The sequence below is a fragment of the Roseisolibacter agri genome (assembly GCF_030159095.1).
GTDB classification, from domain to species: Bacteria; Gemmatimonadota; Gemmatimonadetes; order Gemmatimonadales; family Gemmatimonadaceae; genus Roseisolibacter; species Roseisolibacter agri.
On the sequence record NZ_BRXS01000003.1, the window covers coordinates 574032 to 799660 of the forward strand.

The 225629-nt window shown below is 74.0% G+C and carries 219 protein-coding genes and 1 riboswitch (2 of these 220 cut by a window edge); of the genes, 127 read left to right on the top strand and 92 right to left on the bottom strand.

Going from position 1 to position 225629, the window contains the following annotated elements; genetic code table 11:
• From rosag_RS11075 to rosag_RS11095, 5 genes are all read right to left on the bottom strand, one after another.
• Window positions 1-32: the 5' end (the start) of a hypothetical protein gene (locus rosag_RS11075; protein WP_284350190.1), read on the bottom strand. The gene continues 718 nt to the left of window position 1, outside the view; only the first 32 of its 750 coding nucleotides appear in the window; it begins with the start codon at window positions 30-32; the stop codon falls past the left edge of the window.
• Between the two features lie 124 nt (window positions 33-156).
• On the bottom strand, window positions 157-936 hold the full coding sequence (locus tag rosag_RS11080) for a DUF72 domain-containing protein (protein ID WP_284350191.1): 780 nt from the start codon (window positions 934-936) through the stop codon (window positions 157-159).
• Window positions 937-991: 55 nt separating this feature from the next.
• Window positions 992-1498, bottom strand: coding sequence for a hypothetical protein (locus rosag_RS11085; protein ID WP_284350192.1), 507 nt, complete (start codon window positions 1496-1498; stop codon window positions 992-994).
• A 150-nt stretch (window positions 1499-1648) separates the two neighbouring features.
• Window positions 1649-2035 carry a hypothetical protein gene (locus tag rosag_RS11090; protein WP_284350194.1) on the bottom strand — a complete coding sequence of 129 codons (387 nt, stop codon included), beginning with the start codon at window positions 2033-2035 and terminating at the stop codon, window positions 1649-1651.
• Between the two features lie 115 nt (window positions 2036-2150).
• Window positions 2151-2693 carry a hypothetical protein gene (locus rosag_RS11095; RefSeq protein ID WP_284350195.1) on the bottom strand — a complete coding sequence of 181 codons (543 nt, stop codon included), beginning with the start codon at window positions 2691-2693 and terminating at the stop codon, window positions 2151-2153.
• 240 nt (window positions 2694-2933) lie between these two features.
• Between rosag_RS11095 and rosag_RS11100 the strand changes: the two genes are divergently transcribed.
• Complete coding sequence (locus tag rosag_RS11100) at window positions 2934-3341, top strand: hypothetical protein (RefSeq protein ID WP_284350196.1); 408 nt, start codon at window positions 2934-2936, stop codon at window positions 3339-3341.
• 16 nt (window positions 3342-3357) lie between these two features.
• Here rosag_RS11100 and rosag_RS11105 read toward each other — a convergent pair whose 3' ends face one another.
• From rosag_RS11105 to rosag_RS11115, 3 genes are all read right to left on the bottom strand, one after another.
• Entirely contained in the window at window positions 3358-4275 is a 918-nt protein-coding gene (locus tag rosag_RS11105) for an aldo/keto reductase (RefSeq protein ID WP_284350197.1), read from the bottom strand.
• A gap of 7 nt (window positions 4276-4282) precedes the next feature.
• Window positions 4283-5200 (bottom strand): FmdB family zinc ribbon protein, encoded by a 918-nt coding sequence (locus rosag_RS11110; RefSeq protein WP_284350198.1) that lies wholly within the window; start codon window positions 5198-5200, stop codon window positions 4283-4285.
• Window positions 5201-5622: 422 nt separating this feature from the next.
• Entirely contained in the window at window positions 5623-7857 is a 2235-nt protein-coding gene (locus tag rosag_RS11115; protein WP_284350426.1) for a penicillin acylase family protein, read from the bottom strand.
• A 379-nt stretch (window positions 7858-8236) separates the two neighbouring features.
• Between rosag_RS11115 and rosag_RS11120 the strand changes: the two genes are divergently transcribed.
• The 5 genes from rosag_RS11120 to rosag_RS11140 are packed head-to-tail and all read left to right on the top strand — an operon-like array spanning window position 8237 to window position 14225.
• Entirely contained in the window at window positions 8237-9001 is a 765-nt protein-coding gene (locus tag rosag_RS11120) for a hypothetical protein (RefSeq protein WP_284350199.1), read from the top strand.
• A complete protein-coding gene (locus rosag_RS11125) occupies window positions 8998-9714 on the top strand; it encodes a DUF6624 domain-containing protein (RefSeq protein WP_284350200.1) in 717 nt (238 codons plus the stop codon). The genes rosag_RS11120 and rosag_RS11125 overlap by 4 nt, the downstream gene beginning before the upstream one ends.
• A 25-nt stretch (window positions 9715-9739) precedes the next feature.
• The gene (locus rosag_RS11130; RefSeq protein ID WP_284350201.1) at window positions 9740-12133 is read left to right on the top strand and encodes a TonB-dependent receptor; all 2394 of its coding nucleotides are present in this window, start codon (window positions 9740-9742) and stop codon (window positions 12131-12133) included.
• A complete protein-coding gene (locus rosag_RS11135; RefSeq protein ID WP_284350427.1) occupies window positions 12133-12858 on the top strand; it encodes an ABC transporter ATP-binding protein in 726 nt (241 codons plus the stop codon). Before rosag_RS11130 ends, rosag_RS11135 begins: the two co-directional genes overlap by 1 nt.
• On the top strand, window positions 12855-14225 hold the full coding sequence (locus rosag_RS11140; protein WP_284350202.1) for an ABC transporter permease subunit: 1371 nt from the start codon (window positions 12855-12857) through the stop codon (window positions 14223-14225). Before rosag_RS11135 ends, rosag_RS11140 begins: the two co-directional genes overlap by 4 nt.
• A 133-nt stretch (window positions 14226-14358) precedes the next feature.
• On the opposite strand, the gene rosag_RS11145 is transcribed toward rosag_RS11140, so the two are convergent.
• The gene (locus rosag_RS11145) at window positions 14359-15948 is read right to left on the bottom strand and encodes a protein adenylyltransferase SelO (RefSeq protein WP_284350203.1); all 1590 of its coding nucleotides are present in this window, start codon (window positions 15946-15948) and stop codon (window positions 14359-14361) included.
• A 242-nt stretch (window positions 15949-16190) separates the two neighbouring features.
• Window positions 16191-16988, bottom strand: a complete 798-nt coding sequence (locus tag rosag_RS11150) for a hypothetical protein (protein WP_284350204.1) — start codon at window positions 16986-16988, stop codon at window positions 16191-16193.
• Window positions 16989-17056: 68 nt separating this feature from the next.
• Between rosag_RS11150 and rosag_RS11155 the strand changes: the two genes are divergently transcribed.
• The 3 genes from rosag_RS11155 (at window position 17057) to rosag_RS11165 (ending at window position 19572) form a co-directional block, all read left to right on the top strand.
• A complete protein-coding gene (locus tag rosag_RS11155; protein WP_284350205.1) occupies window positions 17057-17416 on the top strand; it encodes an ArsR/SmtB family transcription factor in 360 nt (119 codons plus the stop codon).
• Between the two features lie 2 nt (window positions 17417-17418).
• Window positions 17419-17907 carry an SRPBCC family protein gene (locus tag rosag_RS11160; protein ID WP_284350206.1) on the top strand — a complete coding sequence of 163 codons (489 nt, stop codon included), beginning with the start codon at window positions 17419-17421 and terminating at the stop codon, window positions 17905-17907.
• A gap of 87 nt (window positions 17908-17994) precedes the next feature.
• On the top strand, window positions 17995-19572 hold the full coding sequence (locus rosag_RS11165; protein ID WP_284350207.1) for a hypothetical protein: 1578 nt from the start codon (window positions 17995-17997) through the stop codon (window positions 19570-19572).
• Window positions 19573-19575: 3 nt separating this feature from the next.
• Here rosag_RS11165 and rosag_RS11170 read toward each other — a convergent pair whose 3' ends face one another.
• The 4 genes from rosag_RS11170 to rosag_RS11185 form a co-directional block, all read right to left on the bottom strand.
• On the bottom strand, window positions 19576-20094 hold the full coding sequence (locus tag rosag_RS11170) for an NlpC/P60 family protein (RefSeq protein WP_284350208.1): 519 nt from the start codon (window positions 20092-20094) through the stop codon (window positions 19576-19578).
• Between the two features lie 237 nt (window positions 20095-20331).
• Window positions 20332-21000: a spermidine synthase family protein gene (locus tag rosag_RS11175; RefSeq protein WP_284350209.1), complete on the bottom strand. Its 669-nt coding sequence runs from the start codon at window positions 20998-21000 to the stop codon at window positions 20332-20334.
• A gap of 7 nt (window positions 21001-21007) precedes the next feature.
• A complete protein-coding gene (locus rosag_RS11180; protein WP_284350210.1) occupies window positions 21008-21745 on the bottom strand; it encodes a dienelactone hydrolase family protein in 738 nt (245 codons plus the stop codon).
• A gap of 21 nt (window positions 21746-21766) precedes the next feature.
• Entirely contained in the window at window positions 21767-22816 is a 1050-nt protein-coding gene (locus rosag_RS11185) for a YncE family protein (protein ID WP_284350211.1), read from the bottom strand.
• Between the two features lie 274 nt (window positions 22817-23090).
• On the opposite strand from rosag_RS11185, the gene rosag_RS11190 reads away from it, so the two are divergent.
• Window positions 23091-25037, top strand: a complete 1947-nt coding sequence (locus rosag_RS11190) for a hypothetical protein (protein WP_284350212.1) — start codon at window positions 23091-23093, stop codon at window positions 25035-25037.
• A gap of 193 nt (window positions 25038-25230) precedes the next feature.
• Here the strand turns inward: rosag_RS11190 and rosag_RS11195 are convergent, their stop codons facing one another.
• Both rosag_RS11195 and rosag_RS11200 read right to left on the bottom strand, forming a co-directional pair.
• On the bottom strand, window positions 25231-26478 hold the full coding sequence (locus rosag_RS11195) for a family 1 glycosylhydrolase (RefSeq protein ID WP_284350213.1): 1248 nt from the start codon (window positions 26476-26478) through the stop codon (window positions 25231-25233).
• A gap of 57 nt (window positions 26479-26535) precedes the next feature.
• Window positions 26536-26670 (bottom strand): hypothetical protein, encoded by a 135-nt coding sequence (locus rosag_RS11200; RefSeq protein ID WP_284350214.1) that lies wholly within the window; start codon window positions 26668-26670, stop codon window positions 26536-26538.
• Between the two features lie 408 nt (window positions 26671-27078).
• On the opposite strand from rosag_RS11200, the gene rosag_RS11205 reads away from it, so the two are divergent.
• Window positions 27079-30330 carry a WD40/YVTN/BNR-like repeat-containing protein gene (locus rosag_RS11205; protein ID WP_284350215.1) on the top strand — a complete coding sequence of 1084 codons (3252 nt, stop codon included), beginning with the start codon at window positions 27079-27081 and terminating at the stop codon, window positions 30328-30330.
• Window positions 30331-30549: 219 nt separating this feature from the next.
• Here the strand turns inward: rosag_RS11205 and rosag_RS11210 are convergent, their stop codons facing one another.
• The 3 genes from rosag_RS11210 to rosag_RS11220 form a co-directional block, all read right to left on the bottom strand.
• Complete coding sequence (locus rosag_RS11210) at window positions 30550-30732, bottom strand: hypothetical protein (protein WP_284350216.1); 183 nt, start codon at window positions 30730-30732, stop codon at window positions 30550-30552.
• 77 nt (window positions 30733-30809) lie between these two features.
• Window positions 30810-31421: a DUF922 domain-containing protein gene (locus tag rosag_RS11215; protein ID WP_284350217.1), complete on the bottom strand. Its 612-nt coding sequence runs from the start codon at window positions 31419-31421 to the stop codon at window positions 30810-30812.
• Window positions 31418-32062 (bottom strand): dihydrofolate reductase family protein, encoded by a 645-nt coding sequence (locus rosag_RS11220; RefSeq protein ID WP_284350218.1) that lies wholly within the window; start codon window positions 32060-32062, stop codon window positions 31418-31420. Before rosag_RS11220 ends, rosag_RS11215 begins: the two co-directional genes overlap by 4 nt.
• Before the next feature lie 133 nt (window positions 32063-32195).
• On the opposite strand from rosag_RS11220, the gene rosag_RS11225 reads away from it, so the two are divergent.
• Window positions 32196-34526 carry a CRTAC1 family protein gene (locus tag rosag_RS11225; protein WP_284350219.1) on the top strand — a complete coding sequence of 777 codons (2331 nt, stop codon included), beginning with the start codon at window positions 32196-32198 and terminating at the stop codon, window positions 34524-34526.
• 215 nt (window positions 34527-34741) lie between these two features.
• On the opposite strand, the gene rosag_RS11230 is transcribed toward rosag_RS11225, so the two are convergent.
• Window positions 34742-36205 (bottom strand): cyanophycinase, encoded by a 1464-nt coding sequence (locus rosag_RS11230; protein WP_284350220.1) that lies wholly within the window; start codon window positions 36203-36205, stop codon window positions 34742-34744.
• Between the two features lie 127 nt (window positions 36206-36332).
• On the opposite strand from rosag_RS11230, the gene rosag_RS11235 reads away from it, so the two are divergent.
• The 3 genes from rosag_RS11235 to rosag_RS11245 all read left to right on the top strand — a co-directional run bounded on the left by rosag_RS11235 (window position 36333) and on the right by rosag_RS11245 (window position 38482).
• On the top strand, window positions 36333-36710 hold the full coding sequence (locus rosag_RS11235; protein ID WP_284350221.1) for a hypothetical protein: 378 nt from the start codon (window positions 36333-36335) through the stop codon (window positions 36708-36710).
• 1 nt (window position 36711) lies between these two features.
• A complete protein-coding gene (locus rosag_RS11240; RefSeq protein ID WP_284350222.1) occupies window positions 36712-37407 on the top strand; it encodes a tetratricopeptide repeat protein in 696 nt (231 codons plus the stop codon).
• Window positions 37408-37921: 514 nt separating this feature from the next.
• The gene (locus rosag_RS11245; RefSeq protein ID WP_284350223.1) at window positions 37922-38482 is read left to right on the top strand and encodes a PepSY-associated TM helix domain-containing protein; all 561 of its coding nucleotides are present in this window, start codon (window positions 37922-37924) and stop codon (window positions 38480-38482) included.
• Window positions 38483-38507: 25 nt separating this feature from the next.
• Here rosag_RS11245 and rosag_RS11250 read toward each other — a convergent pair whose 3' ends face one another.
• On the bottom strand, window positions 38508-40202 hold the full coding sequence (locus tag rosag_RS11250; RefSeq protein ID WP_284350224.1) for a serine hydrolase domain-containing protein: 1695 nt from the start codon (window positions 40200-40202) through the stop codon (window positions 38508-38510).
• A gap of 126 nt (window positions 40203-40328) precedes the next feature.
• Between rosag_RS11250 and rosag_RS11255 the strand changes: the two genes are divergently transcribed.
• Window positions 40329-41843 carry a CRTAC1 family protein gene (locus rosag_RS11255; protein ID WP_284350225.1) on the top strand — a complete coding sequence of 505 codons (1515 nt, stop codon included), beginning with the start codon at window positions 40329-40331 and terminating at the stop codon, window positions 41841-41843.
• On the opposite strand, the gene rosag_RS11260 is transcribed toward rosag_RS11255, so the two are convergent.
• Window positions 41840-42091: a hypothetical protein gene (locus rosag_RS11260; protein WP_284350226.1), complete on the bottom strand. Its 252-nt coding sequence runs from the start codon at window positions 42089-42091 to the stop codon at window positions 41840-41842. The genes rosag_RS11255 and rosag_RS11260 overlap by 4 nt on opposite strands.
• An 82-nt stretch (window positions 42092-42173) precedes the next feature.
• On the opposite strand from rosag_RS11260, the gene rosag_RS11265 reads away from it, so the two are divergent.
• Window positions 42174-42539 (top strand): ArsR/SmtB family transcription factor, encoded by a 366-nt coding sequence (locus rosag_RS11265; protein WP_345784829.1) that lies wholly within the window; start codon window positions 42174-42176, stop codon window positions 42537-42539.
• Window positions 42517-43032, top strand: a complete 516-nt coding sequence (locus rosag_RS11270) for an SRPBCC domain-containing protein (protein ID WP_284350228.1) — start codon at window positions 42517-42519, stop codon at window positions 43030-43032. Before rosag_RS11265 ends, rosag_RS11270 begins: the two co-directional genes overlap by 23 nt.
• 3 nt (window positions 43033-43035) lie before the next feature.
• Here rosag_RS11270 and rosag_RS11275 read toward each other — a convergent pair whose 3' ends face one another.
• The 8 genes from rosag_RS11275 to rosag_RS11310 all read right to left on the bottom strand — a co-directional run bounded on the left by rosag_RS11275 (window position 43036) and on the right by rosag_RS11310 (window position 49923).
• Window positions 43036-44145 carry an NADH:flavin oxidoreductase/NADH oxidase gene (locus tag rosag_RS11275; protein ID WP_284350229.1) on the bottom strand — a complete coding sequence of 370 codons (1110 nt, stop codon included), beginning with the start codon at window positions 44143-44145 and terminating at the stop codon, window positions 43036-43038.
• A gap of 2 nt (window positions 44146-44147) precedes the next feature.
• On the bottom strand, window positions 44148-45104 hold the full coding sequence (locus rosag_RS11280) for a zinc-dependent alcohol dehydrogenase family protein (RefSeq protein ID WP_345784834.1): 957 nt from the start codon (window positions 45102-45104) through the stop codon (window positions 44148-44150).
• A 65-nt stretch (window positions 45105-45169) separates the two neighbouring features.
• Complete coding sequence (locus tag rosag_RS11285; RefSeq protein WP_284350231.1) at window positions 45170-45616, bottom strand: DUF4760 domain-containing protein; 447 nt, start codon at window positions 45614-45616, stop codon at window positions 45170-45172.
• Between the two features lie 36 nt (window positions 45617-45652).
• Entirely contained in the window at window positions 45653-46198 is a 546-nt protein-coding gene (locus tag rosag_RS11290) for a hypothetical protein (RefSeq protein ID WP_284350232.1), read from the bottom strand.
• Window positions 46199-46279: 81 nt separating this feature from the next.
• Window positions 46280-46597: a hypothetical protein gene (locus rosag_RS11295; protein ID WP_284350233.1), complete on the bottom strand. Its 318-nt coding sequence runs from the start codon at window positions 46595-46597 to the stop codon at window positions 46280-46282.
• A 137-nt stretch (window positions 46598-46734) separates the two neighbouring features.
• A complete protein-coding gene (locus tag rosag_RS11300; protein WP_284350234.1) occupies window positions 46735-47325 on the bottom strand; it encodes a GNAT family N-acetyltransferase in 591 nt (196 codons plus the stop codon).
• A gap of 153 nt (window positions 47326-47478) precedes the next feature.
• Entirely contained in the window at window positions 47479-49560 is a 2082-nt protein-coding gene (locus rosag_RS11305) for an RNA-directed DNA polymerase (protein WP_284350235.1), read from the bottom strand.
• Between the two features lie 75 nt (window positions 49561-49635).
• The gene (locus tag rosag_RS11310) at window positions 49636-49923 is read right to left on the bottom strand and encodes a gamma-glutamyltransferase (RefSeq protein ID WP_284350236.1); all 288 of its coding nucleotides are present in this window, start codon (window positions 49921-49923) and stop codon (window positions 49636-49638) included.
• 364 nt (window positions 49924-50287) lie between these two features.
• Here rosag_RS11310 and rosag_RS11315 point away from each other — a divergent pair, with 364 nt between their 5' ends.
• Entirely contained in the window at window positions 50288-50476 is a 189-nt protein-coding gene (locus rosag_RS11315; protein WP_284350237.1) for a hypothetical protein, read from the top strand.
• Window positions 50477-50504: 28 nt separating this feature from the next.
• On the opposite strand, the gene rosag_RS11320 is transcribed toward rosag_RS11315, so the two are convergent.
• From rosag_RS11320 to rosag_RS11375, 12 genes are all read right to left on the bottom strand, one after another.
• Window positions 50505-51467, bottom strand: coding sequence for a DUF3500 domain-containing protein (locus rosag_RS11320; protein ID WP_284350238.1), 963 nt, complete (start codon window positions 51465-51467; stop codon window positions 50505-50507).
• Window positions 51468-51672: 205 nt separating this feature from the next.
• Entirely contained in the window at window positions 51673-52500 is an 828-nt protein-coding gene (locus tag rosag_RS11325; RefSeq protein ID WP_284350239.1) for a class I SAM-dependent methyltransferase, read from the bottom strand.
• The gene (locus rosag_RS11330) at window positions 52497-52865 is read right to left on the bottom strand and encodes a YbjQ family protein (protein ID WP_284350240.1); all 369 of its coding nucleotides are present in this window, start codon (window positions 52863-52865) and stop codon (window positions 52497-52499) included. The genes rosag_RS11325 and rosag_RS11330 overlap by 4 nt, the downstream gene beginning before the upstream one ends.
• Before the next feature lie 480 nt (window positions 52866-53345).
• A complete protein-coding gene (locus rosag_RS11335; protein WP_284350241.1) occupies window positions 53346-54125 on the bottom strand; it encodes a hypothetical protein in 780 nt (259 codons plus the stop codon).
• A 135-nt stretch (window positions 54126-54260) separates the two neighbouring features.
• Window positions 54261-55745 carry a hypothetical protein gene (locus rosag_RS11340; protein ID WP_284350242.1) on the bottom strand — a complete coding sequence of 495 codons (1485 nt, stop codon included), beginning with the start codon at window positions 55743-55745 and terminating at the stop codon, window positions 54261-54263.
• 124 nt (window positions 55746-55869) lie between these two features.
• Window positions 55870-57687, bottom strand: coding sequence for a gamma-glutamyltransferase family protein (locus rosag_RS11345; RefSeq protein WP_284350243.1), 1818 nt, complete (start codon window positions 57685-57687; stop codon window positions 55870-55872).
• A 449-nt stretch (window positions 57688-58136) separates the two neighbouring features.
• Window positions 58137-58787 carry a C40 family peptidase gene (locus rosag_RS11350; RefSeq protein ID WP_284350244.1) on the bottom strand — a complete coding sequence of 217 codons (651 nt, stop codon included), beginning with the start codon at window positions 58785-58787 and terminating at the stop codon, window positions 58137-58139.
• A 170-nt stretch (window positions 58788-58957) separates the two neighbouring features.
• Window positions 58958-61396 (bottom strand): ADOP family duplicated permease, encoded by a 2439-nt coding sequence (locus rosag_RS11355; RefSeq protein WP_284350245.1) that lies wholly within the window; start codon window positions 61394-61396, stop codon window positions 58958-58960.
• A gap of 94 nt (window positions 61397-61490) precedes the next feature.
• Window positions 61491-62585 carry a tetratricopeptide repeat protein gene (locus tag rosag_RS11360; protein ID WP_284350246.1) on the bottom strand — a complete coding sequence of 365 codons (1095 nt, stop codon included), beginning with the start codon at window positions 62583-62585 and terminating at the stop codon, window positions 61491-61493.
• Between the two features lie 310 nt (window positions 62586-62895).
• Entirely contained in the window at window positions 62896-63717 is an 822-nt protein-coding gene (locus rosag_RS11365; protein WP_284350247.1) for an alpha/beta fold hydrolase, read from the bottom strand.
• Window positions 63718-64143: 426 nt separating this feature from the next.
• Complete coding sequence (locus tag rosag_RS11370) at window positions 64144-65730, bottom strand: RagB/SusD family nutrient uptake outer membrane protein (protein ID WP_284350248.1); 1587 nt, start codon at window positions 65728-65730, stop codon at window positions 64144-64146.
• A gap of 25 nt (window positions 65731-65755) precedes the next feature.
• Window positions 65756-68926 carry a SusC/RagA family TonB-linked outer membrane protein gene (locus tag rosag_RS11375; protein WP_284350249.1) on the bottom strand — a complete coding sequence of 1057 codons (3171 nt, stop codon included), beginning with the start codon at window positions 68924-68926 and terminating at the stop codon, window positions 65756-65758.
• Between the two features lie 215 nt (window positions 68927-69141).
• Here rosag_RS11375 and pnuC point away from each other — a divergent pair, with 215 nt between their 5' ends.
• Together pnuC and rosag_RS11385 are read left to right on the top strand one after the other, a co-directional pair.
• Window positions 69142-69732 (top strand): nicotinamide riboside transporter PnuC, encoded by a 591-nt coding sequence (gene pnuC, locus rosag_RS11380; protein WP_284350250.1) that lies wholly within the window; start codon window positions 69142-69144, stop codon window positions 69730-69732.
• Window positions 69733-69791: 59 nt separating this feature from the next.
• On the top strand, window positions 69792-70772 hold the full coding sequence (locus rosag_RS11385; protein WP_284350251.1) for a DUF4440 domain-containing protein: 981 nt from the start codon (window positions 69792-69794) through the stop codon (window positions 70770-70772).
• A gap of 229 nt (window positions 70773-71001) precedes the next feature.
• On the opposite strand, the gene rosag_RS11390 is transcribed toward rosag_RS11385, so the two are convergent.
• Window positions 71002-71829 carry a PEP-CTERM sorting domain-containing protein gene (locus rosag_RS11390; RefSeq protein ID WP_284350252.1) on the bottom strand — a complete coding sequence of 276 codons (828 nt, stop codon included), beginning with the start codon at window positions 71827-71829 and terminating at the stop codon, window positions 71002-71004.
• Between the two features lie 117 nt (window positions 71830-71946).
• A riboswitch (cyclic di-GMP riboswitch) is annotated at window positions 71947-72046 on the top strand.
• Window positions 72047-72066: 20 nt separating this feature from the next.
• Here rosag_RS11390 and rosag_RS11395 point away from each other — a divergent pair.
• Window positions 72067-73692 carry a S8 family serine peptidase gene (locus tag rosag_RS11395; RefSeq protein ID WP_284350253.1) on the top strand — a complete coding sequence of 542 codons (1626 nt, stop codon included), beginning with the start codon at window positions 72067-72069 and terminating at the stop codon, window positions 73690-73692.
• A 327-nt stretch (window positions 73693-74019) separates the two neighbouring features.
• Complete coding sequence (locus rosag_RS11400; protein ID WP_284350254.1) at window positions 74020-74745, top strand: PEP-CTERM sorting domain-containing protein; 726 nt, start codon at window positions 74020-74022, stop codon at window positions 74743-74745.
• Window positions 74746-75206: 461 nt separating this feature from the next.
• Here the strand turns inward: rosag_RS11400 and rosag_RS11405 are convergent, their stop codons facing one another.
• Window positions 75207-75932, bottom strand: coding sequence for a PEP-CTERM sorting domain-containing protein (locus tag rosag_RS11405; protein ID WP_284350255.1), 726 nt, complete (start codon window positions 75930-75932; stop codon window positions 75207-75209).
• 260 nt (window positions 75933-76192) lie between these two features.
• Complete coding sequence (locus tag rosag_RS11410; protein ID WP_284350256.1) at window positions 76193-76864, bottom strand: PEP-CTERM sorting domain-containing protein; 672 nt, start codon at window positions 76862-76864, stop codon at window positions 76193-76195.
• Between the two features lie 378 nt (window positions 76865-77242).
• Here rosag_RS11410 and rosag_RS11415 point away from each other — a divergent pair, with 378 nt between their 5' ends.
• Window positions 77243-79555 (top strand): serine/threonine-protein kinase, encoded by a 2313-nt coding sequence (locus rosag_RS11415; RefSeq protein WP_284350257.1) that lies wholly within the window; start codon window positions 77243-77245, stop codon window positions 79553-79555.
• Here the strand turns inward: rosag_RS11415 and cysK are convergent.
• Window positions 79519-80445: a cysteine synthase A gene (gene cysK, locus rosag_RS11420; RefSeq protein WP_284350258.1), complete on the bottom strand. Its 927-nt coding sequence runs from the start codon at window positions 80443-80445 to the stop codon at window positions 79519-79521. The genes rosag_RS11415 and cysK overlap by 37 nt on opposite strands.
• Window positions 80446-80681: 236 nt before the next feature.
• On the bottom strand, window positions 80682-82547 hold the full coding sequence (locus rosag_RS11425; protein ID WP_284350259.1) for an ABC transporter ATP-binding protein: 1866 nt from the start codon (window positions 82545-82547) through the stop codon (window positions 80682-80684).
• 126 nt (window positions 82548-82673) lie between these two features.
• On the opposite strand from rosag_RS11425, the gene rosag_RS11430 reads away from it, so the two are divergent.
• Window positions 82674-82991 carry a hypothetical protein gene (locus rosag_RS11430; RefSeq protein WP_284350260.1) on the top strand — a complete coding sequence of 106 codons (318 nt, stop codon included), beginning with the start codon at window positions 82674-82676 and terminating at the stop codon, window positions 82989-82991.
• A gap of 321 nt (window positions 82992-83312) precedes the next feature.
• Here rosag_RS11430 and rosag_RS11435 read toward each other — a convergent pair whose 3' ends face one another.
• A complete protein-coding gene (locus rosag_RS11435) occupies window positions 83313-84668 on the bottom strand; it encodes a hypothetical protein (RefSeq protein ID WP_284350261.1) in 1356 nt (451 codons plus the stop codon).
• Between the two features lie 255 nt (window positions 84669-84923).
• Window positions 84924-85766 (bottom strand): serine O-acetyltransferase, encoded by an 843-nt coding sequence (locus tag rosag_RS11440; protein ID WP_284350262.1) that lies wholly within the window; start codon window positions 85764-85766, stop codon window positions 84924-84926.
• A gap of 136 nt (window positions 85767-85902) precedes the next feature.
• Here rosag_RS11440 and rosag_RS11445 point away from each other — a divergent pair, with 136 nt between their 5' ends.
• A complete protein-coding gene (locus rosag_RS11445; RefSeq protein WP_284350263.1) occupies window positions 85903-86685 on the top strand; it encodes a hypothetical protein in 783 nt (260 codons plus the stop codon).
• A gap of 76 nt (window positions 86686-86761) precedes the next feature.
• On the opposite strand, the gene rosag_RS11450 is transcribed toward rosag_RS11445, so the two are convergent.
• Window positions 86762-88534 carry a putative bifunctional diguanylate cyclase/phosphodiesterase gene (locus rosag_RS11450; RefSeq protein ID WP_284350264.1) on the bottom strand — a complete coding sequence of 591 codons (1773 nt, stop codon included), beginning with the start codon at window positions 88532-88534 and terminating at the stop codon, window positions 86762-86764.
• 229 nt (window positions 88535-88763) lie between these two features.
• Here rosag_RS11450 and rosag_RS11455 point away from each other — a divergent pair, with 229 nt between their 5' ends.
• Window positions 88764-88997 carry a hypothetical protein gene (locus rosag_RS11455; protein ID WP_284350265.1) on the top strand — a complete coding sequence of 78 codons (234 nt, stop codon included), beginning with the start codon at window positions 88764-88766 and terminating at the stop codon, window positions 88995-88997.
• A 379-nt stretch (window positions 88998-89376) separates the two neighbouring features.
• Here the strand turns inward: rosag_RS11455 and rosag_RS11460 are convergent, their stop codons facing one another.
• From rosag_RS11460 to rosag_RS11475, 4 genes are all read right to left on the bottom strand, one after another.
• Window positions 89377-90897, bottom strand: coding sequence for a M28 family peptidase (locus tag rosag_RS11460; RefSeq protein ID WP_284350266.1), 1521 nt, complete (start codon window positions 90895-90897; stop codon window positions 89377-89379).
• Window positions 90898-90923: 26 nt separating this feature from the next.
• Entirely contained in the window at window positions 90924-91436 is a 513-nt protein-coding gene (locus tag rosag_RS11465) for a GNAT family N-acetyltransferase (protein WP_284350267.1), read from the bottom strand.
• Between the two features lie 448 nt (window positions 91437-91884).
• The gene (locus tag rosag_RS11470) at window positions 91885-94560 is read right to left on the bottom strand and encodes a M14 family zinc carboxypeptidase (protein ID WP_284350268.1); all 2676 of its coding nucleotides are present in this window, start codon (window positions 94558-94560) and stop codon (window positions 91885-91887) included.
• Entirely contained in the window at window positions 94560-97202 is a 2643-nt protein-coding gene (locus rosag_RS11475; protein WP_284350269.1) for a M14 family zinc carboxypeptidase, read from the bottom strand. Before rosag_RS11475 ends, rosag_RS11470 begins: the two co-directional genes overlap by 1 nt.
• 151 nt (window positions 97203-97353) lie before the next feature.
• Between rosag_RS11475 and rosag_RS11480 the strand changes: the two genes are divergently transcribed.
• The 3 genes from rosag_RS11480 (at window position 97354) to rosag_RS11490 (ending at window position 100795) form a co-directional block, all read left to right on the top strand.
• Window positions 97354-98097 carry a polysaccharide deacetylase family protein gene (locus tag rosag_RS11480; RefSeq protein ID WP_284350270.1) on the top strand — a complete coding sequence of 248 codons (744 nt, stop codon included), beginning with the start codon at window positions 97354-97356 and terminating at the stop codon, window positions 98095-98097.
• A complete protein-coding gene (locus tag rosag_RS11485; protein WP_284350271.1) occupies window positions 98094-99158 on the top strand; it encodes a lysylphosphatidylglycerol synthase transmembrane domain-containing protein in 1065 nt (354 codons plus the stop codon). The genes rosag_RS11480 and rosag_RS11485 overlap by 4 nt, the downstream gene beginning before the upstream one ends.
• Before the next feature lie 179 nt (window positions 99159-99337).
• A complete protein-coding gene (locus tag rosag_RS11490; RefSeq protein ID WP_284350272.1) occupies window positions 99338-100795 on the top strand; it encodes a tetratricopeptide repeat protein in 1458 nt (485 codons plus the stop codon).
• Window positions 100796-100822: 27 nt separating this feature from the next.
• Here rosag_RS11490 and rosag_RS11495 read toward each other — a convergent pair whose 3' ends face one another.
• From rosag_RS11495 to rosag_RS11505, 3 genes are all read right to left on the bottom strand, one after another.
• Complete coding sequence (locus tag rosag_RS11495; RefSeq protein ID WP_284350273.1) at window positions 100823-101794, bottom strand: Ig-like domain-containing protein; 972 nt, start codon at window positions 101792-101794, stop codon at window positions 100823-100825.
• Window positions 101795-102210: 416 nt separating this feature from the next.
• Window positions 102211-103113 (bottom strand): KPN_02809 family neutral zinc metallopeptidase, encoded by a 903-nt coding sequence (gene ypfJ, locus rosag_RS11500; RefSeq protein ID WP_284350274.1) that lies wholly within the window; start codon window positions 103111-103113, stop codon window positions 102211-102213.
• Window positions 103114-103182: 69 nt separating this feature from the next.
• Window positions 103183-104421, bottom strand: coding sequence for a glycosyltransferase family 4 protein (locus rosag_RS11505; protein WP_284350275.1), 1239 nt, complete (start codon window positions 104419-104421; stop codon window positions 103183-103185).
• A gap of 281 nt (window positions 104422-104702) precedes the next feature.
• On the opposite strand from rosag_RS11505, the gene rosag_RS11510 reads away from it, so the two are divergent.
• Together rosag_RS11510 and rosag_RS11515 are read left to right on the top strand one after the other, a co-directional pair.
• A complete protein-coding gene (locus rosag_RS11510; RefSeq protein ID WP_284350277.1) occupies window positions 104703-105140 on the top strand; it encodes a CBS domain-containing protein in 438 nt (145 codons plus the stop codon).
• Window positions 105141-105314: 174 nt separating this feature from the next.
• The gene (locus rosag_RS11515) at window positions 105315-105638 is read left to right on the top strand and encodes a hypothetical protein (RefSeq protein ID WP_284350278.1); all 324 of its coding nucleotides are present in this window, start codon (window positions 105315-105317) and stop codon (window positions 105636-105638) included.
• Between the two features lie 59 nt (window positions 105639-105697).
• On the opposite strand, the gene rosag_RS11520 is transcribed toward rosag_RS11515, so the two are convergent.
• Window positions 105698-105955, bottom strand: a complete 258-nt coding sequence (locus tag rosag_RS11520; RefSeq protein WP_284350279.1) for a hypothetical protein — start codon at window positions 105953-105955, stop codon at window positions 105698-105700.
• A gap of 337 nt (window positions 105956-106292) precedes the next feature.
• Between rosag_RS11520 and rosag_RS11525 the strand changes: the two genes are divergently transcribed.
• From rosag_RS11525 to rosag_RS11540, 4 genes are read left to right on the top strand one after another with little or no spacing between them, the layout of a single operon-like run.
• A complete protein-coding gene (locus rosag_RS11525) occupies window positions 106293-107153 on the top strand; it encodes a hypothetical protein (protein WP_284350280.1) in 861 nt (286 codons plus the stop codon).
• Between the two features lie 5 nt (window positions 107154-107158).
• Complete coding sequence (locus rosag_RS11530) at window positions 107159-109765, top strand: hypothetical protein (protein ID WP_284350281.1); 2607 nt, start codon at window positions 107159-107161, stop codon at window positions 109763-109765.
• On the top strand, window positions 109762-111411 hold the full coding sequence (locus rosag_RS11535) for a hypothetical protein (protein ID WP_284350282.1): 1650 nt from the start codon (window positions 109762-109764) through the stop codon (window positions 111409-111411). Before rosag_RS11530 ends, rosag_RS11535 begins: the two co-directional genes overlap by 4 nt.
• A complete protein-coding gene (locus rosag_RS11540; RefSeq protein WP_284350283.1) occupies window positions 111408-116765 on the top strand; it encodes a hypothetical protein in 5358 nt (1785 codons plus the stop codon). Before rosag_RS11535 ends, rosag_RS11540 begins: the two co-directional genes overlap by 4 nt.
• A gap of 416 nt (window positions 116766-117181) precedes the next feature.
• Here rosag_RS11540 and rosag_RS11545 read toward each other — a convergent pair whose 3' ends face one another.
• Entirely contained in the window at window positions 117182-118450 is a 1269-nt protein-coding gene (locus rosag_RS11545) for an iron-containing redox enzyme family protein (RefSeq protein ID WP_284350284.1), read from the bottom strand.
• 139 nt (window positions 118451-118589) lie between these two features.
• On the opposite strand from rosag_RS11545, the gene rosag_RS11550 reads away from it, so the two are divergent.
• On the top strand, window positions 118590-119678 hold the full coding sequence (locus rosag_RS11550) for a class I SAM-dependent methyltransferase (protein ID WP_284350285.1): 1089 nt from the start codon (window positions 118590-118592) through the stop codon (window positions 119676-119678).
• Here rosag_RS11550 and rosag_RS11555 read toward each other — a convergent pair.
• From rosag_RS11555 to rosag_RS11565, 3 genes are read right to left on the bottom strand one after another with little or no spacing between them, the layout of a single operon-like run.
• Window positions 119588-120748, bottom strand: coding sequence for a glycosyltransferase family 4 protein (locus rosag_RS11555; protein ID WP_284350428.1), 1161 nt, complete (start codon window positions 120746-120748; stop codon window positions 119588-119590). The two genes, rosag_RS11550 and rosag_RS11555, sit on opposite strands and share 91 nt — an antisense overlap.
• Window positions 120745-121959 carry an aminotransferase class I/II-fold pyridoxal phosphate-dependent enzyme gene (locus rosag_RS11560; protein WP_284350286.1) on the bottom strand — a complete coding sequence of 405 codons (1215 nt, stop codon included), beginning with the start codon at window positions 121957-121959 and terminating at the stop codon, window positions 120745-120747. The genes rosag_RS11555 and rosag_RS11560 overlap by 4 nt, the downstream gene beginning before the upstream one ends.
• On the bottom strand, window positions 121956-123107 hold the full coding sequence (locus tag rosag_RS11565; protein WP_284350287.1) for a GNAT family N-acetyltransferase: 1152 nt from the start codon (window positions 123105-123107) through the stop codon (window positions 121956-121958). The genes rosag_RS11560 and rosag_RS11565 overlap by 4 nt, the downstream gene beginning before the upstream one ends.
• 66 nt (window positions 123108-123173) lie before the next feature.
• Here rosag_RS11565 and rosag_RS11570 point away from each other — a divergent pair, with 66 nt between their 5' ends.
• Complete coding sequence (locus tag rosag_RS11570) at window positions 123174-124031, top strand: phosphatase PAP2 family protein (protein ID WP_284350289.1); 858 nt, start codon at window positions 123174-123176, stop codon at window positions 124029-124031.
• A gap of 3 nt (window positions 124032-124034) precedes the next feature.
• On the opposite strand, the gene rosag_RS11575 is transcribed toward rosag_RS11570, so the two are convergent.
• The 4 genes from rosag_RS11575 to rosag_RS11590 form a co-directional block, all read right to left on the bottom strand.
• Entirely contained in the window at window positions 124035-126422 is a 2388-nt protein-coding gene (locus rosag_RS11575) for a hybrid sensor histidine kinase/response regulator (RefSeq protein WP_284350290.1), read from the bottom strand.
• A 128-nt stretch (window positions 126423-126550) separates the two neighbouring features.
• Complete coding sequence (locus tag rosag_RS11580; protein WP_284350291.1) at window positions 126551-127540, bottom strand: NAD-dependent epimerase/dehydratase family protein; 990 nt, start codon at window positions 127538-127540, stop codon at window positions 126551-126553.
• Window positions 127541-127551: 11 nt separating this feature from the next.
• A complete protein-coding gene (locus rosag_RS11585) occupies window positions 127552-128061 on the bottom strand; it encodes a GNAT family N-acetyltransferase (RefSeq protein ID WP_284350292.1) in 510 nt (169 codons plus the stop codon).
• 101 nt (window positions 128062-128162) lie between these two features.
• The gene (locus rosag_RS11590; protein WP_284350293.1) at window positions 128163-129812 is read right to left on the bottom strand and encodes a M28 family peptidase; all 1650 of its coding nucleotides are present in this window, start codon (window positions 129810-129812) and stop codon (window positions 128163-128165) included.
• Between the two features lie 203 nt (window positions 129813-130015).
• Between rosag_RS11590 and rosag_RS11595 the strand changes: the two genes are divergently transcribed.
• Window positions 130016-130333 carry a hypothetical protein gene (locus tag rosag_RS11595; protein ID WP_284350294.1) on the top strand — a complete coding sequence of 106 codons (318 nt, stop codon included), beginning with the start codon at window positions 130016-130018 and terminating at the stop codon, window positions 130331-130333.
• 149 nt (window positions 130334-130482) lie between these two features.
• On the opposite strand, the gene rosag_RS11600 is transcribed toward rosag_RS11595, so the two are convergent.
• Both rosag_RS11600 and rosag_RS11605 read right to left on the bottom strand, forming a co-directional pair.
• Entirely contained in the window at window positions 130483-131244 is a 762-nt protein-coding gene (locus tag rosag_RS11600) for a creatininase family protein (protein ID WP_284350295.1), read from the bottom strand.
• Between the two features lie 258 nt (window positions 131245-131502).
• Window positions 131503-132288 (bottom strand): lytic transglycosylase domain-containing protein, encoded by a 786-nt coding sequence (locus tag rosag_RS11605; protein WP_284350296.1) that lies wholly within the window; start codon window positions 132286-132288, stop codon window positions 131503-131505.
• 314 nt (window positions 132289-132602) lie between these two features.
• Between rosag_RS11605 and rosag_RS11610 the strand changes: the two genes are divergently transcribed.
• Window positions 132603-134270, top strand: a complete 1668-nt coding sequence (locus rosag_RS11610) for an O-antigen ligase family protein (protein ID WP_284350297.1) — start codon at window positions 132603-132605, stop codon at window positions 134268-134270.
• Window positions 134271-134582: 312 nt separating this feature from the next.
• Here rosag_RS11610 and rosag_RS11615 read toward each other — a convergent pair whose 3' ends face one another.
• The 5 genes from rosag_RS11615 to rosag_RS11635 form a co-directional block, all read right to left on the bottom strand.
• Window positions 134583-135179, bottom strand: a complete 597-nt coding sequence (locus tag rosag_RS11615; RefSeq protein WP_284350298.1) for a hypothetical protein — start codon at window positions 135177-135179, stop codon at window positions 134583-134585.
• A 195-nt stretch (window positions 135180-135374) separates the two neighbouring features.
• Window positions 135375-136475 (bottom strand): ribosome small subunit-dependent GTPase A, encoded by a 1101-nt coding sequence (rsgA, locus tag rosag_RS11620; RefSeq protein WP_284350299.1) that lies wholly within the window; start codon window positions 136473-136475, stop codon window positions 135375-135377.
• A gap of 577 nt (window positions 136476-137052) precedes the next feature.
• Window positions 137053-137691, bottom strand: a complete 639-nt coding sequence (locus rosag_RS11625) for a sigma-70 family RNA polymerase sigma factor (RefSeq protein ID WP_284350300.1) — start codon at window positions 137689-137691, stop codon at window positions 137053-137055.
• Window positions 137692-138118: 427 nt separating this feature from the next.
• On the bottom strand, window positions 138119-138709 hold the full coding sequence (locus rosag_RS11630) for an NUDIX hydrolase (RefSeq protein ID WP_284350301.1): 591 nt from the start codon (window positions 138707-138709) through the stop codon (window positions 138119-138121).
• Window positions 138710-138723: 14 nt separating this feature from the next.
• Complete coding sequence (locus tag rosag_RS11635; protein ID WP_284350302.1) at window positions 138724-139380, bottom strand: SET domain-containing protein; 657 nt, start codon at window positions 139378-139380, stop codon at window positions 138724-138726.
• 194 nt (window positions 139381-139574) lie between these two features.
• On the opposite strand from rosag_RS11635, the gene rosag_RS11640 reads away from it, so the two are divergent.
• Window positions 139575-140162, top strand: a complete 588-nt coding sequence (locus rosag_RS11640) for a hypothetical protein (protein ID WP_284350303.1) — start codon at window positions 139575-139577, stop codon at window positions 140160-140162.
• Between the two features lie 370 nt (window positions 140163-140532).
• Here the strand turns inward: rosag_RS11640 and rosag_RS11645 are convergent, their stop codons facing one another.
• On the bottom strand, window positions 140533-141927 hold the full coding sequence (locus rosag_RS11645; protein WP_284350304.1) for a M16 family metallopeptidase: 1395 nt from the start codon (window positions 141925-141927) through the stop codon (window positions 140533-140535).
• Window positions 141928-141930: 3 nt separating this feature from the next.
• Window positions 141931-143259: a M16 family metallopeptidase gene (locus rosag_RS11650; protein WP_284350305.1), complete on the bottom strand. Its 1329-nt coding sequence runs from the start codon at window positions 143257-143259 to the stop codon at window positions 141931-141933.
• Between the two features lie 197 nt (window positions 143260-143456).
• Between rosag_RS11650 and ytxJ the strand changes: the two genes are divergently transcribed.
• On the top strand, window positions 143457-143810 hold the full coding sequence (ytxJ, locus tag rosag_RS11655) for a bacillithiol system redox-active protein YtxJ (protein WP_284350306.1): 354 nt from the start codon (window positions 143457-143459) through the stop codon (window positions 143808-143810).
• 81 nt (window positions 143811-143891) lie between these two features.
• On the opposite strand, the gene rosag_RS11660 is transcribed toward ytxJ, so the two are convergent.
• Both rosag_RS11660 and rosag_RS11665 read right to left on the bottom strand, forming a co-directional pair.
• Window positions 143892-144146 carry a hypothetical protein gene (locus tag rosag_RS11660; RefSeq protein ID WP_284350307.1) on the bottom strand — a complete coding sequence of 85 codons (255 nt, stop codon included), beginning with the start codon at window positions 144144-144146 and terminating at the stop codon, window positions 143892-143894.
• 470 nt (window positions 144147-144616) lie between these two features.
• The gene (locus rosag_RS11665; protein ID WP_284350308.1) at window positions 144617-144832 is read right to left on the bottom strand and encodes a hypothetical protein; all 216 of its coding nucleotides are present in this window, start codon (window positions 144830-144832) and stop codon (window positions 144617-144619) included.
• Between the two features lie 90 nt (window positions 144833-144922).
• Here rosag_RS11665 and rosag_RS11670 point away from each other — a divergent pair, with 90 nt between their 5' ends.
• Complete coding sequence (locus rosag_RS11670) at window positions 144923-145441, top strand: GNAT family N-acetyltransferase (RefSeq protein ID WP_284350309.1); 519 nt, start codon at window positions 144923-144925, stop codon at window positions 145439-145441.
• Window positions 145442-145662: 221 nt separating this feature from the next.
• Here the strand turns inward: rosag_RS11670 and rosag_RS11675 are convergent, their stop codons facing one another.
• The 6 genes from rosag_RS11675 to rosag_RS11700 all read right to left on the bottom strand — a co-directional run bounded on the left by rosag_RS11675 (window position 145663) and on the right by rosag_RS11700 (window position 150825).
• Window positions 145663-146439: a YdcF family protein gene (locus rosag_RS11675; RefSeq protein ID WP_284350310.1), complete on the bottom strand. Its 777-nt coding sequence runs from the start codon at window positions 146437-146439 to the stop codon at window positions 145663-145665.
• Window positions 146436-147014, bottom strand: a complete 579-nt coding sequence (locus tag rosag_RS11680) for a TetR/AcrR family transcriptional regulator (RefSeq protein ID WP_284350311.1) — start codon at window positions 147012-147014, stop codon at window positions 146436-146438. The genes rosag_RS11675 and rosag_RS11680 overlap by 4 nt, the downstream gene beginning before the upstream one ends.
• Window positions 147015-147494: 480 nt before the next feature.
• The gene (locus rosag_RS11685; RefSeq protein WP_284350312.1) at window positions 147495-148001 is read right to left on the bottom strand and encodes an FKBP-type peptidyl-prolyl cis-trans isomerase; all 507 of its coding nucleotides are present in this window, start codon (window positions 147999-148001) and stop codon (window positions 147495-147497) included.
• A complete protein-coding gene (locus rosag_RS11690) occupies window positions 147998-149389 on the bottom strand; it encodes an NAD(P)(+) transhydrogenase (Re/Si-specific) subunit beta (protein ID WP_284350313.1) in 1392 nt (463 codons plus the stop codon). Before rosag_RS11690 ends, rosag_RS11685 begins: the two co-directional genes overlap by 4 nt.
• Window positions 149386-149703: an NAD(P) transhydrogenase subunit alpha part 2 gene (locus rosag_RS11695; RefSeq protein ID WP_284350314.1), complete on the bottom strand. Its 318-nt coding sequence runs from the start codon at window positions 149701-149703 to the stop codon at window positions 149386-149388. Before rosag_RS11695 ends, rosag_RS11690 begins: the two co-directional genes overlap by 4 nt.
• A gap of 3 nt (window positions 149704-149706) precedes the next feature.
• On the bottom strand, window positions 149707-150825 hold the full coding sequence (locus rosag_RS11700) for a Re/Si-specific NAD(P)(+) transhydrogenase subunit alpha (RefSeq protein WP_284350315.1): 1119 nt from the start codon (window positions 150823-150825) through the stop codon (window positions 149707-149709).
• A 409-nt stretch (window positions 150826-151234) separates the two neighbouring features.
• Here rosag_RS11700 and rosag_RS11705 point away from each other — a divergent pair, with 409 nt between their 5' ends.
• The 3 genes from rosag_RS11705 to rosag_RS11715 all read left to right on the top strand — a co-directional run bounded on the left by rosag_RS11705 (window position 151235) and on the right by rosag_RS11715 (window position 154409).
• Window positions 151235-153001, top strand: a complete 1767-nt coding sequence (locus tag rosag_RS11705) for a sodium:solute symporter family protein (protein WP_284350316.1) — start codon at window positions 151235-151237, stop codon at window positions 152999-153001.
• 22 nt (window positions 153002-153023) lie between these two features.
• Complete coding sequence (locus tag rosag_RS11710; RefSeq protein ID WP_284350317.1) at window positions 153024-153317, top strand: hypothetical protein; 294 nt, start codon at window positions 153024-153026, stop codon at window positions 153315-153317.
• Window positions 153318-153545: 228 nt separating this feature from the next.
• Window positions 153546-154409, top strand: a complete 864-nt coding sequence (locus rosag_RS11715; RefSeq protein ID WP_284350318.1) for an alpha/beta hydrolase family protein — start codon at window positions 153546-153548, stop codon at window positions 154407-154409.
• 27 nt (window positions 154410-154436) lie between these two features.
• On the opposite strand, the gene rosag_RS11720 is transcribed toward rosag_RS11715, so the two are convergent.
• The 4 genes from rosag_RS11720 to rosag_RS11735 all read right to left on the bottom strand — a co-directional run bounded on the left by rosag_RS11720 (window position 154437) and on the right by rosag_RS11735 (window position 158368).
• Window positions 154437-155159 (bottom strand): NAD(P)H-binding protein, encoded by a 723-nt coding sequence (locus tag rosag_RS11720; protein WP_284350319.1) that lies wholly within the window; start codon window positions 155157-155159, stop codon window positions 154437-154439.
• Window positions 155156-156088, bottom strand: coding sequence for an alpha/beta hydrolase (locus rosag_RS11725; RefSeq protein ID WP_284350320.1), 933 nt, complete (start codon window positions 156086-156088; stop codon window positions 155156-155158). Before rosag_RS11725 ends, rosag_RS11720 begins: the two co-directional genes overlap by 4 nt.
• A 129-nt stretch (window positions 156089-156217) precedes the next feature.
• A complete protein-coding gene (locus tag rosag_RS11730) occupies window positions 156218-157387 on the bottom strand; it encodes a ThiF family adenylyltransferase (protein WP_284350321.1) in 1170 nt (389 codons plus the stop codon).
• A 249-nt stretch (window positions 157388-157636) separates the two neighbouring features.
• Window positions 157637-158368 carry a Crp/Fnr family transcriptional regulator gene (locus rosag_RS11735; protein WP_284350322.1) on the bottom strand — a complete coding sequence of 244 codons (732 nt, stop codon included), beginning with the start codon at window positions 158366-158368 and terminating at the stop codon, window positions 157637-157639.
• 321 nt (window positions 158369-158689) lie between these two features.
• On the opposite strand from rosag_RS11735, the gene rosag_RS11740 reads away from it, so the two are divergent.
• From rosag_RS11740 to tyrA, 9 genes are all read left to right on the top strand, one after another.
• Window positions 158690-159766: an AAA family ATPase gene (locus rosag_RS11740; RefSeq protein ID WP_284350323.1), complete on the top strand. Its 1077-nt coding sequence runs from the start codon at window positions 158690-158692 to the stop codon at window positions 159764-159766.
• 128 nt (window positions 159767-159894) lie between these two features.
• Window positions 159895-160782 carry a DUF58 domain-containing protein gene (locus rosag_RS11745; protein ID WP_284350324.1) on the top strand — a complete coding sequence of 296 codons (888 nt, stop codon included), beginning with the start codon at window positions 159895-159897 and terminating at the stop codon, window positions 160780-160782.
• Window positions 160779-162161, top strand: a complete 1383-nt coding sequence (locus tag rosag_RS11750; protein ID WP_284350325.1) for a BatA domain-containing protein — start codon at window positions 160779-160781, stop codon at window positions 162159-162161. The genes rosag_RS11745 and rosag_RS11750 overlap by 4 nt, the downstream gene beginning before the upstream one ends.
• Window positions 162158-164386 carry a hypothetical protein gene (locus rosag_RS11755; RefSeq protein ID WP_284350327.1) on the top strand — a complete coding sequence of 743 codons (2229 nt, stop codon included), beginning with the start codon at window positions 162158-162160 and terminating at the stop codon, window positions 164384-164386. The genes rosag_RS11750 and rosag_RS11755 overlap by 4 nt, the downstream gene beginning before the upstream one ends.
• Window positions 164387-164514: 128 nt before the next feature.
• On the top strand, window positions 164515-165147 hold the full coding sequence (locus rosag_RS11760) for a DUF4159 domain-containing protein (RefSeq protein ID WP_284350328.1): 633 nt from the start codon (window positions 164515-164517) through the stop codon (window positions 165145-165147).
• A complete protein-coding gene (locus rosag_RS11765) occupies window positions 165144-166460 on the top strand; it encodes a hypothetical protein (RefSeq protein WP_284350329.1) in 1317 nt (438 codons plus the stop codon). Before rosag_RS11760 ends, rosag_RS11765 begins: the two co-directional genes overlap by 4 nt.
• A gap of 111 nt (window positions 166461-166571) precedes the next feature.
• Window positions 166572-169421 carry a M14 family metallopeptidase gene (locus rosag_RS11770; RefSeq protein ID WP_284350330.1) on the top strand — a complete coding sequence of 950 codons (2850 nt, stop codon included), beginning with the start codon at window positions 166572-166574 and terminating at the stop codon, window positions 169419-169421.
• 191 nt (window positions 169422-169612) lie between these two features.
• Complete coding sequence (locus tag rosag_RS11775; RefSeq protein WP_284350331.1) at window positions 169613-170827, top strand: sensor histidine kinase; 1215 nt, start codon at window positions 169613-169615, stop codon at window positions 170825-170827.
• Complete coding sequence (gene tyrA, locus rosag_RS11780; RefSeq protein WP_284350332.1) at window positions 170824-171960, top strand: bifunctional chorismate mutase/prephenate dehydrogenase; 1137 nt, start codon at window positions 170824-170826, stop codon at window positions 171958-171960. The genes rosag_RS11775 and tyrA overlap by 4 nt, the downstream gene beginning before the upstream one ends.
• 252 nt (window positions 171961-172212) lie before the next feature.
• On the opposite strand, the gene rosag_RS11785 is transcribed toward tyrA, so the two are convergent.
• Window positions 172213-173526, bottom strand: coding sequence for an aminotransferase class V-fold PLP-dependent enzyme (locus tag rosag_RS11785; protein ID WP_284350333.1), 1314 nt, complete (start codon window positions 173524-173526; stop codon window positions 172213-172215).
• 126 nt (window positions 173527-173652) lie between these two features.
• On the opposite strand from rosag_RS11785, the gene rosag_RS11790 reads away from it, so the two are divergent.
• On the top strand, window positions 173653-174051 hold the full coding sequence (locus rosag_RS11790; RefSeq protein ID WP_284350334.1) for a hypothetical protein: 399 nt from the start codon (window positions 173653-173655) through the stop codon (window positions 174049-174051).
• Window positions 174052-174512: 461 nt separating this feature from the next.
• Here the strand turns inward: rosag_RS11790 and rosag_RS11795 are convergent, their stop codons facing one another.
• The gene (locus tag rosag_RS11795; RefSeq protein ID WP_284350335.1) at window positions 174513-175214 is read right to left on the bottom strand and encodes a hypothetical protein; all 702 of its coding nucleotides are present in this window, start codon (window positions 175212-175214) and stop codon (window positions 174513-174515) included.
• Between the two features lie 444 nt (window positions 175215-175658).
• Here rosag_RS11795 and rosag_RS11800 point away from each other — a divergent pair, with 444 nt between their 5' ends.
• The 7 genes from rosag_RS11800 to rosag_RS11830 all read left to right on the top strand — a co-directional run bounded on the left by rosag_RS11800 (window position 175659) and on the right by rosag_RS11830 (window position 183239).
• A complete protein-coding gene (locus tag rosag_RS11800; RefSeq protein ID WP_284350336.1) occupies window positions 175659-177299 on the top strand; it encodes a TldD/PmbA family protein in 1641 nt (546 codons plus the stop codon).
• On the top strand, window positions 177299-178741 hold the full coding sequence (locus tag rosag_RS11805; RefSeq protein WP_284350337.1) for a TldD/PmbA family protein: 1443 nt from the start codon (window positions 177299-177301) through the stop codon (window positions 178739-178741). The genes rosag_RS11800 and rosag_RS11805 overlap by 1 nt, the downstream gene beginning before the upstream one ends.
• Before the next feature lie 292 nt (window positions 178742-179033).
• Window positions 179034-179687 (top strand): winged helix-turn-helix transcriptional regulator, encoded by a 654-nt coding sequence (locus tag rosag_RS11810; protein WP_284350338.1) that lies wholly within the window; start codon window positions 179034-179036, stop codon window positions 179685-179687.
• A 75-nt stretch (window positions 179688-179762) separates the two neighbouring features.
• Window positions 179763-180269: an SRPBCC family protein gene (locus rosag_RS11815; protein ID WP_284350339.1), complete on the top strand. Its 507-nt coding sequence runs from the start codon at window positions 179763-179765 to the stop codon at window positions 180267-180269.
• A gap of 6 nt (window positions 180270-180275) precedes the next feature.
• Complete coding sequence (locus rosag_RS11820; protein ID WP_284350340.1) at window positions 180276-180635, top strand: ArsR/SmtB family transcription factor; 360 nt, start codon at window positions 180276-180278, stop codon at window positions 180633-180635.
• Between the two features lie 49 nt (window positions 180636-180684).
• Window positions 180685-181965: an RNA polymerase sigma factor gene (locus rosag_RS11825; RefSeq protein WP_284350341.1), complete on the top strand. Its 1281-nt coding sequence runs from the start codon at window positions 180685-180687 to the stop codon at window positions 181963-181965.
• A gap of 11 nt (window positions 181966-181976) precedes the next feature.
• Window positions 181977-183239: an amidohydrolase family protein gene (locus rosag_RS11830; RefSeq protein WP_284350342.1), complete on the top strand. Its 1263-nt coding sequence runs from the start codon at window positions 181977-181979 to the stop codon at window positions 183237-183239.
• A 179-nt stretch (window positions 183240-183418) separates the two neighbouring features.
• Here the strand turns inward: rosag_RS11830 and rosag_RS11835 are convergent, their stop codons facing one another.
• A complete protein-coding gene (locus tag rosag_RS11835; protein WP_284350343.1) occupies window positions 183419-183730 on the bottom strand; it encodes a hypothetical protein in 312 nt (103 codons plus the stop codon).
• Window positions 183731-183948: 218 nt separating this feature from the next.
• Here rosag_RS11835 and rosag_RS11840 point away from each other — a divergent pair, with 218 nt between their 5' ends.
• The gene (locus rosag_RS11840; protein WP_284350344.1) at window positions 183949-185397 is read left to right on the top strand and encodes a serine hydrolase domain-containing protein; all 1449 of its coding nucleotides are present in this window, start codon (window positions 183949-183951) and stop codon (window positions 185395-185397) included.
• A gap of 306 nt (window positions 185398-185703) precedes the next feature.
• Here rosag_RS11840 and rosag_RS11845 read toward each other — a convergent pair whose 3' ends face one another.
• Window positions 185704-186387, bottom strand: a complete 684-nt coding sequence (locus tag rosag_RS11845) for a DUF4397 domain-containing protein (RefSeq protein WP_284350345.1) — start codon at window positions 186385-186387, stop codon at window positions 185704-185706.
• A gap of 142 nt (window positions 186388-186529) precedes the next feature.
• Between rosag_RS11845 and rosag_RS11850 the strand changes: the two genes are divergently transcribed.
• The 63 genes from rosag_RS11850 to rosag_RS12160 all read left to right on the top strand — a co-directional run bounded on the left by rosag_RS11850 (window position 186530) and on the right by rosag_RS12160 (window position 225163).
• On the top strand, window positions 186530-186907 hold the full coding sequence (locus rosag_RS11850; RefSeq protein WP_284350346.1) for a hypothetical protein: 378 nt from the start codon (window positions 186530-186532) through the stop codon (window positions 186905-186907).
• Entirely contained in the window at window positions 186888-187352 is a 465-nt protein-coding gene (locus rosag_RS11855; RefSeq protein ID WP_284350347.1) for an HIT family protein, read from the top strand. Before rosag_RS11850 ends, rosag_RS11855 begins: the two co-directional genes overlap by 20 nt.
• 92 nt (window positions 187353-187444) lie before the next feature.
• Window positions 187445-187603 carry a hypothetical protein gene (locus rosag_RS11860; protein WP_284350348.1) on the top strand — a complete coding sequence of 53 codons (159 nt, stop codon included), beginning with the start codon at window positions 187445-187447 and terminating at the stop codon, window positions 187601-187603.
• Window positions 187600-188217, top strand: coding sequence for a hypothetical protein (locus rosag_RS11865; RefSeq protein ID WP_284350349.1), 618 nt, complete (start codon window positions 187600-187602; stop codon window positions 188215-188217). Before rosag_RS11860 ends, rosag_RS11865 begins: the two co-directional genes overlap by 4 nt.
• Before the next feature lie 132 nt (window positions 188218-188349).
• Window positions 188350-188751, top strand: a complete 402-nt coding sequence (locus tag rosag_RS11870; protein ID WP_284350350.1) for a hypothetical protein — start codon at window positions 188350-188352, stop codon at window positions 188749-188751.
• Window positions 188748-189254, top strand: coding sequence for a VOC family protein (locus rosag_RS11875; protein ID WP_284350351.1), 507 nt, complete (start codon window positions 188748-188750; stop codon window positions 189252-189254). The genes rosag_RS11870 and rosag_RS11875 overlap by 4 nt, the downstream gene beginning before the upstream one ends.
• Window positions 189255-189320: 66 nt before the next feature.
• Window positions 189321-189671 (top strand): DUF2200 domain-containing protein, encoded by a 351-nt coding sequence (locus tag rosag_RS11880; RefSeq protein WP_284350352.1) that lies wholly within the window; start codon window positions 189321-189323, stop codon window positions 189669-189671.
• A 14-nt stretch (window positions 189672-189685) separates the two neighbouring features.
• Window positions 189686-190183 (top strand): hypothetical protein, encoded by a 498-nt coding sequence (locus rosag_RS11885; RefSeq protein WP_284350353.1) that lies wholly within the window; start codon window positions 189686-189688, stop codon window positions 190181-190183.
• A gap of 17 nt (window positions 190184-190200) precedes the next feature.
• A complete protein-coding gene (locus tag rosag_RS11890) occupies window positions 190201-190416 on the top strand; it encodes a hypothetical protein (protein ID WP_284350354.1) in 216 nt (71 codons plus the stop codon).
• A 7-nt stretch (window positions 190417-190423) separates the two neighbouring features.
• The gene (locus rosag_RS11895; RefSeq protein WP_284350355.1) at window positions 190424-190834 is read left to right on the top strand and encodes a VOC family protein; all 411 of its coding nucleotides are present in this window, start codon (window positions 190424-190426) and stop codon (window positions 190832-190834) included.
• Window positions 190835-190857: 23 nt separating this feature from the next.
• Entirely contained in the window at window positions 190858-191244 is a 387-nt protein-coding gene (locus rosag_RS11900) for an MmcQ/YjbR family DNA-binding protein (protein WP_284350356.1), read from the top strand.
• Window positions 191245-191330: 86 nt separating this feature from the next.
• Entirely contained in the window at window positions 191331-192137 is an 807-nt protein-coding gene (lepB, locus tag rosag_RS11905; RefSeq protein ID WP_284350357.1) for a signal peptidase I, read from the top strand.
• Between the two features lie 41 nt (window positions 192138-192178).
• Window positions 192179-192640: an iron chaperone gene (locus rosag_RS11910; RefSeq protein ID WP_284350358.1), complete on the top strand. Its 462-nt coding sequence runs from the start codon at window positions 192179-192181 to the stop codon at window positions 192638-192640.
• A gap of 69 nt (window positions 192641-192709) precedes the next feature.
• On the top strand, window positions 192710-193036 hold the full coding sequence (locus tag rosag_RS11915) for a GYD domain-containing protein (RefSeq protein WP_284350359.1): 327 nt from the start codon (window positions 192710-192712) through the stop codon (window positions 193034-193036).
• Window positions 193037-193080: 44 nt separating this feature from the next.
• Window positions 193081-193581 carry a nuclear transport factor 2 family protein gene (locus rosag_RS11920; RefSeq protein WP_284350361.1) on the top strand — a complete coding sequence of 167 codons (501 nt, stop codon included), beginning with the start codon at window positions 193081-193083 and terminating at the stop codon, window positions 193579-193581.
• A 4-nt stretch (window positions 193582-193585) separates the two neighbouring features.
• A complete protein-coding gene (locus tag rosag_RS11925; RefSeq protein ID WP_284350362.1) occupies window positions 193586-194266 on the top strand; it encodes a methyltransferase family protein in 681 nt (226 codons plus the stop codon).
• A 30-nt stretch (window positions 194267-194296) separates the two neighbouring features.
• The gene (locus rosag_RS11930) at window positions 194297-194782 is read left to right on the top strand and encodes a gamma-glutamylcyclotransferase family protein (RefSeq protein WP_284350363.1); all 486 of its coding nucleotides are present in this window, start codon (window positions 194297-194299) and stop codon (window positions 194780-194782) included.
• The gene (locus tag rosag_RS11935; RefSeq protein WP_284350364.1) at window positions 194779-195291 is read left to right on the top strand and encodes a GNAT family N-acetyltransferase; all 513 of its coding nucleotides are present in this window, start codon (window positions 194779-194781) and stop codon (window positions 195289-195291) included. Before rosag_RS11930 ends, rosag_RS11935 begins: the two co-directional genes overlap by 4 nt.
• Before the next feature lie 91 nt (window positions 195292-195382).
• Window positions 195383-195754 carry a VOC family protein gene (locus tag rosag_RS11940; RefSeq protein WP_284350365.1) on the top strand — a complete coding sequence of 124 codons (372 nt, stop codon included), beginning with the start codon at window positions 195383-195385 and terminating at the stop codon, window positions 195752-195754.
• A complete protein-coding gene (locus rosag_RS11945) occupies window positions 195751-196395 on the top strand; it encodes a 3-keto-disaccharide hydrolase (protein WP_284350366.1) in 645 nt (214 codons plus the stop codon). The genes rosag_RS11940 and rosag_RS11945 overlap by 4 nt, the downstream gene beginning before the upstream one ends.
• Window positions 196396-196418: 23 nt before the next feature.
• Window positions 196419-196877, top strand: coding sequence for a VOC family protein (locus tag rosag_RS11950; RefSeq protein WP_284350367.1), 459 nt, complete (start codon window positions 196419-196421; stop codon window positions 196875-196877).
• A gap of 263 nt (window positions 196878-197140) precedes the next feature.
• Window positions 197141-197803, top strand: a complete 663-nt coding sequence (locus tag rosag_RS11955; RefSeq protein WP_284350368.1) for a hypothetical protein — start codon at window positions 197141-197143, stop codon at window positions 197801-197803.
• A 132-nt stretch (window positions 197804-197935) separates the two neighbouring features.
• On the top strand, window positions 197936-201667 hold the full coding sequence (locus rosag_RS11960; protein WP_284350369.1) for a TonB-dependent receptor: 3732 nt from the start codon (window positions 197936-197938) through the stop codon (window positions 201665-201667).
• Window positions 201667-203151 (top strand): hypothetical protein, encoded by a 1485-nt coding sequence (locus tag rosag_RS11965; protein ID WP_284350370.1) that lies wholly within the window; start codon window positions 201667-201669, stop codon window positions 203149-203151. The genes rosag_RS11960 and rosag_RS11965 overlap by 1 nt, the downstream gene beginning before the upstream one ends.
• A 113-nt stretch (window positions 203152-203264) precedes the next feature.
• Window positions 203265-203888, top strand: a complete 624-nt coding sequence (locus rosag_RS11970; protein WP_284350371.1) for a nuclear transport factor 2 family protein — start codon at window positions 203265-203267, stop codon at window positions 203886-203888.
• Window positions 203889-204005: 117 nt separating this feature from the next.
• Window positions 204006-204602, top strand: a complete 597-nt coding sequence (locus tag rosag_RS11975) for a hypothetical protein (protein ID WP_284350372.1) — start codon at window positions 204006-204008, stop codon at window positions 204600-204602.
• A gap of 27 nt (window positions 204603-204629) precedes the next feature.
• Entirely contained in the window at window positions 204630-204980 is a 351-nt protein-coding gene (locus rosag_RS11980) for a hypothetical protein (protein ID WP_284350373.1), read from the top strand.
• 105 nt (window positions 204981-205085) lie between these two features.
• Complete coding sequence (locus tag rosag_RS11985) at window positions 205086-205586, top strand: hypothetical protein (RefSeq protein WP_284350374.1); 501 nt, start codon at window positions 205086-205088, stop codon at window positions 205584-205586.
• 142 nt (window positions 205587-205728) lie between these two features.
• Window positions 205729-206040: a hypothetical protein gene (locus tag rosag_RS11990; RefSeq protein WP_284350375.1), complete on the top strand. Its 312-nt coding sequence runs from the start codon at window positions 205729-205731 to the stop codon at window positions 206038-206040.
• Between the two features lie 119 nt (window positions 206041-206159).
• Window positions 206160-206618, top strand: coding sequence for a hypothetical protein (locus rosag_RS11995; protein ID WP_284350376.1), 459 nt, complete (start codon window positions 206160-206162; stop codon window positions 206616-206618).
• A 52-nt stretch (window positions 206619-206670) separates the two neighbouring features.
• Window positions 206671-206874, top strand: coding sequence for a hypothetical protein (locus tag rosag_RS12000; RefSeq protein WP_284350377.1), 204 nt, complete (start codon window positions 206671-206673; stop codon window positions 206872-206874).
• An 8-nt stretch (window positions 206875-206882) separates the two neighbouring features.
• On the top strand, window positions 206883-207746 hold the full coding sequence (locus tag rosag_RS12005; RefSeq protein WP_284350378.1) for a hypothetical protein: 864 nt from the start codon (window positions 206883-206885) through the stop codon (window positions 207744-207746).
• Window positions 207747-207764: 18 nt separating this feature from the next.
• On the top strand, window positions 207765-208106 hold the full coding sequence (locus tag rosag_RS12010; protein ID WP_284350380.1) for a gamma-glutamylcyclotransferase family protein: 342 nt from the start codon (window positions 207765-207767) through the stop codon (window positions 208104-208106).
• A complete protein-coding gene (locus rosag_RS12015; RefSeq protein ID WP_284350381.1) occupies window positions 208103-208483 on the top strand; it encodes a hypothetical protein in 381 nt (126 codons plus the stop codon). The genes rosag_RS12010 and rosag_RS12015 overlap by 4 nt, the downstream gene beginning before the upstream one ends.
• 42 nt (window positions 208484-208525) lie before the next feature.
• Window positions 208526-209071, top strand: coding sequence for a hypothetical protein (locus tag rosag_RS12020; RefSeq protein WP_284350382.1), 546 nt, complete (start codon window positions 208526-208528; stop codon window positions 209069-209071).
• Between the two features lie 168 nt (window positions 209072-209239).
• Complete coding sequence (locus tag rosag_RS12025; RefSeq protein ID WP_284350383.1) at window positions 209240-209575, top strand: cold-shock protein; 336 nt, start codon at window positions 209240-209242, stop codon at window positions 209573-209575.
• 94 nt (window positions 209576-209669) lie between these two features.
• Window positions 209670-210176: a hypothetical protein gene (locus tag rosag_RS12030; protein WP_284350384.1), complete on the top strand. Its 507-nt coding sequence runs from the start codon at window positions 209670-209672 to the stop codon at window positions 210174-210176.
• Window positions 210177-210178: 2 nt separating this feature from the next.
• Window positions 210179-210688, top strand: coding sequence for a DinB family protein (locus rosag_RS12035; RefSeq protein ID WP_284350385.1), 510 nt, complete (start codon window positions 210179-210181; stop codon window positions 210686-210688).
• A 114-nt stretch (window positions 210689-210802) separates the two neighbouring features.
• Window positions 210803-211276, top strand: a complete 474-nt coding sequence (locus tag rosag_RS12040; protein WP_284350386.1) for a hypothetical protein — start codon at window positions 210803-210805, stop codon at window positions 211274-211276.
• Between the two features lie 38 nt (window positions 211277-211314).
• Window positions 211315-213174 (top strand): DUF885 domain-containing protein, encoded by a 1860-nt coding sequence (locus tag rosag_RS12045; RefSeq protein ID WP_284350387.1) that lies wholly within the window; start codon window positions 211315-211317, stop codon window positions 213172-213174.
• A 30-nt stretch (window positions 213175-213204) separates the two neighbouring features.
• Window positions 213205-213462 (top strand): hypothetical protein, encoded by a 258-nt coding sequence (locus rosag_RS12050; protein ID WP_284350388.1) that lies wholly within the window; start codon window positions 213205-213207, stop codon window positions 213460-213462.
• A 95-nt stretch (window positions 213463-213557) separates the two neighbouring features.
• A complete protein-coding gene (locus tag rosag_RS12055; RefSeq protein ID WP_284350389.1) occupies window positions 213558-213818 on the top strand; it encodes a hypothetical protein in 261 nt (86 codons plus the stop codon).
• 138 nt (window positions 213819-213956) lie between these two features.
• Entirely contained in the window at window positions 213957-214505 is a 549-nt protein-coding gene (locus rosag_RS12060) for a hypothetical protein (protein WP_284350391.1), read from the top strand.
• 80 nt (window positions 214506-214585) lie between these two features.
• Entirely contained in the window at window positions 214586-215002 is a 417-nt protein-coding gene (locus tag rosag_RS12065; RefSeq protein ID WP_284350392.1) for a hypothetical protein, read from the top strand.
• A complete protein-coding gene (locus tag rosag_RS12070) occupies window positions 214999-215184 on the top strand; it encodes a hypothetical protein (protein WP_284350393.1) in 186 nt (61 codons plus the stop codon). The genes rosag_RS12065 and rosag_RS12070 overlap by 4 nt, the downstream gene beginning before the upstream one ends.
• A 138-nt stretch (window positions 215185-215322) precedes the next feature.
• Window positions 215323-215712: a DUF2255 family protein gene (locus rosag_RS12075; protein ID WP_284350394.1), complete on the top strand. Its 390-nt coding sequence runs from the start codon at window positions 215323-215325 to the stop codon at window positions 215710-215712.
• A 27-nt stretch (window positions 215713-215739) separates the two neighbouring features.
• The gene (locus tag rosag_RS12080; RefSeq protein WP_284350395.1) at window positions 215740-216036 is read left to right on the top strand and encodes a hypothetical protein; all 297 of its coding nucleotides are present in this window, start codon (window positions 215740-215742) and stop codon (window positions 216034-216036) included.
• A gap of 108 nt (window positions 216037-216144) precedes the next feature.
• Window positions 216145-216735 (top strand): hypothetical protein, encoded by a 591-nt coding sequence (locus rosag_RS12085; RefSeq protein WP_284350396.1) that lies wholly within the window; start codon window positions 216145-216147, stop codon window positions 216733-216735.
• 126 nt (window positions 216736-216861) lie between these two features.
• A complete protein-coding gene (locus rosag_RS12090; RefSeq protein ID WP_284350397.1) occupies window positions 216862-217383 on the top strand; it encodes a DUF2059 domain-containing protein in 522 nt (173 codons plus the stop codon).
• 7 nt (window positions 217384-217390) lie between these two features.
• The gene (locus tag rosag_RS12095; RefSeq protein WP_284350398.1) at window positions 217391-218332 is read left to right on the top strand and encodes an MBL fold metallo-hydrolase; all 942 of its coding nucleotides are present in this window, start codon (window positions 217391-217393) and stop codon (window positions 218330-218332) included.
• A gap of 66 nt (window positions 218333-218398) precedes the next feature.
• Complete coding sequence (locus rosag_RS12100) at window positions 218399-218803, top strand: hypothetical protein (RefSeq protein ID WP_284350399.1); 405 nt, start codon at window positions 218399-218401, stop codon at window positions 218801-218803.
• A gap of 10 nt (window positions 218804-218813) precedes the next feature.
• Window positions 218814-219593 (top strand): cysteine hydrolase family protein, encoded by a 780-nt coding sequence (locus tag rosag_RS12105; protein ID WP_284350400.1) that lies wholly within the window; start codon window positions 218814-218816, stop codon window positions 219591-219593.
• 19 nt (window positions 219594-219612) lie between these two features.
• The gene (locus tag rosag_RS12110) at window positions 219613-219867 is read left to right on the top strand and encodes a hypothetical protein (protein ID WP_284350401.1); all 255 of its coding nucleotides are present in this window, start codon (window positions 219613-219615) and stop codon (window positions 219865-219867) included.
• Between the two features lie 7 nt (window positions 219868-219874).
• Entirely contained in the window at window positions 219875-220471 is a 597-nt protein-coding gene (locus rosag_RS12115) for a nucleotidyltransferase domain-containing protein (protein WP_284350402.1), read from the top strand.
• A 73-nt stretch (window positions 220472-220544) separates the two neighbouring features.
• A complete protein-coding gene (locus tag rosag_RS12120) occupies window positions 220545-220910 on the top strand; it encodes a hypothetical protein (protein ID WP_284350403.1) in 366 nt (121 codons plus the stop codon).
• A 34-nt stretch (window positions 220911-220944) separates the two neighbouring features.
• Window positions 220945-221538: a hypothetical protein gene (locus rosag_RS12125; protein WP_284350404.1), complete on the top strand. Its 594-nt coding sequence runs from the start codon at window positions 220945-220947 to the stop codon at window positions 221536-221538.
• Window positions 221539-221548: 10 nt separating this feature from the next.
• Entirely contained in the window at window positions 221549-222094 is a 546-nt protein-coding gene (locus rosag_RS12130) for an HXXEE domain-containing protein (protein ID WP_284350405.1), read from the top strand.
• A 10-nt stretch (window positions 222095-222104) separates the two neighbouring features.
• Entirely contained in the window at window positions 222105-222512 is a 408-nt protein-coding gene (locus rosag_RS12135; protein WP_284350407.1) for a bleomycin resistance protein, read from the top strand.
• A gap of 15 nt (window positions 222513-222527) precedes the next feature.
• Complete coding sequence (locus rosag_RS12140) at window positions 222528-222977, top strand: PEGA domain-containing protein (protein ID WP_284350408.1); 450 nt, start codon at window positions 222528-222530, stop codon at window positions 222975-222977.
• A 50-nt stretch (window positions 222978-223027) separates the two neighbouring features.
• Window positions 223028-223414, top strand: a complete 387-nt coding sequence (locus rosag_RS12145; RefSeq protein ID WP_284350409.1) for a bleomycin resistance protein — start codon at window positions 223028-223030, stop codon at window positions 223412-223414.
• A 23-nt stretch (window positions 223415-223437) separates the two neighbouring features.
• Window positions 223438-223800 (top strand): DUF4186 domain-containing protein, encoded by a 363-nt coding sequence (locus rosag_RS12150; protein WP_284350410.1) that lies wholly within the window; start codon window positions 223438-223440, stop codon window positions 223798-223800.
• Between the two features lie 69 nt (window positions 223801-223869).
• The gene (locus tag rosag_RS12155) at window positions 223870-224568 is read left to right on the top strand and encodes a site-2 protease family protein (RefSeq protein WP_284350411.1); all 699 of its coding nucleotides are present in this window, start codon (window positions 223870-223872) and stop codon (window positions 224566-224568) included.
• Window positions 224569-224581: 13 nt separating this feature from the next.
• A complete protein-coding gene (locus rosag_RS12160) occupies window positions 224582-225163 on the top strand; it encodes a DUF1990 domain-containing protein (RefSeq protein ID WP_284350412.1) in 582 nt (193 codons plus the stop codon).
• 22 nt (window positions 225164-225185) lie between these two features.
• On the opposite strand, the gene rosag_RS12165 is transcribed toward rosag_RS12160, so the two are convergent.
• Window positions 225186-225629, bottom strand: the 3' portion of a protein-coding gene (locus rosag_RS12165; RefSeq protein WP_284350413.1) for a hypothetical protein. 1008 nt of this gene lie beyond the right edge of the window; the window shows 444 of its 1452 coding nt (coding positions 1009-1452); its start codon lies off the right edge, out of view — the gene reads right to left on this strand; the stop codon is at window positions 225186-225188.

The following is a 225629-nucleotide window of genomic DNA, read 5'->3' on the forward strand; positions in this document are numbered from 1 at the left end:
GCGCCGAGCGTCGCCACGAGGACCAGCCGCATCGTGCGCATGCCGCCGTGGACTCGCGCGAGCGCCGCGCGCGTCACCGCGCCCCGTTCCGCGACTGTTCGGCGTCGGTCAAATGCGCGCGCGGCGCTCCGCCCCAGTCGTCGGCGGACGCGGGCGTCAGTCGTCGTCGCGCAGCCGCTCCATCAGCGCGAGGGCGTTCTTCGTCGCGCAGCCGAGCGCCGTGTTGTCGAAGATGCACCACACGTCGCGTGCGGCGTCGGCGTGCGCGTCCGCCAGCATCCGCACCGCCAGCGCGTCGAGGTACGCGTCGTCGTAGTCCGAGTAGTAGATGCGTGGCGATCCGTGCAGCCGGTAGTAGACCACGCGCGGATCGCCCGCCGGCTCCGCGGCCGCGGGCACCTTCGCGGGATCGGCGGCCACGCGCGCGATGCCGTGCGCGAGCAGCGGCCGCTCCGCCTCCGGCGTGAACCAGGTCGCGTGCCGCGGCTCCAGCGCCACCGCGCCGTCGTGGCGCGCCCGCAGCGCACGCAGGAACGCCTCCACCACCTTCGCGTCGTACGCGAGGCTGGGCGGCAGCTGCACCAGCAGGCAGCCGAGCGCGGGGCCCAGCGCGGTGGCCTCGGCGAGGAAGCCGTCGAGCGCGTCGCCCGCATCGCGCAGGCGGCGCTCGTGCGTGATCGCGCGCGGCACCTTCACCGCGAAGCGGAAGCCGGCCGGCACGCTCTCCGCCCAGCGGGCGTACGTCGACGGCCGGTGCGGGCGATAGAAGCTGGAGTTGATCTCGACGGCCGGGAAGCGCGCCGCGTACCGCTCCAGGTGCGTCCCTTCCACCGGAAACGCGTCCTGCTCGGCCTTCGGGAGCGACCAGCCGGCGGTGCCGATGCGGAAGCGCGCGGACGACGGATCGGGGCTCGACTCGTGGATCGACGACGACATGCCCGCGGGCCCGTGCACGTCACGGGCCCGCGGGCATGTCCATCACGCGCGGCGCTCAGTTCTCGAGGATCTTCGCGCCCTTCAGTACCAGGTCGCTCGCGGCCTTCACCGTGATCTTCCCGCTGCCGTCGAGCGTGACATCCTTGCCCTTCAGCGTGATCGAGCCGTCGTTCTTCAGGGTGGTCGTCGAGGCGCCGGATGCCAGCGTGAGGGACTCGCCGCTCGTGAGCGCGAACGACTTCCCCGTCTGCAGCGTGAGCGCCGCGCCGACGTTCCACACGGCCCGCATGCCGACGGTCAGCGTGTGGACCGCGCCGACGGTCGTCGACTGCATGCCCCCCACCGTGGTGACGAAGCTGCCGCCCACCTCGATGTTGAGGCTGCCCGGGACGACGAGCGTGACGCCGGCGAGCGAGATCGTGAGCACCTGATCGAGCGCCGCCATCCGCGCTTCCAGCGCCTCGATGCGCTGCAGCAGGCCCGCGAGGTTCGACGGGGCGCCGAGGGCGGCGTTCGGGTTCGCCGGGAAGGTGCCCGTGACGTGCGACGACGGCTTGGACATGGGCGTTTCGTGCGCGGGTGGTCCGACCGGTGGTCCGGCGGCGATCGGGCGCGGGTGCGTCGACACCCGGCCCTCCGACGCATGCGAGCGCCGAATATTCGTGCGACCCGTCGCCCACGCCATACGCCCGCGCACGGCGCGCGGTGCCCGTCAGGCGACCTCGGGCGCCGCGAAGTCGAACGCCACCACCGCCGTCGCGCCCTCGTCGTCCTCGTCGTCGCCGTCCGCCGGCTGCGAGAGCTCGAGGATCAGCGCCGACGCGGGGAGCAGCTCCAGCACCTTGGTCAGGAACTCGTCCCAGCTGTCGGTCTGCTCGACGAGGTCGATGATGCGCTGCTGCCGCTTCGCGTCCTCGCCCGCGTACGCGTCCGGCTCGGCCAGCGCCAGCTCGCCCTCCCAGTCGATGAAGAACCGGACGTGCTCGCACGTCTGCTCGGCCGGTCCGTCCTCCGCGGTGTAGACCGCCGACGCGCAGGCGGGACAGTAGAGGTCGGGAACGCCCTCTTCGACTTCGATCTGGACGCGGGACGCGGGCATGGAACGCGTGGCTGGAGATGGTGGGACGGACCTTCCTCGATTCCGCGCGTCACGTCCGCACGGCGCGGGCCGCGCGTTCGTGCCGCGCCCGCCCCACCACAACGGCGGGCTCCTCTCAGCCGTTGACGGCGACCAGCGTCATGTACGCGACGTACGCCTGCACCACCGCGTCCATGCGCGCCTTCAGCGCCGCCTGCGAGGCGGGCGCCAGCTCGGCGATCGGATCGCCGGCCAGGCGCCGCTTCATCTCGGGGCTCGCGGCGGACATGTCCATCTCCTGCGGGCCGTCGATCCTCCCCTGGAAGTCGAGCGTCGAGAGCACGCGGTGCAGCGTCGCGCGCACCTGGCGGTAGCGCGCGAGGGGGATCCCCGCGGCCTGCGCGCCGCCGGCGATCGTCGCGTCCTCCCACTCCGCCTGCGCGGCGGCGCTCCGCTCGGCCGGCGTCCTCGCGTTGCGGCCACGCTCGCGCGCGGCGCGCACCAGTTCGGCCTCGCGCGCGATGCCGCGCTCGTAGGCCGCGACGTCGGCGGCGGTGAAGGCGAACGGCGCGGCGGCGGTGACGACGGTGACGACGGTGACGACGGTCGCGGGCGTGGCAGCGAAGGTGGCGGCCGGCGCGAGCGTCGCGGCGGCGAGGGCGAGGACGAGGCGGATCATGAGCGGGACTCCGTTCCGTGAGTGGCAGCAGCGGGACGGAGGGAAGCTCGGGCGCGCGCGAGGTCGTCAGTAGGGGAGTTCGACCCATCCTCCTGCGCCACGTGCACGCGTGAGGTTGCTCGCGTCGGGGCGCCATGCGTGCTAGCGTGCGATCGCCTCGCCGACGCGGCCATCGCGACCGCCGCCGTCGCGGTCCCCGGACGCCATGGCGCGTCCGCGGAATCCCTGCCGGAGGCTCGCATGCAGCGCTCCGCACACACCGCCGCGCTCACGGCGGTCACGCTCGCCGCCTGTGGCGGCTCCGAGCCCACGCGCACGATCGACACGCCGCCCATCGACACGACGACCCTCGTCGGGACGTGGATCGGAACCCTCGACGGCGGCAGCGCCGCGAACAGCTACGGCTCGTCCGGCATCACGATCGTGCTCAGGGCCGACTCCACGCTGACCGCGAAGGCGACCAACCCGCTCTACTGCGATCTGAGCGACACCCGGTGGCGGGTGACCGGCACGCAGTTCACCGCCAACGGCCGCGATTGCGACGGCGTCGTCGTCACGTTCGCCGCGCCCGTCGGGACGGTGCGCCTGACGGGCACGTGGACCGCGAGCAGCGGCCGCGCGGGCACGTTCACGATCGCGAAGCAGTGAGAGCCGGGCGCGCGCGTCAGGCCACCTCGCGCCCCGCGCCCGCCTCCCACACCGCGTACCACTCCTCGGCCGTCAGCGGCACGGCGAGCGCCGCCACCGCCTCGCGCACGGCCTCGATGCGCCGCGAGCCGGTGATGGGTACGGGCTTCGACGGGTGGCGCAGGATCCACGCGAACGCGATGGTCGCCGCCGACACGCCGTACGTGCGGCCGAGCGATTCGAGCGTCGCGCGCACGCGCACCGCGCGCGCGTCGTCGCCGGTGAGCAGCCGTCCGCCCGCCAGCGGCGACCAGACCATCGGGCGGATGCCGAGGGCGAGGCACTGGTCGAGCGTGCCGTCGTGCAGCGGATCGAGGTGCAGCGGCGACAGCTCGACCTGGTTGGTGACGACGGGGTGCCGCCCGTGCAAGAGCGCGAGCTGCGACGGCGCGTGGTTCGACACGCCGACGTGGTGCACGGTGCCCGACTCGCGCAGCGCGCGGAACGTCTCCGCCAGCGCGTCGGGGTCCATGAGCGGGTCGGGGCGGTGGAGCAGCAGCAGGTCGATGCGGTCGGTGCGCAGCGCGCGCAGCGACCGCTCCACCGATGCCAGCACGTGCGCGGGCGACGTGTCGTACGACTTGCGCGCGTGCGCCGGCCGGTGCGGCGACACGAGGCGGATGCCGCACTTGGTGACGAGCTGGATGCGGTCGCGCAGCCCGGGCGCGGCCGCCAGCGCCTCGCCGAACAGCGACTCCACCTGGTAGTCGCCGTAGATGTCGGCATGGTCGAAGCTCGTGACGCCGAGCGCGACGCACGCCTCGATCCAGCGCACGCGCGCGGCGACGTCCAGCTGCCACGCCGCCATGCGCCACATCCCCGCGACGATGGCCGACAGCGTGGGGCCGTCGGCGCCGAGCGGGACGTGCGGGGCGTGTGGAACGGCCGTCGTCATCGCGTGCTCACGGCTGGTCGTAGTAGATCGACGCGTCCCACTCCGGCTCCGTCCAGCCGTAGCGCTTCTCGGGCGCGAGGTACTGGTGCCACTCCATCGTCACGGGGCTGTAGCGGAAGAAGGTGCGGTAGTGGTCGGGCGTGTAGAAGATCTCGCCCGTCTCCGCGATGATGATCCGCTCCAGGTTCACCTGCCCGCCGTCCGCCACGAGGTAGTTGCCGAGCGTGTTGCGGATGTGCTGGGGCGCGGGAGCGCCGGCGAGGGTGCGCCAGTCGAACTGCATCGCCGCCGGCACGGGCGTGAGCCAGCCGTACTCGTAGTACTTCGCCTTGACGAGGTCGAACGGGTTGTCGCGCGTGGGCAGCTCGCGCGAGTTGTTGTAGTACTGCGTGTTGAAGTGCCCGTGCGCGGGGTTCACGGCGCCCGACGCGATGAGGCGCAGCTCGCGCTCCAGCGTCTTGTTCGGCACCGTGGGCAGGTAGTACATGGGGCCCGTCTTGGGGAACGGGCGGCCGAGGCGCACGGGGGGCAGGCGCGGGTTGCGCACGGTGTTGGCGAGCACGCGCACGCCCAGCGGGACGGGCGACGCCGGCGGGCCCGGAAGCGGCCTGGCCTGCCGCACGACCTTCTTCAGCTTCACGCCCTGCAGGAGCTCCGGCGTGATCGCGCCGCCGCCGGGGACGGGCGGCTTCATCGCGGGCATCGGCGGGAGCGCGGGCGCCTTGGGGATGGCGGGCGGGGTCGCGACGGGCGGGGTCGCGACGGGCGGCGTCGGCGGCACGACCTCCTCCGGCGAGTCGTCGAGCTTCCCGAGCGCGCGCTCGACCTTCGTGCTGCCGCAGTTGGGGCACGGCACGACGGACTTCGCCCTGAACGGGACGCGGCAGGCGGTGCAGACGTAGAGCTTGTTGCGCGGGCGCGGCATCGGGGTCGGTCAGGGGCGGGAGATCTGGGCGAGCATGACGCGCGCGCAATCTCGGGTCGGGACGTCGTGCGCGCCACGGGTCGCACGGCAGGCTGCTGAACTGCTTCAGACAGGATTACAGGATTTGCAGGATTTACAGGAATGCTCCGCGTGGTGCGACGCGCCGTGCCGCCCCGAGGAGCCATGAATCCTGTGAATCCTGGAAATCCTGAAATCCTGTCCAATGCTCTTCGGGCCCTCGCGCGCCGGACCCGAACGGCAGTTGCAAGGATAAGATCGGACAAGATCTGATAACGGCGAATGGCTCCGCATCGGTGCGAGATCCCTCGCCGCCGCACGGAGCCATCCGTCGTTATCAGACCTTATCCGAACTTCATCCTTGCAATGCCGTTCGCCGTTCGGGTCCGGCGCACCGACGCAGGCTACCGCTCGCCCGGCCGGTAGCTCCGCACCTTCTGCCGCTCCACGTCCTCGCGGTAGTACGGCACGTCCTTGAACTCCCCGCGCGCGTAGCGCTCCGCCTGGTTCACGAAGTACGGCGACGCCGGATCGCCGCTCACGCCGCCGGCGAGGATGCTCTTCGCCCGCACGCGCGGCCCGAACTCGACCGCCGCCACGAAGCTGTTCCCGCGGTTCCCGTAGATGCGCTTCGTCGTGCGCGGGCCCGTCTGCCCGTACGCCGCCAGCGAGCCCCACGTCGCCGACCCGAACGGCACCGGGAGGCTCGGCTTCGCGTCGTCGTTGGGCTGCACGATGTCGCCGGTGAGGCGCTGGTAGCGGTTGATCTCGCCCCACGGCGTGCGCCACGTGCCGAAGTCGCGCGTCAGCCGCGCCACCGCACGCCCCAGCGCCTCCACCCGCTCGTGCGGCGCGACGCCCGTCGCCAGGTACTCGAACACCGACACGCCGCGCGCGCGCGCCGCCGGGGCGCTGCGCGCCATCAGCTCCTCGCCCCAGTAGTGCGCGAGCGACGTCGGCACCGACGCCAGGCCGAAGCGGCGGTCCCAGTCGCGCAGCGCCGCCACCGGCTCCGCCAGCTGCGTCCGCAGCGTGTCGGTCGCCGGCAGCGCCTCCCAGTCGCGCACCAGCAGCGGCACGTACGTGTCGAACGCCGGCAGCCAGGAGTCGTACGCCGCCGCGATCAGCCCGTCGAGCGTGAACCCCGTCTTCCCCTCCAGCACACGGAGCGCGTGCGGCCCGCGCCACTGGAAGCCGCTGGCGTTCATGTAGCGCGCGAACCTGGTCGAGTCGGGGCTCGCGGCCGTCGTCACGGCGGCCCGCCACGGCCAGTCGTTGCTGTTGTAGAGGAGGCCCGACGCCGGGTTCCTGAGCGCGATCAGGTCGGAGACGGCGTGCAGCCCCTTCCAGTCCGTGCGCGGATCGCTGCCGTCCACCGGCTTCGTGAAGTCGATCGTCGTGTCGCGCTTCGGCACGAAGTTGCCGTGCCAGTAGGCGACGTTGCCGTCGGCGTCGGCGTACATCGTGTTGTTCGACGAGTTGGTGCGCAGCTCCATCACCTGCGCGAACTGCGCGTACGTGCGCGCCTTCGTCCGCAGGTACGACTGCTGCAGCGCCTTGACCTCCTCCTGCATCAGCCGCACGGCCACCCACTTCCCGTCGGCCGCGCGCACCACCGGGCCGTGGTGGCTGAAGTACGCCGTCACCACGCGCTGCCCCATCCCGCCCGACGGCAGCCGGTACGGCAGCGTGATCGCCTTCGCGCGCAGCGCGCGCTCGCCGTTGCCGTATCGGTAGAAGTGCTGCCCGTTCCGCTCCGTCACCGTCTCCAGGTACTCGTCGATCACGTCGCCGCCGCCCGACGTGTGCATCCATCCCAGGCGGTCGTTGAAGCCCTGGTAGACGAAGAACTGGCCCCACGTCACGGCGCCGTACGCGTTCAGCCCCGCCTCGCTGACGACGTGCACCTCGGGGCGGAAGTAGAACGACGTGTGCGGGTTGATGAGCAGCAGCGCGTGCCCGCTCGCGCTGTTCTTCGGCGCGATCGCGATGCCGTTCGAGCCGCCGGGCTCGGGGTTCGCGGGCGCCTCCTTCGTCACGCGCGGGCCGCGCGCGGGCGCGTTCCCGGCGGGCCGCGGGCCGTAGAACGCCGCCAGGTCGTCCAGGTCCACGCTCTCGATGTCGCCGCCGATGCTCCCCTCGCTGAACGTCAGCGCCATCCACGGCTCGAAGCGCGTCAGGAGGCGCGGCTTCACCTCGGGGTGCGTCGCGAGGTAGTAGTTGAGCCCATCGGCCCACGCGTTCATCAGCGCCTTCAGCCACGCGGGGCTGGCCGCGTACTTGGCGCGCATGTCCGCCGGGTCGATGAACAGCTTCATCCGCAGGTCGCGCCAGATCTCGCGCTCCCCCTCCACCTCGGCCAGCCGCCCCATCGCGTTGATGAAGTTCGTCTCGACGCGGTTGAAGTCGTCCTCCGCCTGCGCGTACACGAGGCCGAAGACGGCGTCCGCGTCGGACTTCCCGTAGACGTGCGCCACGCCCGAGCTGTCGCGGACGATGGTCACACGCTGCGCGATCGCGCGCTGACGGGCGAGGGCGGCGGACGCCGTGCCCTGCGCGCCGAGCGGCGCGGCGCTCGGCGCGAGGAGCGCGGCGGTGAGGGCACTGACGGCGAGGGCGGGGAGCAGCGGGTGTCGCATGGGCACGGGCGGTCCGGAGCTGGGTGAGCGGGGCATCGCAGCCCGGAAGCTACCCTGCGCGCAGCGTCCGTCCACGCTCCGCCCTGCTGCGCGTGCAGGTCTGGTCCGTCGCGCCGGACCCCTGTTGCCTTTGGGAGGGATACGGATGCTCCGGATGTGAACGGATGCTCCGGATCGTCCCGCGTGGCGGCGACGTCCCATGCGCTTCACGGAGCGATCCGAATGATCCGCTCCGATCCGGAGCATCCGCATCCTCCCCAAGAGGCAAACGGCGGCGGCCCGCGCGTCGCCCAGCGCCCGGCGTCGCCGGTGCGTAGAGCGGGCGGCGGGGCGCCGAGGAGCGCGCCGCCCGACTCGCCGCACCCGCCGCTCCACCTGCATGCGCCTCCCCGTCCTCCCGCTCCGTCGGGCTGCCCTCGCCGCGGCCGTCCTCGCGCCGGCCGCGGCGCACGCCCAGGCCGCACGCCCCGCAGCGCGCCCCGTGGCGGCCGCGCCGGTCGTCCGCGTGGACCTCGCGCGCGACCGCGTCGGCCGCGAGCCCACGAGCTTCGTGCCGATGGTCGGCAACTGGGTCGTCACGACCGACGCCGGCCGCAAGGTCGTGATGGTCGACGGGCGCGCGTGGAAGCGCGGGCAGCCCGCCGGCGGCCTCGCCGACAAGGCGCGCGCGATCTACGGCGCGCGGCACGAGGACTTCATCGACAACGTCAAGGCGTTCGCGTACTTCCCGATCGCCGTCGCGCGCGACGTCCCCGACTTCCGCAACGGCGACGTCTCGCTGCGCTTCAAGATGATCGCCGGGACGCTCGACCGGTGCGCGGGCATCCTGTTCGACGTGAAGCCCGACGGCGACTACCTCGCCGTGCGCTTCAACGGCACCGAGGACAACGTCGTGCTCTGGACCTTCACCGACGGCACGCGGAGCTTCGTGAAGCGCGGCGCGCAGAACTTCCCGCTGGAGCTGGGGACGTGGCACGAGCTGCGCGCGAGCGTCCACGGCACCGACTTCAAGGCGTACCTCGACGGGCAGCTGGTGCTCGAGCACACGCTGAAGGCGCCCGTCTCGGGGAAGGTCGGCCTCTGGTCGAAGACGGACAGCATGTCCGAGTTCGCCGACTTCACCGTCACCCCGACGGCCCAGTGACGCGCGCCGTGCGCCTCCTCGCGCGCCTCCTCTTCGGCGTCGTGCTGCTGCTCGGCGCGCGCCCCGCGAGCGCACAGGCCGTCCGCAAGGACGCGCCCGCGCGCGCGCCGCGCACCACGCGCCGCTGCCGCGTGGACAGCGCCGCGCAGTGGTTCCGCCGCCAGCGCGCGTGGGCCGACGAGTCACGCCACGACTGGAGCGACGAGCCGCTGCGCGCCGCGCTGCTGCGCGCCGCGGGCATCGACGCCGCGGACGCCGCGCTGCCCGGCTTCGAGATCGTGGGCCGCGCCGCCGACGCGCCCGCCCGCGGCGACGCGGCCGAGCGGACGCGGATGCTGGACTCGCTGCGCGCGCTGGCGAAGGATCGCCGCGCGCAGTGGCCCACGCGCTCCGTCGTCGGCCCCGCCGGCGTCCACGCGGTCTGGCTGCTGGTCGCCGCCGACTCGGCGCTCTCGCGCACCGCGCTGCACCGGATGATGGAGGCCGGCCCCGACGAGTCGCCGCCCGCCGCCGTCGCCACGCTCGAGGACCGGCTGCGCGTCGCGGCCGGCCGCAAGCAGATCTACGGCACGCAGTTCGTGCTCGCGCCCGACGGCACGCCGCAGCCCGCGCCGCTCGAGGACCCGCCGCGCGTGGACCTGCGCCGCGACGCCGCCGGGCTGCCGCCGCTCGCCGCGTCCGTGTGCGCGTCGCGCGCGCCGCCGCGCCCCTGACCCTCCTCCCACCATCTCGTCGTCGATGCCGATCGCCGTACCCGCACTCGCCGTCTCCACGCGCGCGCTCGGACGCGCCGCCCTCCTCGCGCTGCTCGCCGCCCCCGCGGCCGCGCACGCCCAGCGGACCGGGACCCTGCGCGGGACCGTGACCGCCGCCACCGAGAAGTCGCCGCTCGCCGGCGCGCGCGTGGCCATCGTGACGCCGGAGCGCGTCGCCATCACCGGACCCGCGGGCCGCTACGCGCTCCGCAACCTCCCCGCCGGCCACTACGAGGTGCTGATCACGGCACTCGGCCGCGCGCCGCAGCGGCGGGAGATCGACGTCGCCGCCGGCGACACCGCGACGCTCGACGTCGCCCTCGCCGACGGATCGCTCCTCCTCTCCAGCGTCGTCACGACCGCGACGCGCACGCCGCTGGAGGCGAGCCGCGTCGCCACGACGGTGAACGTGCTGACGCCGGAGCACGTGCGCACGAGCCCCGCCCGCGAGTCGCAGGACCTGCTGCGCGAGATCCCGGGCGTCGAGCTGCCGCGCACGTCGAGCCTCGTCGGCGGCACCGCGCAGATCGTCTCGATCCGCGGCGTGGACGAGGGGCGCACGGCGGTGCTCTTCGACGGCATCCCGGTGAACGACGCCTGGGGCGAGTGGATCGAGTGGGGGCGCGTGCCGAAGGGGATGCTCGATCGCGTGGAGGTGGTCTCCGGCGGCACGTCGAGCCTCTACGGCAACGGCGCGATGGGCGGCGTCATCTCCTTCTTCTCGCGGCCGCTCGCGCCGGGCGCCGTGACGGCGACTGTCGAGGGCGGGAGCCGCGACGCGCGCCACGTCTACGCGGCCGCGGGCGTCCCGATCTGGGGCGCGCTGACCGCGAACGTCAGCGCCGACTACCAGGACGGCGGCGGCTACCGGCTGGTGGGCGCGGGCACCACGCGCGCGACCATCGCGGGCCGCGACACGATGGTGTCCACGGTCGCGCCGGGGCTCGTCGACGTCGCGTCGGGCGTCGTCCAGCGCAACGCGTACCTGCGGCTGAACTACGCGCCGTCGGCGCGGTGGTCCGCGTTCGCGACGGGGCACCTGTTCGGCGACACGCGCGGCACGGGCACGCCGCTCTCGCGCCAGACGCGCGAGCTGCAGCACGTGGACCTGGGCGTCGACTACGGCACCGCGGCCACCGGCCGGCTCAGCGTGCGCGCGTGGGACGGCCGGCAGGACGAGCACCAGCGCTCCGCCACGGTGCGCGCGAGCTCGGCGACCTGCGCGACGGCGTCGACCATCGCGCGGCAGTGCGAGGACAGCAGCGTGGTGGCCGACATCCCGAGCCACGACTGGGGCGCCTCCGCGCTCTGGACGCGCGCGGTGCCCGGCCTCGAGTCGATCACGATCGGCGGCGACTACCGGCACTACAGCGGCAACTACGACGAGGTCGACTTCAACACGTCGTGCCCCGGCGCCAGCTGCGGCCGCATCACGCGCACGATCCTCTCCGGCGGCGAGCAGGCGCTGAGCGGCGCCTTCGTGCAGGCCATCGCCGCGCCGGTCGCGCCGCTGCGCGTGGAGCTGAGCGCGCGCGTGGACCGCTGGGACAACACGAACGGCCGCTCCGCGGACGCGACGGCCGGCGTCACGAGCTACCCCGACAGCAGCGCCGTCGCCTTCTCGCCGCGCGTCGGCGCGCGGTGGCAGCTGCTGCGCGGCCTCGCGGTGCACGGCGCCTACTACCAGGCCTTCCGCGCGCCGAACCTGGCCGAGCTCTATCGCAAGCAGATCACGCCGACGCAGGTCACGCTCCCCAATCCGTACCTCAAGGCGGAGCGCGCGCTCGGCCGCGAGGTGGGGCTGGAGTGGCAGCCGGCGGCGTGGGTGGACGTGAAGGGGACGTGGTACGTCGCCGACTACCGCGACTTCAACGTGCCGACGACGCTCTCCACCACGGGCGGCGTGACGACGCGCCAGCGGCGCAACGTGACGCGCACGCGCAGCCAGGGCGCCGAGGCGTACGTCGCGCTCCGACCGATCGAGGCGCTGTTCCTCAGCGCGGGCGTCAGCTACGACGACGCGCGCCAGCAGTCGAACATCGCCGACCCGGCGCACAAGCCGCACGTCAACCGCGTCCCCTCGCCGCGCCAGACGCTCCGCGCGACGTACACCTCGCCGCTGCTCGGCGCCTACACGGCGATCTGGCGCCACGAGGGGCACACGACGACGCTGCAGGGGGCGTGGCTCGACCCCTTCACGGTCGTGGACCTGCACGGGCGCCGCGAGGTGATCCCGGGCGTCTCCGCGTTCGCCGCGCTGGAGAACGTCGGCGACACGCGCTACCAGGTGAACCTCACCGGCGCGGGCACGAGCGCGCTGATGTCGTACGGCATGCCGCGCACGCTGCGCGTCGGCCTGACGCTCGACCGGCAGTGATGGAATCGCCCGCGCGCCTCGCCGTGCGCGCGCTGCGCAAGCGCTTCGGGGCGATCGAGGCGGTGCGCGACGCGACGTTCGACGTGCGCGCGGGCGAGGTCGTGGGGCTCCTCGGCCCCAACGGCGCGGGGAAGAGCACGATCCTGGAGTGCCTCGCCGGGCTCCTCCCCGCCGACGGCGGCACGGTGCACGTGGACGGACGCGCGCTCGCGCCCGACGCGCGCCGCGCGGCGCTGTTCTACCTGCCCGACGGCGTCGCGCCGTGGCCCGACGCGACCGTCGCTCACGTGCTGGACCTCGCGGCCGACGCGTGGGGCACGCCCGCCGACGCGCGGCGCGCGTGGGCCGACGACGCGGCCGTCGCGCTCGACGTGGCCGCGCTGCGCGACCGCCGCGTCGGCGCGCTCTCCAAGGGGCAGCGCAAGCGCGTGCTGGTCGCGCTGGCGCTGCTCGTGCCGCGGCCGCTCGTGCTGATGGACGAGCCGTTCGATGGGCTCGACCTGCGGCAGACGCGCGCGGCGATCGCGCTCTTCCGCCGCGTCGTGGCCGGCGGCCGGTCGCTGCTCGTGTCGATCCACGCGATGCGCGACGCGGAGCGCGTCTGCGACCGGCTGGTGCTCGTGAGCGACGGCGTCGCGCGGGCCGAGGGGACGCCGGACGCGCTGCGCGCGCAGGCGGGGCTGCCGGGCGGCGACCTCGAGGACGTCTTCCTCGCGCTGGCGTGAGCGGCACGGCACGCGCCCTTCGCGCGCTGTTCCGCAAGGAGTGGCGCGAGCTCGCGGCCTCGCGCGCCACGCTGCTCTTCGCCGCCGCGCTCGGGCCACTCGTGGGCGACGCGTACCGCACCGCCGCGCGCGCCTACGCGGAGGCGAGCGGCGCGGCGGGCGGGCCGGCGGCGCTCGCGCAGGGGCTCAGCCCCCTGGACGGCATCGTCGTGCCGACGTTCGGCGCGTACGCGCTGGCGGCGGCGCTGCTCTTCCCCTTCGTCGTGATCCGGCTCGTGTCGGCCGAGAAGGAGAGCGGCGCGCTGCGGCTGTTGCTGCAGGCGCCGACCGGCGTGGGCGCGCAGCTCGCGGTGAAGGCGGCGACGCTGCTGACGGCGTGGCTGCTGGCGTGGATGCCCGGCCTCATCGCGCTCGCGCTCTGGCGTGCGTCCGGCGGCCATCTCGATGCCGCGGAGACGCTCGCGGTGCTGATGGGCCACCTGCTGCGCGGCGCGCTGGTGGTCGCGCTGGGCGCGCTCGCGGCGGCGGTCACGGAGAGCGCGGCCAGCGCGGCCGTCGTCGCGCTCGCGGCGACGCTGGGCGCGTGGGCGCTCGACTTCGCGGCGCAGGTGAACGGCGGCGCGCTGGTGGCGGTGGCGCGCTTCACCCCCGACGCCGCGCTGCGCGCGTTCGAGCGCGGCGAGGTGCGGCTGGACGTGACCGCGGTCGTCGTCGTCACGGTGGCGGGACTGCTCGCGCTCGCGGCGGCGTGGCTGCATCCGGGGCGCGCGCGCACGCCGCGCCTCGCGCGCACGGCGGTGGTGCTGGCGCTGCTCGCCGTCGCGCTGCCCGCGGCGGCGCGCCTGCGCGCGAGCGCGGACGCGAGCGAGGACCGGCGCAACTCGCTGTCCGCCGCCGACGCGCGCGCGCTCGCCGCCGTGCGCGCGCCGCTGCGCGTGACCGTCCACCTCGCGCCCGAGGACCCGCGGCTGGCGGACCTGGAGGGCGGCGTGCTGCGGAAGCTGCGCCGCGCGCTGCCACGCGTGGACGTGCGCTACGCCGCGTCCACGTCCACGGGGCTGTTCGAGCGTCCGGGCGAGCGCTACGGCGAGATCTGGTACGAGATGTCGGGGCGGCGCGCGCTGCAGCGCTCCACCACGGAACCGATCGTCCTCGAGACCGTGTACGGGCTGGCCGGCATCGCGCAGCCCGCGCCCGACGACGCGCCCGCATATCCCGGCCATCCGCACCGCGCGCCCACGCGCGGCACGGCGTGGCTGCTCTTCGGCGCGTGGCCGCTGGCCGTCACGCTGCTCTGGCTCCTGGGCCGACGGCAGCGCACGGGACCCGAACGGCGAACTGCTTCAGACAGGATTACGACGGATTGAACGGACAAGAGCCGGATTACGCTCCACGCGGAGCGAGAGGCTGTCCCGCCACGCGGAGCGTAATCCGGCTCTTGTCCGTCTAATCTGTCTAATCCTGTCTAATGCTTTTCAGGGTCCGGCGCGCCGACCGTCCTCACGAGCTGCACGACAGCATCGAGCACCCCGCGCGGTCGCGCGCCCACTCGGGCCGCCGCGCGGCGAACTGCGCATGCTCGGGCTGGTCGTCGTACGGGCGGCGCATGACCTCCAGCAGCGTGTGCACCATCGACGGGTCGCCCGCCTCCGCCGCGTCGATCGCCTGCTGCGCGAGGTAGTTGCGGAGCACGTAGCGCGGGTTGGCGGCGTGCATGCGCGCGCGCCGCGCCGCGAACGGCTCGCCGGCCGCGACCAGCGCGTGCCAGCGCCGCAGCCACGCGGCCAGCGTCGCGCCGTGCGCCGCGCGCTTGTCCGCGTCGTAGAAGACGTCGCCGAGCAGCGCCAGCGCGGCATCATCGTCATCGGGCACCGTCTCGATCTCGCCGAGCGCGCGGAAGAACAGCGTGTAGTCCACCTCCGCCTCGTAGAGCAGCGCGAACGCCTCGCCCACGAGCGCGCGCGCCGGGTCGGTGGCGTCGCTCAGCGCCGGCAGCCCGAACTTCGCCGCCAGCATCGCGTCGTACTCGGCCACGTACGTCGCGTGGTAGCGGTCGATGCCCGCCTGCAGCGGCTCGACCGACGGGAAGAGCGGCGAGATCGCGCGCGCCAGCTGCATCAGGTTCCACTGCGCGATCGCGGGCTGCTGCTCGTAGCGGTAGCGCCGCCCGCCCGCGTCGGTGGTGTTGGGCGTCCACGTCGGGTCGAAGTCGTCGAGCCACCCGTACGGCCCGTAGTCGATCGTGAGGCCCAGGATCGACATGTTGTCGGTGTTCATCACCCCGTGCACGAAGCCCACGCGCATCCAGTGCACGATCATGCGTGCCGTGCGCTCGCACACCTCGCGGAACCAGCCGGCCCGCATCTCCTCGGCCGTGCCCTCGAGATGCGGGTAGTCGCGCGCGATGGTGAAGTCGACGAGCCGCGCCAGGTTCTCGGTGTCGCCGCGGGCGGTGAAGATCTCGAAGTTGCCGAAGCGGATGAACGACGGCGCGACGCGGCACACGACCGCGCCCGGCTCGGGGCGCGGGTGGCCGTCGTAGAACATGTCGCGCACGACCTGCTCGCCCGTCGTCACGACGGACAGCGCGCGCGTCGTCGGCACGCCCAGGTGGTGCATCGCCTCGCTGCACAGGAACTCGCGGATGGACGAGCGCAGCACGGCGCGCCCGTCCGCGGTGCGCGAGTAGGGCGTGGGGCCCGCGCCCTTGAGCTGCAGCTCCCACCGCTCGCCGGCCGCGTTGACGACCTCGCCGAGCGTGATCGCGCGCCCGTCGCCGAGCTGGCCGGCCCAGTGCCCGAACTGGTGGCCGCCGTAGCACGCGGCGTACGGCTGCATGCCGGGGAGCAGCGCGTTGCCGCCGAACACCTCCGCGAACCACGGCTCGCGCACGTCGTCCTCGGTGAAGCCGACGAGCGCCGCGACCTCGCGCGCGTGCGCCAGCAGCCGCGGCGCGGCCACGGGCGTCGGCGCGACGGGGCTCCAGGCGGCGCCGAGCACCTGCCGGCGGCGGGGCGACTGCTCGGGGTCGCCGGGCAGCTCGGCGACGAAGCGATTGTCGAAGGTGGGAAGCGTGGGTGCGGCGGTCACGGCGATGCGGGCAGCGGTCGATGCGGCGCGGAACGAGGGCGCACCTGTGCTACACCACGAATCGTGCGCGGCCGAGTCCTTGGGCCTTCGGAGGGGATGCGAATGCTTCGGATCTGAACGAATGCTTCGGATCGCTCCTCGAAGCGCACGGAGCGTGGCCGCCATGCGGGACGATCCGGAGTATCCGCACTCATCCGAAGGATCCGCATCCCCCCAACAGGCACGGTCGTCCGGCGCGCCGATCAGCGGTGCCCGTCCAGCCGGTCGAAGTCGCGGGCGGGGATCTCGACGGTCGTGAAGCCGTTCGTCACCCACGCGCTCTCCAGCCCGAGCGACGTGCGCAGCCAGCGGTAGAGCTGCACGTCCGACAGGCTCGGCGCGTTGGCGCCGGCGACGTCCGCGTCGCGCTTCTCGAGATAGAACGGGTGGTTGTGCAGGTGCGCGCGCACCGTCCACCCGTCGGCGCGGTCGCGCGCGACGTGCGCCATGAGCGGATCGAGCTTCGGCGGCCACGGCGCGCCGCTGGCCGCCTGGTAGACGCGCAGCTGCGCGGGCCGCTCGCCGGTCGCGGCACGGTGGAGCAGCAGCGCCTGGAGCTCCGTCGGGCGCGCGGCCATCGGGAAGCGCGCCGCCTGCGCGTCGATCAGCAGCGCCTCCAGGCAGCCGATCGGGCGGAGCGTCCCGACGACGCCGTCGCGCACGAGGCGCCCGTTCCCAGCCTCGCGCCGCAGCGTCGAGTCGGGGCGGCTGCCCAGGTGGTCGATCTGCCGCTGGAGGAGCGTGCGCGCGTCGGTCGCGCCGAGCGCGGCGGCGACCGTGTCGCGGAACGCGCGGAGCGCGGGCAGCGCGGCAGGGTCCCAGACGGTCGGCAGGGCGTCGGCCGGGAGGGTCCATCGCTGCCAGGCCGTGTCGGCGCGCTGCGCCAGGATCTCCGGTGCGGCCGGCCAGGCACAGCGACCCGCCGGACGCGTCGCCGCCCCCGGACGCGCGCAGGCCGTACAGGCGGCGAGGATGCCGCCCCCGAGGACGGCCAGGGTCACGCCGCGCTTGACGGATCGAACGAGCGAGCATATATAACTCACAGGTTATATAAATAGAGAGCTATCCGATGCGCCTCTCGCCGCACCTCGACGCGACCTTCGCCGCCCTCGCCGACCCGACGCGGCGCGCCATCCTCGCCCGGCTGGCCACCGGCGAGGCGACCGTGACCGAGCTGGCCGAGCCGTTCGCGATGAGCCAGCCGGCGATCTCGAAGCACCTCAAGGTGCTCGAGCGCGCCGGCCTGATCAGCCGCGGGCGCGACGCCCAGCGGCGGCCGTGCCGCCTGGAGGTGGGCCCGCTCGACGAGGCGACCGCCTGGATCGAGCGCTACCGCGAGCTCTGGGCCGCCAACTACCAGCGCCTCGACGCCCTGCTCGGCGAGCTCCGGGCGGCGCACGGCGACGACTCCACCACCAAGGGAGGCTGACCATGCCGCACACGCTCGACGTGACCCTGCCGTCCGACCGCGAGATCCGCGTCACGCGCACCTTCGACGCGCCGCGCGCGGTCGTCTTCGCCTGCCACACGGAGCCCGACCTCGTGCGCCGCTGGCTCCTCGGCCCGCCGGGGTGGAGCATGCCCGTGTGCGACATCGACCTGCGCGAGGGCGGGCAGTACCGCTACGTCTGGCGCAGCGACGCCGACGGGAGCGAGTTCGGCTTCCGCGGCGAGTTCCGCGAGATCGTCGCGCCGGAGCGCGTGGTGCACACCGAGCGACCCGACGCCGCCGCGAACATGGGCGACGCGCTCTGCACGCTGACGCTCGTCGAGCGCGACGGCCGCACGACGCTCACGCAGACGATGCGCTTCGACACGCCCGCGATCCGCGACCAGGCGCTGCAGACGGGGATGACGGACGGGATGGGCGCGAGCTACGACCGCCTGGAGCGCGAGCTCCTCCAGCAGCCGGTCGGCTGAGGGCGGGCGTCCGCCGCGCGCGCGCTCGCGACACTTGCGGCGCGCGGCGGACGCCCGCACCGTCGGGGCATCTTTCCGGAGGTCGCCATGCTGCGTGCCGTTCGGTCTGCCGCCCTGCTCCTCGCGCTCGCCACCGTCCCTGCCGCCGCGCAGGACCACGCGCACCCGCGCGACACGACGGCCGAGCGGCTGGGGACCGTGCACTTCCCGACGTCGTGCGCACCGGCCGTCGCGCCGCGCTTCGACCGCGCCGTCGCGCTCCTGCACTCGTTCGAGTTCGGCGCATCGCTGCGCGCGTTCAACGAGGTCCTCGCCGCCGACTCGACGTGCGCGATGGCGCACTGGGGGATCGCGCTGAGCCGCTGGGGCAACCCGATGGCCGCCGGCAACCGCGCCCCCGCGCTGCTGAGCGCGGGCCGCGCGGCGAGCGATGCCGCCGCGCGCCTGGGCGTGAGCGCCACGGAGCGCGAGCGCGGCTACATCGCGGCGGTGGCGCAGCTGTACGCGGAGGCCGAGCGCCGCGACCAGGCGACGCGCGTCGCCGCGTACGAGCGCGCGATGGCCGACCTCGCGGCGCGGCAGCCCGCGGACACCGAGGCGACGATCTTCCACGCGATCGCGCTCACCGCGTCCGCGTCGCCCACCGACAAGACGTACGCGCGGCAGCTGCAGGCGGGCGCCATCCTCGAGCCGCTCTGGGCGGCGCAGCCGGATCACCCGGGGCTCGCGCACTACATCATCCACACCTACGACTACCCGCCGCTGGCCGCGAAGGCGCGCGCGGCGGCGCAGCGCTACTCGCGCATCGCGCCGTCGGCCGCGCACGCGAGGCACATGCCCTCGCACACCTTCACCCGCGTGGGCCTGTGGCGCGAGTCCGTCGAGTCCAACCTCGGCTCGATCGACGTCGCGCTGCGCAGCGCGTCCATCGGCGAGGCGCTGCACGCGTCCGACTACGTGACGTACGCGTACCTGCAGATGCGCCGCCTGGACGACGCGCGGCGCGTGCTGGACGGACAGCCGGCGCTCGCGGCGCGCTTCGATCCACAGGCCGTCACGGGCGCCGCGCCTCCGTCCGCCGCCTACTTCGCGATGGCCGCGATTCCCGCGCGCTGGGCGCTGGAGCGGCGCGACTGGGCGCAGGCCGCGCGTCTCGTGCCCACGACCACCGCCTACCCGTGGACGGAGGCGATGACGCACTTCGCGCGCGCCCTCGGCGCATCGCACACGCGCGACCTCGCGACCGCGCGCGCGTCGATCGACTCGCTGGCCGCGATCCAGCCGCGGCTGGTGGCGCGCGGCGAGAGCTACTGGGCCGAGCAGGTGGCGATCCAGCGGCTGGGCGCGCAGGCGTGGCTGGACCACGCGCAGCGGCGCGACGACGCGGCGCTGGCCGCGATGCGCGAGGCCGCCGAGCGCGAGGACGCGTCGGAGAAGTCCGCGGTGACTCCGGGCCCGCTCGCGCCCGCGCGCGAGCTGCTCGGCGACCTGCTGCTGGAGCTCGGCAAGCCCGCGGATGCGCTGGCGGCGTACCGTGCCGCGCTGCGCACCGAGCCCAATCGCTGGCACACGCTCGACGGCGCGCGGCGCGCCGCGCTCGCGAGTGGCGATCGCGCGGCCGCCGCAACGTACGCGGACCAGCTGAAGCAGCTCACCGCACGCTGAGCGTCAGGGCGAGCTGCTCCGCTCCACGGGGCGGTAGAGGTAGATCGTGCCGCTCAGCACGTTCTCGGGCGAGAGGTTGAGGCGGAGGCGCGAGACCCTTCCCTTGTCGCCCGTGAGGTGGGCGTTCAGGAGGGTGAGGAAGAGGCCGGGCTCGACGCGCTCGACGATCGCGGAGTGCCGGTCCGCGAAGGTGTAGTGCCCCTTGAACGTCTCGGTGATGGTCCTCCCGCCCTTCTCATAGGTCCTGACCCACTCCCGATGGACCTTCACCTTGAAGAACTGGATGATGTCCCCCGGCTGCGCGTCCTCGAGTCGCGCGACCGGCTGCCCCCACACGTACAGGTCCTTGCCGAGGTCGTGCGGGGTGCTGGCGCCGGCGTGCTTCAGCGCCGCGAACGGGAAGTCCCAGCAGGTCCCCCTTCCCGGAGCCTTATGCTCCACGCGTGCGCGCGCATAGTCGAGCACGCGCTGCCCCGCGGACTTCGTGGGGGACTTCGGATCGGCCGCGAGCGACGTACCCATGCGAGTACCCTCGGGATGGCGGTGATCGACAGTATTCGATCGCCGGTCGCGGGGCGCCAGCACGGGCGCGGAAACGGCGGAGGACGGAACGGCGGAGGACGGTGAAGCGGAAGACGGAAGGGCGTGAAACGAAGAGGCGGACCCTTCGCGCTTGAAGCCTCAAGCGAAGGTCCGCCTTCTCGTTTCACGCTCCATCGTCTTCCGCCCTTCCGTCCTCCGCCGTTCCGTCCTCCGCTCTTACGGGACCATCGCGACATAGATCGTGTGCCTCGCGCCCGAGCCGGCATGCACTCTCGGCCGATCGATCTCCAGCACGAGCTTCGCGCGCCGCAGCAGCGCCTCGAACGTCCGATCATCGCCCGCGGACCACCACGCCACGCGCCCGCCGCGGCGCAGCGCGTCGGCGGCGAGGCGCACGCCGCCACGGCCGTACAGCGACGCGTTCCCCGCGCTCGTCATCGCCTCGGCGCCGTTGTCCACGTCCAGCATGATGCCGTCGTAGCTCCCGCGGCCCTCGCGCAGCAGCTCCGCGACGTCGGCGTGTCGCAGCTCGACGCGCGGGTCCGCCAGCGCGTCGGCGGCGAGCGGCCACTCGGGGTTGCGGTTCCACGCGATGACCTCGTCCAGCAGCTCGGCCACCACGACGTGCGCGTCCGCGGGCAGCAGGCGCAGCGCCTCGCGCAGCGTGAAGCCGAGCCCCAGCCCGCCGATCAGGACGCGCGCGCCCGCGACGCCGGCGAGCGGCGCGCACACCAGCTCCGCGAGGCGGTCCTCCGAGTGGTGGCGGCGCGTGGACATCAGCTCCACGCCCGACACGCGGATGCTGTACGCACCGTCGTGGCGCAGCAGCGTGAGGACGGTGCCGTCGGGCGCGACGGCCTCGCCGAGCTTCTCCGTGGGCTTCACGTGCCCCTCATGCGCGCGGCGCGTCCAGCGACTCCGCGAACAGCTGTCGCATCGCCGCCCAGCTGCGCGCGTCGGCCGCCGCGTCGTAGCGCGTGCGCTCGGGGTGGCCGGTGCGCAGCTCGACGTCGCGCTCCGTGAAGCTGTGCACCACGCCGCCGTAGGTGTGCAGCTGCCAGTCCGCGCGCGCGGCCGTCATCTCCTGCTCGAACGCGGCGCGCTGCGCGGGCGGGATGCTCGGGTCGTCGGCGCCGATGCACGCCAGCACGCGCGCGCGCACGACGCCCGTCTCCGCCGGACGCTGCGTCGCCAGCCCGCTGTGGAAGCCCACCACCGCGAGCAGCGCCGCGCCGTCGCGCGCCAGCTCGAGGGCCATCGTGCCGCCGAAGCAGAAGCCGATCGCGGCCGTGCGCGCGGCGTCCACCTCGGGGCGCGCGACGAGCGCCGCGAGCGCGCCGCCCGCGCGCGCCCGGATGCGCGCGGGCGTCTCGCGCAGCGCGCGCACCGCGGCGATCGCGGCGTCGAAGTCGGTCATCTGCGTCCCGCCGCCGTGCAGGTCGCACGCGAGCGCCACGTAGCCGAGCGAGGCCAGGCGCGCGGCGCGCTCACGGGCGTGGGCATTGAGGCCGCTGGCGTCGGGGAAGACCAGCACGCCGGGCCGCGCGCCGTCGATGCGCGCGGGGAGGAACAGCTCGCCCGCCATCGCCAGGCCGTCGGCGTCGTAGCGGACCGTCTCGGGAGTCGTCATGTCGTCACCGGCCCTGCGAAGTCATTCCTTGCGCACCGCGTTCACCGGCACCGGCGAGTACGCGACGCCGTCCGACCACGTGCCCGTCGGCGCCCATGCGACGATCGCGCCACGCGCGAGGTCGATCGTGACGACGCGGTTGCGGCCCTGCAGCGTCACGAACGCCCACCGCGAGTCGCGCGAGATCGCCACGCCCTCCGGCGACGGCGACCCCGGCACCTCGGCCGTCGGCAGGAGGCTGTCGGCCGGCACCGCGATCGCGAACCGCTGCCGGCGGTCCGCCGCGCCGAACGCGCGCACCTCGCCCTTCACCGGGTCGCTGACGACCGCAGTGCGCGCGTCCGGCGAGACGGCGATGCGGTACGGCATCCCGAAGCCGCGCAGCGTGTCGAGGGTCGCGCCGGTGCGCGCGTCGAGCACCAGCACGGTGCTGTCCCGGTTGCTGCCGACCCACAGCTGCGCGCCGTCGGGCGTGACGGCAATTCCCTCGGGCGCGCGGCCGACCTTCAGCAGCCGCACCGAGTCGCGCCCGCTCACGTCGAGGGCCGAGACGGTGGCGTCGGGGATGTTGGCGGTGAAGACGCGGTCGCCGCGCGCGGTGAGCGCCAGCATGTGCGAGCCGCGGCCATTCGTCGCCAGCGTGTCGGCGACGCGCCCGTCGCGCACGTCCACCAGCAGCACCGCGCGGCCGACCTCCGACGTCACCGCGACGAGCGTGTCGCCCGGCAGGAACGCCATCCCGTGCGGCCGCTCGAAGCCCGCGAGCGTGAGCGTGCGCGCTACCGCGGCGCGCGCGACGTCGATGACGGTGATCGTGCTCCCCGGCTTGCCGCGCACGCCGTAGTTGCTCACCAGCGCGGTGCGCCCGTCGTGCGACACCGCGACCTCGTGCGGCCCCTCGCCCGTCGGCAGCGTCGCGTGCACGCGCCCCGTCGCCGCGTCGATGATGGTGGCGGTGTGGTCGTTCATGTTGCTGACGACCAGCGTGCCGGCAGGAGCGCCGGGCCGCTGCGCGAGCAGTGGCGTGGCGGCAAGCAGTGACGCGGCGAGGAGGACGCGAAGGCGGGGCATGCGGGCGCGATGGAGGGTGAGGGTCGCGTCCAAGGTAAGCCAGGCGCCAGGGCGCGGGCGCGACGCGCCGCGGCGTAGCCGTCAGAAGGTTGTCGAAGGGCCCGACCGTTGACAGCCGGCGGCGCGGCGTGCGAGCGTGGGGGCAGTGCGCACCGGGGCGCCACCTGTCCGCGGCAAGGGAGCCCGCTCCCACCCGATCGGTTCGTCGTCCGTCGATCGAACCTTCTTCCAGCCTGTCGCTCAGCGGACCTCAGGCGCCATGGGAGGAGGTCGCATGTCCCGGCCGTCCCGGCACGTCACGTCCGCCACCACCCTCGAGTCGCTGCGGCGCGAGGCGAAGCGGTGGCTCCACGCGCTCCGCGCACACGACGCGGAGGCGCACGCGCGGCTCGCGCGCGCCCTGCCCGACGCACCCGCCACGGAAGCGCCGACGCTGCGCGGCGTGCAGCACGCCCTGGCGCGCGAGCACGGCCTGTCCGGCTGGAGCGCGCTCCGCGCCCGCGTCGCCGCACTCGGCGCCACGCGCCGCCACGAGGAGGTCGCCGCGGCGCTCAAGACCGCGTACGACACCGGCGACGCCGCCACGCTGCGCGTGGTGTGGAACTACTTCGGCCACATGCGCGCGCTCGACGGGATGCGCCGCTACGTGCGCCTCGACCTGGGCCGTAGCGAGACGCCGGCGCCCGGCGAGGTGGACACGATCACGCTCGACGAGGCACGGCGCCTGGTCGCGCACGCGCAGGGCTTCGCGACGTGGCAGGCGCTCGTCGACGACGCGCTCACGCTGCCCACCGACGGCCGCCCGATCGCGACGCGCGCGGTCGCGGTGCACGCGGTGGACGACGCGGGCGAGGGACGCGATCCCGTCTTCACGCGCGACTGGGACGCGGCGTTCGCGCTGCTCCGCGAGCGGCGGCTGCCGGCGCTGCGCGCGCACGGGCAGATGACCGACGCACTGCTCGCGCGGCTCGCGCGAGTGCCCGACATCGTCCACGTGACGACGCTGGACCTGAGCGGCTCGCGCGCGGTGACGGACGACGGGCTGCGGCAGCTCGCGCGGCTGCCGCAGCTGCGGCACCTGAACCTGTCGGGGTGCGCGATCAGCGACGCGGGGCTGGCGGTGCTGCGCGACCTGCCGATGCTCGCGTCGCTCGACCTCGCGTGGACGCCCGTCACCGACGCGGGCGCCGCGCACCTCGCGTCCTGCCCGCGCCTGCGCGACGTGAACCTCATGGGCACGCCGTCGGGAGACGGTGCGCTCGCGGCGCTGGCGGGCAACGACGCGCTGCGCACGCTGCGCTCGGGCAGCCGCGTGACGGACGCGGGGCTGCCGGCGCTCCACGACATCCCGGCGTTCCGCACGTGGCTGGGTGGCGCGGAGCGGCTGGAGCTCACCGGCCCGGGCACGCGCCCCAACGCGCTGACGCTGCGCGGGACGTTCACGGACGCGGGGCTCGCACGGCTCGTGGGGCTCGACGGGCTGTACGCGCTCGACCTCGACGACGAGCGCCTGGCGATCACCGGCGCCGGCCTCGCGCCGCTCGCCGCGCTGCCGCATCTCGCCTGGCTCGGCGTCGACGCGAAGGACGCGGACATGGCGCACGTGGCGGCGCTGCCGCACCTGCGCTTCCTCGTCTGCCAGGACACGACCGCCGGCGACGACGGCTTCGTCGCGCTGTCGGCGTCGCGCACGCTGGAGTACCTGTGGGGGCGGCGGTGTCACAACCTGCGCGGGCGCGGCTTCCGCGCGCTGGCGGCGATCCCCACGCTGCGCTCGCTCTCGGTGAGCTGCCTGAACGTGGACGACGACGCGCTCGCGGCGCTGCCGGACTTCCCCGCCCTGCGCGAGCTGATGCCGATGGACGTCCCCGACGACGGCTACCGGCACGTCGCGCGCTGCACGGCGCTGGAGTCGCTGGTGCTGATGTACTGCCGCGAGACGACCGACGCGGCGACCGCGCACGTCGCGACGCTGCCCGCGCTGCGGCGCTACTTCGCGAGCTACACGCGCATCACCGACCGGACGCCCGCGCTGCTGTCGGGCATCGGCACGCTGGAGTCGGTGACGTTCGACAGCTGCGCGGGGCTCACGGACGCGGGGATCGCCGCGCTCGCGCGACTGCCGCGGCTGCGTGAGATGCGCGTGTCGGGGATGGCGGGCGTGACGCCCGCGGTGGGGGCGGCGTTCGGACGGGAGGTGCGGGTGTCGCACGACCCGTGACGTGCTCCGTCGCGCCGGACCCGGAGGAGCGAACTGCATTAGACAGGATTAGACGGATTTAACGGACAAGAGCCGGATTACGCTCCTCGCGGCGCACGGCGCCTCGCCGCCACATGGAGAGAAATCCGATCTTGTCCGTCCAATCCGTTGTAATCCTGTCTAATGCCGTTCAGGTCCGGCGCGAGGACGCAGCTCAGCTCCAGTCCTGGTCCGCCGCGGGCTGCAGGCGGCGCGCGGCGTCGATCACGTCCTGCAGCTCCACCGGATCGCTGAACGGATCCTCGTCCAGCACCGTCACGCGATTGAGCTCACGCTGCCACCGGCGCAGCTCGGCCACGTACGCGGCGCTCGGCACGCGGCGCAGCTGCCCGCCCTCGTCCACGACGTCGAGGATGCCGTTGTGCAGCCAGGCGCCGGTGTGCCAGTCGGGCATGTCGACCGCGGGATAGAGGCACACGCCGTGGAGGTCGATGCCGCGGTTCACGGCCGCCAGCGACTCCTCCATCACGTCCTTCAGCCACGCCGCGCGCCCGTCGCCCATGCCGCTCGTCTCGCCGATGATCATCGGCCGACGGTACCGCTGCCACGCGTCGCCCAGCATGTCGCAGAGCGGGCGGATGCGCGGATCGCGCGGCGCCATCGCGTGGTGCGGGCCGCTCGCGCGGTACTCCATCTGCCCGAACGCGTAGCAGTTCGCGCCGACGATGTCGAGGATCTCCGGCGCGCCGCCGAGCTCCGGGTGCAGGCGCCCCGCGAGCACGTCCCAGGCGAAGAACGCGTCGTCCGTCGCCTCGTGCCGCGCCTCGTCGGCGAGGTCGGGGCGGTCGGGCGGCGGCACCACCTGGATCAGCGGCTCGGTGTGGACCATGCGCGCGTCCGGATCGACCTCGCGGATCGCGCGCACGCCGGCGATCGCCGCCTCGCACAGCACCTTCCGCAGGCGGTGCCGCGTCGCGCGGTCGCGCCCGAACGGCGCCACCCACCCCCACTCGCCGCCGCAGAAGCCCCAGAAGGTGATCTCGTTGATGGGCGTGAAGCAGTGCGGCCCGCGCACGCGCGGCACCACGTACTCGGCCGCCGCGCGGCAGTAGCGCGCGAAGCGGTCCACGAAGTCGGGCCCGAACGGATCGAGGTCGTCGGGATGGCCGTAGTGGCACAGGTCCCAGATGGGGAGGATCTGCGCCGCGTTCATCGCGTCGACCAGCGGGTCGACGAAGGGCGCGAGGTCGTACGTCCCGCCGCGATCGACCATCGGCCACGGGATCCCCTCGCGCGCGACGGCGATGCCGAGGTCGCGCAGGGCCGCGTAGTCCTCGCGCGCGCGCTGGCGGTGCTGCGTCTCCGCGGCCAGGTCGCGGCGGCCCCGGTCCTTCCACACGAAGGTGGAGCACTCGAAGCCGGTGAGGAAGAACGTCGGGAAGATGCCGGGGCGCCGGGTCATGCGGGCGCGACGTCCGCGAATCGCGCGCCGCCGCGCCCGGCCCGCCGCCTCAGCTCATCAGGGCGCGCCCCCCGCGCCGACGCCCAGCACGACCATCAGGGTGCCGACGAGGAGCAGCACCGTCGCGCCGACGACGATGGCGACGGCGGCGTGCGCGAGCGGGCGGGGTGCGAGCAGGCGGGACGCGAGCATCCGACTTCCTCCGCGATGTGGGGACAGGACATGGGACCGACCCGCCGCGAAGATCGCATCGCGCACGCCCTGCCGGCTTGCGTGGCGATGAAGGGTGGATGAGGAATCGATGAAGGCTCGGGTGCGCCGGATCCTGAACGGCAAGAACATTGGACAGGATTGGACGGATTCGACGGACAGGAGCCGGATCACGCTCCGCGTGGTGCATGGGCCGTCGCCGCCACTCGGGAGGTAATCCCGCACTTGTCCGTTCAATCCGTCGTAATCCTGTCGAATGCAGTCCGGGTCCGGCGCACCGGACTCGTGCCCGGGGCGTGGCGCCCGCCTGGTACCGCGGACAACGTTGCCGGGCGCGCGTGCGTTGCCCTCCGACGTCCGCCCGCTCGGCCCGCCTTCCCCAGCCCGCCCATGTCGCCAACGCGTCCGCTGTCCGTCCTCGCGCTCTCCGCGCTCGTCGTGCTGCCGTCCGACCCGCCGCCACGTCGCGCGGCGCCGAAGGCGGCCGCGCCGGCGGCCGTCACGCTCGACTCCACGCTCCTCGCCGGCTACAAGTGGCGGAACGTCGGCCCCGACCGCGGCGGACGCTCGATCGCCGCCACCGGCGTGAAGGGGCGGCGCGACGAGGCCTACTTCGGCGCCACCGGCGGCGGGCTGTGGAAGACGACCGACGGCGGCGAGACCTGGGCGCCCGTCACCGACGGCCAGATCACCAGCGCGTCCGTCGGCGCGGTGGCGGTGAGCGAGTCGAACCCCGACGTCGTCTACATCGGCACCGGCGAGACGTGCATCCGCGGCAACATCATGCCCGGCGACGGCGTCTATCGCAGCACCGACGCGGGGAAGACGTGGACGCACGTCGGCTTCCGCCAGTCGCACGGCATCTCGAAGATCCGCATCCACCCCACCAACCCGAACGTCGTCTTCGTCGCGTCGTTCGGGAAGTACAGCGCGCCCAGCGAGGAGCGCGGGGTGTTCAGGAGCACCGACGGCGGGAAGACGTGGAAGCGCGTCCTCTACCGCGACGCCAACACCGGCGCGATCGACCTCGTCATCGACCGCAATGACCCGAACGTGCTCTACGCGTCGCTGTGGGAGGCGTACCGCAAGGAGTACCAGATGTCGAGCGGCGGCCCGGGCTCGGGGCTCTTCAAGAGCACCGACGGCGGCGAGACGTGGACCGAGATCACGCGCGCGAAGGGGATGCCCGCGGGCGTCGTCGGGCGCATCGGCGTGGCGGTGAGCGGCGCCGACTCCAAGCGCGTGTGGGCGCTGGTCGAGAACGAGAACGGAGGCCTCTTCCGCAGCGACGACGCGGGCGCCAGCTGGACGCTCGTGAACGCGCAGCGCGACATCCGGCAGCGCGCGTTCTACTACACGCACGTGCACGCCGACCCGAAGGACCGCGAGCGGGTCTACCTGCAGAACGTGTCGATGTTCACGTCGAGGGACGGCGGCAAGACGATCACGCAGGTGCGCGGCGAGACGCACGGCGACTACCACGACCTGTGGATCGACCCGGACGACCCGAAGCACCTCGTGGTCGCGAACGACGGCGGCGGCGCCGTGTCGACGACCACCGGCGCGAAGTGGACCGCGCAGGACTTCCCGACGGAGCAGTTCTACCACGCGATCACGACCACCCACACGCCGTACCACGTCTGCGGCAGCCAGCAGGACAACAGCACGCTCTGCACGCCGTTCGACTGGAACGCCGCCGCCTTCCGGCAGCGGATGGCGCAGCCCGCACGCCGCGCCGGCACCAACGCCGCCAACGACACCACGCCGCCGCCGGGCGACATCACCGCGGGCGGGATGGCGGTGTCGTACGTCGCGGGCGGCGGGGAGCCGGGCTACATCGCGCCCGATCCGCGCGACCCCGACGTCTTCTACTCCGGCACCAACAACGGCGCCTACGTCGACAAGTTCAACCGCCGCCTGAACACGTCGCGCGAGGTGAACCCGTATCCGTGGTTCTACTCGGGCGAGCCGGCGAAGGAGATCCGCGAGCGCTGGCAGTGGACGTTCCCGATCCTGTTCAGCAAGGCCGATCCGAAGCTGCTGTTCGTCTCCTCGCAGCGGCTGTGGGCGACGCGCGACGGCGGGAAGACCTGGCTGCGCCTCTCGGGCGACCTGACGCGCCACGCGCCCGAGACGCTCGAGCGGTCGGGCGGCCCGATCACCGGCGACATGAACGGCCCCGAGGTCTACGCGACGATCTTCTCGGTCGGCCCGGGCAAGCGCAATGCGAACGTCATCTGGACCGGCAGCGACGATGGCCTCGTGCACGTGACGCGCGATTTTGGCAGGTCCTGGACGAATGTGACGCCACGAGAGATGCCCGAGTTCGGGCGCGTGTCGCAGATCGACGCGTCGGCGTTCGACGACGGGCGCGCCTACGTGTCGGTGCGCCGCCCGCTGCTCGACGACTTCGCCCCGTACATCTTCCGCACGACGGACTTCGGGAAGACGTGGACGAAGATCGTGACCGGCATCCGTGGGGACGCGTACGTGCACGCGGTGCGCGAGGACCCCACGCGGCGCGGACTGCTCTACGCGGCGACGCAGCACGGCGTCTACGTCAGCTACGACGACGGCGCGCAGTGGCAGGACCTCACGCTCAACATGCCCGACGTCCCGGTCGCGGACCTCATCGTCGAGGGGAACGAGCTGGTGATCGGCACGCACGGCCGCGGCTTCTGGGTGCTCGACGACCTCGCGCCCCTGCGCCAGGCGTCGCCCGCGATCCTGGCGAAGGACGCGCACCTGTTCGCGCCGCCGGCGGTGGTGCGCTCGGGCCCGGGCGTCGTGTTCAGCTGGTACGCGAAGACGGCCCCGAAGACGTCGCGGCTCGACGTCCTCGACTCGGCCGGCAACGTGCTGCGGACGTTCGAGCCGGACACCGCGAGGGCCGACAGCGGTGCGGCGAACCGTCCCACGGGCCGGCGCCGCGGCGGCGTCACGTACCTGCCCGCGGGCGCGGGGCTGCAGCGCCTCGCGTTCGACGGGCGCGCGCAGGGGATCGAGAGCTTCCCGGGGATGATCCTCTGGGGCGCGGGCACGGCGGGGCCGGCGCTGCCGCCGGGCCGCTACACGGTGCGCCTGACGCTGGACGGGAAGACGCTCACCACGCCGCTGGCGGTGAAGCGGAATCCGTGGCTCACCGACGTCACCGACGCCGACCTCCACGCGCAGTACCAGTTCGGGCGCCGCGTCCGAGACAAGGCGACGGAGGCGAACATGGCGGTGATCCAGATCCGCCGCGTGAAGGCGCAGCTGGACGACCGGTACAAGCGCGCGGCGAGCGACAGCGCGCTGAAGACGGCGGGCGAGCGGCTGCGCACGAACGCGAGCGCGATCGAGGAGAGGGTCTACCAGGTGCGCAACCAGAGCGGGCAGGATCCGCTCAACTTCCCCATCAAGGTCAACAACCGCCTCGCGAACCTGCTGTCGATGGCGGAGCGCGGCGACGGGCGCCCGACGAACAACATGCCCGAGATCTTCGGGATCCTGACCGCGGAGCTGAAGACCTACACCGATCAGCTGGCGCAGCTGTGGCGCACGGACCTCGTGGCGGTGAACCGCGAGCTGGCGCGCGCGAAGCTGCCGCCGCTCGATCCGGGGTGCGCGGTGGCGACGGGGTGCGCGGCGGCCCTGCAGTAGGCACCATCGCGCCGGACCCGAACGGCGAACGGCATTGCAAGGATGAAAGTCTGAGAAGATCGGATGACGACGGATGGCTCCGGTGGAGTGCGAGATCCCTCGCCCCCACGCGGAGCCATCCGTCGTTATCGGACCTTGTCAGATCTCATCCTTGCTGCAGTTGCCGTTCGGGGCCGGCGCGAGGATCCAGGATCAGGATCCGCAGCCCGCAGCCCGCGGTCAGTAGCCTACCGGACGCCGCGCGATCATCCGCCACGTCACCACCGGCGTCGCGAGCAGCAGCCCGACGTGGATGAGGCAGTGCACCATCTCGCCGCGCACGACGGCGTACCAGACGCCCAGCAGGTTCACGGTGGCGAAGACCACGGCCAGCGCGACCCAGAGCCACTCCCGTCGAGTCATGGGGACCTCCGTTCGAGGATGCGTTCACCCTGCTCGTCGCCCTACGGTGCGCGCGCGGCCGCCGTTCCACGCCGGCCTCAGCCTCCGGGGAGCGCCCCGTGCCGCGTGTCGCGGTCGTACGCGGCCTGCCGCCGGCGCGCGTCGGTCAGCAGGCTCTGGCCCGCCGCGTTCGCGCGCTCGCCGAGGGCGGCGCACGTCCCGGCGGTGAGCGGGCGGAGCGCGTCGACGATCGCACCCGCCGACTCCACCGCCAGGCGCACGTGCCCGTGCTCGTGCGCGACGAGCCGCGCGTGGAATCCCTCCCACCAGCCCGTGACCGCGGAGTCGGGCGTCGTGGCCGGCTCCCAGCGCGGCAGCGACACGCGCGTCTCGACCCGCGCCTGCACCGTGCGCAGCGCGCAGCCGGCGGTCCGCGGCTCGTACTCGTAGGTCCAGCGCACGTCCCAGTGCGTCGCGCCGGGATACCGCACCCCGTCGGCGATCGGGCCGAGGCGATGCATCTCCTCGCGCAGCGCGCCGATCGTGGCGGCGGTGACGCGGTACTCGTTGACGCGCGTCGACAGCTGCACGCCCGGCGGCACGCGCTCGATGGGCGGCATCACCACTCGCGTGCTCTCGCTCCGGCCGCCGCTCGCGCAGCCGGCGAGCAGCGCGACGACCGCCAGCCGCGCGTAGAGGACGCGCCTCATCCCCGCGCGAACTTCAGGTGCGTCACCTGCGGCGTGGCGACCGTGCGCACGAGCGTCAGCCCGTGCAGGTCCGTCCCCACGCCGTCGAACAGCCGCTCGCCGCCGCCCAGGAGGATCGGGACGAGGTTGAGCACCATCTCGTCGACGAGGCCCGCCGCGAGGTACTGCTGCGCCGCCTGCGCGCCGCCGGCGAGCGACACGTCCTTCCCGCCCGCGGCGTCGCGCGCCCGCGCCAGCGCGTCCTCGATGCCGCCGGTGACGAAGTGGAAGGTCGTGCCGCCCTCCGTCACGAGCGGCGCGCGGGCGTGGTGCGTGAGCACAAACACCGGGTGGTGGAAGGGCGGCGTCGCGCCCCACCAGCCGTTCCAGGGCGTCTCCTCGTTCCACGGCCCCGGCCCGCCGCCGAACATCTTCCGCCCCATGATCGTCGCGCCGACGTTCGCCATCGACTCCTCGAGCACCGCGCTGCTGGCGTTCACCTCGCCGCCCGCCTTCCCGTGCGGCTCGCGCCAGGCCCTGAGGGGGAAGACCCACGCGTGCAGCGCCTCCCCGCCGACGCCCAGCGGCTGCTCGAGGCTCTGGTGCGGCCCGGCGACGTAGCCGTCGAGCGAGACCGAGATGGGGAAGCGCAGCCTGGACATGGGTAAGTGGATGCGGGGGTGGGCCGGGCGTCCGGGCGCCGGTCCGGCACGAGATGCCACCGCGCCGCGCGCCCCGCAAGCGGCCGTCGCGCCGCCATTGTCGTCCCGCGCGCCGGGCCGTATCCATGACGCCATGCACCAGTCGCCGCAGCGTCGCCCGACCTCCGTCGCCGTCCTCGCGCGCCGGCTCGCGCTGGCCGTCGCCCTGGGCACGGGCTGCGTCGCCGGCGAGAGCCAGCCCGCGGCGGCGCCGGCGACGCCGCCCGCGCGCGACGGGACGGCCCGCATGGCCGATACGCTCGCCGCCATCGCCGCGCGCGGCATGGCCGACCCGCTCGGCAACCCGTTCCTGAATCGCGAGCGGGCCGCCGCGCTGCGGGCGCGCGCGCTCTGGCAGGGCGGCGCCGACGCGCTCAACCTGCGGCACCGGATGGCCGACGAGCTGCTGCGCGCCGGCGAGACGCGCGAGGCGATCACCGAGCTGGAGTCGCTGATGCGCGACGCGGGCGACACGGGCGACGACGTCACGCCGCGCCGGAAGCCCGTCCGCGACCTGCTCGCGATCGCGTACCTGCGCCTGGGCGAGCAGGAGAACTGCCGCGCCAACCCCGCGGCGAACGTCTGCATCCTGCCGCTGGCCGGCGGCGCGCGGCACGTGCAGCAGGAGGGCGCGCGCGGCGCGATCGCGCGCTACGCGCAGCTGCTGCGGCACTTCCCCGACGACCTGGGCTCGCGCTGGCTGCTGAACGTCGCGTGGATGGCCGTCGGCGGCTACCCGGACAGCGTGCCGCCGCGCTTCCGCATCCCCGGCCTCGCGCCGCGCGCGAACGATCCGTTCCCGCGCTACCGCAACGTCGCCAACGACGTCGGGCTCGGGCTCACCGGCGTCGCGGGTGGGCTCAGCATCGCGGACTTCGACGGCGACGGGCTGCTCGACGTGTTCGCGACGTCGTGGGAGCCGGGCGGCGCGGTGCGGCTGCTGATGGCCGACGGGAAGGGCGGCTACGTGGACCGCAGCGCGCAGTCGGGGCTCAAGGGGATCACGGGCGGCCTGAACACCGTGCACGCGGACTACGACAACGACGGCGACGTCGACGTCCTCGTGCTGCGCGGCGCCTGGCTCGGCGAGGCGGGGCTGTTTCCCAACTCGCTGCTGCGCAACCGCGGCGACGGGACGTTCGAGGACGTCACCTTCGCGACGGGGCTCGCGTCCTATCATCCGACGCAGTCGGCCGCGTGGGCGGACTACGATCTCGACGGGCACCTCGACCTCTTCGTCGGCAACGAGCGCAACTCCGCCACCGGTCCGTCGCACCGCTCGGAGCTGTTCCACAACGATGGGAACGGCACCTTCACCGAGGTCGCGCTCGCGTCGGGCATCGACCTCGACGCGTTCGTGAAGGGCGTGACGTGGGGCGACGTCGACAACGATGGAAAGCCCGACCTGTACGTCTCCGTGTTCCAGGGCGAGAACCGCCTCTACATGAACTGCGGCCGCGCGGCGGACGGACGCTGGCGCTTCGAGGAGCGCGCCGCGGCGGCCGGCGTCACGCGGCCGGTCGCGTCGTTCCCGACGTGGTTCTGGGACTTCGACGACGACGGGTGGGACGACCTGCTCGTGCTGAGCTACGACCTCAACGCGCCGCTCCACGAGACCGTCGCGGCGGAATACCTCGGCCTCCCGCTGCAGACCGTGCGCGACGGGCAGACGATCGCGAACGAGCCGTCGCGCCTCTACCGCAACCGCGGCGACGGCACCTTCGAGGACGCGACGGAGCGCGTGGGGCTCGCGCGCCGCGCGATCTTCGCGATGGGGAGCAACTTCGGGGACCTCGACGACGACGGCTGGCTCGACGTGCACGTCGGCACCGGCAATCCGGACCTGCGCTCGATCGTGCCGAACCGCATGTTCCGCAACGTCGGCGGCCGGCGGCTGGAGGAGGTCACGCTCCCGGGCGGCTTCGGCCACCTGCAGAAGGGGCACGCGACCGCGTTCGCGGACCTCGATCGCGACGGCGACGAGGACGTGTACATGGTCGTCGGCGGCGCGTACCAGGGCGACCGCGCGACGAGCGTGCTGTACGAGAACCCAGGCCGCCCCGGGCACCACTGGCTCGCGCTCGAGCTGGAAGGGCGCACCGCCAACCGCTCGGCCATCGGCGCGCGCGTCGAGGTCGACGTGACGCAGGCCGGCGGCGCGACGCGCACGCTGCACCGCACCGTGGGCACGGGCGGGTCGTTCGGCTCCGGCCCGCTGCAGGTGCACGTGGGCCTCGGGCGCGCGACCGCGGTGCGCGCGGTACGCGTGCAGTGGCCGGACTCCGCGCGCACGCGCACGTCGTACGCGGGGCTCGCGATGGACCGCGTGTACCGCGTCGTGCAGGGCGCGGCACCGGTGCTGCTGGAGCGGCCGCGGGTGCCGTTCCGCACGAGCTCACCCACCGACGCGCACGCGCATCACTGAGCGCGCGTCAGCGAGCGCCGCGATGCCTCGTGCGGCTCCGGCGCGCCTGGCCCCTGTGGCTCTTGGAGAGGATACGGATTCTTCGGATGCAGCGGATGCTCCGGATCGTCCCGCGTGGCGGCGACGTCCGATGCGCGACACGGAGCGATCCGAATGATCCGTCGAGATCCGCAGCATCCGGATCCTCTCCAGCAGGCCAACGGGTCCGGCGCGGCTCAGGGGCTCGTCGCGAACAGCCGGTCGGCGATGCGCTGCGCGGCGCCGCGCGCGTCGAACGCGTCGTCGCTGGTGAGGACGATGACGGTCGCGCGGCGGTCGGGCCAGCGCACCCACGCGGCGCGGCGGCCGTCGGGCGTGCCGTACGCCGCGTGGCGCCGCATCCCGTTGACCGTGTCGAGCGCGAAGCCCCGCACGACGGTCGCGGTGTCGCGCGCCCCTGGGCGCAGGTTGGTGCGTCCCAGCTCGAAGCGATAGAGGTCGTCGACGTTGCCGCTCCAGCTGCGCGACGCGCTGTCGTACGTCACGCGCTGCATGCCGCCGATGCCGAGCACGCGGCGCACCGACACGCCGGTGACGCGGCCGTCCGCCTCGGGCGTCAGCGCCGCGTCGAGCACCGCGCCCAGCCCGCGCAGCGGCACGCTGGGCGATCCCGTCTCGGGCGTGAAGCGGCGCTGCACGGGAATGCCGTACGCGGCGTCGACGAGCACCTTGCCGTCCTGCGCGACGAGCACCGTGGCACCGCCGCGCGCGGGGTCGCGGTACGCGGCGAAGATGTCGTCGACGAAGCGCTGCGTGAGCGGCGAGCCGTCGATGGCGCGCGAGACGACGCGGCGGCGCGCGAGGTCGTAGCGGTCGCCCGGGCGCAGCGTGAGGAAGGGCTTCCCCGCGTCGTTGGCGTCGCGGCCGTTGTAGACGAACGCCTTGTTGCGGCCGATGATCTCCGCCTGGTCGCCCTGCACGACCCACGCGGTGCCCTCGTCCTCGGAGATCGCGAGCAGGTCGGGGCGCCGCACGATGAGCGAGTCGTGGAGGTCGGGGAGCCGCTCGCGCGCGACGACGTGCTGGTCGATGGCGACGCCGCGCAGGTACGCGAAGCCCTTCAGGTACTGCGGGTGGTTCATGATGCGGTTGTCGTTCGACGGCGCGCCGCGGACCATGTAGTCGCCGAGGATCGTCGCGCCGGCCGACGAGCCGCCCACCACGCCGCCGCGCGCGAGCACCGCCTCGAACGCGCGCTGCGACTTCGTCCCCATGTAGCTGTTGACGAGGCGGAAGTGCCGTCCGCCGCCGAACCAGACGCCGCGCGCGTCGGCGATCTTGGCGGCGAAGCTGTCGGCGTCGGCGACCGCCTTGCTGGTGGTGTGGTAGACGACGACGTTGCGCGCGCCGGCGGCGCGGAAGGCGCGCGAGCCGTCGGCGTTGGGGTCGATCGAGTCGCCGCCCGCGGTCGGCACCACGGCGATCAGCGCGTCGGGCCCGCCCGCCAGCTCGATGAAGCGGCCGAGGACCTCGGGGCCCTGCTGGCCGCCGCCGACGACGACCACCGAGCCGCTGGCGGGGCCCACGCGCGGGGCGCTGGACGGTGCGGGCGCGTCGGCGCCGCCAGCCGTCGTGCGGCCGGCGCAGGCGGCGATCGCGGTGGAGAGGAGCGCGGGCGTGAGCAGGCGGCGGTGCGTCATGGCGGACATCGCGTCGGAGGCGGAGCGGAGGGGACTCGCGGACGAGAACGTACGGCGCGGCCAGAGCGCTGTCGAACGCGCCGCCGGCGGTCTGGCTGGCAGGGTGCGGACGCCCCCATCTTGGCGCATGGACCCCGCCGCCGGCCGCCGCTTCCTGACCGAGCTGACCGAGACGGAGCGTCGGAAGTACGTCGACCAGGTCCGGCTGATCGCGGCCCTCGGCATCGTCGGGCTGGCGCTGATCACGACCGGCTCCCTGCTCACCGGCGTGCTGCTGACGGACTACTGGAAGTGGCTGCTCACGCTCGGCGGCGGCTTCATCGCGTCGCTGTCGTCGGTGCGGCTGAACGACCTCTATGGCACGAAGGCGCGGCTCGGCGCGCTCGCGCAGCTCCTGAGCGACTTCGAGCGCGCCAGCGCTCCCCTCACCGACGTGCCGCCGGCGGAGCTCGCGAAGCTCTCCGAGCGCGTCGAGCGCCTCTACGACCGGACGCTGGGACTCTGACATGACCGTCGCGCCGGAGATGCCAGACCTCGACGCCACGCTCGAGCGCATCGCGCGGCGGCGGCGCGCGGTGGGCCGCCGCCTGACGCTGCTGACCTTCGTGCCGGCGCTCTTCTTCGTGGCGCTCGCGCTGTGGGCGTCCGCGCAGGCCACGCAGGCGATGGCGAGCGCGCGCGCCGCGACGCTGCAGCGCGCCCGGGCCGAATCGAGCCTGGTCGCCCTGCGGGCAGCGAACGCGCGCCTCGGGGCGACGCGCGACAGCCTGGCGCAGCTGCGTGCGTCGCTGGAGGCCGCGCGCGCCGCGATCAACCTGTTCCACGCCGCGCAGTACGACGCCGCCGTGCGGGCGTACGACGAGGCGCTGCGGACCGACCCGTCGAACGCGTACCTGCTCAACCTCAAGGGCTACGCGCAGTTCAGGGCGGGGCGCCTGGACGAGGCGGCGGCGACGATCCGTCGCGGGCTGTCGGCCGACTCGACTTACGGCTACGGATACTTCGACCTCGCACGCGTCGCGTGTGCGCAGGGGCGCATGGAGCCGGCGCTGGCGGCCGCGCGCGAGGCGCTGCGGCGGCGCCCCGACCTGCGCTCGGCGATGCTCTCCACCGACCGAGAGTTCACGCGGCTGTGCGCGCCCATCCTCGGGCGCCTCAGCGCACCGGCGGCTCGGGCTCCAGTTGCCCCCGCTCGCAGGTGACGGCGGGCCGAGCGCGCGCTCGATGGCGGGGTAGGTGCGGGCTGCGGGCTGCGGATCCTTGTGCTCCGTGCCCTCGGCGTCCGACGTCGCACCCGGCCTGCACGAACTACTCGGAGGGACTACGGATCATTCGGATCTGGCGGATCTTCCGGATCGCTCCCCGCGGCGGCGACGTCCCATGCGCCACACGGAGCGATCCGCATGATCCGTCTCATCCGGAGCATCCGTAGTCCCCGGTTCGCCGACCAGTGCACGGCGCGCCGGACCCGAACGGCAACGGCAGCAAGGATGAACGTCCGAGAAGATCTGATAACGACGGATGGCTCCGATGGACTGCGAGGAACCTCGCACCACACGGAGCCATCCGTCGTTATCAGATCTTGTCCGATCTCATCCCTGCAATGCCGTCTGCTGTTCGGGTCCCGCGCGTCTCAACGTCGCCCGCTCCGCGTGCGTTGATCGGTGTCGCCGCCGCGTGGGCGCGCGACGATTCCCATCCGAGAGCGACGACAGCATGGCGCGCAGCGTGGCCGCGTGGCGGCGGTGGCACCGATGGATCGGCTTCCCGGCCGCGATCTTCCTGCTCTGGGTCGCCGCGACCGGCTTCCTCGTGGCGGGCACGGAGTTCTTCGGCGAGGAGGAGGCGCTCCGCGAGCGCACGCGCGACCTCGTGAGCCCCGTGACCGTGCAGTCGCCCGCGAGCGCCTGGGCCGACCCGCTGGCGCGCGCCGTCGCCGCCGTGGGTGCGCGCAGCGCGGGCGCGCCCATCGACCGCGTCGAGCTGCAGTTCAAGGGCGACCAGCCGACCGTGACGCTCTACACCGGGCGCCCCACGGGCGGCGAGGACCGGAAGTTCGTCGTCGACGCGCGCACCGGGAGCATCGTCTCGGAGACCGCGTACGCCGACAAGCCGCTGCTCTACCGCCTGCACAGCGGGGAGGCGTTCGGCGACGGCGGGCTGGTGATGGCGATGGGGTGGGCGCTCGCGCTGCTGGCGCTGACGGTGAGCGGCCTGGTGATCTGGTGGCGCATCCGCCGCCACGACGCGACGGGGCTGCGGCGCGTGTTCTGGTAGGTGTGCGGCGTCGACCGGCGCCGGCTCAGCGGGTCCGCACGAACGCCACCTTCCGCACGCGCCCGGTGGACAGCAGCATCCCGTCCACCTTCCCGCGCGTGCGCGTGAACTGCGCGAGGTACGGCCCCGCGAACGCGTCCGCGTAGGCGGGCCGCAGCACGTCGTCCGATCCCCACCGCGTCTTCAGGACGAGCGCCGTGTCGCGCACCGTGACCGTGTACGTCGCGCCCAGCTCCTCGCTATGGTAGGTGCCGGCGTACTCCGCCAGCTGCGCCGCGGTCGGCTGCACGATCGTGGTCCGCCGCCACGTCACCGGCGTGCGCGCCGGCCAGCCGATGCCGTGCTCGCGCACGCTGCCGTCCTCCAGGAACTCGAACTCCACCGGCTGGCCGCGCGCGCGGAAGCGGCGCGGGCCGATCGGCACCAGCACCGGCCCCGCGGTGCGCCCCGCGATCAGCGAGTCGCCGCGGAGCGAGATGACGTTCATCGCGCCGGTGACGGGGTGCACGAACGCGCCCGCCAGCGCGCGCAGCTGCGCGGGCGCGAGCGTCACCGTAGGCGGCATCGGCGGCTGCGACGCCGCGAGCGTCGCCGGCAGGAAGACGTCGGCGACCGCGCGGCCGAGCGCGGCCGGGTTGCTGCTGGCCGCGTTGCACAGCACCACGACGTCGAGGCCGTGCTCGGGGAAGCGGCCGAGCCAGGTGCGGTAGCCCGCGTCGGCGCCGCCGTGGCTGACGATGCGCGCGCCGCGGTGCCGCTCGGCCACCAGCCCGTAGCCGTAGGCGCTCGTGTCGCCGTTGGCGAGCGTGCGGAGCGTCGTCATCTCGCGCACCATGGCCGAGTCGCCGACGGTGGGCGTCACGAGGTTCGCCTGCCAGCGCAGCAGGTCGCCGACGGTGCTGAAGAGGCTCGTCGCGCCGTACGTGTCGTAGTTCGGAAGGCTGACGTGCCACTGCCCGTCCGCGCGCCGCGCGTAGCCGGCCGCCCGGTTCACGATGACGCGCGTGTAGTCGTCCTGGAACTGCGTCCGCGTCATGCCGAGCGGCCTGAAGATGCGCGCCTCCGCGAAGTCGCGGAGCGACTGGCCGCTGACGCGCCGCACGATGGTGCCCGCGAGCGTGTAGCCCGTGTTGCTGTACAGGTACTCGCTGCCCGGCACGAAGTTGAGCGCCTTCTGCCGCGCCACGATCTCCAGCACGTCCGACTCGGTGATGCGGTTCTCCTCGAAGCGGCCGCGCGCGATCGCCAGCAGGTCCCACTGGTCGCGCAGCCCGCTCGTGTGCGTCAGCAGGTGGCGGATGGTGATGCGGTGCCCGTAGTCGGGGAGCTCGGGCAGGTGCTTCCGCACGTCGTCGTCGAGCGAGAGCTTGCCGTCCTTCTCGAGCAGCAGGATGGCGGCCGCGGTGAACTGCTTCGACACCGAGGCGAGGTGGAAGACCGAGGCGGGCGTGATGGGCGTCCCGGTCTCGAGGTTCGCGGCACCGTAGCCGCCCTCGTGGACGACGCGGCCGTCGCGCGCGACCGCGGCCGCGCACCCGGGACCATCGGGCGCGGTCCACTGCGCGCGCGCGAAGACGCGGTCGACGGCGGCGCGGACGCTGTCGGCGGGCGGTGCCGGCGCCTGCGCATGCGCCGATGCCGGCGCCGCGAGCGGGAGCAGCGCCGCGCCGGCGAGCGGCAGCGCGCGACGGAGGAGTCGGGAGGGCGGACGCACGGGCATGGGCACCTCGGCGAGGTACGGGTGGACGTCCCCTCCATCGGAGCGCGAGCGGGGGGGGAGCGCGCTGTCCGCACGGCGCGCGCGCGTCCATCTTGCGCCGTCGGCCCTCCTTCCGCCACCGCTCCCATGCGCCATCGCCCACTGCTCGCCGCGCTGCTGCCGCTGCTGCTCGCACTCCCCCTGCAGCCGGCCGACGCGCCGCGCTTCGAGCCGCTGCAGCCGGAGACGTTCGCCGCCGGCGGCGCGCTGACGAACGCCTTCGCCGACGTGGACGGCGACGGAGACCTCGACCTGTTCGTCGGCTTCAACGGGACGCCCAACCGCCTGTACGAGAACGTGAAGGGGACGTTCCGCGACGTCGCGGGCGCGTGGGGCATCGCGGACGCGCGGCCGACGCGCGCGGCGGCGTGGGGCGACTACGACGCGGACGGCGATCCCGACCTGCTCGTGGGCTTCACGCCCGTCGCGGGCGCGGGGAGCGTGCTGCGGCTCTATCGCAACGCGGGCGGCCGCTTCGAGGACGTCACCGCCGCCAGCGGGCTGACCGTGGACGGCGGCGCGGTGCGGCAGCCCGCGTGGGTCGACGTCGACGGCGACGGGGACCGCGACCTGTTCGTGGCGTTCCGCGACCGGCCGAACATGCTGTTCCGCAACGCGCGCGGCGTCTTCACCGACGTCGCGGACTCGCTCGGCCTCGCCGACCCGCGGAAGAGCGTCGGCGCGGTCTGGTTCGACTGGCAGCAGGACGGAGACCTCGACCTGTACGTCGCGAACCAGGACGGCGACGCGAACGGCTTCTTCGTCAACGGTCCCTCGCCTGACGGCTCGGGAAAGCGCTTCGTCGATCGCGCGGATTCGCTCGGCCTCGCGGGCGGCGGCCGCGCCGTCGGCGTCGCCACCCAGGGGAGCGTGCGCCCGTGCGTGGCCGACGTGAACGGCGACGGCGTCGCGGACCTCATCCTCGCGAACTACGGAAAGAACGGCCTCCTGCTCGGCGCGCGCGATGGAAAGTTCAGTGACGTGAGCGCCGAGTGGGGCGTGGCGGTGGAGGGGCGCCACGACACGTGCGCGCCGGCGGACGTGGACCACGACGGCCGCCTCGACCTCTACGTCAACGGCACCGTCTCGGCCACCGAGAGCTGGCGCGACTGGCTGTTGATGCAGAAGACGGACGGCGCGCGCGGCTTCGCGGACCGCACGCCGCCGAACGTCCTCGCGCTGAACGCGAGCCACGGCGTGCAGTGGGCGGACGTGGACGGCGACGGCGCGCTCGACCTCGCGCTGGCGGGCACGCGCGCGGACATGCCGCACGCGCTGCTGCGCAACGTGCTGCCCGGGGCCGTCGCGCGGCGGTCGCTGCAGGTGCGCGTGCTCGACGCGCGTGGGAAGCCGGGCCCCGCGGGCGCGGAGGTGCGCGTCTACGCGGCGGGCACGCGCCGGCTGCTCGCGACGCGGTGGACCGACGCCGGCTCGGGCTACGACGCGCAGAGCGACATGCCCGTGCACGTTGGGCTGGCGACGATGGCGCGCGTGGACGTCGAGGTCACCGTGCCGACGGGCCGCGCGCGCGTGCGCACGACGGTGCGCGGCGTGTCGCCGGCGGCGTACGCGGGGCGCGCGCTCGCGGTGCGGGTGCCCTAGTCGGGCCTCGCGTGCGCGGCGTTGTCGCGGATCTGCGTCGCCCCCTGCATGTGCGCGCAGTGGGCGCAGCAGTAGAAGGTGCCGTTCGCCTCGATGCCGTGGCCGATGACCTTGCAGCCGCAGTGGGCGCACACCGGCGCGAGCTTGTGGATCGCGCACTCGAAGCTGTCGAACGTGTGCGTCGCGCCGGCGGCGATCACCTGGAACGCGAGGTAGTAGTCGTTCCCGCAGACCTCACACTTCGCCATGGGGCCTCCCGAGTGGACGGTTCCTGACCGGCTTCACCGGACCCCTTGCATGCCGCGCACCCCGGGTTAAATACTGTACCATGTGGTTCAGTATATGACGACCCGGCTCGATGCGGCGTTCGCCGCGCTCTCGGACCCCACGCGGCGTGGCGTGCTGGAGCAGCTCGGACGGGGCGACGCGTCGATCACGGAGCTCGCCGAGCGGTTCCGGATGACGCTCACGGGCATGAAGAAGCACGTCGGCGTGCTGGAGCAGGCGGGGCTCGTCACCACGCGGAAGATCGGGCGCGTGCGGACGTGCCGGCTGGGCCCGCGCCGGCTGGAGGAGGAGACGGCGTGGCTCGAGCGCTACCGCCAGCTCTGGGACGCGCGCTTCGACGAGCTGGAGCAGGTCGTCGAGGAACTCACACGACAGGAGAGGAGCGATGAGCGCAGGCGTCGGAAGTGAGCTCGGCCCCGTGAAGCACCGCACCACGGTGGAACGGACGTCGGACCGCGAGGTGGTCGTCACGCGGACCATCAACGGCCCGGCGCGCCTCGTGTTCGAGGCGTTCACCAGGGCCGAGCTGTTCCAGCGCTGGTGGGTGCCGAAGTCGATGGGCATGACGCTGCTGTCGTGCGAGATCGATGCGCGCGTCGGCGGCCAGTACCGCCTGGTGTTCGCGCACGACCCCGAGCCCGTCGCGTTCTTCGGCACGTACGTCGAGGTGCAGCCGCACTCGCGCCTCGCGTGGACCAACGAGGAGGGCGGCGAGGGCGGGCCCGTCACCACGGTGACCTTCGAGGAGCAGGGCGGCCGGACGCGGGTGGTCCTCACCGAGCGCCATCCGTCGAAGGAAGCGCTCGACGCGGCCGGCACCGGAGCGGTCGACGCGATGGGCGAGTCGTTCGATCAGCTGGACGAGCTGCTCGTCACCCTGGGCGAGGGCGCGGGACGGTAGCCGTCACTCGCCGACGTCGAACAGGTCGCGGTGGCGATGGGGCTGTGAGCGCAGGTACTGGCTCGGCGCGCGCACGCGCGCGCCGAAGTGCGCCGCCGCGTGCCAGGGCCAGCGCGGGTCGTAGAGGACGGCGCGCGCGATCGCGACCAGGTCCGCGTCGCCCGTGCCGACGATCGCCTCCGCCTGCTCGAACTCCGTGATGAGCCCCACCGCGATCACCGGCATCGCGGTCGCCTGCTTCACCGCGCGCGCGAGCGGCACCTGGTAGCTCGGGCCGACGGGGATGCGCTGGCGCGGCGTGAGCCCGCCGCTGGAGACGTGCACGGCCGAGCAGCCGCGCGCCTCCAGCGCGCGCGCGAAGGCGACGGTCTGCTCCACGTCCCATCCGCCGTCCGCCCAGTCGGTGCCCGAGACGCGCATCGTCACCGGGCGCTCGGCGGGGAAGGCCGCGCGCACCGCGTCGTAGACCTCGAGCGGGAAGCGCATGCGGTTCTCCAGCGAGCCGCCGTAGGCGTCGGTGCGCTGGTTCGCGAGCGGCGACAGGAACTGGTGCAGCAGGTAGCCGTGCGCGCCGTGCACCTGCACCGCGTCGATGCCGAGTCGCGCGGCGCGGCGGGCCGCGTTCGCGAAGGCGTCGCGCAGGCGCGCCATCCGCTCGTCGTCGAGCGCGGTGGGCGCGTGCCAGCTCGCGTCGTACGCGAGCGCCGACGGCGCCTCCGTCTGCCAGCCGTTCGGGTGGTCGGGCGCGAGGTGGTGCCCGCCCTTCCACGGCACCTCGCTCGACGCCTTGCGGCCCGCGTGCGCGAGCTGGATGGCGATCGGCATGTCCGACCAGCGGCGCACGCTCTCGAGGACGCGGCCCATCGCCTCCTCGGTGGCGTCGTCCCACAGGCCGACGTCGCCGTAGGTGATGCGCCCCTCGGGGACGACCGCCGTCGCCTCGATGGTGAGCAGCGCGGCGCCCGACAGCGCGAGGTGGCCGAGGTGGATCAGGTGCCAGTCGGTCATGCGGCCGTCGACCGCGGAGTACTGGCACATCGGCGCGATGACGATACGGTTGCGCAGCGTGACGGAGCCGACGTGCAGCGGCGTGAAGAGCGTCGCGGTCGCCACGCTCAGCTCTCCGATACGCGCAAGACGATCTTCCCCGTGCCGTGCCCCGAGTCGAGCCGCTCGTGCGCCTCGCGCACGTCGGCCAGCGGGAGCACGCGGTCGACGAGCGAGCGCAGCTTCCCCTGGTCGATGAGCCGCGCCATCTCGCGCAGCCGCTCGCCCTCGCGCATGAGGAAGATCCCGTGCAGCGTCTGGTTCTTCGACGAGAGCCCCGCGAGCGTGCCCGTGGGCGTGAGGATCGTCGCGAGTCGGCCGAAGGGGCGCGTGGCGGGGATGCTCTTCTGGATGTTGTCGCCGCCCGCGGTGTCGAACACGACGTCCACGCCGGCGCCATTCGTCTCCGCGCGCGCCACCGCCGCCACGTCGTCGCTCGCGTAGTCGATGGCGACGTCGGCGCCGAGGTCGCGCAGGACCTGCTGGTTGCGCGCGCCGGCGGTGGCGAGGACGCGCGCGCCCATCGCCTTCGCGATCTGCACCGCGTACGAGCCGACGCCGCCGGCGCCGCCGTGGATCAGCACCGTCTCGCCGGGCCGCACCTGCAGCCGGCGCACGAGCCCTTCCCACGCGGTGCCGCCCGCGAGCGGGACGGCGGCGGCCTCCTCGTGCGACATGCTCCGCGGCTTGCGCGCGACGATCGCCGCGGGCACGGCGTTGTACTCGGCGTAGCTGCCGCGCGTGTTGCCGAAGATCTCGGGCGTGTAGTAGACCTCGTCGCCGACCGCGAAGTCGCGCACGCTGGCGCCGACCGCCTCGACGACGCCCGAGGCGTCGTAGCCGAGCACGAACGGCGGCGTGAGGCCGGCCCAGGCGGCGTTCTGCCGCATCTTCGCCTCGACCGGGTTGGTGCCGGAGGCGACGACGCGCACGAGCAGCTCGTGGTCGGCGGGTGTGGGACGGTCGAGCTCCTGAAGCTCCAGGACGTCGGGGCCGCCGTGGCGCGGGAGGACGATGGCGCGCATGCGTTCGGACATGCGCGCGGGCGTCGCAAGCCGCGCACCGGCGACGGTGCGGACCGTCGTGCGCGTCAGTCCAGCGCGGGCGGTTGACTCGCGCGCTGCCGGGCGTGGGCGAGCGCGGCCGCGCGACGGCGCGTGAGGATCGACTCGGCCTCGGGCGCGGCCATCACCACCGCCTCCAGGTGCCGGCAGAAGTCAGGCTCGCCCGACGCCTCGCGCAGCTCGGCCAGGAAGGGGTGGATCTTCGCGAGCGCGAGGAAGATCTCGCCGTGCGCGGCGCGGAAGGCGTCGCCATCGATCGCGCCGCTGGTCACCATCGACGCCGCCATGTCCCAGTAGCCGAGGACCATGCGGAAGCTGGCGTTGCGCGCACCGCCGGCGACGGCCACGAGCTCGGCGAACGACTCGGGCGTGAACTCCATCGTGAACCAGGCGCGCGCCTCGCGCAGCGCGGGCTCGCGACGGAGCTCGTAGAGCTGGAGGTTGAGCTGGGCGCTCTCGAAGGGCGTGGGCATGCGGGAGGATGCGCCCGTGCGCGCGCGGACGCGAGTCTACAACGACAGCACGATCCCGACGCGCGTGCCGAGCGTGTGCTCCTGGCCGCGCACGTAGCCGAAGCGCTCCTCGAGCTTGAGGCTCGGTGCCTTGTCGGACGCGCCGAGCTTCACCTGGACGCCGGCCATCGTCTCGAGCCCGCCGCGCGCGCCGCTCCACTGGGCCTCGTCGCCGGTGCTCCAGTTCGCGCCGACGCTCCCGCCGACGTAGGGCGTCACCGCCGCGCCGCCGCCGAACTGCGCGACCGCGTCGAGCGACGCGTTCCACTGCATGGACCCGCCGCCCTCGGGGCGCAGCGCGTCGCCGCCGAGCGAGGTCCCGAGCCGGACGGGCGCCGAGGAGGGGCCGAAGACGAGCTGGACCTGCGCGCCCGCGCCCCACGCGTTGGACTCGGTGGTCGTGCCGCGTTGATAGCTGCCGTGGACGTCGAGCTGGCGCTGCGTCTGCGCGTGCAGCGCGGCCGGGACGAGCGGCGCGACGAGGAGGAGGCCGGCGGTCGCGAGGCCGGTGCGGAAGCGGGCGGACGTGGGACGGTGCGACATCTCGGCGCTGCTCCTGTGGCTGGGAGCGGCGGGAGAGGCAGGAGGCACGCCAGTGCGGGGCGCGCCGCCGAGCGAGACGTCTCAGAGAACGCCGCGCGCCTTAAGGTCGGTCAGTAGTCGCCGGATCACCTGAGCGACGGACAGCCGATCCCGGTTTAGAACGACACCGAACTCCTCACAATCCGAAGCATATCGATCTGCGATGGCTGTGAGCACGGAGGCGTAGAACTCGCCTGCCGCATCGTGATCGTTCAGCTTCTCCTCGAAGTTCGTGTCGGCCTGCTCAATCAGCTCCGAGATGGCGGCTGTGTGAAGATCAACGCCCGAGAAGCGGGTCGACGGGCCACTGATCGTGATCTTGATGTGTTCGCCGTTGAGGCGGATGTTTGTCTCGCTCATTGTGGGGCTGGCCAGTGAGTGAGGAGAGCTGCCGGGAGAGTCGCCCGATGCGCGCCTCCTAGATCCGAGCCGGATCGAGTGCACTTACGGCGATTCGATCGCGTAGCGTGCAGTGTGGCAACCGCCGTGGACTGGCGCTAACACTGCACCGGCGGATAGCGGTAAAGCACCGCGGGTGCACCGAAGAACTCGACTTCTCCGTCCGGCACCGCGCCAAGCGACGTTGCGACGCGGATGGAGGCGGCGTTGTCGGGGCGGATGATGCTGACGATCGACGTGCGACCGAGCGTCTCGCGCGCGTACTTCAGCGCCGCGGCCGCGCCCTCGCGCGCGTAGCCCTTGCCCCACGCGTGGCGGGCGAGCGTGTAGGCGATCTCGAACTCCGGCCAGCCCTCGGGCTGGAAGCAGCCGATGCGGCCGATGAACTCCCCCGTGCTGCGCTCCTCGACGGCCCACACGCCGAAGCCGCGCAGTGACCAGTGGCCGGCGAACATCGCCATCTGCCGCCAGGCGTCGAAGCGGTTCAGCGGGCGGCCGTCGGCGAGGTGGCGCATGACTTCCGGGTCGGCGACCATCGCGGCGTAGGCATCGAAATCGCGCTGGGCGAAGGCGCGGAGGAGGAGGCGGTCGGTGTTGATCTGGGGAAAGTCTCGTGTCATGCGCGAAGTGTCGTCAGTTGCTTTCCACTTATCAGCTTCGTGGAATTCAGTGAAGTGGACGCGCCGCATTGTGCATACGCTGCGGATGGCGGTTGCGCCGGCTTCGGCACCTACGCCTAAAGCGAATTCCACAAAGCCGCATAGTCACAATTCAGTGGTCGCAGCTCGTTGCGCGAAGACAGATCGCAGTCACCTTGCTCGGGCATGTATAACCCATCGGGCTCACCATTTCAGCCAAAGTTCGCTGTAGCCGTCTGCGAGCAGACGCTTGAGGGGCTTCATCTCTTTATACCTGATCCGGCGAGTGGGGCGTTGGGTTGCCTTGGTGACAGGATGCACCAGGTCGGCCTGAAGCCGCAGTTCATGAAACGCCTCTGCCGCTTGATACATCAGCGGGTATTTCCGCGCAAACCGCGAATTTGGTGAGCCTAGAACGCTGCCGATCTTGCCGATCGTGTACACGCCGATCGATGGGTCATGACCAAACAACGCACTGAGCACAATCTCGTTCACCGTGTCGGTGAGACTTACCCATGCGGTTGGGTCTGTTGTGCTGTATGCGCGCCACACGGCAACACGCGGAAGCATTAAGCGGTAGGATTTCGCATCAAAGATGCGGCGCCAGCGAACATGGGTGACACCGCGCCCGAGCACATCCGTCATGGCGCGAGTGATTGCGCAGTGCGTGGTCGAGACTCGTCCAATTCTGCCCGCTCGACGCAGAACCAGTTGAGCCGCCGGGTGAATCGACTTCAGCGGCGGCTGATAAGCCAGCTTGTGCGTCAGAAGCAGTTCGACACCGACAAGTGCGACATCAGCAACCGAGTCGCGTATCGACTGCTGCACTACGGCATCGAACGCACTGTGGCCAATAGTCCGCTGATCGGCGTGCGCAATTACGTTGGCCCTCACCCACCAACTTCGCTGCCAGTTTGCGTGGAATCGAACTTGACGATCCGTCGCACGTCCACTTGCAAGATACACATTCGCCGCTTCAGCCCGAAGTTCGTGGTCGCTCGTTGCCAAAGCCCCGTTCAGGCGCGCTTTGGCAAAACGGACGACCCGATCACAAGATGAACTGTGGACGCGGCCGTTCAGGACTCGAATGAGACCTGCAGAGAAGGAGCAATACAGCGCGTTCGCTTCGAGCAGGGCGACACAATCCGCAGACACGCGCTTGGAAAGGCGCCGGTACTTCATCAGGTGCGCGAAAACGGACGAGAACAGGTCCGGCTGGTGCTCTAGAACCCGCAGCAAACGTCGAGCAAGCGCGGCGTTGGGTTCCGCGAACCCGAGCACAAATTTGAAGCGTGAAACATCCGCGACCTGGTATCGCGCAGTCAGTTCTTTCAGGCGTTGCCAGACATCCCGCATGACAACTGGCGCGCTCGACACAACTGACTCTGGAGGAACACTGATCGATTTGATCTCGTCCTCGATGTTCCGCACTCGATGAAGGCGGATCTTCGCACTCTGCGGAAATAGTCCCACTTCTTTACTGCGACGGTCGAGCTTTACTAGCTCACTGCGCAACGCAGCTTCGTCTGCGGCAAAGAGCCTAATGTCATCTACGTACCGAAAGTAGCGGACGCCGTGCGGTCGCTTGGCGTCATCGAAGTATTTGAGCACAACCTCCGCGAGCATACCCGAGGAGAGGGGTCCCTGCGGAATGCCGTGGCCGTGATACAGAGGCTTTCTTCCGCCTGCCGCCTCGGTCCATCGACCGAGACAAAAGCACAGATCGTCACAGAACTCTGCATCCAAGCCGATGTCGGCAAGCAAATGCGTCAAGACCGTGTGATCGATAGTGTCGTAGCATGCAGTCAGATCGAACGAGGCGGCGTATCGGTATCCACCCGCAAAGGCACGGCGCATGGCATTCCCGTACAGTTTGTACGAGCGCCGCCAATCGCGATAGAACCACGGACTGTTCGCACCTGCGTAGAGGTGGCCGAATGTCAGTCGATTGTAGCGACCGCGCACCTTCCGATCGAGCTTCTCAGCGACGACGTTGGCATACGCCTGATAGACTACCTGATCCTCAACCGTCAGCAGCGTAAAGGGCCGCTGAAGTCCTGAGGGCTTCGGAAAGTACAACTTGATTGCGTGACTGGGCTCGTAACTGTTAGTAAGCAGTCGTTGCCGAAGATCAGCAAGAAAGTCTGGCGCTGCGAGTGCATATGCCCGGTACAGGGGGCCGAAGTAGCGCTTGTAGGCGCGATCCGGATTCGAGAGAATCCATTGCCAAGCGCGCAACAGATTGCTTGGACGCGCAACAAGCTTTTGATGAGTGCTTAGCGTCAAACCGCTTACCAGTTCAAGAGAGAACGCACTACGCAGGTGCGAATCACCGCCGGAAGTCCAAAGCTCGGCATTGGGCTAGTACTCCACCGCCACCCCATCCCTGCGCGGATCCCCCGCGCCCACGAGCACACCATCAGGCCGCACCCAGAACAGGTGCACCCCCGCGAACTGCAGATTCGCGACACGATTGGTGGCGACATAGCCGTGTGAGCGCAGCGCCCCATAGGCCGACAGCGCGAACCCCTGCTCGATCTCGAGCGCACGCCCGATCGCCGACGGCTGCAGCTGCGGCGCCTGCACCCAACGCGCGATGCACAGCGCGCTTTGGCCGATGGCGGTCAGGGATGTACGGCGCGCCTGCACGTGCCCGACGTCGACCGCACGCGATCGCGTGCCGGCATGACCGCTGCGGCGACATCGCGCCCCACAGCGCGCGGGAAGACGCCTGGACCGACGCGCGGAATGGCTGCGAGGTTGGCGGGCACCGGAGATGGCGCGCACGCGGTGCACGACTCGCCACCCGGCCGTCATCGGCTCTGGATCGGCGAGGAAGCCACAGTACGGCCCGGTTAACGAAGCGGCAAGGTGCCTCCGCGGCGGCAGGCGCCACACCCGCCCGCTCCGGGTGTATGCGACGTCCCGGCGCGCGTCTCGCGCAGTGCACGCGATACTGTCCCTCGCCGCGGGACCTCGCAGCCACGCGTCACCGCCGAACCCGCACCGCCCCGTGCTCGTCCGCGTCCTCTTCCACCTGCTCGTCACCGGCACGCCGCGCGTGCGCCGCCCCTCCCAGCCGGCGCCGCGGTTCGCGCGCGCGCTGCAGCTGCCGCTGCCCCACGACCACCTCCGTCGGCTGCGCGGCGACGTCTGGATCGCGTCGACCCCGCACATCCCCGCGCCGCCTCGCGGCTGGTGAGCTCACCCCCAGTCGCGAAGCCGCCGGATCACTCCCGGTGCGGCTGCCGCGCGTAGTGCCGCCGCAGCAGGTCGCCGCCGAAGTCGTTCTCCAGGTCGCGCCACACCGTGTGGATGTGGTTCGCGCTGCTCTGCGAGTTGTCGTACTCCACCAGCACGGTCGGCCCGTGGATGCGGTAGTAGTGCGGGCTGCCGGGTCGGTGCGCGCCCGCCCAGGCGAAGTGGAGCCGCCCGAAGCCGACCTCCTCGATGCGCCGCAGCTGCCGCCGGGCCGCGGAGTCCGCCATCCGGCCGGCGTACACGTCGAGCAGCCGCCGCAGCTGCCGCTGCTGCCCGGCCGTCATCTCGGCCGCGGGGAGCCCCGCGAACGCCATCGGGTCCACCTTCGGGACGTTCCTCGTGACGATGTCGCCGTAGGTCTGCGCGGCGATCGTGGCGCGGGCGCGCTGGCTCGCGTCGAGCAGCTGCAGCAGCGCGAAGGCGACGTCCTCCTCCGTGGCGAGCAGCCGGTGCCCCGCCTTCGGGCCGCTCGGGACGCGGGCCGGGTTCGCGCCCATGAAGAGCGGCGCGACGACCTGGCCATGCGGGCCGAGGTCCGTGACGTTCACCGAGAGGTGATGGCCCTCGAAGCGCCAGCCCGACGGCGGCGTCGCGCCCGGCCCGGCGAAGAGCGACAGGTAGTAGAGCCCCGGGTCGCGCCGGAGCGTCACGCGACTCACCACGCCTTCGAGCTGGCCGAGGATGCCCTCGAGCTCGATGATGCCGCGCGCCAGGCCGGTGCCGCGCTCGCTCAGCCCCGTGCCGAGCACCGCGAACGCCGCCACGCGCTGCTCGGCGCTCATCGCCTTGAGCGGGATGCCGGTGCGCGCCTGCGGCACGTACGCCCACTTGGTGCGCTCCGCGTCGTCGAACGGGAACGCGGCGTCGGCGCGCTGCCCCGCGCCCAGCGTCGCGAGGAACGCCCGCGCGCTCGCCGACATGCCGGAGGACATACCGGACGTGTCGACGCCGGACGCCGCGCTGGCACGCGGGGGTGCCTGGGCGCCGCAGCCGGACGCGGCGACGGTGAGGACGGCGGCGAGCACGCCTGCCGATCCGAGCCGGACGTACGCGGCGGTATGCGCCATGGTGCCACGCGACGGAGACGGGACGCGCCCGGACGATCGGGCCCTGTGGGGAGATTCTACCGTCTTCCCGTCAGGCCGCCACGCGCCCCCGCACCGCGTTCGCCGTCGCCGTGATCACGATCCGTTCTTTCTCGTCGGCCGCCGGCAGCCGCGCGCGCAGCGCGGCCTGGAACGTCTCGACCTCGCCGGCCGGGATGGCGCCGAGCAGCCGCCCGAACGCCGGCCCGAGTAGGACGGTCGCCCAGTAGTCGTCGAAGCCGTCGAACGCGCGCCGCACCGTGATCGCGTGCGTCTCCACGTCCACGAGCCCGGCCCCCTGCCACAGCGCGCGCAGCGCGTCGAGCCGCGACGCCTCCGGGCTCGGCGGCCCCGGCACGTCGGCGACGAACTCCTGCAGCACGGCCGCCGCCGGCGCGTACGGGAAGCCGCCGCCGGGCATGTCCCACGCGTACGCGCTCACGACCCCGCCCGGCCGCACCACGCGCGCCATCTCCGCCACGCCGACCGCGGGCTGCGGGACGAAGAAGAGCACGAGCGGCATCACCGCCGCGTCGAACGCATCGTCGGGGAACGGCAGCGCCATCGCGTCGCCGAGCGTGAGCTCCGCCGCCCCCACGTCGGATCGCGTGCGCGCGTGCGCCAGCTGCTCCGGCGACGGGTCGATCCCGTGCACGGCGTTCGGCGCGCATCGCTCGACGATCATCGCGGTGAACGCGCCGTTCCCGCACCCGACGTCCAGCCAGCGCAGCCCGCCCGCCGGCGCGAGCCAGTCGAGGAACGTCGCGCCGGCGAGGCGGCTCCACGCGCCCATGTAGCGCTCGTACGCCGCGCCGTCGTCGAAGCGGATGGGGCTCGCGGACGCCGTCGTGTGCGTGTCGGACGACGGGGATCCGCTCACCGCGGCAGCTCCTCCACCCGCACGGCCGTCCCGTAGCAGATGACCTCCGTCACGCCCTGCATCACCTCGGTCGCGTCGTAGCGGATGCCGATCACCGCGTCGCCACCGGCCGTCTCGGCCTGCACCAGCATCGTGTCGAACGCCTGCTGGCGCGTGCGCTCCGCGAGCTCCGTGAACAGCGAGATGTTGCCGCCGAACAGCGTCTGCACGCCGGCGCCGATGGTGCCGAGCAGGGAGCGCGACCGGACGACGACGCCGCGGACGACGCCCAGGCTCGCGACGATGCGGTACCCGGGCAGGTCGAACGTGGTGCTCGTCATGTTGTACGGGATGTCCGCGGCCTGCGAATGCACGATCGAGCTCATGGCGCACCTCGGGTCTGGGCGGTCCCGCGCGTGTCCCGCGCCCTTCTCGGGGACGATGTTCGTCAGCCGCACGTCGATCACCAGCGTCGCGTCGGGCGGTCCGCCACGAGGATGGCGACGTCGCTCGCCCAGAGCAGCCAGCGCTCGAACGTGTGCATCGCCTCGACAACCGGAACCTAGCGGAGTCAACGCGCCAGCACGGGCGGTAGCTGCTCGTCGGCCCACACCCGCGGCACCGCGCGGTAGGCAACCGGCGGTTGATACCTACGCAGCCGTCGGCGAGGTGGCGCACAACCTAGGGGTCGGCGACCATCGCGGCGTAGGCCTCCTTGCCCGAGACTAGCTGACACCCGAGCACAATTGCGGCCGAGACATACGACCCTAGAGCGAAGATCCGCAGATCAATCACCAGAGGCAACGCACGGCACGCATCACAGCAGAATGTGCCCTGGTAGTTGGATCGAGCAACACGACGCACGCTCATCTCGACCGAATCCGGAAGTGATGCTGCGCTTCGTAAAACCGCAGGTCGACCGGCTCGGGGGAGTTGGAGAGAAGCGCCTCAAGCTCACCTGTAATCTCATATTCAACGGCGCCATACGATCCGATCAGCACATCCTCGTGAATACCCTCTTCATCCTCGATATAGCTGTACCCAACAAACTTCATGTCGAGGCCCAACCGGAGAAAGCGCGCCATTTCGGCTAGAGACAGTCTCGGCGCGAATGCAAGGGCGCGGTAGCGAGGAGGTTCGTCAGTACCAAAGAATCCGCTGAGAGGAATGCCCTCATTTTTCAGCCTGGCGCGGATCTCCACAAAATCGTCGAGTCCCTTGTTGAGACCCACTAGTAGCGTGCGAGCAGAAACCCCTGGCGAAGCGACTGGCACTGCAACCTCAGGCGAACCTGCCGCCAAGAGTCGCAATTCCGCCCGGATGGCGATCAACTCCTTCTCGAAGAACTCGTCGCGACTCACTCTCACCACTTCGTTAGTTCTTCGGTCGAGGTACTGTGAGTAGTAAGAGTCCTCCTGCAGCTCGGGCCGGAAGCGTGTCTGAAGCAAGAAGAGCGCGATGAGGAAGACAGGCACATTTGCGATTGCTGCGACGACCAGCGCTCCACGCTCCCAGCTGCCCACGGACATCCGTGCGGACGCAGTCAAGAACGCCGTATCGACGATAATGAGGCCCACCAACCACGCAGCGAGAAGCTGCATGGGTTTGGTGATGCGATCCGGCTCAATCCGGTGCGGCGCAGTCATGTGGCGGCAGAGCGATTACGAGTTCGGGAACTAGACAGGTCCCTAGGGAGCCGACGGCTGGACCAACGCGAGAGTTCGTCGGCAGAGCGACGCGTTTGTCAGCTACAACACTTCGTTAAATCACGGCGCGACGACTTAGGCAGCTGTCCACCCGAGGTTCACAGCATAGTTATGTAGTTTCTGCAATGCGTATTGCGCAGCCTCTGATCGCCGAGACGTGTCGAGAGCCTCCCCAGACCGCCAGATGTATTCGATGCAGACGATGCGATCTCCGAGGTCAATCTGGTTGTCAGGAATAATCCCACCACAGAAGTCAAGCGCTTGCTCCGCAGCCGATGCGCGTACGCGGTGGTCCTGGCTCTCGAGAAGGGCGAGAAGTGCTTCGAGAAAAGCTGCGTTCATCTTCTTGTCGTTTCCGCTCCCGAAGCCGTATTCGCTCCCCACCTTGGCCAGAGCAGCCTTTGCTTCCTCGGCTGGGCGCCCCCGCGTCTCGTAGGCGGTACCCGTGTCGCCGAGAAGGAAGCGCCCGAGGTCTGATCTCGACAGGTAGTTGCTTACGTCTGTTGGAGACGGGTTGGATCGGCCAATCCTCTCCAAAAGCGCTGACACCTCTTGGGGGCCATACCGACGAAGGATTGAGACCGCTGCAGCCGGCGGAAACCAGAAGGCCCGAGCATCAAGCCTGAAAATTGTCTGAGTGAGCACGCCTCGCTTCGCCGACCACCGTTTGCCGATCATGCTTTCCGGCGTGCACTTCAGTAGTGCATGCGAGTCTAGGAGCCCCGGTTCACCCCCGTGCGTAAACGACGGCAGCACACCACGATCTAGCGACTCACTGACATATGCGAGTACCAGGGTGACGGGCTTCTTCGTTGCAGACTGATGCTCAATGATCTGGTTGCTGAAGTCGATGGCGATTCGTTTCATAAACTCGCCGATCGACGGGAACCGACTGACGTCGTAGTCACGCGGTTCGATCCCGAGTTCGCCAACTTGCTTCTCAGGGAGGGGATTGCAGAGTTCGATCGTATTACCAGCGATATCGTGCCAGGTCTCGCGAGCTGGCCCGGTCACTGTTAGGGGGAGGTCGATAATCGCCCTGCCCGTGATACTCGTATACCGCTCTGCGACCTCCTGTGCCCGGCGCAGGTCAGTCTCAAGCCAGAGAACAACGCATGGAACTTGAGAGGTCCGAAGAAACCGTTTGATGCTTGCTAGCTCCTCATCCGTGGGTGGTGCGCCCTCACGATGATCGATGTTTAGCGGGATGAGCTGGCCTTTTAACGGTGGCGTCTCACGACGCAGCCGGTCGACCACCGCACTCAGCGCGTCGTATGTGATGAGACCTTGGTGCGTTGCAGTCGGCGTGAAGAGCCCAGGCAGAAAGAACGACAGACTTTCTGCGAGCGTCGTCTTTCCGGTGCCTGTTTCCCCGTAGCATGGAACTAAGAGCCCCTCGCCTGTCTGTGCCGCCGCAACCGCGACTTTTCGGAACGCTTCGATGTTCCCGTCCGGTGGCGTAAGGAGTTTGACCACGTCTGAGCCAACACGTTCGATCAGTTTCTCGTACCGAGTTGGAATGCTCAGTTGTTCAAGTACATGCCTGGGGATCGTGGTCATGTGATCGCGCGAGAGTAGACGTGAGTTGACGGCCCAACGCACGTTGGGCTAGAGCGACACAGCCGGTAGAAGAGCGGCCACCTTAGGCCGTGAAGCCCGGAGACCAAGTGCGCTTGAAATTTCATCAGTACCCCACCGCCACCCCATCCCTGCGCGGATCCGCCGCCCCGACGATCACGCCATCGGGCCGCACCCAGAACAGGTGCACCCCGGCGAACTGCAGATTCGCGACGCGGTTCGTGGCGACATAGCCGTGCGAGCGTAGCGCGCCATACACAGGCAGCGCGAACCCCTGCTCGATCTCCAGCGCCCGCCCGATCGCCGACGGCTGCAGCCGCGGCGCCTGCAGCGCCGCATACGGCTCCTGCCCCCACCCCGCGATGCGCAGCGCGACCTGACCGACAGCGGTCGGGATGTACGCCGCGCCACCCGCGCCCAACCCGAAGCGCACGCGGTCGCCCTCCAGCATCAGCGTCGGCGTCAGCGCGCTCCCCGGCTTCCGCCCCGGCGCCCGCTCCCCGCGCCCGAACAGGTTCCCGCTCGAGTTGAGCCAGATCCCCTCGGCGTAGACGCCCGACCCGAACAGCACCCCCACGCTCGACGTCAGCGACACCGCGTTCCGCTCGGCGTCGATCACCACCAGGTGCGACGTCTGGCTCCCGTTCGCCTCGTGGTCGAACGCGTCGGACGCAGCGTCGGCATCACCGGGTGCAGAGGAAGCGGGACGCGCCGTCGCCGGATACGGATCGAGCGCCGCGCACCGCGCCTCCACCGCCACGTTCTCCTGCGCCCACGCGTCGCCGCGCGCCAACGTGTCGCGCACGGGCTGGCCGACCAGCGCCACGCGCGTCCCCGCGAACGCGGCGCTCGACAGCCCGCGCACCGGGCCCGGCGCCCACTCCGGATGCCCGCGCAGCAGCGCGCGGTCCGCGACGCTCACGCGCACCGCGTCCGCCAGCCGCACCGCGCTCGCGGTGTCGCGCGTCGGATCGCCCATCCGCGTCAGCCCGCTCCGCTCGGCCAGCTGCAACAGCTCCGCCATCGACGCCCCCGCCACCGGCGACGGCGCGCCGAGCACCGTGAAGCGCCCGAACGCGCTGCACACCGGACGACGCATCGCGGGCGCGTACGCCGCGAAGTCGCGCGCATCCAGCAGCCCGCCCACGCTGCGCGTCTTCTCCGCCACGCGGCGCGCGAACTCGCCCGTGTAGAACGCCGACGCGCCGTCGCGCGCGATCGCCTCCAGCAGCGTCGCGAGCTTCGGCTGCACCAGCCGGTCGCCGACCTTCAGCACCTCGCCGCCCGGCATGAACAGCGCGGCCGCCTCGGGATCGGCCTTCAGCTTGTCCACGCTGGCCGAGAAGAGGCGGTGGTTCAGCGGGCCGACGACGAAGCCGTCGCGCGCCAGCGCGATCGCGGGCGCGAGCACCTGCGCGCGCGTCAGCTTCCCGCGCTTCGCCTGCCAGTCGAGCAATCCGCTGACGAAGCCCGGCACGAGCGCGGTACGCGGCTGCCGCGCGTCGCCGCCGTCGAACACCGCGGGAGCGGACGGCGCCTGCGGATCGGGGCGCCCCCACGCGGGGTCCGCGCCCGCCTGCCCCATCGCCTCCATCACCTCGGCGCGCTTCTCCTTCGCCAGCCACGCGACGCCCACCGCGTAGCCGCCGAGCCCCGTCTGCGACGGATCGACGACGCCGAGCGCGAACGACGCGGCCACCGCGGCATCGATCGCGTTGCCGCCCTGCGCCAGCATCGCGAGCCCCGCGTTCGACGCGTCGGCGGCGCTGGTGACGACGACCCCCCGCCGCGCCTCCACGCGCTTGCCGGCGAGCGGCGGCTCGGCCGACGTGACGGAGGACGCGCGCGGCGCGGCACACGCGGCGAGCGTGAGCGCGACGGGCGCGAGGAGCGGCAGGCGGGGCGTGCGGACGGTCGATGACATCGGGCGGCTGCGGTAAGGAGGGCGGTGTGGTGCGACCGCCCTTCCTACGCCCCGGCACGGCGCCGCGCTGTCTCCTGCGAACGGAGCGTCAGCCGCGCGCCCGCCGGGTGCCGCTGCCGGCGTCGGCGCGGCCCTCAGGGTCCGCCATCATGACGTCGTGTACACGTGCCCGCAAGACTCGTCGGGCTGCGTGCTGCGTGCTGCGTGTACGGCCGCTCGGGATGCTTCGGCGCGCCGGACCTGTGGGCCTCCTGGAGGGATGCGGATGATGCGGATCGGAAAACGGATCGAACGGATCGCTCCGCCCCGGCCCATGGGACGTCGCCGCCACGAGGGACGATCCGAAGGATCCGTTCAGATCCGGAGCATCCGCATCCCTCCCCAATAGGCAATGAGGTCCGGAGCGATGTCGCATGCTCAGGATCCGCAGTGCGCGGCGCGCAGCGCAGTCATGGTTTCGGCGCTCGGTCCGGCGGATCCAGCGGCACGTTCGCGAGCCCCAGCTCCTCCAGCAGCCCGCGCGCGATCGCGGGGCCGCTGCTGCTCACGCGGCGCACGGCGACCAGGCGCTCGCGGTACCAGCGCCCGCGCTTCGTGTCCAGGTCGTCGTAGCGCACGCCGCCCCCGCTGCTGCTGGAGTGCAGGATCCGGCCGTTCCCCGCGTAGAACGCGACGTGGCTGATCGCCTCGCCCGGGTTCGCGAACATCACCAGGTCGCCCGGCCCCGCCGCGTCCCACCGCGTCGGCCGCCGCGTGCCGGCCACCGCCTGCTGGCGCGACGTGCGCGGCAGCCGCACCCCCTCGCGGTCGTAGACGTACTGCACGTAGCCCGAGCAGTCGAAGCCCGTGCGCGGCGACGTGCCGCCCCATCGGTACTTCACGCCCAGGTAGTCGTCGGCCAATCGGAGCACGCGCGCCGGCGCGGCGGTACCGGTCGTCGTCGGCGCGGGCGTGCGGGAGGGCGCGCGGCGCGACGGCTCGCGCGTCGGGTCGGGGAGCGTGATCGGCACGCCGCCGACGCTCATGGTGCAGCCGCCGGAGACGACGGCGAGCGCGCACGACAGGGCGGCCGCGCGCACGGAGGGAATGCGGGAGGACATCGGGGGCTCCATCGGGGACGTCACCCGCCCGGCGATGCATCGCCCCCGCCACCGCGCCGCGCCTGCCTGCCCCGCGTCCAACCGCCTGCCCCACCGTCACTTGCCGCGCGGGCCCGCGCCCACCGTCCGCGCGACGTGTCGTCAGGCGTGGACGCGCCCCGTCCTCCGTTTCACTCGGTGCGGAGCGCCGTCACGGGCTCCACGCGCGCGCCCGAGCGCGCCGGCAGGAGCGACGCGAGCGCCGCCACCACCAGCAGGCCGATCGCCACGGCGGCCAGCGTCGCAGGGTCCGTGGGCGCGACGTCGAACAGCAGCGCCGCCAGCGCGCGGTTCGCGGCGAGCGCGCCGGCCAGCCCCCCGACCGTCCCGATCGACGCGACCACCAGCCCGCGGCGCACCACCAGCCACGCCACGTCGCGCGCCGTGGCGCCGAGGGCCATGCGCACGCCCAGCTCGCGCGTGCGCTGGCGGACCGTGGTCGCCATCGTCGCGAACAACCCCACCGCAGCCAGCAGCACCGCCGCCCCCGCGAACGCGGCCAGCAGCAGCGCATTCAGCCGCGGCTGCGCCAGCGGCGCCTCGCGCAGCGTCTCGAACGGCGTCGCGCTCGCGAGGGCGACGCCGGGCGCGGTCTCCGCCAGCGCGCGGCGCAGCGCGGGCGCCACCTGCGCGGGCGCGCCGGCCGCGCGCACCACGAGCGTCGACGGCGCGAACGGGAAGAACGACTGCGCCAGCGGGAAGTACACGCTCGGCCGCGCCTCGCGCAGGTCGCGGTAGCGCGTCTCGGGCACGATGCCGACGACCGTGAACGTGCGCCGCGCCTGCGGTGGGCCCATCTGCAGCCGCTTCCCGATCGGGTCCGCATCGCCCCAGTACACCATCGCCGCACGCTCGCTCAGCATGACCACCGGCGGCGCGCCCTCGCCGTCCGCGTCGGTGAACGCGCGCCCGCGCGTCACGGGCAGCCCCAGCGTCGCGAAGTACTCGGGCGCGACGACCTCCATGTTGAGCAGCGGGCTCGCGGCCGCGTCGCGCTCCGACTGGCCCTCGATCTCCAGGCGCCCGTCCCATCCGCCCGATCCCGCGTACGGCACCGCGACCACCGGCGACGCCGCGCGCACGCCCGGCAGCGCGCGCACCGCGGGCAGCAGCTGCGTCAGCATCGCGCGCTGCTTCGCGGGCGTGTCGTACGCGTCCTGCCGCAGCGCCAGCTCCGCCACCAGCAGCCGCTCGCCGTCGAACGCCAGCTCCGCGCGCTCGAGGTTCAGGAGGCTGCGGCCGATGAGCGCCGCCGCCGCGAGCACGAGCAGCGCGAGCGCCACCTGCCCCGCGACGAGCGTCTCGCGCAGCCGCCGCGCGCCGCGCCCCGCGCCGTGCCGCGCGCCCGACCGCAGCGCGCCCTGCACGTCCACGCGCGACGCGAGCACCGCGGGCGCGACGCCGGCGAGCAGCATCGTCACGCCGGTCACCGCGGCCGCACCCAGCAGCGCGCCCGCGCCCGGCCGCACCTCCTCCAATCGCGGCAGCCCCGCGGGCGCGAGCGCGACGAACGCGCGCGTCGCCACGAACGCCACCGCCGCGCCCAGCGCGCCGCCCGCGGCCGCGAGCAGCGCGTGCTCCACCAGCAGCTCGCCCACGATCCGCCCGCGCCGCGCGCCGAGTGCCGCGCGCACCGCCAGCTCGCGGGCGCGCGACAGCCCGCGCACGAGCAGCAGGTTCGCGACGTTGATGCACGTGACGAGCAGGAGCAGCAGCGCCGCCGCCGCGAACGCCAGCATCGCCGGCCGCGCGTCGCCGAGCACGAGGCGCGGCAGCGGCGTCGCGACGCCGCGCAGCTCGGAGAGCCACGCGGGCCCCTCGTGCTGCGCGTACCACGCGGTCACCTCGCCGCGCGCCGCGTCGATCGTCGCACCGGGGGCGAGGCGCGCGACGACGTCGACGTGCGCGAACACCGAGTCCGTGCCCGGCACCGCCTTCCCCGGCACCAGCGGCGCCCAGAACTCGGTGCCGCGCGGATAGTCGAGCCCCGGCGGCATGACGCCGACGACGGTGTGCGCGACGCCGTCCGCGTGCAGCCGCAGCGTGCGTCCGACCGCGCGCGGATCGCCGCCGAAGTGCCGCTGCCACGCGGCGTGGCTCAGCACGACCACGGGCGCCGCGCCCACGACGTCGTCCGACGGGCCGAGCGCGCGCCCGATCAGCGGCCGCGCGCCGAGCACGGTGAAGAAGTCGCCGCTGACGTGCGCGCGGCGCAGGCGCGTGACGCCGCCGTCGTCCAGGATCGCGGCCGGCCGTGCACCCTCGTACGCCGCGAACGCGACACCACGCATGCTGCGCGCGTCGCGCACGAACAGGCGCGCGTCCTCGAGCGTGAACGGGAAGTGCGCGAACGCGCCGTCGCGCCGCTCGGCCCACAGCACCGCGACGCGGTCCTGCTCGCGCACCGGGAGCGCGCGCAGCAGCAGCGCGTCGGCGACGGCCGACACCGCCGCCGCGAGCCCGATGCCGAGCGCCAGGGTGAGCACCGCGGCGGTGGTGAAGCCGCGCGTGCGGCGCAGCGCGCGCAGCGCATGCACGGCGACGCGGACGGTGGACGGCGCGTGGGGCACGGACGACCTCCGGGCTGCGGGACCGGGACGACGCGACGCGCGAGCGCCGCGACCGCGAAGCTACCGCGCGGTCGGTCGTCCCGTCAGCCGCACCTCAGCCGCCGAGCTCCAGCCCCACCTCGCGCACGAACTTCCACGCGGTCGGGTCGCTCGACGCGTCGCTCGCCGCGCGCGCCGCGCTCAGCCACTCGCGCGCCTTCGACAGGTCGCCCGACCGCCAGGCGAGCCGCGCCGCCCACCCCGCGCTCTCGGCCACGCCCTCGCGCTGGTCGAGCTGCTGGTAGAGGCGGGCCGCCGCCTCCCACGACCGCCGCGACGCGACGTCGTCGCCCATCTCGTGCTTGAGGATCGCGTGGCTGCGGAGCGCGTTCGCCTGGTTCAGCGGCTGCTCGCCCGCGTGCGCGCGGTAGATCGCCAGCGCCTCCGCGTAGTGCGGCTCCGCCAGATGCGGCAGCCGCGCCTCGCGCAGCACGTCGCCCAGGTGGCGGACCGTGTGCGCGAGCTGCAGCGGGTCGTCTCCCGCGCGCTGCAGCGCGACCGCCTCCTCGTACAGCCGGCGCGCCTCGGGGAGGTTGCCGGCGCGGCGCGCCTGCTCGGCGGCTTCCTTCAGCTCGGGTGCGGCGGAGACGGGTGCTGCGGAGACGGGTGAAGCGGGTGTCTCCGCCTTCTCGTTTCGCGCCTCTCCGTCCTCCGCCGTTCCGTTCTCCGCCCTTCCGTCCTCCGCCTTTCTCCATCCCCCTTCGGGAGTCGCGAACCACAGCTCCCCGCGCATGTCCTTCCACGGCCCGAACGGCACGTCGGCCCTCGGATCGGAGCCCATGCGCAGCACGTTCCCGTCGGGATCCTCGACCTGCAGCTCGAGCGCCCACGCGAAGTTCGTCGGCTCCTGGCGGATGGTCGCGCCGCGCGCGCGCAGCTCGTCGTGCAGCGCCGTCGCGTCGGACACGCCGATCCACGCCCACGTCCCCGACGTGCCCTGGTCGCCCTCGCTCAGGAAGACGCTGCAGCGATCGCGCGAGACCGACGCGATGCTCCCCGGGTAGTGCCAGTCGGTCGCGAAGCCGAGGACGCGCACGTAGTGGTCGACGCTCGCGGCGAGGTCGCGCACGCGCAGGATCGGGATCGCGCCGTGGAACGTCACCGGCGTCTGCTGCGACGTCGGCTGCGACGGATGCTCGGGCGTGGTCATGCGAAGCCTCGGGTCGTGGGAAGCGCGGCGGTGGCCGTCTCCATCCTACGGCCCGCACGCCCCGCGCGCTTCAGCAGCGGGCTCGCCCCTGCGGGAGCGCCGTGTCGGCGCCGCCGGCGGACCACGCGTGCGGATGAGCGAGCGTCGAGCGTCGAGCGTCACGACGGCGCATGGCGGTGGACGCGGCGGGGCAGGCGGAGGCGACCTGCGAGATCACCAAGGAGACCCGAGGCGCAGCCATCGGGGCTCCGCCGTGTGAGATCGCTGGGAGCCGGAGCCCGTCCCGCCGCGTCCACCGCGGCGCACCAGATCACGCCTTCAGGAAATCGACCATGAGCCGCGACAACTCCTGTGCGTGCGTCGCCGCGAAGCCGTGCGGCGCCCCTGTCAGCACCTCGAGCCGACTGCCCGCGATCATCGCGTGCGACTTCTTCCCCGAGATCTCGAACGGCACGATCCGGTCGGCGTCGCCGTGCACGACGAGCGTGGGCACCGTGATCCTCTTCAGGTCCTCGCGGAAGTCCGTCGTCCCGAACGCGACGATGCACTGCTGCGTCCCGATCGGCGACGCGGGCCACGCGAGCGCCTTGCTGAACGGGATCACGTCCGGGTGCACGCTGCCGCCGTCGGCGTTGTAGAAGTTCGGGAAGAAGTCCGCGAGGAAGGCGACGCGGTCCTTCCGCACGCCGGCGAGCATCCCGTCGAAGAGCGACTTCGGCGCGCCGTCGGGATTGTCGGGCGTCTGCAGCAGGAACGGCGGCACCGCGCCGAGGAGCATCGCCCTCGCGACGCGCTCCTGGCCGTAGCGGCCGATGTAGCGCGCCACCTCGCCGCCGCCCATCGAGAAGCCCGCCAGCGTGGCGCCGCGCAGGTCGAGCGTCGTCATCAGGTCGTTGAGGTCCGACGCGAACGTGTCGTAGTCGTACCCGCCCGCCGGCTGTCCCGAGCTCCCGAAGCCGCGCCGGTCGTACGCGATCACGCGATGCCCCGCGTCGAGCAGCGCGTTGATCTGCGACTCCCACATGCGGTGGCTCAGCGGCCAGCCGTGGATCAGCACCACGGGCGCCCCCTCGCCGAGGTCCTGGTAGTACAGCTCGGTGGTGGGCGCGGCGGTGGTCGTGAGCACGGGCATCGGTCACTCCGGGCAGGTGTGAGAGGCGGGGGCGCGATCCAGGGGCTGAACGCACCGGGGACGCCGCGGGTTCGATGCCAGAGGGCTGCGGGCTGCGGGCTGCGGATTCCTCATCAGCGCGACGGCGGAAGAGCGAGCAGCCCGTACCGCGAGTCGAGGACGCGCGGTGCGCGACACACCGCGAGGTCCCCGTCGTGCGCCCGCCTCCACGCGGAGATCCGGCGGCGGGCGCGGTGGGTGCGGGCGCAGGCGACCTCGATCGCAGCAAGGAGACTCGCGCGCAGCGGTGAGGCTCCGCAGCGGCCGCGATCGCCGGGAGCCGGAGCCCGTGCCCGCCGCGCACGACGCGGCGCGACGCCCCCGAATGCACGCGGGGCCGGCCCCCATGATGAGGAGCCGGCCCCGCGCGTCAACTAGACCGAAGAGCTACGGGCAGCGCGCCAGCGCCACCGGGCAACGCTCCGGGTCCGGCGCCGGCGCGCTCGACTGGCCGCCCGGACCGCCGTACGTGTACAGGTCGCGCTGCAGCGTGCCCAGCTCGCGCCCCGGCACGGGGAGCTGCAGGATCGTGTTCTCCGGCAGCGTCTGCCAGCCGCGCGCGTCGAAGAACGCCAGCACGCCGCTCACGCCCAGCATCTCGATGCGCTTCTCGTAGCGCAGCGCGTCCCACAGCGAGCCGCACTGGCCGTTCAGCTTGCGCGGCACGCACCCCGGCTCGTCCACCGGACCCGCGATCGTCACCGGCGACAGCTCGCCGTTCGCGACGCGCGTCTTGTTGATGAGCGGCACCGCCTCCGCCGCGCGGTTGAGCCGGATCAGCCCCTCCGCCTTCGTGAGGTCCATCTCCGTCACCGTCAGCGCCGGCTGCGGGCCCGCCTGCCACGTGTTCCCCGTCCCGTAGCGGCGGAAGAAGTAGTGCGAGTAGCGGTACGAGCCGCGCGCGATCTGGAAGATGTTGTTCGCGTTGTAGCCGACGTACTTGCCCGGCTGCGTCGGCTGGCCCGCCGGATGGATGCGGCGGTCCTTCGTGCGGATCTGGAACGCGACGCGGTTCGCCACCGGCGTCGCCACCCAGTTCACGAAGCCCTGCGTCGAGTCCGCGGGGCCCAGCAGCCAGTTGCTCGGCCGCCCGAAGTCGGAGGGCGGGCCCGTGCGCACGCGCGCGATCAGGCGCTTCCAGTCGTCCCACAGCACGTCCACCTGCGCGACCGGCGCGAAGTCCGTCGTCACGCCCGCGTCGATGCGGCGGATCACGTCCGTCCAGTTCACCGCCGCGCGCTCGGCGCGCGTGCGCGGGACGTTGGCGATGATGCGCGCCGAGAACGAGTTGGCGAGGCGCGCCAGCTCCGCGCTCGTCATCCCCTGGAAGAGCCACGACTCCACGGGGAGCGTGAAGCTGCTCCGCGACGCGATCGCCGCCGCCGAGTCGAGCTGCGCGATCGCCGCCTTCGCGACGTCCGGGTAGCCGACGAGCTTCGGGCTGGTGAGCGTCTCGAGCGGCACCTTCTCGTCCACCACGGCGGCGGAGTCGAAGTACAGCGCGAGGTACCCGTACGAGATGCCCTGGATGAACTTGCCCACGGCGCGCGTGCGCGCCGTGCGGTTCGCGTCGCCGATCACCAGCCCCGAGTCGATCGCCGTCAGCGCGTCGTTGACCGTGGAGATGGTGGCGTACAGGTCGTACCAGGGCTCCTCGCTGACGTCGTTGCGCGCGTTGACCGGGCTGTTGTTCCAGGACGCGCGCGGCTCGGCCGACAGCTCGAGCTGGCCGAAGTCGGCGAAGCCCGAGGTGATCTCGTTGGCCATCGTGGAGAACGCCCACGACGGATAGTCGTCGTGGCCGCCGTTCTGCCACCAGTTGCGGAAGGAGGTCGACACGAACGACTCGGCCGACGTGGGCTGCTGCGTGGCGCGGCCGCGATCCGGTTCGTTCGGGTTCGTGACCGCGAGGTCCTGACAGCCACCGGCGGCGAGCAGCGCCGCGAGGGTCAGGGCAACCTTGTATGTCTGCATGAGGTCTCCGGAAAGTCGCGGCACGTCAGAAGTCGATCTGGATGTTGCCCGTGATCGTGCGGTAGCGCGGGTAGTCGAACGAGTCGATGCGCACCAGCGGCGCGTCGGCGTCGCCCGAGACCTCGGGGTCGTAGCCCTTGTACTTGGTCCACGTCATCAGGTTGCGCCCGATGAGCCCCACGCTCACGCCGCGCGCGCCGAGGCGCGACAGCGGGCCGAGGGCGCGGTTGCCGAAGCGGTAGCGCACCGACAGCTCGCGCAGCTTCACGAAGCTCGCGTCCTCGACGAAGTAGTCCGTCGGGTCCGCGGCCGAGTACAGGTTCACGTAGTACTCGATCGGCTTCTTGAGGTCCTGCGGCTTGCCCACCTGGTCCACGTCGCCGCTGCGGCCCCACTGGTACATGCGCTGGTTGGTCTGGTTGTAGGCGTCGCCGCCCATCACCGCGTCCACCAGCCCGTAGAACGAGAAGCCGCGCCACTGCACGTTGTTCGACCAGCCGAGGTGGAAGTCGGGCGTGCCGTCGCCGATCTTCACGACCCGCGCGTTCCCGGCGGCGTCGCGCAGCGGGATCGGCATGCCCCACTGGTAGTTCGCGGTGCCGATCGTGGTCGTCGTGCCCCACAGCTGCTTGGTCTCACCCTCGCGGAACGTGTTCCCCGGGCCGACCCACACGAGCAGCCCCTCGTCGTTCACCGCGAACTCGCTGGCGCGCGACGCCACCGCCTCGGGGAGCTCGGTCGGCCCCTTGATGAAGCGGAAGCCGTACATCGCCTGCAGCGCCTCGCCCTCGCACAGGAACTGGATCTCGTTGCGCTGGAAGCACTGGCGCCCGAACTCCGTGATCTTGTTGCGCGAGCGGTCGGCGACGAGGCCCGTGCGCCACTGCAGCTTCGGGCTGCGGATGACCTGCGCCTCGAGCGTCGCCTCGATCGTGTTGCCCTGCACCGTGCCGGCGTTCTGCCACTGCGTCTCGTAGCCGAGGCCCGCGAACAGCGGCACCTGGATCAGCTGGTCGCGCACGGTGTTGCGCGCGTACGAGAGCTGGAGCGAGTAGCGGTCCTTGATGATCAGGTCGATGCCGGCCTCGGTCTCGGTGGCCAGCTCCGGCTTCAGGAAGCGGTTGCCGAGCGTCTGCTTCACGAGGCCGCCGCCGGCGAGGAAGCCGAGCGTCTCGAACTGGTCCGCGAAGTCGGGGCGCCCGCCGGCCGTGCCGCGCGAGATGCGCGGCTTGAACTCGGTGATGGTCCCCTTGAACGGCCACCACGACTCCTCGCCCATGCGCCACGAGCCGCTGGCGCGGTAGTACGTGTTCCAGCGCTCCTCGGGGCCGAACAGCGACGAGCCGTCGCGGCGCACGAGGGCGTCGAGGATGTAGCGGCCCGCGTAGTCGGCGCCGCCGGACACGATGTAGCTGTTGGTGCGGATCTCCTGGATGCTCGACTCCAGGAAGCGCTGCGTCGCGTTGTCGAGGCTCGACACGCCGGGCACGGCGAGGTTGGTGCCGCGCGCCTCGCTGACGTCGTTGCTCTCGCGCTCCAGCAGCGCGCGGCCGGTCGAGCGCAGCGTCAGGGCGCCGAAGCGCTGCAGCAGGTTCACGCTGCCGCCGGCGTTGAGCGCGCTCGTGATGCCGGTGACCAGCTCGATCTCACCCGGGCCGCCGACGCCGGGCGTCGAGAAGCCCTCGGTCTTCAGCCCCTGGTCGAGGAAGAAGCTGTTGCGGCGGTCGGAGCGGTCGTAGCTGACGTTGCCGTCGAAGCTCAGCCACTCGAGCGGCGCGAAGCGCGTCTCGAGGCTGCCCTGCGTGCGCGCGCGGCGCCGGCGGCGGTTCTCCGTCGACAGCACGTACAGCGGGTTCTCCTCGCGCGCGTCGGCCGAGTCGGGCTGGAAGATGAACGGCGTGCCGTCCGGATCCGGGCGGCGCAGGTCCACGTCCGGCGCCTGGTTGATCAGGTCGAAGAACGTGTCGCCGTACAGGTTCGCGCGGTTCGAGCGGCTGTGGTAGCCGCTGAACGACAGCTTCAGGTTCTCGCGCGGGCTGTGATCGAGGTTCAGGCGCAGGTCGTTCTGCTGGTACGCGCCGCTGTTCAGCACGACGCCGTCCTCGCGGTTGTTCACCAGCGACAGGAACCAGTTGGTGCGCCCGCTGTTCTGCGAGAGGTTGATCGAGTTCTTGTAGAAGTTGCCCGGATCGAAGAAGCGGTCGACCTGGTCGTACGTCTGCGTCGGATACGGGTTGTCCTGGAAGCGCAGGTACGCCACCTCGGGCACGCGACCGTTGCGCGTGGTGTCGCGGCCGGCCGCGTTCACCCAGCCGCCGCTGGGGCTGAGGCGGTACGAGTGGTACTTGGCCCACTCGATCTCGCGCGCCAGCGAGTTGCTGCCGTACTCGGAGCGCGCGCTGACGCGCGTGGTGCCGGTCGCCTGGTCGGCGCCGCGGCGCGTGCGGATCTGGATCACGCCCGCCGACGCGCGCGAGCCGTAGAGCGACGCGGCGGCCGCGCCCTTCACGATCTCCACGCTCTCGATGTCGAGCGCCTCGAGGTCGGCGCTCGACGCGTCGAACGACTGGCTCAGGATCACGCCGTCGACGACGACGAGCGGCGAGTTGCTCTTGTTGATCGACGTCGGCGAGCGCAGGACGACGGTCGTGCCGCTGCCCGGCTGGCCGCTCGGGATCACGGTCACGCCGGCGACCTTGCCCTGGATCGACTCGACGGCGTTGGCGGCGGGCACCGGCGCGTTCGCGGCGTCCACGCGGCCGACGGTGAACGGCACGCGCGTGCCGCTCGTCGGATCGACGACGCCGGTCGTGACGACGGCCTGCAGCGTCAGCGCGGCGGTGCGCATGTTGAGCGCGACGGTCGCGGTGCCGCCCGACGTGACGGCCACGCGGCGCGTGACGGGCAGGTAGCCCAGGCGGCGCGCCTCGACGACAACGTCGCCCGCGGGCACGTTCGCGAGGGTGAAGCGGCCGCTCTCGTCGGTGAGCGTGCCCAGGCGCGTGCCCGCGATCTGGATCTGCACCTGGCCGAGCGCCCGTCCGCTGGTGCTGTCATTGACGGTGCCGGTGACGCGACCCGTCTGCGCGACGAGCAGCGCCGGGCTGGCGGCGAGCAGCGCCCCGACGGCGAGCGCGCGGGCGAGGGACGCACTGGGACGCGGCGGCGCGGCCCACGGCGACGGACGTTCGGTCATCTTCCCTCCAGAGAACGATGCACGGACCGGCGCGCGCAGGCGGCGCCGGTCGTGCGGGCGGTGTGTTTGGCGCGGTGCTCGGCGCACGGACGCGACGCGAGGGACCGGCCGGTCGGACATGGCATCCGACCGGACAGACCTCCGAGTGCGGGGCGACGTCACCCGGGCTACACTACGCCCACCCTCTCCCATCCGCTGTCCATTTCGTCGTCCCCGTGTCCACGCTCGAGATCTTCGCGGCGGTCGTCGGCGCCATCAGCGTCTACCTCAGTGGACGCCAGAGCCTGTGGGCCTGGCCGACGGCGATCGTGAATGTGGTGTCATACGCCGTCGTCTTTCACGGCGCGAAGCTGTACGCCGACATGGGGCTGCAGGTCGTCTACGCGATCCTGTCGTGCTACGGCTGGTACGAGTGGCGCTTCGGCGGCGCCGAGCGCACGCCGCTCCCCGTGACGCGCACGCCCGTGCGCCTCTGGCCGCTGCTCGCGGCGATCGCCGCGGCGTGCACGCTGGTCGTCGGCGGCGGGCTCGCGCGCTGGACCGACGCGAGCATCCCCTTCATGGATGCGGCGCTCACCGCGGTCAGCCTCGTCGCGCAGTGGATGATGACGCGCAAGCTGCTCGAGAACTGGCTCGTGTGGATCGCGGTGGACGTCGTCTACGTCCCCGTCTTCATCTCGCGCGGGCTGTACGTGACCGCCGCGCTCTACGCGGTGTTCCTGGGCCTCGCGATCGCCGGGTGGATCGCGTGGCGCCGCGACTGGCGCGCGCACCACGCGGGCGACGCGGTCGCCGCGGCGGCGTGAACGAAGAATCCACTGCGGACTGCGAACTGCGGGTCCTTCCTCTCACACTTCCCGTGACGATGCGTCATCGCGCCGTTCTCCTCCTGTTCTCGCTGACGCTGCCCGCCGCGCTGCACGCGCAGCCCGCCACGCCGCAGCGCGTCTCCAAGAGCGCCACCGACGCGCCGCCGGCCGCGGGCACCACCGCGGGCACGCTGAGCGCCGTCGTGGCGGCCGAGCGCGCGTACGCGCGCGACGCGGAAGCGCGCGGGATGCGCGACGCGTCGCTGGCCGCGTTCGCCGACGACGGCGTCGTCTTCCGCGACCGCATCGCGCTCGCGAAGCCGTACTGGGCCTCGGTGCTCGCGCCGGGCCCGCTCTTCCGCTGGGCGCCGGCGTGGGGCGCCGCGTCGGCGTCGGGCGACCTCGCGTTCACGACGGGGCCGTTCACGTATCGGAATGCACCGGGCGACACGGCGGTGATGCACGGCCAGTTCGCGACCGTGTGGACGCGCACCGCGAACGGCCCGTGGCGCGTGCTGGTGGACGTGGGCGCGATGGGCCCCGCGACCGCCGACGCCCCCGCCACACCCGATGCGACCCCGGCCCCGACCTTCGTCCCGCGCACGCTCGGCGGCGGCTCCGTCGCGCCGGCGGGCGGCGCGTCGTCGGCCGCGGTGGCGGAGGGGCAGCGCGCGATGCTGATCGTCGCCGACCGCGGCCTCGCCGCCGCGGGCCGCGCCAACGGCGCCGGCCCGGCGCTCGCCGCGGTGGCCGCCACCGACGTGCGTGCCCTCTGGCCCGGCAGCGCCCCGGCGATCGGCCGCGACGCGGCGGCCAGCGCGGTGAGCGCCTACCTGGCCCGCACGCCGGGCGCGGTGCTCGAGCTCCAGACCAGCGAGGCGCGCGTCGCCCGCGCGGGCGACCTCGGCGTCACGTGGGGCACGTACGCGGTCCGAGCCAACGGCGCGGTGGCCGAGCAGGGCGCGTATCTGCGCGTGTGGGGGCGCGAGGGCGGCGGGTGGCGGGTGCTGGTGGACGCGCTGTCGCCGGCGCAGTAGAAGCGCTGCGGACTGCGGGCTGCGGATCCGAGCGACGCGCGGCGGCGCTGAGCGCACGCCATCGTGAGGATGCACGGCGGGGGCGCGGCGGGGGCGGGCGGAGGCGACCTCGATCGCAGCAAGGAGACTCACGCGCAGCGGTGAGGCTCCGCAGCGGCCGCGATCGCCCGGAGCCGGCGCCCGCGCCCGCCGCGCCCCCGCGGCACACCAACGCCCGAAGCCCGAAGGCTCAGCCCCGCCGGCGGCGACGCGCCACGAGTCCGATGCCCGCCATGCCAGTTGCCGCCAGCACCAGCGTCGCCGGCTCGGGGACCACGGCGCCCGTCAGCGTGCCGCCGTCGCCGCACCCCGCAGGACGCGCGTCCCCCGCGCCCGGGAGCGGGGCACCCGTCGCGTCCCACGCGGCCTTGGAGGACGTCGCCCCGCACAGCGCCCCCACCTCCGGCGCCGCGCCCTGGGCGTGCACCGCGAACCGCAGCGACGAGCGCCACGCGTCGCCGTCCACGAAGTCCGTGGTCGCGATCGGCCGCGTGAAGGTGAACGTCAGCGTCGCCGCCTGGCCGGCCGCGAGCCCCGTGACGCCGCCGTTGTCGAAGCCGACGAACGACGGCTGCGGCGACGTCGCGTAGCCCACGCCCGCGAAGCCGTTGTCGGCGTTCGGCGCGGTGCCCGAGCTGACGCCCACGTACGGGCCGCCCGACGACGCGCTCACCGACGCCACGTCGTAGGCGCTTCCCAGCCCCGCGATCAGGAAGGTCGTGACCGTGGCCGGCGCGTAGGCGGCGGCCGTCCCGTTGGCGAGCGTGAAGCGCAGCTGGTCGGTGCCCAGCCCGTTGCCGCCGGCGCCCGTCCCCGTGCCGAAAGTCCAGTCGGAGAGCCGCACGCAGACCGTGTAGCTGTTGCCGCCGCACAGGTCGAGCGCGCCCGGCAACGCGTGCGCGGGGGCGGGCAGCAGCAGCGCGACCGCCGCCGCGGCGGCGAGTGCGCGCGGCACGAGTGGCGTGCGCGCCGCCGACCCATCCGGCGCGCGCCGCGGGTCGTGATTCGTGACGAACATGTCGAGCTCGGGCTGGGGAATGACCGTGACGGCGGACACACCCCGTCGTCCTCGGGACAGCTTCACTTCTCTCCTGTTATCGGCAGATCGCAGACGGATCCGCAGGCCGGATTCGGTGCGCGACAAAGGCAAACCCGTCGAAAGGCGGGGACGCAAAGCCAACGGGGCTACCGTCGACTCCACCAGGGTGAGTCGCCACGCCGGCCGGGCCGCCGAACCACCGTTAACGGAGGCTCCATGTCTGCGACCCATCGGCGGACCGCGCCCGCGGCCCGGCCCTTTGGCCGTCTCCCCCTCACGTCGGCCGGGCTGGCGAGCGCGCTCGCCCTGGTCGCCTGCCAGGACGCCGCGGCGCCCGTCGCGCCCGAGACGTCCGCGCTCGAAGCCGGCGCGCGCGCCCGCTTCGCCGCCGCCGCGGCCCCCGCCGCGATCCCGGCCCCCGCCGCCCCCACCGCGGCCGACGTCATCCCCGGCGAGTACGTCGTCGTCTTCAAGCGCGGGCAGGCCGACGCGCCCGGCCTGGCGAGGAAGCTGGCCGACGAGAACGGCGGCACGCTGCGCCACAGCTACACGACGGCGCTCGAGGGCTTCGCCGCCAAGCTGCCCGCGCAGGCCGTCGAGGCGCTGCGCCGCAACCCCAACGTCGAGGCGATCTACCCCGACCGCCGCATGCGCGCGGCGGACATCCAGACCGGCGTCGGCACCTGGGGGATCGACCGCGTCGACCAGGCCGCGCTGCCGCTGGACGGCAACTACGCGTTCACGCAGACCGGCGCGGGCGTCAGCATCTACATCGTCGACTCGGGCATCAACACGCTGCACTCCGAGTTCGGCGGCCGCGCGTCGGGCGCGTACAGCGTCATCAACGACGGCAACGGCACGAACGACTGCAACGGCCACGGCACGCACGTCGCCGGCACGGCCGGCGGCGCGACGGTCGGCCTCGCGCGCGAGGCGAAGCTGTACGCGGTGCGCGTGCTGGGCTGCGACGGCTACGGCACCAGCAGCGGCTTCGCCGCGGGGCTGGACTGGGTCGCCAAGAACGCCCGCAAGCCGGCCGTCGCCAACATGAGCGTGACGGTGTTCGGCACCGACGCCTACCTCGACCAGGTGGTGGCCAACACGGTCGCCTCGGGCGTCACGGTGGTCGTCGCCGCCGGCAACAACGCCACCGACGCCTGCAACTACTCGCCCGCGCGCGCCTCGGCCGCCATCACGGTGGGCGCGTCCACGCAGGGCGACGCGCAGGCGAGCTTCTCGAACTACGGCCGCTGCGTCGACGTCTACGCCCCGGGCGAGTACATCACGTCCAGCTACGGCAGCGGGTACGCGATGATGAACGGCACCTCGATGGCGTCGCCGCACGTCGCCGGCGCGGCCGCGCTGGTGCTGCAGGCGAACCCCGCGGCCACGCCGGCGCAGGTGACCGAGCGCCTCCTCGGCGCCGCCGCCGTCGACCGCCTGAGCTATCTCGGCGCCAGCTCGCCGAACCGCCTGCTGCAGACGGCCGGCCTCGAGGCGCCGATCGGCACCACCGCGCCGGCCCCCACGACCTCGCCGACGCCGACGACCGAGCCGGCCCCCGCGCCGGCTCCGGCGCCCGCCCCGGCGGCGCCGACGGCCAGCCTGTCGGTGTCCTGCCAGGCCGCGCGCTCCTCGTGCGTGTTCGACGCCAGCGCGTCGACCGGCGCGATCGCCAGCTACGCCTTCGCGTACGGCACGGGCGCGACGGCCAGCGGCACGACCAACAAGTCGAGCTACAAGTACGCCGCCCTCGGCACCTACACGGCCCAGGTGACGGTGACCGACACGCAGGGCCGGTCGGCGACCGCGCAGGCCACCGTGCGGATCAAGAAGCTCTGAGCCGGCGCTGACGCCGGCCGGCGCCCTGGCGTCGGATCGGTGGGACCGCGGGGCCCGGACGCAGCTGCGTCCGGGCCCCGCACGCGTTCCGGTCACGAACCAAGCCCGGTGACTATTACATACTTGACAGCTTTCGCAGACTGAACGATAGTGGGCCACGACGATGACGGTTCCGACAGGTCATCGTCACCTGCGGCCTGAGGCGAGAGCGTCGGGTCCGCGTCCCATCGCCCCTGGCAGGATGGCGTTCCAGCCTCTCGGGGTCTCCTGACGCCCGGTTCCACCGGTGCCGCACCTTCCACGTCCCGACGGGACTGGGGACATCCTATGAAGAAGCAGGTCGCTGGCCTCCTGCCGCTGCTCGCGGCGGCGGCGTTCCAGAGCGCGGACGCGCAGACCATCCTCACGACCGTCGGCTCGGCCTGCGGCGGCAGCCAGTACTTCGGCTGCTTCGACGCCACGCTGAGCCTCACGGGCGGCGACACGTTCTCGCTCACGATCACGAACACGGGCGCGGGCGCGTTCACCCAGATCGGCATCGGCGGGCTGAGCACGAGCAACAACCAGAACAACCCGAGCTTCACGTACCTCGACGGCACGGTCAGCGCGCCGGCCGGGACGAGCTTCGGCACCGACGTCGTCACGAACCCGAACGGCCTCTCGGGCGGCACGATCGACCGCCCGGTGATCGGCATCGACGCCGGCGGCAACAACGGCCTCCTGGCCGGCGGGACGGCGACGTTCTCGTTCATGATCACGAGCGCGGCGAGCACGTTCGACCTCAGCACGGTCCAGATCGCGGTGCACCAGCAGGGCGGCTCGCCGGACCAGGCGTGCGGCGGCTCGACCAAGATCGTGTTCTCGCGCAACAACGCGAACACGACGGCCGGGACGATGCTCGACAACACGACGAATCCGCTCTGCAATGTCCCGCCGGGCGGCGGCGGCACGGGCAGCGTGGTCCCGGAGCCGGCCACCTACGCGCTCATGGGCACGGGCCTGCTCGGGCTCGGCCTCGTCGGGTCCATCCGGTCGCGCCGCCGTCAGAGCTGAGCACGGACCAGCAGGATCCAGCAGGACTCACGGGGGCCGGTGCGCATCGCGCACCGGCCCCCGTCGCGCTGGCGCCTTCGTGATCGGCGGCGCGCGACCTGGTGCCGCTCCACGGCGCGCCACGGACGAACGGCCCGCGGATGCGGAGGCACCCACGGGCCGTTCGCCGTGCTTACAGGCGGGGCCGGAGCCCCGCGGGGTCCTGGGGGAAGGACGCCGCACAGGCGTGCAAGCGGCGTGCGCACACGCATCCCGGAATCGGCCTCTCCGCGCGGATGCGCGCGTGGTGGCGGCCTGCTGCCCGCGTGCTGACCCGCTGCCGCGCGGCCCGCGCGTCAGGCGTGGATGCGACGGGGCCACGACGCAGAACGGCACCGCCCCTCGGGAGGAGGCGGTGCCGTTCGACCATCACGCAGTGGACTGCCCGACGGGCTGCCGCGCGCCGTGGCGCGCGGACCCGCTCAGACGTTGTTGCGGCGGCGGCGCGTGAAGCCGACCAGGCCCAGGAGGCCCGAGCCGAGGAGGACGTAGGTCGAGGGCTCCGGGACGACCGAGCCCGTGCCGCCGCCGCCGGGCGAGCAGCTCGCCGCCTGGTTGCCGCCACCGACGATCAGCGGCGTGTCGTTGCCGCCGTTGAGCGAGAACACCGCCTTGCTGCTGCCCGCGCCGCACGGCGTGGTGCCGTTGACCGTGCCGCCCTGATCGTGGAAGGCGATCTGCGCGTTCGCGAACGCCGACGTGCTGAACGTGCCCGAGGCGAGCGTGAAGGTGAAGACGCCCGTCTGGCCGCCCAGGAGGGCGCCGTTGATGCCGTTGCGGTCGGCGCCGAACGAGTCCTCGAGGAGCGTGTTGAAGCCGTTCACGTCCTGGTCGAGGTTCCAGCCCGAGGAGGCGCTGCCGTTCACCGTCACCGCGACCGACGCGATGTTGTACTCGGTCGTGATGTTGCCGAGCCCGACGTCGGTGATGGCGCTGAACGGGTTGCTCGCCGGCGCGGCGCCCGAGTTGTTCGTGACCGTGAGGACGAGCTGCGTGTTGCCAGCGGCCAGCGCGGCCGACCAGTTCGCGCAGATCACGAAGGTGTAGCCGCCGCAGCCGCTTCCCGAGGCGAACTGGGCCTGGGCGGTGGTCGCGGTCAGGGCGAGCGCCGACAGGGCGGCGGCCGAGCGGAGGAGCTTGCGCAGCATGGAGAGATCCGGAACGGGAGGGGAGTGCGCCGCATCGTCGCGGCAGTTGCAGACAGTCCTTTGCGTGGATGGCAATGTCATCATCTACGACAAGAGACGCAATCGCGCATCACTTCTACACTTACGCTGCGCGCATCCCACACTTTCACGGATTTTCCCGTGTTCCGGCGTCATTTTCGGCCCATCATGAACGGGCGGAAATGAAAAACGCCGCCCCGCGAGGGGCGGCGTCCTTCAGACGACGTGGACCTGCCGGTCGGTCAGACCTGGCGACGGCGGCGCGCCGCGACGCCCAGGATGCCGAGGAGGCCGGAGCCGAGCAGGACGTAGGTCGAGGGCTCGGGGACCACGTTGCCCGTGCCGCCGCCGCCGCCCGGCGGGCAGGTGACGTTCGAGAAGCCCGTGCCGGTGACCAGGGTCCCGTCGCTCGCGTCGAACACGGCCTTGCCCGAGCTGGGGCAACCCGCGGCGCCGCCCTGGTCGTGGATCGCGATCTGAGCGTCCGGCTGGAAGTCGGCCGCGACGAAGGAACCGCTGCCCAGAATGAAGGTGAAGATCCCCGTCTGCCCGGAGAGCAGCGCGCCGTTGATGCCGTTCTGGGTGTCGACGCCGAACGAGTCCTCGGTCAGCGTGTTGAACCCGTTGACCTCCTGCGCCAGCGTCCAGTTGGTCGTGACGTTGCTCCCACCGATGAACGCCGTGAACGACGAGATGTTGTACGTCGTCTCGACGCCGCCGATGCCGATCTGCGTGAACGCACTCGACGGGTTGAGCGCCGTCCCGCCGTTGTTCGTGATCGTCAGCTGGAAGCCATTGTTGGTGCCTCCGTTGACACTGACGATGCTCGCGGACCAAGTCGCGCAGATGGTGAACGAATAGCCTCCGCACCCATCCTCGGCGAACACCTGCGCCTGCGCGGAGCTCGCCGCCATGACGAGCCCGACCGCCGTACCAGCCGTTGCGCTGAACAATCTCCGAATTGTACGCATCGCCAGTCTCCTGTCCCTGCCCCCAGTGACCCGAAGCGTTGTTGCTCCGGCCGGGCCAATGTTGTACGACCGGACAGGCGATGCAATAGCGCATCACATAGCCGTCGCCAGCCTGCGACATTGCGTTGACACCACAACGGACGAGGCAAGCCAAGTCGTTGTATTAAGAAACGTTAAGACACATGAATCCCGAGCGGTGCGCCGTTGCCGCGATGCAACGGAGCCGTGATGTCACGACGCTCCGCGCCGCACGCCCTCGCCGGTCGCGCGCCCCCGCGCTATGATCGACCGCATGGCTCACCTCCGCGCCGGCGCCGTCCGATGAGCGACGCGCCGCCCGACGCGCCGCTTCCCGACGCCTCCACCGGGGCGCCTCCCGGGAGCGCGACGCCCGACCGCTTCCGCGACGCCCTCGAGGCGGCGCTGACGCCGTCGTACGCGCTCGGCCGCGAGCTGGGCGGGGGCGGGATGAGCCGCGTCTTCCTGGCCGAGGAGCGCTCGCTGGGCCGCACGGTGGTCGTGAAGGTGCTGCCGCCCGACCTCGCGGCCGGCATCAACCGCGATCGCTTCCGCCGCGAGATCCAGCTCGCCGCGCGCCTGCAGCATCCGCACATCGTCCCGCTGCTGGCCGCGGGCGAGGTCGATGGATCGCTGTACTACACGATGCCCTACATCCAGGGCGAGAGCGTGCGCGCGGCGCTCGCGCGCGGGCGGCGGTTCGGCGTGCGCGACGTCGTGCGCCTGCTGCACGACGTGGTGGACGCGCTCGCGCACGCGCACGCGCGCGGCATCGTGCACCGCGACGTGAAGCCGGGGAACGTGCTGCTGCAGGGCTCCCACGCGCTGGTCACCGACTTCGGCGTCGCGAAGGCGCTGAGCGCGGCGCGCGGTGGGCACACCAGCGGTGACGGCGGCGACGCGCACGACCCCTTCGTCACCGTCACGGGCGCGACGTCCACGGGGCTCGCGATCGGCACGCCCGCCTACATGGCGCCGGAGCAGCTGGCCGCCGATCCCAGCGCCGACCACCGCGTGGACCTCTACGCCGCGGGGCTGCTGGCCTACGAGCTGTGCACCGGCGCGTCGCCCTTCCTGGCGGAGTCGCCGCGCGCGACGCTGGCGGCGCAGCTGACGCGCATGCCCGATCCGCTGCACGTCGTGCGGCCGGACGTGCCGCCCGCGCTGTCGGACGTCATCATGCGCTGCCTCGCCAAGGAGCCCGCCGACCGGCCTCCGTCGGCGGAGGCGCTGCTGGCGGACCTGGAGGCGGCGACGCAGGGCGTGCAGCTGTCGAGCGGGGAGCGCAGCGTGTCGAGCGGCGAGGCCGGGGCGTACGGCGAGGGGACGACGCCCCGCAGCGGCGCGACCGCGCCGATCCCCACGCCCATCTCCGCGCCGACGCCCGCCACCGCCGCGATCCCGGGCGGCGCGGCCCTCACCGCGCCGATGCCCGCGCCCGCCGCGGCGCCCGACGCGCGCCGGCACGCGTGGCTGGTGGCGGGGATCGTGATGGGGGCCGGGCTCGCGCTCCTCGCCGGCGTCGCCTTCTCGCGCGCGCGGCTCGGCGAGCCGGTGCCGGTGCCGCCGGCGGCGCCCGTGGCGGCCACGCTCCCCGCGGCCGGTCCGCCCACGCCGGCGGCGGTCGTCCCCACGCCCCCAGCGGCCGTGCCCGCGCCGCCGCGCCCCGCGCGCCTGACGCGCGAGGACTCGCTGGCCATCGCCGCCGCCGTGGAGCGCCGGCTGGCCGCGGAGGCGACCGCGCGCCGCCGGGCGGAGGAGAAGCCGATGGCGCCCGCGGAGCGGGAGGCGATGCGCGCGGAGGCGTGGAAGCGCTACGGCGACTCGGTGCGCGCGTCGGTGGAGAAGCAGTTCGGCGCGATGGACCGGCAGTTCGGCCCGGAGGTCGCGCGCGCGATGACGCATGCGGGCAACGTCGTCGGGCAGCGCATGCCGCTGCCGCCGACGGGCGCCACGGGCGCCACGGGCGCGGCCGGTGCGGCGGGGACCAACGCGGCGCCGCGCGTGTTCGTCGTGCCGCCGATGCCGGCGGTGGGCGAGGCCGCGGCCGCCGCGGCGGCGGCGGCGCTGGCCGCCGACCCGAACGTCGCGCGGCTGGCCGGGCGCACGCCGCGTCCGCGCCCCGGCGTGCGGCGCGTGACGGTGCTGGACCTGAGCGACGGCACCGCGCGCCCCGACCTGCGCCCCGCGGTGCTCGCGGCGAGCGAGGGGCTGCGCAAGATGGTGGCGTCGATGCCGGGCTACGACCTGCCCGATGCCGCCGCCACGCGGGAGGCGGCGCGCACGGGGATGCCGCTGCAGGCCGCCGGCGTCGCGACGCACGCGGGCGCCGTCGTCAGCGGCTCGGTCGTGATGCGCCGCGACTCGATCGCGCAGGTCGTGCTGCTGATCCACGACATGGAGCGCGGCTACCCGCGCTCGGTGCGCGTCACCGCCGCGGTGCGTCCCGGCGACGACGCGGCCGCGGTGGCCGCGTCGCTCGTCGAGGCGCTGTCGAAGGCGTTCCCCGCGGCGCTGGAGCGCGTGAAGTGGAAGGACGCCTCCAAGGACGCGAAGGGCGAGACGCGTTTCGAGCCGCGTCAGGACGACGGGAAGAGCCCCTCGATCGAGAGGTAGCGCTCGCCCGTGTCGTAGCAGAAGGTCAGCACGCGCGCGTCGGCCTCCAGCGACGGCAGCGTCTGCGCGACGGCCGACAGCGCGGCGCCCGACGAGATGCCGATGAAGATCCCCTCCTCGCGCGCGGCGCGCTGCGCCATCGCGAACGCGTCTTCCTCGGTGACCTGCACGGTGCCGTCGAGCGCCGCGACGTGGAGGTTCGACGGGATGAAGCCCGCGCCGATCCCCTGGATCTTGTGCGGCGTGTGCGTGCCGCCGCTGATGACGGGGCTCTTCGCCGGCTCGACGGCGAGCACGCGCAGCGACGGCCACGTCTTCTTCAGCTCCTCCGCGCACGCGGTGATGTGGCCGCCCGTGCCGACGCCGGTGATGATCGCGTCGAGGCCCTCGGGGAAGTCGCGCAGGATCTCGGGCGCGGTGGTGCGCGCGTGCACCTCGATGTTGGCGGGGTTGTCGAACTGCATCGGCATCCACGCCTTCCCCTCGCCGCCGTGCGCCGCGACGATCTCCTGCGCGCGCGCGATGGAGCCCTTCATCCCCAGCTCGCGCGGCGTCAGCTCCAGCTCCGCGCCGTAGGCGACCATGATGCGCCGCCGCTCGACGGACATCGAGTCGGGCATGACGAGGATCAGGCGGTAGCCCTTCACCGCGGCGACGATCGCGAGCCCGATGCCGGTGTTCCCCGACGTCGGCTCGACGATCACCATCCCCTTCGTCAGCACGCCGCGCCGCTCGGCGTCCTCGATCATCGCCAGCCCGATGCGGTCCTTGATCGACCCGCCGGGGTTCTGGCGCTCGAGCTTCATCCACACCTCGCGGTCGGGGAAGAGGCGCTGCAGGCGGACGTGCGGCGTGTCGCCGATGACGGAGAGGATGGAGTCGTGGCGCATGGGGCGGGCCGGAGGAGCGTGGACGGAGGCCGACGGGCGATGCACAAGCATACGACGGGGCGCCAGAGGGCGGAGGACGAAACGGCGGAGGACGGTGAGGCGGAGGACGGAAGGGCGTGAAACGAAAAGGCGGACCTCCGAGCTTGCAGCTTCAAGCCTGAAGGGTCCGCCCCACCGTCTCACGCTCCATCGTCTTCCGCTTCACCGTCCTCCGCCTCACCGTCCTCCGCAATCTGTCATCGGTATCCGGCGGCTTGCAGCTCGAACAGCTCCGCGTACCGCCCCCGCTGCTGCAAGAGCTCCTCGTGCGTGCCCATCGCCTCGACGGTCCCGTCCGCGAGCACGAGGATCCGGTCCGCCATCCGCACGCTCGAGAAGCGGTGCGAGATCAGCACCGCGGTCTTGCCCGCGCTCAGCTCCTTGAAGCGCTCGAACACCTCGAACTCCGCGCGCGCGTCGAGCGCCGCCGTCGGCTCGTCGAGGATCAGCAGCTGCGCGTCGCGCATGTAGGCGCGCGCGATCGCCACCTTCTGCCACTCGCCGCCCGACAGCTCGACGCCGCTGCGGAAGCGCTTGCCGATGATCTGGTCGTAGCCCTCCGGCAGCCGGCGGATCACCTCGTCCGCGAGGCTCCGCTCGGCCGCGTCCTGGACGCGCGCGCGGTCGTGCCGCGCCTCGATGCGCCCGACGGCGATGTTGTCGGCCGCGGTGAGGTGGTAGCGCACGAAGTCCTGGAAGATCACGCCGACATTCGCGCGCAGCTCGTCGAGGTCGTACTCGCGCAGGTCGTGGCCGTCGAGCAGGATGCGCCCCTCGTCGGGATCGTAGAGGCGCGCCAGCAGCTTCACGAGCGTCGTCTTGCCGGCGCCGTTCTCGCCCACCAGCGCGAGCACCTCGTCGGCGCGCAGCGTGAAGTTCAGGTGCCGCACCGCCCACCGCTCCGCGCCCGGGTAGATGAAGCCCACGTCCTCGAACACGAAGCCCTCGCGGATGGGCGTCGGGAACGGGCGCGGGTTCGGCGGCGAGTGGATCTCGGGCGCGATCGTGAAGAACGAGAACAGGTCGTCGAGGTAGAGCGCCTGGCCGGCCATCGACGAGAAGCCGCTCAGCAATCCCTCGAGCAGCGTGCGCAGGCGGCGGAACGAGCCCGCGAGGAAGGTCAGGTCGCCGATCGAGAAGTGGCCCGCGAGCGTGCGCCACGCGAGGAAGCCGTACGCCACGTAGTAGCCCGCGGTGCCGAGCGCGGTGAGCGCGCCGCCCCACGCGGCGCGGCGCGTGGCGAGGCGGCGGTTCGCCTCGTAGAAGCCCGCCGCCAGCACGCGGTAGCGGTCGATGAGGAAGGCGTGGAGGCCGAAGATCTTCACCTCCTTCGCCGTCTCGACGCTGGCGCCCGTCTGCCGCACGTAGTCGAGCTCCCGCTGCTCCGGCGTGCGCGCCCACAGCAGCGCGTAGCTGCGCGCGTTGAAGTGCGCCTCGCCCAGGAACGCCGGCACGAGCGCCACCAGCAGCAGCGCGATGAGCCACGGCGCGTAGGCCATGAGCCCGACCGCGAAGCTCGCGATCGTGATGACGTCCTGCGCCTGGCCGAAGAGCTGGCTCATGAGCGACATGCGCCCCGACGCCTGCCGCCGCGCGCGCTCCAGCCGGTCCTGCAGCTCGCTGTCCTCGAAGTCCTCGAGGTCGAGCGTCGCCGCGTGCTCCATCAGCCGGATGCTCGTCGTCGTCGAGAAGCGCTCCGCCATCAGCGAGTCGACGAGCGACACCACGCGTCCGAGGACGTCGGAGAGCACCGCGAGCCCGAACTCCGCCGCCAGCAGCCAGAGGAGCCGGTCGATGCGTCCGCTCGCGAGCCACCCGCCGAGCGTGGCGGGCGCGCCGGGCGTGCGCGCCTGCAGCAGCACCTCGTCGATGATCAGCTTCCCGACGTAGAGCGTCGCGACCGGGAGCAGCGCGCGCGCGAGGCGGAGCGCCAGCGTCGCGACCGTGAGGCGCGGGCTGGTCTGCCAGACCAGCGCGAGGAACGGCGGCAGGTTGCGGAGCGCGCCGACGCGCTCGCGGAAGGAGCGGGGCGCAGGGAGCTGGGGAGCGTTCGGGGGCGGCATGGGGAGCCGGCGTCAGCGCAGCAATCGTGCGCGTCCGCGTGCGCCGAAATGCCCGGTTTTCCTGCTTTATGACGTGTACGGGAGCCTGCCGGCGGTCGCGACCGCCCGACCCAGTCCACGCCCCCCATGTCCGCGAGCTCCGCCGCCCGACGCTCTGCCCCCGACGACCCGCGCGACGCCCTCTGCGCCGCGCTCGACGACGCGATCACCCGCCTGCTGCCCCTGGTCGCCGCGCCGCCCGGCTACCGCGCGGTGCTGCGCGCGGCGCTGCTGGCGCTGCTGGCGGCCCTCGAGCGGCGCGACCGCCAGCTTCCGCTGGCACCGGCCGAGCGGGCGCTCGTGCCGCTGGAGTTCGCCGGAGCGCGGGACGGCGCGGACGGCGACGCCGCGCTGGCCGCGCTGCGGGCGCTGCTCGACCGCGCCCGGGGCCTCACCACCATCTGACCGTGCGGACCGTGGGCTGCGGGTTGCGGGATCCTGCGCCGTGCCCTCGGCACGCATCGTCGCGCCCGGGCTGTTCGCCGTTGGTGAGGATGCGGATGCTCCGGATCGGAACGGATCGTTCGGATCATCCGCAGCATCCGCATCCCTCCCAAAGGCAGAGGGGGCCGGCGCGCTGGACCCAGAAACAGCGAAGGGCATTGGACAGGATGACAGGATGACCAGGAGGCTCCGCTGAGCGCATGGGACGTCGCGCACCGCGGAGCCTCCTGGTCATCCTGTCATCCTGTCGAAGCAGTTCGCGGTGCCGCGAGGCCGCCGAGGTCAGTTCAGCCGGCTCTGCATCTCCGAGATCAGGTCCTTGTACGTGTTGAGCAGCCGGTCCCACGGGACGAAGTTCTCGTCCTCCTTCACCGACACGCCGCGCACCTTGTTGCGCTCGCTCACGATCTTCACGGTGTAGCGCAGCGGCGAGTCGCCGGCGCGCTTCACGATCACGCGCGTGCGGATCACGACGTCGTTGTCGTCGCCGTAGGTCTTGAGCTGCCACGCCGTGCGCAGGTAGCCGGTCTCGCTGTCGGAGTTCTCCAGCACGTCGAAGTGGCTCAGCACGATCGACGACAGGAGCTTCCACGCCTGCTGCTCGGCCTTCGCCTTCCCGACCTCGATGCTGACGTTGACGTTGGCCTGGTCGCTGGCCACGGACGCGGCGAACGAGTCGTCGGCGCGCAGCGTCACCACCTCCTCCATCGGCGGGGGCGGCGCGTTGTCCTGCACGCAGAACTCGCGCTCGTACGGCAGGAAGCCGGTCTGCTCCACGCGCACCGTCGCGCACGCCCCCTCGGCCACGCGCACGGGATAGCTGCCGACGCCCGCCTGCTTCTGGTTCACGAAGATGCGCGCGCCCTGCGGCCCGCTGACGTTGACCACGCGGCCGGCGAGCGACACGCGGTCGGCGATCGGCGGCTCGGGAAGGCCGTCCTTGTTGCAGAAGCTGCGCTCGACCGGGATCCAGCCGGCCTTCTGCGCCTTCAGCGTCGCGCACGTGCCGCGCTTCACGACCAGCTCCGCGTCGCCGTCACCGATCTTCGCGTCGTCGGCGAACAGCTCCACGCCCGACGGCGCGGCGGAGACGTTGACGACGCGGTCGACGAGCTCGAAGCGGTCCTGCGCCGGCGGCATGTCGCCGCCCTTGTCCCAGCGGTAGACGCGCTTCGCGGTGGCGAAGCCGCGGCGCTTGACCTCCAGCGTCGTCGCCTGCCCCTCCTCGACCTCCAGCTCGACGGCGCGCTGCCCGCGCGCCTCGCCGTTGACGAGGATGTTGGCGTCGTACGGCAGCGCGGTCACCTGCACCACGCGCTTGCCGAGGAAGATCGTGTACTCCTTGTCCTTGTACTTGTCGTCCTTGGGGAAGCTGCGCCGCACCTCGCGGAAGCCGTCCTGCCGCACGACGATCGTGTTCGGATCGTTCTTCTCCAGCTTCAGCCGCGCCGTGCCGGTGCCGAGGGGCACGAGCGAGTTGTCCTGCTGCTTGAGCCGGAAGATCGTGGCGGTGGCCGGCTGGGCGACGATGTTCAGCGTCTGCGCGCCGAGGGCATGCGCGGCCAGAGCATCGGCGGCGAGCGGCAGGGCGACAGCCGCGGCGAGCGCGCGGAGGCGCGGTCCGGTACGGTGGGCCATCGGAACGGGCGTGCGGAGGGAGTGAGGCGGGAACGGCGGGGACCCTCGGGAGTGTCGGCAGCTGAGGCAAAAAGCTGCTGCGTGCAGCGTGCTTCGTGCTGCGTGAGGGGCGTCCCGAGCGCAGCGAGGGACCTAGCATGCGTCACGCGTGGGATGCTCCTCGCCGCGGAGAGCGGATCCCTCGCGGCGCTCGGGATGACACCTCAACGGCTCACACGCAGCATGCAGCACGCAGCACGCAGCACGCAGCAGCCCTCAGATGGCGAAGTCCTCCACTCCATCCCAGGTGGCCGATTTCCGCGACACCTGCGACGCGTGCGTCACGACGCTCCCCGGCGGCACCGAGTGCGTCAGCCAGACGTTGCCGCCGACCACGCTCCCCGCGCCCACCACCGTCTCGCCGCCCAGGATCGTCGCGTTGGCGTAGACCACGACGTCGTCCTCGAGCGTCGGGTGGCGGCGCGTGCGGGCCAGCGCCTTCGCCACCGCCGCCGCGCCGAGCGTCACGCCCTGGTACAGCCGCACGCGGTCGCCCAACACGGCCGTCTCGCCGATCACCACGCCGGTGCCGTGATCGATGGCGAATGCCCGCCCGATGGTGGCGCCAGGGTGGATGTCGATCCCCGTCTCGCGGTGCGCGAACTCCGACACGAGCCGCGGCAGCAGCGGCACGTCGCAGCGGTGGAGCAGGTGCGCCAGCCGGTGGCACGCGGTGGCGTAGAACCCCGGGTAGGCCGCGATCACCTCGTCCACGCTGTGCGCCGCGGGGTCGCCGTCGTGCGTCGCCCGCGCGTCCTCGAGCAGCGCGTCGTAGACCGCGGGGAGCGCGGCCATCACCCGGTCGGCCACCGCGTCCGGCTCGGGGACGACCGCCGCCAGCAGCGCCGAGAGCGACGCGCGCACCGCCACGAGCTCCGCCGCCACGTCCTGCCGCTCGCACGCCGGCGCCTCCGGGGCCAGCGCCGGGAAGAGCACCGCCAGCAGCTCCCGCGCGACCTGCTCGCTCCGCGCGCGGAGCCGCGCCGGCAGCCGATAGGCCGTGCGCGCCCCGGCCAGCCGGGCGACGAAGGTGGGATCGGGGGCGTCGGGCGCGGTCACGCGCGAAGCATGACGCGAGAGCAGCCACGCGGCCAGCGGCCCGACCGTTCGACCGCCTGCCGCCCCGCCGGTGCACCTGTTGCCCTCCCCCGCCCTCCCGGCGCGCGCGGCGCGCCCCAAACGGAGCGACGATCCCATGGCAGCCTACGACGACCGTTACCCCGACGATCGCGACCGACCCGAGCCGATCCCTCCCTACCAGAGCGGCCCCGGCTACGATCCGCGCACGGGCGCGCCCCTCGCCACGGCCCCCGCCGTCGTGCACCGCCGCCGGCGCGGCGGCGCCTTCTGGGCGGCGCTCGCGGTGCTGCTGCTGGTCATCGGCTGGGGACTGACGCGCCTCGGGCGCAATGCTGAGCCGGAAGTGGCGGCGATGGATCCCGTCAACACCCCGACCACGACGACCACCGCCGGCGGCGAGGTCGTGGGCGACGCGGGGGTCGGCGGCCGGACCGATGGCGTCGCGGTCAGCGCCGCGCACCCCGACAGCGTGGGCGCGGGCGCCGTCCGGCAGCTCGTGACGTGGGCCAACCAGGGCGGCAACCAGGCGCTCCCGCAGGAGTCCGAGGCCAACCACCCCTACACCGCCCAGGGCCTCCGCCTCCTCGCGGACGCCCTCGGTGCAGCCTCCAGCGGGCGCGGGGGCGAGCACGCGGCGGCGGTCGCGCGCGTCCGCCGGCAGGCCGACCTGCTGCAGGCCAGCCCCGACGACGACCAGCACGCCGAGTATGCCCACGCGGCGTTCATGGACGCGGCGCGGGTGATCGGCGACCTGCGCGGCGGCGAGGCGCGCGCGGAGCTGACCGCGGCGGCGTCGCGGGTGCAGGCGGGGCGTGCCCTGAGCCCGCAGGGCGAGCAGGTGCGCGCCTACTTCCGCCTTGCGGCGGCGGCGCTGCAGGGGGCGCCGGCGACGCGCTGATCACGCCAGCATCGGCACATCCACGAAGCGCCCGGCGGCCAGTGGGCCGCCGGGCGCTCGTCCTTCTCATCGCGCGTCAGGCCACGCGCGCGCCGCCGCGCGACGAGAACACGGCCGCCGGCACCGCCAGCTCGGGCGGCGTGTCGCCGTAGCCCACGACGCCGAGCTCCGCGAAGACCTCGGGCACCGCGGCCGCCGGCACCGGCCGGCCGAACAGGAAGCCCTGCACCACGTCGCACCGGCGTTGCGCCAGGTACTCGAACTGCTCGCGCGTCTCCACCCCCTCGGCCACGACGCTCAGGCCCAGCGAGTGGCCGAGGTCGATGATCGCGGTCGTGATCGCGCCGTTCTGGCGGTCGGTGACGACGTCGCAGACGAAGCTCTTGTCCAGCTTGATCGCGTCGATCGGGAAGCGCGTCAGGTAGCCCAGCGACGAGTAGCCCGTGCCGAAGTCGTCGAGCGAGATCGTGACGCCGTGCCCGCGCAGCGCCTGCAGCGTGGAGACCGTGCGGCCCGTGTCCTCCATGAGGAGCGACTCCGTGACCTCGAGCTCCAGCAGCGCGGGGTCGATCCCGGTCTCCTCGAGCACCTGCCGCACGACCGTCACCAGGTCGGCGTGCTTGAACTGGCGCGCGGAGAGGTTCACCGACGTCGTCACCACCGGCAGCCCCGCGTCGCGCCACTCGGCGATCTGCGAGCAGGCGCGCCGCAGCACCCACTCGCCGATCGGGACGATGAGCCCCGTCTCCTCGGCGATCGGGATGAAGTCGACCGGCGAGACCAGCCCGCGCGTCGGGTGCTGCCAGCGCAGCAGCGCCTCGAAGCCGCGCACGCGGCCGGTCGCGACGTCCACCTTCGGCTGGTAGTACAGCATCAGCTGGTCGCGGTCGAGCGCGTGGCGCAGGTCCGCCTCGGTGGACACGCGGTAGTGCAGGCGCGCGTTCAGCTCCGTCGAGAAGAAGCGGTAGCCGTTGCCGCCGGCCGCCTGCACGGCGCACTGCGCGGTCGTGGCGTTGCCGATCAGCTGCTCGATGTCGCCGTCGTCGGTCGGGAAGATGGTGATCCCGATGCTGGCGCCGAGGGTGACCTCGCGGCGCCCGGAGACCTCGAAGGGGCGAGCCATCGCCTCGAGCAGGCGGCGGGCGAGCATGTCGAGCCCCTCGACCGTCACGGGGCCGGCGCAGAGGATCGCGAACTCGTCGCCGTCCATGCGGGCGAGGATGTCGGTCTCGCGCATCGCCGTCTGCAGCCGCTGCGCGACCGCCGTCAGCAGCGAGTCGCCGGCGTGGTGGCCCATCGAGAGGTTCACGTTGGTGAACCCGTCGACGTCGAGCATGCAGATCGCGATCGGCCGCCCGTCGCGCCGCGCCTGCGCCACCGCGTGGCGCACCTGGTCGCGGAAGAGGATGCGGTTCGGGAGCCCCGTCAGCCGGTCGTAGGTCGCCACGTGGACGACGATCTCGTCGAGCCGGTCGATGGCGTGCTGCGCGTCGGCCATCAGCATCCCCGCCTCGTCCACGAAGTGCGTGGGGAGCTGGGGCTTCGTGTACTTCGTGAGGTAGTGGCGGAGCGCGGTCGCGGTGATCGCGACGGGCGCCAGCAGCTGCCCGACGGTGATCGCGGCCGTGGTCACGCCGACGGCGACACCGACGACGGCCGCCGCGATGACCGCCCACGCCTGCACGCGGCCCTCCTCGGCGCCGAACGCGACGAGCGCGCCGACGACGATGAGCGGCAGACAGCCCGCGCCGACGAGGGCCGCCAGCAGCTTGCCCCGGTAGGACAGGGGCCAGCGGCGGCGGGCGAGCGCGGCGTAGACGCGGAGGGCGGGTGGGATCTTCGTGCGCATGGAGAAGAGCGGACCGGTGGGTTCCGGGCGTGTACAAGTGTCGTCGCCACCACGGGCCCACTTGAGCCATCCGTTCGTGGGACCGTGACTTGGGTCCCTTCCTCAGGATGTCCGGCGCGTCATCCGGCGCGGCGCCCCTCCTGTCGCCCGCGTGCGCGCGCGTTACTTTCGCGTCCCGCCGCGGCCTCCCACCTCGGCCTCCCGCCGCTCCACCCGTGGCCCCGGAGCCATGTCCGACCGCCCCGACCCCCGGCCCGACCCCGCCGTCGCCGCCGCCAGCCCCGAGCGCCGCCGCAACGCGGCCCTGCGCGAGCTGGTGGACGAGATGCTCGCCTCGATCCGCACCGCCGCCAACCGCGACCTCTGGACGCCGGACGAGCGCCAGCAGTATGAGTCGGAGCTCGCGCTCATCATGAACCGCGTGCGCGCGGAGGCGATGAACCGGGAGAAGGGCGCGAGCTGAGGGCGGCGGCGGGCTGCGGCCGCGACCTCGGGACGCGTCGTCGCGCCGCGGAGATGGGGCCTGTTGGGGGGATGCGGACCCTTCGGATCGGAACGGATCGAACGGATCGCTCCGCTCGGGGCACCGGACGTCGCCGCCACGCGGCGCGATCCGCAGCATCCGCCTCCATCCGGAGCATCCGTATCCTCTCCAAAGGCAAAGGGTTCCAGCGCGCCGGACCCGAAGTGCAACGGCAGCAAGGATGAAAGTCCGAGAAGATCGGATAACGACCGATGGCTCCGATGGAGTGCGAGGTTCCTCGCCGCCACGCGGAGCCATCCGTCGTCATCAGACCTTCTCAGATCTTATCCTTGCAAGTGCGTTTCGTCGTTCCGCGGCCCTACCGCTCCAATCGGAAGCCCGGCACGACGCCCGGCCGCGCGGCGGTCTCGGACACGGCCCATCCGGTCGCGTACATCCACTTCGCCACGCGCGCGAGCTTCGCGACGTCGATCCGCTCGGGCGCGTCGCGCGGCGTGTGGTAGTCGGCGTGGAGCAGCGTCGTGAAGAAGATCGACGGGATCCCCGCGCGCGCGTACGGCACGTGGTCGCTGCGGAAGTACCACCCTTCCGGGTGCGACGCGCGGTCCCAGCTCGAGTCGATCGCGAAGCCCGCGACGCGCCGGTTGGCCGAGAGCGCGGCGTCCACCAGCGCGTTCGAGTTGCGGTGCGGCGGCTGGGAGCCGAGCAGCGCCGCGCTGTCGGGGTGGTTGCGGCCGATCATGTCGGCGTTGAGCACCGCGACGATCGACGCGCGCGGCACCGTGGGCTTCCACGCGTACCAGCGCGATCCCAGCAGCCCGCGCTCCTCGGCCCCGTGCCAGACGAAGAGGGCCGAGCGACGGCCCGGCGCGCGCGTCCAGGCGCGGGCGATGGCGAGCATGCCGACGCTCACCGACGCGTTGTCGTCGGCGCCGTTCCAGATCGAGTCGCCCTCCACCGGCTGCCGCACGCCGTCGTGGTCGTGGTGGCCGCTGAACAGCACGTGCTCCGTGCGCGCCACCGAGTCGCGCCCCGGCGCCACCGCGACGACGTTGACGCTCGGGTAGACGAAGCTCTCCGCGCGCAGGTTGAGCGTCAGCCGCCGCGCCGTGCGCACGCGCGCGAGCTGCGAGGCGCGCACCCACACCGCGGGGATGCGCGCCGTCGGTCGCGCCGTGCCGGCCGAGTCGACGTTGTAGGTGCCGCGCCGCAGCTGCGGCAGCATCGACGCGAACGCGCCGTCGGTGGAGTCGTCGGCCACCAGCACCACCGCCGACGCGCCCGCGTCCGCGAGCGTCGCGATGCGCTCGTTCAGCGCCGCGCGCGCGTAGCGCCACGCGCGCAGCGAGATCCACGACACCGGCGGGCGCGCCGGCGCGACCAGCCGCGCGGCGACGGCCATCCCGCGCAGGTCGAGCCTCCGCAGCGAGTCGCCGCTCGCGGTGCCGATCCAGATCATCGGCACCTGGCTCAGCGCCGCGTCCACCGGCGCGACGATCGCCGCCTCGTCCCACGCCTCCAGCGGCGTGCCGTCGAGCACCACGCGCGCGCCGTCGGCGGTGCGCAGCCGGCGCATGGGGAAGAACTGGAAGTACGTGCCGTCGTCGCCGGCGGGACGGAGGCCGATCTCGCGCGCGCGGTCGGCGACCCACGCGGCGGCGCGCATCTCGTCCAGCGTGCCCGCCTCGCGCCCGCGCATCGAGTCGCCCGCGAGCGTGAACAGGTCGCGCCGCAGCGTCGCGGTGTCGATCGCCGCCAGCGCGGGCGGCACGTCGGGGCCGCCGTACACGGGTGCCGCGGGCGTACGCGCGGGGAGGAGCTGACAGCCGGCGAGGACGAGCGCGGCGGAGGAGAGGGCGATGAAGCGAGGACGACGCACGACGATGCGGAGCAGCGGGAAGTGGGTCAGCGCACCGGCGTTCCCGCCCAGCGCATCTCGTTGGTGCCGACGAAGCCGAGGCGCTCGTAGAGCGGCCGGCCCTCGTCGGAGGCGTGCAGGATGACGCTCGACAGCCCGCGCGTCTCCGCCCACGCCAGCAGCGCGCGCATCACCCGCTCGGCCAGGCCGCGCCGGCGGTAGGCCGGCTCGGTGTAGACGTTGATGACGAGCCCCTGCTCGCCGTGGCGGATCGCGCGGCCGCCGTCGACGGGAAACGGGAGCTGCTCGCGCAGGACGACGCCCGCGCCCGCGACGACGACGTGCGGCCGGTCGGCGTACGCGAGCAGCCAGCCGTGGTAGCGGTCCTCGCGCATCAGCCGCGCCAGCGCGGGCGCGGTCGCCTGGACCATCGCGTCGAAGGTGTCGGCCTGCAGGCGCCCCATGTCGCGCCACATGCACGCCCGGTGGCGCGCGACCAGCAGCGCGTCGTCGGGCGTGGCGACGCGGAGGGCGAAGACGTCGGGGGTCGGATCGGCCATGGGACAAAGCTAAGGCGGCGTGCAACGCGCTGCGTGCACGGCCGCTCGGGACGCGTCGTCGCGCCGCGGAGATGGGGCCTGTTGGGGGGGGGTGCGGAGCCTTCGGATCGGAACGGATCGAACGGATCGCTCCGCTCGGGGCACCGGACGTCGCCGCCACGCGGCGCGATCCGGAGCATCCGCTCAGATCCGGAGCATCCGCGTCCTCCCCAATAGGAACAGCGGTCCAGCGCGCGGGACCCGAACGACGACTGCAGCAAGGATGAAAGTCCGAGAAGATCGGATAACGACCGATGGCTCCGATGGAGTGCGAAGATGATCGCACCACACGGAGCCATCCGTCGTCATCAGATCTGGTCCGATCTCATCCTTGCTGCCGTTGCCGTTCGGGTCCGGCGCGCCGGTGCAGGCCACGCCGCACGCGGCACGCAGCCGAGCAGATCGGGGTCTAGAACGTCGATCCCAGGAAGACCGCGTTCCCGAACAGCGGCAGCAGCCCGCGCCACTGGTCGCGCATGTTCGGGTCGCCGGCGAAGCCGATCACGCGGCCCTGGCCCACGCGCTCCGTCCACAGCCACGGCGCGCCGCCGATGCGGGCGGCCGACTCGGGCCAGAAGAAGCCCGCGATGCGCACGCGCGCGGCCGGCGCGTGGCGCGCCACCAGCTCGCCCGGTCGCACGTCGCGCGGCACCGTGTACACCGTCGCACCGTTGGCCAGCACCGGGAACTCGCGGTCCTCCACGCCGGCCAGCAGCGGCGACAGCGAGTCGCCGAGCACGCGCACCGCGGCGCCCGGGATGCGCGGCGGCAGCGGCGCGCCCGGCTCGCCGTCGGCGCGCGTGCTGTCGCGACGCGCGCGCAGCCGCGAGAGCCCCGTGCGCTCCGTCGCCAGCCACGCCGTCGCCTCGTCGAGCGTGATCAGCACGCCGCCCGCGCGCACCCACTGCTGCACCCGCTCGCGCCCCGCGTCGCCCAGCACGCGGTCCAGCGCGCCCGCCGACGTCGAGGGCACCACCAGCACGTCGAAGCGCGACAGCGCGCCGCCCGACACCGCGCCGCCGTCGATCGGCGTCGTCGGGTAGCGCAGACGCTGGTCGAACGCGTACCACGCCCACCCGAACGACTGGCCGCCGACGCCGTCGCCCGCGAGCATCGCGACGCGCGGCGTGCGCACCGGGACCACGCTGCCCGAACCGAGGTCCGTGCCCGTCGTCACCAGGCCGGTGGAGAGGGGCGCGACCTGCGCGCCGGCCTCCTGCGCGCGGCGCGCCACCTTCGCGTGCACGCCGCTGTCGTTCGCGGCGCTGCGCACCAGGAAGGCGCCGCGCGGGAAGCGCGCGCCGCCCACGCTGAACGCGTTCGGCGCGAACCAGACGCGCACGCTGTCCGCGAGCAACGCGCCGAGCAGGCGCAGCGACGCCTCACTGCCGGGCGCGAAGGCGTAGCCGTAGCTGCCGCGCGCCGGCGCGCCCTCGCCCGCGAAGCGCGGCGCGACCGTGACGACCTCCGACGCGACCGGGCCACGCGTCGCCCACGCGCGCACGCGCCACGTGTACGGCAGCGCCCACGCGGTCACGTCGTAGAACCGGTCGAGCTGCCCCGTGCGGCGGCTCTCGAACTCCTCCTTCACGAACGACGAGTCGAGCACCGCCTCCGGCTCCAGCAGCGCGCGCGCCATGCGGCCCTGCGGCTGCGCGAGGTCCACCACGTACGCGCCCACCGGCACGCTCACCGCGCCCGGGCCGCCGCTCCACAGCGGCGTCGCGTCGGCGAGCGTGGTCGCGGCGCGCGTCTGCCGCACCTCGATGCCGTTCGCCATCAGCTGCGCGGCCAGCGAGTCGGCGCGCCCCTGCTGGTCGCGCGGGATGACGACGCTGCGGATCGTCGTCAGCCCCGTGCCCACGCCGCCGCGCACCGCGTCGGTGATCGCGCTCAGGCGCGACTCCGCGAAGTCGTGCACGCGCGCCGCGCGCGTGGCGGCCGCCGTCTTCAGCGTCGCCCACGCGGCCGCGTAGTGGTGCGAGGCGGCATCGGTCAGCGTGAGGATCGTGCCGTCCGTGCGGCGGATCGCGCCGCCCGCGCTCGACGCCTGCTCGTACGTCATGCCCACCGCGCCCGCGAGCAGCGGCCAGCTCTCGCCGAAGCCCGGATAGAACTCGTCGTAGCGCTCGCGGCGGAAGTACGCCCACCCCTTCGCGTCGAAGGCGGCGGCATTGCCGGCGGCGAACGCGTTCCAGCCGTTCACCGCGAGCGGCGGCATCATCTTGTGCACCGGATCCGCCGGCGGCGGGAAGTAGTACGTGCTGTTGGTGCCCATCTCGTGCAGGTCCGCGGCGACGTGCGGCATCCACGCCAGCATCGTCGCCACGCGCGCCCGCGTCTCGGGGTGCGACTGCGTGTACCAGTCGCGGTTGAGATCGAAGTAGTAGTGGCTCCCGCGCGGCCCGGGCCACGAGCCGCTGTGGATCGTCGCGGCGGGATCGACCGGCGCGCCGAAGGCGGAGCGCTTGCGCATCACGTCCTGCGCGTGGCGCTCGTGGCCGTCCGGGTTCTGCAGCGGGTCGAGCAGCACGACGGTGCTGTCGAGGATTGCGCGCGTCTCCGCGTCGCGCCCCGCCGCGAGGCGATACAGGACGCCCATCCCCGCCTCGGCGCCCGACGCCTCGTTGCCGTGCACGGTGAAGCCGAGCCAGACGATCGCGGGCAGCCGCTTCTCCAGCGCCGCGCGGTCGGCCGCGCTCAGCAGCCGCGGATCCTGCATGCGGCGCGCGTCGGCCTGGATCTCGTCCAGCCGGCGGCGGTTCGTCTCGCTCGCGACGACGACGCGCAGCACCTCGCGCCCCTCGAACGTGCGGCCGACGGTGTCGAGGCGCACGCGCCCCGGTGCCGCGAGCGCGACGCGCTCGACGTAGCGCGCGAGCAGGTGGTGCGGCGTGAACCGCTCGCCCAGCGGGTAGCCGAGCACGGACTGCGGCGTGGGGACGGCGGGATCGTAGGCGACGCCATCGTTCGGGGCGAGCGCGTGCTGTGCGTTCGCGAGGGCGGGCGCCGATGCGGCGAGCGCCGCCGTGGTCGCGAGGACGGTGAGCGCCGGGCGCCGAGCGCGGAGAGATCCTTGGGTCATCAGAACGTGTTGCCGAGGAAGAGCGCGTTGCCGAAGATCGGCAGGAGGCCGCGCCAGAGGTCGCGGAAGTTCGGGTCGCCCGCGAAGGCGATCAGGCGGCCCTGGCCGAGCCGCTCGGTCCAGAGCCAGGGCGAGCCCGCGAGGCGCGCGGGCATCTCGGGCCAGAGGTAGCCGGCGAGCCGCAGCCGGTCGACGGGCGCGTGGCGCAGCACGACCTCGCCCGGGCGCAGGTCGCGCGGCGCCTGGAAGACGTCGTCGGCGTCCATCATCACCGCCAGCTCGCGCTCGTCGACGCCGGCGAGCAGCGGCGACAGCGGATCGCCGAGCACGCGCACCGCGGCGCCGGGAACATCGACCGGCAGCGGCGCGCCAGGCTCGGCGCCCGGCGTGCGCGAGGTGTCGCGGCGCATCTTCAGCCGCGCCCACGACTGCCCGGTGAGCCACGCGCTCCCGGTGCCGAGCGTGACCAGCGTGCCGCCGCCGCGCACCCAGTCGGCGATCCGTGCGCGCCCGCCGTCGCCGAGCTGGCGGTCGAGCGCCGCCGCCTGCACCGACGGCACGACGAGCACGTCGAACTGCGACAGCGCGCTGCCCGCGAGCGCGTCGGCGCCGATCGCGGTGGACGGATACGCGACGCGCTGGTCGAGCGCGAACCACGCGAAGCCGAACGACGTGCCGTTCACCGGCGCGCCGCCCAGGAGCGCGATGCGCGGCGCGCGCACGGGCACCACCGAGCCGCTGCCGAGGTCCGTGCCCGCGTCCACGAGCCCCGTGGAGAGCGCGGCGACCGTAGCGCCGCTCTCCGCCGCGCGGCGCGCGACCTTGGTGTGCACGGTGGAGTCGTTCGCGCCCACGCGCACGATGAACGCGCCGCGCGGGAAGTCGGCATTGCCCACACGGAAGCTCCGCGGCGCGTGCCACACGCGCACGCTGTCGGCGAGCACGCCGGCCAGCCAGCGCAGCGACGCCTCGCTCCCCGGCGCGACGGCGTACGCGTACGAGGCTCTGGTCGGTGCCGCACCGACCGCGGGTCCCATGAGCGTCTCCGGCGCCACGACCTCCGCGCCCGCGACCGCGGCGGACGTCGTCCACGCGCGCACGCGCCACGCGTACGGCAGCGTCCACGCGGTGACGTCGTAGAAGCGCGACGACTGGCCGCTGCGGCGTCGCTCGAGCTCTCCACGAATGAACGTCGAGTCGAGCACCGCGTCGGGCTCCAGCAGCGCGCGCGCGAGGCGGCCCTGCGGCTGCGCGAGATCGACGATCCATGCGCCGCGCGCGAAGCGCGGCGTGCCGGGCGCGTTGCCCGTGTACGCCGTCGCGCCCGCGAGCGCCGGCGCGCCCGCCGTGCGGCGCAGCACGATCGCGTTGCGCGCCAGCAGCGCCGCCAGCGAGTCGGCACGGCCGTCGGCGTCGCGCTCCAGGATCACCGCGCGCATCCCGCCGCGCGTCGCGTCGCGCGGGGCCGTCGCGCGCGTCTCGGCGTAGTCCGCCACCCGCTCGGTGCGGCGCTGCGCCGTCGTGAGCGTCGTCGCCCACGCGGCCGTGTAGTGGTGGCGCGCCGCCTCGTGCAGCGTCATCACCGTGCCGTCGGTGCGGCGGATCGCGCCGGCGCCGCTCGACGCCTGCTCGAACGTCATCCCCGTCGCGCCGGTGAGGATCGGCCACGACACGCCGTAGCCGGGATAGAACTCGTCGTAGCCCTCGCGCCGGAAGTACGCCCACCCGTGCCGGTCGAACGCGGCGCCGTTGGCGGCGGCGTAGACGTCCCACCACTTCACCACGCTCGCCGGGACGTTCTGGTTCATCGGCTCCATCGGCGGCGCGAAGAAGTAGGAGCTGTTGCTCCCCATCTCGTGCAGGTCCACCGCGACGTGCGGCATCCACCCGAGGAAGCCGGCGATGCGCGCCCGCGTCTCGGGGTGCGACTGGATGAACCAGTCGCGATTGAGGTCGAAGTAGTAGTGGCTCCCGCGCGCGCCCGGCCAGCTGCCCTGCTGCGCGAGCGCGCCCGGCACGCCCGTGACGCCGAACGCGCCACGCCCGCGCATCACGTCCTGCGCGTGGCGCTCGTGGCCGTCGGGGTTCTGCGCGGGATCGATGAGCACCACCGTGCTGTCGAGGATCGCCTGCGTCTCGGCGTCGCGGCCGGCGGCCAGCTGGTAGAGCATCGCGATGCCCGCCTCGACGCCCGAGGCCTCGTTGCCGTGCACCGAGTAGCCGAGCCAGACGACGGCCGGCGTGCGCGCGACCAGCGCGCGGCGCTCGTCGGCGGAGAGCGTGGCGGGATCGGCCAGGCGGCGCGCGTCGGCGCGGATGGCGGCCAGCCGCTGCGCGTTGGCGGCGCTCGTGACCGCGACCAGCGGCACCTCGCGCCCCTCGGCCGTCCGGCCGAGCGTGTCGACCTTCACGCGCGGGCTGGCCTGCGCCACGCGCTCGACGTAGCGCATCAGCAGGTGGTGCGGCGTGAACCGCTCGCCGACGTCGTAGCCGAGCACCGCGCGCGGCGTGGGGATGGCGGGATCGTAGGCGGCGGCGGGCGCGGGAGCGAGCGCGTGCTGCGCGGCGGCGGGCCCGGCGAGGGTGAGGGCCGCGGTGGCGGCGAGTGCGCGCGAGGAGAGCGGGCGGAGTCGTGGGGGCATGCGGAGCGTCGAGCGGTGAGCGTCGAGCGTTGAGCGTCGGCGGATGCGACGGCTGCCGGAACCGCCTAGGATACGTCGTGCACCGCAGGTGCGCTGCCGCCCGGACGGCCCTCGACGCTCGCCGCTCGACGCTCGACGCTCACCGCTCCACATGCTCGTCTGCTTCTCCGTCGACTACGAACCCGACTGCCCGCCGTACCGCGCCGACACCTTCCGGGGCGTCGAGGAGGGCACCGCGCCGCTGCTCGCGATGCTGCGCGAGGCGGGCGCGCCGAGCACGTTCTTCAGCACGGGGGACGTCGCGGCGCGCTACCCCGACGCGATCCGCGCGATCGTGGACGCGGGGCACGAGCTGGGATGCCACGGGCACACGCACCGCCGATTCGTCGACCTCGCGCCCGACGCGGCGCGCGACGAGATCGTCGCGTCGAGCGCGGTGCTGCGCCGCTTCGCGCCGGTGGACAGCTTCCGCGCGCCCAACCTCGTCTTCCCCGACGCCTACCTCCCGCTCCTCGAGGAGGCGGGCTACGCGCTCGACTCGTCGCACGCGAAGTACAAGGCCCCCTACTGGCGCGACCGGCGGCGGCCGGCGGCCACGCGGCTGACGCGCATCCCCGCGTCCACCACGTCGTCGGTGCTGCGGCTCCCGCGCGCGGTGCGCGAGGCGTGGCTGGCGCGGCTCGCGAGCCCGGTCGTGCTGTTCGTGCATCCGTGGGAGTTCGTCGACTGGCGCGACACCGACCTGCGCCTCGACTGCCGGTTCGCTACCGGCGAGACGGCGCTGCGCCGCGTGCGCGCGGTGCTCGACTTCCTCTCGGCGCGCGGCGCGCGCTTCGTGACGATGCGCGAGGCCGGCGCCGCGGTGCGCCACCAGGCAGCGGAGGCAGCGGCGTGAGCGCGTCGGCGTTCGACGCTCCCAGGGCACGCCGCCTCTCGCCCGGCGCGCGGCGCGCGCTCGCGCTGCTGGCGTGGCTGCTGGCGACGGTGCTGGTGGCGCTGGCGCTGCGCGCGGTGGGATGGCGCGAGACGCTCGCCGCCGCGTCGCGCGCGCGGCTGCCGTGGCTCGCGCTGGCCGTCGCCTGCCACACGAGCGTCGTCGCGCTGTGGGCGTGGCAGACGTGGCTCCTGCTGCCGGCCGGCGTGCGCGCGCGCTTCGGCCGCATCTTCGAGGTGCAGGCGATCACCGCGACGGCGCAGAACACGATCCCCGCCTTCCTGGGACAGGCCACCGGCGTGGCGGTCCTGGCGGAGCGCGGCGGCGCCGGCACCGCGGCCGCGCTGTCGGTGCTCGCGCAGCACAGCCTCATCGAGGCGCTGGCCAAGCTCGCGACGCTCGCCGTCGCCGCGCAGGTCGCGCCGCTCCCCGCCTGGATGCGGCGCGCGGTCGCGCTGCTCGGCGTCGGGCTCGCGCTGCTCGCGCTCGGGCTGTTCGCCGCCGCGTGGGCCGCGCGCCGCCGCGCGCCGCGCGCGGACGACGCCCTCCCGCCGTCGCTGGCCGTCGGGCTGATGGACGAGCCGCCGCACCCGGCGAACGAGCGCCGCGCCGAGGGGGCGTGGGCGCGCGGGCGCGCGTTCGTCGTGTCGTGGGCGGCCGCGCTGGACGCGCTGCGCTCGCCGCGCCGGCTGGGGCTCGCCGTCGCCAGCGGGCTGTTGATGAAGGTGATGGAGGCCGGCGGCTGGACGGCGGTGGAGCGCGCGTTCGGGCTCGCGCCGCGGCCGGGGAGCGCGGTGCTGGCGCTGGCCGCGACGAACCTCGCCTCCGCCGTCCCCGCGTCGCCGGGCAACCTCGGCGTGTACGAGGGTGCGGCGCTGCTCGCCTACACCGCCCTCGGCGTCCCGCGCGACCAGGCGCTGGCGCTCGGCATCGTGGGGCACATCGTGTATCTCGTGCCGTTCGTCGGCGCGGGGTGGATCGTGCTCTCGCTGGCCCAGCTGCGCGGGCGCACGCGCACGTGACACGCGCATGACGCACACGTAACACGGCGCGCGTGATGCACGGCGCCATTGCCGTGCGCACCATCGTGCCCAAGGTTGGAGCACCTTCACCGTCCGTCCGGAGCGCACGCTCGTGTCCGCCGGTGAGGGAGCAGTCGCGCTGCGCTCGGGACGGGCGAACCCGCTCAAGCGAGGTGCCCATGCCTGGCTCTCAGCCCTCGACGGCCACGCGGCCGTCCGCCGCCTCCCGGGTCGCCGGCGCGGTGCTCCTGCTCGCGACGCTGGCCGTCACCGCCGCCGCGCAGCAGCCCACGCCGGTCGTGCCCACCGCCGGCGCGCGCCCGACGTACACCACGACGTCGGTGGAGGCGCGGCAGGCGCTCGCCGACGGCCTCGACGACCTGGCGTACATCGACATCGCCCGCGCGGTGCGCCGCTTCCGCCAGGCCGTCGCGCTCGACTCGTCGTTCGGGCTCGCGCGCGTGCTGCACGCGGCGTTCGCACCGGGGCTCGACTCCGCGCAGCGGATGGCCGAGGCCACGCGCGGCATGAGCGACGCCGCGCGCGCGTCGACGCGCGAGCTGCTGCTGGCGACGGCGCTGCGCGAGCAGATCGCGGAGCGGCGCGACGAGTCGGCGAAGCTGTTCCGCGCGGCGGCCGACCTCTACCCGGACGATGCGCTGTTCGCGATGCTCGCGGCGCAGAACCCGAGCGGCCAGCGCGCGCCCGCGGCCACCGTCGAGGCGTTCCGCGCCGTGACGACGCGCTTCCCGTCGTTCGGCGCGCCGTACAACGGCCTCGCGTACGCGCTGCTGAACGTGGGCGACACGACGGCCGCGCTCGAGGCCGCGCGCAAGCAGGTCGAGCTCGCGCCCGGGCAGCCGAACCCGCTCGACAGCTACGCCGAGATGCTGCAGGTGGCCGGCCGGCTCGACTCGGCGGCGCGCTATTACGCGGACGCGGCGCGCGCGGACTCGGGCTTCACCGAGGCCTACGTCGGCATGGCCGAGCTGCACCAGCTGCGCGGGCGGACGGCCGACGCGCGCGCGGGGCTCGCGACCGCGCTGCGGCTCGCCGCGGGCATCGAGGACAGCCTGCGCTACATGACGTACCTGGCGCAGAACCGCGTCTACGCGAACGACCTGCGCGAGGCCGGCCGTCAGCTCGGCGCCGTCGCGCAGCTCGCGGAGCAGCGCCGGCAGATGGGGGCGGCGGCGGAGGCGCACGGCAACCTCGCGGTGCTCGCCGCGCTGTCGAACGACCGCGCGGGCGTCAGCCAGCATCTCGAGCATCTGCGGCGGCTGCGCCGCCCGGCCGACAGCGCGCAGGTCGCGCGGACGGCGGGGCTCGCGTGGCTCACCGCCGGGATGACGGACTCGCTGCGCGCCGTCGTCGCGACGCTGCCCGCGGACGCGCACCTCGCGCGCGCCGCGCTGGCGACGCTGGAGAAGAAGGGCGAGGACGCGCAGCGGGCGCTCGAGGCGGCGCGGAACGACGGCCCGCTGGCGCGCGAGCTGCTGGCCGAGGCGCACGCGCTGCAGCAGCACGCGGACGTGGCGCGCGCCACGCGCCAGCAGCTGCACGGCCTGCGCTTCGGCGTCTACTACAACGACACGGACCTGGCGACCGCGGTCGCGCTGCGCCGCGCCGGGAAGTGAACCGCGCGTGAACGACGTCGACGCGCGTCAGCTGGCGATCAGCGTCACCTGCTGCGCGTCGACGTCGCCGAGGTTGATCACCGGGCAGCCGGGAAGCCCGGGCTGGTCGGGGACGACGAGCGCCGCCTCGAGGGTCTGCGCACCCTCGGCGAAGCGCCGCGCGCCCGTCGTCGCGTCGCGCGCGTCGACGTCGATCGTGACCGGCAGCCGCGCGACCACGGCGCCCGGCACCTGCGGCGGCGCGAGCAGCAGCGACTGCGCGACGCGTCCGCCGAGACGGATCTCGATGCGCCCGCCCGTGTTGGGATAGAGGAAGTTCACCAGCACCGTCACGCGCCCGCGCAGCGCGCGCGGATCGACGGTGGCGCCGGTGGCCGCGTCGGTGAAGCCGACGACGAACGTGCGGCCGTTGGTGGGGATCGCGACGACCACGGGCACCGAGTCGCGCACGCCCGGCGCGGCGGTCAGCCGCACCGACAGCGTCGCGGTGCCCGCGCGCCCCGCGCTCACGAAGCCCTGCGCGTCCACGATGGCGACGCACGAGTCGCTGGAGCGGATGTCGACCGTCGACGGGAAGCCGGGCGGCGTGAGCTCGGTCGGGACGACGGAGAGGTTGAACGCCTGCCGGAAGCGCGGCAGCAGGTCGTAGCGGCGCGGCGTGATGATGACGTCGTACGGCGGCTCGACGTGCACCCGCGTCGACGCGCGCACCGCGCCGCCGCCCACCGTCTCCGCCGTCAGCACCGCGTCGCCGGGCGTGCGGCCCGTGACCTTCCCGTTCGCGTCGACGGTGGCGACGGTCGTGTCGCTGATCGACCAGCGCAGCGTGGGCTGGCCGCGGTCGCAGCTCGCGCGCGCGACGGCCTGCACGCTGGTCCCCGCGACGACGAGGTCCGACGGCAGCCGGTCGAGCGAGATGCTGCAGCGCGGCGCGGTGGGATCGCCGCAGGCGGCGGCGAGGGCCGCGACGGCGGCGGCGAAGACGATGCGACGGGGCACGGCGGGAGAGTCGGGTGAGCTTTCCAACCTAGCGACAGACACTGCCGGTCCCGAGCCCGGAACGCATCGGCGCGCCGGGACTTGGTGGCCTTTGGGGAGGATACGGATGCTCCGGATGACACGGATGCTCCGGATCGCGCCGGGTGGCGGCGACGTCCTATCCACCGGGAGGAGCGATCCGCATGATCCGTTCAGATCCGTAGCATCCGCATCCCTCCCAAAAGGCAAAGGGGCCAGCGCGCCGGACTTCAACGGCAACGGCAGCAAGGATGGAGATCTGAAACGATCTGATGGAAAGTCTGATGGCTCCGTGTGGCACGAGGTTCCTCGCACAACACGGAGCCATCCGTCGTTATCAGATCTTCTCAGACCTTCATCCTTGCAAATGCAGCTCGTCGCTCAGACCCGCAGCCCGGTCAGACGCCGCCGCTGAACGTGTCGCAGCTCCGCGGATCGCCGCTCTGGAAGCCGCGCTGGAACCACTGGCTGCGCTGCTGCGCGGTGCCGTGCGTGAACGAGTCCGGGTTCACCTGCCCGCGTGCGCGCTGCTGCAGCCGGTCGTCGCCGACGGCGCTCGCCGCCGCCAGCGCCTCCTCGGCGTCGCCCGGATCGAGCTTCCCCTCGCCCTTCACCGAGTAGGCCCACACGCCCGCGTAGCAGTCCGCCTGCAGCTCCATGCGCACCGACAGCGGGTTCGCCGCCTCGGGCCGCGACTGCTGCAGCTGGCGCACGCGCGCGTCCGTGCCGACGACGTGCTGCACGTGGTGCCCGATCTCGTGCGCGAGCACGTACGCCTGCGCGAAGTCGCCCGGCGCGCCGTACTTGCGCTGCAGCTCCTCGTAGAAGCTCAGATCGATGTACACGCGCTCGTCGTTCGGGCAGTAGAACGGCCCGACCGCGCTCGGCGCGTTGCCGCAGCCCGTCTGCACCGCGTCGCGGTAGAGGACGAGGCGCGCATCGCGGTAGGGCGTGCCGGCGGCGCGCGGCAGGATCTCCTCCCAGTTGTCCTGCGCGTCGTTCAGCACGTAGGTCACGAAGTCCACCAGCTGCGCCTCGGCCGCCGACTGCTGGACCGGGGCGCTGGCGCCGCGCGCCACCTCGCCGCCCGACGTCGTGGTGCTGCCGCCACCGCCGCCGAACATGCCGCCGCTGAACAGCGCCCCCACGACGAGCACGATCAGCACGCCGACGATGCCGAACTTGCGGCCGACGATCGACGCCAGCAGGCCGACGAGCGCGCCGCCGCCACCGCCCGCGCCCATGCTCTGGCCGCGGCGATCCTCGAGGTTCCCGCGGTCGGATCCAGGTGTCCAGCGCATCGTGCCGTCCTCCTGCCGCGCCCGCGCGGCCTTGGTGTCCGCGGCCCGGATGGTCGAGCGTCGGCCGCCTCAGCGGCGCACGCGAGCGCGCGCCGGGCCCGCCTGCAGGGCAGAAAACGGACCGCGAAGCAGCGGGGCGCGCACCGGCGCACCCAGCCCCGCACGCACCGCCGCGGACGCCGCCGCGTACACCGCCTCGTGCTCCGCCAGCACCGCGTCCCACGTCTCCGCCGGGCGCGTCGCGCGGTTGTGGCGGGCGATCGCGGTGCGCAGCCGGTCGTCGGTCACCAGGCGCAGCAGCTGCGCGGCGAGGTCCGCGTCGTCCGCGGCCAGCAGCCCCTCCACCTCGTGCCGCACGAAGCCCGCCGGCCCCGCGTCGCGCATCGCGAGCACCGGCAGCCCCGCGCAGCGCGCCTCGAGCGCCGCCAGCCCGAACGACTCCAGCAGCGACGGCAGGACGAACGCGTCGGCGTCGGCGTAGAGCGCGCGCAGCCGCGCGGGCGACTGCCACCCCGCCAGCGTCACGACCTCCTGCAGCCCGGCGCGCCGCACCGCGCGCTCGACCGCGGGGCGCTGCGGGCCGTCGCCCGCGATGCGGACGCGCAGCCGGCGCCCGGGCGGGAGCGCCGCGACCACCGCGGCCACCGCCTCGATCAGGGCGAGCGGGCGCTTGCGGCGCGCCAGCCGCATCGCGGAGACGACGCGCACCTCGTCGTCCACGCGGCCGCGGCCGCGCACCGTGCGCCAGCGGTCGGGGTGGATGGCGTTCGGCAGCACGCGCACGTCGAGCGCCGGCGCCGCCGCCTGCACCTCGGCCGCCACGCGGGGGCTGACGGCCGTGTGCAGCGCCCCCCAGCGCGACCAGCCGAGCACGCGGTCGGCCGCGGCGAACGCGCGCGTGGCGCCGCCGAGGACCGAGTGATGCGTCACCACGCAGGGGATGCCGAGCGCGCCGGCCTCGCGCGCGGCGAGCATGGCCAGCGGCGCGAAGACGCTGACGTGGCAGTGCACGAGGTCGTACGCGCCGTCGCGCAGCGCCGCCCGCAGCGCGCGGGCGGCGCGCCCGAGCGCGGGCGTGACCTCGACTCCGGGCAGGAGCGGCACGTCGAGCCGCACGACGCCCACGGCGGCGGCCGCCCCCGCGCCGCGGCAGGCGTGCGGCGTGGCGGTGAGCGCGTCCACGGCGTGGCCGGCCGCGGCCAGCTGCTGCGCCAGCGCGCCCACGTGGGTCTCGATGCCCCCGACGCGCGGGGCGTACCAGTCGCACACCAGCGCGATGCGCAGGGAGTCGGGTGGACGACGGATCACGGGGCGATCGGTTGGAGACGGGCGCAGGGCCGAGGGCGCCCCGCTCGACCCAGACAACTCGCGTGCCGAACTCGCGGCAGGCGGGCCCGAGCACCCTACGTGCGCCCGGCGGGCGGGTTCCGGCCGCCCGCCCCGCCGAGCCTGGCGGGCCCGCGTCCCGGCCGTATGTTCGCCAGCCGCGACCATATCGCTCGTGCCGAGTCCACGTTGCGTCGTGCGCCGATCCCCCGCGGGGCGGGATCGCCGTCGTCCGTCCCCGCCCCGACCCGGAGGATGCGTCCATGGCCTGCGTTCGCGATCTGCTCGCCCGCAAGGGGGGCGCGCTCGTCACCGTCACCGGCACGACCACGGTCCTCGACGCCAGCACGCTGATGGTGGAGCGTGGGATCGGCGGCGTGGTGGTGCTGGACGACGAGGGGCGGCTCGCCGGCATCTTCACCGAGCGCGACGTGCTGCGGCGCGTGGTGGCGGTCCGCCTCGATCCCGCCCAGACGCTCGTGCGCGACGTGATGACGGCGCCGGTGCTGACGGTCCTGCCCGAGACGGCGCTGGAGGAGTGTCAGGCGACGATGACGGAGCGCCGGATCCGCCACCTGCCGGTGCTGGGTCCGACGGGGCTCGCCGGGCTGGTGAGCTCGGGCGACGTCCTGGCCTACACGGTGGCCGAGCGGCAGGACACGATCCAGCAGCTGGAGAGCTACGTGTACTCCGTGCGCTGACGCGCGCCGGAAGGGGGGGTATGGCGGCCCGGCGATCCCGTCGATCGCCGGGCCGTCGCGCGTGGACGTCCGCGGCTGCGGCCGTGCCGCGTGCCCTCGAGCACAGTATGCGCGTCCTGTCACGGACGCCCGGGCATCTCCTGCGCTCCGGGCGCCGTTCCCACGCCCCGTCCCATGGCCGACGCCGCGGTCTCCGCGCGGCGCGGTGCCCTTCCGATGGCCGACCTCGACCGCCCCGAACGCATCACCAACATCACGGGCCTGCGCGCGCAGCCCGAGAGCCCGGCCGACGGCGCGGCCGGGAGCGGGGCGTCGGGCGTCCGCTGGCCGTCGGCGCCGTGCCGGCTGTGCGGGCGGCACGTGTGGGTGTTCACCCGCACCTGCCGGTGCGGCATGACCGACCCGGCGCGCGACGCGCGCCGGCCGTACATGCTCCCCGCGACTGTGGCCGTGCTGGCCGTGCTCGCGGGGCTGGTCTGGTGGTCGACGCGGGGCTGACGCGGGGCTGATCCGGCCCTGAAGGCGGGAGCGACGCGGGACGGCGCGGCCGCGCCCGGTCAGCGTGTTCGGTCCGCGCGGTCGTAGCCGACGAAGAGCCCGCCGCCGGCCGCGATGGCGAGGGCGAGCATCGGGACCGCCCCGTCCAGCTCCAGCAGGTTGCGGCTCAGGGCCAGGGTGCCGAGGACGCACGCGCCGATGGCGATCACCGCGGCGACTTCGTGCTTGTCCTGGTGGTGGAGGGCCAGCGTCTGCCCGCTCCACGTGCACACGAGGAAGACGGCGAGCCCTGCGAGCAGGGCGAGAACGAACGACACGTCCCTTGCCTCCGCGGTCGGATGCGGGAAGTGTGGGGCCGGCCGGAGCCGTCCGCGAGTCCCCCTCGTGCGATGCGTCACGCGGCGACGCGCGTGCGGCCCGGGATGCGGAGGGGATGGAGCGGACGGGCCCGTCGCGTCGTCGCCGGCACCCAGGCGCGGGTCGCGCCGGCTCGCCCCCCCCGCACGGCCCGGGCCGGACGGGCGCGGAGGGCCCCGGAGCCGTGGCGTGTTGGTTTGACACCATGCCCGCGACGCCCCCGTAGGTGTGTCACGCGACGGCCCACGCCGCCGGACGTCGCCGGTGTCTCCCGCACAGCCGCACCAGAGAAGCACCATGGCCGATCGCGCCCTCTCCGACGCCGACGCGTCGGCCACCGACCGGAACAGCGACAGCAGCATCGTCCTCTGGGGGCCGCCGGGCTCCGGGAAGTCGACCTACCTCGCGACGCTCGTCTACTACAACGAGAGCCTCGACGAGCAGGCGCGCCGCTGGTGCGTGCTCCCCGCCGACGGCGTGACGGCCGAGTGGGTCGTCGAGCGCGTGGAGCGCTGGCGCGAGGGCGCCGCGAGCCCCAAGTCGCTGCACCCCGAGCCGCAGGCGCTGTCGTTCCGCCTCTACTCGCTGCCGCCCGCGCGCGCGGGGCTGTTCGCGCGCAAGCCGGCCGCCGCGCACCCCGAGGCGACGCTCCGATTCTGGGACGTGCCGGGCGAGACGTACACGGGCGAGATCCCCGACGCGATCGTGCAGCAGATGGTCGGCGCGCGCGGGCTGCTGCTGGTGCTCGATCCGGGCTTCGATCCGCCGGAAGGGCGCGAGCGCTTCTACGAGCGCTTCTTCCTCAAGACGCTCGGCAAGCTCACCTTCGCGATGCAGCGCGCGCGCGCGGCGGGCACGCTCGCGGGCGACGCGCGCGACGTGCTGGCCGGCGACAACCGGCTGACGATCCCGGTCGCGATCTGCCTCAGCCACCTCGACGAGCATCCGGCGCTGCGCGAGGGCGACCGCGTGCAGCTCCTGCGCGAGCTGTTCGGCGACAGCGCGCAGCTGCTGGAGAAGTGGCTCACGAACTGGGAGGTGCTGCCGATGAGCGCGACCGGCGTGCGCGAGCGTGGCGCGATCGACCCGCGCCCCGAGCTGGCGGCGCATCCGATCGCGTGGCTGCTGGACCAGTCGCGCGCGTTCGCGGGGCGGTGAGCGACATGGCGACGCGCCTCGATCCGCACCACCCGTCGTACGAGCCGCCCGAGAACGGCAACAGCGGTGACGAGGCCGCGGCCGTCGTGCACGCGCGTGCGCGCGCCATCTGGGGCCTCGTCGACGACGCCTACGGCCTGGTCGCGCACACGCCCACGCTCGGCGCCGCGCAGGCCGACGCGGTGGCGACCGCGGTCGCGATCGGCAATCCCGCCTTCGACGTCGACGACGCCGTCGCCGTGCTGCACGATCCCGCGCTCGGCTGGCTGTGCGCGCGCGCGTTCACCGACGCGCGCCGCGACTCGCACGGGCGCGGCGTGCTGGTGACCGACGTCGTCGTGATGGACGACGCGGCGATGGCCGCGCTGCGCCACGATCCGTTCCGCTGCCTGCCGCGCGCGCGCCGCGGTCGCCGCCCCGAGGCGGAGGGCGCGCTCGACGTGCCCGCGCTGCGCCCGATGACCGAGGCCGCGGAGGCGCGCCTGATCGCCACCGCGCGCGCGCGTCCCGATGCCGCGCTGCTGCGGCCGCTGCTCGCCGCGCTGCTGGCGGGCGACCGCGTGCTGTGGACCGGCGACGCGCCCGCGCTGCCGCTGCTGCAGGCGCTCGTGCTGCTGCTGCCGGTGCCGCTGCGCGGCGCGCTGACGCTGCAGACGCTCGCCGTGCAGCCGCCGCGCCTCGCGCCGCGCCTCACGGTCGCGCCGCGCCTCACCGCGGTGCTGGCGGAGGTGCCGTGGAGCGTGCGCCTGCCCGAGCAGGAGTCGCAGCTGCCGCCGCGCGCGCTGGCGCTGGCCGACGCGCTGCTCGCGCTCGCGCCGGCGCCCGAGGGGAGCGACGATGCCGCGCCCGGGCTGCTGCACGCCGCGCACGCGCGCTACGCGCAGGTCGCCGCGCGCGCCGCGGCCGGTGGCGCGCCGTTCGACGCACGCGCGCTCGGCGCGGAGGTGGAGCGCCTGCTCCGTCTCGCCGCGCTCGACGCCGCGGTGCAGCGCGGTGCCGCGTCCGACGCGCTGCGACTGGTCGCCTCCGACGCGCCGGCCGAGCGGGCGGCGGCCGCGGCGTCGCTGCTCGCGCTGTCGCCGGACGCGCTGGCCACCGGCGTCGCCGAGCTGCTCGCGCAGCACGACGAGAGTGCGGTCGCGCACACGGTCGCGGGCGCGCTGGCCGAGCTGGCGCGGCTGGAGCCGCCGCCGGCGGGGACGCCGCGGCTGCAGGCCGTGCTGCGCCGCGTGCCGACGGCGCACGTGTCGGAGGGCGACGCCGCGCCGCTGCGCGCGGTGCTGGCCGCGATCGCCGCGTGGCACGACGACGTCGGCGGCGTGGTGGCGTGGGCGTCGCCCGACGCCGACTGGGCCTGGCTCGACGCGCGACTCGGCGCCAGCGCGGCCGCCGCCGCGCCGCCGCGCACGCGCACGCTGCTGGCCGCGCTCAGTGGCGGCGCGGACGCGTCGGCGGCGTACGTCGCGCACGCGCTGGCCGACGTCGCGCCCTCGCTGCCGCCCGCGGTGCGGCGACGCGCGGCGCATCTCGGGCTCGCGGGCGTGCGGCGCGCGTTCGGCACGATGGCCACCGACGCGACGACGCTGGAGACGGCGGCGCGCGCCGCGTCCGCGCTGCGCGGGCTGTGGCGCGTCGCGCCGCCCGCGGGCGAGGCGCGCGCGTTCGCGACGCTGCTGGGCGTCCCGGACGCCGACGCGCTGCCGGCCACCGAGGTCGCGCGCGCCGACGCCGTGCCTGCGGTGCTGCTCGCGTTGCGCGCCGTGCCCGACGCGGCCGCGCGCGCGCGCGAGCTCGACGCGTGGGTCGCGGCGCTGGTGGCCGACGCGCTGGCCGCGCCGCGCAGCGCCGACGCGCCGCGCGCGCTGGACGCCGCCGCGCGGCTGATCGACGCCGCGCACGCGGAGCACGTGGGCGGCGCCGACGCACCGGCGCGCGTGGGCGCGCTGCTGCGCGCCGCGCTCCCCGACGGCCCGCCCGCCGACGGCGCGCTCGCCTCCGCGTGGGCCGCGCTGCTGGCGCGCACCGACGGCGACGGCCGCCACGAGCTGGCGCTGCGCGCGCTGCTCGCCGCGACGCGCCCGGGTCCCGACGGCGCGCCGCGCGCCGGCACGTTCGCCGAGGCGTGCGCCGCCGCCGCATCCGCGGGCGTGACGCTGGACGACGCGGCGCTGCAGCGGCTCGGCGACGCGCTGGGCGACGCGTTCGCGCAGGCGTTCGCGGCGGGAGGCCCGCTGGCCGGCGCCCCGGCCGAGCGTGGCGTGGCCGCGCTGGAGCTGGCGCTGGCGGCGCTGGGCACGCTGGTGGACGGCGCGCGCGCCGCCGCGCTGGCGCAGCGCGTGGCCGGCCGCGTGCCGCCCGCGCTGCGCGACGCGCTGCGCCTGCGCCGCCTGGCCGCCGCGGTGGGCGAGGTGGAGCGCGCGCGCGACGAGCGCGCGTACGCGGAGCTGTGCGCGCTGCTGCGCGCGGGCGCGGGCCCCGTGCGCGCCGCCGACACGATGCTGCTGCGCGTGTACCTGGGCGTGCCCGCGGAGCCGGCGCTGGCGCGGCTGCGACGCACGCTGCGCACGTGGTGGGAGGCACGCGGCGGCGCACGGCCGCGGGAGGGCGCATGACCACGCACGGCGTCACCGCCGCGACCGAGCCCTTCGCGCAGGCCGCGCCGTCGCGCGAGACGCTGCACCTGTGGGGCGCGCCCGCCGCCGGCAAGACGGGCCTGCTCGGCGCGCTCTACGCGACGTCCAAGAGCCGCGAGCCCGATCGCTGGGAAGCGCATCCGAAGGACTGCCGCGACGCGTACACGCAGGAGCAGCTGCTGGACGCGAACGAGCAGCTGCTCGACCGCGCGGTGGCGAAGACCGACGTGCGCAAGGACGGCTACCGTCCGCTCGAGTTCCTGCTGCGGCAGTACCGCCGCGGCGCGCCCACGGGCGACTCGCTGCGGCTGTCGATCGTCGATCCGGCGGGCGAGTACTCCACACGCACGGAGCTCGGGCTCACCGAGCACGGACGCTCGCTGTTCGCGCGCGTGGCGCACGGCGGCGGGCTGCTCTGGCTGTTCAGCGCCGCGCCCGACGGCGCGCCGTCGACGCTCGACCGGCTGGTGGTGCTGCGGCACCTGGTCGCGCTGCTGGAGGCCGCGGGCGGACCGCAGCTCGGCATCCCGGTCGGCCTCTGCCTCAGCAAGGTGGACGCGCTGCCGCCCGACCGGCGCGAGGCGGCGCTCGCCGATCCGCGCGCGGCGCTGCTCGCGCACCTCGGCCCGACGACGTTCACGTGGTTCGAGGCGGCGTGCCCGCGGCTGAAGTGCTTCGCGATCTCGTCGGCGGGGACGGAGCCGGGCCGCGTGCGACCGGTGGGATTGCTGCCGACGCTGTCGTGGTTCGCGGCGGAGATCGGCGCGTCGCACGCGCCTGACGTGCGTCCGGAGTCCTCCACGCCCCGCGCGCCGGAGCGTCCGGTGGTGCCGCCAAGCGACGTGTTCTCGACGATCGAGGTGCCGTCGGCGCGTCCGACTGCCGCGACGAACGGCGGCGCGCGCGGCATGCTGGCGTCGCTCGCCGCGCGCTTCGCGAGCGCGGGCCAGGTGCCCACGGGTGATGCGCCGCGCGTGGACGCGCCGCGCGTGGACGCGCCGCGCGACGACGCGGTGTTCGCGCGGACGCCGATGTACACGCCGCCGGCGATGCCGGCGGTCGATGCGCACGCCGCGCCGACGATGGCGATGCCCGCCGTCTCGCGCGACGCGCTGCGCGACGCACCGCCCGTGGTGACCGACGCCCCCGCACCGGTCGCCGACGACGTGACCCGCGACGACGTGGTCGGCGACGACGGCGAGACGCCCGAGCTGCCGATCGATCCGCTCCGCGCGCGCGTGGTGCGTGCCGCGGTGGGCGCGGCGCTGGCGCTCGGCGCGATGGGCGCGGGCGCGTGGGCCGGCCGCGCGGCGATCCTCGCGGCGAGCCAGCGCTGGCAGCCGCCCGACGCGCCGCCCGCCGCCGTCCGCGGCGTCCGCGCGCCCGTGATGCCGGAGCTGCAGCCGGATCGCGGCGGCATCGGCTACGACCCGAACGCGCTGCTCGCGAACCCGCCCGACCGCAGCGACGGCGACGTCGAGCCCGACGCGCCCGAGCCGCCCATCGACGTCGACTCGCTGCTGCGCGCGCTGCGCGAGGAGAGCGAGGCGCGGCGCGGTGGCGCGCTCCGCTTCGACACGATCACCGTTCCCGAGCCGCGCACCCCTCCGCCCTACTCGCCATGATGCTCGCGCTCGCGCTGCTCGGCGCGCTGCTCGCCGCCGCGCTCGCGGCGCTGGCTGCCCGGCGCGCGGGTCCGCGCGTCGCGTGGTGCTGGAGCCTGTGCGCCGCGCTCGTGCCGCTGGCCCTCGCGTGGCTGGTCGCGGGACGCGCGCCGCGCGACGACGCGGCCTTCCGCGCGCAGCTGGCGGGCCAGTACGCGCCGCTCCTCGACACGCTGCGGCTGGGCAGCGCCCCCACCGCCGACGTCCGCCTTCCCGCGCCCGACGAGCGCGCGGTCGCGCTGCGCGCCGCCTACGACGTGAGCGGCGGCACGCTCGCGCTGCGCGTCGACACCGCGGCGGCGCCCGTGCTCGCGAACGGCGCGCCGGTCAACGCGCTCCCGCTGGGGCGTTCGGCCGAGATTCGATTGGGTGTCGGCAGGCAGACCGTGGTCATCACGAGCACGACGCCGCGCTGGCCGCTCACCTGCCTGCTGGGGATGGACCGCGCGTGCGGCACGCGCGTCTGGCGCGTGCGCGCGGGCGACCGCGAGCGCACGATCACGATGCCGGTCACCGCGCGCGGCGTGCACGTCGCGTCGCTGGGCGCGCCGCTGCTGGCGCGGGCGCCGCTCACCCTCTTCCTGCACGACGGCGACGCGTGGCTGGCGGCCAGCCCGCACGCGCGCGCCACCGTCGACGGCGTCGCGGTGCCGTTCGTCGCGCGCGCCGCCGCGCCCGTGACGGTGCAGGTCGGCCTCGCCGCATCGGCGACGGTCGCGCGACTCGAGATCGACCGCGCCGACAACCGCCTGCGCGTGCTGTTCGGCCGACGGCTCGCGCCCGCCGCGTGGCCGCTCGTCGCGCGCGGCGGCACGCGCGCGGTGTGGCGCGTGAGCGGCGCGAGCGACGGCGCCGAGCGGCAGCCCGGCACGCTCGGGCGCCTCGCGCTGGGCGTGGAGGCGCCGCTGGGAGCCGGGCGCCGCGGCGCGTACGACGGCGCGCTCGCATGGACCGGCCGTTCCTGGGAGTGGCATGCCGACGGCCGCACGCGCGCCGTCGCGCCGCGCGTCGACCAGCTGATCCCCGGCACCGGCGCCGCGGCGACCGAGCGCGGACATCTCCTGCGCGTCTCGCCCGCCGACGCCGCCGCGAACCCGCTGCCGCTGCTGACCGCGTTCTGGCTGCTCGGCGCGCTGCTGCTGGCGGTCGATGCGGCGCGTGGGGACCGCGACGCGCGCGCGCTGCGCGTGGCCGTCGTCGGCGCGGCGTACACGCTGCTGTGCGCGCGCGTGGTGCTCGCGGTGCGCGTGTCGCGCGCGGCGCCGTTCAGCGAGGAGGCGGTGCCGACGACCGTCGTGCTGCTGGCCGCGCTGCCGGTGCTGGCGTGGCTGCTGGCGCGCTGGCGGTCGCTGCCGGGCCTCGGGCCACGGCTCGCGCCCGCATGGGCGGCGCTGCGCGACGGCGTGCGCGCGGGCGGGGCGGCGGCGCGCGCGCAGGCGCGCGCGTGGCTCGTCCCCGGCGCCGCGCTGCTGGTCGTGATCGGGACCGCGCTCGCGGTGTGGGCGGGCGCCGGCGGCGCGGACCGCGCGGCGTTCGCGATCCTCGTCCCGCTCGTGGGCAGCGTGGGGCTCGCGGCGCTGCACCGCGTGCTGGTGCCCGCGCTGGCGCAGGACGCGGCGCGCGGCGCGCCGCTCGGCTTCCTGGCGCCGCATTCGGACTTCGGCTTCGGCCGCCGGCACCTCGCGCGCAGCGTGCTCGCGCTGCTCGTGCTGGTGGCGCTCTACGTCGCGCTGGCGCTGTCGCCGCGCGGCGTGTCGACGCTCGTCAGCCTGGTGGCGTACGCGGGCGCGGTGGCCTGGGTGCACCTGTTCGTGCGCGAGCGCGCGGAGCTGCGCCCGCGGCTGGCGCCCGCGCGTGCCGCGCGCATTGCCGGGATCGCGGCGGGGGTCGGCGCCGCGCTCGGCCTGCTCGCGACGCTGCTGCTGCGCCCCACGTCCGGGATCGGCGCGCTGCTCGGCGCGACGGTGCTCGGCGCCGCGCTCGCGGGCGGCGCCGGCATCGCCGCGCTGCTGCCGCGCGTGCGCGCGCTGCGCGCGTGGCCCTATCGCGCCCGCGACGTGCTGCCGCCGCTCGGCTTCGTGCTGCTGCCGGCGGTGCTGCTGCTCGTGTCCTCCGCCGTGTCGGTGAGCCGCCTCGGGATCACGCTCGGCTTCGCGATCGCCTGCGCGGGGCTGCTGCTGGTGGTGCGCGTCGTGACCGTGCTGTGGTACGCCGAGACGCGGGCGCGGGCGCTGGCGTCGCCGTCGCCGCGCACGCTCGGGTGGTGGATCGTGCTCGCCGCGCTCAGCGTGTACGGCGGCTACCTCGCGGCCGACCGCGGGCTCGTGCTGCTGCTCTTCACCGCCGTGCTGACGACCGTGGTGTTCGGCGCCGCGACGCTCGGCGGGCGGCGGCTGGCGGGCGCGCTGGCGATGCTCGCGAGCGTCCTGCTGGTGATCGGCTTCGCGCTGCACGCGCCGCTGCGCACGCTGCCGCATCCCGACACGCGGCTCGCGACGCCGCAGATGCGCTACGCCGCCGTGCAGGCGCCCGCCGCGCTGCAGGCGCAGGCGCTGGTCGCGTCGCCGGCCGAGGCGCGCGAGATCGTCAGCACGCTGCAGCAGGACTGGGGGATGCGCGCGTACGCCGCGCTCGGCGGGACGTGGGGGCGCGGGCTGTACGGCATCCCGTACGTGCCGCGCGCCATCGCGCCCGACGTCGCGCTCACCGACAACGTCTTCGCGCTCTGGATCCTCGCGGAGCACGGCTTCGCGGGCGCGCTGGCGCTGCTGCTGACGTACCTCGCGCTCGCGGGCACGCTGCTGCTGGCCGCGGCGCACGCGACGCGGCGCTACAGCACCGTGCACCGCGCGATCCTGCTGGGCGGGCTGGCGGCGTACGTGCTGATGCCCGCGCTGTACATGGCGGCGGCCAACGCATCGCTGCTCCCGCTCACCGGGCAGAACCTGCCAGGGCTCGGGCTGCGCTCGGGCGCGGACGCGGCGTTCGTCGCGTGGCTGGTGGCGCTCGCGCTGGCCGCGCTCCCCACCGCGGCCGACGACGCGCCGCGCGACTACCTCGAGACGCGCGCCAGCGAGGGCGCGCTGCGCCGCGTGCGGCGCGCGCTGCTGGCCAGCGCCGGCGTCGCCGTCGCGCTGACGATGGTCGTCGGCGCGGCCGCCTGGCGCGCGACGCACGAGGCGCCCGGCCCGTTCACGCTCGACGCGATGGGCGATGCGCTGCGCGCGGTGGTCGCGCGCGGCGACGTGCGCGTGGACGGCGACACGCTCGCCGTCGCGCCCACCGCGCTCGGCAAGCCGGGGTTCACGGAGGGCGCGTTCCTGCGCGAGCTGGTGGCGCGCGGCAACGCCTTCGCGGCCGGCCGCGGCGAGCGGCGCGCGCACTGCCTGGATCGCGGCGCGTGGCTCGCGCGCGCCGACTCGTCGACGGTGCGCGTGTCCGACCAGGGGTGCCGCGTGGCGTCGCCGCTCGCGGGCGAGACGTGGCGCGGCGCGCTGGCGGGCGGCGGCGGCACCGAGCGGCTGCTCGTCGGCTCGCGACTGGTCATCCGCTTCGATCCCGACGCACCCGAGACGGTGGTCGCCTGCGGCGACACGGGCACCGTCGCGGCGCGCGCGGTGACGGTGCAGTGCGGCGCCGGCGCGCGCGTGCGCGCGCGCCTGGCGGACGCGCGGCGCGGCCTCGTGCTGGCGCAGGCCGACGGCGGGGCGCGCATCGCGCGCGGGGGCAGCGACACCACGTCGGGCGAGCGCCCGCTGGTCGCCGGCGACGTGGTCGACTTCGACGGGGCCGCGACGCTGCTGGCCGACGCGGCGCCGCGCGGCGCGTACGGCTACGCGCGCTGGCGCAACGGCGACGTGTCGCGCGTCTCGCCGGTCGGCACGCCGCCCTTCCTCGCCGCATTGGACTCCGCGTTCGCGCGCTCGCTGCGCGCGCCCGGTGCCGACGAGGCGGAGGCCGCGATCACGCCCACCAGCGCACGCGTGGAGCTGACGCTCGACGCCACGCTGTCGCGCGAGCTGCAGGCGCGCGTCGCCGATCGCTGCGCGGTCGCGGCGGGCGGCAGGCTGCGGCAGTGCGCGGTGACGCTCGTCGATCCCAACACGGGTGACGTCCTGGCGCTGGCGTCGTGGGAGCGGCCGGGCTTCCGTCCGCGCGGCTACCAGCCGCTCGACGCGAACCTGCGCGCGATGCGCGGCGCGTCCACCGTGAAGCCGTTCATCGCGGCCGCGGTGTTCGCGCGCTACCCGAAGCTGCGCACGCTCGAGGTGGACCATCCGGGCGAGACGTTCACCGCGGCCGCGGGCTGGCCCGTGGCGACTGGGATCCCGTTTGCGTCGGCGCTGCACGGCTGCCGCGCGCCCATCCGCTGGGACTGCGCACTCCCCGGCTCCAACAACCTCTACGCGGTCACGCTCGGCCTGCTCGGCCTCGCGGCGGAGCAGGGCGCGGAGGCGCCGCTGCCGCGCCTGGACGGCCGCGCGCCGGTAGGGGCCGAGTTCCGCATCGAGGGGCGCGCGGTGCGTGCGCGGCCGCGGCTCGCCACGCGCGACGGTGGCGCCGCACGCGCCGCGTCGCCGCTCGCGCGCAACATGGACGCGCTGTTCGACGCGCGCACCGTCGCGCGCCCCGCCGACGGCTTCGACACCACGCTCTGGGCGGGGATGCGCCGGCGCGGGCTCCTCGGCCCGCTCAACGGGCCGTGGCAGCGCGTGTCGCCGGAGCTCGTGCAGCTGCCGCTCGCGTCGGCGCGCTACGACACGCTGCGCTACCTCGTCGGCTTCCTCACGGGCGAGGGCGAGCACCTGTGGAGCAACGCCGCGCTCGCGCGCGCGATGGGGCGGCTGATGACCGGCCACGCGACCGAGCTGCGGCTCGTGCGCCGCGTCGGCGACTCCCTGATCGCGGTGCCGCGCGCCCGCGCGCTGCCGTTCGGCAGCGGGCGCGCCGCGGTGCTGGAGGGGATGCGCGGCGTGGTGCAGGGCGGCACGGGCGCGCGCGCGCGGCAGGCGCTCCCGTCGCCCGCGCTGGAGCTGTTCGGCAAGACCGGCACGGCGGAGGCGGACGTGTCGTCGGGCGCGACTCCGGTGTCGCGCTTCGTCTTCGGCGGCCGCGCGCGCGACGCGTCGGCGACGGACGCGCCCCGCGCGCGGCGCGTCTGCCCGGTGGTGGGCGCGGTGCTGGTGGAGATGGAGCGCGGCGCGCCGGGCCGCCTGCCCGCGGTCGACCTGTTCGCCGACGCGGTCGCGCCCGTGCTGCGCGAGCGCATGGGATGGGATGGGGCGGGGCTGCGGACGGCGGGCTGCGGATCCTGACGCTGCCTCCGCGCGCCAGGCCCGAACGACAAGAGCAGCGGGGATCGACATCTGATTTTTGCGGACAAGATCTGATGTAGGCTCCTCGCGGCACATGGGACGTCGCCGCCACGCGGTGAGCACATCAGATCTTGTCCGGCTCTTCAATCCGAACTCAATCCCCGCTGCTCTTCAGGGACCGGGGCGGGAGCCCTTTCCCTATGGGGGGATGCGGATGCTTCGGATGAGTGCGGATGCTGCGGATGGTCCCGCGTGGCGGCGACGTCCCATTCGCAACGCGGAGCGATCCGAATGATCCGCTCCGATCCGGAGCATCCGCATCCCCCCAACAGGCAAGAGGTCCGACATACCGACACATCCCGAGCGGCCCTGACGCAGCTCGCAGCTTCAGGATCCGCAGCCTGCAGTCCGCAGCGCTAGGCGCGCAGCGCCCCCATCGCGTAGTCGAAGTAGTCGAGGCTCGCGTCCGCGCGCGCGATCAGCCCCTCCGCGATCCCGATGCGCGACGCGGGCACCGCGGCCACCTGCGGCCCCACGACGTGGTCGAGCCACCCCTCCGCGTGGCCGACGTCGATGATCGCGTGCGCGGCGTAGTAGCTCATCGTCTTCTTCGGGATGCCGACGCGCAGCGCGCCGGTCACCAGCCGCGTGCAGCGCTGCGGCGCGAGCAGCTCGACGGCGCCCAGCGCCCCCTGGGCGCGGAACGCGTTGCGGCGCGGGATGCAGCTCCAGAGCATCACGTTCGCGCCCGCGAGCACGGGCCACGGCAGCTCGTGCGCCTCGGGCGCGGTGATCCCGAGTCCTTCCGTGAGGCGATGGAAGAGGTGCGTGTGCACCGCGTGGCTCTTCCCGTTCCCCAGCTCGTCCCAGTAGTTGCGCCCCATCTCGATCTTCACCTCGCCGCGCGTGCCGACCTGGCCGAGCGCGACGAGATCGTCGAAGGCGGCCTCGCCCGCGGCTTCGAGGCGGAGGAAGCGCTCGAGCTGCTCGCGGTCGGCCTCGCCCGCGAGGAACGCGTACAGCGGATGCTCGTAGAGCGGGTGCGTGAACGCCGCGCGCTTGTACCACTCCACGAAGGCCGCCGGATCCTCGGGCAGCGTCTCGTCGAGCGCGGTGCCCAGGCGCGAGGCGGTGCGCCGCGCGCGCGCGAGCAGGTCGCGCTCCCACGCGCCCTCCAGCACCGCCATCAGCCGGCAGGTGAGCGGATGGAGCTGGTTCGTGGCGGTGCCGTGGTGCGGCAGCCGCACGTGCGTCTGGTAGCAGGCGAGCAGCGCCCGGTGCAGCTCGTGGCGCGCGGCGTGGTCGACATACGCGTCGGTCGCGCGGTCGCTCACCACGTCGGCGGGATACGCGCGCGCCGCCAGCCGCCGCGCGCGGGCGATGATCGCCTCCTCCAACGACGGCTGGTCGGCGAGCACCTCGTCGAGCGGCGGTCCGAAGAGGAGCCCGGCCACCTGCGACGAGAACGGCGCGACGACGTCCGCCAGCGTGCGCTCGGCGAGTCCGTGCCCGGCGTGTGCGGCACGGGCCGTGCGCCCGGGGTCCGAGAGCAGGAGCCGCGGCAGCTCGACGTGCGCGGCGGGATCGGGGGCCGCACGGTCCGCGAGCGCGCGTCGGCGCTCGATGCCGGAGCGGGGTGCGGATGGGGCCTGTGAGACGGACGGATCGGATGTGGTGGACGACATCGACGGCTCGTGAGGCATGCGATGCATGCTGGTGGACGGCGCGGACGCGTGACAGCCGGCGGTCGCGCATCGCGCTCCCCCTCCCTTCCCTCGCTCCTTCCGCACCTCGCCTGCATCAAAGGCACGGCGCGTACCGCTCGTGACGAGAACGCACGAAGTCGACGCGTGGGCCGCGGGCCCGACCGGATCGCCGATGGCGCGCCCCGCGCCCGCGACCGCCGGCCTCCGCTCGCTCGCCACGGTCGCGGCCCCCCTCGCGCGCTTCCGGCCGCCGTTCGAGTTCGGCGACTTCTTCGCGCCCGAGGACACGCTGCTCTGCGCGCTCGCGACCGCGCACACGCTCGCGCGCCACGCCGACGCGCACGACGCGCCGCCCGCGCGCCTCGTCGAGCTGACGTGCGGCAGCGCGGTGGTCGCCCTCGGCCCGCTGGACCGCTGGCCCGCGCTGCGCGCGTGGGGCGCCGACGTCGATGCCGACGCCGTGTCGCGCGCACGGCGCAACGCGCGCGTGCTCGGCCACGCGGAGCGCGCGCGCTTCGCGCACCTCGGACTGTTCGACGCGCGGCTGCCGCGCTGGCTGCGCCGCCGCGCGCCCGACGTCGTCGCGTGCAACCCGCCGTACGTGCCCGAGCCGCCCGATGCACCCAACGCGCTGGTGGCCGGCGCGGGTCCCGACGGCGCGCGGCATCCGAAGCGCGCGCTCGCGGCGTGCGCGCGGGCCGGTGTCCCGCGGCTCGCGCTCAGCTGGTGCTCGCTCGGCGATCCGGTGGGCGTCGCGCGCGCCGCCGCGCGCCGCGGCTACGTGCTGGACGCGCTGTGGACCGCGGCGCTGGCGGACGGCGAGTACACGGGCGGCGCGCACGCGTACCTGCGCACGCTGCCCACGGCCTTCCTCGACGAGTCGGCGGCCACGCGCCACGCGCTCGCGCCCGACGGCGCGGCGCGCTTCGGCTACCTGCTGCTCGCCGGCAGCTTCGTGCGCGCGGCCGACGTTCACTCACCCGATGCGCGCGAGCGGGCGCGCGCCGGCGTGCGGCTGGTGGCGCGCCTCGTGCGGCGCTTCGTGCGCGACGGCCTGCCCGCGCTGGCGACGCTCGCCGGCCGCGAGGCGCCGGCCGGTGCGCCGCCGCTGCATGCCTACGTCGTCGACCGCTGGGACGAGCTGTCGCTGCGCGCCGCGGCCCACGGGCCGGTGTCGGGCTCCCTGCCGTCGATCAGCGCCTCGTAGAGCGCGACGTGGCGCGCCAGCACGCGCGCCCAGTCGAACGCCAGCGGTGGCGCGGTGCGCGCCGCGTGCGTCAGCGCCGCGCGCCGGGGCGCGTCGTGCACCAGCGCGCGCACCGCGTGCACCAGCGCGTCCGCGTCGGGCGCCAGCACGCCGTCCACGCCGTCGCGCACGAAGTCCGCGAGCCCCGACCGCGCGCGCCCGACGATCGGCAGCCCCGCCGCGCGCGCCTCCAGCGCCGCGATGCCGAACGACTCGTGCGCGGCCGGCAGCACGAACAGGTCGGCGTCCGCGTACAGCGCCCGCAGCGCCTCGCGCGGCTGCCAGCCGAGGAGGGTGAGGCGCGCGTGGCCGGCGCGCGCCAGCGCGGCGCGATCGGGCCCGTCGCCGGCGACGACGAGACGCACGTTCGGCGCGCCGTCCAGCGCGGCGGCGATCCGCGCGAGGTCACCGGTGCGCTTCTTCCGCGTGAGCCGCATCGCGGTCACCACGCGCAGCTCGCCATCGCGTCGCGGTGGAACGCCGTCGGGCCGCGCGCCCCACCACACGACGTCGGTGGCGTTGGGCAGCACGGCCACGCGCGCGCGCGGCAGCGCGGCGCGCAGCTGGTCCGCCACGCGGTTGCTCACGCCCGTCAGCACGAGCGGCGCGCGCGCCCAGCCGCTCACCGCGTCGGCGGCCGCCAGCACGCGGGCGGTGGCGTGCAAGAGCGAGTGGAAGGTCATCACGCACGGCACGTCCAGCCGCCGCGCCACCGACGCACCGGCATATGCCGCCGGCGAGACGACGCTCGCGTGCGCGTGCACCACGTCGTAGCGTCCGCCGCCGAGCGTCGCGCGCAGCGCGTGCGGCAGCGCGGGCGTGCAGGCGACGCCGGCCCCTGGCAGGCGCGGCACGCGCAGGCGCACCACGCCCTCCTCGTCGGGTCCCGGCGTCGTCGTCACGACGTCGGCGACGTGCCCCGCCGCGCGCAGCCGCGCCGCGAGGTCCGCCAGGTGCAGCTCGATGCCGCCGCGCCGCGGCGACGCCCAGTCGGAGACGAGCGCGACGCGCAGCGCGGTCGGGCGGGTCAGGAGCCCGCGCCCGCCAGCGCGCGCGGCGCGTGCGTGCGCACCGCGCGCGCGAACGCCTCCACCACGCGGTCGATCTGCGCGTCGGTGTGCTCCGCCGTCATCGACAGCCGGATGCGGCAGCTGTTGGCCGGCACGGCGGGCGGGATCACGAGGTGCACGAACACGTCGTCGTCGAACAGCGCGCGCCACACGCGCGCCGTCTCGAACACGTCGCCCACGGTCACCGGCAGGATCGGCGTCTGCGCCGGCCCCGGGTCCAGCCCGATCGCGCGCAGCTGCTCGGCCATGCGGCGCGTGTTCGCCCACAGGCGCGTGCGGCGCTCCGGCTCCGCCTGCAGCACGTCCAGCGCGGCCAGCGTGCCGGCGACGCTGGCCGGCGGCATCGCGGCGGTGAAGATCAGCGCGCGCGCGTGGTGCCGCACCCAGTGCAGCACGTCCTCCGGCCCCACCAGCACGCCGCCCACCGACGCCAGCGACTTCGAGAACGTCGCCATGATGAGGTCCACCTCGTCGTCGAGCCCGAAGTGGCGCGCGGTGCCCGCGCCGTCCTCCCCCAGCACGCCCAGCGCGTGCGCGTCGTCCACCAGCAGCGCGGCGCCGTGCTGCTTCGCGAGCTTCGTGAGCCCCGGCAGGTCGGCGATCGAGCCTTCCATCGAGAACACGCCGTCGGTGGCGATCAGCTTCCCCGCGCCCTCGGGTGCCTTCTCCAGCTGCCGCGCGAGCTGCGCGAGGTCGCCGTGCGGGTACCGCACCGTGTCGCCGAGGGCGAGCTGCGCGGCGTCCACGATGCAGGCGTGATCGAGCTTGTCGAGATACAGGATGTCGTCGCGCCCCATCAGCGCCGCGATCGCGCCGAGGCTCGTCTGGTAGCCGGTGGTGAACACCAGCGCCGCCGGCTTGCGGTAGAACGCCGCCAGCCGCGCCTCCAGCGTCTCGTGCAGGTCGAGCGTCCCGTTCAGCAGGCGGCTGCCGGTGGCGCCGCTGCCGTAGCGGTGCAGCGCCTGCGTGCACGCCTCCAGCACCTTCGGATGGTGCGTCAGCCCCAGGTAGTTGTTGGAGCCGAGCATGACCTTCCAGCGGTCGCCGATGCGCGCCTCGGAGGTCGTCGACTCCTGGATGGGCGCGAAGTACGGGTAGAGCCCGATCGACTGCGCCATGCGCGCGCGGTTGTCGGACGTGACCTTGGCGAAGACCCGCGGCGTGTCGCTCATGCGGTCTCCAGCGCGCGCTCGTAGATCCGCCAGCGGCGGTAGGGCGTGGCGCCCATGGCGCGGAGCGGTCGGTTCATCAGGTGGTTGTCCTCCAGCACCCACGACGCCTCGGCGCCCGTGATGCCGGCCGCCAGGCCGCGCCGCACGATCTCGTGGGTGAACAGGGCGAAGATGCCGCGCGTGCGGTGCTCGCGCCGCACGCCCAGCGCGAGCACGCGCAGCGTGTGCAGCGAGCGCCTGCCCGTCAGCAGCGTCAGGAGCCCGGTCGGCAGCAGCCGGCCGGAGCGGATCTTCTTGAACAGCACGTGGTAGTCGGGCAGCGCGATGACGAAGCCCGCCGGCTGCCCGTCGATCTCCGCCGCGAAGGCGAAGCGCGGATCGGCGATCATCTTCAGGTCCTTCGCCAGGTGCGCGAACTCCTCGCGCGTCATCGGCACGAAGCCCCAGTTGGGCTCCCATGCCGCGTTGTAGACGTCCCAGCAGACCGCGATCTCGCGCTCGATGCGCGACGGCTCCAGGTCACGGAAGCGGAGCCCCGACTGCGCCAGCGCGCGCTCGGCGTGCACGGCGTACGACGGCGGCAGCGCGAAGTCCCGCCCGTCGCCCGCGTCGCGCCCGATCCACCACCCCAGCAGGTCCTTCGCCGTGCCCATGCCCGCGCCGGCCAGCAGCGCGTCGTAGTACGGCGGGTTCCAGGTGGTCATCAGCACCGGGTGGTGCGCGAAGCCGTCCACCAGGACGCCGCACTCGTAGTTGGTGGACGGGTTCATCGGGCCCTGCATGCTCGTGAGCCCGCGCGCCGCCAGCCACGCGGCCGCCGTGTCCAGCAGCGCGCGCGCGGCCTCGGGATCGTCGGCGCACTCGAAGAAGCCGAAGAAGCCCGTGCGGTCGCCGTGGAAGGCGTTGTGCGCGCGGTTCTCGATGGCCGCGATGCGGCCCACCACCGCGCCGTCGCGCTCCGCGATCCAGAGCGCGCGGTCGGCCGTCCGCCAGAACGGGTGCTTGCGTGCATCGAGCACGTCGCGCACCGCGATCCGCAGCGGCGGCACCCACTGCGGGTGGCGCGCGGCGTCGAACAGCCGCCACGGCACGTCGACGAAGCGGCGCAGCTCGCGCGGCGACGCCACGGGAAGGACGGCGAGGCTCATGCGCGCAAACATAACGCGCACGGGTGGCGCACGCGCCGTCGTCGCGGCGACATTGCGCGACCTCGCATGCCCTCCGCACCGCTCGCGCCCTTCCGCCCCGCCGCCACGCTGCTCGCGGCCTACCTCGTCGCGACCCTGCCGCTCGCGGTGCGCGGCGGCGCCGGTGCGGGGCTGCTGGCCGGACTCGCGGCGCTGCTGGCCGCCGCGGCGTGGACCCTCCGGCGCGCCTCCCCCCAGCGCGGCGCGACGCGCGCGCTCGCGGCCTGGCTCCCGCTGCTCGCGGTGCCCGCGTGCTACGCCGCGCTGCCCCTCGTCGCGGCGGGCCTCGGCCGCACCGCGCTGCACGACGCGCGCGTGATCGCGTGGGAGACGGCGCTCTTCGGCACCAGCCCCACGCTCGCGCTCAGCGCGCGCTGGCCCGTGCCCGCGCTGAGCGAGCTGCTGCACGCGGGCTACCTGAGCTACTACGCCGTCATCTACGTGCCGCCGGCGTGGCTCTGGTGGCGTGGAAGACGCGACGCGTTCGCGGTCGCGACGTGGACGGTGTGGCTCGCCTTCGTGGTCTGCTACGCGGTGTTCGCGACGCTGCCGGTGCAGGGGCCGTGGTACCAGTGGCCCGCGCCCGCCACCGTCCCCGACGGCCCCGCGCGCGCGCTCGTGCAGGCGCTGCTGCACGCCGGCTCGTCGCGCGGGACCGCGTTCCCGTCGTCGCACGTCGCCGTGTCGGTCGCGCAGACGCTCGCGCTGGCGCGGGTCGCGCCGCGGATGGCCGTCGCCACCGGCGCGGCCACGCTGCTGCTGGCCGCGGGCGCGGTGTACGGCGGCTTCCACTACGCCGTGGACGTCGTCGCCGGCGCGGCCCTCGGCGCGGCGATCGGCGCGCTGGGGCCGCAGGTGCACGCGCGGCTGACGCGCGCGACCTGACGCTCAGGTCCTGGCCGCCGCGCCCACCGCCGCGTCCAGCGCCGACAGCAGCGCCTCGCTCGCGAACGGCTTCTCGATGAACCGCTCGTACGGCCGCGCGGCCGCCTGCGCCGCCTCGTCGCTGTAGCCCGACACGTACACGACCGGCAGCCGCTCGCGGCTGCGGCGCAGCAGCGCGACCAGCTCGCGCCCGCCCATCTCGGGCATGCGCAGGTCGGTGACCACGGCCAGCACCTCGGCGTGGTGCGCCTGCCACAGCATGAGCGCGTCCGCGCCGTGCCGCGCCTCGAGCACCGTGTAGCCCTGGCGCTCCAGCACGCGGCGCGTCGTCGCGCGCACCGCGGTCTCGTCCTCCACCAGCAGCACGGTGCCGCGCCCGGCCGTCGGGCGCGCGCTCGCCGCGCCGGTCGCGGGCTCGCCCGTCGGCTGGACGACCCGCGGCAGCAGGATCGTGAAGGTCGTGCCGGCGCCGGGCGCGCTGTCCACGCGGATCTCGCCCCCGCTCTGCTGCACGATGCCGTAGACGGTGGCCAGCCCCAGCCCCGTCCCCGCGCCGATCGGCTTCGTCGTGAAGAAGGGCTCGAACAGTCGCGCGCGCGTCGCGTCGTCCATCCCGTGCCCGCTGTCGCGCACGGTCAGGCGCACGTACGGGCCGCTCGGCAGCGCCCACTCGCCCGTGTCGAACATGCGCCGCGCCTCGCCCGCGTCCATCGCCTGGACGTCGGTCTCGATCGTCAGCGTGCCGCCGGTGCCCGGATGCCCGTGCATGGGCGTGAGCATCGCGTCGCGCGCGTTCAGCGCCAGGTTCACGAGCACCTGCTCCAGCTGCACCGCGTCGGCGCGCACGACGGCGGACTCCGCGGCCAGCGTGGTGCCGAGGACGATCTCGTCGCCCAGCACGCGGCGGAGCAGCTGCTCGGCGCCGCGCACGACCTGCGACACGTCCACCTCCTGCGGCGCGACGACCTGCTTGCGGCTGAACGCCAGCAGCTGCCGCACCAGCGCCCGCGCGCGCTCGGCGGCCTGCGCGATCTCCGCCAGGTCCTCGCGCACGGAATGCCCCGGCGGCACCAGCGGCGCGAGGTCCTGCCGCGCGAAGTCGAGGTGCCCCGTGATGACCGTCAGCAGGTTGTTGAAGTCGTGCGCGATCCCGCCGGCGAGCTGCCCGACCGCCTCCATCTTCTGCGCCTGGCGCAGCTGCGCCTCGAGGGCGAGCCGCTCGGTCGTGTCCTCGACCATGCCGACGAAGCCCGTGGTCGTCCCGTCGGCCGCGCGCAGCCGCACCGCGTGCGAGGTCAGCGTGCGCGACGAGCCGTCCGGCCGCCGCACGCGCAGCTCGAACACGGAGCGCTCGGCGTCGCCGTTGCGGAACGCCAGCCGCTGCCGGTTCATCTCCGCGACGTCCATGGGGTTCACGAGGTCGGCCCAGCGCTCGTTGAGCAGCGTCTCGCGCGACCGGCCCATGATCTCGGCGCACTGCTCGTTGACGTAGAGCGTGTTGCCGAGCGCGTCGTTCATGAACACGCCCAGCGGCGCCGCCTCGGCCAGCATGCGGAAGCGCGTCTCGCTCTCGCGCAGCCGCTCCTCCACCGCGCGGCGCTCGGTGACGTCGCGCGTGACGAACAGCGCGCCCACCACGGCGCCCAGCGCGTCGCGCAGCGGCGCGCCGTCGGTCTCGAAGCGCCGGCGCCGTCCGGTGAACGTCACCACGTCGAACTCCAGCCCGCGGACCTCGCCCGCGAACGTCGCGTCCAGCATCGCGCGGAACGGCGCGCGGTCGGCCTCCGCCACCAGCGGCAGCACGTCGCGCCCGCGCACCGCCGCCAGCGATGGGGCGTCGAGCATCGCGAGGCCGGACGCGTTGATGTCCAGCAGCGCGCCGTCGCGCGCCAGCACCTTCACGCAGTCGGGCGCGGTGTCGAGCACCGCGCGCAGGTAGCGCGACTGCTCCACGAGGCGCGCGTCGCTCGGCGCCGTGCCGGGCAGCTCCGTGCCGATGACCGCCAGCCCGTCGCCGAACGGCTCCAGCCGGAGCTCGAACGCGCGCGTGGTGCCCGGCAGCGTCGCCTGCACGGTCGCCGCCTCGGCGCGCTCCATCGCCCGCAAGGCGGCGGTGTGGAGCGGATGACCGACGAGCTCGGGGAGCTCGTCCCACGCCACGTGGCCGAGCAGCGTGCGCGGCTCGCGGCCGACGAGGACGCCGGCGCGCGCGTTCAGGTACGTGAAGCGCCAGTCGCGGTCGACGCACACGACGGCGTCCGACACGCGCTCGAACACGCGCGCCACCATCTCGGGTGGCAGGGGCGAGCTCGCGCCGCTGGCGGGAGGGCGGGACGGGGAGACGGGATCCAGCACGAACGGCGGGCGGGCGGCGCGGGTTGGAGGCGCCACGGCGGGAGGCCACGGCGACAGGGGAGGTCGCCGCGTGCCGGCGACGTCGTCGCCTCCGGCTCACGCAAGAGATGGGACCGCACGCATCGCCGCAACGGGCTGGAGGAGACGATTGCATGTCAATCTCGTCATAACCACCCCGCGGCCCGATACCACGCGCGCGTCGCCTGCATCCCCGCCTCGAGCGGCAGGTCGGCGCGCCAGCCCAGCTCCGATCGCGCGCGCGCGGCGCTGCACAGCCACCAGCGCGGCGCGGCCAGGCGCAGCTTCTCGCGGCCCGCCAGCGTGTCGCGCCCGGAGAGCGCCGACCACGCGTCGCCGGCCGCGCCACCCAGCGCCAGCGCCCACCGCGGAACGTCGCGCGCCCAGCGCACGCGCGTGCCCGCCGCGCGCGCCGCGGCCTCGTACACGGCGGGCCACGACACCGCCTCGTCGCCCGCGACGAAGTACGTGCGCCCCGCGGCCGCGGGCACGGTGCCGGCGCGCAGCAGCGCCCGCGCGAGGTCGTGCACGTGCACCAGCGAGAGCCAGGCGTCGCGCGTGCCGGGAAAGAGCGCGACGCCACGCGCCGCGTGCCGGAAGACGGCGAGGAAGTCGCGGTCGCGCGGGCCGTACACCGCGCACGGCCGCACGACGGCCCACGTCGCGCCCGCCGCGTGTGCCGCCACCGCACGCTCGGCCGCATGCTTGCTCGCGCCGTACGCGCCGACGGGCGCCGGCGGATCGTCCTCGGTGCGCGGGCGGTCGCGCGCGGTCGCCGGTCCGGCCGCGGCCTGCGACGACACGAGCACCCCGCGCGGCAGCGATGCGCCGTGCGCGGCGGCCAGCGCGTCGAGCAGCGCGACGGTGGGGGCGACGTTGCCGGCGTGGAAGCGTGCGGCCGAGTGCGCGCGTGTGACGCCCGCGACGTGGAAGACGACGTCGACGTCGGCCAGCGCGCCCGATCGCGCGATCGCCGCCGCGTCGTCGAGCGCTGCGACGTGCGTCTCCACACGCGCGTCGGCAGCGGGCGGCGACGCGGGGCGGGCCAGCCGCCGCACGCGCCACCCATCGGCCAGCAGCGCGTCCACCAGGTGCGAGCCCACGAACCCGGACGCGCCGGTGACGAGGGCCAGCACGCGGCGCCGTGCTACGCCTGCCGCCCGCGGCGCCGGCGCTCGCGCCGCGGCGGCGTGTCGAGCGGCTTCACGAACAGGAACTTCTTCCCGATCGACAGCTCCGAGCGCGAGATCGCGGCGTAGCGCGCCTGCTTCTCCGGATACTCCGCGATGCTCGACTGCGCGAAGCCCATCCCGAGGAAGAGCGTGTCGGCCAGCGAGACCGCGAACAGCTCCGTGTAGCCGCGCTGCCGCGCGACGCGCTCGGCCTCCGCGATCAGGCGCTTGCCGAGCCCCTGGCCCTGCGCCTCGGGCGCGACGGCGAGCGACACCAGCTCCGCGAGCGACGGCGCGTACTCGTCGAGCGCGACGCAGCCCACCACCTTGCCGGCCGCGTCGCGCGCCACGCGGTAGCTGTCGATGTGCGACGCCACGAACGCGGGCGTGCGCGGCAGCGTGAGCCCGTCGGGCGCGTAGATGTTGTTCAGCGCCGCGATCGCGGGCGCGTCGGTGTCGGCGGCAGGACCGATGACGATCGACATGGTCGGCTGGTCCGCTCGGCGCTCGGCGCTCGGCGCTCGCTTCGTCGCGGCGACGGACCGAGCGCCGAGCGCCGGGCGCCGAACAGAACGAGGAGAGTCGGTCATTTCGTGACGGGCATGGGACGCGCCGCCGGCAGCGGGCCGCGCGGCACGCGCGCCGGCAGGTTGGCGGTCTGCAGCAGCACCGCGGCGGTCACCGTCGCCGCCTGCTTCAGGTCCTCCTCCAGCAGGTTCGCGGCCACGTCGGCGCCCGTGTGGTGCGTGCGCGTCTCGTAGTCGATGGGGTCCTGCAGGAAGGTGAACGCCGGCACGCCCACGCCCACGAACGGCATGTGGTCGGTGCTTCCCGTGTTCGCCAGCGTCAGCGTCCCCACGCCCAGGTCCGTGAACGGCGCGAGCATCGGGCGGAACACGTCGCGCGCCGCCGCGTTGCCCTGCAGCCAGATCCCGCGAATGCGTCCCGTACCGTTGTCGAAGTTGAAGTACGACGACACGCGCGCGTGCTCGGGCTTGAGGCGCATCGTCTCGGGATCGCCCAGGTGCGCACGCACCCAGCCGAGGGAGCCGTAGTAGTCCTCGTGCTCCTCGCCGTCCCAGAGCGCGATGCGGATGGTGCGGCGCGGCTTCGCGTCCACCGCCTGCAGGATGCGCAGCGCCTCCATCGCGACCGCGCTGCCGGCGGCGTTGTCGGTCGCGCCGGTGCCCGCGGTCCACGAGTCGAAGTGGCCGCCCACCATCACCACCTCCGCCGCCAGCGACGGATCGCTCCCCGGCAGCTCGGCGATCACGTTCACGCCCTGCGAGTCGGCGCGCGTGCGCGGCGCCTCCGCGCGCGCCCTCACCTCAACGGCGAGCACCGGTGCGGCCTGCCCCGCGCCCTGCGCCTTCTGCACGAGGTTGAGCACGCGCGCGTAGTCGTCGCGCGCGACCGACAGCGCGGGCGGCGCGCCGCTGGCGTCGCTGTCGTACGCCTGGTAGCCCGACACCATCGTCGACACCGCGTTGCGGCTCGGCGTCAGCATCGCCACCGCGCCCGCGCGGCCGAGCGCGGTCAGCAGGCGCAGGCGCTTGCGGACGTTGTCGGCGTAGCCGCCCGCGTCCTCCCAGTAGTCCTTCGGCGAGCCGGGATCGGTGATGCGCGCCAGCGAGTCGAGCTGCGCGTCGCTCCACCGGTGCGCGAGCGGCTTGAAGCGGCCCGGATCCGCCGGCACCGGCCCGACGAGCACGATCTTCCCACGCACCTGGTCGGCGACCTTGGCGACGTCCTCCTCGGTGCGCAGCGCCGCGACGTACACCGGCGTCCCGCGCACCGTCCCCGGCGTCGACGGGCTCCACGCGTACGGATAGGCGACGAGGCGCGCGTAGTACGGCGCCTCCAGCTCCACCGAGTGGCGCTCGACGGTCCACGACAGCCCGCCGCGCGTGCCCCACGCCTCCAGCCGCGCGTTCGCCAGCCCGTAGCTCGCCAGCGTCGCCCGAGTCCACTCGGCCGCCGCGCGGTAGCCGGGCGATCCCGCGAGCCGCGGGCCGAAGACGTCGGAGAGGATCGTGGCCGTCTCCAGCACCTTCGAGCGCTGCAGCCCCTCCTCGCGGATGCGCGAGAGGACGGGATCGGTCGGCGTGGCGGACGCGGGGGCGGCAGGCGCGGCGCCGGCGCGGGCGGGCGCGGCCGGGGCGGCCTGCGCGCCGGCGACCAGCGGCAGCAGCAGGGCGCCGAGGGCGGCGGGCAGGACGCGGGGGGGAAGCGGCATGGGCGTAATGATAGGGACGGGCGGCCGCACGGCGCGACGGCCGAGCGCGCCCACCCCGCCGCCGCCGCCGCGTGGGCGCGACTGTGGCGTCGGCGCCGCATTCCGCGAACGGGCGCCGGTCCCTACACTGGACGGCGTCCGCGGCCGATACTCGTCATCGACCGCCAGTTCTGCGGACAACCGAAACGGCCAACCGAGTGCCCGTGCGTCCCGTCTCCGACCGTCAGGTCTACCCCATCGCCCTCGCCGGCACGCGCGCCGTGCCCCCGGCGTCGCCGTACGCGGCGCGCGCCTACGGCGAGGCCACGCGGGTGGGTGAGCGCCAGTCGCCGGCCCCTCGCGACCGGCGCCCCGAGACGGCGGCCGCGGATGCCGGCCGCGCCCTGCTCGCCGCGCGCCCCGCGGCCCCGGGCGTCGAGACCGAGGTGTCGATCCGCATGTACGCCGACGGCGGCAGCATCTCGGTCGTGCGCCATCTGCGCGGCGGCGAGACGGTGGGGATCGAGGCGCTCATTCGCTGAGACGCGGCGCCCTCCTCCCGCCTGGCGGGTGACGACGAAGGGCCGGCTTCCGTGTGGAGGCCGGCCCTTTCGATTGCTGCGTGCATCGTGCTGCGTGCTGCGTGAGGGGCGACCCAAGCGGCCGTTCACGCAGCACGCAGCACGCAGCATCATTCGTACAGATCTCCGACGTCCGCCGCCGCCAGCTCCACCAGGAACCCGCCGATCCGCTCCGACACGACGTCGAGGAAGCGCGCGCCGCGCTCCGGCGTCGCCGCGCGCGGATCGCCGATCCCGGTGTCCGCGGTGACCGTCGTCCACGGGCGCGGCGCCCACGCCCAGCGCTCGCGCAGCCCCGCCACCTTCGGCCGCCGCTCGCGGCCCGGGCCCGCCTCGTCCAGCGGGCGCACGAGCGCCGGCGCGACGTGCTGCATCACGCTCGTCTCCAGCTCGCCCGCGTGGTCGCCCGGCTCGTCGAAGTAGGGGCGCGCGTCCACCACCTGCCACCAGTTCACCGCGCACACGAACACCGACGTCCGCGGCACCAGCTCGCGGATCATCGTCTTGAAGTCGTTGCCGCCGTGCCCGTTCAGGATCACGAGCTTGCGCACGCCCTGCCCCTCGAGCGCCGACACGAGGTCGCGCAGGATCGCGGCCTGCGTCGACGGATGCACGTTGAGGCACAGCTTCAGGTCGAGCTGCGTCGTCTGCACGCCGAACGGCACCGTCGGCAGCACGACCACGCGCGCCCCCGCCTCCCACGCGCGCCGCGCCGACTCCGCGGCCACCGCGTCGCACTGGATGTTGTCGGTCGCGTACGGCAGGTGGTAGTTGTGCGGCTCGGTCGCGCCCCACGGCAGGACGGCGACCTCGTACGACGTGTCGGCGACGGTGCGCCACGTCGACTCGGCGAGGATGTAGGGACGGGTCATGCCGTCGAACCTAGAGCGTCGAGCGGTGAGCGTCGAGCGGGGAGCGTCGTCCGCAGTTCAGCGTCTGCGTCCACCAGCTCGCGTATGCGACGGTTCGCGTGGAGAGCGTGCGGCACGGATCAGGTTTGCTCGCCGCGCGAACGCTGCGACGTGGAAGGGCATGTCTCGCGACGACGCCCGTCCTGCGCACGAATGCCCGAACGCAAGAGAGCCGGCCCCACGAAGGAGCCGGCCCACGCGATCGAGCGATCAGAGCACTCAGTCCGCGGCCGTCGGCGTCGCGGGCGTCGTGCGCATCGCGAGCGTCATCCGCAGGGGCTGGCCGACGCACGTCGCGAAGTCCGCCGCCCCGCACTGCGACGTCGCGTAGCGCTCGACGTTCGCCATCACCTTGTCCGGATACGAGTGGCACCCCTTCGTGTTCGTGCCGCGCACGCACCCGTTGTAGCGCAGGAGCCCCGTGCGCACCGCGCCCTGCGGATCCGCGTCGCGCGTGCCCGCGCGGTACACGTAGTGACTCAGGATGTGCACGCCGTAGCGCAGATTCGTCTCGTCGTCGCGCAGGTCGCGGCCGAACAGCTTGCCCAGCGTCGGCACCCACACCTTCGGGTAGATCTGCATCAGCCCCACCGCGCCGACGTTCGAGCGCGCGCGCGACTTGAACGTCGTGTTCTCCGCCAGCATCACGCCGAACACCAGCGCGGGCGGGACCTTCTTGCGGTACGCCTCGCGCACCGCGAACGTCGCGATCGAGTCCGCGCGCGCCGCGTCGATGCGCCCCGTGCGCAGCAGGTCGTCCGCGAACGCGCGCCGGTCGGCCTCGAACTGCGCGCTGTTGAGCGCGGCCTCGGCATCCGCCACCGTCCACGGCGCGCGCACGGCGGCCGAATCGCGCCACGTCGTCGGCGTCCACGCCTGCTCGGCTACGCGCTGCGCGACCGTCGTGCGGCCGACGTACACGGGCTGCACCACCTGCGTGGCCACGACGATGGCCGCGATGGACGCACCCGCGAGCGCGAGCTGACCGAGCAGGGACTTCGCCATTCCGTAACGCTCCTCACACGATGGGGAACAGGCGCGACGGCGGCACGCCACCAGGGGGCGCGCCGTCGCGTCGATCGCGCACCGCTCCGCGATCGTTGCTCGATAGAACTTATCCCGCTCTTTGTGACGCACGCCGCAGATTCGCGCGGGATGGCGCCCGTTTCTGACCGCGGAGTCAGCGTCGCGCGAAGATCGCATGCGCGGCATGGTGGACCGACCCCGACCGCACGCGCGCCAGTCAATCGCGCGCGCTATGTTAGCACGGTCGGGTCCGCTCATTCGGTGACCCGCATCTCCCGTCCCCGCCCTCCGTCGTGCCCGCCCCCTCGTCGCGCGCCCAGCGTCTGGCGCTGCGCAGCCTCCAGCTCGGCGCCCTGCTCGTGGCGATCGCCGCGCTGCGCTACAAGCTGTTCGACCTCGACCGCTTCTTCGTCCCGAAGGAGCTCGCGCTGCACGCCACCGCCGCGCTCGTCGCCGCCGCGCGCCTGGCGTGGCCCGCCGTCCGCCGCCGCACACCCGACGGCTGGCACGCCGAAGGAGGCCACGCGCGCCTCACCCTCGTGGACGCCGCACTCGGCCTTTACCTGCTGCTGAGCGTCGTCAGCGCGCTGTTCGCGCAGAACCCGTGGCTCGGCGCGCGCGCCACGGCGCTCTCGCTCTCAGGTGCCGCACTCTTCTGGGGCGCGCGCGCGCTCGCCCGCGCGGGGCACGGACGCACGGTGCTGGCGGCGGTCGGCGTCGCGATCACGGTCGGGGCGGCGACGTCGCTGCTGCAGGCCTACGGTGTCGAGAGCGCGTACTTCAGCCTCAACCGCGCGCCGGGCGGCACCTTCGGCAACCGCAACTTCGTCGCGCACCTGGCCGCGATCGGCACGCCGCTGCTGGTCGGCCTCTCGCTCCGCGCGCGGTCACGTCGCCACGCCGCACTCGCCGCACTGGCCACGGGCGCGCTGGCGACCGTGCTCGTCCTCTCGCGCAGCCGCGGCGCCTGGCTCGCGGCGGCGGCCAGCGCGGTCCCGCTGCTCGTCGGCGTCTGGCGCGCCCGCCAGCTCCCGGGCGTCCGCCCGAAGCTCGGGCGCGTGCTCCTGATCGCCCTCGCCCTCGCCGGCGGCGCGACCGCGGCGCTGAAGATCCCGAACACCCTCGAGTGGAAGAGCGACTCGCCCTACCTCGACTCGGTGAAGGGCGTCGTCGACTACCGCGGCGGCAGCGGGCGCGGCCGGCTCAAGCAGTACGCGAACTCCGCCCGCATGGCGCTCGACGACCCGCTCCTGGGCGTCGGCCCGGGCAACTGGGCGACCCGCTACCCGCGCTTCGCGCCGGCCGGCGACCCGTCGCTCACCCCGGACGGCACCACCGCGAACCCCTGGCCCAGCAGCGACTGGGTCGCGATCCTCAGCGAGCGCGGCCTCCCGGCCTTCCTGGCCTTCGCCGCGGCGATCGCGGGGCTCGCCTGGTGGGCGCACCGCGCGGCCTGGCGTGCCGCCGACGCGGACCGCGCGCTCACGGGTGGCGTCTTCGGCGCGATGCTGGCGGCCACGGTCGTGGTCGGCGCGTTCGACGCGGTCCTCCTCCTCGCCGCCCCCGCCTTCTTCGCGTGGACCGCGCTCGGCGCCCTCGCCATCGAGAGCGGCGCCGTCGACGACGCGGCCCGCCCGGTCCCCTGGCCTGCCTTCGCCCGCCGCGGCGCCTGGGCCCTGCTCGGCCTGGTCGGCCTGCTGGCGTTCGGCCGCGCGGCCGGACAGGCGGGCGCGATGGCGCTCTTCAGCACGGGCCGCACGACCGCGATCGGCCGCGCCGGCGAGCTGGATCCCGGCAGCTACCGCATCCGCCTCCGGCAGGCGGAGCTGGCCGCCCGCCGCGGCCGGTGCCCGGAGGTCCGCCGCCACGCGGGCGCCGCCGCCGACCTGCTCCCCGCCGCGCCGGCGCCGCGTCGGCTGCTGGCGGCCTGCGGCGGACGCCGGCGCGCCGCTGCGGACTGAGGTACGACGTCTCGGATCTGCAGCGGGCACGCCTCAGCGCGCTGCGGAGACGGTGACCTTTGGGGAGGATACGGATGCTCCGGATGCGTCGGATCGTTCGGATCCTCCCCCGTGGCGACGACGTCCCGTGCGCCGCGCGGAGCGATCCGAAGCATCCGCTTCGATCCGGAGGATCCGCATCCTCTCCAACAGGCCAACGGGTCCGGCGCACCGCCCCCAGCGCGGAGCTTCTCGACAACCGACGGCCCCATGTGGCGCGACGGATGTCGTCGCCACATGGGGCCGTGTCTTTCCCGGGCCAGTCGTCGCGCGTCAGCGCTGGAAGCTGACCAGCTCCACCCCGCCCGAGACGTTCAGGAACTGCACGGGCGCCTCGCCCGCCAGCAGCGCCGCCGGCCAGACGGGGATCCCGGCGGTCGCCGGCCCCACCAGCTCGCTCGCCGACAGTCGCTCCATCCGGGGCCCCTCCGTCCCCTCGTCCCCTTCGGGGCGCGTGGCGACGACCGGGGGAAGCAGGACCGGCTCCCCCTCGCCGTCCGGCATCGCCACCGAGCCCAGCGACGCCATGACGAGCAGGCTGGCGGCGATGGCCATGGTCCGGCGCGATGGATAGCGCGGCGCGAACCGCTCCCGCGCCAGCTCCCGCCAGCTCGGCGTCCAGTCCACCGGGACCTCGCACTCGCCCCGGTCGATCTCCCGCAGGCGAGCCTGCAGGCGCGCGGTGAAGTCGGCGGACGGGGCGACGGGCGGCAGGTTCCGCGCGCAGAGCAGGGCCCGCCGGACGCTGGTGTCGAGCGCGGCGCAGGCCGCGCACTCGCGGAGATGGCGCTCCGCCGGGACGAGCAGGTCGCCCGGCAGGGTGTCGTCGAGGTACGCGAGGTGATGTCGGCGGAAAGCGCTACAGTCCATGATGCGGAGCCAGCGGGACGCCTGGGCTCCGGGATGTTCCGGAGCGGCGGTGAGTCTGCAGCGTGTACCCACCGTATCGCAAGCCGTTCCGAGCCTGCACGAAGTGCGGGCGAGGAACCTCGCGAAAGCCTTCGGCTACCGCCGAGCACGAAGTGCGGGCGAGGAACCTCGCGAAAGCTCCAGCGGGCGCCGCCTTCACCCCTCTCCCCGCTTCTCCGCCACCCGCACCCGCAGGGCCTTCGCCCCACGCCGGTCCGCGGCCTTCCCGGCCGCCCGCGCGACCGCGTCCCGCCGCCGCTCCAGCTGCGCCAGCTCGCGCCCCAGCGCCTCCCAGCTCGCCAGCCGATCGGCCGGCAGCCGCCCGTCGGCCACCGCCGCCAGCACCGCGCATCCCGGCTCGCGGCGATGCCCGCAGTCGGCGAACCGGCATTCCAGAGCCAGCGTCGCGACATCGCCGAATGTCTGCCCCAGTGCCGTCGCCTCCTCGTCTCCGCCATCCGCCCACAGCGCCAGCGCCCGGAGACCCGGCGTGTCGATGATCGCAGCGCCGCCAGGGAGCGCGACGAGCTCGCGGTGAGTCGTGGTATGGCGCCCCGCCCCATCCCAGCGGAGCCCGTTCGTGCGCAGGTGCTCGCGTCCGAGCAGATGGTTCGTGAGCGTGGACTTGCCTGCCCCGGATGCACCGAGCAGGACCACCGTCGCGCCAGGTACGAGCCAGTGATCCAACACGTGGAGCCCATGCCGGTCATGGACGGAGATCGGGACGACCTCGACCCCCGCGGCGGCTCCGGATGCCGCGGCGACTGCCGCGTCCGGGTCGGCGCACAGGTCCATCTTCGTCAGCAGGACCACCGGGAGGGCGCCGCTCTCCCAGACGAGCGTGACCTCGCGCTCGATGCGTCGCGGATTCACCGCGCGGTCGGCCGGCACGACGACGAACGCCACGTCGACGTTGGCGGCGAGCGCCTGCTGCCGGCTGGTGCCGTCCGTGGCGCCGCGGCGGAGCAGGCTGCGACGGGGGAGCACGCCGGTGATGCGTGCCAGGCCGTCGGCGGCGTCGGGGTCGAGCGCGACCTGGTCGCCGACCACCGGGTGCGCGTCGGGCGACGGGTCGCGCGCCAGCCGACCCGAGAGGATGGCGGGGCGAGCGTCGTGCTCGCCTGGCCGGGACGGATCGGCGATCAGCCAGCGGCCGCGGTGCTGCGCGACCACGCGGCCGGTCGGCGCGCTGGAGGTTGAGCCATGCGGGGAAGGAGTGCGACCCGGCTGGGGGTCGGGCGTGCGCGTCGCCGTCATGCGAGGGCTCCGGACGCGCGGCAGGGCGCCGCGCGGGAAGGTGGGCGGGCCCGACCACGGAATGTGGCGGGCGCGAAGGACACCTCCCGGCTGCGGCCGGGTGCGCGGGGGCGGCCGGCTCGACCCCGCGGAAACGGGGGAGCCGGCGCGACGCATCAGGAGCCGGAGCGGGTGCTCCGGGGTGGAGCGTCCGCCGTCAGCGCGCCCGGCGCGGGGCCGGGGCGACGGCGGAGGGGACGGCGAGCAGCGACAGCGGCGCCTCAGGCGAGGGGATGGGCGCCGGCGGCCGGCGCCCGCAGCCAAGATGGGGAGCCCGGGCCCGCACGGCAACGTGGCGGACCCGCACGACGAACGGCAGCAGGGAGAAGATCTGACAAAATCGGATGACGACGGATGGCTCCGCAGGGTGCGAGGTTCCTCGCCCTCCACTGGAGCCATCCGTCGTCATCAGACCTTATCCGACGTTCATCCTTGCCAATGCCGTTCGCCGTTCAGGCCCGGCGCGCCGGAAACGACACGAGCGCCCGGATGGCGATTGCCACCCGGGCGCTCGTGCGCCGTCGCCGACCAGGCCCGGTCAGCGCAGCTTCGGCTCGATCAGCTCCGCGAAGGAGGCGCGGGCGCGGTTGAGGCGCGACTTCACGGTCCCGAGGTTGGTCGAGGTGATCTCCGCGATCTCCTCGTAGCTCTTCCCCTCGAGCTCGCGCAGCACGAACACCTCGCGGTGGTGCGCCGGCAGCTTCGCGACGCTCTCCTCGACCAGCTCGCGGAGGTGCCGCTTGCGGTAGAGGTCGTCCGGACGCGAGTTCAGGTCCTCGAACTGCAGCGGCCGGTCGTCGTCCTGCCAGTTCTTCTTGATCGTCTGGAAGAGCACGAGCGGATTGCGCGAGCGGTTGCGCAGCTCGTTCTTCGCCAGGTTGGACGCGATCGTGTAGATCCAGGTCGAGAACTTCTTCGACCGGTCGAAGCGACCGATGTGCCGGTACACGCGGATGAACACCTCCTGGACGAGGTCCTCCGCCTTCTCCCGGTCGCCGATCGTGCGGTAGATGAAGTTGAGGAGCCGGCTCTGGTACCGCGTCACCAGCTCCTGGAACGCCCGCTCCTCCCCGCCCAGGAACGCCGCGACGACGTCCCCGTCGTCGAGCGATCGGAGCTGCTCCCTGACGGCCGCGCCCATGAGCGCCGTATTCCGCTGCAGTGCGACCTCAGCCATGTGTGCTCCCCCGATTCCAGCGTCTGTCCAGCCTTCCCCCCGGTCGCCCGTCGCCGAGTCGTCGGTCGGACCCACCCCACTGGGTTGGCACCTTGCGTGCCCGCCCACCGCATCCGGCTAGAAGCGCCCAAGCTCTTGCATTGCTTGCACTTCCAGAGATCCCGGACGCCCTGCAATATACCGAAGATCGACCGAATTGTCCAACTTCGGCGACACCTCGTGAGACACGACGGCGGGGACACTGTTAAGACGTCAGAACCCCGCTGCCATGCACGCAGAGGGCTGCCCGGGCGCCCCCGCCGAACGAACCGGGCATAGTGAAACGCACGACCGGCGCGTGCCGTGTCGTGCGTCACCCGGGGTCGCCCCCTCCCTGCGCCCCGCGGCCCGCGGCCGCTGCGCTCCCGTCTACCGCTTCAATGGCCGCTCACCGGCCGGCCCGGAAGCCGGCCGCGAAGAGCAGCCCGACGATCGACTTCCCGTCCCGGATCTCGCCTGCCTCGATCATCGCGAGCGCGCCGGAGAGCGTCATCGTCTCGACGGTGAGGAACTCGTCAGCCTCGCGCTGGTGGGCCCCCATCGTCAGCCCTTCGGCCAGGTAGATGTGGATCCGCTCGTCGCAGAAGCCGGGCGTCGGGAAGAAGGTCGTCAGCCGTTCGACACGCGCGGCGGTGCAGCCGGTTTCCTCCTGCAGCTCGCGGCGGGCGCACACCTCGGGGTCCTCGTCGCCGTCGAGCTTCCCGGCGGGGATCTCGTACAGCCAGCCGCCGGTCGCGTAGCGATACTGCTTGATCAGCAGCACCTGCGGGTCCTCGCCGCGCACGTCGCTGAGGAAGGGCACGACCGCGCAGGCGCCCGGATGGCGGAAGATCTCCATCTCGCCGGTCGAGCCGTCGGGAAAGCGCACCGTGTCGACGTCCAGCGCGACCATGCGCCCGGTGTGCACGCGCCGCGTGGCGATCTGCCCGGGCTCCTGCGCCGGCGCCGAGCCGTCCGGGGACTTCGCGTCGTCGCTCATGTGGCTCTCCTCGCTCAGGCGCGCGCGCGCTTGGCGCCGGCCTTCTTCGCCCCCGCCTTCTTCGCGCCGCGCTTGGCGGCGCTGCCCGTCTTCGCACCCGTCTTCTTCGCGCCCACCTGCTTCGCGCGCGACGTCTTCGTGCCGCCGTTCTTCGCCGACGACTTCTTCGCGCCCTTCTTCGCGCCCTTCTTCGCCGCGGCGCGCTTGCGCTTGGGCGGGGCGAGGATGGTCCCGCGGCACTTCGGGGAGCCGCAGAGGCAGCGGTAGAACTCCTCGTCCTCCTTCGTGTGCTCGGGCGTGCGCTCGTACTGGTAGTCGTAGGTCAGCTCGGTCCCCGGCGCCATCGCCTTCTTGGCGTAGATGAAGATCCGGCCGTCCTCGATCACCGCCTCGCAGTTCGGGTCGCACGCGTGGTTGATGAAGCGCGACTCGTTGCCGCCGCGCTTCCCGTCGATGCACGTGTCCTCGTCGACGGTGAAGAGGAAGGTGTGGTGGCGCCCCATCCCGTCCTCCTCGTAGCGGCGGTCGCCCTCCTCGGGGGTGATGCGCTCGCCCGTGTACTCGATCAGGCGCTGGCCGGCGCGGATGCGCCGCGTGGCGAAGGCGCCGCGGCCCTGGATGTCGGACTTGCGGATCTCGAACGGAAGCGACGACGCGGAGCGGGTGGGCACGGCGGGATGGGCGGTGTGGTGACGGTCTGATGGCGCACGATGCGCGCGGGTGACCGCGGTGACCGCGGTGACCGCGGGTGACGCGGGCGGTCCGAACGCGCACAAGATATGCGCGCGGCGCACGGGCTGCGCCGGCGTTGCGTCCGCGCACGCGCAGGGACATGTTCGCGCACCACACGCCTGTGAGCGCATCCATGCCCGCCTCGCCCCGGATCACCCGGCTCGCCCGCCTCGCGCCGCTCGGCGCCGTCCTCCTGGTCGGCTGCGCGTCGGCGCCCGCCGCCTCCACCATCGAGACCACTGGCAAGCGCCGCGAGATGGTGGCCGTCGGCGAGCAGGTGGTCGTGCTGGAGCCCACGGTCGCCCGCGCGATCCGCGAGGAGCTGGCGCTGCCGGCCGATCGGGCCTGGGCGCTGCTCCCGCTCGCGTACGAGGCGCTCGGCCTTCCGCTGACGACGCTCGACAGCGAGCGGCGCCTGATCGGCGCCGGCGGCGTGCGCGCCCAGGGGCGGCTGGGCGGCGCGTGGCTGAGCCGCTACGTGGACTGCGGCACCGCGGCCACCGGCCTCGCCAACGCGGACAGCTACGCCGTGACGCTCGACGTGGTGACCCAGGTGGACGGACGGGCCGACGGCGCGAACGCGGGCCTCAGCACCGCCATCCGCGCCAGCGGCCGCCCCACGTCGACGAGCACGAGCAATCCGGTGAACTGCGTCAGCCGCGGCACCCTCGAGCGCCGGCTCGCGGAGGTCGTGCGCGAGCGCGCGGCGGCGACGCCATGACGTGACCTGACGGCTGCGTGCTGCGTGCACGGCCTCGGGACGCTTCGGCGCTCCGGGGCCGTTGACCTTTGGGGAGGATACGGATGCTCCGGATCGAGCGGATCCTTCGGATCGCTCCGCTCGGGCACACGGGACGTCGCTGCCACGCGGGACGATCCGCAGCATCCGCGGCATCCGAAGCATCCGCGTCCTCTCCAAAGGCAGCAGGGGTCCGGCGCGCGAGCCCCGGAACGACATTGGACAGGAGGACGAAGAGGCTCCGCACCGGCGCATGGGACAGCGCGCCGCGCGGAGCCTCCTGGTCATCCTGTCATCCTGTCTCGTGCTGTTCGCCGTTCACGCAGCACGCAGCACGCAGCCTGCGTCTCGATCAGCCCTCCTCGGGCTCCGTGAGGAGCAGCGGCCCGAACTCCAGCGCCTCGAGCGGCGCGCGCAGCGCCTCCGGATCGCCCGCCACCAGCAGCTGCAGCCGGTCCGGATGGAGATGCTCGGCCGCCACGCGCTGGACGTCGGCCGCGGTCACCGCGCGGATGCGGCCGCGGTAGGCGTCGAAGTAGTCGTCGGGCAGCCCGTAGAGCGTGAGGTTCGCGAGCGCGCCCGCGATCGCCGCCGTCGTCTCGTAGCGGATCGGGAAGACGCCGTCGAGGTAGCTCGTCGCGAGCGACAACTCCTCCGGCGCGACCGGCTCCGTGCGGATGCGGTCGATCTCCGAGAGCACCTCGCGCGCGGCCGCGGCGGTGGACTCGCTCTGCACCGCGCTCGCGACGACGAACGGGCCCGCCTGCACGCGCCAGTCGAAGCCCGAGTGCGCGCCGTACGTGTAGCCGTGCCGCTCGCGCAGGTTGAGGTTCACGCGCGAGTTGAACAGCCCGCCCAGGATCGCGTTCATCACGACGAGCGGGAAGTAGTCGGGGTGCGAGCGCGGCACGCCGACGTGCCCCACGCGCAGCTCGCTCTGCTGCGCGTCGGCCTTCGCGACGAGGTGCGTGCGCCGCTCCGTCGCCGCGGCGCGGTCGTCCGCCGCCGCGCGCGGCGCCGCCTCACCCGTCCAGTCGCCGAGCGTGCGCCGGGCGAGCGCTTCGGCGGCGTCGAGGGTGATGTCGCCGGCCACCACCAGCGTCGTCGCCGACGGGCGGTAGCGCGCGGCGTGGAACGCCGCGACGTCGTCACGCGTGAGCGCCGGCACGCTCGTGCGGCTGCCGCCCTCGGGGTGCGCGTAGCGCGAGTCGGGCGCGTACACCGCGCGCGCGAACGCCTCGTCGGCGAGGCCGCGCGGCTCGGTGGCGAGGTGCATCAGCTCCGCGATGCGCTCCGCCTTCAGGCGCTCGATCTCGCGCTCGGGGAAGACGGGGCGCGTGAGCACGTCGGCGAAGAGCGCGAACGCCTCGTCGACGTGGCGCGTGAGCGTCGTCAGCGAGACGAGCGCGCCATCCCAGTCCGCGCCCGCGTCGAGCGACGCGCCCAGACGCTCGACGCGCTGCGCGAGCGCGACGGCGTCGAGCGACGTGGTGCCCTCGGTGAGCGCGTGCGCCGCGAGCTGCGCGAGCCCCTCACGGCCTTGCGGGTCGCACGTCGCGCCCGCGTCCACCACCGCGACGACGGAGACGACGGGCAGCTTGTGGACGGGCGCGACGAGCAGGCGCATCCCGTTGTCGAGCGTGCGGCGCTCGAAGCGGGGGAAGTGATACGGTCGTGGAGCGGCCGGCTCCGGGCGCGGCGGAGCGTCGAGCGGCGAGCGGCGAGCGGCGAGCGTGGGGTTCGTCATCGGTCAGCCCTCCGCCCCGACATTCGCCACAGCGCTCTCGACGCTCGCCGCTCGCCGCTCGTCGCTTCCTTCCTTCGGCACGTAGATCAGGAACGCCCGATTGTCCTCCCCCATCCGCTCGCGCGCGAAGGCGTGCACCGCCTCCGCGGTGACGGCGCGGTAGCGCTCGACCTGCACGTTCACCAGCTCGGGCGCGCCGAAGTAGGTCGTGAAGCGCGACAGCTGGTCGGCGCGGTCCCCGGCGGACTGGAGGCCGAGGACGAAGCCGCTCTCGACGAGCGCCATGGCGCGCGCCATCTCGTCCGCCGTCGGGCCGTCGGCGACGAGGCGGTCCACCTCCGCCACCAGCGCCGCCTCGAGCGCGGCGAGCTCGGTCTCGGGGCGCGCGACCGCGTCGAGCACGAGCAGGTCGCTCCCCTTCGCGAGGTCGTAGGTGAACGCGCTCACCTCGCTCGCCACCTGCCGCTCGCGCACGAGCGCGCGGTACAGGCGGCTCCCCTGGCGCAGCCCGAGGATCGCGGCGGCGACGCTGGCCGCGTAGTGGCCGTCGGTGCCGAAGGGCGGGATGCGGAAGGCGAGGAAGATGCGTGACAGCACGACGTCGTCGGGCACGATCTCGCGGCGCTCGCCGCCGAAGGTCGGCGGCAGCGTCATGGGCGGCAGCGGCGGGCGCGGGCCGCCGCGCGGGATGGGCGCGAACAGCTCGTCGATGAGGCGCTTCGCCTCCGCGGGCTCGAAGTCGCCGGCGACGGTGAGGACGGCGTTGTCGGGGACGTAGTAGGTCGCGAAGAAGCCGGCGACGTCCTCGAGCGACGCGGCGTCGAGATCCTCGAAGCTGCCGATGAGCGAGTGGTGGAACGGGTGCTCGGGTGGGAAGCAGAGCGCGGGCAGCTTCTCCCACCAGGTGCCGTAGGGCTGGTTGTCGACGGACCAGCGGCGCTCGTTCTTCACGACGTCGCGCTGCGTGTCGAGCTTCTGCTGCGTCATCGCGGGGAGCAGCCGCGCCATGCGGTCGGCCTCGAGCCAGAGCGCGATCGCCAGCTGGTTGCTGGGGACGGTCTCGTAGTAGTTGGTGCGGTCGAGCCAGGTGGAGCCGTTGAGCGTCCCGCCCGCGCGCTGCACGAGCTCGAAGTGCTCGTTGGCGCCGACGTTGGCCGAGCCCTGGAAGAGCATGTGCTCGAACAGGTGGGCGAAGCCGGTGCGGCCGGCCCGCTCGTTGGCGGAGCCGACGTGGTACCACAGGTTCACGGCGACGATGGGCGCGGTGCGGTCTTCGGAGAGCACGACCCGGAGCCCGTTGGCGAGCGTGTACGTCTCGATGGGGATGCGCATGGGGCAAATCTGGCCGGATGCGGCGGGTTCGGATACGGCGCGTGCGGGTCGCGCGCGGACGGAAGCGACTCGGAGGAGACGGGGATCACGCGCACGGGGCGCGCCGTGGCTGCGGGGCCTCTGAAGGACCCGGCCGCGGGCACGCGCGCGGAACAGTTGGTGCGCTAGCGCACGGCTCCCATCCGCGGCGGTCCCCGATGCATCCGCTCACGACATCCACCGACTTCGAGGCGCTGCTGGACGCGCCGGTGGCGCTCGTCTACAAGCACAGCACGCGCTGCCCGATCGCGGGGATCGCGCTGGAGGAGGTCGAGCTGCTGTCGTCGCTGCGCCCGGAGCTGCCGATCCACGTGGTGGACGTGATCCGCGACCGGTCCCTGTCGCGGCAGGTGGCCGAGCGGGTGGGGATCACGCATCACTCACCGCAGGCGATCCTGCTGGTGCAGGGGCACCCCGTGTGGGCGGCGTCGCACTTCGAGGTGCGGGCGGAGACGATCGTGCGGCGGCTGGACGCGGTGGCGGCGCCGGTGCCGGAGCGGAAGGCGGGATAGGGCGGCTGCGTGCTGCGTGCTGCGTGCTGCGTGCTGCGTGTCCGCCCGCTCGGGACGCCTCTCACGCAGCACGCAGCAGATTCACCGTCCGCGCATCAGCCGCAGCAGCCCTTCGTCGGTCATCGCGCGCCAGTCGTCGGGGACGAGCCAGACGCGGCGGATGACGTCCTGCGCGTCGAAGATGAGGCAGCGTGCGCCCCGCGCGCCGGGGAGCCGGGCCGTGTCGGCCTCCCAGATCTGCCAGGTGCGGCCGGTGTCGCGGTCGGTGACCATGCGGCGGCCGGCCTGCTGTGGTTGCGGGCGTTCCTCGAGCGCGTGCTGGGGCGGCATCATCATGTCGATCGCTCCTATGCGTGCGCACCGCGCCTGGCCTTCCCTCCCGTCTCGCGTCCGTCCCGTCGGGTGGTCGCGTGGTCGGAGTCGTGGAGTGCCGGCTGCTGGTGGGGACGTGCCTCGCTTCCTCGGGATGAACGACGGATCGCTCGTGGGACCGCTCGTGGGACCGCTCGTGGGACCGCTCGTGTGACGGGCGCGGCCGCGTGGCACGCCGCGAGCCGGACCGACGGGCAGTGGCGAGTTCCAGGCCACCGTGCACCGGCACACGGAAAATCGCGGTGCCGCGCCGTTCGTCCGTATCGCGCGGACGCGTCGCGGCGCCGCGTCGGGCGCCGTGCCTGGCTCATCCGTGGGCACGACATTCGCATGACTGCCCCGATGCCGACCGGGTGGTCGGTCCCCACGCAGCGCGGGCTCCGGACGACGTCGTCCGGAGCCCGCGTGCGTCTCGGACAGCGACGCGGCCGGCGTCACTCCATCAAGAAGTGGCGGATGATCGCGTCGACCACGCTCGGCGGGAGCGCGGCGGTCTCCGCCCAGCCGGCGTGCAGCGGGATCGTGACGGGCGCCTGTCCGTCGATCTCGCAGTGGATGACGGGAGCGGCCGGGTCGGGCCCGCTGGCGCCGGCGTCGCGCCGCGCCTCGAGCCGACAGCGCCGGCCGTCGGGGAGCGTGAGTTCGATCATGCCGCGGGAGGGAGGAGCGGAGGCGGCGACGGTGGGAGTCGGAAGACCGACCTCTTCCATGATAACGACCGCGCGTGCCATACGTTTCGCATGCTCCGCCTCCGCCCCCTGACCTGGCCGCAGGACCGCGACGCGCTGGCCCGACTGGACGTGTCTTTCGCCACAGCCGTCGTCGACGCCGTGGAGCGGCGCGGCCCGCTGGAGCTCGCGCTGGTCGAGCGCCGGGTCGATCCGCCGCTGACGAAGCGCTACGCGGTGGACTGGGATGCGGTCGCCGCCGCGCCGCACGTCACGGTGGCCGAGCGTGACGGGATGGTGGTCGGGGTGGCGGCGGTGACGTGGCAGGCGTGGAACCGGCGCGCCGAGCTGTCGCACCTGTACGTGGACGCGGCGGCGCGCGGGCGCGGCGTGGGGGCTGGCCTGCTGCGTGCGGCCGAGGCGGCGGCGCGGTCGATGGGCGCGCGCCGCCTGTGGGTGGAGACGCAGCAGGTGAACGCGCCGGCGATCCGCTTCTACCTGCGGGAGGGGTTCACGTGCTGCGGGTGGGACGCGGCGCTGTACGAGGACGAGCGGGAGGTCGCGGTGTTCTTCGTGGCGCCGACGACGTGAGGGCTGCGGGCTGCGGGCAGCGGATCCTGCTCCGTGCACGGCGCGCCGGACCCGAACGGCAACGGCAGCAAGGATGAAAGTCTGAGAAGATCTGATAACGACGGAGGGCTCCGATGGAGGGCGAAATCCCTCGCCGCCCCGCGGAGCCATCCGCTCTTATCAGATCTTGTCCGATCTTCATCCTTGCAAATGCAGTTCGGAGCTCCCGAGCAGGCAGCGCTCTACCGATCCGCCCCCTCGTCCGCGCGCGTCTCCGTGAACCACACGACCGGGATCTTCACCGACTCGCGCAGCATGTAGCCCAGCGCGGCGCTGCGGTGGGCGGAGATGGGGCTGGTGCGCGTGGGCGACGTGTACGCGATGATGCCGTAGCGGCGCGCCAGCATGCGCAGGCGCAGCATGTGGAACGGATCGCTGACGAGGATCGCGGTGCGCGCGGGCGGCGCTGCCGGCGCGACCTCGCCGCGCGACTCGAGGCGCGCGCCGGCGATCGAGGTGTCGCGCGACGGCGTGTCGCGCACGGGCGTGCTCCGCGCGGGCGCGGCGGCGGCCGTGCGCTCCAGCTCCGCGAGCAGCGCCGCGGCCGCGCGCATCGACTCGGCCGTCGTGCGCCCCTCGCTCTCCATGAGGATCGCGCTGTCGGGCACTCCGTGCTGCACCGCGTAGCGGCGGCCGGTCGCGGCCTCGCTGGTGCGGTCGCCCTCGCGGCGGCCGCCGGTGACGATGAGGTGCGGCGCGAGCCCGCGGTGCCAGAGCGCGATCGCGTGGTCGAGGCGCGCGCGCAGCACCGGCGACGGGCGGCCGTCGTACTGTGCGGCGCCGAGGACGATGATGGCCGCGGCGGGGCGGGCGCCGTCGCGGTTGGCGACCGCGAAGACGGCGACCAGCGCGCCGGCCCACGTGCCGACGATCAGCAGCAGCGCGGCCAGGAGCACGCGCAGCAGCACGCCGCCGCGCCGGCGATGCAGGCCGGGGCGCCGCCGACGGGTCCCGCTCATTCGGCCAGGTTGAGGACCGAGAGCCAGAACACGTCGAACCGCAGGCGCAGGTTGGCCTCGGGCTCGATGCTCGCCTCGACCGCGAGGCCGTCGGCGAGCGCGACCCACACGTCGCCCATCAGCGGCGCGGGGAGGCGTGGGCGCAGCGAGAGGCCGTCGAACAGGCGCTCGATGGTCTGCGTGGCCTGCGCGCGGCGCAGCTCGCGGGAGCGCCGCACGGCCTCGTGCACCGGCGCGCCGCGCTCCTGCCCCAGGCCGACGAGCGCGCGCAGGCGGCCGCTCGTGAGCTCCCCTTCGAGCCAGAGCCAGAGCGCGTCGAGCTGGCTGGTGGCATCGGTGTCGTCGAGCGCCAGCGCCTCGCCCTGGATCAGCGCGCCCGAGAGCCAGTCGGCGAGCCGCGCGAGGAGCTCGTCGCGGTCGCGGAAGTGGTAGTGGATGAGCGCCTTGCTGACGCCCGCCGCGTCGGCGACGGCCTGCATGCTGACCTGCGCCACGCCGAGCGCGCCCGCGCACTCCGCGGCGGCGGCGAGGATCCGATCGGCGGCGTTGCCGCGGGCGCGCGGTGCGGCGGGCATGCCGCAACGTAACGCACGGGGCGTACTCGGGAACGGGTCAGCCCGCTACGAGCTGCGTGCGGCGTGCTGCGTGTCCGATCGCTCGGGACGCGTCGGTCCGCCGGACCTCTCTGCCTATTGGGGAGGATGCGGATGCTTCGGATCGGAACGGATCGTTCGGATCGCTCCTGGGAATGCAGGGGACGTCGCCACCACGCGGAGCGATCCGGCTCATCCGCTCAATCCGGAGCATCCGCATCCCTCCAATAGCAAAACGGGACCGGCGCGCCGGGCCCGAACGGCGAACGGGATCTGCAAGGAGAAAATCGGACAGGATCCGATAACGACGGATGGCTCCGGTGGAGTGCGAGATCCCTCGCCGCCACACGGAGCCGTCCGTCGTTATCAGACATTCTCAGACTTTCATCCTTGCTGCCGTTGCCGTTCGGAACCGCCACGCGGACTCGAGGCTCCAGGGTTCAGGATCCGCAGCCCGCAGCCTCACTTCACCTCGACCAGCTCCACCTCGAACACGAGCGTCGAGTTGGGCGGGATGTCGGGCGGCGCGCCGGTGGCGCCGTAGCCCAGCGCGGCCGGGATCACGAGCTTGCGCACGCCGCCGACCTTCATCCCCTGCACGCCCTCGTCCCAGCCGGCGATCACCATCCCGCCGTTGATGCGGAAGGCGAACGGCTCTCCCCCGTCACGACTGGAGTCGAACTTGGAGCCGTCGGGCAGCCAGCCGGTGTAGTGCACCCGCACCTCCGCGCCCGGCGCCGCGACCATCCCGGTGCCGACCTTCGTGTCCTGGTAGTAGACGCCGTTCGGCGTCTTGTAGAACGCGGGCAGCTGGATGCCCAGCGCGGGCGCGTAGGTGTTCGCGGCCGGGTCGGGGTTGCCGGGGGCGCGGGGCGTCTCGGGCTTCACGTCGGCGGTGCAGGCGGTGGAGAGGGCGAGCAGCAGCGCGCCGGCCGCCAGCGCCGCACGCGTGCGGAACGTCGGGATCATATCGCTTTCACCTCGGTCACGAGCTTGGTCAACATCGTCTTCGCGTCGCCGAACAGCATCCGCGTGTTGTCGGCGTAGAATAGCTCGTTCTCGATGCCGGCGAAGCCCGCGTTCATGCTGCGCTTCATGACGATGACGTTCCGCGCCTGGTCCACGTTCAGCACCGGCATGCCGTAGATCGGCGACCCGCGGTCCGTCTTGGCCGCCGGGTTCACCACGTCGTTGGCGCCGATGACCAGCGCGACGTCGGCCGAGGAGAACTCGTCGTTGATCTCCTCCATGTCGTACAGCTTGTCGTACGGCACGTTCGCCTCGGCCAGCAGCACGTTCATGTGCCCGGGCATGCGGCCGGCGACCGGATGGATCGCGTACTTCACCTCCCCGCCCTTCTTCTCGATCAGCTCCGCCAGCTCGCGCACCACGTGCTGCGCCTGCGCGACCGCCATGCCGTAGCCGGGCACCACGATCACCTTCCCCGCGTAGCCGAGCTGGATCGCCGCGTCCTCGGCGCTCACGCTCTTGACCGTGAGGCCGGCCGCGGTCTTCCCACTGGCTTCGGGCGCGGCACCGAACGCGCCGAACAGCACGTTGGCGAACGAGCGGTTCATCGCCTTCGACATGATGATCGAGAGGATGAAGCCGCTCGCGCCGTCGAGCGCGCCCGCGATGATGAGCACCGTGTTGCCGATCGCGAAGCCGGTCGCGCTGGCCGCCAGGCCCGCGTACGAGTTGAGCAGCGACACCACGACCGGCATGTCGGCGCCGCCGATGGGAAGCACGAACGACACGCCGATCACGAACGCGAGCGCGGTCATCGCCCAGAACGCCCACGTGGCCGTCGGATCGGCGATGAGGTAGAGCCAGAGCCCCACCGCGCCGGCCATCGCGGCGATGTTGACGACGTTCTGCCCGCGGTAGGTGATCGGGCGCCCCGGCAGGAACTCCTGCAGCTTGCCGAACGCCATGAAGCTGCCGGTCACCGTGAGCGCGCCGAACAGGACCTCGAAGCCGAGGGCCGCCATCTGGGGCCGCGGGATCGCTCCGGCGCCAACGTGGTGGGTGTATTCCGCGATGCCCACGAGCGACGCCGCCAGCGCGCCGAACATGTGCGAGATCGCGATGCGCTGCGGCATCGCCGTCATCGGCACGCGCGTGCCCAGCGGCCACCCCACGATGGTGCCGAGCACGAGGCCCGCGAGGATCCACTGGTACTCGACGATCTCCTCGACGATCAGCGTGCCGACGATGGCGAGCAGCATGCCGACCGCCGCCTGCTGCATGCCGCGCCGCGCGGTGTCGGGGCGCGTCAGCGACTTGAGGCCGAGGATGAAGAAGATGCTGGCGGCCAGGTAGCTGGCCTGCGTCAGGAGCGTGCGCGCGTCGCTCACTTGGACGCCTCACCGGGCGGCAGCTCGGCCGGCTTCTCCTCGCGCCGGAACATCCGCAGCATGCGGTCGGTGATGATGAAGCCGCCCACCACGTTGATGGTGGCGCACGTGACCGCGACGAAGCCGAGGATGCTGGCGAGCCGCGAGTAGCGCGAGCCGGCCACCACCAGCGCGCCGACGATCGAGATGGCGGAGATGGCGTTGGTGGCCGACATCAGCGGCGTGTGCAGGAGCGGCGGCACGCGGGTGATGATGCTGTAGCCCACGAAGCCGGCGAGGATGAAGACGTAGAGCTGCAGGACGTAGGTCAGCATCGGTCAGCTCCGCACCTGGCCGTCGTGGGTGAGCGCCATCGCGCCGGTGATCTCGTCGGACACGTCCAGCTGCAGCGCCCCCTCCTTCGTCGAGAGGTGCTGCAGCAGCGTCAGCACGTTGCGGCCGAACATCGCGCTCGCGTGCGCGGGCGTGGTGCTCGGCAGGTTCAGGGGCCCCATGATCGTGACGCCGTGCGCCTCCACGGTCTCGCCGGGGCGCGTCAGCTCGCAGTTCCCGCCGGTCTCCGCGGCCACGTCGACGATCACGGCGCCGGGCTTCATGGTCGCCACCATCTCGGCGGTGACGAGCCGCGGCGCGGGCCGCCCGGGAATCGCCGCCGTCGAGATCACGAGGTCCATCTCGGCGATCGCGCCGGCGATCGCGGCCAGCGTGCGCGCCTGCTCGTCGGCCGCCTGCTCGCGCGCGTAGCCGCCCGCCGTCTCGGCGCCGGGCGCCGCCAGCTCCGCGGCCACGAACCTCGCGCCGAGCGACTGCACCTGCTCGCGCGCCGCCGCCCGCACGTCGAAGGCGCTGACGACGGCGCCCAGGCGGCGCGCGGTGGCGATGGCCTGCAGCCCGGCCACGCCGGCGCCGAGGACGAGCGCCTTCGCGGGCGTGATGTTGCCGGCGGCGGTGGTGAGCATCGGCAGGAAGCGCGGCAGCGCGCTCGCCGCCAGGAGCACCGCCTTGTAGCCCGCGACCGTGGCCTGCGACGAGAGCACGTCCATCGACTGCGCGCGCGTGATGCGCGGCACCCGCTCGAGCGCCAGCGCGGTGACGCCGCGCTGCGCAAGGTCGGCCAGCAGGTGCAGCCCCTCGGCGCTCTGCGCGGGCTGCAGCAGCGCCACGAGGACCGAGCCGCGCGGGAGCAGCGCGGCCTCCGCGGCGGTGGGGCGCTGCACCTTGGCGACGACCTCCGCGCCCTGGCAGGCGGCCGCCGCGTCGGCGGCGAGGGTGGCGCCCGCGGCCTCGTAGTCGGCGTCGGCGGCGTAGGCGGCGGCGCCGGCGCCGCGCTCGATCACGACCTGGTGGCCGGCGGCGACCAGCCGCTTCACGGCGTCCGGGGTGAGCGCGACGCGGCGCTCCCGCTCGGCGGTCTCCTTCAGGACGGCGATGCGCATGGGCTCCGGTCGGGGGGCGACGGCGGACCACGGGACTCAAGGGGCAACCTACGGCGGACGGCCGCGAGCGCGAGCCCCGGTCGGCACGCCGGCGCGCCGGCCCCCCTGTGCCTGTTGGTGGGATGCGGATGCTCCCGATGAAACGGATGCTGCGGATCGCTCCGCACCGGCGCATGGAGCGTTGCCGCCACGCGGAACGATCCGAATGATCCGTTCAGATCCGGAGCATCCGCATCCTCCCCAACAGGTCAGAGGACTCGGGCGCAAAGGGCGAGGCTACGGAGCCCCGGTCAGCCGGGAATCCCGGGTGTGGCCGCTCGCGCGAGCGCGCGCCGGCCCGCATGTTCCGCGCGTCACGCGCTCGTTCCCGCATCCACCTCGCCCTCCTTCGCCTTCACCCCAGGCGCCGATGCCCGTCGCGCAGCTGACGTCCCTCGACTACGTCGTGATGGCGATCTACTTCGCCGTGGTGCTCGGGATCGGGTGGGCGCTCCGGCGGATGATGCGCACCTCGACGGACTTCTTCCTCTCCGGGCGCTCGCTCCCGCCGTGGGTGACGGGGCTCGCGTTCCTCTCGGCGAACCTCGGCGCGCAGGAGGTCATCGGGATGGGCGCGTCGGGCGCGAAGTACGGGATCGCCACCGCGCACTTCTACTGGGTGGGCGCGATCCCCGCGATGGTGTTCGTGGGGCTGTTCATGATGCCGTTCTACTACGGCTCGCGCGCGCGCTCGGTGCCCGAGTACCTGAAGCTGCGCTTCGACGAGAAGACGCGCACGCTGAACGCGGTCAGCTTCGCGGCGATGACGGTGTTCTCGTCGGGCGTGTCGATGTACGCGATGGGCAAGCTGCTGAACCTCCTGCTCGGCTGGGACTTCGACACGAGCGTGCTGGTGGCGGCGGCGATCGTGCTCGCGTACGTGCTGCTGGGCGGCCTGACGAGCGCGATCTACAACGAGGTGCTGCAGTTCTTCATGATCGTGTTCGGCTTCGCGCCGCTGGTGTGGATCGGGCTGCGCGCGGTGGGCGGGTGGGGCGGGCTGCGCTACCGCCTGGGGCAGCTGGCGCTGGACCGCGGGCTGCCGGCCGACGCGCTGACGCACACGTGGAAGGGGATGGGCGACGCGGCCACGAACCCGATCGGCGTCGAGTGGTTCGGGCTGATGATGGGGCTCGCCTTCGTGCTCTCGTTCGGCTACTGGTGCACGGACTTCCTGGTGGTGCAGCGCGCGATGGCGGCCGACTCGATGTCCGCCGCGCGGCGCACGCCGCTGATCGCCGCGCTGCCGAAGATGTTCTTCCCGTTCCTCGTGATCCTGCCGGGGATGATCGCGCTGGCGCACGGCAGCGACGCGTCGGTGGGCGGGCTGGCGACCGCGGGCACGGGGATGATCCCGCCCAAGCTCCTGCCGAGCGGGGTGCCGATGGTGAACGAGCAGGGGAGCTTCGTGCTCGACTACGACCTGGCGACGCCGATGATGCTGGTGCGGCTCTTCCCGACGGGGATGCTGGGGCTGGGCGTGACGGCGCTGATGGCGTCGTTCATGTCGGGGATGGCGGGGAACGTCACGGCGTTCAACACGGTGTGGACGTACGACATCTACCAGGCGCACATCCGCAAGGGCGCGTCGGACGCGCACTACCTGTGGATGGGGCGCGCGGCGACGGTGGGCGGGATCGCGCTGTCGATCGCGGCCGCGTACGTGGCGGGCGCGTTCAACAACATCATGGACTTCCTGCAGCTGATCTTCGCGTTCGTGAACGCGCCGCTGTTCGCGACGTTCGCGCTGGGGATGTTCTGGAAGCGGAGCACGGGCCACGGCGCCTTCTGGGGGCTGGTGGCGGGCACGCTGGGCGCGGCGCTGCACCACGGGCTGACGCTGGCGCGCGGCTCGACGCCCGGCGTGAAGGGCGGCTACTTCGCGACGCTGCACCTGTATCGCAGCGAGCTGGCGCAGACGTTCTACACGGCGACGGCGGCGTTCCTGACGTGCTTCGTGGTGACGATCGTCATCAGCCTCGCGACGCGGCCGCGCGCGGACGACGAGCTGCGCGGGCTGGTGTACTCGTTGACGCCGCGGCCGGCGGACGACTCGCGGCACTGGACGCAGCGGCCGGCGGTGCTGGCGTCGGTGGTGCTGGGCATGACGCTGCTGCTCAACGTCCTGTTCTACTGAACCCAGACCCGGAGCGCGGACGATGAGCGGTGCGGCGGCGCTGGACCTGCGGTACCCGATCGGCGGGCTGTTCGTCGTGCTCGGCCTGCTGCTGGCGGGCTACGGCGCGATGACGCACGGCGACGCGACGATGTACGCGCGGGCCACGGGGCTGAACATCAACCTGTGGTGGGGCGCGGCGATGCTGGCGTTCGGGGCGCTGTTCCTGGCGCTGGCGGCGCGCGCGGGCCGGCGCGCGACCGCGCGGCCGGCGATGGAGACGCCGGAGGGGCGCGAGACGGAGCGGCGGGAGCACGAGGCCGGTCTCGAGACCTGAGGCTGCGTGCTGCGTGGCGTGCACCATCACGCCGGACCCGAACGGCAACGGCAGCAAGGATGAAATCTGACGAGATCGGATAACGACGGAGGGCTCCGCGTCGGGCGACGTTCCTCGCCGCCACGCGGAGCCCTCCGTCGTTATCAGACGTTATCCGATCTTCATCCTTGCAATGCCGTTCGCCATTCCAGAGCGCTACCGTAACCCGTCGCCTTCCACCCTTCCCGCATGCGACCCGCCCTCCGCCTGCTCGCGCACGCCTGCCTGCTGGTCGCCCTCCTTGCCGCGTGCGGCGAGCGCTCGACGCCGAGCGGAGAGCCGTCACCCACCCCACCGACGTCGCCCACCGCGCCCACCGCGCCGGCCGCCGGGCTCGTGCTGCAGGGCGACCCCGAGTCCGCCGCGGGCGCGACGTGGACGTACCGCGCGACGGTGGACGGCGTCGTGTACGACCTGAAGGGCGTGCTGTTCAAGCCGCGGGGCGCAGGGCCGTTCCCCGCGGTCGTCGTCAGCCACGGCTACGGTGGCAGCGCGGCGACCTACTCGCGCGGGATCGCAGTCGAGATGGTGCGGTGGGGGCTGGTGGCGATCGCGACCGACTACACGCACGCGGCGGTGCCGTCGGGCGCGCCCGGCACGTCGGCCGACCCGGGCGCGAGCACCGCCAACGTGCAGCGCGCGCACCGGACGTACGAGCTGCTGCGCTCCCTCGGCTACGTGGACATGCGGCGCGTCGCCGCGCACGGGCACAGCATGGGCGCGTTCGTCACCGCGGCGCTGCTGGCCGCCTACCCGGCCGACTTCCGCGCGGCGTCGCACACGGCGGGCGGCGTGCGCGTCGCGACGTTCGACGGCGCCGCGCCGACCGAGGCGCAGGCAGCGACCATCCGCACGCCGTATCAGCTGCACCACGGCGACCGTGACGCGGTGGTCCTGCTGGCGGCCGACCAGCGGCTGGCGTCGGTGCTCACCGCGAGCGGCACGACGCACGAGCTGCAGGTCTACCCCGGCGCCGACCACGACGACGTGGCGCGCAGCGCGGCGATGCTGGAGCGCGTGCGGGCGTGGTACGGGCGGTGGGGGATGTTCTGAACGGTGCGCTGGCCGCAGCCCGCCGCCTCAGCGCAACCCGTCGCCTTCCACCACCGCACCGTCGGCGCGCGGATCCTCCGCCAGCCGCGCCAGCGCGCGCGCCAGCTCGTCGGCGGTGGTGGAGCGCCAGCGGTCGCGCAGGCGGTGGGCGCCGAGCAGGCCCGGGATCGCGAGCGCCGCGTCGACCAGCGTCGCGCCGATGCGCTCGGCCGGGCGCGACTCGTCGCGGTCGGGGCCCGTGATGAAGCTCGGACGCACGACGGTCCACGGTAGCGGCGACGCACGCAGCTCCGCCTCCAGTCGTCCGCGCACCGCGAGGTACGGATTGCGCGACGCGGCGTCGGCGCCGACGGACGAGAGGTAGACGAAGCGCGGCGACGCATCCATCTCGCGGGCCGCGCGCTGCGTCGCACGCAGCAGGAGCGCGGTGAGCCCGTAGTCCACGTGCTCGTAGCCGTCGGCCTGGCCGCGCGCGGCGGACGCGCGCGCCCGCTGCCGCGTGGTGCCCAGCAGCGCGAAGACCGCGGTCGGCTGCACGGACAGCAGCGTCGCCGCCATCGCGTCCGCGTCCCACGGCGTCGCGTCGGCCGTCGCGCCCATGCCGGCGAAGCGCACGCGCCAGGTGTCGCGCTCCGGCGAGTCGGGGCGCAGGTGCGCGACCGTGCGCCATCCGCGCTCGACGAGCACCCGCACCAGCGCGCGGCCCACGTAGCCCGTCGCGCCCGCGACGAAGGCCGCGCGCGAGGTCACGACACGTCCACCACCGGTGCGGCCGCCGTCGCGTCCGCGGTCGCGTCCGTCGGTGCGTCGGCGTGCGCGGCCAGCCACTCGCGCGTGGCCGCGAAGACGCGCGCGCGCTCGCGGTCCACCGCGATCACGTGGCCCGACGCCTCCAGCCAGAGCACGTCGCGCGTGCGGCTGCCGATGCGCTCCGCCGCCACGGCCGCGGCCTCCGCGGCGACGCGGTTGTCGCGGCGCGAGAGCACGACGCGCGTCGGCACCTGGATGTCGGGGAGCGCCGCGTGCGCCGCGTCCACGATGCGCCCCAGCTCGCGCAGCAGCCGCGGCGTCACCACGCCGTAGCCCAGCGCCTGCGCGCGCGCCTCGGGGTCGTGGATGGACGCCGCGCCGCCGTCGCTGCCCAGGTACGGCAGCACGAGCCCCAGCGCGAGGTGCGCGCGCCCCACGGCGCGGACCGCGCGCGCGGCGGTGACGTACGGCGCCAGCAGGACGAGCGCGCGCACGTCCGGCGTCTCCGCGGCCAGCACCGCGCACAGCGCCGCGCCCATCGACTGCCCCACGAGGGCGACGCTGCCATGCTCCGCACGCAGCGCGGCCAGCTCCTCGCGCGCGCACGCCAGCCACGCGTCGGCGCCGCTGGCCGCGAAGTCGCGCACGGTGCGCCCGTGCCCCGGCAGCAGCGGTACGCGCACCGTCCAGCCGTCGGCGTGCAGCGCGTGCGCCAGCTCGGCCACGCTCTGCGGCGTGTCGCCGAAGCCGTGCACGACCAGCGCCGCGCGCGCCGGATCGCCGCGCAGCGTGAAGCCGTGCGCGCCGCGCACCACGCCGTCGTCGCCGAGCGGCAGCCGCGCGCCGACGCGCCGCTCGACGCGGCGGCGGTGGAGGTGGCGCAGGGCGGCGATCGCCGTGGCGGCGGTGAGGATCGCGAGTGGAAGCATCAGAGCGCCGGAGAGCGAGCGTCGAGCGGCGAGCGTCGAGCGGCGAGCGAGGGTCGCGCGGGATGCGGAGTCGCGAGCGCGCGCGGAATCGACTCGACGCTCACCGCCCGACGCTCGACGCTTCCTCATTCAGTACCGCGGGACGGACGCGTCCACGTCCTCGCTCCACGCGTCGATGCCGCCGCTGAGGTTCGCGACGCGCGTCAGCCCGCGCTCGCGCAGGAACTCGGCGGCCATGCGGCTGCGCACCCCGTGATGGCACATCGTCACGAGCGCGCGCGCCGGGTCGAGCGTGCTGAGCGCGGCGGGGAGCTGGTTGAGCGGCACGAGGCGCGCGCCCGCGAGGTGCGCGATGTCGTGCTCCCACGGCTCGCGCACGTCCAGCACCAGCGGCGGATCGGCGGCGCCCAGGCGCGCGGCCAGCTCCACCGGGGAGATCTCTTCGACGGCCGGGTGTCCGGCGGACGGCTGCGACACGGACGACGGCTCCGGCGACGGGTACGGGGCGTCGGGCGAGACGGCGACGGCGCCGTCCATCCCGGCCTGGCGAATCTGGCCCGCCGCGCACGTCGGGCACAACGGGTCGCGCGGCACGGCGAAGACGTGCGTCACCATCCGCAGCAGGTCCATCACCAGCAGCCGGCCCACCAGCGGGTCGCCGGCGCCGAGGAGCAGCTTGGACGCCTCGACTGCCTGCAGCATCCCGATCGCGCCCGGGACGGGCCCCAGCACGCCCGCCTCCGCGCACGACGGGATCGCGTGCGCGGGTGGCGGCGTCGGCCACAGGCAGCGGTAGCACGGCCCCTCGGACGCGGCGAGCACGGTGACGCGCCCCTCCCACCGCGACACGGCGCCATGCACCAGCGGACGCCCGGCGGCGACGCACGCGTCGCTCAGCGCGTAGCGGACGGGGATCTGGTCCGTGCAGTCGAGCACCACGTCGTAGCCCTGCACGAGCGCCGGCGCGTTGGCGGCGGTGACCTCGACGTGGTGCAGGTCGATCCGCGCGTCGGGAGCGACGGCGGCGAGCCGCGCGCGGGCCGCCTCGACCTTGGGCGTGCCCTCGTCGCCCGGCGCGTAGAGCAGCTGCCGGTGGAGGTTGGAGCGGTCCACGCGGTCGTGGTCCGCGAGCCCGATGCGTCCGACGCCCGCCGCCGCGAGCCAGAGCGCCGCGGGCGACCCGAGCCCGCCCGCCCCGACGATCAGCACCCGGGCGTCCGCCAGACGCGCCTGTCCCGCGAGCCCGACTTCTGGGAGCGCGATCTGGCGCGCGTAGCGGGAAAGATCCGGGGCCGGCATGACCCACAACCTACAACCCCCGGAGGGAGCTGCGGACCACGGGCTGCGGATCCTCGACCCGCGAGCCATCGGTCCGCCGGACCCGAACCGCATCTGCAAGGATGAGATCGGACAAGATCTGATAACGACGGATGGCTCCGTGTGGTGCGAGGATCCTCGCGCTCCACCGGAGCCATCCGTCGTTATCAGATCTTCTCAGACGTTCGTCCTTGCTGCAGTGGTCGTTCGGGTCCGACGCGACGATCCGGCTCAGGCGCGCGTGGCGATCGACCCCCCGTCCTCGCGCGTCATCGGCACCGCCGTGTCCTCCTCCACCCACGTCGCGCTGAGGCGCTTGGCGAGCGCGCCGACGTCGGGCACCGAGAAGGTCGTCCCCTCGCGCTCCACCAGCCCGGCCGAGACGAGGCGGTTGAAGACGAGGGAGACGCTCTCGCGCGTGGCGCCCACCAGCTCGCACAGCAGCCGGTACTGCGCGGGGCCGAGGACGAGCGGGGCGTCGTCGGAGAGGCCGCTCTGGTCGGCCATGCGCACCACCGAGGCGATGAGCCGCTCCTCGACGCTGAGCGTGGCCAGCTCGCGCAGCTTCTCGAGGAGCGCGCTGCGCTCGACCATCAGCTGGGCGAGCAGCGCGCCGCCGACGAGCGGCTGCTCGCGCAGGCAGCTGCGGAGCTGCGCGGCGCTGAGGTGCAGCGTCTCGCTGGCCTCCTCGGCGCGGGCGTCGGTGACGTAGCTGCTGCCCGGGATGAGCCCCTCGGCGCCGAAGGTCTCGCCCTCGGCGGCGACGACGGGGACGAAGCCGCGTCCGGCCTTCACGCGGCTGCGGAGGACGACGCGGCCGCTGAGGACGACGAACACGCCGTCGGCCGGCTGCGCGCGTTGATAGATGGCGAACCCGCCCGGCCAGGTGGCGCGGGCTCCGTAGGCGAGCAGCGCGGCGCGGGCATCGGGCGCCAGGCGCGTGACAGGACGTTTCGAGCTCACGACATCTACTCCGGTGCGGCGTGCGGCGCGGGCCTCCCCCAGGCGGGGAACGTCGGCTTCGGTTGTGGCGCGGTTGCAACGTCCGGGCCTCGGAAACAAGTGGCGACCTCGACCTGCCAACCTGCGATGCCATCGGAGGATGCCGGCACGCGGGCTCGGCCGGCGTTTACCGTTCGTTCACCGGCCGCGAACCCCGGTGTCCACAACGACCGCGGCCCGCCATTCGTAGCTTGCACACGCGTGTACAGCATGCACCAACGTGCAGACGACCGGCGGGCCGCGCGCTCGCCGGTCGTGCCGTCCCCACCCCACCCGCCCGCCGTGCGCTCCGACGCTGCCGCCCTTCCCGACGCCCCCGCGCGAGCCGCCGCTGCCCCGCGCGGCACGGCCGACGACGCCGACTTCGCGCGGGCCGAGCCGCTCCTGGCCGCCGCGCGGGCGCTGCGCGACGAGGTCTCGCGCCGCGTCCTCGGCCAGGGCGACGTGGTCGAGGAGATCCTGCTGGCGATCGTCGCCGGCGGCCACGCGCGCCTCGTCGGCGTCCCCGGCCTCGCGAAGACGCTGCTCGTGAAGTCGGTGGCGGAGGCGATGCGCCTGCAGTTCCGCCGCATCCAGTTCACGCCCGACCTGGTGCCGAGCGACATCACGGGGACGGAGATCCTGGAGGAGGACACGCACACCGGCGCGCGCGCGTTCCGCTTCGTGCAGGGCCCCGTGTTCGCGAACATCGTCCTCGCCGACGAGATCAACCGCGCGCCGCCGCGCACGCAGGCCGCGCTGCTGGAGGCGATGCAGGAGCACGCGGTGAGCGCGGCGGGTCACACGATGCGGCTGCCGGAGCCGTTCTTCGTGCTGGCGACGCAGAACCCGATCGAGCAGGAGGGCACGTATCCGCTGCCCGAGGCGCAGCTCGACCGCTTCCTGTTCGACGTGCGCGTGGGCTATCCCGCGGCGGAGGACGAGGTGGCGATCCTGCGCGCGACGACGGGCGCGTCGCAGGGCCCGCTCGCGCCGGTGCTCGACGCCGACCAGACGCTCGCGTTGCAGCGCCTCGCGCGCGCGGTGGCGGCGAGCGATCCGGTGCTGCGCTACGCGGCGTCGCTGGTGCGCGCGACGCGCCCGGACGATCCCGGCGCGCCGAAGCTGGTGCAGCAGTCGGTGCGCTGGGGCGCGGGCCCGCGCGCGGGCCAGGCGCTGATCCTCGGCGCGAAGGCGCATGCGCTGCTCGCCGGCCGCGTGGCGGTCGCGCCGGAAGACGTGCGTCGCGTCGCCGCGCCGGTGCTGCGGCACCGCGTGCTGCCCACCTTCGCCGCCGAGGCCGAGGGCGTCGATGTCGAACAGGTGGTGGACGCCGTGCTCGCTCATGTCGCGGCGCCCAGCTCCGGCGTGCGGATCTGAATGAGCGTCGAGCGTCGAGCGTCGAGCGGTGAGCGTGGGGGTCCGGCGGCCTGCAGCACGCCCGCGCACCGGACCGTGTGCACGCTCGACGCTCACCGCTCGACGCTCGACGCTCAGGTGGCCGTCGTATGAGCATCCGGACGCACGACTACGCCGCCCTGCTCGATCAGGTTCGATCGCTGAGGTGGCCCGCCCGCCGTCGCGTCGCCGGCAACCTCCCCGGCGCGCACCGCGCGCGGCTGCGCGGCAGCACGGGCGAGTTCAGCGAGTACCGCGCGTACCGCCAGGGCGACGATCCGCGGCGGCTCGACTGGCGGCTGCTCGCGCGCAGCGACCGCGCGTACGTGCGGCTGGCCGACGACCACGCGCTGCTGCCGACGCTGCTCCTGGTGGACGCGAGCGCGTCGATGGCGTTTCCCGAGGGAACGGATGCGGGCACGCGCCACGCGAAGTGGCGGACCGCGTGCGCGCTCGCCGTGGGACTCGCCGCGGTGGCGCACGCGGCGGGCGATCCGGTGGGGCTCGCGATCGCCGGCAGCGACGGGGTGCGCACGCTGCCGCCGCGCTCGCGGCGCGGCGTGGTGCACGAGCTGGCGCGCGCGCTCGACGCGGTCGCGCCGGCGGGATCGGGCGCGCTGGCGCCGCTGCTCGCGCGCGTGCCGGCGAGCAGCCGGCTGGTGCTGATCTCGGACTATCTGGGCGACGACGCGGACGCGCTGCGGCAGGCCGCGGGCGCGCACGCGGCGCGCGGCGGCGACGTGCATGCGCTGCACGTGGTGGCGGCCGAGGAGCTGGCGCCGCCACGCGACCTCGCGCTGGCCGTCGATCCCGAGGACCCGAGGCTGCGCCGCCCGTTCGACGCCGCGGCGCGCACCGCCTACGTCGCGCGCTTCGCGGAGTGGCGCGCGGGGCTGGCGCGCGCGTGGCGCGAGGTGGGCGCGACGTACGCGCTGGTGGCGACCGACGAGCCGCCCGCGCGCGCGGTGCGGCGCATCGTGCGTGGTGACGCGGCGTGAGCGTGACGCTGCTCGCGCCGTGGGGGCTGGCCGCCGGCGTCGCCGTGGCGGCGGCGCTGGTCGCGCTGCACGCGATCACGGTCGGGCGTCCGCGGCCGTCGTGGCTGCCGACCGCGCGCTTCGCGCCGGAGCGCGCGCCGCGCGCGGTGCGCCGGCTGTCGCGGCCGACGGACCTCCTCGTGCTCGCGCTGCGCCTGCTGGCCGCGCTGCTGGCGGGGCTCGCGCTCGCGCGGCCGGTGCGCACGCCGCCGCGCGCCGCGGTGGCGCGGCTGATCGTCGCCGATCGCTCGCGCACGGCCGACGCGTCGTCGATCGCCAGCGCGGTGCGCGCGCTCGCGCGACCGGGTGACGTGGTGCTGCCGTTCGACGCCGCGCCGGGTGCACCGCTGACGTGGACGCCCGGTGTGGACTCGGCCGCGTGGTCGCGCGCGCTCGACTCGGCCGTCGCGGCGAAGGCGCCCGACGCGCGTGGCTCGCTCTCGGCCGCGCTGATCGCGGCGCGGCGCGCGGCGCCCACGCTGGCGGCCGGCGCCGACTCGCTGGCGCTGGTGGTGGTGTCGCCGCTGGCGCGCGAGACGGTGGACGCGGCGACGCTCGCGGTGCGCGCGGTCTGGACCGGGCGCGCGCGCATCGTGACGGTCCCGTCGTCGGCCCGCGCAGACTCGACGCGCGCCGCGGCGCCACTGCGGGTGGCGCTCCGCGACGCGCCGCGCGACGACGCGCTGGCCGCCGCGCTCGCCCTCTCGGGCATCGCGCGCGACGACACGGCGTCCGTGCGGCTGACGCGCGTCCGCGCGACCGAGGCCGACCTCGAATGGGCGCGCGGCGCGGGCCACGTGCTGGTGGAGTGGCCGGCGGACGGCGCGCCCACCGGCGCGCGCGCGACGACCGCGGATACGGCGTACGGCCTCGTGGCGGGCGAGCACGCGGTGGTCGCGCCGTTCGCGCGTGCGGTGGCGCCCGACACGGCGGGCGCGCGCGTGATCGCGTGGTGGGCGGACGCGCGCGCCGCCGCGCTCGAGCGCGCGCTCGGCGCTGGCTGCACGCGCGCCGTCGCCGTCGCGGTGCCGCAGGTCGGCGACGTGGCGCTGGGGAGCGCGTTCCGCGCGCTGCTGCCCGCGCTGCTCGCGTCGTGCGGCGAGGCGCGCGATGCGTCTCCGCTGTCCGCCGCCGACGTCGCGCGACTGGCGGGAACTGGCCCGCTCCTGGTCGCCGCGCCGCTGCGCGCGATGCCGGGCGGCGCGCGCGACACGCTGGGCGCCGCGCTGCTCGGCGCCGCGGCCGCGCTGCTGCTGCTCGAGCTGCCGCTGCGCCGCCGCGCGCGCCGCGACGCACCCGACGTCATCGCCGAACCGATCGCCGCGCGGGAGGCCGCGTGACGGCGCCGGCGCTGGAGATGCTGCGCGCGACGCGGCGCACGCTGGTGGCGACGGCCGCCGCGCGCGTCGCGCTCTGGGGCGGAGCAGCGGCACTCGGCGCGTGGTCCGTGGGGACGCTGCTGCGCGCCCCGACCGGTACGGTGGTCGCCGCGTCGGCCACGGCGGGCGCGCTCGCGGCGGCGGTGGCGGCGATCGCCGCGACGCGCGGCGGCCCGCGCGCGTGGGACCGCACGAGCGTCGCGCTCTGGCTGGAGGCGCGGCTGCCGGCGCTGCGCTACGCGCTGGTGACGCTGGCCGGCGACGAGGCCGACGCGCTCCCCGCGCCGGTGGCGCGCGCGCTCGCCGACCGCGTGCGCGCGACGCCGTGGCGCGCGACGGTCGCGCGCGACGTGCGCCGCGCGCTGCTCGCTCCCGCGGCCGCGCTGCTGGCCGCCGTGGTGCTCGCCACCGGTGCGTGGGCGATCGCGCCGCGACTCGGCGCGCGCGCCGCGGATGCACGCGTGGCCGATGCGAGCTCACCCGCCGCGCGGCGCGCCGCGCTCGTGAACCCGCTGGCGCGCGTGCGCGTGACCGTCACGCCGCCCGCCTACACGCGCGAGCCCGCGCGCACGCTCGACGCGCCCCCGGTCGTCGCGGCGGTCGTCGGCAGCGCCCTGGTCGTCGAGGGCACGGGCGACGCCGCGCGCGTGCGCGCGTCGCTCGTGGTGCCCGACTCCGCCGCCGCGACGCGCACCGTGGCCGTTCGTGCCGCCGGCGAGCGCTGGCGCGCCACGCTCGCGGTGCCCGCGCGCGCGGCGCTGCTGCGGCTCGACGCGACCGTCGGCGACAGCGCGCGCACGCGGCTGGTGGCGCTGGAGCCGCGCCCCGACCTGCCGCCACGCGTCGCGCTGCGCGCGCCGGTGCGCGACACCGTGCTGCGCGAGGCGCGCGGCGCGCTCGCGCTCCGCGCCTCGATCGACGACGACCTGGGGCTCGCCGACGGCGCGTTCGAGTACATCGTCAGCTCGGGCGAGGGGGAGAGCTTCACCTTCCGCGCGGGGCGCGTGGGCGCCGCACGGCTGTCGGGCGCGCGGCGCGGCGCGCTCGCGGCGACGCTGGACCTGGCGCCGCTGGCGCTGAAGCCCGGCGACGTGGTGCACCTGCGCGCGGTCGCGCGCGACCTGCGCCCCGGCCGCCGCGCACCGTCGCCCGTGGACACCGCGACCGTGCGCACCGCCACCGAGGCCGTCGCGCCGCCGCGCCCCGACGACGCGCTCGGCGTCTCGGAGACGCGCACGCTGCGCATCGCGCGCGCGGGCGAGTACGACTCCGTGGCCGTGGAGGGCGCGCCGCCGCCGGCCGTCGACACGACCGCGATCGGGCAGCGCATGATCCTGCAGCTCACCGAGGCGCTCGTCGCGCGCGCCGAGTTGCGCCGCGCGCCGCTCGCGCGCCCGGTCGTGGTATCGGAGTCGCGGAAGCTGGCGATGGACCAGGCGCGCCTGCGCAAGCGCGTGGGCGACGCGGTGTTCGCGCGCATCGGCGAGGGGGAGGGCGAGCACGCGCACTTCGAGGGCGACGGCCACCAGCACGGACAGAACGAGCGGCTGCCGCAGCTGACGCCGGAGCAGCTGCTGGCCGCCGCCGACCGCGCCACCAACAGCGCCACCAACGCCGCGACGCCCGAGGCGGGCGAGTCGCCGGTACTGGCGGTCAACAAGCCGCTGCTGGAGGCCTACAACCACATGTGGGACGCGGGCCGCGCGCTGGAGATCGGCGAGCCGCGCAACGCGCTCGCGCCGATGCGCCGCGCGATCGCCGCGCTGCAGCGCGCGCGCGCGGCGGAGCGCATCTACCTGCGCGGCCGCCCGCCGACGGTGGTCGTGGACCTGAACCGCGTGCGCGGCGCAGGCAAGGTGTCGGGCGACACGCTACCGCTGGTCGCGCGCACGCCGCGCACCGCGCTCGACCCGGCCGCACGCGCCCGCGCCGCGACGCTCGACCGCGCGCTGGCGCTGCTGGGCCGCGGCGGCGACGACGCGCGCGCCGGCGCCGACTCACTGGCCGTGCTGCGCGTGCGCGCCCTCGGCGAGTCGCCCGCGCTGGCGAGCGCGCTCGGCGAGGCGCTGTCGGCGATCGCCGCCGGGAAGGACGCGACGGCGCCGCTCACGGCGGCGCGGCGGGCGGCGCTGGGAGCCCGGAGCCGCGCAGCCGGCGTGAACGCATGGACCGGAGTAGCGCCATGACGGCGGAGAACGATACCGCGGAGAACGGAAGGGCGGATCACGGTGAAGCGCGATACGAAGAGGCGGATGTACGAGGTTACGCCCCATCGTCTCACGCCCCATCGTCTTCCGCCATTCCGTCCTCCGCCGTGCCGTCCGCCGCTGCATCGGGATCGGATTTCGTTTTCGCGACCTTACAGTACGAATCCGGCGACTGGGACTCCGCCCCCCTCGTCCCCGCGAACCTCATCGACACGCTCGCCCGCTACACGTCGCTGAAGGTCGCGCCGAGCGGGGCGATCGTCGCGGCGGGGACCGAGGCGCTGCTGCAGTACCCGTTCGCGTACATGACCGGCCACCTCCCGGTGCGCTTCACGGAGGCCGAGCGGCGGATGCTGCGGCGGTGGATCGATCGGGGCGGGTTCCTGTTCGTCGACGACCACAACCACGACGTCGACGGCATGTTCCACAAGACGTGCACCGAGGAGCTCGCGCGCACCCTCGGCCCGCTCGTGCAGCTGCCGAACGAGCACGCGCTGTATCGCGCGTTCTTCACGTTCAGCGATGGCCCGCCGACCACGAGCCACGAGCTCAATGGCTGGGGCGACAACCTCGTGCACCGGCACCTGCACGGCATCCTGCGCGGCGACCGCGTGGCGGTGCTGTACAGCAACAAGGACTACAGCTCGGAGTGGGGCTACCATCCCGACAACAAGCGCTTCCAGAGCGTGGACAACACGCGGTTCGCGGTGAACATCGTGACGTACGCGCTGACGCGATGAGCGCGCGTCGCATCGTCGAGAGCGCGCTGCGCGCCGGAGCCGTGGGCGCGCTGGCGCTGGCGGCGTGGCAGCGGCTCGCGCCCGCGCCGGCCGCGGCGCAGGCGGCCGCGTCGGCCGACGAGCGCGCGCTGGCGGGCGCGCTCGCGCGCTGGACGACGGAGGGCGCGCCCGCCGCGCGCGTGGCGCTCGACACGCTCCCCGACGCGCGCACGCGCGACTGGCTGCGCGCGCTGGACGCCGCAGGGACGCGCGTGAGCTGGCGGGCGACGCGGGCGCCCGCGCTGGCCACCGCCGCGGAGCCGGCGCGCGAGCCCGCGGGGGGCGTGCAGCTCGCCGTGGCGGCCCCGGACGGCGCGCCGCTGGCCGCGCGCGACGCGCTGGGCGCGCTGGACAGCGTGCGGGCGGCGGACGGCGGAGCGCGGCTCGCGCTCCCGTCGGTGGGCGCGGGGCTGCAGGTGCGCACCGTGGGCGGCATCGCGCGGCTGGACGCGCCGCGGCCGGTCGACCTCGACGCGGTGCTGGTGCTCGCGCGCGCGGGCTGGGAGGGGAAGTTCACCGTCGCCGCGCTCGAGGAGGCCGGGTGGCGCGTGCGCGCGCGCTTCGCGCTCGGCCCCGGGATGGTCGTGGCGCAGGACGGGGCGGCCGCGGGAACGACGGCGCTCGACACCGCGACGCTCGCCGCGGTCGTCGCGCTCGACAGCAGCGCGGCCGCGCTGGCCGGCCCGATCGCGGGCTACGTGCGGCGCGGCGGTGGGCTGGTGCTGGCCGGCGAGGCCGCGCGCGTGCCCGCGCTCGCGGCGCTGGCGGCGGCCGCGCTGGACGATCCGGTGCGCGACGGCGACGGGACCGTGCGTGCGCTGACCGCGCCGCGCGCCGACGCGGTGCCGCTGGCGTGGCGTCCGCTGGCGGGCCGGCGCGCGCTCGTGGCCGCGGCGCGGCGCGTGGGCCCCGGCCGCGTCGTGCAGCTGGCGGAGGAGGAGACGTGGCGCCGCCGCCTGGCCGGTGGGGAGGAGGCCCCCGCCGCGCACCGCGCGTTCTGGTCGCGTGCCGTGGCCACGGTCGCCCACGCGTCGGCCGCTCCCACGCCCTCGCCGCCGCCCGCGTCGCCGCTCGACGCGCCCGCGCGTGAGCCCGCGCCGCTCGCCGCCACGGTGGCCGCCCTCGGTCCGCCAACCACGGGCGCCGCGCGCGACCCCGGCGGCGCGCCCGCCGCGCCCGCGCCCCGCCGAGTCCCCGACGCCGTGCTGGTGGGCGGCGCACTGGCCGCGCTGCTGGCCGAGGTGGCGTCGCGACGCCTGCGGGGCGCCGCGTAGGAGCCGCGTAGGAGCCGCGTGATCGCGCGCACCGCGTCATCTTTGCTCCCATCCGCGGACCGCGCCCGTCGCCCGACCACGGCGCGCCCGCCCGAACCCGACGGAGGTGGAATGTCGACCGACCCGCGCGCCCGGCGCTCGCTCGCCCGGCTGCTCGTCCCCACGCTCGCCGTGGGCGTCCTCGCGCTCCCGGCACACGCGCAGCCCGCGAAGGTCGCGCAGGTGTCGTCGCCCGAGCAGTTCTTCGGGCACCGCATCGGCGCGGACTACCGCCTGCCCAACTACGACCGCTTCACCGCCTACTGGCGCCAGCTCGACCAGCAGTCGGACCGCATGAAGGTCGTCGACATCGGGAAGACGGCGGAGGGGCGGTCGCAGCTGATGGCGATCGTCACGTCGCCGGAGAACCACCGGAACCTGGCGCGCTACAAGGAGATCGCGACCCGCCTCGCGAAGGCCGAGGGGGTGACCGAGGCGCAGGCGCGCGCGCTCGCGGCCGAGGGCAAGGCGATCGTCTGGATCGACGGCGGCCTGCACGCGACGGAGGTCCTCGGCGCGCAGCAGCTGATCGAGACCGTCTACCAGCTGGTGAGCCGCAACGACGCGGAGACGCAGCGCATCCTGCGCGACGTCGTCGTGCTCGCGGTGCACGCCAATCCCGACGGCATGCAGCTCGTGTCCGACTGGTACATGCGCGAGCCGGACTCGCTCAAGCGCAGCACGAACGGCATCCCGCGGCTGTACCAGAAGTACATCGGGCACGACAACAACCGCGACTTCTACATGTCGACGCAGCCGGAGTCGGAGAACATGAACCGGCAGCTGTTCCACGAGTGGTTCCCGCAGATCATGTACAACCATCACCAGACCGGGCCGACCGGCACGGTGATGTTCGCGCCGCCGTTCCGCGACCCGTTCAACTACCAGCTCGACCCGCTGATCGTGACGGGGCTCGACCTGGTGGGCGCGGCGATGCACAACCGCTTCATCGCCGAGGACAAGGGCGGCGTGACGATGCGGCGCGGCGCGAACTACTCGACGTGGTGGAACGGCGGCCTCCGCACCACGGTCTACTTCCACAACATGATCGGGCTGCTGACCGAGACGATCGGCAACCCGACGCCGATGCGGATCCCGTTCGTCGCCAACCGCCAGCTGCCGAGCGCCGACCTGCCGCTGCCCATCGCGCCGCAGGAGTGGAAGTTCCGCAACTCGATCGACTACTCGATCACCGCCAACTACGCGGTGCTCGACGTCGCCAGCCGCTACAAGGACACGTTCCTGTTCAACATCTGGCGGATGGGCCGCAACTCGATCGAGCACGGGAACAGGGACAGCTGGACCGTGTCGCCGACGCGCCTGGACGCGGTGCGCGACTCGATGCAGGGCGCGCGCGGCGGCAGCAACAACGCCGGCGGCCCCGCGGGCGTGATGACGGCGGGCGGGCAGTTCGGCGGCGCGGCGAACGCCGAGGCGTCGCAGCGCTACCTCGCGATGCTGCGCCGTCCCGAGGCGCGCGACCCGCGCGGCTACATCCTGCCGGCCGACCAGCCGGACTTCCCGCGCGTCGTGCACCTGATCAACGCGCTGCGCGAGAACGGGATCACCGTGCACCGCGCGACGGCGGCGTTCACGGTCGCGGGCAAGCAGTACCCGGCCGGCTCGTACGTCCTCAAGACCGCGCAGCCGTTCCGGCCGCACATCCTCGACATGTTCGAGCCGCAGGACCATCCGAACGACTTCCTGTACCCGGGCGGCCCGCCGATCCCGCCGTACGACGCCGCCGGGTGGACGCTCGCCTACCAGATGGGCGTGAAGTTCGATCGGATCCTCGACGGCTTCGACGGGCCGTTCGCCGAGGTGAAGGACTGGAACGTGAAGCCCGCGCCGGGCACCGTCGCCGCGGGGAACGCGGCCGGCTACGTGATCTCCGCGCGGTACAACGACGCCTTCCCCGCCGCGGTGCGCCTCGTGGGCGCGGGCGAGGAGGTCTATCGCCTGACGGCGCCGTTCGCCGGGCATCCGGCGGGCTCGTTCTTCGTCGCCGCCGGCGCCAGCACGCGCGCGCGGCTGCAGCCGATCGCGAGCGAGCTGGGGATCGACGTCGCCGCCGCGCCGTCGCGGCCCGCGGGCGACCTGGCGCGCCTGAAGTCGCCGCGCGTGGCGCTGTGGGACCGCTACGGCGGCTCGATGCCGTCCGGCTGGACGCGCTGGCTGCTGGAGCAGAAGAAGATCCCGTTCGACGTGGTCTACGCGCCGCAGCTGGACGCGGGCAACCTGCGCGCGAAGTACGACGCGATCATCCTCGTCGACGGCGCGATCCCGGCGCGCGACGGGCAGGGCGGCGGCTTCGGCGGCGGCGGCGGCGACGCGCCCCGCGGCGGCGAGCCGCGCGCCGACGCGGTCCCGGCCGACCTCCGCGCCACGCTCGGCAACACGTCGGTGGCGAGGACGGTCCCGCAGCTCAAGACGTTCCTCGAGCAGGGCGGCACGGTGATCACGATCGGCTCCTCGACGGTGCTGGCGCAGCACCTCGGCCTGCCGGTGGGGAACAAGCTGGTGGACGCGCAGGGGAAGCCGCTCCCGCGCGAGCAGTTCTACGTGCCCGGCTCGGTGCTGCGCGTGCGCGTCGACACCACGCAGGCGTCGGCGTTCGGGATGGAGTCGCAGGCGGACGTCTTCTTCGACGACTCGCCGGCGTTCACGCTCGGGCCGGACGCCGCGGCGCGGGGCGTGAAGCGCGTGGCGTGGTACGACACGGCCACCCCGCTGCGCAGCGGCTGGGCGTGGGGGCAGAAGCACCTCGAGGGGGGCGCGGCCGCCGTCGAGGCGAAGGTCGGCCAGGGGACGCTCTACCTGTTCGGCCCCGAGATCCTGTACCGCGCGCAGCCGCACGGGACGTTCAAGTTCTTCCTCAACGGGCTCGCGGGGAGCGCCTCGCAGGGCACGACGCTGCAGTGAGCTAGGGCGTGGAACGGGCGGCATCCGCGGGCCCACGCGGGCCCGCGGATGCCGCCACGGCCCGCGGAGTGCGCAGGACCGTTTGCGGGCGGGCCTCCGTACGTTACGGTTCGTCCATGGTACCGGCGCGGGGTCTCGGCGCCGGCCGGGGGGGGGAGGGAGAGGGAGCTCGCAACGAAGAGACGAGGTCGATGAGCGACTCGCGCACGCCGGGCCCCGCCGCCGTGCCGCCCGCTGCGCCCGCGGCACCGCCCGCGATCGCGCGGCTGCAGGCGGAGGGCGCGCTGTTCAGCCTCCTGGTGGAGAGCGTCCGCGACTACGCGATCTTCGCGCTCGACGCGGACGGCTACATCCGCACCTGGAACGCGGGCGCCCAGCGCTTCAAGGGCTACCAGGCGCACGAGATCATCGGCCGCCACTTCTCGACGTTCTATCCGCCGGAGGACGTCGCGGCCGACAAGCCCGGGTGGGAGCTCCGCGTCGCGACCGCGGAGGGGCGCGTGGAGGACCAGGGGTGGCGCGTGCGGAAGGACGGCACGCGCTTCTGGGCCAACGTCGTCATCACCGCGCTGCGCGACGCGACCGGGGAGCTGGTGGGCTTCGCCAAGGTGACGCGCGACCTCACCGAGCGGCGCGCGGCCGAGATGCAGGCGCTGGAGGACGCGCGCCGCGTGGCGGCCGCGGAGGCCGCGAACCGCGCCAAGAGCGAGTTCCTGGCCGCCATGAGCCACGAGCTGCGCACCCCGCTGAACGCGATCGGCGGCTACGCCGAGCTGCTGGCGATGGAGCTGCGCGGCCCGCTCACCGAGACGCAGCGCTCGGACCTCGACCGCATCCAGGCGAGCCAGCGCCACCTGCTGCGCATCATCAACGACCTGCTGAACTACAGCCGGATCGAGGCGGGGCAGCTGACGTACGAGCTGGCGCCGATGTCGCTCGCCACGAGCATCGCGGCGGTGATGGAGATGGCGCGGCCGCTGGCGCAGCTCAAGGGGCTGACGCTCGCGTCCGACGTCACGGGCGACCTGCCGGTGCTGGCCGACCGCACGAAGGTCGAGCAGGTGGTGCTCAACCTCCTCTCGAACGCGATCAAGTTCACGCCGACGGGCGGGCGGGTCGCGGTGCACGGCGCGATGGTCGGCGACCACGCGCGCGTCTCGGTCACGGACACGGGCCCCGGCGTGCCGGAGGACCAGCGGCAGGCGGTGTTCGAGCCGTTCGTGCAGCTGGGGCGCACGCTCACCACGGGCACCGAGGGCACGGGGCTGGGCCTCGCGATCAGCCGCGACCTGGCGCGCGCGATGGGCGGCGAGCTGTCGGTGGACGCGGGCCCGGACGGCCGCGGCGCGTGCTTCACGCTCCTGCTGCCGGCCGCCGTGCTGGCGGTCGCGGCGCGCGACGCGTGACGGACGGCGACGCGCGCCCGCTGGCGGTCCTGCGCGCGACGATCGACGCGCTCGACCGCGAGCTGCTGCAGCTGACGGCGCGGCGCATGGCGGTCGTCGCGGAGGTGGCGGCGTACAAGCGCGCGCACGGGATGCGCGTGCGCGACCCGGCGCGCGAGCGCGAGGTGCTGGCCGAGCGCACGCGCGACGCCGCGGAGCTGGGGCTGCCGGTGGGCGAGGTGGAGGCGATCTTCCGCCTGCTGCTGCGCGCGAGCCGCGAGCACCAGTCCGCGCTGCGCGCCGAGGTGCCGCCGGGCGAGCCGCCGCGCACGGTCGCGATCGTGGGCGGACATGGCCGCATCGGCCGCGTGATGGCGCGGCTGTTCGGGGACCTGGGCCACCGCGTGCTGGTGGCGGACGTCGACACCGAGATCGGCGCGGCGGAGGCGGCGGCCGCGGCGGACGTGGTGATCGTGAGCGTGCCGATCGACGTCACGGAGCAGGTCATCACTACGATCGGTCCGCACGTGCGCGAGGACGCGCTGCTGATGGACGTGACGAGCGTCAAGCGCGCGCCGGTGGAGGCGATGCTGGCGGCGACGCGCGCCAGCGTCGTCGGCACGCACCCGATGTTCGGCGCCAGCGTGCACTCGCTGCAGGGGCAGCGCGTGGTGCTGTGCCGCGGGCGCGGCGACGCGTGGGCCGACTGGCTGGCGCGCACGTTCACGGCGCGCGGGCTGGTGGTGACGGAGGCGACGCCCGCGCACCACGACCGCGTGATGGCGATCGTCCAGGTGCTGACGCACTTCCAGACGCAGGTCCTCGGCCTCACGCTGGCGCGGGCGGGGCTGCCGCTGGAGGAGACGCTGCGCTTCACGTCGCCCGCGTACCTGCTGGAGCTGTACGTGGCGGCGCGGCACTTCGCGCAGTCGCCGGCGCTCTACGGCCCGCTGGAGATGCGCAACCCGGAGCTGGGCGCGGTGACGGACGCCTTCCGCGGCGCGGCGACGGAGCTGGCGACGGTGCTGCGCGCGGGCGACCAGGCGGCGTTCGAGGGGATGTTCGCGGAGGTGCGGGCGTTCTTCGGCGACTTCACGGAGACGGCGCTGGAGCAGTCGAGCCATCTGATCGATCGGATCGTCGAGCGGACCTGACGCTGCGTGCAGCGTGCTGCGTGGCCTGCATCCACGTGCCGGACCCGAACGGCGTTGGCAAGGATGAAGATCGGATAACGTCTGACAACGACGGATGGCTCCGCTGGCGCGCGACCGACGTCGCACCACACGGAGCCATCCGTCGTTATCAGATCTGTTCAGATCTTCATCCTTGCCAATGCCGTTCGCAGTTCAGGTCCGGCGCGCCGACGCATCCCGAGCGGCCGTACACGCGGCACGCGGCACGCAGCTTCACGTCCCCAGTCCGCGCCGCGCCACCGTCGCCAGCACGTCCGCCAGCCGTACCAGTTCCCCCGGCGTCGTGTAGACGTTGGGCGTCACGCGGATGCCGCGGATCTCCGGCGTGCGCGCGTCGCCGCTCATGTCCTGCACGAAGATGCGGTGGCGCTCCCACAGGAATTTCTGCAGCGCGGCCGCCTCGACGTTCGGCAGCTCGAGCGTCGTGATGCCGCAGCTCGCGTCGGGCGCGTCGGTGGTGTAGAGGCGCGCGCCCGGCAGCGCGGCCACGCGCGCGCGGAACGCGCCGGCCAGGTAGCGCATGCGGGCCAGCTTGCGCGCGGTGCCCAGCCGCTCGTGCAGCTCCAGCGCGGGGAGCGCGGACGCGAGCACGTGCTCCGGATAGGTGCCACTCCATGAGTAGCGCTCTATCCCCTGCACGTGCGGCGGCGCCGGGACCAGCGGCCACACCTTCGCGACGTGCGCGGGCCGCATCCAGAGCACGCCCGCGCCCACCGGCGCCATCAGCCACTTGTGCAGGCTCGCGCCGTAGTAGTCGCACCCCAGCTCCGCCATCGTGTACGGCACGAGCGCCATCGACTGCGCGCCGTCCACCGCGAGCTCGGCCCCCACGCGGTGCGCGGCGTCGGCGATGCGGCGCACGGGCGCGAGCTGCCCGGTGAGGTTGCTGGGATGCGTCACCAGCACGAGGCGCGTGCGCGGCCCGATCTCGCGCTCGTACAGCGCCGCCAGCGCGTCGGCGTCGGGGAGCGGCACGGGCGGGCGCACCATGCGCAGCACGATCCCGTCGCGCGCGCGGCGCTGCTCCAGCGCGTCGAGCATGGCGTAGTAGTCGTGCGCCGAGCACACCACCTCGTCGCCGGGCTTCAGCGGGACGCCGAGGAGCACCGTGTCCATCGCCTCGGTCGCGTTGCGCACGACGGCGACCTCCGCGTCGGGGACGCCCAGCAGGCGCGCGAGCGCGGGCTTCACGGCGCGCTGCGAGACCTCCTGGTAGAGCGCGAACATCCGCTGCGCCGGGAACTGCTGCGTCTCGCGCACGTGGCGCAGGTGGCGCTCGATCACCGCGCGCGGCGCGGGGTTGATGTTGCCGTGGTCGAGGTTCACGACGCCGGCCGGCGCGTCGAACGCCCGGCGGATCCCCGCCCAGAACGCCTCGTCCTGGGCCAGCCGCTCGGGCGGCGCGTCGGCGACCGGCGGCACGGAGAGCCGCGCGACCTCCGCGGCCAGCAGGGAGGGCGCGGCGCCGACGCCGGCCAGGCCGGCACCGAGCTGCGTGAGGAAGTCGCGGCGTGGGACCACGGACACGGACGCCTCCGGGGGTGGATGACGCGGCGACGATGCGGCCCGCCGGCCCGCGGCGCAACCGGTCCCTCGGCGCGCATGAGCGGAATGCGTCATGCGCCGCGGCGCGCCGGCCGCCATCGTGCCCGCATGCGTCCCACACCGCTCCTGTCGCTGATCCTGTCGCTCGTCGACCCCGTCCTGCCGCCCGTGCCGCCGGGCGCGCGCCACGACGCCGCGTGCAGCGCCGCGCTCACCGAGAGCACCTTCGGGCTGCAGCGGACGACCGCCTTCGCGGTCTCCGACGTCCCCGCCACCCGCGCCTTCTACCGCGCGCGCGGCTGGCAGGTCCTCGGCGGCAGCACGGACGGGTACGTGCTGATCTCGCCCGACCGGCGCATGCGCGGCTCACTGGCCAGCCAGCTCGCGCAGTTCCGCCGCATCGCCGCCGACGTCGAGAAGCGCGGGCTGCAGGGCTACGACCACGTGAAGGCGTGCGTGGGGATCCCGGACGGGGCGGCGCTGATCCTCGCGGAGCCGGCGGGGTGAGACGCGGCTGCGTGCGGCGTGCGGCGTGCTGCGTGTGGGTGCCGTGCCCTCGGCATCCGACGTCGCAGCCAGCCTGCACGAACTACTCGGGGAGGATACGGATCAAACGGATGAGACGGATCATGCGGATCGCTCCTCTCGGTGCATGGAACGTCGCCGCCGCGCGGAGCGATCCGGAGCATCCGTCTCATCCGGAGCATCCGTCTCATCCGGAGCATCCGTAGTCCTTTGTTCGCCGAGCCGTGCCTGGCGCGCCGAACCCTGAACGGCGAACGGCATTGCAAGGATGAAGATCGGAGAAAGGCTGATAACGGCGGATGGCTCCGCGTGACGCGATGTTGGTCGCCACCACGCGAGGCCATCCGCTCTTATCAGATCTTGTCCGATCTCATCCTTGCTGCTGTTGCCGTCCGGGTCCGGTGCATCGATGCCGGCCACACAGCACGCAGCACGCAGCGGTCTCACTCCCTCACGCTTCCGATCGCCGCCGCCACCGCCGCCTGCCGCGGCGTCACGACGACGCTGTCCGCCGCGCGCAGCGCGTCGAGGCGACGGCGCAGCTCCGCGTCCTCCGCGCTCTCCTGCCCGGCCGCGTCGGTGGCCGCTTCACCGGGCGCGTCGGACTCGTCGCCGTAGATCCCCGAGTCGCCGTCGGGCGACGAGTTCGGGACGATCGCCTCGATCCGGTCGCGCAGCACGATCCAGCAGCCCGCGCCGCCGTCCTGCGCCCGCGCGACGAGGACGTCCCGGTGGCGGCGCAGCGTGTCGGCGCGCGCCATGATCGCGTTCGCCTCGATCGCCGCCTCCGCCGTAGCCGGGAGCCCCTGCGTCAGCGCGCGCTGCTGCAGCGCCTCCGCGCGCGCCAGCGCGTCGCGCTCCTCGGGCGTGGGCGCCGCGCGGCGCGCGGCCGCCTCGCCCATCACGCGCAGGTAGCGCACGACGTCCGCGTCGGTGAGCGGCGCGAGCCGCCGCACCTCGTCGAGCGTGCCGAGCCCCGCGCCGCGACACGTCTCCTCGGAGGAGGAGGAGGACGCGACGTCCGCCGCCTCGGCGACGTTCGTGCCGTCGTCGGCATCGCGGTCGGCGGGACCGGCGCACGCGACACCGAGGAGCGCAGCGGCGAGGAGGACGATCGGCGAGCGGTGGCGCACGGACGGAGGCATCGGCGGGAAGCGACGAACGGCGGACGACGGAGCGTACGCGCGTGGGGGCTCTCCTCGCATGAGCAGATCGGCTCATCCCGTCGGCTGCGCGCGGCGTGTCGCGCGGCCTGCCCCTTCGCGCCGGACCCGTTGGCCTGTTGGGGAGGCAGCGGATGCTTCGGATGACACGGATGCTCCGGATCGTCCCGCGTGGCGACGACGTCCCGTGCGCGACGAGGAGCGATCCGCTGCATCCGCTCGATCCGAAGCATCCGCATCCTCACCACGAGCAAGCGATCTGGTGGCGACGTGGTACGCCGAGGGCACGGAACGGGAACCGCAGCCCGCAGTCCGCAGCCGTCAATTTCCCGTCCCCCGTCTGGCGCACCGCCGCGCGGCGATGCTCCTTGGTGTGCCCGCGCGCATCCCCTCCGCGCGCCTCCCCATCCCCCGCACGCCTCCCGCATGACCACCCGACGCGACTTCCTCCGCCAGGGCGGGGCCGCCGTCGGCGCCGCCGCCCTCGCCGGCGGTGCGCTCGGCGGCATCCCGAGCCTGCTCTCGGCCGCGCCCGCACCGAGCGCCCGCGCGCTCGACGTCTTCCAGGATCCCGCCGCCACCAAGGCGCTCATGGCCGCCGCGCTGGAGGCGGCGCGCGCCGCCGGCGCCGGCTACGCCGACGTGCGCGTCAGCCGCCAGCGCCAGAACTTCGTCTTCACGCGCGAGCAGCAGATCCAGAACGTCGTCGACACCGACACGCTCGGCATCGGCGTGCGCGCGCTCGTCGACGGCACGTGGGGCTTCGCCGCCACGCGCGTGCTCACCAAGGACGGCGCCGCCGCCGCCGCGCGCGAGGCCGTCGCGATCGCGAAGGCGACGCGCGTCGCGCGCGACCGCGCCGTCGAGTGGCTGCCGTCGCCGGTGGTGAACGACGCGACGTGGAAGGGCGCCTACACGACCGATCCGTGGGACGTCCCGCTGGAGCAGAAGGCCGACCTGCTGCTGAAGGCCAACGCCAACGCGATGAAGGCGGCGAACGTGAAGTTCGTCAACAGCGGGCTGTTCTTCGTGAAGCACGACCGCGCCTACGCCAACACCGACGGCTCCATCATCCGCCAGGACTTCGTGCGCACCTGGCCGCTGCTGCAGATCACCGCCGTCTCCCCCGACCGCACCGACTTCCAGAACCGCGGCAACGTCGTCGCGCCCATGGCGCGCGGCTGGGAGTACGTGCTCTCGAGCGACCTGGTGGGGAACGCGCAGCGGTGGGGCGAGGAGGCGTCGGCGAAGCTCGGCGCCAAGCCGGTGGAGGTCGGCCGCTACGACCTCGTGCTCGACCCGGGCAACATGTGGCTCACCATCCACGAGAGCATCGGCCACCCGACGGAGCTCGACCGCGCGATGGGCTACGAGGCGAACTACGCCGGCACCAGCTTCATCGCCCCGCCGGAGAAGCAGCTCGGCCAGCTGAAGTACGGGCCCGCGTTCATGAACATCCAGGGCGACCGCTCGCAGGAGGGCGCGCTGGCGACCATCGGCTGGGACGACGACGGCGTGAAGCCCGACGACTTCCTGATCGTGAAGAACGGCGTCTTCAACGACTACCAGACGACGCGCGAGCAGGCGCCGTGGCTGCGCTGGTGGTACCAGAAGCAGGGCGCGCCGGTGCGCTCGCACGGCTGCTCGTACGCGCAGGGATGGGGCGACGTGCAGTTCCAGCGCATGTGCAACGTCTCGCTCATGCCCGGGGAGCGCGACCTGACGCAGAACGACCTGATCGCCGCGACGGATCGCGGCATCCTGATCGTCGGCGACGGCTCGTTCTCGATCGACCAGCAGCGCTACAACGCGCAGTTCGGCGGGCAGGTGTTCCACGAGATCCGCGGCGGCAAGATCGTCGGCCAGCTGAAGGACGTGGCCTACCAGATCCGCACGCCGGACTTCTGGAACTCGATGGACATGATCGGCGGGAAGCGCAGCTACCAGCTGGGCGGCAGCTTCTTCGACGGCAAGGGCCAGCCGGGCCAGGTGAACGCGGTGAGCCACGGCAGCCCGCCGGCGCGCTTCCGCAACGTCAACGTCATCAACACCGGGAGGAAGAGCTGATGGCTCCGCGATCCGACGCCCTCTCCCGGCGCCGCCTGCTGCTCGATCCCACCGCCGTCGCCGAGGCGTCACGCCGCGGCCTGCCGCTCCACGCGGCGGCCGAGGGCGCGCTGCTGACGCGCGAGGAGGCGCAGGCCATCGTCGAGAAGGCCGTGAAGCTGTCGAAGGCCGACGGCATCGACGTGCAGGTCAACACGGGCTACCGCGGCAACACGCGCTTCGCCGCCAACCAGATGTCGACCGCCGGCGCGACGACCGACGCGACGCTGGCGATCCAGTCGTCGTTCGGGCCGAAGCACGCGGTGGTGACGACGAACGACCTGTCGGACGAGTCGATCCGCCGCGCGGTGGACCAGAGCGAGCGGATGGCGCGCCTCGCGCCCGACGACCCGGAGGCGATGCCGCCGCTCGGTGCGCAGACGTACCGCCCCGCGACGCGCTACTTCGACGCGACGGCGCAGCTCACGGCCGCCGACCGCGCGCGCGCCGCGCTCACCGCGCTGGAGCTGGCGCGGAAGGCGGGCGACCTGGAGGCGGCCGGCTTCCTGGTGACGGGAATGGGGAGCGCCGCGCTCGGCAACAAGGCGGGGCTGTTCGCCTACGACCGGTCGACGAGCGCCAACTACACGCTGACGGTGCGCACGAAGGACGGCACGGGCTCGGGCTGGGCGGCGGGCGACCATCCGGACTGGGCGCAGCTGGACGCGCGCCGCGTGGCCGAGCGGGCGACCGAGAAGGCGCGCCTGTCGCGGAACCCGCAGGCGATCGAGCCGGGGCGCTACACGGTGATCCTGGAGCCGCAGGCGGTGGGCGACCTGGTGCAGCTGCTGGCGTTCGCGATCGACGCCCGCGCCGCCGACGAGGGGCGCAGCCCGTTCGTGAAGCCGGGCGGCGGCAACAAGATCGGCGAGAAGATCGTCGACGAGCGCGTGACGCTGTTCTCGGACCCGACGGACCCGCAGCTGCTCGCGCAGCCGTTCGATGGCAACGGGCTGCCCCTGACGCGGCAGACGTGGATCGAGAACGGGGTGCTGAAGCAGCTGTTCTACTCGCGCTTCTGGGCGCGGAAGCAGGGGAAGACGGCCACGGGCTTCCCGTCGTCGGTGAAGATGGCGGGCGGCGACCAGTCGGTGGAGCAGCTGATCGCCGGCACCCAGCGCGGCGTGCTGGTGACGCGGCTCTGGTACCTGCGCCCGGTCGATCCGCGCACGCTGCTCTACACGGGGCTGACGCGCGACGGGACGTTCCTGGTGGAGAACGGCAAGGTGACGCGGGCGCTGCGGAACTTCCGCTTCAACGAGTCGCCGCTGTTCATGCTGAACAACCTGGAGGCGCTGGGTCGGCCGGAGCGGCTGGCGGGCACGGAGGCCGGCGGCGACGTGGTGATGCCGTCGATGCGGGTGCGCGACTTCAACTTCACGTCGCTGTCGGAAGCGGTGTAGGGCGGCTGCGTGCTGCATGAACGGCCCCGGGACGCTTCGGCGTCCCGGGGCCGTTCGGCCTTTGGAGAGGATGCGGATGCTCCGGATGACTCGGATGCCGCGGATCGCTCCTCTCGGTGCATCGAGCGTCGCCGCCACGCGGACCCATCCGAACGATCCGTTCCGATCCGGAGCATCCGCATCCCTCCAACGGGAAGAAGGGCTCCGGCACCCCGAGTTTCCAGAAGGAATTCTGATTGCCAGTTGCAACCATGGTATTGCTCGCGAACGTGCGCGGGGTGACGTTACCGCCATGGGATCCCGGAGCTTCGGCCAGTACTGCGGCGTGTCGCGCGCCCTCGAGACCGTCGGCGAGCGATGGGCGCTGCTGGTCGTCCGCGACCTCCTCGTCGGCCCGCGCCGCTTCTCCGACCTGCGGCGCGGACTGCCCCGCATCCCGACCAACATCCTCTCCGCCCGCCTGCGCGAGCTGGAGGACGCGGGCGTCGTCGAGCGCACCCTGCTCCCCCGCCCCGAGACCGGAGTGGCATACGCGCTCACCCCGCTCGGTCGGCAGCTGGAGCCCGCCGTCCTCGCGCTGGGTCGGTGGGGCGCCACGCTCCTCGGCGACCCGCGCGCCGGGGAGGTCGTGACGGTCGACTCGCTCGTGATCGCCCTCCGCGCCGCGTTCCGGCCCGAACGGGCGGCCGGCGTCCACCTCGGCTTCGAACTCCGGTTCGGGGCGCTGACGCTCCACGCCCGCGTCGACGACGGCGCGCTCGCGGCCGGACCTGGGGCACTCGACGCGCCGGACCTGGTCATCGAGGCCGGCCCGTCGCTCCGCGCGCTCCTGGACGGCACGCTGCTGCCCGCCGCGGCACTGCGGCGCGGCGACGTCCGGCTCACGGGCGACCGCGCCCTGCTCGACCGGTTCGTCGCCCTGTTCCACACCGGCGCGGCCGCCTGACCGGGCGATCCGCTCTTGACGGGATCCGGCGGCGGTGATAGTTAAGCAACAACTTAACCATCACCCGAGGCACGCATGGCCACCGCCACCCCGCCCGCCGTTCCGCCCGCCGTCCCGAGCACCGCGACGCACGCGACCTTCGTCATCGAGCGCACCTACGACGCGGCCCCGGCGCGCGTGTGGGCCGCCTTCGCCGACCGCGAGGCGAAGCAGCAGTGGTTCTCCTGCATGGACCCGTCGGCCGAGTCGCACATGGAGCTCGACTTCCGGGTCGGTGGGCGCGAGGTGAACCGGATCGCCATGCCCGGCGGCCCCGTGCACCGGATGGAGGCGACCTACTGGGACGTCGTCCCCGAGCGCCGCTTCGTCTACAGCTACGCCATGCACGTGGGCGACGCGAAGCTCTCCGTCTCGCTCGTGACGGTGGAGCTGTCGCCCGCCGGTGCCGGCACGCGCCTCGTCTTCACCGAGCAGGCCGCCTTCCTCGACGGCCACCAGGAGCCGGCCGAGCGGGAGCGCGGCACCGAGATCGGGCTCGAGCGGCTGGGGGAGCTCCTGCGCGCCGAAAGCGCCTCCGCGTAGCGCCCGATGCAGCTCTCGCAGTCCCGGCCCGGCTCGCTCGACGCGCTCTTCCACGCGCTCGCCGACCCCACGCGGCGGGCGCTGGTGGAGCGGCTGACCCGCGGCCCCGCCTCGGTCAGCGCGCTCGCCGAGCCCATGGCGATGTCGCTGCCGGCAGTCCTGCAGCACTTGCAGGTCCTCGAGGCCAGTGGCCTCGTCTGCACCGAGAAGGTCGGCCGCGTCCGCACGTGCCGCCTGGAGCCGCAGGCGCTGCGCACGGCCGAGTCCTGGATCACCGAGCGGCGCACGCTCTGGGAGCGCCGCCTCGACCGGCTGGGTGAGTACCTCGCCCGGGCGTCCGACGACCCCGCCCCCGGACGCGGATGACGGACGGCCGCTTGCCCGGGCGCAGGCCCGCGTGCTGATTGGGCGCGTGATGCACACGGACACCCACCGCGCCATCGACGCCGTCTGGCGCATCGAGTCGGCGCGGCTGATCGCCGGGCTGGCGCGCATGACGCGCGACGTCGGCCTGGCCGAGGATCTGGCGCAGGACGCGCTGGTGGCGGCGCTGGAGCAGTGGCCCGCGTCGGGCGTCCCCGACAACCCCGGCGCGTGGCTGATGTCGGTGGCCAAGCGGCGCGCGATCGACGTCATGCGCCGCGGCCCGATGCTGGAGCGCAAGCACGCGGAGCTGGGCGTCGAGCTGGAGGCGCGGCAGGAGCAGGCCGTGCCCGACCTCGACGCCGCGCTCGACGACCACGTCGGCGACGACCTGCTGCGCCTCGTGCTGACGGCGTGTCACCCCGTGCTCTCGACCGAGGCGCGCGTCGCGCTCACGCTGCGGCTGCTCGGCGGGCTGACGACCGGGGAGATCGCGCGCGCCTTCCTCGTCCCCGAGCCGACCATCGCGCAGCGGATCGTGCGCGCCAAGCGCACGCTCGCCGACGCGAAGGTGCCGTTCGAGGTGCCGCGCGGCGCGGAGTTCGAGGCGCGGCTGTCGTCGGTGCTCCAGGTGATCTACCTGATCTTCAACGAGGGCTACTCGGCCACTGCGGGCGACGACTGGATGCGCCCCGCGCTCATCGAGGACGCGCTGCGGCTGGGGCGCATCCTCGCGGGCCTCGCGCCGCGCGAGCCCGAGGTGCACGGCCTCGTCGCGCTGATGGAGATCCAGGCGTCGCGCGCGCACGCGCGCGTCGACGCGACGGGCGCGCCGATCCTGCTGCTCGACCAGAACCGCGCGCGCTGGGACCGCGTGCTGATCGGCCGCGGGCTGGCGGCGCTGGCGCGCGCGGAGGCGCTGGGCGGCGCGGGCGGGCCGTACGCGCTGCAGGCCGCGATCGCCGCCTGCCACGCCCGCGCGCGCAGGGCGGAGGAGACCGACTGGCCGCGGATCGCGGCGCTGTACGCGGCGCTGGCGCAGCTCGCGCCGTCGCCGGTGGTGGAGCTGAACCGCGCCGTGGCGATCGCGATGGCGTTCGGGCCCGCGCAGGGGCTGGTGCTGGTGGACGCGCTGCGCGACGCGGGCACGCTCGACGGCTACCACCTGTTGCCGAGCGTGCGGGGGGACTTCCTGGTGAAGCTGGGACGATACGAGGAGGCGCGCGCGGAGCTGGAGCGCGCCGCCGCGCTGACACGCAACGCGCGCGAGCGCGAGCTGCTGCTGGAGCGCGCCGCGGCGTGCGCACGGCCCGTCGCGGCGGAGGCGACATGAGGGCGCGTGGCATGGCACGCACGCTCGCGCTGCTGCTGGCGCTCGCGGGTGCACGCGCGGGCGCGCAGGCGCCGGCCGACACCGCATCCGACACGACGACCGTCACGATCCACGCCGCGACGCTGCTGGACGGGCGCGGCGGCGTGCGGCGCGACGCGTGGGTGACCGTGCGCGGCGGGCGCATCGTCGCGGTGGAGGCGGGCGCCCCCCGGACGGGCGCGCGGCGCGGCACGCGCGCGACGTACGAGCTGGGGACGCTGACGCTCATGCCCGGGCTGATCGACGTGCACGTGCACCCGAGCTGGTACGTGACGTCGCGCGGCGCGCTGCACCGCCCCGACGACGGCGACGGGCCCGCGGAGGCCGCGCTGGCACGCGCCGGCAACCTGTACGCGACGCTGATGGCGGGCGTCACGACGGCGCAGAGCATCGGCGACGCCGACGACGCGGCGCTGCGCGACGCGGTGGCGCGCCGCGTGATCCCGGGGCCGCGGCTCCTCACGTCGCTGGCGCCGATGCTCGACACGACGCCGTCGCCCGACTCGCTGCGCGCGCTGGTGCGCACGCGGAAGGCGGAGGGCGCGGACGTGGTCAAGATCTTCGCGTCGGCGGGGCTGGGCGCGGGCGGCCGGCAGACGATGAGCGACGCGCAGCTCGCGGCGCTGTGCGGCGAGGCGCGGGCGCAGGGGATGCGCACGGTGGTGCACGCGATCAGCGCCGGCAGCGTGCGCGCGGCGGTGCTGGCCGGCTGCGGGCAGATCGAGCACGGCATGTACGCGACCGACGCCGAGCTGCGCCTGATGGCGGAGCGCGGCGTGTGGTTCTCGCCGCAGGTGTGCCTCGTGCTGCAGAACTACCTCGATCACCGCGACGTGTTCACGCGGTCGGGGTTCACGGCGCGGTCGTTCGAGACGCTGCAGCGGACGCTGGCGGAGACGCCGGCGCTGTTCGCGCGCGCGCTGAAGACGCCGGGGCTGAAGCTCGTGTGGGGCACGGACGCGGTGGCGCTGGCGCACGGCCACAACGTGGACGAGCTGGCGTGCCGTGTGGCGGCCGGCCAGCGTCCGATGGACGCGATCGTGTCGGCGACGTCGCTCGCGGCACGGTCGCTGGGCTTGGAGGCGCGCATCGGCGCGGTGGCGCCGGGGATGGACGCGGACCTGATCGCGGTCGAGGGCGATCCGTCGCGCGACATCGGCGCGCTGCGGCGCGTGGCGTTCGTGATGCGCGCGGGCGTCGTGTATCGCCACGGCGGCGTGCCGGCGCGGCGCTGACGGGTCGTCTCGGCGAATCCGAACGGCAACGGCAGCAAGGATGAGATCGGACAAGATCTGATTAGGACGGATGGCTCCGCGTCGGGCGACGTTCCTCGCACCCACGCGGAGCCATCCGTCGTTATCGGACTTTATCCGATCTTCATCCTTGCAAATGCCGTTCGCCGTTCGCCACGCCATCAGCCGCGCATCTGCGGGCTGCGCGCCTGCGCAGTGCGCGCCTGCGCGGTGCGCGTCACGCCCGACGGCAGCGCGACGCCGTCGCGGTTCTCCACCTCGTAGTACTCGTTCAGGCTCACCGCCGACGTCAGCGGCTCCAGCAGCCCGCGCAGCGCGTCGATCGACGCGGCCTCCCAGATGCACGCGGCGTGCGTCCCGTCGCGCGTCGGGAACGTCTGCAGCAGCTTGAGGTGCGGCGGCAGCAGCGCCGGGTCCGTGGAGCTCCAGAACGCGACGGGATCCGCGATGGTGTGCTGGACCAGGATGTACATGCGACCCTCCGGCCGTGGGCCATGTAGGGAGACACGCGTGCGAACGCCTGCGAACGGCCGACGCTCGGACGTCACGGCGACGTTGTCAACCTGAGCGGGCGCGCGCGGCGGACCGCACATCGCCGCTCGAACGCGATTTTGACGGCGGTCACGACTGTCCGTTCCGCGCGCGCGGGCGCAGGTTGCGTGGCCCCACTCCCACTCCCGCCGCCCCGTCCGTGCGCCTCGCCCGACTGCTCGCGCTCACGCCGCTGCTCGCCACGCCCGTGGCCACGCCCACGTCCGCGCGCGCGCAGGCCGCGCTCGACACCGCCGCCATCGAGCGCGTGCTGCGGCAGGAGATGCGCGCCACCCGCAGCCCCGGTGTCGCCATCGCCGTCGTGCGCCGCGGACGCGTCGTCTACCAGAAGGGCTTCGGCGTCGCGAGCGTCGAGACGGGCGAGCCGGTGACCGCGACGACGCTCTTCCGCATCGGCTCGACGACCAAGATGGTCACCGGGCTCACCGCCGCGCTGCTCGCGCACGAGGGGAAGCTGCGCCTCGATGCGCCGCTCGCCTCCTACGCGCGCGGCCTCTCGTCGTCGCTCGGCCGCCTCACGCTCGACCAGCTGCTGACGCACCGCGCCGGGATGATCAACGAGGCCTCGGGCGCGGGTCCGCACGACGACGCCGCCCTCGCGACCCGCGTGCGCGGCTGGGGACGCGAGCACGTCTTCGGCCCCGCGAACGACGTCTACTCGTACTCGGGGCCCGGCTACTGGCTCGCCGGCTACGCGATCGAGCAGGCGGGCGGCGCCTTCTATGCCGACATCGTGCGCGCGAAGGTCCTCGCGCCGCTCGGCATGACGCGCTCGACGTTCCGCCCGCTGGAGGCGATGACGTGGCCGCTGGCGCAGGACCACCGCGTGCGCGACACGACCGCCACCGTGCTGCGCCCGTTCACCGACGACGTCACGACGTGGGCGTCGGGCTCGCTCTTCTCGAGCGCGTCGGAGCTGGCGCGGCTGACGATCGCGATCATGAACGGCGGCCGCGTCGACGGCGCGCAGGCGCTGCCCGACGCCGCCGTCGCGCTCATGACGCAGCCACGCGCGCCCATCCCCGGCGGCGAGGGATGCCGCTACGCGTACGGGCTGTCGGCCTGCGTGCGCGGCGGCGTGCGCACGCTTTCGCACTACGGCTTCCGCGTCGGCTCGGGCTCCGTGGTGACGATGGCGCCCGACTCGCAGGCCGCGGTGATCGTCCTCGCCAACCGGAACGGCGGCATCCTCGCGGGCACCGCGGCGGCGGTGATGGCGCAGCTGGTGGGCGAGGCCGGCGCGGACGTGCGCGCGCGCCCCGACAGCGCGGCCCCGCGCGCGGTCGGGAGCGCGGAGCGCTTCGTCGGCGCGTACGCCAACGGCCCCGACACGCTGCACGTCCTCGCGCGCAGCGGCGGGCTCGCCTACCGCTACGGCGCCGACGAGTCGCCCGCACGGCTGGACGGCGCGGACGCCATCGTCGTGCTGGACGCGAAGGGCGCCGTCGTGCAGCGCTTCATGCTGGTGGCCGGCACGGCGACGCGGCAGCCGTACCTGCACGACGGGCTGAACGCGTTCGCGCGCGTGGGGCGGCCCGTGGCGCCCCGCGCGGCGCCCGAGCCGCCGGCACGCCCCGCGACGCCCTGACGCACGCGCGACGACCGAGCGTCGGCGGAGTCGCGGCACCAGCACCGGCCCGCCGGCATCGTCGCGGCGGACCGGAACTGCATTGGACAGGATTACAACGGATTCGACGGACAAGAGCGGATTACGCTCCACGTGGCGCGTGGGACGTCGCCACCACGCGGAGCGTAATCCGCTCTTGTCCGTTCAATCCGTCCAATCCTGTCGAAGCCGTTCGCACTTCAGGGTCCGGCACGCCGGACGCCTGTGCCTATTGGGGAGGACGCGGATGCTCCGGATGAGACGGATCGTGCCGATCGCTCCTCGCGGCTACTCCTGGATGACGCGGAAGCGCAGCACGCCCGCGCTGTCCAGCAGCACGACGGTGCGCCGCTCGCCGCTCGGCACCTGCACGGGACCGGACGTCGCGACCTTCGGGCTGCCGCTGCTGCCCGCCGGCGCCACGAACACCTCCCATGTGCCCGGCTCGCTCTGCAGGTAGGGCGACGTCTCGCGGTACGCGAACGGCGTCATGATGCGGATGGGCGTCTGGAAGTCGGGCTGCGTGCGGAAGATCTCGACCGCCGACGCGCCCGTCGCCGCGAGGTGCGACACGCGCAGCTTGCTCTTACCCGCCGGCACGATGCTGCCCGTGTCGGCGAGCACCTGCGCCGCCAGCGCGCCGCCCGTGCCCGCGACCGCCGCCGCGGTGAGCGCCCTGCCGCTGGCGACGTCCAGCGACACCTCGGCCGTCGCGCCGCCCGCCGCCCGCAGCTGCACGCGCCGAGTCCCCGACGCCACGCCCAGCGCGCTCGACACGCTGGCCATCGGCAGCCCGCTCAGCACCGGCACGCCGTCCACCAGCACGTCGATCGGCCCCTGCGTCGCGTTGACGACGCGGACGCCCGCGTCGGGCACGGGGATCGGGTCGAGCATGTCGTTGCAGGCGGCGGCGATGAGCGCACCGGCGAGGAGCGCGGGCACGGCGGGACGCGGCGGACGGAGCGACGGCATGGGTGCGGCGGCAGCGGGTGGCGCGGTGCGGCGTGCGGGACGGCGCCGCGACCGCGGCGCGCCAGTCGGTACCCGCCCGCCGGCGCTTGTGATCCCCGCCCCGGGTCGTACCCTATGCGGGACCCTTTCCGAATGAGCGCGCGTGGGCATCCGACGCAGGGACCAGGAGGACCACATCCTCCGCCTCATCCAGCAGGCGGGCGAGGTGCTGCGCCGGCTGCGCGAGCGGCTGACGCACGCGGCGGAATCGCCCGAGGCGGTGCGGCAGGAGGCCGCGTCGGCGACGGACGCGCTGCTCGGCGGCGAGGCGCCGCTGCTTCGCCGGCTGGACGCCCGGTCGGCGGCGCGGCTGGTGGGCCACGCCGGCCAGCTGCGCGCGTGGGCCGAGCTGCTGGACGTGCAGGCCGACGCGGCGCGCGCGGCGCTGGACGTGGAGGCGGCGGGCGCGCTCGGCGCGCGGGCGAAGGCGCTGCGCGAGGCGGTCGCGGAGCTGTGGCCGGATGAGACCGCACCGGGATAGGCCGGAGTCGCCGTGCGCGTTCTGCGGGATCGCGCGCGGCCGCGTGCCGGCGAGCGTCGTGGCGGCCGAGCCGCTCGCCCTCGCCTTCCTCGACCTGCGGCAGTACCACCCGGGGCACGTGCTGGTGATCCCCCGGCAGCACCTCCCGGACGTGCGCGCGCTCGACGACGCGACGGCCGCCGCCGTGATGCTCCTGGTGGCGCGGGTGGCGCGCGCCGTCGACGCGGCCTTCCCGAACGACGGTCTGAGCGTGTGGCACTCGGCCGGGCCGGGCGCGCACCAGGAGGTGCCGCACCTGCACGTCCACGTGCATCCGCGGCGGCTCGGCGACGGGCTGCTGCGGATCTATCCGGCCGCGCCGGCGCACCCGGAGCGCGCGACGCTCGAAGCGTGGGCGACACGGCTCCGTGATCTCCTGGGCGCGTCCGGGACACCGGCGATCTGACGTGGCGTTGTGGCGCCATCGTCCGTGCGGCATCGTTGCGTCCTCCCGCAGCCGTTCTCGCACGTCGGCCGGACATACCTCTCGCTCGTCGCATGCGCCGACCGGTCCCGCCGACCCTCCTTCTCGCGACTGCCGCCGCCTGCCGCAGCGCCGGCGGCCGACCCGCGCCGCCCGCCCCGCGGGCGACGCTCGAGGCGCGCGAGGCCCGCGTCGCGGCGCTGGTCGACGCCGGGATGGAGCGCGACCGATGAAGCGGTGGCTGTTCAACCTCGGGGCCGCGCTCTCGCTGCTGCTGGCCATCGCGGCCGCCGCGGCGTGGGCGCTGAGCCACGCGCGGCCGCCCGGCTGGCGTCTGATCGCGACCGCGCACTCCGCGGACCTGACGCGGGTGGGCCGCACACCACACGCGGCGCTCTTCACGACCACGCCCGGCTGGTCTAAGGTTCCGAACCACGGGTTCTGGGACGCGTGGTGGGCGCTGAGCCAGTCCGGGCGGCTGACCCTCCTCGCGCAGGTCATCGACTACGACGGCACGTTGCGCCGCGTGCACGCGTCGCCGCCGTCGCTGACCGTCGAGCTGCCCGGCCCGGCGCGCGCGCAGGCCGTGGTGTTCGCTCGCATGCCTGAATCCGGGCCCTGGTCGCGTCGGCTGGGGTTTGCCCTGCACTCCGACGCGCAGCTGGCCGACGACGGCGACGGGATCGGCGCGCCCGTCAGCGCGCGCGCGTGGATGGTGACGCTGCCCTACTGGTTCCTCGTCCTGCTCGGCGTGCCGCTGCCGCTGCTGTGGCGGCGAGCCATCGGGCGCGCGCGCGCTCGCGATGCTGTCGGCCCGCCGGGCGTGGCGCCGCCGCCGCGTCGGTGAGACGTCGGCGGCGCCGGTGCGCGTCGACCCGGGCGGGCGGACAGGTAGCGGCCTCGCCGGCGCCCGCTGCATCATGGTGTCGCTCCCGCCGACCCCGCCGATTCCACCGCTCGCCGCGACCCGCGCCCGCCGATGCATCGCCGACTCGGTCTGACCCTCCTCTACGGCGGCGCGGTCGTCTGTGCGCTCGGCGCGCTCGGATTCGCGCTCGGGATCACGGTGACGATCTCGGAGGCGCTCGCGTGGAAGATCGTGCGGGCGGCCGCCTACGCGGCGCCGCTGCTCGTGGGCGTGGCGCTGATGGGCGGCGGCGCGTGGATCCTGCGCGCCACGCGCGCCGGGCGCACGACGGACACGGATCGCCGCGCCGATTCGGCGTCCGCGCCACGTGCCTTCCCCGCGGAACGGATGGGCGATGCCGCGCCGCCCGCAGGTCGTGCACGTCGAGGGATGCGGGCGACGCATCCGGACGAAACGGACCGCGACGTCGCGTCGCCCCGAGCCGCCCATCACCCCGAAGGAGAGACGTCATGACGCGTGCGAAGAACACGATCTGCCTCTGGTACGACCGCGGCGCCGAGGACGCGGCGCGGTTCTACGCCGCGACGTTTCCCGATTCGGCCGTGACCGCGGTGCATCGCGCGCCGGCCGACTTCCCATCGGGCAGCGAAGGCGACGTGCTGACCGTGGAGTTCACCGTGATGGGCATTCCGTGCATCGGGCTCAACGGAGGTCCCGCGTTCACGCACGACGAGGCGTTCTCGTTCCAGGTCGCGACCGCCGACCAGGCCGAGACGGATCGCTACTGGAACGCGATCGTCGGCAACGGCGGCCAGGAGAGCGAGTGCGGCTGGTGCAAGGATCGGTGGGGCCTGTCGTGGCAGATCACGCCCGTCGCGCTGACGGAGGCGATCGCCGGCCCGGATCGCGCGGCCGCGAAGCGCGTGTTCGAGGCGATGCTGCGGATGCGGAAGATCGACGTCGCGGCGATCGAGGCGGCGCGCGACGGCGTCCAGCCCGCCGCGTCGCGGCCGTAGCGTCGGTTCGCGCGCCGCACGCGGTCTCCACTCCTTGCCCGCGGATCCCGAGTCCCGACCGCAGCCATGACACGGCATCGCATCTTCACCACGTCCTTCGCCAGCGTCTATCCGCACTACGTGCGGAAGGCCGAGTCCAAGGGGCGCACGCGGGACGAGGTGGATCAGGTGATCCGCTGGCTGACGGGCTACGGTCCGGAGGCGCTGGCGGAGCAGATCGCGCGCAGGCACGACTTCGAGACGTTCTTCGGCGAGGCGCCCGCCCTGCACCCGAACGCGCACAAGATCACCGGCAGCATCTGCGGCGTGCGCATCGCGGAGATCGAGGATCCGCTGATGCGCAACATCCGCTACCTGGACAAGCTGGTGGACGAGCTCGCGAAGGGCAGGCCCATGGAGAAGATCCTGCGCCCATAGCAGACGAGGATGCGATGGAGATGCGCGTGGAGTTCCACAAGGGCGCCGACGGGCGCCTGTGCGGCTGGGTCGCGACGCCACCCCATCGCCGCGCGTTCGAGGGCACGACCATGGCGGCGGGGCGCGACCTCCCGCACGACCTGACGCAGTTCACCATCGAGCGCGCGCTCGACGTGCGCGACGGCTTCTGGGGGCTGCTCGCGCACGGCGCGTGGTTCGCGAGCGTGCCCGGGCGCCGGCCGACGCAGCCGGGGCGCGCGCTCGCGCGGGCGCACCACGCGGCCCTCGTGGCGGTCGAGGGCGTGGTGAACGGACACTACCTCGCCTGGCAGCGCGGCGAGCCGACGCCGCTGCGGGCCGAGCTGGACGCGATGCTCGCGCGGTGGCGCGCACTGGCGAACGGCGCGTCGCTCACGCTCGCGTGGCCCGTGCGCCCGCTTCCCGGACCGGCGCCACGTCGCCGGCCGCGGCGCGCCGGCCGGCGCGGGCATCCGCACGCCGGTGCGGCCTGACCCCTCACTCGACGACCATGGGACTCTTCTCTCGCGAGGCGCAGACGGTGGAGGTGGCGGGGCGCGCGCTGCGGTGCCAGGTGTGCAGCTACGAGCTGTTCTGGCACGAGCGGGCGCAGCTCCACGGTGGGCTGGCGACGTTCTTCGGCATGGAGTGGACGTCGCCGACGGCCGACTGCTACCTCTGCGGCCAGTGCGGCTACGTGCACTGGTTCATCCCGCTGAAGGAGTAGGCCGCCGATGACCGCACCGACCGGCACCCGCGCACGACTCGGCGACGTCGCGCCGTTCTTCATCGTGCGCGACGTGCTGCCGTCCATCGCCTTCTACCGCGACCGCCTGGGCTTCCAGGTGGTGTACGTCGGCCCCACCGACGACGACCCGTACTTCGCCATGGTGCAGCGCGACGGCGTCTCGTTCATGCTCAAGGCCATCACGCCCGAGGTGCAGCCGACGCCGAATCCCAGCCGGCACCCGTGGGCGCGCTGGGACGCGTACGTCCACACGCCCGACCCCGACGCGCTGGCCGACGAGCTCACCGCGCGCGGCGTGCCCTTCCACGAGCCCCTCGGCGTCAACTCGGACCGGCTGCGCGGGTTCGAGATCATGGACGCGGACGGCTACGTGCTCTACTTCGGACGACCGATCTGACTCTCCGCACTCGCCCGGTTCCCATGTCGCTCCCCGCGCTCGATCCGCAATCGCTCGCCGGCCGCCTGCGCGCCCTCGCGCTCGCGTTCCCCGAGGCCACCGAGGACTTCCCGTGGGGGGAGCGCGCGATCAAGGTGCGCACCAAGGCGTTCCTCTTCCTGCGCGCGGAGGGCGGCGCGGTCAGCTTCTCGGTGAAGCTCCCGCACTCGGCCGCCGACGCGCTCGAGATGCCGAACGTCGCGCCGACGGGGTACGGCCTGGGCAAGCATGGCTGGGTGACCGTGACGGTGGACGCGGGCCGCGACGCCCCGCTCGCGACGTACGAGGCGTGGCTCGAGGAGAGCTACGCGGCCGTCGCGCCCAAGCGCCTCGCCGCGGCGCGCGCCGCGCAGCGGTCGGCGGGCGCGTAACCTCGCGCGTCCGACGACGTAGTGGCTCCCGTACCCGTCCGCGCCGAACGCGGGCGCCAGGCGCCACCCGATCCCGGAAGCCCGCCATGACCAGCCGTCGCCAGTCGAAGCCGCGCCGTCCCGCCGCCGCGAAGCCTGCTCCGGACGCGTCGCTGCGCCGCCGCACGCGCGAGCTCATCGTCGGCATCCTGCCCGTCGTCGGACTGGCGACGGTGACCCGGGTCGCGCTGGCCGAGGCGTACCACATCCCGAGCGGCAGCATGGAGCCGACGCTGCAGGTGGGCGACTGGCTCTTCGTGAACAAGCTCCGCTACGGGCCGCACGTCCCGTTCACGCACGTGAGCCTGCCGGGCTACGCCACGCCGCGTCGCGGTGACGTCGCGGTGTTCGAGTCGCCGCCGCAGGACCCGTCGATCCGGACCACGCCGGACGCGGTCACGCCGACGCTGGTGAAGCGGATCGTCGCGGTCGGCGGCGACACGCTCGCGATGCGCGGCGGCCGGCTGTACGTGAACGGCGTGCCCGAGGCGCCCGGCGCGCCGCACAACGCGCCCGCCGGCGACGCCGCGGCGGCCGACTTCGTGGGCCAGCCGCTGCCGATCCTGCGCTGGCAGCAGCGGATCGCGACGACCGCGGGCAGCCTCGGGCCGGCGCCGGCCGCGCCGACGCTGCACGACTGGGGACCGCTCGTCGTGCCCGCCGACTCGTACTTCATGCTCGGCGACAACCGCGACAACTCGGTGGACAGCCGCTTCTACGGCCCGGTGCCGCGCGCGAACCTGCGCGGCACGCCGACGTTCGTGTACTACTCGTACGATCCCGAGACGGGCCCTGAGTACCTGCGCGCCGCGACCAGCATCCGGTGGCAGCGGCTCGGCACCTGGATCCGGTGAGCGGACGCTCGCACGCATCGCCCCCAGCCTCCCCACACGTCATGGCCGAGAAGAAGACCTCCGCACGCAAAGCCACCAGCAGCGCCGACACGTTCACGGAGGAGGAGCGCGCCGCGATGCGCGAGCACGCGAAGGCGCAGCGGGCGTCCGCGCGCGCCCGCGCGAAGGGCGAGAGCGAGGAGCCCGCCGTGCTCGAGAAGCTCGCCGAGATGGACGCGGCGGATCGCGCGCTGGGCGAACGGCTGCACGCGCTCATCCGCGCCAACGCGCCCGACCTCGCGCCGCGGCTCTGGTACGGGATGCCCGCCTACGCCAAGGACGGCAGCGTGCTGTGCTTCTTCCAGGACGCGAAGAAGTTCAAGTCGCGGTACGCGACGCTCGGCTTCAGCGACAAGGCGATGCTCGACGACGGGCAGATGTGGCCCACGTCGTTCGCGCTGCGCGAGCTGACGGCCGCCGACGAGGCGCGGATCGTGGCGCTCCTGAAGCGCGCGGTGGGCTAGCGGGTGACGCCGGGCACGCGCACCGTGGGGAGGCGTTGGCCGGCGACCGCCTTCCCCAGGAGCGCGACGATGCCCCTCTACCTCTCGAAGTTCCGCTACACGCCGGAGACGTGGGCCCGCATGATCGCCCACCCGGAGGACCGCCGCGAGGCCGCGCGCGCGTACATCGAGTCGGTCGGCGGGAAGCTGCACGGGTTCTGGTACGCCTTCGGCACGCACGACGGCTACAACCTCTGGGAGGCGCCCGACGGCGTGTCGATGGCGGCGGTCGCGTTGGCGATCAGCGCCGGCGGCGCGCTCGGCACGTTCGAGACGACGCCGCTGCTGACCGTCGACGAGACGCTGGAGGCGCTGCGGAAGGCCGGCGAGGTGCGCTACCGACCGCCGGGCGCGTAGGCTCGCGACGGCGCCACGCTCCATTCCACCGACCGACCCCCGCCATGCGACGCAACCTGCTCTGCCTCCTGGGCGCGCTCCTCGTCGTCCTTCCCGCCGCGCGCGCACACGGCCAGGGCGCGACGCCCGCCGCGCCCCGTGCCACGGTCGCCAGCGCCGCCGACTCCGCGGCCATCCGCCGCGTCGCGCTCGACTACATCGAGGGATGGTTCACCGGCGACTCCGCACGCATGCGCCGCGCGCTGCATCCCGACCTCGCGAAGCGCGCGGTCATGCGCGACGCGCAGCAGCGGCTCTTCCTCGACCTGCAGTCCGCGGACATGCTCGTGCGGGCGGCGGGATTCGGCTTCGGCACGTCGCTGCCCGCGGCGCAGCGCTGGGCCAGCGTGCAGATCCTCGACGTCGACGGCGACCTCGCGTCCGTGAAGCTGCACTCGACGCGCCTCGTGGACTACATGCACCTCGTGCGGTGGGACGGCGAGTGGAGGATCCTGAACGTGCTGTGGGACCTGCGGCCGGCCGACCGTCCGCGGCCCGCGCCCTGACGGGATGCCGCGCGTCGCGCTCCGGCTCGTCGCGGACACGCTGCTCGTCGCGATCCTCCTGTTCGCGTCGGCTGGCACGCTGCGGTGGTGGCGCGCGTGGGTGCTGCTGGCCGCGCTGCTGCTCGTGCGCGGCGTCGGCGCGCGCGTCGTGCACCGCGTCCACCCCGACCTGCTGATCGAGCGCGCGCGGCTGCCGCTGCACGCGACGCAGCCGCGGACCGACCGCCTGCTGGTGCTCGCCGTGCTGGCGACGGGGTTCGTGGGACTGCCGGTCGTGGCGGCGCTCGACGCGTTCCGCTGGCACCTGCTGCCTTTCCCCGAGCCGGCGGTCTCCGCGCTGGGGCTCGCGCTGTTCGTGCTCGGCTGGACGATGAAGAGCGCGGCGCTGCACGCCAACGCCTACGCCGTGGCGGTCGTGCGCGTGCAGCGCGAGCGGCGGCACGCGGTCGCGGACGCCGGCGTGTACGGCATCGTGCGCCACCCGTTCTACGCCGCGGACCCGCTGATCCTCGTCGGCCTCGGGCTCTGGCTGGAGTCGTACGCGGCGGCGCTGGGTGCGATCGTGCCGCTCGCGTGCATGGTGCTGCGGCTGCGGCTGGAGGAGCGCGTCCTCCGGCGCGAGCTGCCGGGCTACGACGCGTACGCGGCGCGCGTGCGGTATCGTCTGATCCCGCGCGTCTGGTAGCGCATGCCTCGCCATCCCTCGCCGTCACCCATGGCCGACCCCCCGCTCGACGGGCTCGACGACGTGCTCCATCTCGTCGCCGCCGCGAACGCGGCGCGCCGCGCGGGCGCGCACGACGACGAGGCCGAGCGACGCCTGGAGCTGCGCTTCGGGACGAGCCGCACGCTGGCCGTCTATGGCACGCTCGCGCCGGGCCGCTCCAACCATCACGTCGTCGCGCCGCTGGGCGGCACATGGACGCACGGGGTGGTCGAGGGCGACCTCTTCCCGGTCGGCTGGGGCGCGATCCAGGGCTATCCCGCGTTCCTGCCACGCAGCGGCGGGCCCGACGTCGCGGTGCACGTGCTGACGTCGCCGCGGCTGCCGCACGCGTGGCCGGAGCTCGACCGCTTCGAGGGCGCGGAGTACCGGCGCCTCCTGATCCCGGTGTACGAGCCGGACACGGCGAGTGCGCGGCGGCTGTCCACCGTCGCCAACCTCTACGCCGCGGCGGACGCGGCGCCGGAGACGCCATGACGACGCGCGTGCGCGCCGCGGCGGCGGCCGACCGGGATGCGATCGTCGCGCTCGTCCCGCGCCTGCGCGCGTTCGGCGCGGCGCCGCTGCGGCCGCCCGAGGCGCTGGACCGCGCGGAGCGCGAGACGCTCGAGCGCGCGCTCGCCGCCAACGCGCCCGACGCCGCGCTCCTCGTCGCGGAGGTCGAAGGGCTCGGCGTCGCGGGCGTGGCGTACGCGCACGGCGCGACCGACTACTTCACGGGCGAGCCTCACGCGCACCTCGGCATCCTCGCGGTGGCGGAGGCGGCCGAGGGGCGCGGCGTGGGCCGCGCGCTGCTGGAGGCGGTGGATGCGTGGGCGCGCGCGCAGGGCCACCGCTACGTGACGCTGAACGTCTTCGCGACCAACGCGCGGGCGCGCGCCGTGTACGAGCGCGCGGGCTACGCGCAGGACACGCTGCGCTACTACAAGGAGCTCGCGCCGCACGCGCCACCCGCGCCACCCGCGTCGGATGCGTCGCACGGCTGACGCGCTGGCGGACGTGCAGGGCCCGCCATACAATGCCCCTCCCGGCGACCGTCCACTTCCGACGCCCACGATACCGCTAGAGGAGCCGCACATGGAGCTCGGCGCGTTCTCCGTCAGCCTGACCGTGAAGGACCTCGAGGCGTCGCGGCGCTTCTACGAGACGCTCGGCTTCATGCCCTTCGCCGGCGACCAGGCGCAGGGCTGGCTGATCCTGAAGAACGGCGCGCACGTCATCGGCCTGTTCCAGGGGATGTTCGAGCGGAACATGCTCACCTTCAACCCGGGCTGGGACCAGAACGCGCAGCCGGTGGGCGCGTTCACCGACGTGCGCGAGCTGCAGCGGCGGCTGAAGGCGCGGGGCGTGCCGCTCGTGAGCGAGGCCGACGAGAGCACGACCGGCCCCGCGAGCTTCGTCGTCGTCGATCCCGACGGCAACCCGATCCTCGTCGACCAGCACGTATGACGCGATCGAAGTCGATGCGCCGCATCCTCACGCACGCGCTCGCACTCACCACGCTCGCCACGGCGTGCGCCGGCCGCTCGTCCGCCACGCGCGCGGACGACGGCTGGATCCCGCTCTTCGACGGGCGCACGCTCGCGGGTTGGCGCGCGAGCGAGAACCCCGCGACGTTCCGCGTCGAGGACGGCATGATCGTCGTGCACGGGCCGCGCGCGCACCTGTTCTACGACGGGCCGGTGCTGGGGCACGACTTCCGCGACTTCGAGCTGCGCGCGGAGGTGATGACGCGCCCCGGCGCGAACTCGGGCATCTACCTCCGCACGCGCTTCCAGCCCACCGACTGGCCGTCGCAGGGCTACGAGGTGCAGGTCAACAACTCGCACACCGACTGGCGGCGCACGGGCAGCCTGTACGCGGTGCAGGACGTCCGCGAGTCGGAGCGCGACGGCGAGTGGTTCACGGTGCGCGCGATCGTGCGCGGGCGGCGCGTGCAGGTGATGGTGAACGACCGCCAGACGGTGGACTACACCGAGCCCGCCGACTCTGCGACGCGGCTCACCGGCGGCACCATCGCGCTGCAGGGCCACGACCCGGCGAGCGAGGTGCGCTACCGCAACATCCGCATCCGGCCGCTCGGGCCCTGAGCGACCGGCCGCAGGAGGACACGATGACCGACGCCGACCACGACGCGCCCCTGCTCGCGGGCGCCGAGCTCGATCACGTGGAGGTGTTCGTCCCCGATCGCGCGGCGGCCGCCGCGTGGTACGCGCGCGTCCTCGGCCTGCGCCCGATCGCACGGTGGGCCCACTGGGCGACGCCGCGCGGCCCGCTGATGCTCGGCGCCGGCGGCGCGATGATCGCGCTGTTCGAGCGGACGCCGTGCGCCGCGCGCGACGGCGTGGAGCATCATCGGGTGGCGCTCCGCGTGGGCGCGGCGGCGTTCCGCGCGTTCGTCGCGCGGGCGGCGTCGGGGCCCGTGTACGATGCGGCGGGCGCGCCGCTGGCCGAGCTGACACCGGTCGACCACGGCCAGGCCCACTCGGTCTACTTCTGCGATCCGTGGGGCAACCGCTGCGAGGTCACGACGTACGAGCCGCAGGAGTCGCGACCGGATTCCCAGGAGTAGCCCGAGCCGGGAACGGCATTGGAAAGGATGAAGATCGGACAAGATCTGATCACGACGGATGCTCCGCGTCGGGCGACGTTCGTCGCCGCCACACGGATCATCGGCGGTCATCCGATCTTCTCGGACTTTCATCCTTGCTGCCGTTGCAGTTCGGGTCCGGTGCCTCCACGCGGACGGCGACGACGTGCACCTTCCCCGACCACTCGCGCTGAGCTTCCACCTTCGATGCCCTTCGCTTCCTCGGTCCGCGGGATCTGACGCGCATGCGCCTGCTCCGCCACACCGTCGGCGCCTGCCTCGCCGCGACGCTCGGCTGCCGCGCGTCGGAGACGCCGCCGACGCCCGACACCGCGCGCCACGACCCGTCCGCACTCACCGTCGCGCTGGTCGACTCGGTCCCGTACGAGAACGAGCTGACGAACGGCTTCCTGCGGCGCGTCGAGGTGCGAACGCCCGCCCACACCGACACGCTGCTCGGCATCCTCGTCGACGCGCGGCCGGTGGTCCTCGGCGACAGCGTCGTCCACGGGATCCGGGCCGAGGAGAACCTGTTCGTGGAGCTGTTCACGTACGACGCGCGGACGCGGCGGACGCGGACCTTCCCCACGCCCGCCGACTGGGTGCCGCACGCGGTGCCGAAGCTCGCGCCCGACGGCCGGCACGTCGCCTACCTCGCGCAGGACGCCCAGGGGCAGGGCCACGGCGCGGTGGCGACGGTGCCCGACGGCCGCGTCGTCTACCGCGGGCCGCCGGCCACCATGCTGGAGACCGACGCCGGCGTGGACGCGATCACCTGGACCGACGCGGACCGCTTCGAGATCCGCATCGACCTCACCTACCAGGTCGGCGGCACGCAGCGCCTGCGCGGCACCCTGCGGCCGCTCCGGGTCGACGTCGACACCCTGCGCCCACTCCCCGCGCGCTGACGCCGCCCGCACATTGCGAGGCCCGGCCGCCCGCGACGTCGCGGTGACCGGCAGGACGCAACGCTGCGGCACTCTCGTCTGTCCAAGGCGGGCGGTGATGGGCACCGCGGCGCGATCGACCCGGACCGAGGAGTGGCAGTGCACGTGAAGTCGTGGTGGCAGGACCGGTGGGCCTGGCTGTGCGCGTTCGTCGCGTCGATCCTGCTGGCCGCCGCGCCGCTGGCGCCGCTGGCCGCGCAGACGGACGTGATCCGCGGACGCGTCACGAACCCCGAGGGGCTGCCGCTCCCCGGCGTGCGCGTGACCGCGACGTCCATCCCCGGCAACGTCACGCGCGAGGCGCGCACCAACAACCAGGGGAGCTTCCAGCTCGCGTTCCCCGGCGGGACGGGCGACTACATGATGGGCTACGCGCTCGTCGGCTACGTCTACCGCCAGTTCCAGGTGAAGCGCCTCGCCGACGAGGCGGTGCTGGTGGCCGACGCGCGCCTCGCCGTCGTGCAGCTCGACACGATCGCGGTCGTCGAGGCGGTGCAGCGGCGCGTCTCGCGCAGCGACGCGCAGTCGCGCGACATCGGCGGCACCGAGCAGAGCGTGTCGCTCAGCGTGCTGCCGCCGGAGCTGCAGGGCGACGTCGCGGCGATGGCGGCGTCGCTCCCCGGCGTGCTCCTCGTCCCGGGCCTCGACGGTGGGCCCGACGGCTTCTCCGTGCTCGGACTCGGCGCCGACCAGAGCAACGTCACGCTCAACGGGCTGCCCGTCGGCGCGAACGGCCTCCCGCGCGACGCGAACATCTCCAGCACGCTCACCACGTCGCCCTACGACGTGTCGCGCGGCGGTTTCAGCGGCGGGAACTTCAACATCCGCTCGGGCGGCGGCTCGAACTTCCGCAACCGCGGCCTGAGTCTCGTGGTCAACGCGCCGCAGCTGCAGTGGACGGACCGCGCCGCCAACGCCCTCGGCACCCGCTACACGAACGTGTCGCTCGGCGGCGTCCTCTCCGGGCCCATCAGGCCGAGCAAGGCGTTCTACAACGTGTCGTACCAGCTGGGCCGGAACGCGCGCGACAACCAGACGCTGCTCGGCACGAGCGCGCTGGGGCTGCGCACCGCGGGCGTGGCGTCGGACTCGGTGACGCGCTTCGTCGACATCCTGGGGCGGCGCGGCGTGCCGGTGGGCGGCGGGCCGTCGCACGCGCAGCGCGTGAGCGACAACGGCACCTTCCTCGCCAGCGTGGACGTGTCGCCGCCCGGGTCGTCCAGCGGGCAGTCGTTCGGCTTCACGGTGAACGGGAACTGGGGGCGGCAGAGTCCCATCGGCGGCGGCGCGACGCAGCTCGCGTCGGCCAGCGGCGACCGCTTCAACTGGGGCGGCGGCCTGCAGGCGCGGCACAGCGGCTACGTGAAGATGCTCCTGAGCGAGTCGTCGGTCGGCGTCACGACGTCGCGCACCCACGGCGATCCGTACGTCGACCTGCCGGCGGGCCGCGTGCGCGTGAACTCGGTGTTCGCCGACGGCGAGAGCGGCGTGCAGAGCCTGACCTTCGGCGGCAATCAGGGCCTCAGCTCCCGCTCGCGGTCATTCGGCGGCGCGCTGAAGAACGATCTGTCGTGGTTCGACGACGCGAACAGGCACCGCCTGAAGCTGACGTCGGAGCTGCAGTACAGCGGCAGCACGCAGGACCCGTCGTCCAACCTGCTCGGCACCTTCACGTTCAACTCGCTCGAGGACCTGGAGGCGGGGCGCCCGGCGTCGTTCAGCCGCACGCTCACCGCGCGCCAGCGGAACACGGGCCAGGTCACCGGCTCGCTCGCGATCGGCGACGCGTACCGCCGCACGCCGGACCTGCAGCTGCAGTACGGCGTGCGCGTGGACGCCAGCCGCTTCCTCCAGACGCCCGCGTTCAACCCGGCGGTCGAGCGCGCGTTCGGGCGCCGCAACGACCGCGTGCCGATGCCCGTCGGCGTCAGCCCGCGCGTCGGCTTCTCGTGGACGCTCGGCAACGCGCAGGAGCTGGACGAGTTCTTCGGCGCCGCGCGGCGTCCGCGCGCGGTGCTGCGCGGTGGGCTCGGCGTCTTCACGAACGCGACCAACGCCGGCATCGTCGGCGGGGCGCTCGACAACACGGGGCTCCCGAGCGGCACGCAGCAGATCGTGTGCGTGGGCGAGGCCGTGCCGACGCCCGACTGGGCCGCGTACGCCACCGATCCGTCGCGCATCCCCGACCGGTGCGCGGACCCCTCGCAGGGCTCGGGGCAAGCTGGCGGCTCCGTGTTCTCGGACGCGCGGCCGAACGTCACGCTCGTCTCGCCCGACTACCGGCCGTCGCGGTCCGTGCGCTCGAACCTCGGCTGGAACGGCAGCATCCTGGACGCGCGCTTCAACGCGAACGTCGAGGCGACGTACGCGATCAACCTGCGGCAGCAGCGCTCCGTGGACCTGAACTTCGCGCCCGTCGAGCGCTTCACGCTGGACGGCGAGGGGCGGCCGGTGTTCGTCGCGCCGACGAGCATCGTCGCCACCACGGGCGCCATCGCCTCGCGCGATGCCCGCGTGTCGCCGGAGTTCGCGCGCGTCACCGAGCTGCGATCCGACCTGCAGTCGCGCACCGCGCAGCTGAGCCTCCGCCTCTCCCCCATCCAGCGCGGGCCGAGCCGGTTCGGGTGGAGCGCGGCGTACACGTTCTCGCACGTGCGCGAGCAGGTGTCCGGCTTCTCGAGCACCGCCGGCAACCCGCTCGACGTCGTGTGGGCGCGCGCGGCGCAGGGGCCACACCAGATCAACTACAACCTGCGCTACACCTTCTTCGACGCGGTGCAGGTGAACTGGAACGGCGCGTTCGTGTCGGGGAGCGCGTACACGCCGACCATCGCCGGCGACGTGAACGGCGACGGCTACTCCAACGACCGCGCGTTCGTGTACGACCAATCAGCCGCCGATCCCGCGCTCGCCGCGGGGATGCGCGACCTGCTGGCGCACACGTCGCCGGCCGCGCGCGAGTGCCTCCTGCGGCAGGCCGGCCGCATCGCCGCGCGCAACAGCTGCCGCGGGCCGTGGAGCTCCACCGCGTCGCTCAACATCACGGTGGACCGCGCGAAGTTCCGACTGCCGCAGCGCACCTCGGCGTCGTTCGCGCTCAGCAACCCGCTCGGCGCCGCCGACCTGCTGCTGAATGGATCGGGGAGCCTGCGCGGCTGGGGGCAGAACGCGACGCCCGACCAGGCGCTGCTCTACGTGCGCGGCTTCGATCCCGCCACGCAGCGCTACCGCTACGAGGTGAACCAGCGCTTCGGCGCGTCGCGGCCGCAGCTCCTCACGCTGCGCTCGCCGGTGACGCTGACGGCGTCGGTGAAGATCGACCTCGGCCCCGTGCGCGAGCGGCAGAACCTCCAGCAGCAGCTCGGCACCGGGCGCACGCGGCCGGGCTCGCGGTTCCCGGAGTCGTTCTTCCGCAATGTCGGCCCGTCCGGCCTCACGAACCCGATGGCGACGATCCTCCGCCAGCAGGACTCGCTGCGCCTGACGGCGCTGCAGGCGGACAGCCTCGCCGCGATGAACCGCCGCTACACGTACCGCTCGGACTCGCTGTGGGCGCCGGTGGCGCGCCACTTCGCGGCGCTCCCGACGCGCTTCGACGAGGACGACGCGTACGACCGCTACGCGCGGGCCCGCCGCGCGCAGCTCGACATGCTGGCGCGCGTCGGGCCGGCGATCCGCGCGCTGCTCACGCCGGCGCAGCGCCGCAAGCTGCCGGCCTCCGTGCTGACCGTGCTCGACCCGCGCTACCTCGACGCCATCCGCAACGGCATCGGCATCTACGTCGGCGCCGGCAGCCTCGTGACGGGGGGAGGAGGCGGCTTCTGATGCGCACGCGACTCACGCTGGCCGCGCTGCTGCTCGCCACTTCGGCCGCGCAGGCGCAGCTGCAGGCCCCTCCGGCGTCGGCTGATTCAGCCACGCGGCCCGCGCTTCCGGGCGGCGTCCCCGTGCGCCGCATCTCCACCGCGTCCGCGGTCTCCACCGAGCCGCTCGGCGTCATCACGAGCGTGCGCGAGCTGCCCGACGGCCGCGTGCTGCTGAACGACGGCGCGCGGCGCCGGCTGCTGCTGATGGACACGACGCTGAAGACCGTCGGCGTCGTCCTCGACTCGCTGGCCGAGGTGGAGAACACGTACGGGACGCGGCAGGGGACGCTGATCCCGTACCGCGGCGACTCGACGCTGTTCGTCGACCCGGCGTCGTTCGTGATGCTGGTGCTCGACCCGCAGGGCAAGGTCGCGCGCGTGCGCTCGGTGCCCCGCGTGCAGGACGTGGGATGGCTCACGGGCCAGCAGGGCGGATCGTCCGCGTCGGTGGGCGCGGACGCGCGCGGACGGCTCGTGTACCGCATCCCCGCGCGGCCCGCGCGGCCCACGGTGGCGCCGCCGCGCGGCGTGCCGTGGTTCCCGCAGGAGCCCGACTCGGCGTTCATCGTCGCGATGGACCTCGACACGCGCACGCAGGACACCGTCGGCGCGATCCGCATCCCGAAGACGTCGTACGTCGTGCGCCGCCAGGGCGACGGCGGCATCAACGTCTTCAACGTCATCAACCCGATGCCGATGACCGACGACTGGGCCGTGCTCCCGGACGGCTCGGTCGCGTTCGTGCGCGGGATCGACTACCGCATCGACTACCTGAACCCCGACGGGACGCGCACCGCGGGCCCGAAGCTGCCGTTCGACTGGCAGCGCATGACGGACGCCGACCGCGAGCGGCTGGTGGACTCGGTGAAGAGCGCGCAGCGGCGCTCGGCGGTCGGGAACTACGTGACGTCGATGATCCGCTGGGTGAACAGCTACGGGAAGGCGTATCCCGCGGGCTTCACGATCCCCGAGGGCTACTCGATGCCGCTCGGCTTCGCGCGCAGCTGGAAGCTGCCGCCGGGCGCGTCGTTCCCGCAGCGCTACGTGTACGCGTGCGCGGCGGACGAGGAGCCGAAGATGACCGGCACCACGCCGTCGTGCATCCCCGCGCCGATCGTGGGGGGCGGCGGCAACACGCCGTCGATGCCGACGATGCGCGAGCCGTCGGTGGTGGATCCCGCCGAGCTGCCGAGCTTCCGTCCGCCGTTCGCGACGAACGCGGTACGCGCGGACGCGGATGGCAACCTGTGGATCCGCCCGACGCTGCCGAAGCCGGTGCCGGGTGGGCCGGTGTACGACGTCGTGGACCGTAAGGGCGTGCTGGTGGACCGGCTGCAGCTGCCGCCCGGCTATCAGCTGGCGGGCTTCGGGCGCGGGCGCGTCGTCTACCTGTCGATGCGCGACGCGAGCGGCGTGCACCTGGCGCGGGTGCGGCTGCGCTGATGCGCCTCCGAGCGATCCTGCCTGCGGCCTGCGTCATGCTCGGCGCGTGCGCCGCGCGGACGGCGTCCGTGCCGGCTCCGGCGCAGGCGGTCGGATCCGCGGCCGATGCCGATGTGCGCGACGCCCACCGCGCGTGGTGGCGCGCCTTCACGCTCGGCGACACGGCCCGCGTGCGCGCGCTCTCCGCGCCGCAGGTCGTGCTCACGATGAGCACGGGCCGGGTGCTCGGACACGCGGCGGTGCTCGCGGACGCGGGCACGCGCGGCGACTCCACGCAGGTGCGGCTGGAGTGGGAGGACGAGGTGCTGCAGCGCTGGAGCGACGGCGCGGTGGTCACGAGTCGCTTCGCGGAGACGGTCGGCTCCGCCCGGTCGGTCTACCGCTTCGTCACGGTGATGCGGCGCGACGCGGGCGGCTGGCGCGTGGTCGCCGCGCAGTCCACCCGCATCCCGCCGGCCGTGGTGCCCTACCCGGTGCCGACCGAGCGCCTGTCGGCATACGCCGGCCGCTACCGGCAGCGCGAGGGTAGCGTGGTGCTGGAGCTCGCGGTGCGCGACGGCGGCCTGGTGGTGCGGCGCGGCGACGGCGGCGTGGACCCGCTGATCGCGCTGAGCCCCTCGGTCTTCGAGGCGCCCGGCCAGGCGCGCTTCGTCCTCGAGCGCGACGACACCGGACAGGTCGCGACGCTCACCATCCTGGGCACGCGCGCGGTCACGCACTGGTCGCGCGTGCCGTGAGCGCGGCGCCACGCGCGCTCGCGTGAGGACTTGCCGGAGTCGCGCGCACCGGCTCCATTGAGGCGCAGGCGGCCGACGCGGGCCCCGCGATGGAGTCCGAGCCGGTAGCCGTAGCCGATGCAAGGGAAGCGCGCGTTCGATCGCCTGACGGTGCTGTGCTGCGTGTGCACCGTCCTCGCCCATGCCGCGCCCCTCGCCGCGCAATCCGCCGGCCCGCGTGCGCACGCCGCGGTGCTGCTGGGCGGCGGCATCTCCGAGAACATCGCGGCGCCCGGCGTGGGCGCGAGCGTCGCGGCGCGCGTGCGGCAGTGGCGCGGTGCACGCCTGGAGGCGGAGCTCGCGGGGCTCGGCTTCGCGACCGAGGGCATGGTGTGCACCCTGGGCGCACGCATTTGCGACACGCGTCTGCTGAGTGGCGCCGCGTGGGCGTCGGCGCTGCTCGTCGTCGGACCCGGTGGCAGCGTCGGAGGACGCGGCGTCTACGCGCAGGCGGGCGCGGGGCCGTACAGCGCGTGGGGCATCGGCTGCCTCTCCGCCGGGCGCGGCTGCGAGCAGGGCATCCGCGCGCTGGGGCTGCAGGGGAGCGTGGGCGTGGGGACGCGCTTCGCGATCGGCACGCGCACGTGGGCCGCGGGCGTGCGCGCCGTCACGCTGGAGCGGGCGACCGGAAGGCGCGGGGTGGTGACGTTGCTGGAGTTCGGGCCCGCGTTCTGAAACGTCATGCGAACACGCGCTCCTTCCATGCGGCCCATACGCTCCATCACACTCGCGGCGTTCTGCGCCCTGCTTGGCTGCTCCGAGGCCGAGCCGCCCTTCACGCCGTTCGGCCCCGGCATGCTGACCGATCCGCTCAGCGTTCGTCTCGCCGTTGGCGACACCGCGCGCGTCCGTGCGACGTGGGCTGCGAACACGCCGGAGCCGAAGCTACGCGTCTCCTGGACGATCGACCGGCGGTCCGTCGTGGTGGTCGAGTCGGTGGCGCCGGATACCCGAAGCGTTCGCCTGCGCGCGCTTTCGGCAGGGACGGCGACCATGACCGTGATCGACAGCGCCTCGCAATCGGTGGTCTCGGTGCCGATCACGATCCAGTAGGACGCGCCCGGGCATCCACGCAGGTCGCGCTGGCAGCTGAACGCGGGCCTTGGGCAGACACACTCTCGGGACAGCCACACTCTCCGATCTCCCACCGCACGATCCATGGCGTCGCTCCGCCCGCTGTCCTGCCTGCTCCCGCTCGCGCTCACGGCCCCCCTCCTGGCTGCCGGCGCACAGCGGCCAACCGTGCGCGTCGGACTGGGCGGCGGCGTCGCCGGGGCTCCGGTCACCGGACGCGCTCATCGCGGCTCGAGCCCGCACGCGCTCGCCACACTCGGCCTCGCGCCTCGCCGCGGCATCGCGGAGCTTCGCCTCGACGCGCTGTGGCTCATGGGGAACTCCGACGTCGGTCCGGTCTCGATGGGCGCGAACGCGCTCGCGCCGCTGGGCAGCGTCGGCGTTGGCAGCGTGGGGCGTCTGCGTCCGTACGTGGTGGCCGGAGCAGGCGTCTATGGGGTCGGAGGTGTCGGCCCACGCGTCGGAGCCGCTGGCGGCGCGGGCACGCGGCTGGAGCGCCCGCGGCTCGCGCTGTTCGCCGAGGCGCGGCATCACACGGCGCATCGCAGCACCTTCGGTACGCTCGGACTGACGTTCAGCCGTTGACTCGCGCGCGGGCTGCCCCGCGGCGCTCGGGAGAGAGGCAAGGATCGGCATGCATACATCGAGGCACCCCGCACTGCGCTTCCGGCGATACGTCGTGTTCACGAGTGCCGTGGCTTCGGCCCTCGCGTGCCGCGGGGCGGACGTGTCGTGTCTCGATTGCGGCGGCTTCGAGATGGCGCAGGTCATGCCGGTGGTGTCCCGGATCGCGGTCGGGGACACCGCCGCGCTCGTGCTGACGCTGACGAACGGGAGTGGCCGCCGCCTGCCCTCGATGGTCACGTGGACCAGCACGCGTCCGGAGGTCGCGAGCATCGAGGCGGCGGTGCCCGTCAGTCGTCCAGCCATGCTGCGCGCGCATGCAGCCGGTGAGACGGTGCTCACCGCACGCCTCACGGGCACCGGAGGCGAGTCGCACATCGTGGTGCTGCCGCTCACCGTGACGGCGCGGCCGTGATTCCCGTGTTCACGGCGCTTCCCGACGTGGCGTTGCGGCCGAGATGGGATCTCGTGGCTGCCCGTGGCGCTCGGCTCGCATCGAGTTCGCTCACCCTCGTCTCTCGCTGTCCCGCTGTAATGACACCTCGTTACACCGCTGCGCGCGTCACATTCGTCGCCTGCGTCACCCTCGCCGGCTGCAGCTCGCTCACCGATCCCGGCCCGCACGACGAGCCCGCGCTCCTGCGCTACGCCGAGCAGACCGCGCGGATCACCGCGCCCGACACGGTGGCGCTCGGCGCGGGCGTCACGCTGAGCGTGGCGACGTTCGGCGGTGGCTGCACGCGCGAGGCCGCACGTGCGGAGGTGAGCCCTGTGCCGCAGACGAACGGCGGCTCCGTGGTGGTCCGGCTGTTCAACCGGAACAACGGTGCCCGCATCTGCTCGAGCGATGGCCTCACCATCGAGCACCGCGTCACGGTGCCCGCGACCGCGCGCGGCCACCTGATCATTCGCGTGGAGGGCGCGAATCAGGGGATGGAGACCAACTGGAACGTCGTGCCCTGGGTGCTCACGCGCACCGTCGTCGTGCGGTAACGTGCGGTGACGTCGGGACGCGGCGTCGACCCACGAACCCGAGGAGGCACCGATGTCGTGGACGGACTGGAACGCGCATGACCCGGGCATCACCATGCTCGAGCTCCTCGCCTACGGCCTCGCGGCGTTCGGCGTCGCCGAGCTCCTGTCGCGCCGCGTCCGCCAGGTGCCGTGTGGCCGGCCGTGCGTCGCGCTCGTGGCCGCCGGTGTCGTGGTCGCCGTCGCGGCGCGGCGCGCGGAGCGCGCACACCGCTGAGCGCCGCGATGTCTCCGGGCCTGCGCCGCGCACCGTTCGTCGTGATGGCCGCGCTCGCGTGCATGCCCGCGGCGGCGCAGGACGTGCGCCCCGGACCGGCGGGCGTCGTCGCGGACTCGCTGCAGCGTGCGCAGCTGGAGAAGCTGCGGCTCGAGATCGCGACGCTGCAGCGCGCCGCGCTGGAAGCCGCGGAGCGCAGCTGGCCGAGGCGGGTCGAGCCCTACCTGCCGCTGCTCACGATGCTGGTCTCGGTCGCCGGCGCGCTCGCCGCGCTGACCCGCTTCCTGAACGACCGGCAGGTCACGCGGCGGCGGCGCCTGGAGGAGGAGTTCCGGGCCGACCTGCAGGAGCTGGTCGCGTTCCCGTCCGCCGAGTCGGGAGGGGCCGCGCACGTCTCCTTCCTGCTCCAGGATCTGCGACAGCTGACGACGCAGCTGGAGCAGCGGGTGGCCGACGTGACCACGATCCTGGTGGAGCTGGCGATCCGCGACCTGGACTTCGGCAATCCGCGCCACGTCATCCTGGAGACCGCGGCCATGGAGCGCTGGACGCCGTACCGGGAGTTCCTCGCGCGGAACCCCTCGGAGCATCAGGTGATCCTCGTGAACTACGTGGACGCGGTGCGGCGCATCCACGCGGAGCACCCCGCGTTCTTCGAGCGGCTCGAGTACCGCGCCGGGATGTTCGTCCTCTCGACGTTCGTGGAGCACGCGACCTACCGGCGCTTCATCGCGCTGCTGGACGCGGTCGCGCTGCACGTGCCGCTGCTGGAGGCGAAGCCGGAGCTGCGGACGTACGTGCGCGAGCGCTTCCAGCAGGCCATCCAGAATTCGGCCGTCACGCTGGCCGTCTTCGACCGGCGGCAGCAGTAGCATCATCCTCACCCACTCATGCCGCTCCTCTTCTCGTACGGCACGCTGCGCGACCCCGCGGTGCAGCTGGCGACCTTCGGCCGGCTGCTCGACGGGCGGCCGGACGCGCTCGTGGGCTTCGCGCGGGAAGAGCACGCGGTCGACGACGCCGCGTTCGTGGCGGCGAGCGGCAGGGCGCAGCACGCGATCGTGCGGCGCACCGGGCGCGACGAGGACCGCGTGCCGGGCGCGGTGCTCGAGCTGACGGACGCCGAGCTCGCGCGCGCCGACGCGTACGAGCCCGCGGGCTACGTGCGGATCGCCGCGCGGCTCGCGTCGGGCGCCGAGGCGTGGGTGTACGCGGACGCGTCGGCGGCATGACGCCCGTCGCGCGCGTCCTCCTGTGCCTCGTCGGCGCCGCGGCGCTGGCGTCCTGCCACCTCGCCTACGTCGACGGCGCGCCGCCCGCTGTCGCACGTGTCGTCGCGACGCCCGCCACCGCGACGCTGTCAGTCGGCGACTCGGTGCTGGTGCAGGCGGTGGCGCTGGACGACGATGGCCGCGCGATCACGCGTCGACAGCGCCTGCCGCGGTGGTCGAGCGGCGACACGACGGTGGTCCGTCTCGCCTCCGTCGCGGTGCCGAACCTCGACGTCGGCGTCTCGGCGGCGCGGGCGCACGCCGTGCGCGCCGGCACCGTCGTCCTGCGGGCCGAGAGCGGCGGGCAGCGCGACAGCATCGTGGTGACCGTGCGCTGAATGGTGGTAGCTTGTGCGTCCACCCGTGACGAGCCGACCACCGTGCGCCAGTACCAGTACCTCGCGACCGACGCGACCATCGACGCCCTCGGCCGGCTCCGGCGCCCGTGGGCGGGCTACCACGTCGGCGACGACACGCTGCTCGTCGCGCTCGCGGAGGGCGGCACCATCCGCATCGGCGTCGAGGGCGCGGACGTCGAGCCCGACTTCGAGGCGTTCCGCCTCACGGCCGAGGCGGTCGATGGCATCGTGGACGAGCCGACCGCAGCCCAGGCCTTCGGCACGGGGCGCAACGACGTCGTCGTCTTCCGCTCGGCCACCTGGATCGAGGGGCCCGCGCCGTCGGACGACGGCGTGACGGGGACGCAGCGCGTCATGCAGTTCACGGGCGCGCCGCGGCAGCTCTCGCCGTCCGCCGCGGCGGCGTGCGCGGTGGACGACGCGTGCGTCGTCGCGACGAGCGCGGGCACCGGGATGCTGGTGCGCTGCGGCGTGCGGCCGCGCACGCTGGACGTGACGCTCGACTCGGCCGCGATCGCGCAGTTCCTGCGCGAGCGGCAGTACGGCGCCGAGCCCTCGGGCAGCTGATGCGAGCATCGGTGCGACGCCCTGTGCTTCGTCCGGTCTCCTGGCTGCTCGGCGGCCTGCGGATGACATGCCGCGGCGCGGCGCTGCGGGCGCTCGAGCGCGCGGTGGACAGCGTGACGGGCTCCGCGCGGTGGGTCCGGCCCAACCGACGATAGCGCACCGACAATGATGGAACGCGATCCCATCTCCGCCGACGCCGCACGTCAGGCGGCCGGCGAGCCACCCGAGCCGCCCGGCACGCTGCGCACCGCCGAAGGCACGGTCCTGCGCTGGCGCGACGAGCAGGGCACCGGCGTGATCGCCAGCACGGCGACCGCACCCTGGGACATCTGGTGCCACTTCTCGGCGCTCGACATGCCCGGGTTCAGGTCGCTGACGCCGGGCGACCGCGTGGCGGTGGAGTTCTACCGGGCGGACCAGGAGAGCTTCCGCTACGTCGCCCGGCGCGTCCGTCGCCTCGATCCCGGGCCGTCCGCAGCGGAGACGACGGAAGGCACCGGCTAGCGAAGCGTTGCAGCTGACGGGCTCCGGACGCATGATAGCGACGTCTAGCGGGTCGCACGCCGCTCGGCGCCCACACCGGCAGAGGTCCGACGACATGCACCCGCACTCCGATCCTGCGGTGCGCCCCGCGCCCGCACCGCGACCGGGCTTCGCCCACGAGTACGCGCCCGTCGCCGAGTGGCGGCGGCCGCGCGCCCCGCGCGGGCATCGGATGGTCGGCGGAGCGGTGCTCGCGCTGCTGCTCGCCACGGGCGCGGGGCTGTGGGCCGTGTCGCGTCGCCCGCTCCCGCCCGAGCCGGCGGGACCGCCGCCGACGTGGCGCCTCGACGTGCGGGCCGACGGCGGCCGGGCGCCCTGGATCCTCGTCTTCGGGCGTGAGGCGGGACTTCACCTGGTCCGCGCGTCGGAGATCGGGCGCGTGGCGACGCTCCCGGGTCGGCTGCCCGGCCGCAGGATCTCGATGATGTCGCTGGGCAAGGCGCCGCTCGCCGTGCGCGGCGATGCGGGCGGCGCCGGCGGCATGCGGTCGTTCCGCGCGCAGGGGCGCGTGATCACCGTGTTCCACGACGGCAGCGGCACCGGCGTGCGCACCGGGTTCTAGCCATGCGCGTCCCCGACCTCGTGCGCCTGTACGACTACGACTCCTGGGCCAACGCGCGCCTCCTCGCGGCCGTCGCGCGGCTCACGCCGGAGGAGTTCGTGCGGCCCGTCGCCGGCAGCTACGGCTCGGTGCGCAACACGCTGGTCCACGTCATGAGCGCCGAGTGGGGGTGGGTGGAGCGGTGCGGCGGCCACGCGCGGGGCGAGCGGCTGACGCCCGAGCGCTACCCGACACCTGCTGCGCTGATCGCCGAGTGGGCGCGCGTGGAAGGCTACGCGCGCGAGCTGCTGGCCGGGCTGACGGACGACGATCTCGCGCGCGAGGTCGCGTTCTCCTTCGGCGGGCCGACGTCGGTCGCGACGGTCGGCGCGCTGCTGCAGCACGCGGCGCTCCACGCGGTGCACCATCGCGGGCAGGTGGCGCTGCTGCTGCGCGAGCTCGGGCACGCGCCGGGCAACTTCGACATGCTCTACTTCGCGACCGAAGGCGGACGTACCGAAGGCGGACGCTAGCTCACGTACCGGCATCCCGGAGGCACATCGTGCACACGGCCGCGGAGCTCACCCTCCAGATCGCGTGCGCCCTGCAGGCCGCCCAGGCCGCGACGCGCGACGCGCGGTGATCCCATGCTCCGCACATCACTCCTCGTCCTCTGCCTGCTGCTGCTCCCCGTCGTCGATGCGGCGGACGCGCAGGCCGTCGTGCGCAAGGACGCGCCGGCCGACGCGCGCGCCGAGCGCTCCGGCACCTGGAGCGCGCGCAGCACCACCGGGCTCACGCTCGGCGGCACGTGGACCGCGGTGCCCGACTCGACGGGCGGCACCGTCACCGGCACGTGGACGCTCGCGGACGCGAGCGGCGGGACGCGGGCCAGCGGTGCCTGGTCGGCGGCGTGGACGCCCGCGCTCCGCAGCGGCGACTGGCGCGCCGTCGTGACGGGCCGGGATGGCGAGCTCGCCGGCACGTTCACGAGCAACGTCCCCCTCGGGAGGAACGTGCCCTTCGCCGACCTGTTCGCGCGGGCCGCGCGTGACGCCGTCAGCGGCGGATGGCGCATGGGCGGGCTCGCGGGCGCGTGGTCGGTCCGCGCTGCACATTGATCGTCCTCGCACGTCGCCTCCATCCGACCGGGACCAGCATGCACGACGACCGCGCGCGCGCCGACGGCGCCCTCAATCGACGCGAGGTGATCGCGGCTCTCGCCGCCGCCGCGGCCCTCCCCCTCCTGTCCGCCTGCGGAGGCGGCGCGACGCCCACTCCCGTGGCGTCCGGCGACGCCGCCGCGCGCGCGCTGCTCGACGAGGTGGCCGAGAACCTCCTCCGCCTGTCGCCCGAGCAGGCGACGTCGCTCGGCATCGACACGGGCGCGCGCGCCGCGCTGCGCAGCGCGCTCGGCGACCGGTCGGCCGAGGGGCAGCGTCGCATCGCCGCGCAGCTGAAGACGGATCTGGAGCGCGTGCGTGCGCTCGACACCAGCGGCCTGTCGCACGCCACGCGCACGAGCGTCGAGGTGGTGCGCAGCGCGTACGCGACGGCGCTGGAGGGGTTCGCGCTGCCGTACGGCGACATCACCGTCGGCGGCTGGCGCAACACGCCGTACGTCGTCGTCCAGAACGTCGGCGCGTACCTCGACGTCCCGCGCTTCCTCGACACCGACCATCGCGTCGAGAGCGCGCCCGACGCCGAGGCGTACCTCGCGCGCCTGACGGCGTACGCGCGGCAGCTGGATGGAGAGCTCGGGCGCGTGCAGGCGGCGCGCGCGGCGGGGCTCGTGCCGCCGGCGTTCCTGCTCGACAAGGCCATCAGGCAGATGACGCTCTCCGTGCAGGGCGCGCGCGCGGGAGGGACGCTCGTCGACTCGCTCGTGCGGCGCACGGCGAAGATCCCCGGCGACTGGGCCGGCCGCGCGCGCACGATCGTCGTGCAGGAGATCGCGCCCGCGCTCGAGCGCCAGCTGGCCGAGCTGCAGGCGCAGCGGCGCGTGGCGACGGATGCGCCGGGGATCGCGGCGCGGCCGCACGGCGCGGAGTTCTACCGCTGGGCGCTCAAGGCGTCGACGACGACGAGCATGTCGCCCGACGAGATCCACGAGCTGGGGCGCAGCGAGGTCGCGCGGCTGCACGCGCAGATGGAGCCGATCCTGAAGGAGATCGGCCTCACGGGCGGCAGCGTGGGCGCGCGCATGCAGGCGCTGGCGAAGGACCCGCGCTACCAGTTCGCCGAGGGCGACGCGGGGCGCGCCGAGATCCTGGCGTTCATCCACGAGCGCCTGGCGTGGATCCGTGCGCAGATGCCGCGCGCGTTCCACACCGTCGTGAACCCGAACATGGAGGTGAAGCGGCTGCCGCCGGAGGAGGAGCCCGGCGCGCCCGCGGCGTACGGCGGCGCGGGCTCGATCGACGGCAAGATCCCCGGCCGCATGTGGATCAACCTGCGCACGACGGCGCTGCACAGCCGCTACAGCCTCGCCGACCTGACCTTCCACGAGGCGATCCCCGGCCACGTGTGGCAGGGCGAGTACACGCACGACATGCCGCTCATCCGGCAGATGCTCGCCTTCAACGCGTACTCCGAGGGCTGGGCGCTGTACGCCGAGCAGCTGGCCGACGAGCTGGGCGCGTACGCGACGGACCACGTGGGGCGGCTCGGCTACCTCCAGTCGCTGGCGTTCCGCGCGTGCCGCCTCGTGGTGGACACCGGCATCCACGCGAAGGGGTGGACGCGCGCGCAGGGCGTGCAGTACTTCGTCGACGTCAACGGCTCGAACCCGCTGGAGGTGGCGAGCGAGGTCGATCGCTACTGCTCGTGGCCGGGGCAGGCGTGCGGCTACAAGGTGGGCCACAGCGAGATCGTGCGGCAGCGCGAGCGGGCGACGGCGGCGCTGGGCGCGAAGTTCGACCTGCGGGCGTTCGACGACGCGGTCGTGCGCGGCGGCAACGTGCCGCTGGACGTGCTGGCGCGGAACGTCGACGAGTACGTGCGCACGGCATCGCGCTAGCTGCACGACACCACCGACCGGAGGATGCCCGTGGCCGTTCTCATGATCGCAGCGCTGCTGCTCGTCGGTGGCATCGCGTGGCGCGTCTCGCGCGCGCCCGGCTCGCCGGCCATGCGCCGCCGGGTGAACGCCGGCAGCGACCGGTACTTCGCGGAGCGGGACCTCGCGACCACCCTCGCGCTCGATGCGTCGGATTTCGCGGCGGGCGATCACGACGCGGCCGGCGACGGAAGCGACGGAAGCGACGGAAGCGACGGAAGTGATGGAGGCTCTTCGAGCGACGACTGACGATTCTCGCGCGCGGACCACGACCGCAACGGGTGGCGGCGTCGCCGTCGCGCTTCGCTTCGCCGTCCAACCAGCGTTCGGCGGACACGGATCCTATGGGCACTGAGATTCCGACGATCTACCATGCCATCGGCTGGGCGTGGGCCTTCGGCTGCGTCGCCGTGGTCCGGTATGCCTGCGCCCTACGCCACCTCGACCCCAGGGAGCCGCGCGCCCGGTGGCTGGCGCTGACGCGCGGCCCGCTCGCGCCACGGGCGGCCTTCACCGCCGTCGGCTGGCGCGCGCGGAACGAGGCGCTCGTCTTCGCCGCACCAGCGCTCCTCGCCGTGCTGGTCGGGTTGGCGCTCACGGCGTGAGCGACCAGCCGCCGAACGTAGCGTTGCAGCTGACGTGCGGGCCCTGGTGCGCCTCGGGGCTCCGCCTCGGCTCCATTGAATTCCTACGCCGCTGAACGTGGACGTTGGCCGCACACCACAACCCCTCCTCCCCCTCGCATGCGCCGCGCTGCTCGGATCGTCGGCGTGACCATCGGTCTCGTCGCCCTCGGCGCGGCCGCGGGTGCCGCCATCACGCTCGTCGGCCACATCACGATCATGCTGTCGGTGGGCCTGCCTCGCGGCCGCCTGGCCCACGCACTTCACTTGGCGCTCGACCCGGGCCTCCTGGGTCTCCTGCTGCCGCGCGGCGCGCTGCTCGGCGCGCTGGTCGGCCCGCCGGTGGCGTGGGCCCTGCTGCGGCGGGTGCCGATCGGCTGGGCGGCGCTCGGGGTGTCCGTCGGCGCCCTGATCGGCGGCGTCGGCGGCGATCTGCTCCTGAGCGCCGCGTTCCGGGGCGGGCCGGCGCCCATCCGCTTCGGTTGGCTCTGGTGTGCGGTGGGCGGGGTGGTGCTCGCGGCGCTGGTGCTCCGACGGCTGTTCGCCCCGGCCGCGCCGGCTCCCCCGACCGCACCGGCCGCCGTGGCGGCCAACGAGGAGCTGCAGTTGACGGAGGCGCGCCCCGCTCCAGCCGTGGCCATGGCTCCAGCCGCGCGCCTCCGCCGCTGAACGTGGGCGCCAGGTGGCGACAACCCCCTGAACACCGGGAGAGTATGACCGTGCCCAGGCGACGCGCTCGATCCTCGGCCGTGCTGCCGCTCGCCGGCGCAGCCTTCCCGCTCCTGCTCCTCGGCGGCTGCATTCCGCTGCCCGGCGGTCACGCCCTCACGCGTAAGATCGTGGCCGCCAAGGAGGGGGAGGCCACCCTGGTCGCCGACGATGGCGCGCGCTGCAAGGTGCCGCCCCGCACGTTCGCCGCCGTACAGCCGGGCGAGGAGCACGCGTGCGTCTGGAAGGAGGCCGACGGCGCGCCGGTGCCGACGCCGAGTGCCCCGCGCCCGCCGCGCCGGCTGCCGGGGCAGCCGCCCGCCCCCGAACGGACCGTTGCAGCTGACGTAGGCGCCTGGGGCTCGCCTCGGCTGCGCCTCGCCGCTCATGGTCTCCCGACGCATCTGAACGTGCGCGTTTGGCGGACGTACGGACCCCATCTTCCGGTCACACGATGAGGATCGCACTGAACGTCATCGGCGCCCTGTGCTCGATCATGGGTGCCGTCTGGATCCTGCAGGGAATCAACGTCCTGCCGGGTAGCTTCATGACCGGCCAGATGAAGTGGGCGGTGTACGGTGGCATCCTGCTGGTCGTCGGGGTCGGCCTGCTCATCCGAGGCAATCGACGCCGGGTCTGAGCGAGGCTGGGGCGCTCGGAGCAGCGACGATGCGTGCGTGAGCAAGCCAGCGCGGGCCGCGGCGCAGGCGCGCAGCCGAACGTGGGCGTCCGGCGGTCGCCGCGAGCCCGCGGCACTTCTTCGAGCACGGAGACGACGATGGCGGCCGGACCTCGCTTCGCGGAACCCGAGGTGGAAGCGCTGGACCGGGCGAAGATCCTCGGGGTGCGCTCCGGGACCGTCCACAAGCACACCGGCGTCTGGGTGGTGGTGGTCGAGCGCCGCGTGTTCGTCCGGTCGTGGAACGACAAACCGACGGGATGGCATCGCGCGCTCCGCGCGGAGCCACGCGGGAGCATCGTGCTCGGCGGAAAGGACGGGCGCGAGATCCCGGTCCTCGCGCGTCCGGTGCGGAGCGCCCGGCTCCGCAGCGCCGTCACGGCGGCCTACGCGCGCAAGTACCACACGCCAGCCTCGCAGCAGTGGGTGCGCGGTTTCGCGGAGCCGGAGCGGGAGGCGACGACGTTGGAGCTGATCCCGGCCGAGTAGGCAGTCCCACCCTCAGTGACGACGAGCATGCCCGATCCCGACGCACCGCTCCCGCCCTCGACGCCCCACCTCGTCGCGCGTGGCGTGCAGCTCCTGCTCGCCGCCGGCGCGCTGGCGTTCGTCGCGTCGCTGCTGCTCGGCTACGCGCGCGACGATCGGCCCGGCGTGCCGACGGTCGTCGTCGTCCCAGTGATGTTCGTCGTCATCGCCGTGCTCCGCCTCGTCGGTGAGGCTGGCGGCGGACGACGCGCGGCCACGGTGGTGCAGTGGCTGCTCGCGGGGCTGACCGTGCTGTACCTGCTGCTCGCGGCGCCCGGCGACTGAGCACGGGCGGCCGGGCTTGCCGCGGCGCGCCCTCGCGCGTCTCTTCCGGCAGTGGCCGACGCGGGCCCTCCGACCGAGCACGCACCGGGGCGCCCTGCTCCACGAGCCATGCATCGCTCCCTCACACCGCTCGCCGTCGCGCTCCTGGCCAGCGTCGCGACCGCTGACGACGCCCAGGCGCAGACGGCGCCCGACTCCGCACGGGACCGTGTGCTGAAGGAGGCCGGGCCGCCCGCGTGCCACGAGTCGGGGATCCGGCGCGCCGCGGTCATGGTGCCGCCCGGCCAGACGCGCGACCAGCTCCGCGCGACGCTCGCGCGCGGCGCGCTCTTTCCCGCGGGAACCGAGGTGGTCATCCTCGACGCCGGGCAGCTCACGCCGCTGCTCGACCCGGCGTTCCACGAGCGCATGAGCCGCACGTTCCGGCGCCTGTACAACGCCGACGTGAAGATCGACGGCACGCTCAGCGTGCTGCTCGTGCTGGATGCGGACGGCAGGGTGCGCGAGGCGCACCCGAACACGCGCAACAACCAGGTCAACCGCACGCTGGCCGAGACGTGGCTGGAGACGCGGTTCGCGCCGTACGTCATCGAGGGGTGCCGCGTCCCGGCGTGGGTGCACGTCCCGCTGTCGTTCCACACGACCGACCGGGGCCCGCACCGCGAGACCGACGTGCGCATGGGCGGACGCCCGCGCTGAGGCAGTCGTGCGCCGCCGCCGACGCCGGCGCTGCGCACCACGGCACGGGCGCGTCCGGCGCCACCGTGCCAGATTGGGAGCCGCACCGCACGCCGGACGACCACCCTCATTCGCCGAGAGCGCCCCATGCGGCCCACCCGCCTCCTCACGCTCGTCGCGCTCACGCTCGCCGTCGCGGCCACGCCCATCGCCGCGCAGCAGCCCGCGCCCGACGCCGCGCACCGCGCCGCCGTGCAGCGCCTCCTGCAGGTCACGCGCGTCCGCGAGATGACCGAGGGGAACATCGAGACCATGCTCGCCGCGCAGCTGCGCCAGATGCCGCAGCTCGCCCCGTACGCCGGCGTCCTGCGCGACTTCTACCGCGAGCAGATGGACTGGAAGGTCCTCGAGCCGGAGTTCATGCGCGTCTACCTCGAGGTGTTCACCGAGCCCGAGGTGCGCGAGCTGATCGTCTTCTACGAGACGCCGCTCGGCCAGAAGATGCTCACGAAGCTGCCCGCGCTGATGGCGAAGTCGAACGAGCTGTCGACGCGGCGCCTCCAGGCGGCGATGCCGCAGCTCATGGAGCGCATGCAGGCGGCGATGCAGGGCGGCGTCGTGCCCGGCACCCCGCCGAAGCCCGACTCGACGCGCCCGCCGACGTCGTAAGGCGGTCGTGAACGGTCACGCGCTGACGCGGCGCGAGTTCCTCGGCGCAGGTGCGGCGGCGATCGCCGGGCTGCCGCTGCGCGCGTCGGGCGCGATGGCGCAGCCTCGCACGCGCCTCATCCTGCTCGGCACCGGCGGCGGGCCCACGCCCAAGCCGAACCGCGCCGCGCCCGCGCAGGTGATCGTCGTCGACGGCGCGGCGTACGTGATCGACTGCGGCAACGGCGTGGCGCGGCAGCTCGTGCAGGCGAAGCTCAAGCTCGGGTCGATCCGCGGCGTGTTCGTCACGCACCACCACTCCGACCACAACGCGGACTACGGCAACCTCCTGCTGCTGGCGTGGGCGACCGACCTCGCGACGCGCGTCGACACGTACGGCCCGCCGCCGCTGGCCGCGATGACGCGGCAGTTCCTCGCGCTCAACGACGCCGACATCCGCACGCGCATCGCCGACGAGGGGCGCCCGCCGCTGCGCGACCTGATCGTGCCGCACGAGCTCCGCGCGGGCGGGCTGGTGCTGCAGGACGCGAACGTCCGCGTCACGGCGGCCCTGGTGGAGCATCCGCCCGTGGTGCCGTCGTTCGCGTACCGCTTCGACTGCCCCGGGCGCTCGATCGTGATCTCGGGCGACACGCGGCCGTCGCCGGCGCTCGTGCGGCTCGCGCGCGGCGCCGACGTGCTGGTGCACGAGGTGATGCACGTGCCGGCGCTCGAGCCGCTGATCGCCGCCGAGCCGAACGCCCGCACGCTGCGCGAGCACCTGCTGACGAGCCACACGACGACGGCGCAGGTCGGCCGCATCGCCACGGAGGCTGGCGTGCGGACGCTGGTGCTGTCGCACTTCGTGCCGGGCGGGTACCCCTTCGTCGGCGACGACGTGTGGCGCGACGCGGTGCGGCCGCACTTCGCGGGCGAGATCATCGTCGGGCGCGACCTGCTGGAGCTCTGATGGCGGAGGAGCGCCCGCGCGATATCCTTGGACGTGCGCGCCCCGCACGGTCCCCCGTCCGATCCCGTGTCCGATCCAGAGACCCTCGCTCGCCACTACGCGGCCGCACCCGACGAGGAGCTGCGTGAGGCGCGGCGTCTCGGGCCGGAGGCGTTCCGCCCCGAGGCCTGGCGCGTGATCCAGTCCGAGCTCGGTCGGCGGCAGCTCCGGCGGGTGCGCGAGCGGTCGCCCGCGGTCGCGCGGCCGCGGGGCGCGTCGCGCTCGGCACCCGAGCAGGGGTGGACGCCTGGCCTGCTGGTGGGACTCGCCGTCGCGGTGCTCGCGGTGGCCGGCACCCTGCGCCTCATGATTCGTGGCCCGGTGTACGGCGGGCGCGGCTCCGCGCAGCTGCTGGTGCTGCTGTTCTTCATCGTCTGGTTCGGCACCGCGCTGATCGTGGACTGGCGCCGGTGGTGGCCGGGGCGCCGCTAGCGGACGACGCATGCCCCTCCGCACCGTCGCGCTCCGCGCACGCTCGGCCTCGGGCGCGCCGATCACCGTGGTCCGCCACGACTGGGATCCCGCGCGGGTCGCCGTCGTCGTCTGCGACATGTGGAACACCACCCAGTGCGTCTCGGCCGCCCGGCGCGTCGCCGAGATGGCGCCGCGCATGAACGCGGTGCTCGCGCGGCTGCGGGACGACGGCGCGCTGATCGTGCACGCGCCGGCGGGGTGCATGGAGCACTACGCCGGCACGCCGGCGCGCGAGCGCGCGCTGCGCGCGCCGCGCGTGGAGTCCCCGGTCCCCATCGACTGGCACGACTGGGACGCATCGAGGGAAGCGCCGCTGCCGCCGGCGCTGGCGGACGAGACCCCGTGCGCCTGTCCGCCGGGCGATCCGTGCACGGCGGGCGGGCCGCCGTATCCGTGGACGCACCAGATCGACGCGATCGAGATCGCGCCCGTCGACGCCGTGACGGACAGCGGCGAGGACGTGCTCGCGCTCCTCGCCGCGCGCGGGATCGACGACGTGGTGGTGATGGGCGTGCACGCCAACCGGTGCGTCATGGGACGCCCGTACGGCATCCGGCAGCTGGTCTACTGGGGAAAGCGGCCGGTGCTCTGCCGCGACCTCACGGACGCCTACCATCGCGATCCACGCGGGCATCGCCACGGCAACGCGCAGATGGTCGCGCACGTCGAGCGCTACTGGTGCCCCACGCTGACGAGCGACCAGCTCGCGGGCGGCGCGCCCTTCGACTTCGCGGAGCCCACGCAGTGACAATCGACCGGTGCGCACCATGAGCGGATCCGAAGGACCGTCCCGCGACGCGCCCGACCCCACGCAGTTCGTCTGGGTGGAGGACGACGGCTCCGCCCGCGAGCTCACGCCCGACGAGCAGGAGTACCTCGGCACCGAGTTCCCGCCGGGCGACGGCGCGCGGCCCTACATCAAGTGGCGCTACGGCGCGCGCACCCCCGACGGTCGGCTGTCGGGGTTCCTGGAGCGCCGCAAGCTTCCCGCGCGCGTGGTCGTCCGTCCGCATGGCGGGTGAGCCGACGATGCCGGCCGACGACGCGCACGCGGTCCGCGCCGCGGCGGACGCGCTGCGCGCGCTACGGGCCCCGTGGGCGATCGCCGGCGGATGGGCGCTCGATCTCGCGCTCGGCCGCGTGACGCGCGCGCACGCGGACGTCGACGTCGCCGTCTTCCGCGACGACCAGGACGCGCTGCGCGCCGCGCTGCCCGACTGGCACCTCGACGCGGTCGTCGATGGCCGCCTCGTGCCGTGGATGCCCGGCACCCGGCTCGAGCTGCCGGTGCACGAGCTGCACGCGCGGCCGCCCGCGGGGCGCGGCGAGCCCCCGCTCGAGCTCCTGCTGAACGAGCGCGATGCGACCGACTGGGTCTATCGCCGCGACGCGGCGGTCCGCCTGCCGCTGGCGCGCGCGATCCGCGATGTCGGCGGCGGCCTGCGCGCGCTGGCGCCGGAGGTCGTGCTGCTGTACAAGTCGAAGGCGCCGCGCGCGGCGGACGATCGGGACTTCCGCGCCGCGCAGCCGCTCCTCGACGCCGAGGGGCGCGCGTGGCTGCAGGCGGCGCTGGTGCGCGCGGCGCCGGCGCATCCGTGGGCGGCGGCGCTCGCGGCGGACGAATGACGACGCGTTGCGGATGATCCACGAGCGGACGCGACGAATCACGCTGCTGTGCGCCGCTGCGTACGCGTGCAGCGTGGGCGCCGCCTTCTGGATCTCGCGTCGGCGGGACAGCTACCACTTCGCCTCGGCGGCCGAGCGTGCGGCGTGGCGGTGGAGCGCGCCGCCGGTCGCGTTCGTGTGTCTCCTCATGGCCATGGAGGCGCTGCTGGTGTGGGTGGTGCTCGTGGGCGGCGGGGGCTGGCCGCTCTGGAAGCGCGCGCTCGCCGGCAGCGCCATGCTGGTGCCGTGGACGATGCTGTCCGCCATATTCGTGCTGCACGGCACGGGCTACATCGCGTGGCACGTGCTGTGGCTCTGCGGCCTGCTGGCCGTGCTGCTCGTGAGCGCCCTGGGATCGCTCGCAATGGCCGCGCGCCGATGGATGCGGCGTTGCAGCTGACGAGCGTCCGGCTCCTCTGGCACCCGTGCGACCCGTGCAGCCCCGCCCCTTCCTCGATGCGCGACGCCGCGTCGCGCGCTGGGTCTCCATCGTCCTCCATCCGTTCGTCACCACGCTCGTGCTGGCGGGCGCGGTGGCGTCGGGAGACGGCGCGTCCGCCGCGCTGCGCACGACGGCCGTCGTCGGCGTGCTCTTCGTCCTCCCGCTCGGCGTGCTCACCGCGCGACAGGTCCGGCGCGGCGCCTGGAGCACCGTGGACGCGTCCCATCCGCGCGAGCGTCCGCTCCTCTTCGCGGTCGGGGCCGCGGGACTCCTCGCCCTCGCCGCGTACTTCGCGCGCACGCAGCCGGGATCGGCGCTGACGACCGGCACGATCGGCGTGCTGGCGATGGTCGCCGTCTGCGCGGCGGTGACGCCGTGGGTGAAGGTCTCGCTGCACGTGGCGGCAGCCGCGCTGGCGGCGACGGTGCTGCTCGGACGCGGCCACGTCCTCGGCGTCCCGCTGGCGGCGACGCTCCCGCTGCTCGGCTGGTCGCGCGTCGCGCTGGGACGCCACCGGTGGCGCGAGGTCGCGCTCGGGCTGGTCATCGGCGCGTGCACCGGCGCGCTCGTCACGCGCTTCGGGTAGCACACGCCGCGTGACGCGTCGTCGCCTCCTCCTCTGGCTCCCGCTCGCGTTCGCGCTGCACAACGCCGAGGAGGCGCTCACGCTCGCGCGCGCGTTTCCGGTCGTGCGCGAGCGCGCACCGGCGCTCGCCGTGGCCGTCCTCGGGCCTGCCGATCCGGGTCACGCGGTCGTCCTCACCGCGCTCGGCGTCGCGACGCTGCTGCCGCTCGTCGTGGCGCTGTGGGCGCTGGCGCGGCCGGCGTCGGTCGCCGCGCGCTGGGCGGTGCTGCTCGTGACGACGGCGTTCCTCGTCAACGCCGCGTCGCACGTCGCCACGGCGCTCTGGCTCCACGCCGGCCACCGCACGCCGACGCTCGGCGTCTGGTACGCGCCGGGGCTCGTGACCGCCGTGCTGGTCAACCTGCCGCTGACGCTCCACGTGCTGCGCCGCGCGGCGCGCGAGCGCTGGCTGTCGTCGCGGGGCCAGTGGCGCTGGCTGCTGCCGGCCGCCATCCTGCTCCACGGCCCGGGCGTGCTCGGCGCGTGGTGGCTCGGCCGCTGGCTGGGCGAGAGATGAGGAGACGAACATGGACCCAGGGCTCGCGATCCCCATCCTGCCGGCGCGCGACCTCCACGAGACGCGGGCGTTCTACGAGCGCCTCGGCTTCGCGACCGTGGGCTGGTGGCCCGACACGTTCGGCGGCTACGCGGTGCTGACGCGCGGCGACCTCGCGATGCACTTCTACCACGCGCCGGACGTGCAGCCGCACGCGAACCACGGCCAGTGCTACTGGTACGTGGCGGACGTCGCGGCGCTGCACGCCGACGCGGTGGCGGCGGGCATCCCGGCGACGGGAACGCCGCGCGTGACGTCGATCGACGAGAAGCCGTGGGGGATGCGCGAGTTCGCGCTGGCGGATCCCAACGGGAACCTGGTGCGCGTCGGGCAGCCGGTGCGCGCGGCGCCGGACGATCGAGCGCCGCGCGCGCCCTGACGTCGGGATGCGTCGGTGATCCGCCTGCCCTGGCCGTGTCGGGCGGCGCGGCACGTCCTCCTCGCGACTGTCGCGCTGTCGCTCGCCGGCTGCGCGTCGCTCACCGGCGACTGCGTCGCGATCGGCGTGTACGCGGTGAGCGTCACGGTGCTCGACGCGCAGACCGGCCAGTCGCCCGGGACCGCGACGCTCCTCGTGACCGACGGCGCGTTCCGGCAGGAGGGCATGGCCGTCACGACCGACGGTCGCCTGACGCTCGTCGCGGCGGTCGAGCGCGAGGGGACGTACGAGGTCACGGTGTCGGCGCCGGGCTACCGCGACTGGGTGCAGGCGGGCGTGACCGTCACGCGCGGCGGCCACTGCAACGCGCTCCGGGGCGTGCGGCTCACGGCGCGGCTCACGCGCGCGGCGACGACGGGGCAATCCGCCGTGCTGGCGCGTGGGCGCGCGCACCACGCATCATGAGGCGGCTCACCTCCTTCGTTCCCTCCGGCACTGGCTCACGAGACCTCGCGATGGCCATCATCCCGACCTTCCGCTGCCGCAGCATGCGGGCGTCGCTCGCGTTCTACACCGAGGTGCTCGACTTCACGCGCGTCGACGGCGACGACACCCTCGACGACCCGACCTTCAGCGTGCTGGCGCGCGACGGCGGCCACCTCTTCCTCTCCAGCCACCGCGGCGACGGCGCGTTCGGCGCGGTGGTCGCGATCACGACCGACGACGTGGACGCGGTGTTCCGCACCTACCGCGCGCGCGGCCTGCGGACGCCGGGGAATCCCGACGCGCCCGTGATGGTGCACGAGGGCCCCATCGACCAGACGTGGGGCACGCGCGAGTTCTACGTCGAGGATCCCGACGGCAACACGCTGCGCTTCACGCAGCAGCGCGCGCGGGCGTAGCACGCGCCACTGACACACGCACCGTGCGCGACCTCGACGACCTGTTCGCCGCGCTCGGCCGCTCGGCGTTCCGGCGCCGCTTCCGGCTCGACGCCCGCGACCGCGCCTACCTCGCCACGAAGGGGCTGCCCACGGTGCAGGCGCACGCCGCCGACTTCATCGCGCAGCGGCTCGCGCCGGCGGAGCCGCGCAACGACGGCAAGCAGACGCCCTTCCGCGGGCACCCGGTGTTCGTCGCGCAGCACGCGACCGCGACCTGCTGCCGCGGATGCCTCGCGAAGTGGCACGGCATCGCGAAGGGCCACGCCCTCACGGACGCCGAGCAGGCGCACGCGGTGGCCGCGATCGCGCGGTGGCTGGGCGAGCAGCGCGAGCAGCAGGTGTGACGTCAGACCGGCCGCAGCGGTCAGAGGGCGAGGCCCGCGCCGCGGGCGTGCTCCCCCTCCCCTCCCCGCATGCCCGACATCGGCGTCGCGCTGCTCTACTTCGCGGTCTTCCTCTTCTCGACGACGCTGCACGAGGCGGCCCACGCCTGGGCGGCGCTGCGCGGCGGCGATCCGACGGCGTACCACGGCGGGCAGGTCTCGCTCGATCCGTGGCCGCACGTGCGGCGCGAGCCGTTCGGCATGGTCGTCCTGCCGCTGATCTCGGTGCTCATCGCGGGCTGGCCCCTCGGCTTCGCGAGCGCGCCGTACGATCCCACGTGGGCGGAGCGGCACCCGCGCCGCGCGGCGTGGATGGCGCTCGCCGGCCCGGCGTCGAACTTCGCGCTCGTGCTGCTCGCGGGCGGGCTGCTGCGCGTCGGCGCGCTGGCCGGCGTCTTCACCGCGCCCGAGAGCATCACCTTCGGCGCGCTCGCCGCCGCCGACCTGGCGCACTGGGAGACGATCGGGCGCGTGCTGAGCGTCGTCTTCTCGCTGAACCTGCTGCTCACCGCGTTCAACCTGCTCCCGCTCCCGCCGCTCGACGGCAGCGCGGTGCTCGCGCTCGGCCTCGCCCCCGAGACGGCGCGCCGCTACCAGGGCTTCCTGCGCGGCACGCCGATGCTCGGCTGGATCGGCCTCTACGCCGCGTGGCAGCTGTTCGACGTCGTGTTCGACCCGATCTTCACGGGGGCGGCGAGCCTGCTGTATCCGGGCGTCACGTACGGCTGACCGCGCAGCGCGCATGTTCCGCCTGACGCGCCCCGACGCGCGCGCGATCGCGGCGTTCCTCGCCGGGCAGCGAGACGCCGCGTTCACGTACGACGCGGTGGGCGCGACGCGCGAGGGCGGTGCGCCAGCCGGCTACACGGTCGACCACAACCGGGTGCGGCTCGGCACCGGGCGCGCGACGTTCGAGCGCGCGCGCGACGCGCTGCACGCGTGGCGCATGCTGCGCCTCGGCTGGGCGTCCATCCAGCCGGCCGACGCGCCGATCGCGCCCGGGACGACGGTGGCCGTGGTCGTGCGCCACTACGGCTTCTGGTCGCTCAACGCGTGCCGCATCGTCCACGCGTTCGACGATGAGGCCGACGGCGTGCGCCGCGCGGGCTTCGCGTACGGGACGCTGCCCGCGCACGGCGCGGTGGGCGAGGAGCGCTTCACCGTCGAGTGGCACCGCGCGGACGACGCGGTGTGGTACGATCTGTACGCGTTCTCGCGGCCGCGCCACCTGCTGGCGCGGCTCGGCCGCCCGTTCGCGCGGGCGCTGCAGCGGCGCTTCGCGCGGGCGTCGAAGCAGGCGATGGTCGACGCGGCGGCGCGCTGACGCGTCTCGACGCGCGGGCGCGTCAGCGCAGCGTGAGGCGCCGCCCCTCCACCCACGCGGCGACCGCGTTGCGATGGAGCGGCGTGACGTTGTTGTAGCCGACGCCCGTGGCCGCCCAGGTGAGGCCGTACGGGCCGCCGGTGACGAGGTTCTGGTAGGTCGTGTTCACCTTGGCGAAGTACTCCGTCTGCGCCTTCGCCTCGTGGAAGCAGTCCACGATCGCCTCGCGGCTCACGATGTCGCAGCCCGCGACGTTCACGAACGCGGTGAACCCCTCGTCGTCGCGCCACGAGTGGAAGAAGCGGTGGAACTCGACCTGCGCGAAGATGTTCTCACCCGCGATGCCGAGGCTCCCGTACTCGGGGAAGGACTCGCCGCTGAGGCCCTGCACCTTCCCCGTGTCGAGGTATTTCCCCTCGAGCGCCATCAGGATCGTGCGCGCGCGGCTGTAGAGCACCAGCTTGAA

Bases quoted from the DNA above. Each gene is read 5' to 3' on its own strand.
- rosag_RS11165 (WP_284350207.1), top strand. From the start codon at position 17,995: ATGCTGCGTGCCGTTCGGTCTGCCGCCCTGCTCCTCGCGCTCGCCACC.
- rosag_RS11515 (WP_284350278.1), top strand. From the start codon at position 105,315: ATGGCCGACGCCGCGGTCTCCGCGCGGCGCGGTGCCCTTCCGATGGCC.
- rosag_RS11155 (WP_284350205.1), top strand. From the start codon at position 17,057: ATGCGCCTCTCGCCGCACCTCGACGCGACCTTCGCCGCCCTCGCCGAC.
- rosag_RS11375 (WP_284350249.1), bottom strand. From the start codon at position 68,926: ATGACCGAACGTCCGTCGCCGTGGGCCGCGCCGCCGCGTCCCAGTGCG.
- rosag_RS11210 (WP_284350216.1), bottom strand. From the start codon at position 30,732: ATGACTCGACGGGAGTGGCTCTGGGTCGCGCTGGCCGTGGTCTTCGCC.
- rosag_RS11080 (WP_284350191.1), bottom strand. From the start codon at position 936: ATGTCGTCGTCGATCCACGAGTCGAGCCCCGATCCGTCGTCCGCGCGC.
- rosag_RS11475 (WP_284350269.1), bottom strand. From the start codon at position 97,202: ATGCCCCCACGACTCCGCCCGCTCTCCTCGCGCGCACTCGCCGCCACC.
- rosag_RS11565 (WP_284350287.1), bottom strand. From the start codon at position 123,107: ATGAGCCTCGCCGTCCTTCCCGTGGCGTCGCCGCGCGAGCTGCGCCGC.
- rosag_RS11860 (WP_284350348.1), top strand. From the start codon at position 187,445: ATGCGCCGACCGGTCCCGCCGACCCTCCTTCTCGCGACTGCCGCCGCC.
- rosag_RS11790 (WP_284350334.1), top strand. From the start codon at position 173,653: ATGCGTCCCACACCGCTCCTGTCGCTGATCCTGTCGCTCGTCGACCCC.
- rosag_RS11880 (WP_284350352.1), top strand. From the start codon at position 189,321: ATGACACGGCATCGCATCTTCACCACGTCCTTCGCCAGCGTCTATCCG.
- rosag_RS11100 (WP_284350196.1), top strand. From the start codon at position 2,934: ATGCAGCGCTCCGCACACACCGCCGCGCTCACGGCGGTCACGCTCGCC.
- rosag_RS11815 (WP_284350339.1), top strand. From the start codon at position 179,763: ATGGCCACCGCCACCCCGCCCGCCGTTCCGCCCGCCGTCCCGAGCACC.
- rosag_RS11200 (WP_284350214.1), bottom strand. From the start codon at position 26,670: ATGCTCGCGTCCCGCCTGCTCGCACCCCGCCCGCTCGCGCACGCCGCC.
- rosag_RS11795 (WP_284350335.1), bottom strand. From the start codon at position 175,214: ATGCCTCCGTCCGTGCGCCACCGCTCGCCGATCGTCCTCCTCGCCGCT.
- rosag_RS11870 (WP_284350350.1), top strand. From the start codon at position 188,350: ATGCATCGCCGACTCGGTCTGACCCTCCTCTACGGCGGCGCGGTCGTC.
- rosag_RS11925 (WP_284350362.1), top strand. From the start codon at position 193,586: ATGCCGCGCGTCGCGCTCCGGCTCGTCGCGGACACGCTGCTCGTCGCG.
- rosag_RS11630 (WP_284350301.1), bottom strand. From the start codon at position 138,709: ATGAGCGACGACGCGAAGTCCCCGGACGGCTCGGCGCCGGCGCAGGAG.
- rosag_RS12135 (WP_284350407.1), top strand. From the start codon at position 222,105: ATGGACCCAGGGCTCGCGATCCCCATCCTGCCGGCGCGCGACCTCCAC.
- rosag_RS12030 (WP_284350384.1), top strand. From the start codon at position 209,670: ATGCACCCGCACTCCGATCCTGCGGTGCGCCCCGCGCCCGCACCGCGA.
- rosag_RS11180 (WP_284350210.1), bottom strand. From the start codon at position 21,745: ATGACGACTCCCGAGACGGTCCGCTACGACGCCGACGGCCTGGCGATG.
- rosag_RS11725 (WP_284350320.1), bottom strand. From the start codon at position 156,088: ATGCTTCCACTCGCGATCCTCACCGCCGCCACGGCGATCGCCGCCCTG.
- rosag_RS11525 (WP_284350280.1), top strand. From the start codon at position 106,293: ATGGCCGATCGCGCCCTCTCCGACGCCGACGCGTCGGCCACCGACCGG.
- rosag_RS11995 (WP_284350376.1), top strand. From the start codon at position 206,160: ATGACACCTCGTTACACCGCTGCGCGCGTCACATTCGTCGCCTGCGTC.
- rosag_RS11345 (WP_284350243.1), bottom strand. From the start codon at position 57,687: ATGTCATCGACCGTCCGCACGCCCCGCCTGCCGCTCCTCGCGCCCGTC.
- rosag_RS11560 (WP_284350286.1), bottom strand. From the start codon at position 121,959: ATGAGCGACACGCCGCGGGTCTTCGCCAAGGTCACGTCCGACAACCGC.
- rosag_RS11885 (WP_284350353.1), top strand. From the start codon at position 189,686: ATGGAGATGCGCGTGGAGTTCCACAAGGGCGCCGACGGGCGCCTGTGC.
- rosag_RS11510 (WP_284350277.1), top strand. From the start codon at position 104,703: ATGGCCTGCGTTCGCGATCTGCTCGCCCGCAAGGGGGGCGCGCTCGTC.
- rosag_RS11095 (WP_284350195.1), bottom strand. From the start codon at position 2,693: ATGATCCGCCTCGTCCTCGCCCTCGCCGCCGCGACGCTCGCGCCGGCC.
- rosag_RS11220 (WP_284350218.1), bottom strand. From the start codon at position 32,062: ATGTCCAGGCTGCGCTTCCCCATCTCGGTCTCGCTCGACGGCTACGTC.
- rosag_RS11920 (WP_284350361.1), top strand. From the start codon at position 193,081: ATGCGACGCAACCTGCTCTGCCTCCTGGGCGCGCTCCTCGTCGTCCTT.
- rosag_RS11950 (WP_284350367.1), top strand. From the start codon at position 196,419: ATGACCGACGCCGACCACGACGCGCCCCTGCTCGCGGGCGCCGAGCTC.
- rosag_RS11430 (WP_284350260.1), top strand. From the start codon at position 82,674: ATGTCCGCGAGCTCCGCCGCCCGACGCTCTGCCCCCGACGACCCGCGC.
- rosag_RS11775 (WP_284350331.1), top strand. From the start codon at position 169,613: ATGAGCGACTCGCGCACGCCGGGCCCCGCCGCCGTGCCGCCCGCTGCG.
- rosag_RS12105 (WP_284350400.1), top strand. From the start codon at position 218,814: ATGCCCCTCCGCACCGTCGCGCTCCGCGCACGCTCGGCCTCGGGCGCG.
- rosag_RS11400 (WP_284350254.1), top strand. From the start codon at position 74,020: ATGAAGAAGCAGGTCGCTGGCCTCCTGCCGCTGCTCGCGGCGGCGGCG.
- rosag_RS11290 (WP_284350232.1), bottom strand. From the start codon at position 46,198: ATGTCGCACCGTCCCACGTCCGCCCGCTTCCGCACCGGCCTCGCGACC.
- rosag_RS11650 (WP_284350305.1), bottom strand. From the start codon at position 143,259: ATGCGCATCCCCATCGAGACGTACACGCTCGCCAACGGGCTCCGGGTC.
- rosag_RS11260 (WP_284350226.1), bottom strand. From the start codon at position 42,091: ATGGCGAAGTGTGAGGTCTGCGGGAACGACTACTACCTCGCGTTCCAG.
- rosag_RS11800 (WP_284350336.1), top strand. From the start codon at position 175,659: ATGACCACCCGACGCGACTTCCTCCGCCAGGGCGGGGCCGCCGTCGGC.
- rosag_RS11370 (WP_284350248.1), bottom strand. From the start codon at position 65,730: ATGCAGACATACAAGGTTGCCCTGACCCTCGCGGCGCTGCTCGCCGCC.
- rosag_RS11675 (WP_284350310.1), bottom strand. From the start codon at position 146,439: ATGAGCGGGACCCGTCGGCGGCGCCCCGGCCTGCATCGCCGGCGCGGC.
- rosag_RS11385 (WP_284350251.1), top strand. From the start codon at position 69,792: ATGCGTCATCGCGCCGTTCTCCTCCTGTTCTCGCTGACGCTGCCCGCC.
- rosag_RS11940 (WP_284350365.1), top strand. From the start codon at position 195,383: ATGGAGCTCGGCGCGTTCTCCGTCAGCCTGACCGTGAAGGACCTCGAG.
- rosag_RS11115 (WP_284350426.1), bottom strand. From the start codon at position 7,857: ATGCGACACCCGCTGCTCCCCGCCCTCGCCGTCAGTGCCCTCACCGCC.
- rosag_RS11120 (WP_284350199.1), top strand. From the start codon at position 8,237: ATGCGCCTCCCCGTCCTCCCGCTCCGTCGGGCTGCCCTCGCCGCGGCC.
- rosag_RS12040 (WP_284350386.1), top strand. From the start codon at position 210,803: ATGCTCCGCACATCACTCCTCGTCCTCTGCCTGCTGCTGCTCCCCGTC.
- rosag_RS11350 (WP_284350244.1), bottom strand. From the start codon at position 58,787: ATGTCCTCCCGCATTCCCTCCGTGCGCGCGGCCGCCCTGTCGTGCGCG.
- rosag_RS11895 (WP_284350355.1), top strand. From the start codon at position 190,424: ATGACCGCACCGACCGGCACCCGCGCACGACTCGGCGACGTCGCGCCG.
- rosag_RS11955 (WP_284350368.1), top strand. From the start codon at position 197,141: ATGCGCCTGCTCCGCCACACCGTCGGCGCCTGCCTCGCCGCGACGCTC.
- rosag_RS11820 (WP_284350340.1), top strand. From the start codon at position 180,276: ATGCAGCTCTCGCAGTCCCGGCCCGGCTCGCTCGACGCGCTCTTCCAC.
- rosag_RS11835 (WP_284350343.1), bottom strand. From the start codon at position 183,730: ATGTACATCCTGGTCCAGCACACCATCGCGGATCCCGTCGCGTTCTGG.
- rosag_RS11540 (WP_284350283.1), top strand. From the start codon at position 111,408: ATGATGCTCGCGCTCGCGCTGCTCGGCGCGCTGCTCGCCGCCGCGCTC.
- rosag_RS11110 (WP_284350198.1), bottom strand. From the start codon at position 5,200: ATGCCGCGCCCGCGCAACAAGCTCTACGTCTGCACCGCCTGCCGCGTC.
- rosag_RS12060 (WP_284350391.1), top strand. From the start codon at position 213,957: ATGCGCCGCGCTGCTCGGATCGTCGGCGTGACCATCGGTCTCGTCGCC.
- rosag_RS11855 (WP_284350347.1), top strand. From the start codon at position 186,888: ATGAGACCGCACCGGGATAGGCCGGAGTCGCCGTGCGCGTTCTGCGGG.
- rosag_RS11445 (WP_284350263.1), top strand. From the start codon at position 85,903: ATGGCAGCCTACGACGACCGTTACCCCGACGATCGCGACCGACCCGAG.
- rosag_RS11670 (WP_284350309.1), top strand. From the start codon at position 144,923: ATGCTCCGCCTCCGCCCCCTGACCTGGCCGCAGGACCGCGACGCGCTG.
- rosag_RS11680 (WP_284350311.1), bottom strand. From the start codon at position 147,014: ATGCCCGCCGCACCGCGCGCCCGCGGCAACGCCGCCGATCGGATCCTC.
- rosag_RS11590 (WP_284350293.1), bottom strand. From the start codon at position 129,812: ATGCCGCTTCCCCCCCGCGTCCTGCCCGCCGCCCTCGGCGCCCTGCTG.
- rosag_RS11875 (WP_284350351.1), top strand. From the start codon at position 188,748: ATGACGCGTGCGAAGAACACGATCTGCCTCTGGTACGACCGCGGCGCC.
- rosag_RS11185 (WP_284350211.1), bottom strand. From the start codon at position 22,816: ATGCCCCGCCTTCGCGTCCTCCTCGCCGCGTCACTGCTTGCCGCCACG.
- rosag_RS12070 (WP_284350393.1), top strand. From the start codon at position 214,999: ATGAGGATCGCACTGAACGTCATCGGCGCCCTGTGCTCGATCATGGGT.
- rosag_RS11645 (WP_284350304.1), bottom strand. From the start codon at position 141,927: ATGACGAACCCCACGCTCGCCGCTCGCCGCTCGCCGCTCGACGCTCCG.
- rosag_RS12145 (WP_284350409.1), top strand. From the start codon at position 223,028: ATGGCCATCATCCCGACCTTCCGCTGCCGCAGCATGCGGGCGTCGCTC.
- rosag_RS11470 (WP_284350268.1), bottom strand. From the start codon at position 94,560: ATGACCCAAGGATCTCTCCGCGCTCGGCGCCCGGCGCTCACCGTCCTC.
- rosag_RS11245 (WP_284350223.1), top strand. From the start codon at position 37,922: ATGGCGCGCAGCGTGGCCGCGTGGCGGCGGTGGCACCGATGGATCGGC.
- rosag_RS11765 (WP_284350329.1), top strand. From the start codon at position 165,144: ATGAGCGCGCGTCGCATCGTCGAGAGCGCGCTGCGCGCCGGAGCCGTG.
- rosag_RS11810 (WP_284350338.1), top strand. From the start codon at position 179,034: ATGGGATCCCGGAGCTTCGGCCAGTACTGCGGCGTGTCGCGCGCCCTC.
- rosag_RS11605 (WP_284350296.1), bottom strand. From the start codon at position 132,288: ATGGCGAAGTCCCTGCTCGGTCAGCTCGCGCTCGCGGGTGCGTCCATC.
- rosag_RS11285 (WP_284350231.1), bottom strand. From the start codon at position 45,616: ATGCCCACGCCCTTCGAGAGCGCCCAGCTCAACCTCCAGCTCTACGAG.
- rosag_RS11230 (WP_284350220.1), bottom strand. From the start codon at position 36,205: ATGACGCACCGCCGCCTGCTCACGCCCGCGCTCCTCTCCACCGCGATC.
- rosag_RS11360 (WP_284350246.1), bottom strand. From the start codon at position 62,585: ATGACCACGCCCGAGCATCCGTCGCAGCCGACGTCGCAGCAGACGCCG.
- rosag_RS11190 (WP_284350212.1), top strand. From the start codon at position 23,091: ATGTCCCGGCCGTCCCGGCACGTCACGTCCGCCACCACCCTCGAGTCG.
- rosag_RS11715 (WP_284350318.1), top strand. From the start codon at position 153,546: ATGCGACCCGCCCTCCGCCTGCTCGCGCACGCCTGCCTGCTGGTCGCC.
- rosag_RS11270 (WP_284350228.1), top strand. From the start codon at position 42,517: ATGAGCGCAGGCGTCGGAAGTGAGCTCGGCCCCGTGAAGCACCGCACC.
- rosag_RS11945 (WP_284350366.1), top strand. From the start codon at position 195,751: ATGACGCGATCGAAGTCGATGCGCCGCATCCTCACGCACGCGCTCGCA.
- rosag_RS11480 (WP_284350270.1), top strand. From the start codon at position 97,354: ATGCTCGTCTGCTTCTCCGTCGACTACGAACCCGACTGCCCGCCGTAC.
- rosag_RS11900 (WP_284350356.1), top strand. From the start codon at position 190,858: ATGTCGCTCCCCGCGCTCGATCCGCAATCGCTCGCCGGCCGCCTGCGC.
- rosag_RS11225 (WP_284350219.1), top strand. From the start codon at position 32,196: ATGCACCAGTCGCCGCAGCGTCGCCCGACCTCCGTCGCCGTCCTCGCG.
- rosag_RS12015 (WP_284350381.1), top strand. From the start codon at position 208,103: ATGACGCCCGTCGCGCGCGTCCTCCTGTGCCTCGTCGGCGCCGCGGCG.
- rosag_RS11450 (WP_284350264.1), bottom strand. From the start codon at position 88,534: ATGCGCACGAAGATCCCACCCGCCCTCCGCGTCTACGCCGCGCTCGCC.
- rosag_RS12085 (WP_284350396.1), top strand. From the start codon at position 216,145: ATGCATCGCTCCCTCACACCGCTCGCCGTCGCGCTCCTGGCCAGCGTC.
- rosag_RS11825 (WP_284350341.1), top strand. From the start codon at position 180,685: ATGCACACGGACACCCACCGCGCCATCGACGCCGTCTGGCGCATCGAG.
- rosag_RS11410 (WP_284350256.1), bottom strand. From the start codon at position 76,864: ATGGCGGCGAGCTCCGCGCAGGCGCAGGTGTTCGCCGAGGATGGGTGC.
- rosag_RS11330 (WP_284350240.1), bottom strand. From the start codon at position 52,865: ATGAGCTCGATCGTGCATTCGCAGGCCGCGGACATCCCGTACAACATG.
- rosag_RS11890 (WP_284350354.1), top strand. From the start codon at position 190,201: ATGGGACTCTTCTCTCGCGAGGCGCAGACGGTGGAGGTGGCGGGGCGC.
- rosag_RS11700 (WP_284350315.1), bottom strand. From the start codon at position 150,825: ATGCGCATCGCCGTCCTGAAGGAGACCGCCGAGCGGGAGCGCCGCGTC.
- rosag_RS11730 (WP_284350321.1), bottom strand. From the start codon at position 157,387: ATGCCGGCCCCGGATCTTTCCCGCTACGCGCGCCAGATCGCGCTCCCA.
- rosag_RS11250 (WP_284350224.1), bottom strand. From the start codon at position 40,202: ATGCCCGTGCGTCCGCCCTCCCGACTCCTCCGTCGCGCGCTGCCGCTC.
- rosag_RS12035 (WP_284350385.1), top strand. From the start codon at position 210,179: ATGCGCGTCCCCGACCTCGTGCGCCTGTACGACTACGACTCCTGGGCC.
- rosag_RS11985 (WP_284350374.1), top strand. From the start codon at position 205,086: ATGGCGTCGCTCCGCCCGCTGTCCTGCCTGCTCCCGCTCGCGCTCACG.
- rosag_RS12000 (WP_284350377.1), top strand. From the start codon at position 206,671: ATGTCGTGGACGGACTGGAACGCGCATGACCCGGGCATCACCATGCTC.
- rosag_RS12080 (WP_284350395.1), top strand. From the start codon at position 215,740: ATGCCCGATCCCGACGCACCGCTCCCGCCCTCGACGCCCCACCTCGTC.
- rosag_RS11335 (WP_284350241.1), bottom strand. From the start codon at position 54,125: ATGACTGCGCCGCACCGGATTGAGCCGGATCGCATCACCAAACCCATG.
- rosag_RS11490 (WP_284350272.1), top strand. From the start codon at position 99,338: ATGCCTGGCTCTCAGCCCTCGACGGCCACGCGGCCGTCCGCCGCCTCC.
- rosag_RS11395 (WP_284350253.1), top strand. From the start codon at position 72,067: ATGTCTGCGACCCATCGGCGGACCGCGCCCGCGGCCCGGCCCTTTGGC.
- ytxJ (WP_284350306.1), top strand. From the start codon at position 143,457: ATGCATCCGCTCACGACATCCACCGACTTCGAGGCGCTGCTGGACGCG.
- rosag_RS11615 (WP_284350298.1), bottom strand. From the start codon at position 135,179: ATGGACTGTAGCGCTTTCCGCCGACATCACCTCGCGTACCTCGACGAC.
- rosag_RS11830 (WP_284350342.1), top strand. From the start codon at position 181,977: ATGGCACGCACGCTCGCGCTGCTGCTGGCGCTCGCGGGTGCACGCGCG.
- rosag_RS11695 (WP_284350314.1), bottom strand. From the start codon at position 149,703: ATGCTGACCTACGTCCTGCAGCTCTACGTCTTCATCCTCGCCGGCTTC.
- cysK (WP_284350258.1), bottom strand. From the start codon at position 80,445: ATGCGCCACGACTCCATCCTCTCCGTCATCGGCGACACGCCGCACGTC.
- rosag_RS11105 (WP_284350197.1), bottom strand. From the start codon at position 4,275: ATGACGACGGCCGTTCCACACGCCCCGCACGTCCCGCTCGGCGCCGAC.
- rosag_RS11770 (WP_284350330.1), top strand. From the start codon at position 166,572: ATGTCGACCGACCCGCGCGCCCGGCGCTCGCTCGCCCGGCTGCTCGTC.
- rosag_RS11845 (WP_284350345.1), bottom strand. From the start codon at position 186,387: ATGCCGTCGCTCCGTCCGCCGCGTCCCGCCGTGCCCGCGCTCCTCGCC.
- rosag_RS12160 (WP_284350412.1), top strand. From the start codon at position 224,582: ATGTTCCGCCTGACGCGCCCCGACGCGCGCGCGATCGCGGCGTTCCTC.
- rosag_RS11255 (WP_284350225.1), top strand. From the start codon at position 40,329: ATGCGCCATCGCCCACTGCTCGCCGCGCTGCTGCCGCTGCTGCTCGCA.
- rosag_RS11685 (WP_284350312.1), bottom strand. From the start codon at position 148,001: ATGATCCCGACGTTCCGCACGCGTGCGGCGCTGGCGGCCGGCGCGCTG.
- rosag_RS12155 (WP_284350411.1), top strand. From the start codon at position 223,870: ATGCCCGACATCGGCGTCGCGCTGCTCTACTTCGCGGTCTTCCTCTTC.
- rosag_RS11455 (WP_284350265.1), top strand. From the start codon at position 88,764: ATGTCCGACCGCCCCGACCCCCGGCCCGACCCCGCCGTCGCCGCCGCC.
- rosag_RS11585 (WP_284350292.1), bottom strand. From the start codon at position 128,061: ATGTCGATCGTCATCGGTCCTGCCGCCGACACCGACGCGCCCGCGATC.
- rosag_RS12005 (WP_284350378.1), top strand. From the start codon at position 206,883: ATGTCTCCGGGCCTGCGCCGCGCACCGTTCGTCGTGATGGCCGCGCTC.
- rosag_RS11390 (WP_284350252.1), bottom strand. From the start codon at position 71,829: ATGTTCGTCACGAATCACGACCCGCGGCGCGCGCCGGATGGGTCGGCG.
- rosag_RS11135 (WP_284350427.1), top strand. From the start codon at position 12,133: ATGGAATCGCCCGCGCGCCTCGCCGTGCGCGCGCTGCGCAAGCGCTTC.
- lepB (WP_284350357.1), top strand. From the start codon at position 191,331: ATGACCAGCCGTCGCCAGTCGAAGCCGCGCCGTCCCGCCGCCGCGAAG.
- rosag_RS12075 (WP_284350394.1), top strand. From the start codon at position 215,323: ATGGCGGCCGGACCTCGCTTCGCGGAACCCGAGGTGGAAGCGCTGGAC.
- rosag_RS11545 (WP_284350284.1), bottom strand. From the start codon at position 118,450: ATGTCGTCCACCACATCCGATCCGTCCGTCTCACAGGCCCCATCCGCA.
- rosag_RS11235 (WP_284350221.1), top strand. From the start codon at position 36,333: ATGGACCCCGCCGCCGGCCGCCGCTTCCTGACCGAGCTGACCGAGACG.
- rosag_RS12045 (WP_284350387.1), top strand. From the start codon at position 211,315: ATGCACGACGACCGCGCGCGCGCCGACGGCGCCCTCAATCGACGCGAG.
- rosag_RS11530 (WP_284350281.1), top strand. From the start codon at position 107,159: ATGGCGACGCGCCTCGATCCGCACCACCCGTCGTACGAGCCGCCCGAG.
- rosag_RS11300 (WP_284350234.1), bottom strand. From the start codon at position 47,325: ATGCGGCGCGTCCACTTCACTGAATTCCACGAAGCTGATAAGTGGAAA.
- rosag_RS11910 (WP_284350358.1), top strand. From the start codon at position 192,179: ATGGCCGAGAAGAAGACCTCCGCACGCAAAGCCACCAGCAGCGCCGAC.
- rosag_RS11935 (WP_284350364.1), top strand. From the start codon at position 194,779: ATGACGACGCGCGTGCGCGCCGCGGCGGCGGCCGACCGGGATGCGATC.
- rosag_RS11465 (WP_284350267.1), bottom strand. From the start codon at position 91,436: ATGGCCGATCCGACCCCCGACGTCTTCGCCCTCCGCGTCGCCACGCCC.
- rosag_RS12055 (WP_284350389.1), top strand. From the start codon at position 213,558: ATGGGCACTGAGATTCCGACGATCTACCATGCCATCGGCTGGGCGTGG.
- rosag_RS11085 (WP_284350192.1), bottom strand. From the start codon at position 1,498: ATGTCCAAGCCGTCGTCGCACGTCACGGGCACCTTCCCGGCGAACCCG.
- rosag_RS11980 (WP_284350373.1), top strand. From the start codon at position 204,630: ATGCGGCCCATACGCTCCATCACACTCGCGGCGTTCTGCGCCCTGCTT.
- rosag_RS11340 (WP_284350242.1), bottom strand. From the start codon at position 55,745: ATGACCACGATCCCCAGGCATGTACTTGAACAACTGAGCATTCCAACT.
- rosag_RS11425 (WP_284350259.1), bottom strand. From the start codon at position 82,547: ATGCCGCCCCCGAACGCTCCCCAGCTCCCTGCGCCCCGCTCCTTCCGC.
- rosag_RS11600 (WP_284350295.1), bottom strand. From the start codon at position 131,244: ATGACCCGTCCCTACATCCTCGCCGAGTCGACGTGGCGCACCGTCGCC.
- rosag_RS11160 (WP_284350206.1), top strand. From the start codon at position 17,419: ATGCCGCACACGCTCGACGTGACCCTGCCGTCCGACCGCGAGATCCGC.
- rosag_RS11710 (WP_284350317.1), top strand. From the start codon at position 153,024: ATGAGCGGTGCGGCGGCGCTGGACCTGCGGTACCCGATCGGCGGGCTG.
- rosag_RS11570 (WP_284350289.1), top strand. From the start codon at position 123,174: ATGCCCTCCGCACCGCTCGCGCCCTTCCGCCCCGCCGCCACGCTGCTC.
- rosag_RS11215 (WP_284350217.1), bottom strand. From the start codon at position 31,421: ATGAGGCGCGTCCTCTACGCGCGGCTGGCGGTCGTCGCGCTGCTCGCC.
- rosag_RS12010 (WP_284350380.1), top strand. From the start codon at position 207,765: ATGCCGCTCCTCTTCTCGTACGGCACGCTGCGCGACCCCGCGGTGCAG.
- rosag_RS11365 (WP_284350247.1), bottom strand. From the start codon at position 63,717: ATGCCCGTGCTCACGACCACCGCCGCGCCCACCACCGAGCTGTACTAC.
- rosag_RS11205 (WP_284350215.1), top strand. From the start codon at position 27,079: ATGTCGCCAACGCGTCCGCTGTCCGTCCTCGCGCTCTCCGCGCTCGTC.
- rosag_RS11745 (WP_284350324.1), top strand. From the start codon at position 159,895: ATGAGCATCCGGACGCACGACTACGCCGCCCTGCTCGATCAGGTTCGA.
- rosag_RS11665 (WP_284350308.1), bottom strand. From the start codon at position 144,832: ATGATCGAACTCACGCTCCCCGACGGCCGGCGCTGTCGGCTCGAGGCG.
- rosag_RS12090 (WP_284350397.1), top strand. From the start codon at position 216,862: ATGCGGCCCACCCGCCTCCTCACGCTCGTCGCGCTCACGCTCGCCGTC.
- rosag_RS11415 (WP_284350257.1), top strand. From the start codon at position 77,243: ATGAGCGACGCGCCGCCCGACGCGCCGCTTCCCGACGCCTCCACCGGG.
- rosag_RS11930 (WP_284350363.1), top strand. From the start codon at position 194,297: ATGGCCGACCCCCCGCTCGACGGGCTCGACGACGTGCTCCATCTCGTC.
- rosag_RS11195 (WP_284350213.1), bottom strand. From the start codon at position 26,478: ATGACCCGGCGCCCCGGCATCTTCCCGACGTTCTTCCTCACCGGCTTC.
- rosag_RS11625 (WP_284350300.1), bottom strand. From the start codon at position 137,691: ATGGCTGAGGTCGCACTGCAGCGGAATACGGCGCTCATGGGCGCGGCC.
- rosag_RS11435 (WP_284350261.1), bottom strand. From the start codon at position 84,668: ATGGCCCACCGTACCGGACCGCGCCTCCGCGCGCTCGCCGCGGCTGTC.
- rosag_RS11915 (WP_284350359.1), top strand. From the start codon at position 192,710: ATGCCCCTCTACCTCTCGAAGTTCCGCTACACGCCGGAGACGTGGGCC.
- rosag_RS11130 (WP_284350201.1), top strand. From the start codon at position 9,740: ATGCCGATCGCCGTACCCGCACTCGCCGTCTCCACGCGCGCGCTCGGA.
- rosag_RS11640 (WP_284350303.1), top strand. From the start codon at position 139,575: ATGCCCGCCTCGCCCCGGATCACCCGGCTCGCCCGCCTCGCGCCGCTC.
- rosag_RS11090 (WP_284350194.1), bottom strand. From the start codon at position 2,035: ATGCCCGCGTCCCGCGTCCAGATCGAAGTCGAAGAGGGCGTTCCCGAC.
- rosag_RS12110 (WP_284350401.1), top strand. From the start codon at position 219,613: ATGAGCGGATCCGAAGGACCGTCCCGCGACGCGCCCGACCCCACGCAG.
- ypfJ (WP_284350274.1), bottom strand. From the start codon at position 103,113: ATGCGCTGGACACCTGGATCCGACCGCGGGAACCTCGAGGATCGCCGC.
- rosag_RS11965 (WP_284350370.1), top strand. From the start codon at position 201,667: ATGCGCACGCGACTCACGCTGGCCGCGCTGCTGCTCGCCACTTCGGCC.
- rosag_RS11865 (WP_284350349.1), top strand. From the start codon at position 187,600: ATGAAGCGGTGGCTGTTCAACCTCGGGGCCGCGCTCTCGCTGCTGCTG.
- rosag_RS11240 (WP_284350222.1), top strand. From the start codon at position 36,712: ATGACCGTCGCGCCGGAGATGCCAGACCTCGACGCCACGCTCGAGCGC.
- rosag_RS11975 (WP_284350372.1), top strand. From the start codon at position 204,006: ATGCAAGGGAAGCGCGCGTTCGATCGCCTGACGGTGCTGTGCTGCGTG.
- rosag_RS12025 (WP_284350383.1), top strand. From the start codon at position 209,240: ATGGAACGCGATCCCATCTCCGCCGACGCCGCACGTCAGGCGGCCGGC.
- rosag_RS11660 (WP_284350307.1), bottom strand. From the start codon at position 144,146: ATGATGATGCCGCCCCAGCACGCGCTCGAGGAACGCCCGCAACCACAG.
- rosag_RS11535 (WP_284350282.1), top strand. From the start codon at position 109,762: ATGACCACGCACGGCGTCACCGCCGCGACCGAGCCCTTCGCGCAGGCC.
- rosag_RS11705 (WP_284350316.1), top strand. From the start codon at position 151,235: ATGCCCGTCGCGCAGCTGACGTCCCTCGACTACGTCGTGATGGCGATC.
- rosag_RS11405 (WP_284350255.1), bottom strand. From the start codon at position 75,932: ATGCTGCGCAAGCTCCTCCGCTCGGCCGCCGCCCTGTCGGCGCTCGCC.
- rosag_RS11320 (WP_284350238.1), bottom strand. From the start codon at position 51,467: ATGTCCTCCGGCATGTCGGCGAGCGCGCGGGCGTTCCTCGCGACGCTG.
- rosag_RS11170 (WP_284350208.1), bottom strand. From the start codon at position 20,094: ATGGGTACGTCGCTCGCGGCCGATCCGAAGTCCCCCACGAAGTCCGCG.
- rosag_RS12115 (WP_284350402.1), top strand. From the start codon at position 219,875: ATGCCGGCCGACGACGCGCACGCGGTCCGCGCCGCGGCGGACGCGCTG.
- rosag_RS11280 (WP_345784834.1), bottom strand. From the start codon at position 45,104: ATGCGCGCCATCGTCCTCCCGCGCCACGGCGGCCCCGACGTCCTGGAG.
- rosag_RS11805 (WP_284350337.1), top strand. From the start codon at position 177,299: ATGGCTCCGCGATCCGACGCCCTCTCCCGGCGCCGCCTGCTGCTCGAT.
- rosag_RS11295 (WP_284350233.1), bottom strand. From the start codon at position 46,597: ATGAGCGAGACAAACATCCGCCTCAACGGCGAACACATCAAGATCACG.
- rsgA (WP_284350299.1), bottom strand. From the start codon at position 136,475: ATGACGGCGACGCGCACGCCCGACCCCCAGCCGGGTCGCACTCCTTCC.